This is a genomic window from Variovorax sp. 679 (assembly GCF_003952185.1).
Lineage (GTDB): Bacteria > Pseudomonadota > Gammaproteobacteria > Burkholderiales > Burkholderiaceae_C > Variovorax.
The window spans coordinates 54,862-248,417 of record NZ_RXFS01000011.1 but is presented as its reverse complement, the minus strand read 5'-3'; the positions used below and the strand labels follow the sequence as shown (position 1 = coordinate 248,417).

The following is a 193,556-nucleotide window of genomic DNA, read 5'->3' as shown; positions in this document are numbered from 1 at the left end:
TGCAGTGATCTTCGGAGGCGAGGCGCTGGACCCGCAGCGGCTGCGGCCGTGGATCGAGCGCTACGGGGACGACAGCCCGCAGCTGATCAACATGTACGGCATCACCGAGACGACGGTGCACGTGACCTACCGGCGCATCACGCAGGCGGACCTGGGTCAGCAGCGCAGTCCGGTGGGTGTTGCGATCCCGGATCTGGGGATGCGGGTGCTGGATGGGCAGCTGGAGCCTGTGCCGGTGGGTGTGGCGGGGGAGCTGTATGTCAGTGGAGAGGGGTTGGCCCGGGGGTACCTGAAGCGGGCTGGACTCACCGCCGAGCGCTTCATCGCGACGGAGAAGGGACAGCGCCTGTACCGCACGGGAGACTTGGTGCGGTGGAACAACGAGGGCCAGCTGGAGTACCTGGGCCGGATCGATCATCAGGTGAAGGTGCGGGGCTTCCGCATCGAGCTGGGGGAGATCGAGGCGGGGCTGCAGGCCCAGTCGGAAGTCAGAGAAGCAGTCGTGGTGGCGAACGAAGGCCCGGCGGGCACGAGGCTCGTGGGTTATGTCTCGGGCAATGGCATCGACACGGCAGTGCTCAAGCAGAAGCTGGGAGAAGCGCTGCCGGACTACATGGTCCCGAGCGTGCTGGTGGTGCTGGAGGCGCTACCGCTGAACGCGAACGGGAAGGTAGATCGCAAGGCACTGCCGGCGCCGGAGTTCACGAGCGACAGGGCGTACGAGGCTCCGGAGGGCGAGGTCGAGCAGACCCTGGCATCGATCTGGGCCGAGGTGCTGGGCGTGACCCGCGTGGGCCGCAACGACAACTTCTTCGAACTCGGAGGCGACTCCATCATCAGCCTCAAGCTCATCGCGCGCATTCGCGACGGCGTCCCCGGCGGAAGCTGGCTGTCCCTGATCGACGTGATGCAAAGCGGATCGCTGAAGGACCTGGCGGCGCGTCGGCGCCAGAAGTTCGAGCAGGAGCACAACGCCGTCTGCTTCAACGCAACCGGCAGTGGAACGCCGCTCTATTGCCTGCCGGGCCTGATGGTCAACTCGCGCGAGTTCCTGCCGCTGGCACAGGCACTGCAGGACGATCGGCCGGTCTACGGATTCGCCTGCCATGTCTTCACGCGAAACCGCTGGCGTGGCTTCGATGTCCAGGCCATTGCGGCCGAGTACGCGGACTTCATCGAGGCGACTGCCTTGCATGGGCGTTGCGCGTTGCTCGGCTGGTCGTCGGGTGGCGATCTTGCGTTCGAGGTGGTGCGCCAGTTGCAGGGCCGTGTCGAGATCGAATTCGTGGGCATGGTCGACGTCTTCGAGAACACAGCCCTGCAGGCCACGCGCACCCTGACGGACGCGCAGTGCCGGCAAGCGGAAGAGGCTCTGGCTGCCTGGCTGTCGCGCTCGCAGATGGCCGACCGCTGGCATGAACTGCTCGCACGGATGAGCGGTGCCGAGCGCGCCTACGTTCTGGAGGAAATGCTGTTCGCCGGCCGCGAGTTCCCCCTCGACGGGCCGGGCGAAGAGTCGCTGGAATGCGAGATGTGGATCCGGATCGACAAGCGCCTGCGGGCACAGCAATACGCCTACGACCGCATCGATGTGCCCATGCACGTTTTCCTCGCCGATGCTTCACTGAAGGAGCGCGGCGTCCTGAGGAACTGGTCGGACAGCGCCCCGGTGCTGTCGACCGAGATCGTGCCCGACGCCGACCACCTGAGCATCATCCGCCACCCGCGGATGCTCGCCAGCCTGCGGCAGCACCTGGCACAGATGGAGGTGCCGGCGTAGCGCTATGGCGTGCGGGTCGCGGCCCGCACGCAAGCAAACAAACGGAGAGCGAAAAAGAAAAAAGCGGCCTTCAGAAATGAAGGCCGCTTTCTTGTCTTGGGAAAACGGAAAGAGAAAGAATCGCCGGGAGCTGACGCCCTCCCGGGCGGCGTGGCTCCGTCAGAAGCGGTAGGTTGCCGTCGCGACGACCTTGCGCAGTTCGCCGTAGCGGCAGCTGCCCGAGCTGCAGTTGCTGATGTAGGTCTTGTTGGTCAGGTTGCGTACGTTCAGCGCCAGGCTCCAGCGCTGGAAGTCGTAGCCGACGAGCGCATCGACCAGTGTGTACGAAGGCACCTTGGCGCCGGCGGATTCCTGATACCCGTGGTTGGAGCCCATGAAGCGCGCGCCAAGGCCCACCTTGATGCCGGAATCGAAGCGGTAGTCCGTCCACACCGACAGCTGGTTGCGCGACACGGCCTGCATCTGCTTGCCGATTTCGCTTGCCGTGCTGCTGGCCGTGACCACCGCCTTCGGCGTGTAGGTGTAGGCCGCGATCACGTTCATGTTCTTCACCGGCTGGAAGGCGGCTTCGAGCTCGAGCCCGCGCACCAGGATCTCGCCCGTCTGCTTCGGCTGGTAGGTCGAGTTGTAGGTGATGTAGTTCTGGCGGCGCAGGTCGAAGATCGCGGCGCTGTACTTGCTCTTGCCGTCCAGGGGCTGATAGCGCACGCCGGCTTCGTATTGGCGTCCGGTCTCGGGCTTCAGCGGCTTGCTGGTCTCGGGGTCGATCGTCACCGTCGGCGAGAACGACTCGGAATAGCTGATGTACGGCGCCCAGCCGCTCGGATGCAGGTAGACCAGGCCCGCGCGGCTCGTGAACTTGTGATCCGTGATGCGCGTCGTCGATCCGTCGAGATAGTTGTTCAGGCGAGCGGTCGCGGTGTCGTAGCGGCCGCCCAGGGTAGCGACCCAGTTGCCCCACTTGATCTGGTCCTGCAGGTAGAAGCCGGTCTGCTCCAGGCTGGTCTTCGCGTCGAACCACGGGTCCATGGGGACGACGTCGTTCGTGTACACCGGGTTGTAGCCGTCGATGCTCGAGACCGTGCCGGCGTTGTAGGTGCGCTGGTAGTTGCGCGAACGCTGGTAGTCCACGCCGAACAGGAAGGTGTGCTGCCAGTCGCCCAGCTTGACCTTGGCCTGCGCCTGGTTGTCCATGGTGAAGAGACGCGCGCTCTCCTTGCTGCCGAAGGGGAAGCGGCTCAGCGTGCGGAAGTTGGCCGGATCCGAAGGCACGTCCGGGTTGACGGTCACGAAGCCGCTGTTGTAGACCTGCCGGTAGTCGACCTTGATGGAGCCGTAGCGCACGTTCTGGCGCAGCGTCCAGGTGTCGTTGACGCGGTGGTCGAGCAGGTAGCCCACCATCCACTGGTCCTGGTTGAAATGGTCGAAGCCGGGCTCGCCCACGTAGGTCTTCGGCGAAAACTTGCCGTTCGGGTTGGGCAGCAGCGTGCCGACTTCCGGGAAGCTGCCGTAGGAACTGCCGTCGCGGATGCGCAGGTAGTGCGACAGCAGCGTGAGCGTGGTGTCGGTGGACGGCTTCCAGGTGAGCGAAGGCGCGATGTACGTGCGGTTGTTCGGCAGTCCGCTCGCGTCCAGCTTGGCGTCTCGCACCAGGCCGGTGATGCGGTACAGCACCTTGCCCTGCTCGTCGAGCGGGCCCGAGAAGTCGCCCGCGACCTGGCGGCGGGAGTTGTCGCCGAGCTGCACCTGCAGTTCGCGCAGCGGTTCTTCGGTGGGGCGCTTGCTGACCACGTTGATCATGCCGCCGGGGCCGGTCTGCCCGTAGAGCACCGACGACGGGCCGCGCAGGACTTCGATGCGCTCGGTGCCGTAGTTCTCGGTCTGCCAGACGGCCCAGCCGTTGTTGTTGCGCAGCTGCAGGCCGTCCAGGTAGTAGCCGGGCGTCTGCGCATCGAAGCCGCGGATGATGGTCCAGTCGAAGCGCGAATCGGCGCCCCATGGCGACACGTTGATGCCAGGCGTGTAGGCCAGCGCATCTTTCAGGCGCAGTGCGCCCGTTGCCTCGATGAAATCGGATGTGACGACCGAGATCGACTGCGGGGTTTCGATGATCGGCGTGTCCGTCTTCGTGCCGACGGCATTGCGCTTGGCGACATAGCCCTTGAGCGGGCCCGAAGCCGTTTCGGCCTCGCCTTCCGCGAGGACGGTGACGGTGGGGAGCGCCGATGAAGTGGCCGGCACGTCCGCGGCGCGGCGGACTGCGTAGCCGCCGTTTTCCGTCCGCGTGGCACGCAGGGCGGTGCCCGCGAGCATGGTTTCCAGGGCCTGCGCCACAGTGAGCCTGCCCGACACCGGTTGGGAGCCGACGCCGGCCACCACGTCGCCCGCAGCGAAGACCTGCACGCCGGTCTGCCGCGACAGCTCGTTCAGCGCCGTCGCCACCGGTTGCGCCGGCACCTTGACCTCGAACACCTGCACGGCCGCCTGACCCGGTGCCTGTGCCACGGCAACAGGGCTCAGCAGGCCGAGGGCGGTTCCGAAGGCGGCAGCGAGCGCTGCGTTCAGTAGATGTTGACGAGGCAAGGGACGCATAAGTCAGGGACTCCAGGGTTTCAATTAAAAGTAAGACGTATTTACCTTCGGGCGCGGATGCCGGCCCGATTTCCGGTCTCTGGCGCTTCTATGAGTAAGACGTTCGAACTCATAAAACAGAGACACGCCGTCACAACTTTTTTTGCCCCGGGCCCGATGCCCGAAAAACTCAGGTTCCGATCGCTTCGCGCTCCTGGTGCACGTGGATGGCGGAACCGGCCGGCGTCGCGAGCAGGGCGCTGCCGATTTCGCCGGTGCGTACCGACGTGACCGACAGCAGGGTGTCGCTGAGGCCGTGCGAATCCTCGCAGGCGCCCTGCAGGTAGATGGCGGGGCGGAAGTCCGGCGTGCCCTGCAGCCGGTAGTGCCGGTCGACCGAGTAGTCCCCCAGGTACGGGTCCAGCGGCGACAGCAGCGTCTTGTGATGCTCCCTTGCATAACCCGTGGCGAGCACGACCGCGTCGTACCGGACGGTGCTCTCGCGCATCGCGTTCTGGTCCCACAGCGTGAGGTGCACACCCTGGACGTCGGCGGCCACGCCGCGAATGTCGTGCCGGCGCAGGAAGCGCAGCCGGTTTCCGCCGACCACCCGCTGCTGATAGAACGACTTGAAGATCTCCTGGATCAGCTCGAGGTCGGCCACCGCGTAGTTGGTGTGCCAGAACTCGTCGAGCAGCGCCGCGCGCTCGTCCTCGGAACGGCTGAAGGTGTAGTCGGTGAATTCGGCGTTGAAGATCTCGTTCACGAAGGGGCTGTCGTCCGCCGGACGGATCGAGCGGGCGCGCGTGATGAGGTCGACCTGCGGAGCTCCGGGGCGCCCCTGCAGGTCCATGAAGATCTCGGCCGCGCTTTGCCCCGCGCCCACCACGGCCACGCGCCGCGCGTCGCCGATCTGCGCGATGTCCTGCAGGTAGGTGCTGGAATGAAACACGCGAGGGTCGTTCCGCAGGGTGCGAAAGCTGTCGGGAATGTTGGCCATGCCGCCGATGCTGACCACCAGGTTGCGTGCCAGCCGCTCGACCAGCTTGCCCGCGTGGTTGCGCGAGCGCACGCGCAGCAGGGCCACTTCGCCGCCCTTTTCCTCGGGCAGCACTTCGAACACCTCTTCGCCATAGGCACAGGCGTCGTCGAACTGCTCCGCGGCCCACGACAGGTAGTCGTTGAACTCGTGGCGGCTCGGGAAGAAGCTCTTCAGGTTGACGAAGTCCGTCAGGCGGCCTTTTTCGTGCAGGTAGTTGATGAAGGTGAAGCGGCTGGTCGGGTTGCGCAGCGTCGCCAGGTCCTTCAGGAACGAGATCTGCATGTGCGCATGGTCCAGCAGCATGTGCGGGTGCCAGGCGAAGCTCAGCTGCTTCTCGATGAACAGCGCGTCGAACGGGCGGCCTGCGTGACGCTTTTCGTCGAGCGCGATGGCCAGTGCGATGTTGGACGGGCCGAACCCGATCCCGATCAGATCATGGACGTGTTGCATTGAAGATCGACTCCTGTGTATGAAGAGGGCTCGCGTGTTCAGGCGGCAACCGGGGCCGGAGCGGCGGCCGCAGCGGTCTCGGCCAGCAGGGCCAGGCCCTGGTGCAGCGCTGGGAACAGGCTGTTGTTGAAGTTGTTCCAGCGCAGCTCGAGGATCGATTCTCCGGGCTCGATCCTCGTGTCGAGAACGTCGAAGATGACTTCGCCGGAGTCGATGCCGTTGTCGACGTAGTGGAACGACGCCCCGGTCATGGTGACCGGAGCGACATCGATTTTCTCGAGGGTGTTCCAGTCGACCACCCGCTTGCCCTGCGCGCCGTACAGCGCGTCGAGCGTGGCGTGCGCGCCGCGGCGCTCGTAGGGCGATTCGATGCGCGTGATGCCAGGGTGGATGTTCGCGATCCGCCGGTGAAACGGCGCACCCGGGCGCACCAGTTCGTCGAGGATCACCAGCAGCCCGTCGAGCACGACGACGTCGGCCTCGAGCGCAACCAGCTTGTCGTACAGGCGGCGCTCGAAGTCGCTCTTTCCGCTGGCGCGGTTGGGTGCGTCCAGAGGCAGTTGCCGGTAGGTCGACGCGATGGGGTGCAGCATGTCGTTCAGCCGCTTGCCTTGCGTGCGCAGGTCCGCGGGGAAGATCCATTTCTTGCCCGGCTCGCACGCGAACCCGTAGTCCTGCAGCGACTTGCGGTCGCGCGGCGAAGCCTGGTCATCGTCGTAGATGATCCCCTCGAGCGAGTAGGCGTCGCCCAGCGGCGTACCGTCCAGCGCCTCGGCGAGGTATTCGAGCGGCGACTTCATGTAGCGGCGCTCGCCCTTGTAGTCGATGAACTGGCCGGCCTGGTCGGCAGCTGCATTTCTCAGGGACAGGATGTAGACGAGTTTGGCTTTGGGCATGGGCGTTCGGTGTTGGTCTTGAGTGGTGGCTGATATGCCCCCGCCTGAGAAAGACGAGGCGGCCGCGAATCTGTTCATGTGCGAAGGCGCGAGGCGGCGCTCAGGCTTCCCGTTCTTCCGCTACCGCCCGGTCCTTGCGATACGCCGGTGCGAGCGGGCAGGGGCCGCAGTGCGTTTCGCCGGGCAGCAGGTGGTTCAGGCAGCAGTGGCCATACAGCTTCAGGGTTTCGCAGCGGCCGGCCTCGATCCTGCGCACCTCGCGCCGGGGGGCGTACAGGGGATGGGCGGCTGCCTGCGGCCAGGTCGCGTCGCGCAGCAGCCGGTCCCGGTCCTGGGCGATCGGTGCGGCGCCGCCGGTCAGGGCCAGCGCCTCGTTCAATATGGTTTCGAGATGCCGCGCCGTGTTGCTCCAGAGAATTTTCGGCGCGAGCTTCGTCAGGCGGCCGATGGCTGCGAACAGCGGCTCCAGGTGCTGCCAGAACATCGGCGCGTAGCGCTGCGCGGTGCTGGTGCCCGGCATCGGCCGGCCGAGGTCCCGGATGTGGAAGCTGACCGGGTCGCCCGCGTCGTCGAAGCGCACCCAGACCTGCTCGGGCGCGGCCGGAAATGCGTGCTGCAGCACGCTGGCGGCCGCCACCATGGGAGGCAGCCACATGCCCAGGTATTCCAGGCTCCATGCGGAAGCCACGGCCCGCAGGTCGTCGGCACCGAGATGCCGGGCCTGGCGGTGCAGCAGGTCGGTCAGCAAAGCGGGGTCGCGCAGCAGATCGGCCACCCCGATGGCGCTGGCCGGTGGCTGCGGCGCGCACTGGAGGGCCTCGCCGTGCCTCGCGTGCTCTCCCTGGAACAGGGGCTCCAGCAGCGCAATCATGGCCCGGTCCGGGACCCGGAAGGCAAACGGAATTCGGCGTGCATGCAGCTAGGACGGATGACGGGCTCCGGTGTTCACGCCACGGCCGCATGAACATTTCGGAACGTCGCCCGTTGAATGGGAGAGCGGTTCAGAGCCGCCGGCGACCTTGGTCATCCGCCCGGTCGTCTTTCATTCGTTACCCGTCCGGCTGCTGGGAGGTCCACGCTGCCGGGTCGTTGTCGCCCGAGGGGCGGAAAGACTTTCGCATGACATCTTCGAATGGCAATGCCGCCGAAATCAGGCGCCTGCTGAAGCCTTTTCTTCCGTGGATGGTGTTGTCATCGATCACCGGCATTGCAGCCGGCGTGGCCACGGTGCTGCTGCTGGCCACGATCAACAAGGTGCTGAACACGCCCGGCGGCCTGGCCGGCGGGCTGCTGCTGACGTTCGTCGCGCTGTGCGCGGTGTCGCTGTTCGGTCGCGTGATCTCCGACGTTTCCACCAATCTCGTGGGACAGCGCCTGGTGTCGCAGGTCCGCAAGAGCCTGGCCCAGAAGATCCTGTCGGCGCCCATCGATGCCCTGGAGCGCTACCGCACGCACCGGCTCATGCCCGTGCTGTCGCAAGACGTGGACATGATCAGCGACGTGGCCTTCGCGCTCTCCGCCACCCTGATCGCGCTGGCCATCGCGCTGGGGTGCCTGACCTATCTGGCGGTGCTGTCCTTTCCGCTCTTCTGCGTGCTGATGGCGGCGCTGGTGATCGGCGCCTCCATCCAGGTGGTGGCGCAGACTCGCGGCGTGGCTGGTTTCTGGAAGGCGCGCGACTTCGAAGAGCAGTTGCACAAGGCCTACCGCGGCATCAGCGAAGGTGCCAAGGAGCTGCGCATGCATCGCTCGCGCCGCGCGCTGGTGTTCGGCGAGCAGATCGAGCGCATCGTCGACAGCATCCGCACCGTCAACAGCCGGGCTATCAACACCTACGTGATCGCCACGGCCTTCGGCTCGGCGCTGTTCTTCCTGCTGATCGCGCTGATCCTGGGTTGGGCGGCCTTCCGCCACACCGATCCCGTGGTGCTGAGCGGCTTCGTGCTGGTGCTGCTGTTTCTCAAGGGGCCGATCGACCAGATCGCAGGCGCGCTGCCGGGCGTGGGGCGCGCCAAGGTCGCGTTCCAGCGCATCGCCGACCTGTCGACGCGTTTCGCCAGCCCCGAACCGCACCTGCACCTGGACCGCGCGCCCAGCGAAGTGCGCCTGGGCAGCGCCATCGAACTGCGCGGCGTGCGCTATGCCTTCGAGGCGGCCGAGGGCAGCGATTCGTTCGTGCTGGGCCCCGTCGACCTGCGCTTGAACAAGGGCGAGCTGGTCTTCGTGGTCGGCGACAACGGCTCCGGCAAGACCACCATGATCAAGCTGCTGCTGGGCCTCTACGCGCCGCAGGGCGGGGAGATATTCGTCGACGGCAAAGCCGTCACGCCCGAGGCCCGCGACGACTACCGGCAGCTCTTCACCACCGTGTTCTCCGACTTCTACCTGTTCGAGGACTTGGTGGCCGACGGCTCCGGCGGCGCGGCCCCCACAGGCCTGCCCGAGGCCGCGTTGCCGTACCTCGAGCGACTGGAGATCGCGCACAAGGTCTCCGTGAAGGACGGCTCCTTCACCACTACCGATCTTTCCACCGGCCAGCGCAAGCGCCTGGCGCTGGTGCACGCCTACCTCGAAGGACGGCCGGTGCTGGTGTTCGACGAATGGGCGGCCGACCAGGACCCGACCTTCCGTCATCTCTTCTACACCGAGCTGCTGCCCGAACTGCGTGCCAAGGGGCACCTGCTGGTCGTGATCTCGCATGACGACCGCTACTTCCACTTGGCCGACCGCGTGATCACCATGCGCGCGGGGCGCATCGCGGAAGACCGCGCCCGGCCCCGACTCGAAAGCCTCGCCGCGTGAACGACCAGCCGCAAGCACAGAAAGCCCTGCAGCAGCAACAGCGCCCCGCCTTTCTGGTGCAGCTGCGGGCGGCCAACATCAAGCCGTCCGTGGTGCGCCTCTGCGTGCTCCAGACCCTCGCGGACGCCGGGGAAGAGTGGCAGCGAGGCGAAGAGGTTTTCCGCCGCATGCTGCTGCGAGGCACCTCGGTGAGCCTGACGACGGTCTACCGCATCCTCAGGGAGTTCGAGCAGAGCGGCCTGATCATGCGCGAATGGGTGCGCAGCCGCGGCGGCGCGCTGGCGGTGTTCCGCTACAAGATGCAGGACGCGGAATCCGGCGGCGTGCGCATGCGCTGCGGAGGCTGCGGCGCCGTCGCCGAGGTTCATGACCGCGATCTGCGCGAAGTGCTCACGCGCGTGGCGCTGAGCAGGGGGTTGCCGTCGGCCGGTGCGTTCGACGTGCAGATCCACGGCCCCTGTTCGACGTGCCGCAACCAGGGCGCAACGCCGGCGGGTTCGTATGAGCCGCAATCCGACGAGCCGGGCGGTCACGGCGCCGGAATGCTGCCGCTGGCGGGCTTTCATGCGCGGCCACGCACGCAGCGTCTTTCAGCCTAGCGGGGTGGCGGGTTGAACAGTGGTGTCAGCAGCGGTGCCGCGAAGGGCGCCGGTCGTCGCTATGCGGTGGCTCTGTTGCTCGTGTCGCTGGCGGCCGTGGCGGGCGCCAGCATGCTCTGGGGGCGCGGCTCCGCCGCGCAGGTCGAGTCGGTGCCCGTGGCGCGCGCCACCATCGAATCGAGCGTCACCGCGCTCGGCGTGCTGCAGCCGCGGCACTACGTCGACGTGGGCGCGCAGGTCTCGGGGCAGATCCTCAAGCTGCGGGTGCAACCCGGCGACATCGTCTCCAAGGGGCAGCTGCTGGTCGAGATCGATCCGAGCGTGCAGCAGGCCACTGTCGATGCGGGCCGCGCGTCGCTCGCGGGCCAGCGGGCCCAGCTGGCCGACCAGCAGGCGCAGCACCGCCTCGCTCAGCAGCAACAGGCGCGGCAGCGCCAGATGGCGGCCGACGGCGCGACGCGCGAGGAAGACGTGCAGGGCGCCGAGGCCACGCTGGCTTCCGCCGCCGCGCGCGTGCGCAACCTCGAAGCCCAGATCGCGCAGACCCAGGCCACGCTGAAGGCCGACGAGGCGCGGCTCGGCTACACCCGCATCTATGCGCCGACGGCCGGCACCATCGTGTCCGTCGAGGCGCGCGAAGGCCAGACACTGAATGCGACCTACCAGACGCCCAATGTGCTGCGCATTGCCGACCTGTCGTCGATGACGGTGTGGTCCGAGGTGTCGGAGGCGGACGTGCGTCGCATCAAGGCGGGCATGCCGGTCTACTTCACCACGCTCGGTGAGAGCCGGCGCCAGTGGCAGGGCAAGGTGCGCCAGTTGCTGCCCGCGCCGCCGGTGCCCGAAAACAAATCGGGCAACAGCGACAGCGGAGCACGCCAGTCGGCCGCGGCCAGCAAGGTCGTGGTCTATACCGCGCTCTTCGACGTCGACAACGCCGACGGCGAACTCATGCCGCAGATGACCGCGAAGGTCTCGTTCGTCGAGTACGCCGAGAAGGACGTGCTCACGGTGCCCCTGGCCGCGCTGGTTCCCGTGGCCGGCAGCACCGACCGCTTCACCGCCAGGGTGCTGCGCGCCGACGGCAAGGTGGAGCCGCGCGAACTGCGCATCGGCGCGCGCAACCGCCTGGCCGCACAGGTGCTCGAAGGGGCGCAGGCCGGCGAACGCATCGTCGTGGGCAAGGCGGCGAAGGAATGACGCCGCCGCAGCAGCCTGCGCCCGGGGAGGCCCCGAGGCCCCTGATCGAGTTGCAGGACATCCGCAAGTCGTACGGCGGCAGGGAAGGTGAGGGCGCGGAAGGCGGCAGCCCTGCCGTGACGGTGCTGCACGGCATCTCCCTGCAGCTGCACGCGGGCGAGTTCGTCGCCATCGTCGGCGCTTCAGGGTCCGGCAAGTCCACGCTGATGCACATCCTCGGCTGCCTCGACCGGGCCAGCGCGGGGCGCTACCTGTTCGACGGGCGCGACGTGTCCACCTTCGACGCCGATGCGCTCGCGTGGCTGCGCCGCGAGGCCTTCGGCTTCGTGTTCCAGGGCTACCACCTGGTGCCCAGCGAATCGGTGCTGGAGAACACCGAGATTCCTGCGCTCTACGCCGGAATGCCCGAAGCCGAGCGGCACACGCGCGCCGTCGCATTGCTCGAACGGCTGGGCATGGGCGAGCGGCTGCACCACCGGCCGCACCAGCTGTCGGGCGGGCAGCAGCAGCGCGTGGCCATCGCGCGCGCGCTGATGAACGGCGGGCGGATCATCCTTGCCGACGAGCCCACTGGCGCCCTGGACAGCAAGAGCGGTGCCGAAGTGATGGCGCTGCTGCACGAGCTGGCGGACGCGGGCCACACCGTCATCCTCATCACCCACGACCGCTCGGTGGCGGCGCAGGCGCGGCGCATCATCGAGATCCGCGATGGGCGCATCGTCGAGGACTCGGGCGGCGCGGTGCCGGCGGCCGCCGTGGCCGGCATGGCGATGCCCGATCCGCAGGCTTCGCGCGGCGGAGCCTCCATGGCCGCCGACATGCGCGAGGCCACGCGCACGGCATGGCGCGTGATGTGGAGCAACCGCTTTCGCACCGGGCTCACGCTGTTGGGCATCGTCATCGGCGTGGCGTCGGTCATCGTGATGCTCGCGGTCGGGGGCGGCTCGCAGAAGAAGGTCATGGCGCAGTTCGAGACCTTCGGCACGCGGACCATGTTCGTCTCGGCCCAGGTCGTGAGCACCCGCAATCCCGGGGCGCCGCTGACACTGGCCGACGCGGACGCCATCCGCATGCTGCCCAACGTGGAGGGCGTGGCGCCCTACATCGAGGACAAGGTGGTGGTGCGGCGCGGCAACATCGACCACCTGACCGAGGGCGGCGGCGCCACGATCGACTTCTCGTCGGTGCTCGGCTGGGGCGTGGCCGAAGGCGTGATGTTCGATGCGGACGACGAGCTGCGCGTCGCCAAGGTGGCCGTGATCGGCCAGACGGTGCGCAAGCTGCTGTTCGCGGACGGTCAAAGCCCCGTCGGCCAGGACATCCTGGTGGACAAGGTGCCGTTCCAGATCGTCGGCGTGCTGGCCGCCAAGGGCGCGAACGACGGCGAGGACCAGGACGACCGCGTGGTGGTGCCGCTGTCCGCGGCAACGACGCGCATCTACGGCCACCCGCACCCGACGTGGATCGCCGTGCAGGTGCGCGACATCGAGCGGGCGCAGGAAACGGCGGAGGCCATCGAGGCACAGCTGGCGCGCCAGCAGGCCGGTCGCGAAGTGCGCATCTGGAACCGCGTCGAGGCGCTGCGCGTGCAGACCGAGACGGCGCGCGCGATGACGCTGATGCTGGGGCTGATCGCCATCGTGTCGCTGATCGTCGGTGGTATCGGCGTGATGAACGTGATGCTCATGACGGTGCGCGAGCGCACGCGCGAGATCGGCATCCGCATGGCGACGGGTGCGCGCCAGCGCGACATCCTCCGGCAGTTCATGACCGAGGCGGTGCTGGTGACTTCGGTGGGTGGCACCGTGGGCGTCGTCACGGGGCTGGGCATCGTCGTGGGGCTGATGCTGGCCGGCGTACCGGTGCTGTTCTCGCTGGCGGCGAGCGTCGGCGCCTTCGGCTGCGCCGTACTGACCGGCGTGATCTTCGGGTTCATGCCGGCACGCAATGCCGCGCGGCTGGACCCTGTGGTGGCGTTGGCGGGGGAATGATGGCGCCCAAGACGTGGCCTGGATACGGTGCCCGGTGGGCGGCGTTGCTGTGCGCGGCGCTGACATCCGGCTGCGCATTGCACGGCGACCGTGCCGGGCGCGCGATGGAGCTTCCTTCCGCGTGGCGCCACGCGCAGGCCGGCGACACCGCAAGCCCGATCGATGCGCAGTGGTGGCGCAGCTTCGGCAGCACGGAGCTCGGCGCGCTGATTGCGCGCGCCCAATCGCGGAGCAACGATCTGGCCGCGGCCGTCGCGCGGGTGCGGCAGGCCGACGCGCGGGCGCGCATCGCCGGTGCTGCGCTACAGCCACAGGTCACGGCCAGCCTCGGTATCGGCCGCGAAGGGCGTCTGGGCGGTGCCGCCACTGTCGCCGGCAGCACCTATGCCGCGGGCTTTGCCGCCAGCTACGAACTCGACCTGTGGGGCCGCAGCGCCGCGTTGCGCGACGAGGCGCTGCAAGGCCTGCGCGCCAGCAGCTTCGACCGCGACACGGTGCGGCTCACGGTGACGGCAGACGTCGCCGGCAGCTGGCTGCTGGCGCTGGCCCTGCGCGAGCGCACCGGGATTGCCGGGCGCAATCTCGACAACGCGCGCCGCGTGCTGGCGCTGGTGGAGGCGCGCAGCCGCGCCGGCGCGGTGTCGCCGCTCGATCTCGCTCAGCAGCGCGGACTGGTGGCCGCACAGCAACGCGCGCATGCGGCGCTGCATCAGCAGGCCGGCGACGCGGAGACCGCGCTGGCGCTGTTGCTGGGCACCACGACGCCGGCGTTCGACCTGCAAGGGCCGCGGCTCGATGCGCTTCAGGTTCCCGTCGTCGGCACGGGCGCGCCTTCTGCCCTGTTGGCGCGGCGCCCGGACATCGCGCGCGCGGAAGCGCAGTTGGCCGCCGCCGACGCCAACGTGCTGGCGGCACGCGCCGCGCTGCTGCCGACCGTTTCGTTGAGCGCGACGGTGGGCACCGGAGAAAGCCGTTTCGGCAGACTCTTCGACAACCCGATCTACAGTCTGGCTGCCGGTCTGGCCGCGCCGGTCTTCGATGGAGGGCGCCTGGCCGGCAATCGGCAACTGGCCGAGGCGAAGCGCGAAGAACTGCTGGCCGCCTACCGGGCCGCGATCGTCGGTGCGTTCGCGGATGCGGAGACTGCGCTGAACGGCGTGTCGGCCATCGATGCACAAGCTGCGGCGCAGGCAGCCGAACTGGCCGAGGCGCGACGTGCGGCAGAATTGTCCGAGGCCCGCTATCGGGCGGGTGCCGAGACCCTGCTCGCCTTGCTCGATGCGCAGCGCACTCTCTACGCCGCGCAGGATCTTGCAGTCCAGTTGCGCATGGCGCGTCTGCAGGCGCGTGTCTCGCTCTACCGTGCAATGGGCGGTGGATGGCAGGAGTCCCGGTGCACGGGTGCCGCGCCCGCCGCCGACGAAGGACATACCGAATGCGTTTGATGCTCGTGGCCCTGCATCGCTGGGCCGGCCTCCTGATGGCCGCGTTTCTCTTCGTCGCCGGCCTGACGGGCGCCGTGATCTCGTGGGACCACGAGATCGACGAATGGCTCAACCCGCATCTCACCGATGCCCGCTCGACCGGGCCGGCCCTGCCGTCGCTGGAGCTGGCCCGGCAGATCGAGGCGCGGCATCCGCAGGTGCAGGTGTCGGCGCTGCCGATGGCCGCCGAGCCGGGGCATTCGCTGGCCTTCGCCGTGCAGGCGCGCGTCGATCCCGCCACCGGCCAGCTGTTCAAGCCCGGCTTCAACCAGGTCTTCATCGATCCGGCTTCGGGCGAAGAACTCGGGCGGCGTGAATGGGGTGCGGTCTGGCCGATCAGCAAGGAGAACTTCGTCTCCTTTCTCTACGTGCTGCACTACAGCCTGCACCTACCCAAGTTCTGGGGCATCGACCGCTGGGGCGTATGGCTGATGGGCGCGATCGCGCTCGTCTGGACCCTCGACTGCTTCACCGGCTTCTACCTGACGCTGCCGATGCGCCGGCCGAAGAAGCCGGCGGCAGGCGAGGCGCGCGGGGCCGACGGTGCAAAGGGCTGGTGGCAACGCTGGAAGCCCGCGTGGAAGGTCCGCTGGGGCGGCGGTTCGTACAAGCTGAATTTCGACCTGCACCGCGCGGGCAGCCTGTGGACCTGGGCGCTGTTGTTCATCGTGGCGTTCACCGCCTTCTCACTGAACCTGTACCGCGAGGTGTTCTTTCCGGCGATGTCGCTGGTGTCCGACGTGACGCCCACGCCCTTCGAGCAGCGCCAGCCCGCCCCGGAAGAGAAGCCGGTGATCCCCCGGCTCGGCTATGCGGATGTGCTCGGCAAGGTAACGCAGGAGGCGCAACGCCTCGGTTGGCAGGAGCCCGTGGGGGAGCTCTTCTATGCCGAGCTCTTCGGCATTTACGGCGCGCAGTTCTATGCGCCGGAAGACGAGCACGGGTCGGGCGGCGTCGGGCATCGGATCCTGTATGTCGATGGCCTGGACGGGCGCTTCGTCGGCATCCGGGAGCCCTGGAAAGGCACGGCGGCCGACATCTTCGTGCAGGCCCAGTTCCCGCTGCACTCGGGCCGCATTCTGGGGCTGCCGGGGCGCATCCTGATTTCGGTGATGGGGCTGGTGGTTGCCATGCTGAGCGTGACCGGCGTCGTGATCTGGCTGCGCAAGCGCAAGGCGTACCTGAAATCGCGGGAGCAGCAGCAAGAGAAGCAGGTTGCCGGGCCTATCGTGCTGCCGCCCGCGGCGGGCGCGGAAACGCCCGGTTGAACATTCCGGTCTTCGAAACGTCATTTTCACCAGACGCCTGTGTGCGCCGGCATTTCCCGGCTCGCACCGGCCTCGACGGTCGTCATCCCGAATCAACAGCACAGCGCCTGGAGTAGCAGTGGCCCCGCAAACCCATCCGGAGGCTCCGTCCGCCGAGGAAACCGCATGGCGTCTCTACATGGACCTCAGAGAGAACCCATGCCGCACGGGTGCGTTGAAATTGACGCACTGGCTGCGCGAAGACGAGGCGCATCCGCCCGCGTTCGACCGTGCCCTGCGTCTCTGGGCGCTGGCGGGTGCCGCGCTGGTCGTCAACCGCCGCAGGAACTTTCACCCGCCCACGGGTGGACTCGAATGAAGCACGGAGGGCCGGCCACGCGCACTCTCGTGCCCGACGAGTGCGTCCGCACCGCGGCGTCGCTCTTTGCCTGCATGCACGCTTCGCCGACCTTGCAGAACACCGAGCAGTTGGCGCAATGGCTGGGGAAGGCGCCCTGTCACCTGCGCGCGCTCGACATCGCGCTGGCGGAATGGGGCCTGCTGCAGTCGGGGCACCCTGTCGGGGGCATACCCGGCGCCTGAAGCTGAAGAAAGGGCTTGCTCAGCGCACTTTCAGGGCCACGCTGCCGTCCGGCCGTGGCTCGGTGGCAAGGGGCAGGATCGTCGGCAGCACGGCCACGAGGCCGTCGGAATCGTTGGTGCGGAAGCGGCCCGAGAGCCGCATCGCGTCGATGCGCGAATTCGTGCTGACGATGGGCCGTGCGCGGTAGCTGTTGACAGCGGCCAGCGCGTCGCCGAGCGGCGTGTTCTCGAACACCAGCCAACCGTTGCGCCATGCTGACAGGGCGGCGGTGTCCGTTTGCCTCACCGCGGCAGCGTGGCCGTCCTGGATTTCCAGCAACTCGCCCAAGCGCAGGTCGATCACTTCCGCTTCCGCGCCGGCGGACCCGGCACGCGGCGATACGCGCACGCGCACATGGCCGTGCTCCACGCCCACGGTGACCGGGCCGCCACGGTCGCGTACCGTGAATGCCGTGCCGACCACCTCGATGCTGGCGCCGCGCGTACGTACCTCGAAGGGGCGGTCCGCGTCGCGCGCCACCTCGAAGCGCACTTCGCCGTGCGCCATCTCGACGGTGCGGCGCTGGCGATAGAGCGCCACGTCGATCGCGCTCTGCGGCGCCAGGTCGAGCTGGCTGCCTGGCGAATCGCCACGGCCGTCGGTCAGCGTCACCTTCAGCATCTGCGCGGTCCGGGTTTCGTAGGCCGCGCGAAACACGGGTTGCTGCCAGTACCACTGCACGCCCCGGCCAGCGACCAATCCGGTGCCCAGGAAGGCCGCGAACGAAAGCAGCATCTTGCGGCGCTGCTGGCGGTGCGTCGATGCGGTGGCAGCGGCTGCTGCGGCATTGGCCATCAGCGTGGTTTCGGGTTCGTCGAAGTGCGCGCGCAGGTCGCTCGCCATGCCGCCCAGTGCGTCCCAACGCTCGCGCGCTTCCTGCACGGCTGCCGCGTGTTCCACCGATTTGCTGCGCCACTGGTCGAGCAGCGCGCGGGCTCGGCCCGCGGCCTCGCCGGGCGCGATCTCGCCTTCGACGATTAGCGCGAGCGCGCGCTCGATCAGTCGTTCGCGCGGAGGAGCGCCGGCCGCCATGCTGCCGCCGTTCACGAGAAGTCTTCGGCCAGCGCCGCGTCGAAGCCCTGCCGGCTCAGCACGACCTGGGGTTCGATCAGTTCCGAACGCAACTCGGCGAATGCGCGCGAGCAGTCGATGGTGGCGCGCAACAGATGCTTGGCCACGGCCATCTCGGTGATGTTCAGCCGCTGCGCAATTTCAAGGCGCGTGTGGCCGTAGGCGCGGAACAGCAGGAACACCTCGCGTCGGCGCGGCGGCAGTTGCTCCATGGTTTCGACCACCCGCGCCAAAACCCGTTGCTGGGCCACGACGTATTCGCTGGACTGTGCCGTCTGGTGCGTGCCGATGCCCGCATGCGTGCCGGCCCATTCCTGGGCGACCTTGCGCCGGCGCGCGTCGTCGACGCACAGGTTGCGCGCCACGCGAAACAGCAGGGCGCGAGGCGATTCGATGGCATTCGCTTCCTGCAGGTCCGACAGGGCATCGCCGCGATTGCCGCCGCGCGACTTGAGGGCCGCCGCGTAGACCCGCTCGAAGCTCGACTGCGCGATGTCGGCCGCGTAGTGCGGATCTCTCAGGTCGCGAGTGAGCTGCCGGCGCAAGTCCGCATAGTGAGCTACAAGTTCCTGGACGAGGTCGCGCATCCGGCAGCCTTCTCGCAAGCATCGACGATGGACCCCGGGCCTGCTTGCCCGAACGCACCGGCAAGACCGCCCCGACTTCCGCATGGGAAGAGGCGAGCGGGCCGCGGAGGCGCCTGGCTTTGAAGATCTCGGGGATGGGTGAATAAGAACTATTCTTATTGGAGTGTATCACCGAATTGTTAGCGCAAGACATGACTGTGGCGCGTCACGGATCGACCGGCCGCCTGGCGTCGGGGAAGAGCGAGCCCGACCGAACGCGGGCCGCCGGGCAGGCTAGACCCGGATCACTCGCCCCGGATTCAGGATGTTCTTCGGATCGAGCCCGCGCTTGATCGCCCGCATCATCTCCAGCGCCACCGGCGACTTGTGCTTCTCGAGCTTGTCGACCTTGAGCGAGCCCACGCCATGCTCGGCCGAGAACGAGCCGCCGAACTTCTCGACCGCGTCGTACACCAGCGTGTTGATGCGCTCTTCCTCGTTCTTCAGGAAGGCCCTGGTGTCGATGTTCTCCGGCGCCTGCACGTTGTAGTGCAGGTTGCCGTCGCCCAGGTGGCCGAAGTTGACCAGCCGCACGCCGGCGATTTCGCGCGCCAGCAGCGCGTCGGTTTCTTCCACGAAGGCCGGGATGCGCGACACCGGGATAGAGATGTCGTGCTTGATGTTCAGCCCTTCCTCGGCCTGCGCCAGCGGAATGCTCTCGCGGATGTGCCACAGCTGGTGCGCCTGCGTGAGGTTCTCGGCCACCACCGCGTCGGTCACGCAGCCGTCCTCGAAGGCGGTTTCGAGCAGCGCCTCGAAGCGCGCGCGGGCGTGGTCTTCGGATTCGCTGTCGGAGTTCTCCAGCAGCACGCAATAGGGCACGGCCTCGTCACCGACGAAGGGCACGCGCAGCTGCGGCATGTGCTTGTCGACAAGGCTCAGCGCGAACTTGCCCATCACCTCGAAGCCGGTGAGGCCCGGGCCCAGGTGCTTGTGCGCGAGGCCAAGCAGCGTCACCGCATGGTCGAGCGAGGGCACCGCGGCCCAGGCCGTGAGCTGCGCGGCCGGCAGCGGGTAGAGCTTCATGGTCGCGGCGGTGATGATGCCCAGCGTTCCTTCGCTGCCGACGAACAGGTCGCGCAGGTCGTAGCCCGTGTTGTCCTTGCGCAGGCCGCTGGTGCCTTCCCAGATCTCGCCCTGCGGCGTGACCACTTCCAGGCCCAGGCACAGCTCGCGCGTGTTGCCGTAGCGCACGACTTGCGTGCCGCCCGCGTTGGTCGCGAGGTTGCCGCCGATGGTGCAGCTGCCTTCGGCCGCGAGGCTCAGCGGGAACAGGAAGCCCTGCTTCTCGGCGGTCTCCTGCAGCGTCTGGAGGATGCAGCCGGCCTCGACCGTCATCGTGAGGTTGGCGGCGTCGATCGTGCGGATCGCATTCAGGCGCTGCAGGCTCAGCACCACCTGCGTGCCGCTGTCGTCCGGAATGGAGCCGACCGCGAGGCCGGTGTTGCCGCCCTGCGGAATGACGGCGGTGCCGGCCGCCGCGCAGGCCTTGACCACGTCGGCCACCTGCTGCGTGTTGGCCGGACGCACCACGGCCAGCGACTTGCCTCGCGAGCGCTTGCGCCAGTCCTGCTCGTAGGCGGTGAGGTCGCCCTCGTTGAGCACGTGCGATGCGCCGACGATGGCGCGCAGTTGATCGATGAGGGCAGAAGCAGAAGAAGATGCAGCAGTGGTCATTGGGCGGAAGCCTCCAGTTGGCGGGCAGCGTTCTTGGCGTGGCGCAGACGAAGCCGCACATGCCATGCGCAGGCGGCGAAGAGCACGAGGCACAGCAGCACCTCGATCAGCGCGAGCACCTGGCCCACGCCGTTGGTGTCGCTCCAGGCGCGCACCACGCCTTCGGTGAAATAGAGCCAGATCATCAGGCTGACCCAGCGGTAGGTGTACATGCGGTTCTTCCACAGGCCCGCGAGCGGAATGACGAGCGGCAGCACCTTCAGCGCCAGCAGCGAGCCGCCCGGGCGAAGCGGCGCCAGCCACAGCTCCCACGCGAGGCCCAGCACGATGAGGCCGACGAGGCTGCCCACGGCGGCCCAGCGGGTCGCGCGAACGGAGGAGGGCGGGAGCGGAGTGGCGGACACGATGGGCGGCGAAGAGGAGAGGCGCCCGGCAGATGGCCAGCGGCGACGAAAAGAGCGGATGGCATGATACCGGCCATGAATCGCAGGCAGCTCTGGAGGGATCTTTCGCGCTTCCCATGGCGCAACACGGCAGCGGTGCTGGGCGAGCGTTTCCGCGAAGACCGGCTCGGACTCACGGCCAGCAGCCTGACCTTCACCACCACCATCGCGATGGTGCCGTTCTTCACGGTGGCTCTGGCGCTCTTCACCGTGTTTCCGATGTTCGCGACCATGCAGGGCCGCCTGCAGCGCTGGCTCATCGAGAGCCTGATTCCCGACAACATCGCGCGGCAGGTGCTGGGCTACCTCAACCAGTTCGCGAGCAAGGCCAGCGGGCTGGGCATCGCGGGCCTGGTCGTGCTGCTGATCACCGCCATCGCGCTGATCCTCACCATCGACAAGACGCTCAACAACATCTGGCGCGTGCGCTCGCCGCGGCCCTTCGCGCAGCGGGTGCTCATCTACTGGGCGGCCATCACGCTGGGGCCGGTCATCCTCGCGGTGAGCCTGTCGACCACCTCGTACGTGGTCTCGGCCACCAGCGACGTGGTGGGGCGCGGCATGGTGAAGCTCTTCTTCGACACCTTCGAGTTCGCGCTGCTCGCGGTGGGCATGGCCTCGCTGTATCACTACGTGCCCAACACCAACGTGCGCTGGTCGCATGCGTGGGCCGGGGGCATCTTCGTGGCCGCCGCCATCGAGATCGCCAAGCGGGTGCTGGCCTACTACCTGAGCCTGGTGCCGACGTACTCGGTGCTCTACGGCGCCTTCGCCACGGTGCCGATCCTGCTGGTGTGGATCTACGTGGCCTGGGTGATCGTGCTGCTGGGCGCGGTCATCGCGGCCTACCTGCCGAGCCTGCTCACGGGAGTTGCGCGGCGCGGCGGCACCGCAGGCTGGCCCCTGCAGCTGGCAATGGAAACGCTGCAGCACCTTGCCCGTGCGCAGGCCACGCCGGCCAAGGGCATGGGCGGGACCGAACTGGTGACACGCATGCGCGTCGATGCGCTGCAGCTCGCGCCGGTGCTCGAGACGCTGGTGGCGCTCGACTGGATCGCGCCGCTGGCCGAAGAGCCCGCCAACGAAGACCCGCGCTACGTGCTGCTCGCCGACCCTTCGACGCCCATCGAGCCGCTGCTGAAGGAACTGCTGATGCCGCAGGCCGAGCCGCTTGAGGACCTGTGGCAGAAGGGGCCGCTGCGCTCGCTGAGGCTGGGTGACGTGCTCCTGATCTAGATCTTTACCCTGCCGAGCCAGATATCCCGGTACATCGCCCAGTCGCCCATGAAGGAATAGAGCGGCCGCTTGAACGAGGCGGGCTTGTTCTTCTCGAAGCCGAAATGTCCGACCCAGGCGAAGCCGTAGCCCGCCACCAGCCCGGCCAGCAGCCACAGCGGGTTGAGCGTGACCACCAGCGCCACCAGGCACAACAGCGAGATCGTCGAGCCCGTGAAGTGCAGCCGCCTGCAGGTGATGTTGGCGTGCTCGGTCAGGTAGAAGGGATAGAACTCCGCAAAGCTCTTGAATTGGCGCGGATCGACGGCAGATCCCGAGGCAGTCGTGGTGTTCATCGAGGGTCTCCTGTATCCCCCGGATCCCGTCGGATCTCGTGGAATGGGGGCTTTGTCCATAATAGCCACGACCTTCCGGCCGCACCACCCCGGCCTTCCGATCACACCACCGACGCATCAGCCTTGAGCGCTCTTCCCAGCACCCCTGAATCCGTCGATCCGGCCGGCAGCGATGCGCCGTGGGTCGTCTGCCTCTGCGCCGAATGGTGCGGCACCTGCCGCGACTACCGGCCGCTGCTCGAAGAGGTGGCGCGCGCGCATCCGCAGTTCCGCTTCGCATGGGTCGACATCGAGGACCACGCCGACATCGCCGACGCCTTCGACGTCGAGACCTTCCCGACCCTTCTGGTCGCCGGCGCCGACGGCACGCGCTTCCTCGGACCGCTGCTGCCGCACGCTGAAACGCTGTCGCGCATGCTCTCCGCGCTGCAGCCGCCGAAGCCCTCGAGCCTCGATGTCGACCTGCTGCTCGCCGTGCTCAACAAGAAGCCGACCGTCTTCACGGTCTGACCGGAGCCTCTTCCCATGAAAGTCCTGATCTTCGGCGCCACCGGCATGGTGGGGCAGGGCGTGCTGCGCGAGTGCCTGCTGGCTCCGGATGTGGAAAGCGTCGTCGCGGTCGGCCGCAACCCCACGGGGCAGCAGAACCCGAAGCTGCGCGACCTGGTCCACAAGGACATGTACGACTACGGCGCCATCGAATCGCAGCTGCAGGGCTTCGACGCCTGCTTCTTCTGCCTCGGCGTGTCCTCGGTGGGCATGAAGGAGCCCGAGTACAAGCGCATCACCTACGACCTGACGCTGGCCGCCGCTACCGTGCTCGCGCGGCTCAACCCGGGCATGACCTTCACCTACGTGACTGGCGTCGGCACCGACAGCAGCGAGCGCGGCAGCAGCATGTGGGCGCGCGTGAAGGGCGCTACCGAGAACGCGCTGCTGCGCCTGCCGTTCAAGGCCGCCTACATGTTCCGCCCCGGCATGATCCAGCCGCTGCACGGCATCCGCTCGAAGACGCCGCTGTACGACGCGGCGATCGTCGTGCTCAAGCCCTTGCTGGGGCTGGCGCACAGCCTGTGGCCGAACAGGGTGACGACCACCGAGAAGATCGGCCGCGCGATGCTGGCCGTGGCGCGCAACGGCGCGCCGAAGCCGATCCTCGACCCGGCGGACATCAACGCGCTGGGTTGAGCCGCTGCTTCAGGCAGCGGCCCGCGCCCGCCCCAGCTTGCGCCGGCCCGCACTGGCGATTGCGCCCACGAGGTGCCGCACGAAGTCCTGCGCCAGCGGCGGCAGCGTGCGGCCTTCGAGCGCCAGCACCTGCAGCTGGCGTTGCTGCAGCGGAGCTTCCGCAAACGGTCTTGCCACCACGGTGCCCGCATCGATCAGATGCATCACGGTGAGCAGGCCCGACAGCATCACGTCAGGCGTGCGCAGCAGCGGCAGCAGCACTGACGAGAAATTGCTCACGAAGAGCGCGTGGTACTGCAGCCCCTGCAGGCTGCAGGCCTGGTCGAACAGCTGGCGCGCGGTCACGCCCTTGTCGCCCACGGCCAGCGGATAGCGCACCGCATCGGCCACCGACACCACGCGCTGGCGCGCCAGCGGATGATCGGGTCGCAGCACCGCGTACACCGGCGCGGTGGCCGAATGCTCGATCTTCAGGCCGGGCTCGGGCGCGACCACGTACTTGAGCGCAATGTCGGTCTCGCCGCGCGCCAGCAGCGCACTCACGCCATCGGGTGAGCCCACGTGCAGTTCGAGCTGGCAGCCCGGGTTCACCGACTCGAAGCTGCGCATCACCAACGGCATGAAGTGCCCCGCGAAGCCTTCGGTGCAGGCCATGCGGATGCGTCGCGCGCTCTGTCCGCCGAGGTCGCGCACCTGCTCCACCACTTGCTCGATGTCGAGCTGCGCATTGCGCAGGTGCGCGGCCAGCCGCTCGCCGGCGGCGGTGAGCGCCATGCCGCGCGCGTGTCGCTCGAAGAGGGGCGTGCCCAGGCTGTCTTCCAGCTTGGCGATCTGCCGGCTCACCGCCGACGAGGCTACGAACAGCCGGGCGGCAGCCTGGTTGACCGAGCCGCTGCGCGCCACTTCGAGGAAGTGCCGCATCGGGATGCTGAGGAGCGGTAGCGTCATGGCGGAGCTCGAAGTATTGCCTTCAAGGCAATGGTAGCTTGCCAAAACGATGCTGGAAGCATCGGCCTTCAGGCCTTGTACTTGCTCTCCCGACGGACAGAAAGACAAGGAACCCCTTCATGCAACGCACGGACAGCCTCGCCGCTGCTGCCGCCTACTTCGATGCAGGCAACTTCTTCGCCGACCTCCAGCGCCGCGTCGCCTTTCGCACCGAGAGCGACACCGGCGCCGCCACGCCCGCGCTGGAGGCCTACCTGCGCGAGGAAATGATCCCGCCGCTAGCGGCCCTCGGCTTCGCCTGCGAGGTGATCGCCAATCCGGAGCCGGGCGGCGGGCCGTTCCTCATCGCGCGCCGCATCGAAGACTCGTCCCTGCCCACCGTGATGACCTACGGCCACGGCGACGTGGTCAGCGGGCAGGACGCGCAGTGGCAGGAAGGCCTGGCCCCGTGGACGCTGACCGTGCGCGGCGAGCGCTGGTACGGGCGAGGCACGGCCGACAACAAGGGCCAGCACAGCATCAACCTCGGCGGCCTCGCGGCGGCGCTGGAGGCACGCGGCGGACGCCTCGGCTACAACGTGACCTGGCTCGTCGAGATGGGCGAGGAGGCCGCCTCGCCCGGCCTGCACGCGGTATGCGCGCAGCAGCGCGACAAGCTGCGCGCCGACCTGTTCATCGCCAGCGACGGCCCGCGCGTGAGTGCGGCGCGGCCCATGCTGTTCCTCGGTTCGCGCGGCGCGGTCAACTTCAGCCTGCGGCTGCGCGCCCGGCCGCGTGGCTACCACTCGGGCAACTGGGGCGGCGTGCTGGTCAATCCGGGCACGGTCGTCAGCCATGCGGTGGCCTCGCTGGTGGATGCGCAGGGTCGCATCCTCGTGGAAGCACTGCGCCCGCCGCCGGTCACGCAGGCCGTGCGCGATGCGCTGGCCGGCATCGCCATTGGCGGCGGCGCGGACGATCCCGAGGTCGACGAGGGCTGGGGCGAGCCCGGCCTGAGCGCAGCCGAGCGGCTGGTGGCCTGGAACACCATCGAGGTGCTGGCGCTCGGCGCGGGTTCGCCGCAGCGGCCCGTCAACGCGATTCCTTCGGAGGCCGTGGCGCACTGCCAGCTGCGCTTCGTGGTCGGCACGCCGTGGCAGGACCTGGAGAAGATCGTGCGCGCCCACCTCGATGCGCATGGCTTCGAGCAGGTCGAGGTGCAGGTCACGCTGACCGGCGCCGCGACGCGGCTCGACGTCGAGAACCCGTGGGTGGGTTGGGCGCGCCGGTCCATCGAGGAAAGCAGCGGCCAGCGCCTCGACCTGCTGCCCAACCTCGCCGGCTCGCTGCCCAACGACGTGTTCGCCGACCTGCTGGGGCTGCCCACGCTTTGGGTGCCGCATTCGTACCCCGCCTGCGCGCAGCACGCGCCCAACGAGCACCTGCTCGCGCCGTTGGCGCGCGAGGGCCTGCAGATCATGGCCGGCCTTTACTGGGACCTGGGCGAGCCGGGCCTCGCGCCGTGGGCCGCCGGCCGGCTGCCGCAATCCGTTTCCTCTTCTTCCTGACACGCACCATGAGCCTCGCCATTTCCCGCCGCCGATTCGGCCTGCTGCTTTCCGCCTCCGCCGTGCTGGGCGCCCATGCGCCCGCTTTCGCCCAGGGGGCGTGGCCCGATCATCCGATCAGGCTGGTCGTTCCTTTCCCGCCGGGCGGTGGCACCGACCTCGTGGCGCGCGCGATGGGGCAGACGCTGTCGGAGCACCTGGGCCAGCCCATCGTGATCGACAACAAGCCCGGCGCCTCCACCATCATCGGCACCGACGCGGTGGCCAAGGCAGCGCCGGACGGCTACACGCTGCTGCTTTCGGGCTCCACCAGCTTCAGCGTCAACCCGGCCCTGCGCGCGAAGCTGCCCTACGACACGGTGCGCGATCTCGCGCCCATCGCCATCGTGGCGCGCACGCCGCTGGTGCTTGTGGTGGGCAAGGGCACGCCGTGGCAGTCGCTGCCCGAGCTCATTGCGGCGGCAAAGGCGAAGCCGAAGAGCATCCGCTACGCCACATTCGGCTCGGGCTCGGGGCCGCACCTGGCGGGCGAGCTGTTCGCACTGGCGGCGGGCATCCAGCTTCAGGATATTCCGTACAAGGGCAGCAGCCAGGGCGCGATGGCGGTGATCGGCGGCGAGATCGAGATCGGCATCGACACCGTGGCTTCCGTGGCGCCGCACGTGCGCGCGGGAAAGCTGCGCGCGCTCGGCATCGTGGGCGCGACGCGCTCCAGCATGCTGCCCGAGGTGCGCACGCTGGCCGAGCAGGGCCTGCCCGACGCTACTTTCGATGCCTGGTACGGCTTCGCGGCGCCGGCGCGCACGCCGGCTCCGGTGATCGACAAGCTCGCCCGCACGGTGGTGGCGACCATGGGCAACCCGGTGCTGCAGGCGCAACTGCGCACGCAGGGCATGGAGCCGGTGGCCATCGGCGCCGCGGCATTCCGGGCGCAGATGGAAGGCGAGATCTCGCGCTATCGGGCGCTTGCCCACCGCGCGGGGATCGCGGCTGAGTAGGTCAGGACGACACGAAGTCGCGCAGCGCGAACAGCACCGCGTCGGGCGCTTCGCTCATCAGCGCGTGGCCGGCGTGCACCGTCACCGACTTGGCGTTGCGCGCCTTGCCCACCAGTGCCTTGGTGGCGCGCGGCGGCGTCATCTGGTCGGCGTCGCCGAGCAGGAAGAGCACCGGGCACTGCACCTTCTCCATCGCGGCTTCGCCGTTGGCGTAGTCGTTGCAGGCCTTGAAGCCGATGTGGAACACGTTCGCCTCGCGGTTGCTCGCGAGCACGCGGCGCATCAGCGCGCGCGAGCTGCCGTAGAGCCAGGTGCCCGGGCCGAGCGAGGAGGGCGGCGGTGCCAGCAGCGAGTGCGAGAAGGTGTTGACCATGGTGATGGCGCGCTGCGGGTCGCTCACCGAGCTTTCGAGCAGCGCGGGCGACACCACCATCGGGTAGGCCGTGCCGACCATCGCGAGGTGCGTCACGCGCTCCGGCGCACGCGAGGCTGCTTCCAGCGCGATCAGCGAGCCGAAGCTGTGGCCGACCAGCGCGGCCTTCTGCACGCCGGCCGCGTCGAGCAGCGCGATGACGAACTGCGCCGCCTCTTCCACGCTGGCCGGCGGCGGGCCTTCGCTCTTGCAGTGGCCGGGCAGGTCGACCGCGAGCACGTTCCAGCCGTGGTTGGCGAACCAGCGGCTCTGCAGGATCCACACGCTGTGGTCGTTCAGCACGCCGTGGACGAAGACGACCGTGGGCTTCGCCGCGTCGAAGGGCTTGCCGCCGGTGTAGCAGTAGGTGGTGTGGCCGTTGACGGTGTAGTTCATGTCAGGCACCCGCCTTTTCCGCGGCCTTCAGGGCGCGCTTCAGGTCGTCGATCAGGTCGGCCGGGTCTTCGAGGCCGATCGAGAGGCGGATCGTGCCCTGCGAGATGCCCGCGCCCGCCAGCGCCTCGTCGGTCATGCGGAAGTGCGTGGTGCTCGCGGGGTGGATCACCAGGCTGCGGCAGTCGCCCACGTTGGCCAGGTGGCTGAAGATCTTCAGCGTCTCGATGAAGGCCTTGCCCTGCGCGCGGCTGCCCTTGATGTCGAAGCTGAACACCGCACCGGCGCCGCGCGCGCCGTGGCGCAGCAGCTTCTGCGCAAGCGCATGGCTCGGATGCGATTCGATCAGCGGGTGTCCCACGCGCGACACGAAGGGGTGGCTCGCGAGGAACTCGACCACCTTCTGCGTGCTGTCGATGTGGCGTTCCATGCGCAGCGGCAGCGTCTCGATGCCCTGCAATATGAGCCATGCCGTGTGCGGGCTCATGGAGGCGCCGAAGTCGCGCAGGCCCTCGCGGCGGGCGCGCAGCAGGAAAGCTCCGACGGTGCTTTCCTCGCTGAAGACCATGTTGTGGAAGCCGTCGTAGGCCTGCGTCAGCTCGGCGAACTTGCCGGATTTCTCCCAGTCGAAACTGCCGCCGTCGACCACCACGCCGCCGATGACGGTGCCGTGACCCGACAGGAATTTGGTCGCCGAGTGGTAGACCAGGTCGGCGCCCCAGTCGAAGGGCTTGATCAGGTAGGGCGAGGTGAGCGTGGAATCGACCAGCAGCGGCACGCCGGCCTCGTGCGCGATGTCGGCCACAGCCGGGATGTCGAGCACGTCGAGCCCGGGGTTGCCCACGGTCTCGCCGAAGAAGAGCTTGGTCTCGGGCCGTACCGCGGCGCGCCAGCCGTCGAGGTCGCCGGGCTTCACGAAGGTGGTCTCGATGCCGAAGCGGCGCATCGTGTAGTGCAGCAGGTTCTGCGAGCCGCCGTACAGGGCCGTGCTGGCCACGATGTGCGAGCCCGCGCCCATCAGCGTGGCCACCGACAGGTGCAGCGCCGCCTGCCCGCTGGCGGTGGCGATGGCGCCGATGCCGCCTTCGAGCGCCGACACGCGCTGCTCCAGCACCGCGTTGGTCGGGTTGCTGATGCGCGAGTACACGTGGCCGGCGCGCTCCAGGTTGAAGAGGGCGGCCGCGTGGTCGCTCGATTCGAAGACGAAGGAGGTGGTCAGGTGGATCGGCACCGCCCGCGCGCCGGTGGCGGGGTCGGGCGCGGCGCCGGCATGCAGCGCGAGGGTGTCGAAACCGGGGTCGGAATATCCGGGCATGAGGGCCTTTCTGGGTCTGAGCTGTTGTCTCCTGGCAAAGCCTCGTTACGCCTGCAATTCATGCATGCGCGACAGGGGCGCTCAGGTCGGCGTCGATTGTGGGCTATATTCAAAAACGTCAAGCCCGCCCAGATAGCCGAGATCGAGTTCGAGAGGAGCACACGATGAAAGTCAGCGACATCCTTCGCGTCAAGGGCAATACGCTCTTCACCATCACACCAGACGACCTGCTGGCAGAAGCCGCCAAGACGATGGCGGAAAAGGACATCGGTTCGCTGGTGGTCATGGAGCACGGCGACCTGGTCGGCATGCTCACCTTCCGCGAGGTGATCGTGACCATCGTCGGCAACGGCGGCCAGGTCGGCACCACGCAGGTCCGCAAGGCCATGGACGACGCCCCCGTCACCTGCACGCTGGAAACCGACCTCGACGAGATCCGCCGCATCATGCTGGAGCGCCACGCGCGCTACATGCCCGTGATGGACAAGCGCATGCTGATGGGCGTGATCAGCTTCTACGACGTGGCCAAGGCCGTGGTGGACAGCCAGAACTTCGAGAACAAGATGCTCAAGGCCTACATCCGCGACTGGCCGGAAGAAGACGAAAAGGCCGGCTGATCTGCCTGCCTCCCCTTGCGCGGCGGGCCCCGCTCAGGGCAGCCGCGCGATCTGCGCCTGCAGCAGGGCGTAGAAGCCCTCGGTATCGGCCTCGCTGATCCACAGCGTATTGGGCGTGCGGCGGTTGTAGCCGCGAAAGTCGACCACCGTCGCGCCGGTCGTGAACTCGCCCTTCGTCTCCACATCCACGCTCACCTTCGCGCCCTTGAAGAGCTCGGGCTTCAGCAGGTACGCGATCACGCACGGGTCGTAGATCGGCCCGACCGCCACGCCCCGGCGGCGCAGGCCGTAGGCCATCATCGAATCGAAGATGTCCGCCACCACCTTGCCGGCGTTGTTGCGCATGGCGCGGAAGGGCACGATGCGCTCGGGCGTCAGCAGCACGCGGCGGGCCGCGTCGTGCGACATGGCCGTCACCGGCACGCCGCTGCGGAACACGATCGACGCGGCTTCGGGGTCCGCATACACGTTGAAGGTGGCTGCCGGCGTGATGTTGCCGCCCACGCCCCAGGAGCCATCCATCACCACGATCTCGGCAATGGCCGGCTTGATGTCGGGCGCCGAGTTGAGCGCGGCCGCGAAGTTGGTGAGCGGCCCCAGGCCCACGAGCGTGATGCTCTTCGGCGGCGCGGCGCGCAGCGTCTCGATGATGTACTGCACCGCGTGCTTCGGCTCCAGCGGGCCGCGCGGCTCGTGCAGCGTCGGGCCTTCCATGCCGGTCTTGCCGTGCACGTCGTCGGCGAAGATGGGTTCGCGCACCAGCGGGCGCGGATAGCCGGCATAGACCGGAATCTCTGGCCGGTTGGCCCAGTCGCGCACGATGCGCGCGTTCTTCTCGGTCACCGCGAGCGGCAGGTTGCCCACGCTCACGGTCAGCGCCTTGATGTCGAGCCGGTCGGTGGCGGCCATGGCCATCAGCAGGGCGATGGCGTCGTCCTGGCCGGGGTCGGTGTCGATGATGACCTGGCGCTTGCTCGTCACAGGTGGGAGCCGGGTGGCGGGCGTGCCGGCGAGCGCCTGTGCCAGTTCGACCGGGCTCGGGCTCTGTGCGAAGGCCATGCCCGCGAGGCCGGCGGCGGATGCGCCCAGTAGGGCTCGGCGGGACAGCATGGGCAGGGTCTTCTTCACAGGCTCACTCCTTGATGTTGGCGGTCTGCACGATCTTCTGGTTGCGTGCGTACTCGGCCTGCACGAACTTCGCGAAGGACTCGGGCGTGCCGCTGCCCGGCAGCGCGCCTTGCTCCACGAGCTTGCTGCGCACGCCTTCTTCCTGCAGCACCGCGTTGAGTTCCTGGTTGATCTGCGCGACCACGGCCGGCGGCGTCTTCGCGGGCGCGAAGATGCCGGTCCAGCTCACCATGTCGAAGCCCTTGAGGCCGGGCATTTCGTCGAAGGTGGGCACGTTGGGCAGCGCGGCCAGCCGCTTGGTGCCGGTGATGCCCAGTGCCTTCAGTCGCTTGCCGTTCACGTGCGGGATGGCGCTGGTGCTCACCAGCATCGCCAGGTCGACCTGCTCGCCGATCACGTCGGTGGCGATCTGCGCGCCGCCGCGGTAGGGCACATGGGTGACGAAGATGCCGCTGCGTTCCTTCAGCAGTTCCATGGCCAGCTGCAGCACGGTGCCCACGCCCGAGGTCGCGTAGTTGTACTTGCCAGGCTTGGCCTTGGCCAGCTTCACGAAGTCGGAGAAGGTCTGGGCCTCGAGGCCGGGCCGTGCCACCAGCACCATCGGCGCGGTGTTGAGCATGCCCACCGGTGCCAGGTCCTTCAGCGGGTCGAAGCGGAAAGCCGAGGGGTTCACCAGCTTGCCGATGGCGATGGCGCTGTCGGGGCCGGCCACCAGCGTGTAGCCGTCGGGCGCCGCGTTCACGGCCTTGGCCACGCCGATGGCGCCGCCCGCGCCGGCCACGTTCTCGACCACCACCGACTGCTTGAGCCGCTCGCCGAGGCGCTGGGCCACCAGGCGCGCGTTCACGTCCACGCTGCCCCCGGCTGTGAAGGGAACGATCAGCGTGATGGGCTTGGCCGAGGGCCAGGCCTGCGCGAGGGCGGCGGTGGGCAGGGCCGCACAGAGGGCGGCGGCGAGAAGCAGGCGGCGGGGCGTGTTCATGGCGTGGGTCATTCGTGGTTGGTGTGGGCGGGTCCGGTGTCGAGGCGTGCGCGCAGCGCGTCGAACTCGGCGCTCCATTGCGTGCGCCATTCGCGGCGCTGCGCGTCGTCGATCCACGCGCCGTCGAGGCCGTTGAGCATGAAGCCGCGCAGGTCGTCCAGGCCGAAGCCGAAGTCGCGCACCATCATCAGCCAGGCCTGCGTGGGCGTGACCTTGTGCAGCGTCGGGTCGTCGGTGTTGGGGTGGATGCGCAGGCCCAGGCCGGGCATGCGGCGGATGGGGTGGTCCAGCGCCCATCGCTCGGGCGGCAGGGTGCGCAGGTAGTACGAGTTGGTGGGCACCACGGTGAAGATCACGCCGCGCTCGGCGCATTGCCGTGCGTAGTCGGGCTGGTCGACCACCGTATAGCCGTGATCGATGCGGTCGACCTGCAAGTCGTCGAGCGCGGTGAGCACGTTGGTCCAGGGCATGCCGAACTCGCCGGCGTGCGCGGTGGTCTTCAGGCCGGCCTTCTTCGCCTCGGCATAGGCCTGGGCGAACATCTCTGGCGGACGGTCGACCTCGCGGTAGTCGATGCCGATGCCGATCACTTCGTCGCAACGGTGGGCCTTGACCCATTCGACCATCTCCACGGCCGCCTCTGGGCTGGCCTCGCGGTCGATGGCGGCAATGAGGCGGCCGTCGATGCCGAATTCCTGCTTCGCGTCGTGTATGGCGCGGACGATGGCGCCCTGCGCGAGCGGGTAGGCGATGCCCGACTCGTGCACCGTGCCGGTCGGGTTCCAGAAGAACTCGGCATGGCGCACGTTGTGCGAGGCCGCGTCCTGCAGGTATTCGAACGTGAGCTGGTAAATGTCGCCCGCGCTGCGCACCAGCTGGGCGTCGAGCGCGCGCAGCACCCGCAGCACGCCGACCGGCTTTTCGCCGCGCGTGTAGAAGCCCTCGATTTCGTCGCTTGCCAGCGGCGAACCGGCGCGCTGGTTGAGTTGCTTGAAGGTCTCGTGGCGCACCGTGCCGAACAGGTGGCAGTGCAGCTCGGCCTTGGGCATCGCATGCAGCATCGCCTCCAGCGTGAGGGGCGCGTGGGTAGGGCTGATCATGGCGGGCAGTCTAGTAATGGCACGCCCATAAGGAAAATTTTGAATTTCTATAATTTGATTCAATGAATCAATAACCGGGACTTGCCATGGCCGCCTTGCCCCTGCGCGCGCTCACGCTGCGCCAGCTGCAGTTCTTCTCGGTGCTGGTGGAAGAAGGCCAGTTCGGCCGGGCCGCGCGGCGGCTGGCCATCACGCAGCCGGCCCTGAGCAACGCCATCAAGCAGATGGAGAAGCTGCTCGGTGCCGAGTTGCTCACGCGCTCAACCCACCGGCTCGAACTCACGCCGGTCGGTGCCGAGGTGCTCGCGCGCACCGACTTCCTGGTCAACACCTTCGAGGTGGCGCTGCGCGACATCGAAAGCACCGTGCAGCGCGGCCGGGCCTATGTGCGCATCGGCGTGATTCCCTCGGCCAGCGCGCGGGTGGCGGCCGCTGCCAGCGAATTCCTGCAGGACGGCCATCGCGAGGTGGAGCTGTCCTGGCGCGATGCCCCGTCGAACACGCTGCTGGCCGAGCTGCGCAGCGGCCAGATCGACATGGCGGTGGCCGCCATCACCGAGCCGCCCGGCGGGCTGACCTGCATCGACCTGTTCCGCGACCCGCTGGTACTGGTGGTGCGACGCGACCATCCGCTGGCGGCGGCCGGCGATGCCAGTTGGGAGGCCATCGGCAAGGAGCGGCTGGTGCTCTTCGAAAGCGGCAGCATGCCGGCGCTGGGCAACCCGGCGCGCGCGCAGTTCGCGCAGGGACCGCAGCCTTATCGCGTGAGCTACTCCGAGACGCTCTACGCGCTGGTGCGCGGCGGGCAGGCGCTGGGGCTGATGCCGCGTCTCTACACCTCGTCGCTGCGCGATCCTGAACTGGCGGTTGTGCCGCTGCTGAAGCCGCGCGTCGAGCGCCGAGTGGTGCTGGCCTACCTGCCGGGGCCGATGCGCAACGTGGTGGCGCAGGAACTCATCGCCTTCCTGCGCGAGCGGCTGCCACAGGCCGGCGAGGCGACGGTGCGGCGCGTGAGCGGCAAGGGCGTGCGGACGCGGCGCTGAGGCTCTAACCCATCTGCGTCTCTCGGCGGAAGCGCTCCAGCGTCCAGCCCCCGCCTAGCAGGAACATGCGCGTGTGCAGCGCATCGAGCGTGGCACCAGCGACCTCGCGGCCCAGATAGCTCAGCTGCTTGCATCGCAGATCGGCGAAGCCGGCCTCGTGGTGGCGCGACAGGCGCTGCCAGAGCGCATGCGCGCCCGGAGACTGCCGCGCGCCGCTCATGAGGCAGATGCCCCGGCCCAGCGCCCAGCGATAGACGGCGGAGGCCAGCCCGCGTCGCTGCCAAGCCGGGTGGTATTGCGAATGCGGTGCGCGGATGTGGCGGTCGGCCCTGCGGCTCAGCTCGATCAGCCGGTTGAACACGGTGTAGCCGACGAGCATGTCGCGGCGCAGGTCCTCGATGTAGACGTAGAGCTCGCCGTCGGCCTCGCGAAAGCGTGCACGCAGGCCGGGGTCGCCGAGTGCAAGGCCCGGCATCTCCTGCAGGCGGTCGTGCATGGCGCGCATGCGTTCGTGGACGGGCGCGAGCGTGTCCGCGGGACTGGCCTTGCCTGGATCGACGTCGATGCGCAGTTCGGCCGGCTTGAGGTGCCAGCCCGGCAGCAGGGGAAGGAACGCGAATGGCAGCGCCAGCGACGTCATGCCGTGCCCCTCTGCGCCAGCGTCGGGGAATGCCGCGCCTGCACGCCATGCGGCACCACGAGCACGTCGCCCGTGGACCAGCGCAGCACGCGCAGCGCCACGCTGCCGAGCAGGAAGTCCGTCAGGGCCGAGCGCCTGCGCTTGCCGACCACCAGCAGGTCGGCCCCGGTGTACTGCTGCTGGACGGCCGCCTGCCGCGCAGGGTCGCCGCGCCCGATCGACGACACCACGCGGTTGCGGCGAGCGCTCGACGCATCGGACAGCCACAGCATGCGTTCGCGTGCATGGCGGGCGCAAGCGTGGCGGTAGGCGTCGATCGCCTGCGCCGACACATCCGCGTAGCGCAGCTTGCCTTCGTGCATGGGCGTGAAGGCATGGAACAGCTCGATGTCGGCCTGGTCGTCGAAGTCGCAAGCCAGGTCGACCAGGGTACGCGATTCCTCGACGAGGTCGATGGCGACGAGGATGCGCGCGTAGCCGCCGGGCTGTGCGTGCAGCCGTGTCACCAGCACGGGACGCTGCGCCGCCCGCAGCAGCCGTTCGGCGGGCTGGCCCCGGAAGAGGGCAGAGAGCGAGCGGTCGGGCTCGTCGCCTATCACCACGAGGTCGCACCAGCGCGCCTCGCGCGCGGCGTCTTCGAGCCGCCCGTGCGTGTCGTCGATCTTCTTGACCAGGATGCCGAAGCGCTCGGCCACCTCGAGACACACGGCGCCAAGGCCGCTCGCCGCATCGGCATTCGCAGTGCCCGCGAAAGCCGCAGGCGCATACATGATCTTCAGCAGCGCGCCGTGCGCCGCCGCGATGGAGGCCGCGCGCACCACAGTGCGCAGGCCGTGCGCCGACAGGTCCGTCACCGCCAGGATCGACTGGATGTTGTTCATCGTCAGAGTTCTTTCCGCATGACAAAGCCGGTCGCCGGCCACGTCGAAGCGGCTGGCGACAGGCAAGGGAATCAGCTTGGGAAAGCGCGGCGCGCCCGTTCGGGCGCGCTACCGCGCGAGGCTTGGGCCCGGCGGTCGATGAATGGTGCTGAAGAAGGGGAGGGAGGCTGACCGCCGGGCTCAGAGATCTGCGAGGGTCTGGTGCGACCCTGCGGCCGTCCGCGCAGTGAAGACTGCGCGCGGCGTGCTGCGGATGACTGGCTGGCGTTGCATGGGGGCCGAGTGTAGGAAGGCCCGCGCGCAAGGGCAAACAATGGCCTCACGGCCTTTGCCAGATTGGAGGGGGCCTCTCAGCCGTTCAGCTCGGCTGCGGCATGAATGGTTTCGCGTACGCGCGGATAGATCTGCGCGTTCCACTTGCTGCCGCTGAACACGCCGTAGTGCCCCACGCCGGCCTGCAGGTGGTGCGCCTTCATGTAAGGCCGGATGCCGGTGCACAGGTCTTGCGCCGCCACTGTCTGGCCGACGGCGCAGATGTCGTCACGCTCGCCTTCCACCGTGAGCAGCGCGGTGCGGCGGATGGCTGCCGGGTTCACGGTGCGTTCGCCCACGGTGAGCCTGCCCCGCGGCAGGTCGTAGGTCTGGAACACGCGCTCCACGGTTTCCAGGTAGAACTCGGCCGGCAGGTCGTTCACGGCCAGGTACTCGTCGTAGAAGGTGCCGATGGTGCGGGCCTTCTCGACGTCGCCCTCGACGAGGTGGCTGTACATGTCCTCGAACTGCTTCTTGTGCCGTTCGGGGTTCATGCTCATGAAGGCCGAGAGCTGCAGGAAGCCGGGGTACACGCGCCGCATCATGCCGGCGTGAGGCCACGGCACATGACTGATCAGGTTGCGCCGGAACCAGTCGATGGGCCGCTCGGTGGCGAGCTTGTTGACGGCGGTCGGGTTGATGCGGCAGTCGACCGGGCCCGCCATCAGCGTCAGGCTGCGCGGCGTGGCGGGGTTGTCGTCCTCGGCCATCAGCGCGGTGGCGGCCAGCGCGGCCACGCAGGGCTGGCATACCGCGACCATGTGTACGCCCGGGCCCACGGCCTCCAGGAAGCGGATGAGCTGCAGCGTGTAGTCGTCCAGGCCGAAGCCGCCGTGCCACAGCGGCACATCGCGCGCGTTGTGCCAGTCGGTCAGGTACACGTCGTGGTCGCGCAGCAGGGTGCGCACGGTTTCGCGCAGCAGTGTCGCGAAATGGCCCGACAACGGTGCGGCCAGCAGCACCGGCGGATGCACCGCATCGGTGTCCTTGCGGAAATGCAGCAGGGTGCCGAAGGGCGAGACGAGGGCTTTCTCCTCGTGCACGGTCACTTCCGCACCGTCGACCATCACGCTGTGGATGCCGTAGTCGGGCCGCGTGTGGGTCAGCCGCATGCGCGAGAACACCTCGAACTGGGCTGCCATGCGCCGCAATATGGTGCGCTCCGTGCCTTCCTGCCACAGGGCCTTGGCCAGGTATTGCGCCGCGAGCCGCGCCGGAGAGAGCAGGTCGGCTTGGTTCTGGTAGGCCCGGTACAGCATGAGCTCTTCGCAGGCAAGTTGCGGGCCAGCCGCATGGCATGGGGCTTGCACGCGGCAAGGGCAAAGGCGCAACGCCCAAGGAGAGTTCCGAGATGGCCAAACCCGTTCTCACCATCAGCAGCAAGAACTACGGTGCGTGGGCGCTGCGCGGCTGGCTGATGTGCAGGCTGGCCGGGCTGGACTTCAGCGAGAAGGTCATTCCGCCCGACGATCCGGCCATGAAGGCCGAGATGCTGCTGCTGTCCTCCTCGATGCTGGTGCCCTCCCTGCAGCACGGCGGCGTGAAGGTGTGGGACACGCTGGCCATCGGCGAGTACCTCAACGAGATCAAGCCCAAGGCCGGCCTTCTGCCCGACGACATCGCGGCCCGCGCCCATTGCCGCGCCATCTGTGGCGAGATGCACTCCGGCTTTGCGTCGATGCGCGGCGCGTTGCCGATGAACATCAAGGCTCATTTCAAGAACTTCAAGGTGTGGTCGCGCGCGCAGGCGGACATCGACCGCATCGTTGCCATCTGGCGTGAATGCCTCAAGGCCTATGGCGGCCCATTCCTGTTCGGCAAGCAGCCGGGCATGGCTGACGCGATGTATGCGCCGGTGGTCACGCGCTTCCTGAGCTACGACGTGGCGCTCGACAACGTGTGCTCGGCGTACTGCAAGCGCGTGATGGAGCTGCCGGCCATGAAGGAATGGGTGGCGGCCGCGAAGCAGGAGCCGGACGAGATCGACGAGCTCGACGCGGAGTTCTGAGTCAGGCGGATGCAGGCGGCGGTTCGAAGCCGGCCTGCGCCAGCTTGCGCTCGATGTTCTGCGCCGCCTGCTGCAGGTCGCCCAGGTGGGCCGACACGATCTCGCGCTCGCTCTTCACCGCCGGCAGCCAGGCGCAACTGAGGCAGCCCACCACCAGTTCACCCAGGCGCAATGGCACCGAGATCGCGCCGAAGCGGTCGGGCGAATCCATGCTTGTCGAGGTCGGGTCGCGTGTCACGTAGCCGAGGTCGCGCGCATGCGCCACCATGCGGCGGATGTTTTCGGGGCGCCGCGCGCTGCGGTCGAAGTCGTTGGGCGAGCGCGCCAGCGCGGCGAGGATCTCGCGGCGCTCGTCTTCCGGGCAGAACGAGAGATAGCAGCGCCCCAACGAGGACAGCAGCATCGGCGGACGAAAGCCCAGCGCGCGGTAATTCACGGCCAGTCCGTTGCGCGGCCTGTCGGTGTCGAGGATGAGCATGGCCGTGCCGTCGCGCACACCCAGGTCGATGGGCCACGGCACCACGCGTTGCAGCGTGGCACGCGCGGGCGCAGCCAATGCCGACAGCCGCGTGCGCCATGCCGCCGCCGGCCCCGACTGCCCTGTGGCCGAGGTGGGCACGTAGCGCCGGTCGTGTTCGCTGCGCTCTGCCCAGCCCGCCTGCTGCAGCGTCTTGAGGATGCGCAGCAGCGTGGCCTTCGACAGGCCTGTCTGCCGGTGCAGCTCCTGCAGCGTGACGGCCGAGGAGCGCTGGATGGCCAGCATCACGTCGAGACCGCGGCGCAATGCGTCGATGGATTTCACGCTCTGCGCGCCTGTGGTGTCCGACATGCCGGTCTCCGGAAAAAGGTTCACTGCGTGAAACTATATCTTCTGGCTTCGCAGCCCCGTTCCTACAGTGCGGACGACACCAACGTCGTCCCACCGAGAAGGAAAAGAGCATGTTGTTCCACCCGCGAAACGCGGCCCGTGCCGCTGCAGCAGCCGTTCTTTCGCTATGTGCCGTTACCGCGGCCATGGCGCAGTCCTGGCCATCGAAGCCGATCACCATCGTCGTGGCCTACCCGGCCGGCGGCGACACCGACGCCATCGCGCGCACCTATGCCGAGAAGCTGTCGCAGCGCATCGGCCAGCCGGTTCTGATCGACAACCGGCCCGGCGCGAGCGGGATGATCGGCAACGTCTGGGTCGCGAAAGCGCCGGCCGACGGCTACACGCTGCTCTTCACGCCCAGCACCTTTCCCATCGCGCAGCACGTGCTGAAGGCCGGCCCCGGTGTCGCGCACGACGTGGTGAAGGACTTCACTCCCATCGTCAAGACCGGCAACATCCCGCTGCTGCTGGTGACCGCGCCGGTGACCGGCATCCGCAGCGTCGCGCAGCTCGTGGCCGGCGCGAAAGCCGGCAAGGCCATCAGCTACGGCACGCCGGGCGCGGGCTCGCCGATGCACATCGCGGGCGAGCTCTTCAACAAGGACGCGGGCATCGCGGTCACGCACGCGCCTTATCGCGGCGTGGCGCCGGTGGTCAACGACGTGCTGGGCGGCCATGTCGGCGTGGGCTGGATCACTCCGGGCGCGGTGGCGAGCCACATCGCCGCGGGCAAGCTGGTGCCGCTCGGCGTCGCGGAGCGCCAGCGCACGAAGCTGATGCCCGACGTGCCCACCTTCATCGAACTGGGCTTCAAGGACGTGGACGTGAGCGCGTGGATGGGCTTGCTCGGCCCGAAGGCGATGCCGCCCGATGTGGTGCAGGCGCTCAACAGGCATTTCAACGAGATCCTGAAGATGCCCGACGTGCAGGCAAGGATGGCCGCGCTCGGCATCGAACCCGTGGGCGGCGCGCCCTCGGTGCTGGCGCAGCAGATTTCAGACGACGACCAGCGCTTCGGCAGGCTGGTGCGCGAGTTCGGCATCCGCGCCGACTGAAGAGAGATCGACGAAAAGGAGACTACGCATGTTGAGCGAAGAAAAGAACCGCCTGCTGACCGAAGTGGGCCCCGGCAAGCCGATGGGCGACTACCTGCGCCGCTACTGGCATCCGATCGCGGGCGCGAGCGAGTTCGACGACAAGGCCGTGAAGCCGCTGCGCATCCTCGGCGAAGACCTGGTGCTCTACAAGGACCTGAGCGGCAACTACGGCCTGGTCGACCGCCGCTGCCCGCACCGCAACGCCGACATGTCGTACGGCTACGTCGAGCAGTGCGGCCTGCGCTGCAGCTACCACGGCTGGCAGTACGACCAGAGCGGCCAGTGCGTGCACCAGCCCTTCGAGGAAACGCTGGACCCCGGCGCGCGCATGCGCAAGAACACGAGGATCAAGGCCTACCCGGTGCAGGAGAAGGCCGGCCTGCTGTGGGCCTACATGGGCCCGCAGCCCGCGCCGCTGCTGCCCGACTGGGAGCTCTTCAACTGCGCGAACGGCTTCGCGCAGGCGGTGTTCGCCGAGATTCCGTGCAACTGGTTCCAGTGCCAGGAAAACTCCATCGACCCCGTGCACTTCGAGTGGACCCACAACAACTGGACCACGCGCCTGCAAGGCGAAGAAGGGCCCTACGTGCCCACGCACCTGAAGCTGGCCTTCGAGGAGTTCGAGCACGGCTTCGTCTACAAGCGCCTGCGCGGCGGCGAGCGCGAGGACAACGTGATGTGGACCACCGGCCGCGTCACCCTGTGGCCCAACGGTTTCTTCCTGGGGCACCACTTCGAATGGCGCGTGCCCATCGACGACCACCACACGCTGAGCGTGCTGTGGGTGCTGAGCCGCGTGCCGAACGAGCAGGAGCCCTACGTGCAGGAGCGCATTCCCTCGTGGTACGGACCGATCAAGGACCCGGTGACGGGCCGCTGGATCACCAGCCACGTCGCCAACCAGGACTTCGTGGTGTGGGTGGGGCAGGGCGCCATCACCGACCGCACGCGCGAGAAGCTGGGCCAGAGCGACAAGGGCATCGTGATGATGCGGCGCCGTTTCTTCGAGGAGCTCGAGGCGATGCAGGCCGACCCGGCGCACGAGCCCAAAGGGTTGATCCGCGATCCGGAGAAGAACCGCGACGTGTTCCTGCCCTCGGCGTGCCGCGACGAGATGATCAACGGCTTGCCGCGCAAGGAGCTGGCTGCGCATCCGCTGCTGGGGCCGTACCTGAAGGACTTCTTCGGCCAGGCCGGGCAGCCGGAGGATGTGCGCGCGGCCTACGAGCAAGCCATCGGCCAGAAGGTGGAAGGCGCCACCTTCTTCAAGGTGCACGGCGCCGGCCAGGAGGAGGAAACGGTCTAGCGCCGGAACATCCGGAGGTCGAGTTCGCTTTCCTCGCCCAGCCACATGGCGTGCGTCGTGTGGTCGGCGAGGTCGTCGCCGGTCACGCCGTGCACGAACACGTCGAGCCCATCGCGGTTGGCCTCGAGCCAGCCGATGACCTGGTCGAACTCGGCAGCGTCGAAGGCGAGCTGGCAGCTCCAGTGCGGATGCGGGCCCACCAGCCGCTCGTGCACACGGCCGACCACCACCATCAGCTCATGGCCTGCGCGTTCACAGAGGGCGCGGGCCTGCGCGAGCGTGTCGGGCCCGAAATAGACGTGAGCGTGGTACTGGACGTAGAGGTTTTCTGGTCGGCGCGGCATGGTGCGCTCATTGTGATCCCGTTCGCGCTCCGAGGCGAAAGCGCCCGCTGTAGCGGAACACGTCGCCGAACCAGCGGTGACGCAGCAGCATCTTCATGGTGAAGCGCTCGGCATCTGCGGGGTCGGGACGCTCTTCCACATAGGCCGTGCCCATGAAGAGGCCCAGCGGCAGCGGAATGCGAAACCCCGCGATGCGCCAGACATAGCCCCGGTCGCGGAACACCACCGCGCCTTCTTCCGCGCTCACAGCGAGGCGCATGCCGATGCCGAAGCGCACGTATTCGATCACCTCGCCGGCCTGGCCTTCCGCAAGCTCCATGTGCGAGCGGAAATGGAAGGGCGGCCTCCCGGGGAAGTGGAAGATGCGGTCCCAGTAGAGCGTGGCGTTGTCGGGACGGCAACGGTAGTGCACCTCGATCGGCACCTCGTTGCCCTGATGCGGCACGAGCGCGCCGAACAGCCGGCCGAAGGGCATCAGCAGAGCTGCCCACGGTGCGTGCCAGACCTCGTTCATCGTGCCGCGCACACAGACGTGGTCGTCGGAGAAGGGCGTCATCGTGTAGTGGCGGCGGATGACGTCGCCGAGCCGATCCCACGCGGGGCCGAGCGCCTGCTGGAAGACGGGTTGCATCGTCATTGCGCTGCCGAAGCCGCTGCTGTCGCCGTGGCTTCGGCGCGCGCCTTGTAGAAGCGCAGGATGTTCTCCGAGGCGTCGGCCAGCATGAGGTGCATGACCCGGTCCGCATACCAGTTGAAGCTGGTGCTCATGCGCCACGAAACAGCGACGCGCAGTTCGGTGCCGCCGTCGCGCGGTGTCAGCGTGTAGGTGGCGTCGCGCAGGTCGAAGTACTGGCCGCCGATCATCACGTGGTCGTCGAGCGCACCGGCCGGGAAGGAGTCGGGCGAGAAGCGGAAGCGCCACTTCAGCAGGCGGTTCGGTTGCCACTCGGTGATGACTTCCTCGAAGTGCACGTTCTTCTGCCATTGCACCTTGCGCACACGGCCTTCCGGCGTGTTTACCGTGACGCCAGACTCCGGCATCGGCACGCCGATGCGGTAGGCCCATGCATCGCCGACTTCGGCGGGGCGGATGTCGTAGGCGGCATTGAGCTCGTGCCACACGCGCTCGGCTGGCGCCGCGATGAAAAGCGTGCGCGAGGTGTCGGAGTAGCGGTCGGGGTTGGGCAGCTGGGGCTCGATGGCACCCAGCACCAGCGGCAGCATCGCGAAGCTGTAGACGGCCTGCTTCGGCCAGTTGGTGATGCGGCACACGATGCCCATCGCGAGTCCGCCGACGCTGCCCATGGTGGCGAACAGCGGCACGATGACGATGGCGCAGATCAGGCCCTCGATGAACACCAGCAGCGTGCCGCCGACGAACAGCGAGGTCGCCACCCACGGCGCCCAGATGTAGTAGCCCCAGCTGCGCCGTTCGATGCGCTCGGCCATGTACACCGTGACCGCGCCGCACACGGCGGGCACGAAGTAGACGAAGGAGCCCAGCATGGCCGAGTAGGGATTGCCGGGGGCGCTGCTGAAGACGAGGCGCAGCACGAGCGCAATCGCGGCGCCGGATGCCATCGGCCAGAACCAGCCGAAGGGCATGCCGCGAACGGGCTTGGGTGGCTCGATGGGGGTGAGTTCGGAAAGCCTGCTTTCCTGGGAGTCGTTTTGCATGCGGAAACCTCTTCTTCTCCTCGTTGTGTCGTTTTCGGGGCCTGCCTGTTCAGTCGCAACGGCGTGTCGCGGTGACCATGCAGTAGTCGAAGTCGCGCCAGAACATGCCCAGTGCGAGCGCGCAGTAGCTGGCCACGATGTGCTTGCGCCGCCACGGGCTGAGCCTGCCGCGAGCCTTCCAGAGCTCGGCCAGCGTGAAGCGGGTGGCCAGCACCGGGATGTGCAGCGCGCTCGGTGCCACGCGCCAGCGCAGCGACTTCACTTCGATGTCCTCGAAGCCGTGTGCCTGCAGTGCGGCGACGAAATCGTCGCGCACGGCCAGCGTGGGCACGGCCCAGCTGTCGGCCCACAGGCGATGCAGCCAGCCTGCCAGGCGGCTCGGCTGGCGCCGCAGCAGGAAACCGTCGACCACCGCCAGCCGCGCGCCGGGCTTCAGCAGCCGGGCGGCTTCGCGAATGAAGTCGGCCTTGTCGGTGCCGCTGGCATAGCAGGCGCTTTCCACGGCCCACGCGCCATCGGCCTGCGCGGCGGGCAGGCCGGTGCGGGTGTAGTCGGCCTCGATGTGCGCCATGCGATCGGCCACGCCGGCTGCTGCGTCGAGCTTCGCGGCGATGCGGTTCTGCACTGCGACGTTGGTCACTGTGACGGCGTAGAGCGATGCGTCGTCGCTCACCAGCGTGCGCGCGGTGGCGCCGGCGCCGCAGCCCATGTCGATCACGCAGCGGCGGGTGGCGTCGCCGAGGCGCAAGGCGCGGCCGACCACGCGGTTCATCTCTATCAGCATGCCTTCGCGCCGCAGCGGGTTCAGGCCTGCGCGCCAGAAGCCGAAGTGCATGTTGTAGCTGGGGCTCCAGGCGCTGTAGTCGGTTGCGACCTCGGTGAAGTAGTCCTGCGTGTCGCCGGGTGTGATGGAGATGTCGGCGACGCGTGCGATCGTTTGGCGTGGCATCCGGAAGTCGGGCTGGAAGACGGTGGGCATGGCTCTGTTCCCTCGTTTGGTTGTTCGTCGGGTTTCTTTGTCAGATGCGGCAGTTGTCGTCGCATGAAGGCGCGACGCGCCCGGCGAGCCTCGCGGCCAGCCAGCGTGGAATGCGGTAGCGGTTGCGCGCCAGCAGCGCATAGGCGCGGTCGGCCAGCGGCGCGACGATCGGCAGGTCGAGCAGCAGGCTGCCGCTGGAGAGGCCTACCGCCGTGCGGCAGATGCGTATCGCCGGCACGCCGACGTGCACCCTGCCTTCGGCGTCCGACACATGGATGGCAGCCATCAGCGCTTCGCGCGGTGCGGGGCCGCCGGTGAAGCTAGGGGGTGAGCAGTCGACCAGTTGCAGCCGGCCGACCGCGTCGCGCGCCTTGAGTGCGCCCATTTCAGCGGAGCAGATCGCGCAGCTCGCATCGAAATAGATCGTGAGCGGGTAGGTGGGTGTCGCAGCGGGGCTCATGATGCTCTTTGTTCTCGATATTTCTGTTGAAACAGAAATGATTGGGCAAAAAAAGGGGTGCTCAGATCATGGGAAGGCTGGCGTGGTGCGCGTCGGGGTCGTCGCCCTTGCCACCCTTGTCGTTCGAAGCGGTGTCGCCGCGCACGAAGCGCTGCACGCTCGCACCCAGCGTCATCACCTTGTCGAGCGTACCGGGCGACAGCCGCAGCATCTCGTCGGCCCAGGTGGCGAGCTTTTCCATGAGTTCCATGGTGGAGCGGATGCGGTCCTGCGCATCGGCCGGCTCCTTCTGGAATTCGGGGCTGGAGACCAGCTCGCGCAGCACGCGCACGGTGGGATCGAACTCGCGCTCCTTGCGCTCGCGCACCACGGTGCGGAACAGCTCCCACACGTCGACGCTGGTTTCGAAATAGTCGCGCCGGTCGCCCAGCGTGTGGGTGATGCGAACAAGGTTCCAGGCCTGCAGCTCCTTCAGGCTGTTGCTGATGTTGGAGCGGGCCACGCCGAGCGTGTCGCAGAGCTCCTCGGCGTTCATGGGCTTGCCGTATGCGAAGAGCAGGGCGTGGATCTGCGAGACGGTGCGGTTGACGCCCCACAGCGAGCCCATTTCGCCCCAGTGCAGGACGAACTTGCGTTGAATGTCGGTGAGTTCCATGGCGCCGAGTTTAGGATTTACGAAATTTCTGTCAATAGAGAAATTGAAAAACTGGCGACGATGGTGAATCGGTGGAATACTGTATGAATAAACAGTAAATCGAGTTGCCAAGGAGTCGCAGCCATGCCAGCCGCCCGCATCCCCATCCACGCCATCAAGGGCCGCGGCGCGGCCACGCACATCGCGCACCGTTTCTCGAAGGACGAGCGCAATGCCTTCGACGACGGCTGGGGCACGCTCGAGGAAGGCGCGGCCGAGGCCGAGGAGCTGCCGCCCCTTGCCACCGAGGTGCGCTTCGAGGACGTGAAGTCGGTGCTCACCGGAAACGAATCGCCCGACATCTACTTCGACCGCTCGCTCAACCCGTACCGTGGCTGCGAGCACGGCTGCATCTACTGCTTCGCGCGGCCCACGCACAGCTATCTCAACCTGTCGCCGGGCCTCGACTTCGAGACCAAGCTGATCGCCAAGCGCAACCTCGTCGAGGTGCTGCGCACCGAACTCGGTCGTAAGAGCTACCGGCCGAGCTGCATCGCCATCGGCACCGCCACCGACTGCTACCAGCCCATCGAGCGCGAACTGCGCCTCACGCGATCGGTCATCGAGCTGCTGCAGGAAACGCGGCATCCGTTCGCGCTGGTCACCAAGTCGAGCGCCATCGAGCGGGACCTGGACGTGATCGCGCCGATGGCGGCCGAGCACCTCGCCGCCGTGTACGTGACCGTGACCACGCTCGACGGCGACCTCGCCCGCAAGCTGGAGCCGCGCGCCGCCGCGCCGCATCGCCGGCTGCGCACCATCCGCACCCTGGCGGAGGCGGGCGTGCCGGTCGGCGTGAGCGTGGCGCCGCAGATTCCCTTCGTGACCGAAGACATGGAGCAGGTGCTCGAAGCCGCATGGGAGGCCGGCGCGCGCAGCGCCTTCTACACGGTGGTGCGGCTGCCGTGGGAGGTGGCTCCGCTCTTCAAGGAATGGCTGATGCTGCACTACCCGCAACGCGCGGACCGCATCACGGCGCGCATCCACGAGATGCGCGGCGGCAAGGACTACGACGCCGACTTCGCCACGCGCATGAAGGGCTCAGGGCTTTGGGCCGACCTGATCCACCAGCGCTTCCAGAAGGCGACGAACCGCCTGGGCTACAACCGCGAGCGCATTCCGCTCGACGTCACCGCGTTCCGGCCGCCAGGCGCGGCGGGGCAGGGCAGCCTGTTCTGACCGGACCGGGATTCTTCCTCTACACGTAGCCCAGCGGCAGGGCAGTGGTCTGCTTCAGCTCCTGCATGGCGAAGCTCGAGCTGACGTCGTGCAGGTTCGTGCCCGTGATGAGGCGCTTGTAGACGGCGTCGTAGGCCGCGATGTCGGGCACCACCACGCGCAGCAGGTAGTCGACGTCTCCGCTCATCCGGTAGAACTCGACCACTTCCGGAATGGCATGCACCGTGGCCGTAAAGCTGTCGAACCATTCCTGCGAGTGCGTGCTGGTGCGCACCGACACGAACACCGTCACCGCCACGTTGACCTTGCGCGGATCGAGCAGGGCCACCGAACGCGTGATGACGCCGGCCTCCTTCAGCCGCTGGATGCGCCGCCAGCACGGCGTGGCGGAGAGTCCGACCTGTTCGGCGATCTGGGCCACCTGCAGCTCGGCGTCCCGCTGCAGGAGATCAAGAATCTTGATGTCTATGGAATCCAGTTTCATGAATTCTCTTTAAAAGAGCATTGGATTCCAATATTACCGGCATCGACAGCGCAAAAGGCAAGCCGCTTCCCGGGTCCGGCCCGCAGACTCCTTCAGGAGCGCGGCACCCGCCCGCAACGTCTTCTCCCGGAATCACCCCAATGGACATCTACCTCGACGCCAACGCCACCACGCCTGTGCTGCCTCGCGCACGGGCCGCGGCACTCGCAGCCATGGCCGACGACTTCGGCAACCCCAGCAGCGTACACAGCACGGGCCTGAAGGCGCGCGCGCTGATGGATTCGGTGCGCGCCCGCGCGCGCCGCCTGCTCGGTGCTCCCACGGGCGACCTGCTTTTTCTCAGCGGCGCCACCGAAGGCATTCAGACGGCGGTGCTGTCGGCGTTGAGCTCCCTGCGCGGCCGCGAGGACATCGACTGCCTGCTCTACGGCGCGACGGAGCACAAGGCGGTGCCCGAGGCGCTCAGGCACTGGAACAAGCTGCTGGGCCTGAACCTGCGCGTGCTGCCCATCCCGGTCGGCCTAGACGGTCGTCACGACCTGCAATGGCTGCGCGCGCATGCAGGGCGGGCGGGGCTGGCCTGCACCATGGCCGCCAACAACGAGACTGGCGTCATCAGCGACCTCGACGGCATCGAGCAGGCACTGGCCGGCAGCCCGGCCCTGTGGATGGTCGACAGCGTGCAGGCGCTGGGCAAGCTCGAACTGCGGCTCGCGGCCCATCGCATCGACTACGCGCCGTTCTCGGGACACAAGCTCTACGCCCCCAAGGGCATCGGCCTGCTCTACGTTCGCGAAGGCGCACCGTTCACGCCGCTGATGGCGGGCGGCGGCCAGGAAGGCGCGCTGCGCTCCGGAACCGAGAACATGTCCGGCATCGCCGCGCTCGGCACCGTGCTGGAGGCGCTCGAGGACGGCGAGACCTTCATGGGCAGGCGAACGCTGGAGACGTACCGCGAACGCATCGCCTCGGCGCTGAAGAGCGCGTTCCCCGGCGTGGTGTTCAACGCGCCCTTCGAGCTGAGCCTGCCGACGACCCTCAATTTCTCGGTGCCCGGCCTGGACTCGAAGCTCCTGCAGGACCTGTTCGACGCCGCCGACGTGCGGGTGAGCGGGGGCTCGGCCTGTGGCGCGTCCAAGGCGCTGCCGAGCCATGTGCTGGAAGCGATGGGCCTGCCCGCCTGGCAAGCGGCATCGGCCGTGCGACTGTCGTTTGGCCCGGCCAGCGACCCGGCCTTCATCGACGAAGCCTGCGCGCGCATCGGCTCCTGCGGTGCTTCGCTGCGCGCCAGTTGCCTGGGAACAGCGGAGGAGGCATCGACGCCGGGCAACGCGCTCGACGGCCTGACCCGCTTCGTGGTGGGCGGCGCGTGCTGCTACCTCGTGGCCGATGCCGACAGCCGGCGCTGCGTCGTCATCGACCCGCTGCCCGAGCTGACCGGGCGCATCGCGCAACTGCTGCGCTGCCAGGAGTACACGCTGGTCGCCGTGCTCGACACGCACAGCCATGGCGACCACGTCTCCTCGGGCGGCGAACTGCGCGCGGCGCTTCCCGCGCAGTTCCTTTCGCCGGGCAGGTTCGACGCGCTCGGCTGGCCCCAGGGCGTCGATGCGATCTGCCTCGGGGCGCAGATGCTGACCCGTCTGGCGACCCCCGGGCACACTGTCGACTCGACCGCCTACCTGCTGCACGACGCGCAGATGCACATCCGCCTCGCTTTCGTCGGCGACACCGTGATGCCCGGCGCACTGGGGCGCAGCGACTTCGCACAGAGCGCGCCGCTGGCATTCGGCCCCTCGCTGAAGAAGCTGGAGCAGGCCGCGGGCCCGCGCACGCTGCTGCTCCCGGCGCACGACTACGACGACCGCTTCGCGAGCACGCTGGCGCGCGAATGCGCGGCCCAGCCGTTGCTGGCGCAGGTGCTCGCCGGCAGCATCGACGCGCGGCGGTTCGCCGAGGCCAAAGCCGAACTGGAGAAGGATCTCGCGCTGACTGAATACCAGACCCTGGCATGCGGTGCGCGCGTCGACAGCGGCTGCGCCGGCGCGGGCCACGAGATGAGTGCTGCCGAAGCGCAGCGGCTGCTGCGCGAAAACCCGGGCCTGCTGCTGGTGGACGTGCGCGAACCCTACGAGCAGCGCCTGAGCGAAACGCTGCCCTTCGGCGCCGACGCGCACTGCGAGGCCGTGCCGCTGTCAGGGCTGCTCAATGCATTGCCCGCATGGCTGGCGCTGCCGGCCGGAACCCCGGTGCTGTTCTACTGTCGAAGCGGCAACCGCAGCGCGCAGGCCGCCAAGGCGCTTCGTCGCCTCGGCCATGCGCAGGCATGGAGCCTCTCAGGCGGCCTCGCGCTGTGGCCTGCGCGCGGCGTTGCCGCAGAGCCGAGCGCCGCGGTGCATTGAACGCCCTCGACAAACCATTTGCCCCGATCGACATGGAGAACATGAATTCCACGCGCCGTACCCTGCTGATGGGTTGCACTCTCGGAGCACTTGCATTCGCGGGTGCCAGCCATGCCCAGGGCAAGAGCAGCTCGCCGGAAGGGCGCTTCAGGAAGATCGACGGCTTCGTCTTCGACAAGCTCCCCCTGAACGACGCGATAAGGATCGTGCATGGCAGCGGCAAGCGCAGGCTCGCCGTGTTCTCCGACCCGAACTGCGGCCACTGCAAGCGCATCGACAAGGACCTCAAGGCCATCGGCAATGTGACGGTCTACATGTTCCTGTACCCCGTGCTCGGCGACGATTCGCTCGCCAAGGCACGCGGCGTGTGGTGCAGCAAGGACAGGCAGAAGACATGGTCCGACTGGATCGAGAACGGCACCGCGCCTGCCGCCGCGGCGCAGGGTTGCGACACCACCGGCCTGCAGCGTGGCATCGAGCTCGGTCGCCGCTACAAGGTCGAAGGAACGCCGACGCTGATCTTCGACGACGGCACCCGGGTGCCGGGCGCGATTCCTCCCGCGTGGATCGAGACGCTGCTGGCCGCTCCCGCCAGGTGAGCTGATGGGGCCACCGGCCTTCGTCAACCCGCTTGCCGCAGAGATGCGCGTGCGCAAGCCAGGAAAGGTTCGATCAGCGGGCTCTCCCAGTCGCTGCGCCAGCAGGCCGCGACGTCCATCTTCGCGCTGGCATTGCGCAGGGGCCTGAACACCACGCCCGGCGGTCGGCCGATGCGCGCGCACGCAGGCAGGATGGCCACGCCCTTGCCCGCGAGCACAAGCGCCAGCGCCGACACCATGGTCTCGACCCGCTGCGCGACCGGCATGCTGACGTCGTGCCGCCGCAGCAGCGAGGCGACGACCGATTTGTCCACGTCGCCTTCCGGCACCGGTAGCCCGATGAGCGGAACGCCCTCGAGCCGATCGAGCGGAATGCTGGCCATGCGGGCAAGGGCCGAGTCCGTGCGCACGGCCAGCATCAGCGGCTGGGTGCCGATGCGCTCGACCGAGATGCCCGGCTGGGCGATGGGCGGGATACAGATCGCCACCGACACCTCCGCTTCGACGAGAGCCGACACGTTGTTGACGGCGTTCAGCTCCACGTACTGGATCTCCACGTCCGGCAACTTCGCGCGAAGCGCGTTCTCCAGGCGGGGCAGCACCAGGTAGGAGAGGGCGATCATGGTCCCGACCGTGAGCCTGCCCCTGCTGCCCGAGCCGATGGCGCGGGCGGCGTCGAAGCCTTCGTTGGCGAGCAGCAGTGCCTCCTTCGCGCGCCGGAAGAGCGCATTGCCCGCGTCGGTGATCTCCATGCCGCGCGCCGTCCTGCGAAACAGGGGCGTACCCACCGACTCCTCCAGATGCCTGATGTGGACCGACAGCGGCGGCTGCGCCATGTTGAGCCGCCGCGCCGCCTTGCCCACGCTGCGTTCTTCGGCGACCGCCACGAAATAGCGGAGCGTTCTGAAGTCCGGTGTAGCCATACGCTGTCCATATGCCTTTTCGAGAAAACAGTATTGGACTAGCGAATGCGGCGAATCAATCATTTGCGCATGCAAAAGTTTTCTCCGTCCCGTCACGCGTTTCCCGCGCTTCCGAAGTCCGAAATCTGCGAGATGTCCGCCGCGACGCTGCGCACCCTCGTCGTGCAGCGCAAGCTCTCGCCGGTGGAGATCGTCGGCGAGGTGCTTCGCCGGGCCGACGCGGTGCAGCCGCTGCTGAACTGCTTCATCACACTCTGCCACGAGCAGGCGATGGAGCAGGCCAGGAGCGCGGAAGCGGCACTGATGAAGGGCGAGGCATCGGGCCTGCTCCACGGCCTGCCGTTCACGGTAAAGGACATCGTCGACACGCAGGGCGTGCGGACGACCTACGGCTCCATGCTGCACCGCGACCATGTTCCCGCGCGCGACGCGGTGGCCGTCGCGCGCATGCGTCAGGCGGGCGCCATCCTCATCGGCAAGACGACCTCGTCCGAGTTCGGCGCCAAGTGCCTGACCGACGCGCCGCTCTTCGGCAGCACGCGCAACGCATGGGACGCGACGCGCACCAGCGGCGGCTCCAGCGGTGGCGCGGCGGCGTCCATCGCGGCGGGCGTGGCGCCGCTGGCCATTGCGACCGACGGCGGCGGCTCCACCCGCATTCCCGCCGCCTGCAACGGCGTGGTCGGCCTCAAGCAGAGCCTGGGCGTGGTTCCCCACAGCCAGGTGCAGGACGCCTTCGGCAACTACACCTACGTGACGCCCACCACGCGCGACGTGGCCGACACGGCGCTCATGCTGCAGGCGATGACCGGTGCCCACGGAAGCGATCCGTGGTCGCTCGGCGTGCCGGCCCAGCCGTACTTCGACGCGCTGAAGCCCGGCGGAGACCTTCACGGAAAACGTGTCCTGTACTGCGCGACGCCGAAGGGGCGGCCGATTTCAGCCGACGTCGCCGCCGCGTTCGGATCCGCGCTCGAAACGCTGCACTCGATGGGCGCGCAGCTCGAGGAGATGCCGGGCGAGGGCTATGACGTCGAGTCCGTGTGGCGGGTCATCAACCACACCAGCTGGCGTGGGCGCTTCGCGCCGCTGGCGGCAGCGCACGCCGACCAGCTGAGCCCGTCGCTGCTGAAGCAGCTCGCGCTCGCGGAGCATGTCGACGGCGTCGCCTTCCAGCAGGCCATGTTCGCCAGGACGGCACTCTTCCGCACGGTGCAGGCTCAGCTCGAGACGCACGATTTCATCTTCACGCCGACGCTCTCGCGCACGGCCCTGCCCATCGACCAGGACCTGTTCGGCAGCATCGAGATCGACGGCGAATCCTTCGCCGAGGTGCGGTCGAACTGGTTCCCGTGGACCATGCCTTTCAACCTCACGGGCCATCCCGCCATCAGCCTGCCGTGCGGCGCGGGCAGCGACGGGCTCCCCATCGGCATGCAGCTCGTCGGCCGCTTCCGCGAAGACCAGCAATTGCTGCAGGCCGCCGCGGCCTTCGAGGCCGCGCACCGGCCGGCCAACGCGCTGACCGTGCTGCCCTTCTGAGTCCGTTTTTCCAACTCCGCAGGTACTCCACCATGGCCCCGTTCCTCAAGACACTTCTTCTCGGCGCGTCGATCGCCCTGATCGGCGCGGCCGCGCATGCCGACAACAGCACGCCCATCCGGCTGATCATCGGATTTCCGCCGGGCGGCGCCCTCGACAGCCTCGCGCGCTCGCTGGCGGAAGACTTGCGCACCACGTTCAAGGAGCCCGTGCTGGTGGAGAACCGGCCCGGCGCGTCGTCACGCATTTCCATCGAGGCCGTCAAGGTAGCGAAGCCCGACGGCCGAACCATCCTGATCGGCGGCACGCCGCCCTTCGTGCTCTTTCCGATGACCTATGCGCGGCTGAACTACGACGTCGACAAGGACTTCATTCCCGTCGCGCACCTGGCGAACGTGCCCAGCGTGGTCTCGGCCGGCGCCAACCAGCCGTTCAGGACGATCCCCGAGTACGTCGCGTGGCTGCGGAAGAATCCTTCCGGCGGCAGCGTGGGCATGACCAACCTGGGCGGCGGGCTGCACTTCAGCGTGCTGCAGCTGTCCAAGGCCATCGGCGTGCCGCTCGCGCCGGTCAGCTACAGGGGCGGCGCGCCGCTGGCGACCGACATCATCGGCGACCACGTGCCGCTCGGCGCCGACGCGCTGGCGAGCCAGCTCGAACTTCACCGCGCGGGCAAGCTGCGGATACTCGGCGTCGCGGGCACGAAGCGCCTGAGCTGGCTGCCCGACGTGCCGACGATCAAGGAGTCGGGCTACGACGCCTTCGACCGCGCCAACGCCGCCTATGCCGCTTTCGTGCCGGCGGGCACGCCGAAGGAGGTGGTCGCGAAGCTGGAGTCGGCCTTCCTCGCCGCGATGCGCCGCCCGCAGGTGCGCGCGCAGGTCGACCGCATGGGCCTGGAGCCCACGGGGCTGCCCGGCGCGGACGTGAAGCGGATCATGGCCGAGGACAGGGCCTACTGGCGCCCCATCGTCGAGGCATCGGGATTCAAGAGCGAGGACTGAGAGGGCGATGACCGACGACGCGGACAGGACGGGCTGGGCGGTGCTCGTCGCCGCCAGCGCGGGGGCGCTGCTGTGCTTTCTTAATCTCAGCGCGCTCAATGTCGCGCTGCCCGCGGCGGCGCGCAGCCTGCACGCTTCGCCCGCGCAGGCGAGCTGGATCCTGCTGTCCTACATGCTGGTCAGCACGGTCTGCATCCTCAGCTTCGGGCGGCTGGCCGATCTCTGGGGGCGGCGAAGGCTCTTTCTCTCCGGGCTGTCGCTCTTCATCGCCGCCTGCGCCGCGTGCGCATTCGCGCCGAATGCTGAACTGATGCTGGCGGCTCGCGTGTGCCAGGCCGTGGGCGCGGCGGGTGTCATGGCGAACTCCAGCGCACTCGTGGGCGATGCATTCGGTCGCACCAGGATGGGGCTCGCGCTCGGCATCCTCGCGATGGTCGCGGCGCTGGCCCAGGTAGTGGGGCCGCTGGCCGGCGGCTTCGTCGTGTCGTGGTGGGGCTGGCGCGTTCTCTTCATGCTCAACGTGCCCATCGGGCTTTGTGTGCTGGCGTGGTCGTGGAAGGTCTTGCCCGCGAGCGCCGCGCTGCGTGCCGAGCGCTTCGACCTCGCGGGTGCTGCGCTTTCCTTCGCCGGCATCGGGGGCGTGACCTACGCGCTCTCGATGGCGGGAGCGCGTGGATGGACGAGCGCGCCGGTACTTGCGTTCATGCTCGCGGGGCTCTGCGCCATCGCGCTCTTCTCGAAGGTGCAGTTGCATTCGGCGAGCCCGCTGGTCGACCCGTCGCTGTTCGCCGATCCTGCGCGACGCACCGCGTACGCGGGCATCCTGCTGCTGTCAATGACGCAGGCTGCTCCGCTGGTGCTGGTGGCCTTGTACCTGCAAGCCTGCGCGGGGCTGGAGCCTTCGCAGGCTGGCCTGCGTGTGGCACCGGTCGCATTCGGCATGCTGATGGCCGCGCCGGTGGCGGGCATGCTGATCCGGCGCTTCAGCCCCGAATCCGTCTGCGTGTGCGGAATGCTGCTCGCGGGATGCGCGCTGGCAATGCTGGCCGCGCTGCTGCGGCCGGAGATCGGCGCCGCGCAGCTTGCCGCTTGCCTGTGGGTGCTCGGCCTGGGCATCGGCAGCTTCGTGACGCCGAACAACGCGTCGATCCTGCAGAACGTGCAGCCCCAGCGGCGAGGCATCGCGAACGGCGTGCGCTCGACGCTGCAGAACACCGGGATCATGGTGGGAACCGCACTGGCGTTGAGCGTGGCGCTTGCGCGGCTCTCTCCGGGCTCGCAGCGCATGGTTCTCGGAAGCACTGGTGTGGGGCTTTCCGATGCGGATGTGGCGGCCTTCACCCGGGGCGCCAGTTCGGCGCTGGCCTTGCTCGCGACCCTGTGCCTCGCCGGCTCGGCCATGATCGCCAACAGCCGCCGGCAGGCCGGGCGGCTGCAGTCGCAAGGGTGAGCGCCCGGCGCCGGGCACAATCTGGCGCTTGTCGATCACCATCCCGCGCCTGTGCGGGAGTCCCCTTGCCCCAGGCGGCGCATGCGAATCCACGAACTGAAACAACGGCTGCGAAAAGCCGGAGCCGGCCCCAGCCACGAGCAGCGCATCCTGCGGCTGTGGTCCCACGCGCTGCCCAGGAACAGCGGCAGGCGCCTGCCCGCGAGCTTCTTTCCTGCTTCGCTGATGGAGGAGTTGCCGTCCATCGAAGCCGAGCTTGCGGGGCTCGCGCGCGTCGTCGCGGCGCATCCCGGCGCCGACGGTTCCGAGCGGCTGCTGGTGGCCCTCGCCGATGGCCAGACCGTGGAGAGCGTGCTGCTGCCGCGCGACGGCCTGTGCGTCTCCTCGCAAGTGGGCTGCGCGGTCGGCTGCCAGTTCTGCATGACGGGCCGCGACGGCCTGTTGCGCCAGGTGGGCAGCGCCGAGATCATTGCGCAGGTCGCGCTCGCGCGCATGCGCAGGCCGGTGCGCAAGGTGGTGTTCATGGGCATGGGCGAGCCGGCTCACAACATGGACAACGTGCTGGAGGCGATCGAGCTGCTGGGCACGGTCGGCAACGTCGGCCACAAGAACCTCGTGTTCTCCACCGTGGGCGATCCGCGCGTGTTCGAGCGGCTGATGACCGAGCGCGTGAGGCCTGCGCTGGCGCTCTCGCTGCACACCACCAGGGCCAAGCTGCGCAGGAAGCTGCTTCCGCGTGCGCCAGCCATGACGCCTGAAGAGCTGGTCGAGGCGGGCGAGCGCTACGCGCGTGCCAGCGGCTACCCCATCCAGTACCAGTGGACGCTGCTGGAAGGCGTGAACGACGGGCAGGACGAGATCGACGGCATCGTGCGGCTGCTCTCGGGCAAGTGGGGCGTGCTGAACATGATTCCCTTCAACGCGGTGGACGGCGTGGACTTCAGTCGTCCGTCGCTGGAGCGTTGCGAGCAGATCGCCCGCACGCTGCATGAGCGCGGCATCCTGACGAAGCTGCGGCATTCGGCGGGGCAGGATGTCGATGGCGGGTGCGGACAGCTGAGGGCGCGAGCCGCGGAGGCGGCGATACCGATCCGCAGGATCGAAGTAGTGCGCTGAAAAAGAGAAGCGGCGCCCGGGCCGCGTGCCTCATGCGAAGGAGGCCATCCAGTCGCGGACCTGCCCGGGCGCCTCGACCATCACGTTGTGGCCATGAGGCCCGAGATCTCGCGCACCGGGATCGAGCGAACGGGTCTGCTCCAGCGTCACCATCGCGTCGTTGCCTCCGCGTCCGAGATGAACGGGGCAGCGCGCCAGCGCCATCAGCTCGGACAGCGGCGGCTTGCCCACTGCGTTGGCGCGAGGGTCCATCGCCAGGCGCCAGCCTTCACTGTCGCGTGCGACGCCTCGCGCGGCCACCGGTGATGCCGCGCCGGCAACCGCCGCGAGGCCCGAGACCTTCAGGTAGCGCTCCTGTGCTTCTTCTTCCGTCGGAAACAGCTTCGCGGGCTGGAGCGCCAGCGTCTCCATGCGGCGAAGCTCTTCGTCGCTCCACGCGATCTTGATGCCGGCCGCGAAGACGCGGTGCGGCAAGACGCCGAACCAGCCGGTGGCGAGCGCGAGTGCGATCACGCCGCCGAGCGAATGCCCGAGCACCACGAGGCGTCCTCCGGGCTGGAGATGCGGCAGCACGGCATGCGCCACGCTCGCTGCGAGCTGGCCGATGGCGTAGGAGTCCTGCCTGCCCGAGCGGCCATGGCCGGGCAGATCGGGTGCGAGCCAGCGGCCGTGCCACCGGGTGTCCGCATCGGTCTGCATCTCCGCGCACATCTCTGCGCACATCGGCGACCACACCGCGCCGGTTGCGCCCATTCCGTGCAGCATGAGAAGCAGGTCGGGGCCTTCGCCGCCTTGTTCGATGTACATGTCCACCGCCTTGTCTCCATCGGGTCTTCGATGGCCCGGGAGGATACCCGCGCCGCCACCGGCATCCGGACCTGCATGACTTTGTGCACTAGTTGCGCCTGACCCGCCTCCCGCACAGTCCCCCCGCGCCAGAGAGAAAGCCAGGGCAGACGCCAAGGCTTTGGGGCGCCCTTATCTGAACTGGACGAATGGAGGATGGATTCATGAATGCAAGGCATCTACTGACCGCGATCGCGGTCGCGACGTTGGCCGCGTGTGGAGGTGGTGGCGGCGGAGGAGGCGGTGGTGATGGAGGTGGCATCGGGTTCATTCCTCCTCCGCCGCCCCCACCGCCTCCCCCGCCGCCTCCTCCTCCTCCGCCCCCACCGCCGCCGCCTCCGGAAAACTCCTCGGCCGCGTGCTTCAACGAAGCCGACCTGCGCGAAGGCACCACGGTGGAGCTCGAGCAGGACATCGTCAACGGCAGCAACACCGTGAAGCTGCGCACGGTCACGATCACTCGCGGTCGCGAGTCCTTCAGAGATGTGAGCCCCGTGCGTCGGTTGCGCACCCAGTACTACGGCACCGGTGGGAGCGCGACCGACAGGCAGTACATGGACTACATCGACGGCAAGATCGTGAGGTACGGCGTGCGCAACGGCGGCGAGGATGCGGGTTCGCTGGACTATGCGTACAACGACCCGCCGGTTGTCACGCCCACGATGTCGCCCGGCCAGACGGTCGACATGAACTACACGGTCAAGAGTGTGGAAGGCCCGAACGGCGAGATCCGCAACCAGCAGGTCATCACGGGCACCGACACCTACGTCGGGCGGGAATCTCTCGAAACGCCCATGGGCGCGATCAACGCCTGCAAGTTCTCGGGGGTCGTCCGCTTCCGGCAGGTCGACGGATCGGACCGCACCGAGTACCAGGACAACTGGATCGCGGCCGAAGGGCCCTATCGCGGCCAACTGCTCAGGTTCGCCGCGCGCACGGGCGATACGACCACGAACTTCGTCACGACGAAGATCACCTACACGCCGCGCTGAGCGCAGGGACAGCCTGCGCAGCGGCTGCCCGTTGCATGGGCAGCTGCTGCGTGCCGGCACGCGTCAGCCGGCGTCCACCAGCTCCCAGTGATTCGCCAGGTGCATGAGGTGGGCGCGCATGTACTCCGGCTTGCTCAGCGCGCCGTATGCGAAGTGCGGCGCGAGCGCCGCGCTGTGTCGCTCGAAGCGATTCAGCGCGGCCATCAGGTGGTCGATGGCGGTATCCAGCGGCTGGCCTGAAGCAATGGCCGGTGCGCCGGGGATGGGCTCTTCGAGTCCGTGGCTCATGCGGCCGCGCGCGGAGAACACCGCGAATGCCACGGTGCCCAGCGAGGCACGAAACCAGGTGGGCTTGAGCTGCGGAAAACCGTCGAGCGAGTATTCGACGCTCTGCGCGGCGTGGTGCAGCACGTGGGCCAGGTCCCAACCCGAGCGGGTATGCAGCGGTGCCTCGCGCAGGCGTTCGAGCGTGCGCATGGCGTTGGCGAGGTCGGAGAAATCGGCCATGGCAATCGGGTGGTCGGAGTGGGTGACGACGTATCCGGCCCCGGCGGCGACAGTGCCCGCCAGCAGCGCGCCGCCGGCCAGCAGCATGCGTCGGCGGTGCAGGGCAGGGCGGGCTTCGTCGAGGTGGTCGGTGTTCATGTGGTGCCGGATGCTAGGCACCGTGCTGCATCGAGACTGTCAAATTTGCGACGGTCTTCGATCGCTCCCTGGCGCAGGCGTCGTCCGGGTCAACGCCACCTGTGGCGCGTGCCGCCCGATCGGCGGTCGGCCTTTTCCGGCACCGCGCCCAGCGCGCTCAGTTCCTTGCCGCGCAGCTCGAGCCGGCGCAGGCATTCGAGAAAGACGTCGAGGTGCTCCTCGTCGATGCATTCCAGCAGATCCATGTTGAGACGGGCGATCCGGGGAAAGAGCGCATTGCACAGCTCGCGGCCGGTGGCGCTCAGCCGCACGTGCACTTCGCGGCCGTCCTCGGCATCGCGCCGCCGCTCCACCAGCTTCTTCTCGGAAAGGCTCCGCAGGCCGCGCGAGGTGCGCACCCGGTCGAGCTGCAGGCGTTCGGCGAATGCAGAGGAGGTGATCTCGCCGATCTGCGCGAGCATGCCGATCATTCCCCACTCGCGATGCGTGATGCCGAAGCCGCCTTCGACGAGGCGGGTGGCCATGCCGCTGCCGGCGCGCACGGCGCGGGACAGCCGGTAGAGGAGCAGATCGTCCAGGGAGCGTGGCGCGCGCAATGCGGCCGCATCGGGAAAGGCTTGCATGGAAATCCGGACGAAAAGAAATACGGGCAGGAGGGCCGACCCACCTGGATGGTGGGTAATGGATTAGATTAATTACTCGTTACCATCTATAACCAATCTCGAAGATGGATATTGCCGCAACGGCGAAGCAGTTTGCGGATTGTTTATCCGGCTTCCTGTCAATTCCAATAAGTCAGCTGCTGCTCAGTTTGAATTCCATTTTTCATGGCAATAGGGCGATTTGTCTCTTTCTTTTGAACGGAGCGATTGCAAATCGATGATGGATCGATAGCAATCATGGAATTGATGAGGCAGCAAATGCATTGCAGCCAATCATTCAATCAAGGAAGGATTCCGTGCTCGATCTGAACGAAGTCGCCATGTTCGTGCAAGTGGCGCGCCTGGGCAGCTTCGCCGAGGCGGCCAGGCACCTGCGCATGCCGTCGGCCACCGTGAGCCGCCGCATCCAGCAGCTCGAGGCGCGCCTGGGAACCCGGCTGATGCAGCGCTCGACCCGCAAGCTCACCCTGACCAGTGCGGGCCAGACTTTTCACGAGCGCTGCGGCCCGGCGGTCGAGGAACTGATCGAAGCCGGGCAATCGCACGTCGCGGGCAGCCAGGAGCCGAGCGGGCCGATACGGGTGGCCGCCTCGGCGAGCTTCTTCGAATACTTCGACATGGCGTGGGTGTCGGCCTTTCTGGCCGCGCATCCGCTGGTGCAGCTCGACTTCGTGCTCAGCGACCTTCCGGCCGACCTCATCGCCGACCGCATCGACGTCGCGTTCCGCATCGGGCCCCTGGAAGACTCGAGCTACGTGGCGCGAAGGATCTTCGCGAGCTACGGCGGGCTTCTTGCCAGCCCGGCCTACCTCGCGGCGCACGGCGCGCCCGCCGACCTGCGGGAGCTGGGCGAGCACGCGTGCGTGACGCAGCCGCCGGACACCGGCAATTTCGCCGTCTGGCGCCTGCAAGGCCCCGACGGCGTGGAAGAAGAAGTGCGCGTGCGCGGGCGTTTCACCAGCAATGTCCAGGTGGCGCTGCGCGAGGCTGCGTGCGCAGGACTGGGCATCGTCGCGCTGCCGGCGATCCTGACGGCGGCGGAAGTGGCCGCGGGCCGGCTGGTGCCCGTGCTGCCGGGGTACATGCGGGCGGGGCGCGGGCTGAGCGTCGTCTATCCAAGCCGCCAGCAGCGGCCGCTGGCCGTCTCGGCCTTCGTCGACATGGCGGTGGAAAAGCTCAGCCTGCGGGAGTGGACGCCGTCTTCGGGCGCTTCGATTCCGTGAGTACAGGGCGCGTCAATTTTTTATCCAATTGACCAAAAAATAGCCTAATTCACCTTCCTGCCGGGTGAGCCATATTGGGGCAATTGGCCTTGTTTTGGTGCGCATTGTCTATCGAGCCTGCATCGATTGCATCGAAATTTGAGTGGCTGAATCTCACTTTGTGCGCTAGTAGAAAGCGACAAAGATCGTAAACAATTGTCACATGATGTCTTTCAATGGACACATGTATCGGCAATCCAATTTCGTTTGCGAGTGGCGGCGTCCTGGATTGACTTGAATTGGACGAGTTTTCAATGCGGGCCAATTCATTCATTTTCATCGAGTTTCCCGCCTTCGGGAATGAATGGATTTTCTTGGTCACAGGGAAAGGAAACGGATGCAGATACGCTCCATGAGCACGGCGAAGCAACCAGGCGGCGAGCGGCGCGTGCGCCGCCCCACCGGCTTCACGCTGATCGAGGTCATGGTCACGGTGGCCATCGTGGCCATCCTCGCAGCGGTCGCGCTGCCCAGCTACCGCGACTACGTGCTGCGCGGCCAGCTCGTCGACGGCACCAACGGCCTGGCGGCCCTGCGCGCGGACATGGAGCGCTTCTACCAGGACAACCGGAGCTATCTCAAGACCGGCAGCTTCGTCGCTCCATGCAACAAGACCAACGTCGTCGGCTACTTCACGCTGTCGTGCACCACGAGTCCCGCTGCAACCGCGACGACCTACAAGCTGCAGGCCGTCGGCTCCGGCCCGACCAACGGCTTCACCTTCTACGTGGACCAGCTCGGCGTGCAGTCCACCACGATCAGCAGCGTGTCGGGCTGGACCGGCTGCGACAAGGCCTGGGTGACCCGGCGCGGACAGGCATGCCCGACATGAAAGATCGCCGCCGCATGCGCCTTGCAACGGGCTTCACCCTCATCGAGCTGATGGTGACGATCGTGCTGCTGAGCGTCCTGGCGATGCTGGCCATGCCTTCGTTCACCACCTGGATCAACAACAACAAGGTCCGTACCGTGAGCGACTCGCTGCAGAACGGGCTGCGCTTCGCGCAGGCCGAGGCGCTGCGCCGCAGCCGGCCCATGGTGTTCTCGCTGACCAACAGCCCGGCGCCGCAGACCAGCCTGACGGCCGTTGCCAACGGCAGCGGCTGGTCGATCAACGTCTCCAAGTCGAGCCTGGACGCGAACAGCGCGTTCGTGCAGGCCGGCGTGCTCTCCGACGTCGCATCCGGCGTGCAGATCAGCGGCCCCGCGGCCGTCTGCTTCAACGCCATGGGGCGGGTGGTGACGAACACCGACACCGACGTGAGCGGTGCCAGTTGCGGCACTCCCTCGCCCCTGCAGACCTACGACGTCTCCCTGTCCCCCGGCGCCGACCGCCCGCTGCGCGTGCTGGTCGCATTGGGAGGGCAGGTCCGCATGTGCGATCCGGCCCGCAAGCTGACCGATTCCCCCGACGGCTGTCCATGAAAAGAAGACTTCCTTTTTCGGCTTCTTCCGGCTCGCAGCGGCAGTCGGGATTCGCCTTGCTCGAGGTGCTGGTCTCCATCCTGATCTTCTCGTTCGGCGTGCTCGGCCTCGTCGGCCTGCAGGCGCGCGCCATCTCGCTGTCGACGGATGCGGAGGACCGCAACCGCGCTGCCTTGCTGGCCAACGACATCGCCAGCGCGATGTGGCTGGGCAAGTCGGTCACCGTGGACACCAGCGCGGGCTCGGCCTGGCAGAAGCGCGTGGCCGATCCGGCGAATGGCGGGTTGCCGAACGGCGGCGTCACCGTGACCTCCGTGGCCTCCAACAGCGCCGACATCACGATCACCTGGCGGGCTCCTGCCCGCGCGGACACCGACGGCAGCACCTTCTCCACGCGGGTGACGCTGCCATGAGGCACGCCTTCCCCACGGCGCTGCCGTTCCGGCAGCGTGGCCTCTCCCTGATCGAGCTGCTCGTGGCCATGGTCATCGGGCTGGTGGTGACGCTGGCCGTCACCAGCGTCATCACGGTCGGAGAGGCGAAGAGGCGCACCACCACGTCGACCAACGACATGGACCAGGCCGGCGCGTACGCCTCCTACCTGCTCGACCGGGCGCTGCGCAGCGCCGGCTCGAGCCTGAGCCAGTCCACGCAGCCGACCGACCGGGGCGTGTTCGGCTGCAAGCTCAATGCGGCATCGTTGCTGCCGTCCTCGAATGCATTCCCGGCGCCCTTCAAGAAGAGCTTCCTGGCCGGCGCGCCGGCGAACCTGCGCGTCGCACCGCTGCTCATCGCCAAGAGCCAGTCCGACGCCGGCTCCGACGTGCTGGTGGTCATGGGCGGCGATGCGGTGGCCGGCGGCGTGCCGCGCGGCCTGACGGACCCCGGCAGCGCAACCACGCTCTCGATGGACAACACAGTCGGCATCTCCACCGGCGACCTCGTGCTGGTGAGCCAGAACGGCACCACCGACTGCCTGCTCGAGCAGGTGACTGGTACCTCGGCCAAGGTGCTCACCGTGGGCGGCACCTACTACACGGCCGGCAAGACCACCTCGCTGCAGACCCTGGCCGCCAGCACCTCGACCTACGTCACGCCGCTGGGCAACCCGGCGAACGGCAACGTCCAGTTCCAGCTCTTCGGCGTGGGCGACAACAGCACGCTCTACGGCTACGACCTGCTGCAGGGCGGGGGAACCACCACCGCGCAGGCGCTGGCCGACGGCGTGATCCAGATGCGCGCTCTCTATGGCCTGGACACCAACGGCGACGGCATCCTCGACGCTTGGGCCGACCCGGGCGCGACGGGCTACGACATCGCCACCGTCATGACGACGACCGCCACGCTGCGTCAGATCGTGGCGGTCCGCGTCGCGCTGGTCATGCGCAGCGCGAGCAAGGAAAGAGACCCGGTGTCATCCGCTTCGCTCACCCTGTTCGGCGATGCCGTGGACGCCGCGAAGAAATCGCTCGCGCAGACCGTCAGCCTGAACGGCACGGACGATCAGAACTACCGCTATCGCGTCGTCGACTTCACCGTCCCGCTGCGCAACATGCTCCTGCTGCCATGAAGACGAAGTTGCCCACGCTACCGGGGGCGGCGAAGCGCGAGCGCGGCGTCGTCCTGCTGTTCTGCCTCATCGTCCTCGTGATCCTGCTGGCGGGCGGTGTCGCGGTGGTGCGTTCCATGCACTCCTCGCTGGCCTCCGCCGGCAACCTGGCCTTCAGGCGCGACCTCGTCAACCAGGGCGAGCGGGCGGTCTCGGCGGTGCTCGCCAAGTTCGCCGCCACAGGCACGCTGGCCACCGCGACGGACGACGTGCCGGCCGAGAACTTCAAGGCGAGCAGGCTCGACACCAACGCGCAGGGCATGCCCACGGCGCTGCTCGACGATTCCTCCTTCGCGAGCGTGGGAAAGACGTCCAACGACATCGTGGACACCACCGCGCAGGTGAGCATCCGCTACGTGATCGATCGCCTCTGCACCGGCAGCGGCACGGCCACCAGTGCCAACTGCGTGCAGTCTTCCGCCGCGCCCAGCGGCGGCACGGCAGGCCCGATGCCGCCGCCGGCCCCGCCGACGGCCACCGTCTACCGCCTGAGCATGCGGGTCAGCGGGCCGCGCGAAACGCAGGTGTTCCTGCAGTCGACGTTCACCAAGCCAGATTGATGAGAAAGCACCGCATCGCCATGACACGCGTTTTCCGTCGCCTGCCTCCTGCGCCTGTCGCGCCTGCCGCGCCGTTCACGGCCTTCGGCATCGGTGCGGTGGTCGCCTTCGCATTGCTGCTGGCCGTGCCGGGCACGACCACGGCGGCGACGACGCTGAAGCTCTCCGACCAGCCGGTGTTCGCCACGTCCGATGTGCCGGGCAACCTGGCGCTGGCGTTGTCGGTCGAGTACCCCACCGCCATCAGCGTGGCCAATCTCGGCGACTACGCCGACGCCAGCGAGTACCTCGGCTACTTCGATCCGAAGAAGTGCTACACGTACCAGTACGTCGCCCCGGCGGTGGCGGGCAACGCAGCATCCGACAGCTACTTCCAGCCCGCGGGCGCGTCCACCGGCACCAACAAGCACAGCTGCTCGGGCCAGTGGAGCGGCAACTTCATGAACTGGGCCGCGATGCAGACCATCGATCCGTTCCGCTGGGCGCTGTCGGGCGGCTACCGCAGCGTCGACACCACGAGCCAGACCATCCTGGAGAAGGCATGGGGCTCGGCACAGGGATCGGTGAGCAACTTTCCCCTGCGCGGAACGGACCAGGGCACGGGCCACAAGCTGCCCGCGACGCTTGTGTCTTCCGTCACGCCGTTCAGCAACTGGAGCAACTTCAACTCCAGCATCTGGTCGCGCGGCAACACCATGGTGTTCACCGGCACGGGCGACCCCAGCAAGACCGCAACGGACTTGAGCGACCTTGATTCGGCCAACAGGAACAACGGCGCGAAGTCGGTCTACCAGGTCTACGTGCGCGTGAAGGTCTGCGACTCGTCCGCTGCCGCCGGCGGCGTGGAGGCCAACTGCGTCAAGTACGGAAGCAATTACAAGCCCGAGGGCCTGCTGCAGCAGAACGCCAACAAGATCCGCTATGGCGCCTTCTCCTACCTGAACGCCGGAGGCAACACGCAGCAGGGCGGCGTGATGCGTGCCCCCATGGGCTTCATCGGCCCGACGTATCCGCAGCCGCTGTCCACCGCGGTGGTCACCAACACCCGCGGCGAATGGGATGCCACCACCGGCATCATGAACACCAACCCCGACACGGTCTCCGCCACGGCCAGCGGCGTTTCGCAGAGCGGGGTGATGAACTACCTCAACAAGTTCGGGCAGGCCGCCAAGACCTACATGACGTACGACAACGTCAGCGAGCTCTACTACGCGACCGTGCGCTACTTCGAGAACCTTGGCAACGTGCCCGAGTGGACCAATTCGGTGGCCACGGGCGCGGCGGGCCGGGATGCAAAGCTCGACGGCTTTCCCGCCGTGATCGACTGGAGCGGCAAGGACCCCATCGCCTACTCGTGCCAGAAGAACTTCATCCTGGGCATCGGCGACGACCACACGCACTACGACTACAACGTGGGCGGCAGCTCGATCGTGAAGAGCGGGCGCGCCGCGCCTTCGGCCGTCACGGCGGACACGCTCAACAAGGCCGACACCTGGACGAAGAACCTGCAGACGCTTGAAGGCTTCTCGGCCACCACGCCGTGGTGGAGGACCGGCGGCACGGATTCGACCTACTACATCGCGGGCCTTGCCTACGGCGCGCACGTCAACGACATCCGGCCCGACCTCACCGGCGTCCAGAACATCTCCACCTACTGGATGGACGTCATGGAGTACCAGCGGGCCGAGGACCTGAACCCTTACTACCTGGCGGCCAAGTACGGCGGCTTCAGCCTGCCTTCCAACTACGACCCCGCCAACACCAAGACGCCGCTCACGCAGAGCTGGTGGAACGCGTCGGGCGAGAGCATCAACATGAACGGCACCTCCCGCCTGCGGCCCGACAACTACTTCCTGGCCGGCAACGCGGGGCAGATGGTGAGCGGCCTGAAGGCTGCGTTCATCGACATCGCGAACGCCATCCAGGCCTTCACCACCTCGTTCTCGCTCTCCAGTGCGCAGGTTTCTTCCGCTGGCAGCGCTTCGTACGCATCGCAATACGACTCGAAGGGATGGACCGGCGTGCTCACGGCCAGCACCATCAGCTTCGCCAGCGACGGAACGCCGTCCACCGCGACCGCATGGACGAGCAGCACCACGCTCGAGGCGCAACTGGCCAGCGGCGGTTGGGACACCGCGCGTCGCGTCGCCACCTGGAACGGCAGCAAGGGCGTGGCGTTCCGCGCCACCAGCATCGCCACGGCCCAGCTGGCCGCGCTGGCGCCTTCCTACGCAAAGAGCAACACCTCTACCGACTACCTCAACTACCTGCGCGGCGACCGCACCAACGAAAGCACCTCGACCGCCACCGGCAGCACGAAGGCCCTGCGCAGCCGGACGCTGCTGCTGGGCGACATCGTCAATGCCAAGGTGACGCCCGTGGGAGTGCCCGGCTCCAGCTACACGGAGAACAGCAACCCGGGCTACGCAGCCTTCAAGACGAAGTGGAACGCTCGTCCCACCATGGTCTACGTCGGCGCCAACGACGGCATGCTGCATGCCTTCAACGGCGCGCTCAAGGGAAGCACCGCCGGCACCGAGCAGTTCGCCTATGTGCCCAGTGCGCTGTTCCAGGGGCCGAACGGCACGCCGCAGGTCGACGGGCTCGCGCAGCTCGGAAATCCGAGCTATGCCCACCATTACTACGTGGACGCGACGCCGCTGGCCTTCGACGTCGACCTGGGCAACGCAGGCGGCACCTTCACCACCAAGAGCGACGGCAGCGGCGCCGACTGGCATTCGCTGCTCGTCGGCGGCCTGGGCAAGGGCGGCAAGAGCTACTATGCCATCGACGTGACGGACCCCGCGAGCATGAGCACCGAGGCCGCCGTCGCGGCACAGGTGAAGTGGGAGTTCAGCGACACCACCATGGGCTACAGCTACGGCGCCCCCATCGTCGTGAAGACGAAGAAGTACGGCTGGGTCGTGATGCTGACCTCGGGCTACGGCAACAGCGACGGCAAGGGCTACCTGTACATCGTCAACCCCAATACCGGCGCGCTGCTCGAGAAGATCGCCACGCCCACGTCGTCCAACGGGCTGACGCAGGCCTCGGCCTACGTCGCGGACTTCGGCGACAACACAACCGACTCGGTGTACGCGGGCGACCTGGACGGCCAGCTCTGGCGCTTCGATCTCACGGCCGACAAGGGCAGCACCGGCGCCTATCCGGCACCGACCCTGCTGGCCACGCTGACCGACGATTCCAAGAATGCGCAACCCGTCACCACCGCGCCGCTGATCGAGATCCATCCCGTCACGCGCAAGCGCTTCGTGCTGCTGGGCACCGGCAGGCTGCTCGATTCGTCCGACGTGAATTCGACCGCGACGCAGACCTTCTACGCCATCCTCGACGGCACAGCCGGGGCCTTCAACGCCGTTAGCACGTCCATCACGCGCAGCCAGCTCACCCAAGTGAGCGACGTGACGGCGGGCATCACGCTGTCGAGCACGTCCAAGGGCTGGTACCTCGACCTGGGCGCCACCGGCGGCGTCGGCTGGCGCATGGTGATCAATCCGACCGCATTCAACGGCATCGTCGGCTTCTCCAGCCTGCTGACCACCGGCGACGCCTGCAGCCCCTCGGGGCAGAGCCGGATCTATGCCGTCAACTACGGCACCGGCAGATCGGTACTGCTGCCGGCGACCACCGGTTTCGTCGGTGTCTCCAACTCGGTCATCGACCTGCGCTTCGTCAGCGTGGACGGCACCACCCGGATCGTCGCGGGAACCACCAAGGGCGAGACCCGGAAAGTCGATGCCGATCTGGCGAGCGGCATCTCGCTGCGCCTTCTGAATTGGCGCGAAGTGCCGGCGATGAACTGACATGAATGCGCAGGACAGGAGAAGGCAGTGCTGAGACTCGGTGTCTACAAGTTGCCCGTCGCCGAGATCATCGTGATCCGGACGATCGTGAGGCTGTCCGCGAGCGACGCCGGCTTTGCCTGGCAGCTGGTCGACGCACCGCCGTACGACGCGCTGCTGGTCGACGGCCCGGCCGTGGAGCACGAATACCCCAGGGTGGTCGGCATGGCTGCCGCCGTGCTCAGGCTCACTCGCATGAATTCGGGCGGGCAGCCCGGCACGATGGAGCGGCCCATACGCGCCGACAGGCTGCAGCAGTGGCTCAGGAGCATCGAGCATGCGCTGCGCGAGGCCCAGCCCGGCGGCCTCACGCTGCACGAGCAGACCGCCCTGGAGGTCGAGGTTTCCGACGCGGAGCGATTCATGCTGCGCCGCTGGCCGCCGGCCATGCTGCTGCGCAACGACCTCGACAACATCCGCATGGCGAGCCTGCTGGCGCGGCGCGCATTGAATGCGAGCGAGCTGGCCGACATCAGCCAGCTCCCGTTCGCCCAGTGCGTTTCGTTCCTGCACGCGCTGAAGAAAGCCGGCGTGCTGGAGCTGCACGTGGAGCCGCCGATGCTGCCCCCGGTGCTGAAAGGCGAGGCGGCGGTGCGCGGCGGAGACTTCGCGCGGGGCCTCGTCAACGTCATTCGCCGACGGCTGGGCATCTGAACGCCATGAAGGAGCACAAGATCCTCGTCACAGGCACCGTGGGAGCGGGCAAGACGACCGCGATCGGTTGCGTGAGCGAAATCGAGCCGGTCGTGACCGACGTCTACAACTCCGACACGTCGATAGACAAGGCGCGCACCACCGTGGGCCTGGACTTCGGCCAGCTCACGCTGGACAACGGCGACCGCGTCCGCCTGTTCGGCACGCCCGGGCAGGCCCGCTTCGACTTTCTCTGGAAGATCCTCGCGAGGAACGCGCTGGGCCTGATCGTCCTGATGGACAACTCGCGGCCCAATCCGCTGTCCGATCTGTCCGTCTACCTGGACGGCTTTGCCGAAGCCTTGCGCACCCTGCCTTGCGTCGTCGGCGTGGGGCGCATGGAGGCCCACCCCGTGCCCAGCCTCGACGACTACGCGGAGTGCCTCGCGGCCACGGGCCGGGTGTTTCCGATCCTCGGCGTCGACGTGCGGAAAAGGGCCGACGTGGTCCTGCTGATCGACACGCTGCTGATGCAGCTCGAAGCCGACCTGCGAGGAGAGACGGAGTGAGCATTCGACATGGCCTATCGAGAACGGCAATCGCGCACGCGCAACGCGAGGTGCAGAAGCTGGTCGACGAGCTGATCGGCGTGACCGTCGCCGTGGTGTCCACAGCGGACGGCTTCGACGTCGCTTCCGCGGGCACCGGCGATGCGGACCCCGTCCGCGTGGCCGCGATGGCCAGCTCCATCGTGGCGATCGGCGGCGTGGTTTCCCAGGAGGGCGGGCTCGGCCGCCACAAGAGCGTGATGATCCTGACGGAATCGGGCTTCGCGATCTTCTGCAGCGTTCACCGGCGCGACGTGGAACTCGTCATCAACGTGCTGGCCCGCGACAGCGCGGTGCCGGCGCTCGTGGCCTACAGGGCGACCCAGCTCGGCAGGACCCTCGCCGAGGCATGAGAGCGGATCTTTCCCCGCGCGTGTTTGCGTGGCGCGCGGGCTTCATTTTTGGCACGCAGCAACCCCTCCAACAATCTGACAGGAGAAAAACTTGGCATCCATCAAGCAGACGCTCGACGACATCCTCACCATCGACGGCGCCATGTGCGCGGCCGTCGTCGACTCGGGCAGCGGCATGATCCTCGGCGCCGCGGGATCTGGCGTGGACATGGAGGTGGCCGCCGCCGGCAACACGGAAGTGGTGCGCGCCAAGCTCAAGACCATGCGCGCGCTGGGCCTGAGCGACGTGATCGAGGACGTGCTGATCACCCTCGGCAGGCAGTACCACATCATCCGCCCCTCGGCATCGAAGGAGGGCGTCTTCCTCTACGTCGTGCTCGACAAGCAGCGCGCCAACCTCGCCCTGGCACGCCGCAAGACGCAGGACGTGGACAAGGACATGGACTTCTGAGGACAGGAGAGGAGTCTGCGTCCTGCAGCCCGGCGCCATGCGCGGACCGGGCCCGGTCATCGGCAGAAAGAAAAGAATCCCCGTGCTCGACCTGAACGAAGTCGCGATGTTCGTGCAAGTTGCGCGTCTCGGCAGCTTCGCGGAAGCCGCGCGGCAGCTGCGCGTGCCGTCGGCGACCGTGAGCCGGCGCATCCGGCAGCTCGAAGCGCACCTGGGCACCCGGCTCCTGCAGCGCTCCACCCGCAAGCTGGCGCTGACCAGCGCGGGCCAGTCCTTCCAGGAGCGATGCGGCCCCGCCGTCGAGGCGTTGATCAGCGCCGGTCGGCTGCAGGTCGCGGGCGGCCAGGAGCCGAGCGGCCTGGTGCGGGTGGCGGCGCCGGCCAGCTTCTTCGAGTTCTTCAAGATGGAGTGGGTGGCCGACTTCCTGGCCGCGCATCCACGGGTGCGGCTCGACTTCGTTCTCAGCGATGTCGTGGTCGACCTCATCGCCGAGCGCATCGACGTCGCCTTCCGTGGCGGCCCCCTGCGCGATTCGAGCTTCGTGGCGCGCAGGATCTTCAACAGCTACGGCGGCCTTCTCGCCAGCCCGGCCTACCTGGCGGCGCGCGGCGCGCCCGCCAGCCTGCGGGAGCTCGCCGAGCACGACTGCGTGACGCAGCCGCCGGATGCCGGCAGGTTGTCCACCTGGCGCCTGCAGGGCCCCGACGGCGTGGAGGAGGACGTGCGGGTGAGAGGCCGCGTCATCAGCAACGTGCAGGGCGTGCTGCTGAAGGCGGCCTGTGCCGGCCTGGGCATTGCGGCGCTGCCCTCGATCCTCACGGTGTCCGAGGTGGCCTCCGGCATGCTGGTGCCGGTGTTGCCGCAGTACATGCGGGCGGGCCGCGGCCTGAGCGTCATCTACGCCAGCCGGCAGCATGTTCCGCACGCGGTGGCGGTCTTTGTCGAGATGGCGATGGAGAAGCTCGGCCAGCAGGACTGGGCGCCCGTCCCTGGCCCGGCGGCGTGATCGTGCCTGCGACTTGCCGGCGCGGCTCGCAACGCGGGAGCCGGTCAAGGCGAAGCGCGTGGCACTGCCGGTGCTCCCGGCCACAGCGCACGGCAGGCGGTACGAGGAGTATTTCGGCGTGCCGGTGAAACGCGGCCCGCATGCGGCCATCACCTTTGCCGCAGCCGACGCACTTCGCCCGTTCCTGCCGCTCAACGAGGGCATGTGGCGCGTCTTCGAACCCGACCTGCGCAGACGGCTCGGCGAACTCGACGCCACGGCAACCACCGCGGAGCGGGTGAAGGCGCTGCTGCTCGAATTGCTGCCGAGCAATGCGGCGACCGTCGACGTGGTCGCGGACCGCCTGGCCGTGAGCAAGCGCACGCTGCAGCGCCACCTGGAGGACGAGGGGGGGAAACTTCCGGATGCTGGTCAGCAGCACGCGCGAGAAACTGGTGCGCCGCTATCTGGCGAACACCTCCGTGTCGGGAGGAGAGATCGCCTTTCTGTTCGGGTTCGAAGACCCGAGTTCCTTCTACCGGACCTTCCAGGAATGGACGGGGCCGACGGCGGACACCGCGCGCCATGCCATGCGTCTGAACTGAGGGCGGGGAGTGACGGGGCGTCGACGGCGACGGAGACATCGCCTCGATGCCATCGATGACCCAGCTGGTGCTGCCTCACATGCGCTCGCAGCGCTCGGGAACCATCGTCAACATCACGTCGATGGGCGGCAAGATCCACACGCCGCTGGGCGCCTGGTACCACGGCACCAAGTTCGCGCTCGAGGCCATCAGCGACTGCCTGCGCATGGAAGTCCAGCCCTTCGGCGTCGACGTGGTGGTGATCGAGCCGGGCGGCATCAGGACCGAGTGGGCCGACACCGCCGCCGACAAGCTGCGCGACGTGTCGGGCAAGGGCGCATACGCGGGCCAGGCCAAGGCGATGGCACTGTCGATGGTCGGCGAGGCGAGCCGCAAGCGCCAGTCGCCCCCGCAGTTGATTGCCGACACCATTGCGAAGGCGGTGAGCGCCGGGCGGCCGAAGACACGCTATGCCGTCGGGTTCGGGCAGTTCCTGAAAGCGCCCGTCGGGCACCGCCGCAGCATCGCGCCACCGGAATGGATCGCTGCGATGTCGTGCTCGCTCGCATCCCCGATCCTTGCTCAGGACGCAGATGCGTCCAGAGCCAGCCGCAGACGCGTGACGTTCGGGTTGCCCGGATCGCGCTGCACCTTGAAGCCCAGCCTGCGTGCCAGCGCCAGCATGCCGGTGTTGTCGTAGAGCGTGATGTCGGCCAGCTGTTTCACGCCTGCCGCCGTGGCAGCCTCGATCAGCCTGCTCATGAGCTTGTGGGCGACGCCGCGGTGCTGCCATGCATCGGCGATGACGATGGCGAACTCGGCGACGTGCGCAGTCTCTGGCGTCTCGCCGCGCACGTAGCGCACCACGCCCATCTGCTGCTCGGCACCATCGACCACGGTGGTTGCGATGAGCGCGAGCTCGTGTTCGTAGTCGATGTGCGTCATGCGCCACAGCTCGTCGGGCTGCGGCGTTCGTGGCGACAGCAGGCGGCGATAGCCGGTTTCCTTCGAGAGGCCGTTCACGAAGGCCGTGTGCATCGCCAGGTCCCCGGCGCGGATCGGGCGGATGCGCACCGGCGTGCCGTCGCCCAGTTGCCAGTCCTCGACCAGGTGGCTGGGGTAGTCGAGGGCCGGCATGGCATCGCCCCGGTCGATCAGCCGATGACTTCGGGCCAGTCGGTGTGGAAGAACTGGCCTTCCGGCTTGTCGATGCGCTCGTAGGTGTGGGCGCCGAAGAAGTCGCGCTGCGCCTGCAGCAGGTTGGCCGGCAGGCGCTCGGTGCGGTAGCTGTCGTAGTAGGCCAGCGAGGCGCTGAAGGCCGGCACCGGAATGCCGTTGCCCACCGCCAGCGCCACCACTTCGCGCCAGTTCTGCTGCGTGCGGTTCAGCAGGTCCTTGAAGAACGGGTCGAGCATCAGGTTGCCCAGGGCCGGGTCGGTGCGGAAGGCGTCGGTGATGCGGTTCAGGAAGCGCGCGCGGATGATGCAGCCGCCGCGCCAGATGGAGGCGATGCCGCCCAGGTCGAGGCCCCAGCCCTTCTTGTCGCCCATGGTCTTGATGAGGTCGAAGCCCTGCGTGTAGCTGATGACCTTCGAGGCGTAGAGCGCGTCGTGCACCTTGGCCACCAGCGCCTTCTTCTCCACCGACAGTTCGATCTTCGGCCCCTGCAGCACCTTGCTGGCCGCCACGCGCGCCTTCTTCTGCGACGAGAGCACGCGCGCTTCCACGGCCGCGTTGATGGTGCTGATGACCACCGCGTTCTCGGCCGCGTTGATCAGCGTCCACTGGCCCGTGCCCTTCTGGCCGGCCTTGTCGAGGATGACGTCGACGATCGGCTTGCCGGTTTCCGGGTCTTTCTGCTCCAGCGCCTTGGCGGTGATCTGGATCAGGTAGCTCTGCAGCTCGCCGTCGTTCCAGTCGCTGAAGATGGCGGCCATCTCGTCGGTCGTGAAGCCGGCTGCCTTGAAGAGGCTGTAGGCCTCGCAGATGAGCTGCATGTCGCCGTACTCGATGCCGTTGTGCACCATCTTCACGTAGTGGCCCGCGCCGCCGGGGCCGATGTGGATGACACAGGGCTCGCCGTCCACCTTGGCCGAGATGCTCTCGAAGATCGGCTTCATCACCTCCCAGGTGGAAAGCGGCCCGCCCGGCATGATCGACGGGCCCTTGCGCGCGCCTTCCTCGCCCCCCGACACGCCCGCGCCGATGAAGCGCAGGCCTTTGCTGCTCAGGTAGGCGTCGCGGCGCTCGGTGTCGGTGTAGAGGCTGTTGCCGCCGTCGATGACGATGTCGTCCTTGTCGAGCAGCGGAATGAGTTGTTCGATCACCTGGTCGACCGGTGCGCCGGCCTTCACCATGATCTGGATCTTGCGAGGCTTCGCCAGGCTCTGCACGAACTCTTCAAGGGTCTTCGCGCCGACCAGCTTCTTGCCCGGGTTGGCGGCAATGAAGGCTTCGGTGGTGGCTTCGGTGCGGTTGTAGACGCTGACCTGGAAGCCGCGGCTTTCCACGTTCAGCACGAGGTTCTGGCCCATCACGGCCAGGCCGATCAGTCCGAAATCGCTTTTGTTGCTCATGGCCGGTCTTGCCCTTCCTTTGACATGTGCGTGCGCGGAGCGGCCCGCGCACTGGTTTGGTTCGAGGGCCATTTTGCCGGTGCCGGGCCTGCGGGAGCGTCGGAGGCGGTCTATACCCGATTGGCAAGAGGGCGTGGCTTGGGTATCTTGCTGCCTCCCACGTCGCGCCGGGCACGAAGGTCGATTCCATGAGCAATGCCGCCATCCACCGCTGGTCCACCGATGCCGTGCCTGCCGCGCAGCGGCTCGACTACTGGGTGGGCGCGGTCTGCGAGGGCTTCCTGGAGATGGACGTGACCAGTCCGGTGGCGGCCAGCTTCGGCGCCACCCTCGAATCGGCGCCGCTCGGCCCCATCGTCGTCAACCAGGTGCGCGGCAGCGCGCAGGACGTCTACCGCACGCGCCGCGCCATTGCCCACAGCCGCAACAACTATTTCTATCTGTTGTGCAAGACCGACTCGGCCTGGGTGGCCGTGCAGGACGGCCGCTCCGCACGGCTGCTGCCGGGCGATGCAGTGCTGGTCGATTCGCGCCGGCTCTACGAATTCCACCTGCTGCAATCGGCCGACACCATTTCGCTCGAACTGCCCACGGCCTGGGTCGACTCGTGGATTCCCGATGCCGGCGACCAGGTGGCGCGGCGCATCGACGGGCACGCGGGTTGGGGCGGCGTGCTGTGCGGCTTCGTGCGGCAGCTTTCGCCGGAGATGGCCGCAAAGCCGCCGATGCCCGCTGAACTGCTGGGCGATCAGCTCGGCGGCCTGCTGGCGCTGGCGACCGGACGAGGTCATCCGGACGCGGCGACGAGGGGAGCACGCGCCGCGCTGCGCCGCCGCGTGCTCGACGCCACGCGGGAGCGCCATGCCGAGCCCGGCCTCACGGCCGCGAGCGTGGCGCGCGTGCTCGGAATTTCGGAGCGCAGCCTGCACCGCTGCCTGGCCGGATGCGAAGGCGAGGGCGCGACCACCTTCGCCGGCGCACTGGCGGGCTTCCGCATGGCGGCGGCGCGCCGGATGCTGGGCGATGCACGATTCGACCGGCTCGGCATCGCCGAAATCGGGTATCGCGTCGGGCTGACCGATGCTTCACACTTCGTGCGCCAATGCCGCGCGCACCTGGGCGCCACACCCGGCGAACTGCGGCGCCGGCGCTGAACTGGCGCGAACCGGCCATCCGCGTGGCAGGCATCGGCCATTCGCGGCATCGCGTTATTCCTAAAGTCCCTCTCCATCGCAACAACGAAAGAGACACCCATGTCCGATACCTATGTTCTCGTTCACGGCGCGTGGCACACCGGTGCCGAGATCGAAGCCGTGGCCGACGGCCTGCGCGCGGCGGGCCACACCGTGTACTGCCCCACCCTGGCGGGCAACAACCCCGGCGACGACCGCGCCGTCACCGGCCTGGAGGACGCCATCGCCTCCGCCGTGCGCTACATCGAGGAAAAGAACCTCACGCAGGTCCGGCTCGTCGGCCACAGCTACGGCGGCATGGTGATCTCGGGCGTGGCCGACCGCATTGCGCACCGGCTGAAGCGGCTGGTCTACATCAATGCCTTCGTGCCGCTGGACGGCGAATCGCTCAACGACATGGTGCCGCCGCACTACGTGGCGATGTTCGATGCCGTGGCCGCCGCCAACGGCAATGCCGTGACGCTGCCTTTCGAGATCTGGCGCGATGCCTTCATCAACGACGCCGACTTCGCGACCGCGGAGGCCGCCTACGCGAAGCTCAACCCGCACCCGTACCGCACCTTCACCGACAAGATCAGCCTGAAGCAGCCGCTGGCAGCGCTGGCGCTGGGCAAGTCCTATCTCAACTGCCAGCAGGACATCGCGATGCCGCATGGCATGCCGTGGCATCCGCGCCTGTCGGAGCGGCTGGGCCTGTTCCGGCTGGTGGAGTGCCCGGGCAGCCACGAGATGTTCTTCTCGAACCCGAAGCGGCTCGCGCAGGCGATCATCGAGGCGGGGCGGGACTGAGGCTCTCGCGCCAGTTTCAGCTGCCGCCGAAGAGCGCGTCGTACACGCGGATCGATGCATGGGCGTCGTTCGCGGCGTAGCGGATCTGCGCCTCGGTGAGCTGCCTGTTGGCCCAGTTCGACGTGGTCGCCTTGCGCGACTTGATGAAGCGGCGGTTGAACACCAGCGCCACCGCCGCCTTCACGCCGACAGACTTGCGGTAGCCGCGACGGCGGAATTCGTCGTCGATGTCGAACACGGCCTGCGGCTCGATGCCCAGCCGCTTGCGGATCAGCGTGAGGTCGCCCGAGAGGCCGAAGCCGACCTTGCGCAGCCCGGTGGATGCGATCAGCGCAGCCACCACCGGGTTGCACTCGGTGCGGTGCAGCTGGAACAGCCAGGCCGTGTCGCGCGTGGAGAACTGCACCACGTGCGGGCCACCAGAAACTTCGTTCTTCGCGAAGGTGGGCTTGGATTCGGTGTCGAAGCCGGCGATGCCGGCCGCGAGCAGCGCGGCGGCGGCGCGCTCGGCTTCCTGCAGTGTCTGCACGATCACGATGTCCTTCAGGCCGAGGCCTTCGAAGGGATCGAGCAGCGCGATCTGTTCGCGCTCGGGAAGAGGCGGGAGCTTGGGATTCAGGCTCACCGGGAGGCTGCTTTCGTTGTCTTTGTTGTCTTTGTCTTCTTCACTGCGGTTTTCTTTGCTGTGGCTTTCTTTGCGGGAACCTTCTTCGGCTTCGGCGGCTGGCCGGACCGCAGCGCCGCCTCGTAGGCGAGGCGGCCCCACAGCGCGGCTTCCTGGCGGTCCTCGAAGAGATCGACAGGCGCGAGCCGGTACGACATCGGCATCGACTTGCCCTGGCGCGTATAGGTGAAGGGCGGAAGGTCCAGCCTGTCGAAGTGCGGGGCGCTTTCGGCATCGGACTTGAGGTAGAGCGTGTCGTTGGCGACCAGCGCGATCATGCGGCCCTCGTGCCAGACGCCGTGGCCGCCGAACATGCGCTTCGTCTCGATGCGGCCCAGGCGCTCGAAGACTTCATGCAGGCTTTGGACGAATACGCTCATCGGGTGGGGCTCGCTGCACTCGCGGTGGGCCGCACGGGCGTCGACGCCTGCGCGCCGACCACGGTGTTCCAGGCCTTCACCTGCCAGCCCGTGACGATGCCGTTGAGCACATACGGGTCCAGCTTCGCGAAGGCCGAGGGCACGTTGGGCGAGTCGGCTTCGAACAGCAGCAATGCACCGTCGGGCGGGTTGCCCGTGGCGCCGCCGAGCAGCAGTTCGCCGCGCTCGACGGCCTGCCAGGCAAGCGCCAGGTGCGCATCGCGGAACTCGCCGCGGCGTTCGAGGTAGTCGGGTGCAGTCTCGTAGATCAGCAGGTAGTGCATGAGTAGTTCCGGGCAGAAGTCACGCGAAGTGGTCAGGCGGTGATCTCGATGCGGTTGCCGTCCGGGTCGAGCACCACGCTCTCGTAGTAGCCGTCGCCGGTGCGGCGCGGGCCGTCGAGCAACGGGTAGCCGTCGGCCTTCAGGCGTCGGGTGAGCTCGTCCACCGCCGCGTCGGAGCCCACGCTGATCGCGAGGTGCGTCCAGCCCATGCGCTGCGCGCCGGCTTCGGCCACTACCGGCGAGAGCGTGCTCGTGGTCATGGCCTCGATGCGCGCGCCGTCGCCCAGGCTCAGGAAGCAGGAGGCGAAACCCTTGGCGGGGTTCACGTAGCCCGAGCCGGCGGTGGCGCCGAAGTAGTCGACATAGAAGCGCTTGCAGCGTTCGAGATCGGTGGTCCAGAGTGCGATGTGGTCGATGCGCATGGGGCAGCAGCGAAGGATGGAAGGTCGTTCATTCAGCCGACGCGCCACGGCGGGCGCGAGGGCGACCAATGGTAGGCGATGCGTTCGCGTCCGCTCGTGGGGTGACGGTCGGTCGCGCCGCGTTCGAGGCCATAGCGCTCGTAGAAGCGCTGCGCCGATGTGTTGCTGGCGGCCACGTGCAGCCGCCAGCCTGTGGGAATGCGCACGCAGGCTTCGTCGAGCAGCGCCTTGCCGAGGCCCTGGTTGCGCTGGTGCGGTTCGACGAAGAGCTGGGCCACGTATTCGCGCTGTGCCAGCAGCACCATGAACGCCAGCACCTGGCCTTCGCGCTCTGCCAGCACCACGTCGGCGGGCGGACCGAACTCGGTATGCACGCGGTGCAGCCAGTGGCCGATGGGCTCGACGTGCGGGACGTCCCGGTTGGCCGCGATCCATGCCCGGCGCCAGATGCCGGCCAGCACCATGTTCTCTTCGGCCCCGCCTTCGCGCGACCGCAGGTGGAAGGCGGGAATCTGGGCTGCGGACATGCGGCCCATGATACGGCGCGGGGCCGCCGTGGTCGATGAGGCCTTACACCCTCAGGCGCGCAGTGTCTGCGCGTGATGCGCGATGTGGTCCGCCATGAAGCTCTGGATGAAGTAGTAGCCGTGGTCGTAGCCGGCGTGGCGGCGCAGCGTGAGCGGCTGGCCGGCCGCGAAGCAGGCGGCCTCGAAGACCTCCGGGTGCAGCTGCTCGGCCAGGAATTTGTCGTCCAGCCCCTGGTCCACGAGGATGCCCTGCGGATAGGGCGCCGTGACCTGCGATTTCATGAGCGCGCTGGCGTCGTGCGCCAGCCATTGCGCGCGGTCGGCGCCGGGCAGGCCCAGGTAGCCGGAGAAAGCCTTCTCGCCCCATGGGCACTGCGTGGGCGCGCAGATCGGTGCGAAGGCCGAGAGCGACTTGAAGCGCCCCGGATGCCGCAGCGCCAGCGTGAGCGCGCCGTGGCCGCCCATCGAGTGGCCGAAGATGCCGATGCGTTCGCCGTCGATGGCGAAGTGCCTGGCCACCAGCGGCAGCAGCTCGTGCACGATCCAGCCTTCCATGCGCCAGTGCGTCGCCCAGGGCTCGGCCAGCGCGTCGAGGTAGAAGCCGGCGCCGATGCCGAAGTCCCAGTTGTCCTTGGCACCCGGAATGCCTTCGACCTCGGCGCCGCGCGGGCTGGTGTCGGGCGCGATCAGCGCAATGCCCAGGCTCGCGGCCATGCGCTGCGCGCCGGCCTTGATGGCGAAGGTTTCCTCGTTGCAGGTCAGGCCCGCGAGGTAGAGCAGGGCGGGCACGCGTTCGTGCGCAACCTGCGGCGGCAGGTAGATCGAGAAGCGCATCGGCAGGCCGATCTCAAGCGAACGGTGCTCGAGGAAGCGCTGCGTGCCGCCGAAGGCGCGGTGCTCGGAAAGAATCTTCGGAGTGTTGTCGGTCATTGCGGGGTTGTCTTGGCGCGCATTGCGGGCACGAGTTCGAGCACAGCGTCGGCAAAGACGCGCGGTGCTTCCTGCGGCAGGTTGTGGCCGGCGCCGGGCACGAGACGATGAGAGCGCGGACCGCCGAAGCGGTGTGCATGGGCGGATGCGTCGGCAGGCGGGCGCACGCCGTCGTCGATGCCATCGAAGGTGATGGCGGGCGCGGTGATCGTGGGCTGGGCCGCGAGGCGGCGTTCGATGTCGGCATAGGCCGGGTCACCCGGCACGAGGCCGAAGCGGTGGCGGTACGACTGGATCACCACGTCCACGAAGTCGGGGTGGTCGAAGGCGGCGGCGCTGCGCTCGAAGGTGGCGTCGTCGAACTTCCACGTGGGCGACCAGAGCTTCCACAGCAGCTTCGTGAACGCCTTGCGGTCCTTGTCGAGGCCGGCACGCCCGCGCTCGCTGTGGAAGTAGTACTGGTACCAGAGGCTGTGCTCGTTGGCCGGCGTATCGGGCTCCATCGCCTTCGCGATGTTCTGGATGTTGTAGCTGTTGAGGGACACCAGCCCCGCGCAGCGTTCGGGCCACAGCGCAGCGACCACGCAGGCGGCGCGGCCGCCCCAGTCGTAGCCGGCCAGCACGGCGCGGTCGATCCCCAGCGCGTCGAGCAGCGCGAGCAGGTCGGCGCCCAGCGCGGCCTGTTCGCCCGAGCGCGGTGTGGCATCGCTCAGGAAACGCGTGGCGCCGTAGCCGCGCAGGTACGGCACGATCGCGCGGCAGCCCGCGTCGGCCAGCATGGGCGCGACTTCGGCATACGTGTGGATGTCGTACGGGAAGCCGTGCATCAGCAGCACGGGCGGGCCGTCGGCGGGGCCGGTCTCGTAGTAGGCGATTTCGAGGACGCCCGCTTCGATCTTGCGCAGGGGTTCCATTCTTTCCATCACGAGGTCATCTCCAGAGAGTGAACCGATGTCTTTTCCAGAAACACCGCGGAACCGGCTTTGCCGGGCCGCAGGTGTTGCCCCCTGCAAGGGGGGGCGGCGAAGCGACACGAAGTGCGCGAAGCCTGGGGGTTAGTAGATCACCACGCCGCGGATGGATTCACCGCGCTTCATCAGGTCGAAGCCCTTGTTGATGTCTTCGAGCGGCATGGTGTGCGTGATCAGGCTGTCGATGTCGATCTTGCCTTCCATGTACCAGTCGACGATCTTCGGCACGTCGGTGCGACCGCGCGCGCCGCCGAAGGCCGAGCCTTCCCACTTGCGGCCCGTGACCAGCTGGAACGGCCGCGTGCTGATCTCTGCGCCCGCTTCCGCCACGCCGATGATGATGCTGCGCCCCCAGCCCTTGTGCGTGCACTCCAGCGCCTGGCGCATCACCTTCGTGTTGCCGATGCACTCGAAGCTGTAGTCCGCGCCGCCGTCGGTCAGCTGAACGATGGCGTCCACCACGTTCTCGGTGTCCTTGGGGTTGATGAAGTGCGTCATGCCGAACTTGCGGGCCATGGCCTCGCGCTCGGGGTTCAGGTCCACGCCGATGATCTTGTCCGCGCCCACCATCTTCGCGCCCTGGATCACGTTCAGGCCGATGCCGCCCAGGCCGAACACGACCACGTTGGCGCCGGCTTCGACCTTGGCCGTGAAGATCACAGCACCGATGCCGGTAGTGACGCCGCAGCCGATGTAGCAGACCTTGTCGAAAGGCGCATCCTCGCGGATCTTGGCGAGCGAGATTTCAGGGGCGACCGTGTAGTTGCTGAAGGTCGACGTGCCCATGTAGTGCGCGATGGGCTTGCCGTCGAGGCTGAAGCGGCTGGTGCCGTCGGGCATCTGGCCCTTGCCCTGCGTGCCGCGGATGAGCTGGCACAGGTTGGTCTTGCGGCTCAGGCAGAACTTGCACTGGCGGCATTCGGGCGTGTACAGCGGAATGACGTGGTCGCCTTTCTTGAGGGTGGTCACGCCGGGGCCGACGTCGACCACGATGCCCGCGCCTTCATGGCCGAGGATGGCGGGGAAGATGCCTTCGGGGTCGGCGCCCGAGAGGGTGTAGTAGTCGGTGTGGCAGATGCCGGTGGCCTTGATCTCGACGAGCACTTCGCCGAACTTCGGGCCTTCGAGGTCCACGGTTTCGATGGTGAGCGGGGCTCCGGATTTCCAGGCGACGGCGGCTTTGGTTTTCATGATGTTCGGTCTCGAAAGCGGGGGATGGGTGGGAATTCTCAGGCAGGGCCAGCGGGGAAGATACCCGACATGCCGATGAACCCGGGCAAGTGGCGGAAATCCCAGACCCAGTTTCGCAGCGCGGGAAACTCGTCGAGCGAAATGCCGCCTTCTCCTGCGAGCGCGACGTAGGGGAAGCAGGCGAGATCGGCAATGGTCGCTTCGGGCGACGACGCGAGCCACCGCAGGCCGTCGCCGGCCCGCTCGGCGAGATGGTCGTTGAGCACGCGGAACACGGCGCGCGCGCCGCTGCGGCAGGCTTCGATGTCGAGGTGGTGATAGCCGAGCGCATCGTGCAGCCGGGCGGCGGAGGCGGTGCGGGTGATCTCGTCGGCGGTGGCGAGCCACTGCGCGACTTCGCCGCGCAGCTTCGCGTCGGCGGGATACCAGCGGCTTTCAGTGTCGTAGCGGCTCGCGAGGTAGACCAGGATGGCCTGCGCGTCGCGCAGCACGAAGCTGTCGTCGTCGATCACCGGCAACTGGCCCAGCGGGTTGACGTTCGCGAGGAACGCAGCCGACTTGTGCTCGCGGCCGGGAAAGAAATCGACCGGCACTGTCCGGTACGGCACGCCCAGCCAGGCCAGCATCTGCCGCACCTTGAAGCAGTTGCCCGACAGCGGGTAGTCGTAGAGCTTCAGCGTCGTCATGCGGCAGCCCTCACGCCGAAGCGCATGCCGCGCTCGCGCAGCCATCGCCGGTAGGTGACGGAGGAGGTGTCGCCGCGTGTAGGCGTTTCGGCGCGGCCTTCGAGAGGCATGCGCTTGAAGGCGTGGTTCTCCAGGATCGGTTTGTCCTGCCCGAAGATGGTGTGCTGGAAGGCGATGAGTTCGGCATCGGTGGAGTCGTCGTCGTAGCAGGCGAGCAGCGTGTGGGCGATGACGTGCTCGTCGTCGACCGGCTGCAGGAAGATGCCGATCGCGTCGAGTTCGCCTGCGCGAAAGCTCGACTTGTAGAGCATGGCCGAGAAAGGCTGCATCACGCGGTACTTGTAGAGCACCTCGCTGCCCGAGGCGTCGTGGGCAGCGGAGGCGCGCGGCTGCCAGAAGCGGCAGTCGGTGGCCCAGATCTCGCCGGTCGTGGGCTCCACCTGCACCTGGTACTGCGCCACCTCGGTGTGCGGCACCTTGCCGAGGTAGTCGGCATGCACGAAGGGAAAGTGCGCCATGTCGAGGAAGTTCTCGATCACGCGCAGGCCCGACACCGCGACGCCGATGCCGCCGCAGTCGACGAGGCGGCGGCCGGGTTCGGCGTACTCGGGAAATTCGAACAGGGGGCGGGCGGGGTGGCCGCTAGGGCAGACCCAGAGATAGCCGTAGCGCGGCTGTGCGGCGAGCGGCTGGTCGCCGAGGTGGCAGCTGGGCGTGCCGTCCGCGCCGGTCGACAGCCGTACCGTTTCGCCGAGCAGGCGGGTGGTGCGCGAGGCCGATGGCGCCGGGGCGGGGCCGACGACCAGCCAGTCGTCGAGCATGTTGGGATCGTCGGTGATGAAAGGCATGAGCGTTTCTTTCAGCCTTGAGGCCGTGCTTCGATGTCGGTGCGCAACTGGCGGGCGGCCGCGTGCAGCTTCTTCATCTCGGCCGAGCCGGGGGCTGCGCTGGTCCACAGGTAGATAAAGGAAAGCAGGGGTTGCGCGTCGAGGACAAGCGCTGCGGTTTCCACGCCGTCGAGCGGGCCGCGCCAGGCGGGCGAGGCTTCATCGGCGCTCAGGCCGTGCCGTGCCATTGTTTCGCGCACCATGGCGGCAGGAACGCGAACCGTCAGCGTGCGGCAGAAGTGCCACCCGGCGGGAACGGCATTGCCCAAGCCATCGGGTACGGGAAGCGCATCGGGCGACAGACGGACCCAAAGCATCCCCGCCGCCTCCGCCGTGCCGAAGGTCTTCGCGCAGACGTTGCGCGGCGCCTGCATTGCAGGATGCGCCGGGATGCTGGCGCACTGCCCGCTGCCTGCCTCGTACTGCCAGCCGTGGTACGCGCAAGCCAGGCGGTTGTCGATCACCTGGCCCAGCGTGAAGCGCACGCTGCGGTGGGGGCAGCGGTTTTCCCAGGCCTGGGCCGTGCCGTCGGCTGCGCGCCAGAGCGCGAGTTCCTGGCCCTCGGCGAAGCCAGCGACGATGTTGGCGCCCGGGCGCAGGTCGGCCGAGCGGGCGACGGGGTGCCACCGGACTGTGTTTTCTGGAGTGTTCATGGATCGTGGGGAAAGCGCCGAAAGGGCGGCTGTTCGCCGGTGATACCGTACCGCTTCCACCGCACCGATGAAAGTCACATGAAGAGACGCTGCTTTTCATTCCTGCAACGCTGGGCCGCATGAGCAGGATCGATCTCGCGCTGGTCGAGGCCTTCGTGCTGATCGCCAGGAGCGGCAGCCTCACGAAGGCCGAGAGCCTCTCGGGCGTGTCCAAGGCGACCCTGAGCCGCCAGCTCGCGCGGCTGGAGGAGTTGCTTGGCGCGCAACTGCTGATGCGCAACCCGCGCAGCATCTCGCTCACCGAGGCCGGTCGCGCTTTCCTCGCGCGTGGCGAAGGGCTGCTCGATGAGGTGAAGGGGCGGCTCGAAGAAGCGAGCACCGAGGTTCATGCGCTGACGACGGGCGTCTCCGGCCGGCTCTCGCTGCTGTCGGACACGCAGTTCAGCACTTCCTTCGTCTGCCACGTGGTCAAGCTGTTCCTGGAGGTCCATCCGGACGTGCGCTGCCAGCTCGACGTGGCGAACGGCCTTCATGCGCCCCGGATCGACGACGTCGACTGCTACGTGTGCTCCGAGCCGCCCGATGCGCCGAACCTCGTGGGGCGGCTGCTGGGGCGGCTGAACTACGGGCTGTATGCGAGCCCGCAGTACCTGGCGCGGCACGGCACGCCGTCGTTGCCGGAGGAACTGGCCGCGCACCAGTCCATCGTGATGAAGGAGCCCGCCGAGCGCTCGCAGGTGCTGCTGGTGTCGGGCACGGCCAGCTTCGCCTTCCGCCCCGAGCCCGCATTCGAGACCAACGACCACTGGGTGATGAAGACCTTCTGCATCGACGGCCTGGGCATCGCGCTGCTGCCGGCCTTCTTCGTGCGGCCCGAGCTGGAGCAGGGCGTGCTGGTGCCGGTGCTGCCGCAGTGGCAGCCGGAGCCGCGGCGCATCTACTGCGCCTACCAGCGGCAGCGCTACATGGGCCAGAAGCTGCGCTCCTTCGTCGACCTGATGGCGCGCTGCGTGGTCGACATCGATTCGTACAACTACTACGTCGGATCGTCCACGGCGCGGCGTCGCAGGACGGCCGCCAGAACATAATCGGCAACCGCCAGATTCCCCTCAAGCATCATGAAGAAAATCCTCGTCCTCAACGGCCCCAACCTCAACCTGCTCGGCACGCGCGAGCCCGAACAGTACGGACGCGACACGCTGGCCGACGTCGAGCGGATGTGCAAGGAAACCGGCGCGAAGCTGGGTGTGGAGATCGAATGCCGCCAGTCGAACCACGAAGGCGTGCTGATCGACTGGATCCAGGAGGCCGGCCGCGAAGTGGCGGCGGGCAACATGATCGGCGTGGTGATGAACCCGGGCGCCTACACCCACACCTCGATCGCGCTGCACGACGCCATCAAGGGCGCGAGCGTGCCGCTGATCGAGCTGCACATCTCGAACGTGCATGCGCGGGAAGAATTCCGCCACCACTCGTACATCTCGCCAGCGGCGAAGGGCATCATCGTGGGGCTCGGCGTGAAGGGCTACGTGCTGGCCATCACGGCGCTGGCGACCTGACCCTTCGACCCGATCAATAGAGCTGTTTCGGCGCCGAGGCCTTCCAGCTTCGGCTGATGCGGCCCTGGCTGTCGATGCTTTCAAGGTGCACGTCGAAGCCCCAGAGCCGCGCGACGTGCTTGAGCACTTCTTCCGCCGTGTCGTGCAGCGGCAGGTTGTTGCGCTGCGTGTGACGCAGCGTCAGCGAACGGTCGCCGCGCGTGGCCACGTTCCACACCTGGATGTCGGGCTCGCGGCTGCTGATGTCGTACTGGCGTGACAGCGATTCGCGCAGCGCGTGATAGCCGCTGTCGTCGTGGATGGCGGACACCTCCAGCTCCGATTCGCTCTGGAAGTCGCGGATCGAGAACAGGCGGAAGTCGCGCATCGTCTTCGGGCTCAGGAACTGGCCGATGAAGCTCTCGTCCTTGAAGTTGCGCATTGCGTAGTCGAGCGTGCGCAGCCAGTCGGTGCCGGCGAAGTCGGGGAACCAGCGGCGGTCTTCCTCGGTCGGCTTCTCGCAGATGCGGCGCAGGTCGGTGTACATCGCGAAGCCCAGCGCGTACGGATTGATGCCGCTGTAGGCGCGGTGCCCCACCGGCGGCTGGAAGATCACGCCGGTGTGCGAACTGAGCCATTCCATCATGAAGCCGTCGGCCAGCTGGCCGCGGTCGTACATGGTGTTGAGCAGCGTGTAGTGCCAGAAGGTGGCCCAGCCTTCGTTCATGACCTGGGTCTGGCGCTGCGGGTAGAAGTACTGCGCGATCTTGCGCACGATGCGCACCACCTCGCGCTGCCACGGCTCGAGCAGCGCGGCGTTCTTCTCGATGAAGTAGAGCAGGTTCTCCTGGGGCTCGGCCGGAAATCGCTTCGACGCATCGGCTTCGGCTGCCTGCTCGCTCTTGCGCGGCAGAGTGCGCCATAGGTCGTTCACCTGCTGCTGCATGTGGCGCTCGCGCTCGGCGCGCTGCGCGCTTTCCTGCGCCAGCGAACGCTTCTGCGGGCGGCGATAGCGGTCGACGCCATAGTTCATCAGCGCGTGGCAGGAGTCGAGCAGTTCTTCCACCGCGTCGAGGCCGTGGCGCTCCTCGCATTCGGCGATGTAGTGCCGCGCGTACACGAGGTAGTCGATGATGGACGAGGCGTCGGTCCACATCCGGAACAGGTAGTTGCCCTTGAAGAAGCTGTTGTGGCCGTAGGCCGCATGCGCGATCACCAGGGCCTGCATGGCCATGGTGTTCTCTTCCATCAGGTAGGCGATGCACGGATCGGAGTTGATGACGATCTCGTACGCCAGCCCCATGTGGCCGCGCTTGTAGTTCTTCTCGGTCGAGATGAACTGTTTGCCGTACGACCAGTGGCGGTAGATCATGGGCATGCCCACGCTGGCGTAGGCGTCCATCATCTGCTCGGCCGTGATGACTTCGAGCTGGTTCGCGTACACGTCGAGACCGTAGCCCCTGGCGGTCTTCGCTATCTCGGTGTGGTACGTCTCGATGAGCTCGAAGGTCCAGTCGGACGGGCTGGGCAGGCGCTCCAGCCGGGGCAGGCTGGCGGCGGGCGGAGGAGCGGAAATGACGGTGTTCATGACGTGACCCCCTCCTTCTTGAACAGGTCGCGGAAAACCGGATAGATGTCTTGAGCGTCGGACACCTTGCGCATGGCGAAGTTGGGCTCGACGCCTTCGAGCTGCTGGTATTCCTGCCACAGGTTCTGCTCGGTCTCGGCAACCTGCACGTAGGCGTAGTAGCGCACCACCGGCAGGATGTTGTCGACCAGCAGCTCGCGGCAGCGGCCGCTGTCCTGGTGCCAGTTGTCACCGTCGCTGGCCTGCGCGCCGTACACGTTCCACTCCCCGCTGGGGTAGCGGGCCTTGATGATCTCGTCCATCAGCACCAGCGCGCTCGACACCACGGTGCCGCCGGTCTCGGTGGCATGGAAGAACTCTTCTTCCGTCACCTCCTGCGCCTGCGTATGGTGCCGCAGGAAGACGAGGTCGATCTTCTCGTAGTGCCGCGTGAGGAACATGTACAGCAGCATGAAGAAGCGCTTGGCCATGTCCTTGCGCGCCTCGTCCATGGAGCCCGAAACGTCCATCAGGCAGAACATCACGGCCTTGGCGCTGGGCACCGGCGTCTTCACGCGGTTGCGGTAGCGCAGGTCGATGGGGTCGATGTAGGGCACGTGCCGCATGGTGCGGCGCAGCTCGGCAATGTGCTCTTCGGTCTCGCGGATTTCCTTCTGGATGAAGGGCTGGTCGGCCTGCGGATGCCGCTTCAGGCTTTCGAGGTGCGCCTCCAGGCGCTTGAGTTCCTTGCGCGGTTCGCCGCCCAGCGCGATGCGACGGGCCAGCGCGCCGCGCATCGAGCGCACCACGTGCAGGTTGTTGGGCGAGCCGTCGCTGGTGAAGCCGGCGCGGTGGCTCTTCCATTCGGGCACGTCGGCGATCTGCGTGCGGATGAGGTGCGGCAGCGCGAGGTCGTCGAAGAAGACGCGCATGAATTCCTCGCGCGTGAGGCGGAAGACGAAGTCGTCCTCGCCTTCGCCGCTGTCGCTGGCTTCTCCGCTGCCCGAGCCGCCGCTGCCGCCGCCTTCGGGGCGCTTGATGCGGTCGCCCTTCAGGTACTCCTGGTTGCCAGGGTGCACGTATTCACGGTCGCCGCCTCGGGCGTGGCCGAATACGGGCTCGGACACGTCGTGGCGCGGCAGGGTCACATCTTCGCCTTGCTCCAGTTCGCGGATGTTGCGGCCGCTGACGGCGCGCCTCACCGCTTCCTGGATCTGCCCCTTGTAGCGCCTGAGGAAGCGCTCACGGTTGCCAATGGACTTGTTCTTGCCCGATAGCCGGCGGTCGATGATCTGCTGCAGGATGGCCACGATGTTGTCAACGCTCCTTGCAAAGAGAAAACGAACGGGAAGGCGCTTTTTCTATGAACTCTTGCGCACCCGCAGATACCACTCGCAAAGCAGGCGAACCTGCTTGGACGTGTAGCCCTTCTCGACCATGCGGGTCACGAAGTCCTCGTGCTTCTTCTGTTCGTCGGCGCTGCTCTTGGTGTTGAAGCTGATCACCGGCAGGAGCTCTTCGGTGTTGGAGAACATCTTCTTCTCGATCACCGAGCGCAGCTTCTCGTAGCTGGTCCACGCCGGGTTGCGCCCCGCGTTGCCGGCGCGTGCGCGCAGCACGAAGTTGACGATCTCGTTGCGGAAGTCCTTCGGGTTGCCGATGCCGGCGGGCCGTTCGATCTTCTCGAGTTCGGCGTTGAGCGAGGCGCGGTCGAAGACTTCGCCGGTGTCGACATCGCGGAACTCCTGGTCCTGGATCCAGTAGTCGGCGTAGGTGACGTAGCGGTCGAAGATGTTCTGGCCGTACTCGCTGTAGCTCTCGAGGTACGCAGTCTGGATCTCCTTGCCGATGAACTCGGCATAGCGCGGCGCCAGCAGCTCCTTGATGTAGCTGATGTACTTCTGCTCGACCTCCGGCTGGAACTGCTCGCGCTCGATCTGCTGTTCAAGCACGTACATCAGGTGCACCGGGTTGGCGGCCACCTCGGAGCTGTCGAAGTTGAAGACCTTCGAGATGATCTTGAAGGCGAAGCGCGTGGAGACGCCGCTCATGCCTTCGTCGACGCCCGCGTAATCGCGGTACTCCTGGATCGACTTGGCCTTGGGGTCGGTGTCCTTGAGGTTCTCGCCGTCGTACACCTGCATCTTGCTGAAGGTGCTGGAGTTCTCGGGCTCCTTCAGGCGCGTGAGCACCGAGAGCTGGGCCATCATGCGCAGGGTGCCGGGGGCGCAGGGCGCCTTGGCCAGCGACGAGTTGCGCACCAGCTTCTCGTAGATCTTGATTTCTTCCGAGGCGCGCAGGCAGTAGGGCACCTTGACGATGTAGATCCGGTCGAGGAAAGCCTCGTTGTTCTTGTTGTTGCGGAAGGCCTTCCACTCGCTCTCGTTGCTGTGCGCGAGCACGATGCCGTCGAAGGGGATGGCGCCGAAGCCCTCGGTGCCCTTGAAGTTGCTTTCCTGCGTGGCCGTCAGCAGCGGGTGCAGCACCTTGATGGGCGCCTTGAACATTTCCACGAACTCCAGCAGCCCCTGGTTGGCCAGGCACAGGCCACCGGAGTAGGAGTAGGCGTCGGGGTCGTCCTGGGCGAAGGTCTCGAGCTTGCGGATGTCGACCTTGCCGACCAGCGAGGAGATGTCCTGGTTGTTCTCGTCGCCGGGCTCGGTCTTGGCGACAGCGATCTGCCGTAGCACCGACGGGTAGCGCTTGACCACCTTGAACTGGCGGATGTCGCCGCCGTACTCCTCGAGCCGCTTGACGGCCCAGGGCGAGAGAATCCGGTTCAGGTAGCGGCTCGGGATGCCGTATTCCTTTTCAAGGATCTCGCCGTCCTCGATCGTATCGAAGAGGCCGAGAGGGGATTCGTTCACCGGCGAGCCCTGGATGGCGTAGAAGGGCACGTGCTCCATGAGCTGCTTCAGGCGCTCCGCGATCGAGCTCTTGCCGCCGCCCACCGGACCCAGCAGGTAAAGGATTTGCTTCTTTTCTTCCAGCCCCTGCGCGGCGTGGCGGAAATAGGACACCACCTGTTCTATGGCGTCTTCCATGCCATAGAACTCCTTGAACGCCGGATAGATCTTGATGACCTTGTTCGCGAAGATGCGCGAAAGCCGGGGGTCGTTGCGGGTGTCGACCAGCTGGGGCTCCCCGATGGCCTTGAGCATGCGCTCGGAGGCCGTGGCGTAGGCCATGGGATCGCGCTTGCAGATGTCCAGGTAATCCTGCAGCGAGATGACTTCCTCGCGGGTTCGCTCGTAGCGGGCGGCAAAGTTGCTGATCACATCCATGGTCACGCCTCCTTCAGGTCGATGGGCTTTTGGCCCGATGGCGTGCAGCAAAGGCGTTGCGCAACATTAAAAGGTGTGCCTGCCCATGGCTGCATGCCGCGGAAAACTCCCTTACAACAATCTGCTAACAATCAGCATAAAGCAAAGATTGAACCCGGCAAATCATTTGTTAATTCAGAACCATGCTGACAAGTAAAGTTCCACAAAAAACAAGGAACAAATTTCCGGATTTCAGGTAAATTCAAAGGCTCGCTTTTTTGATTTTCTCCGGGTGAAAACATCTATGCCGAATGGCCATCGTCCGTTTTTGCCTTTTCTCCGGGAAAAAATCGCCTATTGAGCTTCGAGGCTCAAAAAAGAGACGTCTCCTGCTGCAATAACGCGCCATCTGCCGTTCGGTTTATTGCTCAGCCAAAAAAATATAAAAGCAATCCTCGCGCCACTTTTGGATGGGCGGCTTGCATGAACTGGAGCGGGTGACTGGCCTGCTTGCGAGCCGGCATGTCTCTCGATGGTGCGGAATGCACAGACTGCGTGCTTGCGGAGGGGCTTGGAGGTCCGTGTGCACCAGAATGATGATCCCGAAATGACAAAAGGCCGCAGTGCGGCCCTTGTCGGAGGTGGGTGCGCCCACCGCGAATGAAGTCTCCGGTGCTACACCTCAGGCGGGAAGAGGAGCCATGCATCGCGCCGGCGCCCGACTGAACAAGTGTTCGGCCCTTGGGCTTCCCCTTGCTGCACGTCTTTGGTGCCCGCCGATCCCGCTCAGCTGAAGAATTCCTTCGCCTTGTCGAACCAGCCCTTGTCGGTGGGGCTGTGCTTCTCGCCGCCCTTCTTCAGCGACTCGTCGAGTTCCTTGAGCAGCTTGCGCTGGAACTCGGTGAGCTTCACTGGCGTCTCGACGCGCACGTGGCAATACAGGTCGCCCGGATAGCTCGAGTTCACGCCCTTGATGCCCTTGCCGCGCAGGCGGAACTGCTTGCCGCTCTGCGTGCCTTCGGGGATGTCGATGGCGGCAGCGCCCTTGAGCGTGGGCACGTTGATCTCGCCCCCGAGGGCCGCGGTGGTCACGCTCACGGGCACCACGCAGTGCAGGTTGTCGCCGTCGCGCTCGAAGATGTCGTGCTTCTTGAGCCGGATCTCGATGTACAGGTCGCCCGGCGGGCCGCCGTTGACGCCGGGCTCGCCGCTGCCCGTCACGCGCATGCGCTGGCCGTCGTCGATGCCCGCGCGGATCTTCACTTCGAGCGTCTTGTTGCGCTTGATCTTGCCCTGGCCATGGCACGAGGTGCAGGGCTCGGGAACGATCTTGCCGCTGCCGTGGCAGGTGGGGCAGGTCTGCTGCACGCTGAAGAAGCCCTGGCGCATCTGCACCGCGCCGGCGCCGTGGCAGGTCGTGCAGGTGATGGGCTTGGTGCCGGGCTTCGCGCCCGAGCCGTGGCAGGTTTCGCACTCGTCCCAGGTGGGGATGCGGATCTCGGTGGTCTTGCCTTCCGCGGCTTCCTCGAGCGTGATCTCCATCGCGTAGCTGAGGTCGCTGCCGCGGAAGACCTGCCGGCCGCCGCCCGCGCGTCCGCGTCCGCCGCCGAACACGTCGCCGAAGATGTCGCCGAAGGCTTCCGCAAAGCCGCCGAAGCCTTCGGCGCCCGGGCCGCCGCGCATGTTGGGGTCGACGCCGGCATGGCCGTACTGGTCGTAGGCCGCGCGCTTCTGTCCGTCGGACAGCATTTCGTAGGCTTCCTTCACCTCCTTGAACTTGGCCTCGGCCTCCTTCGAGGTGTCGCCGTGGTTGCGGTCGGGGTGGTGCTTCATCGCGAGCTTGCGATAAGCCTTCTTGATTTCTTCCTCGCTCGCGTTCTTGGGGACGCCGAGGGTTTCGTAGTAGTCGCGTTTGGTGGCCATGGCAGGTCGATCGGGAGATCAGGGAAGCAGCGGGAACTCGGGTAGCTTGAAGCGAGAAAGGCTGGAGCACCTTTTCAGGTGTTCCAGCCTTGTCCAGGGGACTGAGGATCAGCCCTTCTTGACTTCCTTCACTTCGGCGTCGACCACGTTGTCGTCGGCCTGTGCATGCGCAGCAGCTTCCGCGCCACCCGCGCCGGTTGCAGCAGATGCGCCGGCGGCGGCAGCCTGCGATTCGGCATACATCTTCTCGCCGAGCTTCTGGCTTGCGGTCATCAGCGTGTTGGTCTTTTCCTCGATCGCGGCCTTGTCTTCACCCTTGAGGGCTTCTTCCAGGTCCTTGATCGCGGCTTCGATCGCGTCCTTCTCGGCGGCTTCGAGGCTTGCACCATGTTCGCCCAGCGACTTCTTCACGCTGTGCACCATGGCTTCGCCCTGGTTGCGCGCCTGCACGATCTCGAGCTTCTTCTTGTCGTCGGCCGCGTTCAGCTCGGCGTCCTTCACCATCTTCTGGATCTCGTCTTCGCTCAAGCCCGAGTTCGCCTTGATGGTGATCTTGTTTTCCTTGCCGGTGCCCTTGTCCTTCGCGCCGACGTGCAGGATGCCGTTGGCGTCGATGTCGAAGCTCACCTCGATCTGCGGCGTGCCGCGCGATGCCGGCGGAATGCCTTCGAGGTTGAATTCGCCCAGCAGCTTGTTGCCCGAGGCGATCTCGCGTTCGCCCTGGAACACCTTGATGGTCACGGCCGGCTGGTTGTCTTCGGCGGTCGAGAAGGTCTGCGCGAACTTCGTCGGGATGGTCGTGTTCTTGGCGATCATCTTGGTCATCACGCCGCCCATGGTCTCGATGCCCAGCGACAGCGGGGTCACGTCGAGCAGCAGCACGTCCTTGCGGTCGCCCGAGAGCACCTGGCCCTGGATGGCGGCGCCGACGGCAACGGCTTCGTCGGGGTTCACGTCCTTGCGCGGTTCCTTGCCGAAGAAGGCCTTCACCTTTTCCTGCACCTTGGGCATGCGGGTCATGCCGCCGACCAGGATCACGTCGTTGATGTCGCCCACGCTGATGCCGGCATCCTTGATGGCCAGGCGGCAGGGAGCGATGGTGCGCTCGATCAGCTCGTCGACCAGGCTTTCGAGCTTGGCGCGGGTGAGCTTGATGTTCAGGTGCTTCGGACCCGTGGCATCGGCCGTGATGTACGGCAGGTTGATGTCGGTCTGCGCGCTGTTCGACAGCTCGATCTTGGCCTTTTCAGCGGCTTCCTTCAGGCGCTGCAGGGCCAGCACGTCCTTGCTCAGGTCGACGCCCTGTTCCTTTTTGAACTCGCCGATGATGTAGTCGATGATGCGCTGGTCGAAGTCTTCGCCGCCCAGGAAGGTGTCGCCGTTGGTCGACAGCACTTCGAACTGCTTCTCGCCGTCGACGTCCGCGATCTCGATGATCGACACGTCGAAGGTACCGCCGCCGAGGTCGTACACGGCGATCTTGCGGTCGGCCTTGTCCTGCTTGTCGAGGCCGAAGGCCAGGGCAGCGGCGGTGGGTTCGTTGATGATGCGCTTGACGTCGAGGCCCGCGATGCGGCCGGCGTCCTTGGTGGCCTGGCGCTGGGCGTCGTTGAAGTAGGCGGGCACCGTGATCACGGCTTCGTTGACGGTTTCGCCGAGGTAGTCTTCGGCGGTCTTCTTCATCTTGCGCAGGATGTCGGCGCTGACCTGCTGCGGGGCCATCTTCTTGCCGCGCACTTCGACCCATGCGTCGCCGTTGTCGGCCTTGGTGATGGTGTAGGGCATCAGGTCGATGTCCTTCTGGACTTCCTTCTCCTCGAACTTGCGGCCGATCAGGCGCTTGATCGCGTACAGCGTGTTCTTGGGGTTGGTGACTGCCTGGCGCTTGGCCGAGGCACCGACCAGCACTTCACCGTCTTCCTGGTACGCGACGATCGACGGCGTGGTGCGGGCACCTTCCGAGTTCTCGATCACACGCGTGGTGTTGCCTTCCATGATCGACACGCACGAGTTGGTGGTGCCGAGGTCGATGCCGATGATCTTTGCCATGTTCTTTACTCCTGAAAGCCTGAAAAATATGTTGTTATGAACTTGTGGATAACCCGTCGCGATTCAAGGCATGAAGCGGGGATTTCCTGTGGGAATCGTGTGTATCCGGGGGATTACTTCGGGGCGCTGACCGTGACCAGCGCCGGGCGCAGCACGCGGTCGTTGATGGTGTAGCCCTTCTGCAGCACGCTCACCACGGTGTTGGGTTCCTGGTCGGCGGGCACCATCGAGATGGCCTGGTGCTGGTGCGGGTCGAACTTCGTGCCGGGGGCGGGAGCCACTTCGATCACCTTGTTGCGTTCGAGCGCGCTCTTGAGCTGGCGCAGCGTGGCTTCGGCGCCTTCGCGGATCTGCTCGGGCGTGGCGTCCTTGATGGCCAGGCCGGCTTCCAGGCTGTCGGTCACGGGCAGCAGGCTTTCGGCGAAGGCCTCGACGGCGAACTTGCGGGCCTTGCTGACTTCCTCGTCGGCGCGGCGGCGGGCGTTCTGCACATCGGCCTGGGCGCGCAGGTACTGATCGGCAAGCTCGGCGTTCTTGGTCTGCAGCGCGGCGAGTTCGCCTTGGGCCACCGCCAGGGCGTCGAGCGCCTCGGCTTCATTGGCGAATTGCGCAGCCTCCAGTTCTTCGGGGCTGGGCTCGCCTTGCAGCATTTGAGAATTCTTCGCGGATTGTTGCGGGTCAGACATTTTTCAAGGAACCGGTACGGGCCGGAAAACAAACAACAGCCAGCCACATGGGGCTGGCTCAGGGCATTTCAAGCGAAAAAATGCGGCCGAAATGACCGTGGAGGCATGAAAAAGGCCCGAAAACGGGCCTTGGAGCCGTCGGGCCGAACGCTCAGTGGGCGTCCAGGAGCTCGACGTCGAACTTCAGGGTGGCGTTCGGGGGGATCACGCCGCCGGCGCCGCGGGCACCGTAGCCCAGCGATGCGGGAATGATCAGCGTGCGCTTGCCGCCGATCTTCATGCCGGCCACGCCTTCGTCCCAGCCCTTGATGACCTGGCCCGCGCCCAGCGAGAACGCGAAGGGGTCGTTGCGGTCGCGGCTGGAGTCGAACTTGGCGCCTTGCACGCCGTCGTTGTAGAGCCAGCCGGTGTAGTGCACGTGCACGTGGTGGCCGGCCTTGGCTTCGGCGCCGGTGCCGACTTCGGTGTCTTCGTATTGCAGGCCGGAGGGAGTGGTGGGCATGGGAAAAGCTCCTTGCGTCGATGTGAGATCAGTGGATCGAAGGCGCGGAGTTTACCGATGCCCGGCCGGCGGCCCTGCCGGCCGTCAGCTGTGGCTGGCGCCGTCGGCGGGTGGCGCGGGTGTCGCCGGGGCGTCGGCGGCGGGTGTCGTCACGGGCGCGGCCGGGGTGGCAGGCGACGCCGCGGCAGGGGGCGCAGCGGGTGCGGCAGGCGCCGTCGCCGCGGCTTTCTTGAGCTGGCCGAGCTGCCACTTGCCGGCAAAGGCCTGCAGGTCGGAGAGGCGCTTGAGCAGATCCTGCCCGCTGAGCGTGAGGCTGTAGCCGTCGCTGCCGTGGCCGACGATGCCGGCTTCGCGCAGTTCCTTGATGCGGGTGTTGAGCGTGTTGGGAGTGATGCCGCCCACGCTGTCCTGCAGGAGCCGGAAGGTCTGCGCGTGGCCGTCGCGCAGTGCCCAGAGCACGCGCAGTGCGTAGCGGGCTTCGAGCAGGGCCAGCAACTGGCTGACGGCTGCGTTTTCCTTGGTACTCATCGACATCATCTCCTCGAAGCTGGGCGGGCCGTCGACCTGTGGGGCAGGGCGACGCCTCGCGTTCTTGTGGTTGGTATGAACCGTCTCGTTGGCCGGCGACTATATCGCAATCGATGAGGATGCTACTAGTTTTGTAGCTGTCAAGGCAAGCTACATGCGGGTTGTGAGACAAAGCCTCACAAATTGGCGTAATCGGCCATGGCTTCGCCCAACCGGATTGCGCGGCCTGGCGACCACTCCGGATTGAAAGCCAGCGCGGGCGCCGGGAACAGCATGACGACGGTGGAGCCCAGCAAGAAACGGCCCATCTCGTCGCCCTTGCGGATGTCAATCTGCTGGTCGGCGTAGTGCCACTCGCGCAGTTCACCCACCCGCGGCGGATTGACCACGCCGTGCCACACGGTGGCCATGCTGCCGACGATGGTGGCGCCCACCAGCACCAGCACGAAGGGGCCGCGCGCCGATTCGAAGACGCACACCACGCGCTCGTTGCGCGCGAAGAGCCCGGGCACGCCGCGCGCCGTCGTCGGGTTCACCGAGAACAGGTCGCCCGGCACGTGGATCATGCGCACCAGCCGCCCGTCGCAGGGCATGTGGATGCGGTGGTAGTCCTTGGGGCTCAGGTAGAGCGTGGCGAAGCTGCCGTGCGCGAACTTCGCGGCCAGCGCGGCGTCGCCGCCGACCAGCGCGGTGGTCGTGTAGTTGTGGCCCTTGGCTTGGAAGATCTGGTCGCCCTGGATCGCGCCGAACTGGCTGATCGCGCCGTCCACCGGGCAGACCAGGTCGGCCAGCGCGAGCGGGCGCGCGCCGGGCTTGAGCTCGCGCGTGAAGAACTGGTTGAAGCTCTTGTAGTGGCTGATGTCCGATTCGAGCGCCTCGCCCATGTCCACGCCGTACTTGGCTACGAAGCGCCGGATGATCCACGTCGTCACGGCGCCTCGTTCCTTGCCCGCGACCCAGCCGGCGAAATTGGTCAGGGCCTGCTTGGGGAACAGGTATTGGGGCAGTACGGCAGAGCGGTCGGACACGTGGGGAGGATCTGGAAAGCGGATCGGAGGGGCATTCTATAAAGGGCTTTTCCGCCGGGGCGTAGGAAGCTTCCCTTGGTTCCCCGGCCCGCTCCGCCCATTCCGCCGGTTGGGCGGATCAGTCCGGCTTGATTCCCGCCGCCTTGATCACCTGCGCCCATTTCTCCACCTCGGCCTTCTGGAAGGCCGCGATCTGCGTGGTGCTCAGGTCGGCCGGCTCCATGCCGAAGCCCTTGAGCTTGTCCTGCATCTCGGGCGTAGCGAGGATCTTGCGGATCTCGGTGTGCAGCCGGTCGACCACCGGCGCGGGCGTGTGCGCGGGCACGAAGATCGCCTGCCACGACACCACCTCGAAGTCCTGCAGCCCCGGCACGCCCGACTCGGCCACCGTCGGCACGTCGGGCATCGAGGCCAGCCGCTTCGACGAGGTGACCGCGATCGCGCGCAGCTTGCCGCTCTGGATATGCGGGCCGGCCACCACGGTGGTGTCGAACATCATGTCGACCTGCCCGCCGATCACGTCCTGGATCGCCGGGCCGCTGCCCTTGTACGGAATGTGCGTGAACTTCACGCCCGACTTGTAGGCCAGCAGTTCCAGCGCCAGGTGCTGCGAGGTACCTGTGCCGGCCGAGGCCGACGAGAGGCCGCCCGCCTTGCCCTTGCTGGCCGCGATCACGTCCTTCAGCGTCTTGTACGGGCTTGCCTGGTTCACCACCAGCACCACCGGGTTGGTGCCGATCAGCGTCACCGGCGCGAACGACTTCTGCGGGTCGTAGCCGAGCTTCGGGTACAGGCTGATGTTGATCGCGTGCGAGCTGATCGTGCCGCCCACCAGCGTGAAGCCGTCGGGCGCGGCGCGCGCGCCGATCTCGGAGCCCACGCTGCCGCCGGCGCCGCCCCTGTTGTCGATGATCACAGTGGTGCCCAGCACCGGGCCGAGCTTCTGCCCGATCAGCCGGCCCAGCACGTCGGTGGTGCCGCCCGCCGGGAAGGGCACGAGATACGTGATGGGCTTGCCCGTGGGCCAGTTGCCACCGCCCTGCGCGAAGGCGGCGGGAAGACCGGCGGCGAGCGAAGAGGCGAGGGCGGTGCGGATGAGGGTGCGGCGTTGCATGCGAAGTCTCCTGTTGATGTGGTGCGTGGTGCGTGGTGCGGTGCGGGCCCCTCAGGGCATGTCGACGATCTCGATCCAGTTCGGGTTCTTGCCCACCTCCAGGCGCTGGGGCTTGCCCAGCGCGCCGGTGGCGGTGTCGATGGCGTAGAGCGCAATGCCGTTCGATTCCTGCCCAGCCGCGATCAGGTAGCGACCGGTGGAGTCGATGGCGAAGCCGCGCGGACCCTTCTCGGTCGGCGTCTGGCCGAGCGGCTGCAGCTGCCCGGTGGCGGCATCGACCTTGAATGCGGAGAGCGTGCTCGACGTGCGCTCCGATGCGTAGAGAAAGCGCCCGTCGGGCGTCAGGTGCAGGTCGGCGGCCCAGGGCTTGCCGGTGAAGCCGGCGGGCAGCGTGGTCGTGCTCTGCTCGAGCTTGAGCGTGCCGCGCGCGGCGTCCCACGCGAACACGTGCAGTGCGGCGTCGAGTTCGTCGAGCAGGTAGACGTGGCGCTGCGCCTTGTCCCAGGTGAAGTGGCGCGGGCCCGACTTCGCGGCGGTGGTGGTCAGCGGCGGGTCGTTGGGCGAGAGCAGTCCTTTCTCCGCATCGAAGCGCCAGCTCGACACGTGGTCGCCGCCCAGGCTGGTGGCGAGCACGAAGCGGTTGCTTGCGTCCGCATGAATGGCGTGCGCGTTGGGCGCCGTCTGGATCAGCTGGTGCACGGCGCCCACTGTGCCGTCCTTGCCGATGCCGTTGACCGTGATCTTCCCGCCCTGGTACGAGGCCGCGAAAAGCCACTTGCCGCTCGCATCGAGGTCGATGTTGGCCATGCTGTCGGCCAGCGGCGCCTCGCCGAGCTTCTGCAGCTTTCCGGTGGCGCCGTCGATCGACAGCGCGGTCACGCGAAACGGCTGCGAACGCAGCGCGGCGTACAGCACGCGCTTGTCGCGGCTCACCACCATCGGCATCACCGTGCCGCCGACATTCAGCGTCTGCACCGGCTTGAGCGAGCCCTGGCTGCGGTCGAGCTCGAGCACCGAGATTTCCTGGCTGTCGGCGTTCGACACGTAGACCCAGGTGGCGGCCGATGCGGGCACGGCCGCGGCCAGCCACAGCAGCGATGCGATGGTCGTCTTCTTCATGGCTGCCGGCTCGCTCAGGGCTTGATGCCCAGCTTGGTGATGAGCTGCTTGAAGTACTCGTTGTCCTTCGCCAGCGTTTCCTTGAACGTCGCACCGTCGGTGTAGACGTAGCCCAGGTTCTGCTTGTCCATCACCTCGCGCAGCAGCGGTTCCTTCGCGGTCTTCGCGGCGATGTCGCGCAGCCTGGCCATCACTTCGGGCGGCGTGTTCTTCGGCGCGCCGAGGCCGCGCCAGGTGCCGATCGAGATGTCGATGCCGCGCTCCTTGGCGGTGGGCACCTTGTCGAAGGCGGGCAGGCGCTTGTCGGCCATCACCATCAGCATCTTGAGCTTGCCGGCCTGCACGTAGGTCGAGACCTCGGCGGGGCTCACGGCCACCGCGTCGACGTGGCCGCCCATCAGCGCCAGCACGGCGGGGTTCGCGCCCTGGAAGGGGATGTGGTTGAACTTCGCGCCCGTCTTGTCCTCGAGCGCCGAGGCTGCCAGGTGCCAGATCGAGCCCGTGCCCGAGTTGCCCACGCCCATCTCGCCCGGCTTCTTCTTCGCCGCGGCGATGAATTCCTCGATGGTGTTGTAGGGCGAGTCGGCCTTTACCGTGATGGCGGCCGGGTCTGCGTTGAGCTGCGCGATGGGCTGGAAGTCGTCGTAGTTGAACTTGGCCAGGCCCAGGTGCGGCAGCGTCAGCAGCTCGACGGTGAGCACCGCGAGCTTGTAGCCATCGGGCTTGGCGTGGATCACCTCGTTCCAGCCGATGGCGCCGCCCGCGCCGGGGCGGTTGACGATCACGATGCTCTCGGACATGTGCTTGCGGCTCGCGTCGGCGAAGGCGCGCGCCAGTGCATCGGTTCCGCCGCCTGGCTGGTAGGGCACGACCAGCTCCACCACGTGGTTGGGATAGTCGTTGCCGGCGGCCTGGGCGGCGGGTGCCGCGGCGCCGAAGGCAATGCAGGCCGCGCCCGTGAGGGCCGCGAGCTTGCGCAGGAATCGGATCGTCATCTTCTTTGTCTCCGTTGTGGTTTGCGTTTGCTGGAAAGGTATTCGGCAGCTGGAGGTTCAGGGCATGTACTGCCCGCCGTTCACCTCGATCACCTGCCCGGTGACGTAGCCCGAGAGCTGTTCCGAGGCGAGGTACAGGAATGCGCCCACGCATTCCTCGGGCTCGCCGATGCGGCCCATCGGAATGCTGGCGCGGAAGTTCTCCAGCATCGCGGGTGTCGAGAAGCGGTCCTGGAAAGGCGTCTGGATGACGCCCGGCGCCACCGCGTTCACGCGGATGCGGTCGCCCACCAGCTCCTTCGCGAGCCCGTGTGTCGCCGTGCTCACGAAGCCCTTGGAGCCCGCGTACAGGTAGGCGGACGGCCCGCCGCCGGTGCGCGCCGCGACCGAAGTCACGTTGATGATGTTGCCGCCGCCGCTCTTGCGCATCAGCGGAACCACCTCGCGGCAGAACGCGAGCACCGAGCGTGCGTTGATGTGCATCACCTCGTCGAACAGGGCGTCGTCGAACTCGGCGATCGGCACGCGCTTTACAAGGCTGCCGGCGTTGTTCACCAGCACGTCGATGCGGTCGCCGAACTGCGAAGCGGCCTGCTTCACGCAGTCGCGGATCGCGGCCGTGTCGCGCACGTCGGCCTTGAGCGCGAAGGCCGTGCCGCCAGCCGCGCGGATGGTGTCGACCACCCGGTTCGCTGCATCGGCGGAGCTGTTGTAGTGCACCGCCACGCGCATGCCGCGCGCGGCGAAGGCGATGGCCACCGCCGCGCCGATGCCGGTGCTGGCGCCGGTGACGAGCGCGGTCTTGTCCCTGAGATCTTCCATGAGAGGTTCCTTGGATGAAGAGGCTGGTCGACGAAAGAAATCAGCGCTGTGCCAGCGTGCGTGTGCGCCGCGGCCGTGCCTCCTCAGGTCACGGGCGCGGGGTTGAAGAGCACGAGCGCGTTGTGCAGCTTCCAGTGCTCGGCCCAGGTCTTCCTGCGGCCGCTGGCCACGTCGAGCATCAGGCGGAACATCTCCCAGCCGATGTCCTCGATGCTGGCTTCGCCGTCGGCGATGCGCCCCGCGTTCACGTCCATCAGGTCGTGCCAGCGGCGCGCGAGGTCGCTGCGCGTGGCGACCTTGATCACCGGCACCTCGGCCAGCCCGTAGGGCGTGCCGCGGCCGGTGGTGAACACATGCAGGTTGATGCCGGCGGCCAGCTGCAGCGTGCCGCAGATGAAGTCGCTGGCCGGCGTGGCGGTGTAGATCAGGCCCTTCTGCGTCGCCTTCTCGCCGGGGGCGAGCACGCCGCTGATGGGCGCCGAGCCCGACTTGACGATGGAGCCCATCGCCTTCTCGACGATGTTCGACAGCCCGCCCTTCTTGTTGCCCGGCGTGGTGTTGGCGCTGCGGTCGACGAGGCCCTTCTTCAGGTAGGCGTCGTACCAGGCCATCTCGCGGATCATGGCCTCGGCCACCTCGGGCGTGGATGCGCGCGAGGTGAGCTGGTCGATTCCGTCGCGCACCTCGGTGGTTTCCGAGAACATCACGGTGGCGCCCGCGCGTACCAGCAGGTCGGTGCAGAAGCCCACGGCGGGGTTGGCGGTGACGCCCGAGAAGGCATCGCTGCCGCCGCACTGCACGCCCACCACCAGTTCGCTGGCGGGCACGGTCTCGCGCTTGCGGGCGTTGAGGCGGGCAAGGTGCTCCTCGGCCTGGCGCATGACCGAATCGATCATCGACATGAAGCCGACGTGTGCGTCGTCCTGCAGGCAGACCACGTCGAGTTCGGCGTCGCCCCCGGCCTCGCCGCGCTTGTCGACGATGGGAATGCTCCCCGGCGGCAGCAGCCGCTCGGGCTGCAGCTTCTCGCAGCCCAGGCTCACCACCATCACCTCGCCGCCGAAGTTCGGGTTGAGGCTGATGTTGCGCAGCGTGCGGATCGGCACGATGGCATCGGGCGCGTCGATGGCCACGCCGCAGCCGTAGGTGTGCTCCAGCGCCACCACGTCGTCGACGTTCGGGTACTTCGGCAGCAGCTCGGCCTTGATGCGCTGCACCGCGAACTCGGTGACGCCCGCTACGCACTGCACTGTCTGCGTGATCGCCAGGATGTTGCGCGTGCCCACCGAACCGTCGGCGTTGCGGTAGCCCTCGAAGGTGTAGCCCTCCAGCGGCGGCAGGGCAGGGGGCTTGACCGTGGCGATGGGCAGGCCGTCGAGCTCGGGCGCGGTCGGCATGCGCATCACGCGCTCGTGCACCCAGCTGCCGCGCGGCAGTGCCTTCAGCGCGTAGCCGATCACCACGTCGTAGCGGCGGATGGCGTCGCCTTCGGCCAGGTCGACCAGCGCGACCTTGTGGCCCTGGGGAACGTTGTCCACCAGCGCGAGGCCGTCGGCGAACACCGCGCCTGCCTTCAGGCCGCCATCGTTCGCGACGATGGCGACGTTGTCCGCCGCATGGATGCGGATGTAGAGCGGTGGGCGGGTGGTCTCGGTCATCGCGGGTTCTTCCTTGCTTTGCTTACTTCACCACCATGAACATGCTGGGCAGCCACGTGGAGAAAGCCGGCACGAAGGTGACCACCGCCAGAGCGAAGATCAGCGCGCCGTAGAACGGCCAGATGGTGCGCATCACCGTTCCCACCGACACACCGCCGATCGCGCAGCCGACGAACTGCGTCGTGCCCACGGGCGGCGTGTTCAGGCCCAGCGCGCAGTTGATGAGCATCACGATGCCGAACTGCACCGAAGTCATGCCGTATTGCTGCGCGATGGGCAGGAAGATCGGCGTGCACAGCAGGATGGTGGCCGCCATGTCCAGGAAGGTGCCCAGCACGAACAGGATGATGTTGATGAGCAGGAAGATCACCCACGGCGTGCTCGTCACCTGCGACAGCATCTGGCCCGTGAGCTCGGCCACGCCGTACAGGCTGATGAGGTAGCCGAAGGTGCTGGAGATGCCGATCAGCAGCAGGATCACGCCGGTGGTGCGCACCGCCTTCGAGGCGGCCTTGATGAAGTGTTCCCACTTCAGCGTGCGGTACACGAAGATCGTGAGGCCCAGGGCGTAGAGCACCGCTACTGCCGCCGATTCGGTCGCGGTGAAGATGCCCGACAGGATGCCGCCCAGGATCAGCAGCACCACGAACAGACCCGGCAGCGCGGCTGCGAACGAGCGCCCCACGATGGCCCAGCCGGGGAAGGTGCCGGCCGGGTAGCCGCGCTTCACCGCCACCAGGTAGGCGGCCACGAGGTTGCTGACGGTGAGCACCGCCGCCGGCAGCAGGGCAGCCAGGATCAGCGCCGCGATCGACACCTTGCCGCCCGCGGCCAGCGAATAGATGATGAGGTTGTGGCTGGTCGGCATCAGCGCACCGACCAATGCCGCGTGGGTCGTCACGTTGACTGCGTAGTCGGCGTGGTAGCCCTCCTTCTTCATCATCGGGATCATCACGGCGCCCATGGCCGAGACGTCCGCCACGGGCGAACCCGAGACGCCCCCGAACAGCGTGCAGGCCACCACGTTCGACATGCCGAGGCCGCCGCGCACGTGGCCCACCAGGTCGCGCGCCAGATTGACGATGCGGTCGGCGATGCCGCCGTAGAGCATCAGCTCGCCGGCGAAGATGAAGAACGGGATGGCGAGGAACGAGAAGATGCCCATGCCGGAGGTCATCTGCTGGAAGCCGACCGCCAGCGGCAGGCCTTCATAGAGCAGCGTGGCCAGGGCCGACAGGCCGATGGAAAAGGCAACCGGCACGCCCAGCAGCAGGAAGAGCGTGAACGAGATGCAGAGAATGAGGAGAGGAATGGTCATGTTTCGGCCGCCTCGGCGCGGACTGGGGCGCTATGGACTGTTCGGGGAATGCCGCGGAACCGGCTTTGCCGGGCCGCAGGCATTGCCCCCTGCAAGGGGGTGGGAGAAGCGACACGAAGTGCGCGGAGCCTGGGGGTGTGCATCGTCATGCCCAGGCAGGTTCGACTTCGCGGCCTTGGGCCAAAGCGATGATGTGTTCGATGGAGAACATCACGATGAGGACGCCCGACACGGCGGCGGGCACGTACTTCCAGCCTTCGGAGATCCAGAGCGTGGGCAATCTGTAGTCCCACACCGATTCGGCGAGCGAGGCGCAGTTCCAGGCCATGGCAACGCCGAACAGCAGGATCAGTGCGTGGATGAGGTATTCCATCTTCAGCCGCAGCCAGTCGGGCGCGAGGACGAGGAAGGATTCGAGCCCGATGTGGCCCGCGTCGCGCACGCCCACGGCCACGCCGAGCATGGTGACGTAGAGCACGAGCAGCAGCGCGAGGCTTTCGGCCCAGGTAGGGGTGTTGTTGAGCACGTAGCGGCCGAACACCTGCCAGCTCACGGCGCAGATCACCGCGACGAGGCCCAGGATGCCCAACCACATGCATGCACGCGCGAGGGTGCGGCAAAGTTTGGTGTACATGTCTTTCCGTTCAAAAAGCAAGCCGCTCTTTCGCTAAACACCGAGGAACCGGCTTTGCCGGCCCTCAGGTGTTGCCCCGGTAGGGGGGCGGCTACACGAAGTGAGCAAGCCTGGGGGCGAGCCTTATTTCGTTTCTTGCACGCGCTTGACCAGATCCTTGAGCTTCGCGTCGGTGATGAACTTGTCGTACACCGGCTTCATCGCCGCCTGGAACGGAGCCTTGTCGACTTCGATGATCTCGGCGCCGCCGGCCTTCACCGTGGCCAGCGACTTCACTTCGCGTTCTTCCCACTGCTTGCGCATGTAGGGCACCGATTCCTTGGCGGCCTGGCGGATCCAGCCCTGCTCTTCGGCGGAGAGCTTGTCCCACGCGCGCTTGGAGAACAGCAGCATCTCGGGAGCCATCGAGTGCTCGGTCTTGCTGTAGTACTTGGCCACTTCGAAGGCGCGTGCGCTTTCGTACGTGGGGTAGTTGTTCTCGGCGGCGTCGATCAGGCCGGTCTTGAGACCCGTGTAGACCTCGCCCATGGGCATCGGCGTGGCGTTGGCGCCCATGGCCTCGAGCATCGACACCCACAGGTCGGACTGCTGCACGCGAACCTTCAGGCCCTTCATGTCGGCGAAATTGCGCACCGGCTTCTTGGCCGTGAACATCGAGCGCGCGCCGCTGTCGTAGTAGGCGAGGCCGATGAAGCCCTGCTTCTCGCACGACTTCAGGATCTCCTCGCCGATCGGGCCGTCGAGCACCTTGTGCAGATGCTCGACCGAGCGGAACAGGAAGGGCATGGTCGGCACCTGCGTCTCGGCGCAGATGTTGTTCATGGGCGCGATGTTCACGCGCACCATCTGCAGCGCGCCGATCTTGGTCTGCTCGATCGTGTCCTTCTCGCTGCCGAGCGAACTGTTGTTGAACACCTTGATGCTGTGCTTGCCGCCCGACAGCGCCTTCAGGCGCTCGCTCATGAACTTCACGGCGGTCACGGTGGGGTAGTCGTCGGGGTGGATGTCGGCCGAACGGAACTCGGTGGCGTGTGCAGCCATGGTGGTCAGCGCGGCTGCTGCGCACGCGGAAAGTGCGATCAGTGTCTTCTTGGCGAATTTCATTTGTCTCTTCCTCTGCTTGGTGGTTGTTGAAAAAGGGTCAGGTGCCGAAGGCCGGTTCGGGAACTCCTTGCGCGCCGGGCCGCAGCGCGAACACACCGCCGGCCAGCGGCTGGTCCGACAGGTCGATGCCGCCGGGGCGGATCGAGGTGACGAACAGGGTGTCGAGCGAAGGGCCGCCGAAGGCGCACATGGCGGGCTTCTTCACCGGCACTTCGAGCGAGCGGTCGAGCCGGCCTTCGGGCGTGAAGCGGTGCAACAGCCCGGCGTCGTTGCCGCAGATCCAGTAGCAGCCGTCGGTGTCCATGGCCGCGCCGTCGGGGCGGCCGGGCAGGGGCTTCATGTCGATGAAGAGGCGGCGGTTGCCTGGCGTGCCGGTTTCCGTGTCGTAGTCGAAGGCCCAGACGGCCTGCACGGTGGGATGCGAATCCGAGAGGTACATCGTGCGGCCGTCGGGGCTGAAGGCGAGGCCGTTGGGCACGATGAAGTCATCGAGGCGCTGGCTTGCCTTGCTGTAGCCCTTGCCGTAGCTGTAGAGGCGACCGACGCGCGCGCCTGCCGCCATGTCGAGCAGCATGGTGCCGGCCCAGAAGCGCCCCTGCCTGTCGCAGCGGCCGTCGTTGAAGCGCATCGCGGGCGCAGCGTGTTCCACCTGCGCGAGCGAGGTGGCGGCGAGCGTGCCGTCGGCCTGCGGCTTCAGCGAGAACAGGCCGCTTTCCATGCCGGCGATCCACTCGCCGGGGGCGTCGGCGCGCGGTGCGATGCAGGCGATCATTTCGTCGGCCTTCCACTGTGCGTGGCCTTCGCTCGCGTGCCAGCGGTTCAGCGCGCGGGCCGGAATGTCGACCCAGTACAGCGCCTGCTGCGCGGCATGCCACACCGGGCTTTCGCCGGTGCCGTTGCGCGCGTCGAGGACGAGTTCAGCTTGCATCGCCTGAGTCGCCGAATGGGCCCTGTGCGGTGAAGGCGCCGCCCTGGTAGATGGCGTTCGGGTCGGTGGGGGCCAGGGGAGGCTGCTGCTCGACCTTGTCGCGGAACACTTCGGAACTGTCCTGCGGCACGAAGCCCAGATGCGCGGCCGCGCTGTTGTCCCACCACACGTCGCGGTTGTTCGACATGCCGTAGACGATCGTGTGCTTCACGTCGGGCGTGAACAGCGACTTCTCGATCAGCGAAGTCAGGTCGCGGTAGCTGAGCCAGGTGCTCATCATCCGGCGGTTGGCCGGCTCGGGGAACGAGGAGCCTATGCGGATGCTCACCGTCTCGATGCCCCAGCGGTCGAAGTAGAACTGGGCCATGTCCTCGCCGAAGGACTTCGACAGGCCGTAATAGCCGTCTGGCCGGCGCGCGGCGTGCGCGTCGATTTGCTCGCTCTGCTTGTAGAAGCCGATCACGTGGTTGGAGCTGGCGAACACCACGCGCTTCACGCCGTGGCGGCGCGCGGCCTCGTAGACGTTGAAGATGCCCTTGATGTTGGCCTCGAGGATTTCCTCGAACGGCCGCTCGACCGACACGCCGCCCAGGTGGACGATGGCGTCGCAGCCTTCCAGCAGCGCATGCACCGCGGCCTTGTCGGAAAGATCGCAGGGCACGACTTCTTCGTGCGCATCGGCGGCCGGCGAAAGCGAGGCGATGTCCGAAAGGCGCAGCACGTTCGCGAAGGGCTTGAGCCGCTCGCGCAGCACCTTGCCGAGTCCGCCGGCCGCGCCGGTCAGGAGGAGGCGGTTCATCTTGTTGTTGTCTGTCATGGTTGCCCGTCCTTGCGCGCAGGAGTCATGGTTTTCGAGGGGCTGCCGCCACGGCGTACTTCCTGAAGCGGCCGGTACGATGCCGACGGAGCGAAGTTGAAGGGGCGCTGCATGTCGGTGTCGTGAAGACCGGAAAACCGCCGGCGGATTCGCCTGCAGCTCCTGGGAGTTGAGTGATAAGTTATCTGTTGTCGTACAACTAGTTTGGAGATTATCATCGTGGCCATGGTTCAGTCGACTGCGGGTAATCCCTTGCTGGCGGAGGCACCGGCGGAAGAGGCTTCCGTCGGTGCCTCCGCGGGCGTCGCTTCTTCATTCGTGGGGCGGCCGCGCCAGCGCGCGCGGGGTCTTGCCCACGGGCTGGTGGAAGACCTCGGCGACAAGATCCGCAGCCAGTCGCTGCGGCCGGGCGACAAGCTGCCGACCGAGTCGGCCATCATGCAGGCCTACGGCGTGAGCCGCACCGTGGTGCGCGAGGCGCTGTCGAAGCTGCAGGCCGCCGGGCTGGTCGAGACGCTGCACGGCGTGGGCACCTTCGTGCTTCAGCCGCGCACGGGCGGGGTGTTCCGCCTCGATCCTGGCGAGATCGCCGCCTCGGTCGACGTGCTGGCCGTGCTGGAGCTGCGCATCAGCCTGGAGACTGAATCGGCCGGGCTCGCCGCGAGCCGCCGAACCGACGAGCAGCTTGTCGCCATGCGCCAGGCGCTCGACGACTTCGAGCGCAACGTGGTCGTGGCGGGCGACACCGTGGGGCCGGACTTCCGCTTTCACCTGCAGATCGCCGAGTCGACCGGCAACCCCTATTTCGCGGACATCATGCGGCACCTGGGCACCACGCTCATTCCGCGAACCCGCATCAGCGCCATCCGCACGCACGAGGGCGGGGCGCCTTACCTGAGCCGCGTCAACCGCGAGCACGAAGAGATCTACGCGGCCATCGCGCGGCGCGACCCCGAGTCGGCGCGCGCCGCCATGCGCATCCACCTGACCAACAGCCGCGAGCGGCTGCGCATGGCTCAGGAGGCCGCGCAGCAGAAGGCGAAGGCCGATGCCTCTACGGGCGCTGATGCGGCCGCGCCTTCGGCTGGCGGCGCCTCTTCTCCCTGAGTTTTTCTTGTCCCTCATGCTGGACAAGTTGTTTTTCTAGTTGTACGATGACTGATAACTTGTGCGCCAGGCCGCGCGAGTTGTGACGACCATCGAACAACAGGAGGCAGCAAGCATGATCATCAACCGACGCGGCGCGCTGGGGGCCGCTCTGGCCACGACGCTGGCCGCCAGCCTGCCTGTGCGCGCCTTCGCCCAGGGCACGCAGGGCGGCACCGGCAACTGGCCCTCGAAGCCGATCCGCATCATCGTTCCGTACCCACCGGGCGGTTCGTCCGACATCATTGCGCGCGCCATCAGCCAGCCGCTGTCCGAGGCGCTCGGCCAGTCGGTGATCATCGACAACCGCGCGGGCGCCAACGGCAACCTAGGCGCCGACCTGCTGGCCAAGGCGCCGGCCGACGGCTACTCGCTGATGCTGTGCGACCTCGGCGCGCTGGCCATCAGCCCGTCGCTGTACCCCAAGCTGCCTTTCGATCCGTCGAAGGACCTGCGCAGCGTGGCCATGCTGGCCTATTCGCCGCACCTGCTGGTGGTGCATCCCTCGGTGCAGGCGAGCACGCTGAAGGAGCTGGTCGAGCTCTCGAAGAAAAGCGATCTCAACTTTGCCGTCACCGCCAGCGGCAGCACCGCGCACCTCGCGGGCATCGAACTGCAGCGCCGCGTCGGTGCCAAGTGGGAATACGTGCCGTACAAGGGCGGCGTTCAGGCCGTGCTCGACACCGTGTCGGGCCAGACGCAGGTGCTGATGAACGGCATGCTCGCCACCTATCCGCAGGTGCAGGCCGGCAAGCTCAAGCTGATCGCGGTTTCCAAGGCCACGCGCATGCCCCTGATCGGCAGCGTGCCGACCATCGCGGAGCAGGGCGCGCCCGGCTACGAGTCGGGCACCTGGCAGGGCGTTGTCGCGGCGCGCGGCGTGCCCGACGCGGTGATCGCGCGGCTCAACCGCGAGCTGGTCCGCATCATCCGCACGCCCGACATCCGCGCCCGCCTTGCGGGGCAGGGCGCCGAGGTCGTGACCATGACTGCGCCGGAGCAGGACCAGTTCTTCGCCAAGGAGCGCGCGCGCTGGGCGCAAGTCATCAAGGAAGCCAACGTCAGGCTCGACTGACCGGCTGCCTCATTCCTCTTTTTCTTTTTTCAAAACATCACTGGACGTTCCCGATGAACCCCCAAGAACTCAAGACCATCATGGGCTCCGGCCTGCTCTCGTTCCCGCTGACCGACTTCGACAGCAACGGCGACTTCAACAAGAAGGGCTACGAGCAGCGCCTCGAATGGCTCGCTCCCTACGGCGCGAGCGCGCTGTTCGCGGCCGGCGGCACCGGCGAGTTCTTCTCGCTCACCGGCGACGAGTACCCCGGCATCATCAAGACAGCGGTCGACACCTGCCGCGGCGTGGTGCCGATCATCGCTGGCGCCGGCGGCCCCACGCGCTTCGCCATCCAGTGCGCGCAAGCCGCCGAGAAGGCCGGCGCGCACGGCATCCTGCTGCTGCCGCACTACCTCACCGAAGCCGGCCAGGAAGGCCTTGCAGCGCACGTCGATGCCGTGTGCAAGAGCGTGAAGTTCGGCGTGATCGTCTACAACCGCGCCACCAGCCGCCTGAAGCCCGACACGCTGGCCGCGCTGGCCGAGCGCAACCCCAACCTCGTCGGCTTCAAGGACGGCGTGGGCGACATCGAGGCCATGGTCGCCATCTACCAGAAGATGGGCGACCGCTTCGCCTACCTGGGCGGCCTGCCCACGGCGGAGGTCTACGCCGCTGCCTACAAGGCGATGGGCACGCCCGTGTATTCGTCGGCCGTCTTCAACTTCATTCCGAAGACCGCCATGGACTTCTACAAGGCCGTCGCCGCCGACGACCTGCCGACGCAGCACCGCCTGCTGAAGAACTTCTTCATGCCGTATCTCGAGCTGCGCAACCGCGTGCCGGGCTACGCAGTGAGCATCGTGAAGGCCGGCGCAAAGATCGTCGGCCACGACGCAGGCCCCGTGCGCGCGCCGCTCACCGACCTGAAGCCTGCCGAGATGGAGCAGCTCAAGGCGCTGATCGACGCGCTCGGCCCGCAGTAAGTCCATCGCGTCCGAACACCACCAACAACAACGGAGACAAGACGCCATGTTCCTCAAGAAGCTCTTCCTGGTCGCTGCTTCGGCCGCCCTGTTCTCGGCCTGCTCGGTGATGCCTGCCGGCAATGCCGCATCGGCCGCGCCCGAGGTTGCCGCCGCCGCCGAGCGCCTTCGCATCGCGATGATCGACCCCACCCCAGCAGCGCTCGGTGGGCTGGTGTCCGACGACCTCAGCTACGGCCACTCGGGCGGCAAGGTCGACACCAAGGCCAGCTTCATCGCCGACCTGCTCGACGGCAAATCCGACTTCGTGACCATCGCCATCACCGACCAGACCGTGAAGGTGGTCGACGGCAGCACCGCCATCGTGCGCCACACGCTCACTGCCGACACCAACGACTCGGGCAAGCCCGGCAAGGTGGCGCTGAAGATCCTCGGCGTGTGGCAGAAGCAGGGCGGCAGCTGGAAGCTGCTCGCGCGCCAGGCCGTGAGGATCTAGCGCGAATGAATAGGAGAGCACTTCTTGCGGCGGCCCTCGCGGCCGCTTCGACCGCGCTGCTGCCCCTGCATGCCACCGCACAGGGCGACGCATGGCCGCAGCAGAGGCCGGTGACGATCATCGTGCCGTTCCCGGCCGGCGGCTCCACCGACATGGTCGCGCGTGCCATCGCATTGCAGCTGCAGACCAAGCTCGGCGGCAGCTTCGTCGTCGACAACCGTCCTGGCGCCACCGGCACCATCGGCACGGGTCAGGTCAAGCGCGCGGCGCCCGACGGCTACACGCTGCTCGTGTCCTCGCTCGGCGCCTTCGTCGTCACGCCGCACCTGCAGAAGAGCGTGCCCTACGACGCGACGAAAGACTTCGACTACATCAGCGTGCCGGTGCAGGCGCCCAACGTGCTCGTCGCGAACGTCGCGCGGCCCGAGCACACGGTGGCCGATGTGCTGACATTGCTGCGCAAGACACCGGGCAAGGTCTCGTTCGCGAGTTCGGGCAACGGCTCGTCCGACCATCTCTCGGCCGAGCTCTTCTGGCAGCAGACCAAGACCGAAGGCGTGCATGTGCCTTACAAGGGCGGCGCACCGGCGGTCAACGACCTGCTGGGCAACCAGGTCGACTTCTCGTTCCAGAACGTGAATGCCGTGCTGCCGCACATTCGCGCTGGCAAGCTGCGCGCCATCGCAGTCACAGGCGACAAGCGTTCGCCCGTGCTGCCCGACGTGCCCACGCTCGCCGAGGCCGGGGTGAAAGGCGCCGAGGTTTATTCGTGGCAAGGCATGGCTGCGCCGAAGGGACTGCCGCCCGCCGTGAAGAAGAAGCTGAGCGACGCGGTCATTGCAGCGATGCAGGACCCCGAGACGAAGAAACGCATGCTCGACCAGGGCCTGGAAATCGTCGCCAGCACCCCCGAAGAATTCACCGCCTTCCAGTTGCGCGAATGGACGCGTTGGAAGACATTGATCGACACCCGCCACATCACCGCAGATTAATGGCACTCCCCCAGGCTTCGCGCACTTCGTGTCGCTTCGCCTACCCCCTCGCCGGGGGCAACACCTGCGGCCCGGCGAAGCCGGTTCCGCGGTGTTCCCCGAAAAGACCGGCTCGGCTTTGGATTGATTCGAAATGACAAATTCAGATTCCGCTTCTCCCGTCCCCGGCGCCCCCGTCGTCACCGGCATGCGCGTGGTCCCCGTCGCGGGCCACGACAGCATGCTGATGAACCTCAGCGGCGCGCACGGCCCGTTCTTCACGCGCAACCTGCTGATCCTGACCGACAGCGCCGGCCGCACCGGCGTGGGCGAAGTGCCAGGCGGCGAGAAGATCCGCCAGACGCTGGAAGACGCGCGCGACCTCATCGTCGGCCAGCCCATCGGCCGCCACAACGCGGTGCTCAACAGCATGCGCAGCGCCTTCGCCGGCCGCGACAGCGGTGGGCGCGGCCTGCAGACCTTCGACCTGCGCGTGACCATCCATGCGGTTACGGCCGTCGAAGCCGCGCTGCTCGACCTGCTGGGCCAGTTCCTCGAAGTGCCCGTGGCGGCCCTGCTCGGCGAAGGCCAGCAGCGCGACGCGGTGCAGATGCTCGGCTACCTCTTCTATGTCGGCGACCGCAAGAAGACCGACCTGCCGTACGAAAGCGACCCCAACGCCGACAACGACTGGTTCCGCCTGCGCCACGAGGAGGCCATGACACCCGAGGCCATCGTGCGTCTGGCCGAGGCCACGCACGCGCGCTACGGCTTCACCGACTTCAAGCTCAAGGGCGGTGTGCTGCGCGGCGAGGAAGAAGTCGAAGCCATCCGTGCGCTGCACGAGCGCTTTCCGAAGGCCCGCGTCACGCTTGACCCCAACGGCGGCTGGCTGCTGCAGGACGCGATCCGCCTGTGCCGCGACCTGCACGGCGTGATGGCCTATGCCGAAGACCCGTGCGGCGCCGAGGGCGTGTTCTCCGGCCGGGAAGTGATGGCCGAGTTCCGCCGCGCCACCGGCCTGCCCACCGCGACCAACATGGTGGCCACCGACTGGCGCGAGATGGTGCACAGCCTCTCGCTGCAATCTGTCGACATCCCGTTGGCCGATCCGCATTTCTGGACCATGCAGGGCTCGGTGCGCGTGGCGCAGCTGTGCCAGGCCTGGGGCCTGACCTGGGGCTCGCATTCGAACAACCACTTCGACGTGTCGCTCGCGATGTTCACGCACGTGGCGGCGGCCGCGCCGGGCAAGGTGACTGCCATCGACACGCACTGGATCTGGCAGGACGGCCAGCATCTGACGAAGGCGCCGCTGAAGATCGAAGACGGCTTCGTGAAGGTGCCCACGCGCGGTGGCCTGGGCGTGGAGCTCGACATGGATGCGGTCGAGAAGGCGCACCAGCTGTACCTGAAGCACGGTCTCGGCGCGCGCAACGACGCGCAGGCCATGCAGTACCTGATTCCGGGATGGACCTTCGACAACAAGAAGCCCTGCACGGTCAGGTAAAGACTCTCCCCCAGGCTTGCCCACTTCGTGTGGCCGCCAACCCCCTCGCCGGGGGCAATACCTGCGGCCCGGCAAAGCCGGTTCCGCGGTATTCCCATAATGACTGGCGCTTTTTGAACAGTATCGAGAAGGAACCCAACATGCAGAACTTCGACAACCTCATCGGCGGCGAATGGCGTGCCGGCGCGGGCTACAGCCCGAACGTCAATCCGAGCAACCTGTCGGACGTGATCGGCCAGTACACGCAGGGCGATGCCTCGCACGTCGACGCGGCGGTGGCGGCTGCCACGGCGGCATTCCCGGCCTGGGCCACGGGCAGCGTGCAGGCACGCTCCGACGCGCTCGACAAGATCGGCAACGAGATCCTCGCGCGCAAGGAAGAGCTGGGCACGCTGCTGGCGCGCGAAGAGGGCAAGACCAAGGCCGAAGGTATCGGCGAGGCCGCGCGCGCTGGCTACATCTTCAAGTTCTTCGCGGGCGAGTGCCTGCGCCTTGCGGGCGAGTTGCTGCCTTCGGTGCGTCCCAACATCGGCGTGGAGATCACGCGCGAGCCGGTCGGCGTGGTTGGGCTCATCACGCCGTGGAACTTCCCGATTGCCATTCCAGCCTGGAAGATCGCGCCCGCGCTGGCCTTCGGCAACTGCGTGGTGCTCAAGCCCGCCGACCTCGTGCCGGGCAGTGCCTGGGCGCTGAGCGAGATCATCAGCCGCTCGGGCATTCCGGCGGGCGTGTTCAATCTCGTGATGGGGCGCGGCAGCGTGATCGGCAATGCGCTGGTCAACCACCCCGGCATCCATGCGATCAGCTTCACCGGCTCGGTGGGCGTGGGCCGCAACATCGCGGTCCAGTGCGTCACCAACCACAAGAAGGTGCAGCTCGAAATGGGCGGCAAGAACCCGCAGGTGGTGCTCGACGACGCCGACCTCGCGCAGGCCGTGGAGCTCAGCGTGCAGAGCGCTTTCTACTCGACCGGCCAGCGCTGCACCGCGTCGAGCCGGCTCATCGTCACCGAAGGCATCTATCCGAAGTTCATTGCCGCCATGAAGGAGCGCATGGCGAAGATCAAGGTGGGCGACGCGCTGGCGCAGGGCACAGACATGGGCCCGGTCTCGTCGAAGTCGCAGCTCGACCAGGACATGGAATACGTCGCCATCGGCAAGGGAGAGGGCGCCACTCTGGCCGCGGGCGGTGAGCTGCTGAAACTGGAGACCGACGGCTACTACATGTCGCCGGCCCTCTTCAGCGAATCGGCCGCGGCCATGCGCATCAACAAGGAAGAGATCTTCGGCCCGGTGGCGAGCGTGATCCGCGTGAAGAACTACGAAGAAGCGCTGGCCACGGCGAACGACACCGAGTTCGGCCTCTCGGCCGGCATCGCCACCACCTCGCTGAAGTACGCCACCCACTTCAAGCGCCACAGCCAGGCCGGCATGGTGATGGTCAACCTGCCGACGGCGGGCGTGGACTACCACGTGCCCTTCGGCGGCCGCAAGGGCAGCAGCTACGGCCCGCGCGAGCAGGGGCACTACGCGCAGGAATTCTTCACGACGGTGAAGACGGCGTACACGCTGGCCTGATCGGTCTTCAGGCGGGCGGAAGCGAAGACGGCGGCGCGCGACGGCGTCTTCGCATGATGTATTCGATGAGCTCGAACACGCCTTCGCTCAGCAGCGCCATTGCAGCCGCCGGCAATGCCCCAGCCACCAGCAGCTCGCGGTCGTTGAGCGCCAGCCCCGTCACGATGCGCTCGCCGAATCCGCCCGCGCCGATGAAAGCCGCGATGGTCGCCGTGCCGATCGCAATCGCTGTGGCTGTGCGCACGCCCGCCAGCAGCGTTGGCAGCGCCAGCGGCAGCAGCACCAGCTGAAGGCTCTGCGGAGGAGTCATGCCCAGCGCGGTGCCTGCCAGCCGCAGGCCGTTGGGCACTTCGGCCAGCCCCGTCACCGTGTTGCGCATGATCGGCAGCAGCGAGTAGAGCGTGAGCGCGATCAGTGCTGGCAATGCGCCGATGGCGCCGAGCATCGAGATCAGCACGGCCAGCAGCGCCAGCGATGGCACGGTCTGCAGCAGGCTCGCGAAGCCCAGCACCACGGCGCGCAGCCGCACATGCGGGAACACGAGGATCGCAATCGGCACGCCGACGAGAATGGCGATGCCCACCGACAGCGCCACCAGCAGCAGGTGCTGGCGCGCGAGCTTCCACAGGTCGGGCCCGAACAGCTTCGCCATGAAGCCGCGGCGTGCTTCCTGCGGTTGCGCACTTGCACCCTTGCCTGTGCTCGCAATGAAGTCGCGCGCGATCGCGTCGAAGGGCGCGCCCTGCAGCTCAGCTCGCGCATTCATCGCGATCATCGCGTGCTCGTCGACCTTGCCTTCGAGCGTCTTCAGCGCGGCCCAGGCCTTGGGCAGCCGCGTGGGCAGGTCGAGCTTGTAGAGCACCACCGCGTCGTAGCGCGGAAAGTATTTCCTGTCGTCTTCCAGCACGCGCAGGCCGAGGTGGTCGATCTTGGCGTCGGTGGTGTAGATGTCGATCACGTCGATCTGCTTCGCGGCCACCGCGTCGTAGGCCAGCCCGTGGTCGAGGCCGGTGGGCGTCTGCGTGAAGCCGTAGCGCCCGGCCAGCCCCTTCCAGCCGTCGGCGCGGCCGATGAACTCGTTCGACAGGCCGAACTTCAGCTCGGGGTGCTTCGCAAGGTCGCTCAGCGTTCGCAGGCCCAGCCGATCGGCGTCGGCCGCGCGCACCGCGAGCGCGTAGCCGTCGTTGAAACCGAGCGGAATCGCAACGCCCAGGCCCATCGGCGCGAGTGCGGCGTTCATCGCCTCGCGCGTGTCCGCCGGCGCGCCCTTGAGGATTTCGAGCGCGATGGTGCCGGTGTATTCGGCATACAGGTCGATGGCCCCGGAGCGCAGCGCTTCGTAGACGATGGCCGTGTTGCCCAGCCCCTGCCGCACGACGGGCGGCGATGCGGTGTGCGGCGCTGCCGTCTGCGCCAGCAGCTCGGCCAGGATGTACGACTCGGTGAAGCGCTTGGAGCCGACGCGCAGCGTCTCGTCCGCCGCCCGCGCGATGCCGCAGACGGCAAGCCAGGCGAGGGCGAAGAGCAGGGCGGCGCGCAGGAAGCTGCGGGGCTGGTGCATCCGGGCCAGTGTATAGACATCGCCCCGTTCGGCGTACCCGCCAATCTCCTACACGCCGTGGTGCGCGGAGCCGATGCGACGGCCGGCCGGTCGGCCCCACAGTCGGGGCAATGAAGAAGACCAAGTCCACGAAAGAAGTCGACCTCCCCGGCCCCGACGTCCACGGCCTGCGCGAACTGCCCGGCCTGCAGGTGGACGGCTACAGCCTGCAGCTGCGCGACAAGGACGGCTTCGTCGGCGACCAGGCCAGCCAGACCGCCTTTCGCGAACTGCTCGAACGCTGGCGCAAGCGCCGCCGCAGGAAGGGCAAGGACCCGCTGGGCCTCTCGCATTCGCGCGATCTCGCCAAGAAGGAACTCGACCGCGCGTTGCAGGAGAAGAAGGCGTCCGAAGCCACCGACCTGATGCATGTGGCCATCGAGGAATTCGCGCAGGAGCTGGCCTTCGTGATCCAGCGCTTCATGCGCCAGCCCTCGTGGAAGAAGGTGCAGCGCATCGTGGTCGGCGGTGGCTTTCCCGAAAGCGACGTCGGCGAGCGCGCCATCCTGCAGGCCGGAGCCATCCTCGAGGAACTGGGCCTGCACGTGCAGATCGCCCGCCTCTCGCACGACGTGGACGATGGCGGCCTGATCGGCTGGGTGCACCTCGTGCCGCCCGCCATGCTGAAGGGGCACGACGCGATCCTCGCGGTGGACATCGGCGGCACCAACGTGCGCTGCGGCATCGTGAAGACGCGTCACCGCAGGGCGCCCGACTTCTCGCTCGCGAAGGTGGTGCGGCGCGAGAAGTGGCGTCATGCGGACGAAGGCCCCAACCGCGGCGGCATGGTCGACCACATCGCTGGCATGCTCGAGGACATGGTGCGCTACAGCGAGCGCAAGAAGATCCGGCTCGCGCCTTTCGTCGGCATCGGCTGCCCGGGCCTGATACGGCCCGACGGCTCCATCGCGCGCGGCGCGCAGAACCTGCCCGGCGACTGGGAAGGCCACGCCTTCCATCTGCCCAGCCAGCTGTGGCGCCGCATGCCGATGATGGGCTCCGGCCCGACGCTGGTGCTGATGCACAACGACGCGGTGGTGCAGGGCCTGAGCGAGCTGCCCTTCATGCGCGACGTGCGGCACTGGGGCGTGCTGACCATCGGCACGGGGCTGGGCAACGCGAGCTTCACCAACAGGCCCTGAGGTCGGGCGCCCTACAGGTCTTCGGCCCGCGGGCCGTCGATGCTCACAGTGGCCGAGGCGCTGGCGGTGTTGCCCGCCGCATCGGTCGCGCGCACTTCGATGTTCGCGGCGCCGGCCTTCCTGGGCGTCCATGCGCAGACGTAGGGGGCGGCGCGCAGCAGGCATGCGGTGCTGCCGTCGACGATGAACTTCAGCTCCGCCACTGCCACGTTGTCGGAGGCGGTGGCGGCGAGCCGAGTCGCCATGCCGGCGGTGGCGGGCGGCACCGCTGCCAGCGCAACCGTGGGCGCCACGGTGTCCGAGGACGCGTTGACGATCACGTTGGCGAACGCGGTCGCGGAGTTGCCCGCCGCGTCGATCGCGATCACGCGGATCGTCTGCGTGCCCGCCGTCGTCGGCGTCCACGTGCACGTGTAGGGCGGCGCCGTGAAGGTGCAGATCGGCAGGCTGTTGGCGCCCATCACCTTGATGCCCGCGACGCCCACGTTGTCGACCGCGACGGGCGCGATGGTCGTGGGCTGGCCCACCGTGGCCATGGCAGGGGCTGCGAGAGATACGGTCGGCTTGTAGGCGTCGGGAATGCCCAGCGGCAGGTCGATGGCGAAGGCCGCGCGGCCCTGCACCGCCTTCTGCTCGAAGGCATCGAAGATGGTGAACCAGGTCGCACCCGGCGAGCGGCCCGGCGCCTGCGCCTTCACGAGCAGGTTGGTCTTGCCGAGCGCGAAGCAGCTGAAGCCGCAGCGCCAGTCGAAGACGAAGCGGCCGTTGGCGTCGGCCACGCCCTGCGCGATCGGCTCCAGCGGTTTCTGCGCGCCCGGATCGCGCCACACCCACACCTGTGCGCCGGCGAGCGCGGCGCCGCTTTCGCGCTCGGTGACGCGCACCTGGGTGGACGTGGTGGCCGCCATGTACTTCGAGGTGCCGAGCCTGGGCCAGTCGCTCCAGTCGGTGTTGACGTTGGCCTTGGTGCCGTCGGTGAAGCGGATCATCTCCAGCATCGCCACGCGGTTGCCGTTCGGGTCGAAGCGTTCCTCGAACACGTTGCCCAGCAGCGGGTCGAGGCGCCATTGCTGGCGCTGCCACCAGTAGCGGTCGGTCGGCCGGGAGAGATCGAGGTCGGCCTTGGGCGCCACGTCGGTGGTGTCGGCCACGGAGATGGCGCTGTAGTACTCGCCCGAGCCGGCGCCGAACACATGCTCCAGTTCGTGCAGCAGCGTCTTGAGCTGGCGGCCGAGGTAGTCCTTCTCGGTGGATTCGGGGGCGGCTGGCGTCACCGCGCGCGACAGGCGCAGCGGATCGTGGATGGCGATCCAGTTGAGGTTCCACGTCACGCCCTTGGGCGGGAAGGTTGTGCTCGTGGTCAGGCCCCCGTGGCTGTAGCCGCGCTGCGACTTCGACACGCACAGCACGATCTCTCGCTCGGCCACGCCCTGGAAGCCGCATTGCGGTGCCGATCCGGGCGCGGCGACCTGCAGGTCCTTGGCCGGATCGAAGACGAAGCTGCGCACGGTCTCGCGCGTGAAGACGGTGTTGACGTCGGCCACGTACTGCGCGAGCCGGCGGCCCGCCTCGGGCACGCCGATGTCGGCCACCAGCTGCGGATCGACGAAGAACTTCAGGCGGTGGACGCTCGGCGTCGCACGGCCGACTTCGTCCATGGCGGCCCAGGTGGTGGTACTCAGCGGCAGCAGCATCGCAAAAGCAAAAGGCATGGCTGCGCCCAGCCGGCGCGCAAGCGCCAGCAGCGAATGAATGAATCGCATCGATTCTTCCCCTTGCTCAGGGGAGCCCGGCAATGATCAAAGGGGTGTCGCTTCGGGCGATTCGATGCTTCCGAATTGCGCCAAAGCGGGCAGACCCCGCCCGTGACCACCTTTGCCGGTCACGCTCCTGCATCGCATCGAGGTCGCCGAAGGCGATACGCCCTGATGGACGCCGATGCTTCTGGAGTGCGGGGAGACTGGCTGCAGACCTGTTCGCTGAAGGGCGGACCGCCCATTCCTGAATGCGAGAGTCCTGTAACCAGGAAGGCCTCAATTTTAAATTTCAGACCTGTAGGCGTGTACCTTCCCGCGACGTAGGTAGTGCCTGTTTATTGGGCACTAAGTCACGTCATCCAAGACGGATTGCGGCAGGCGGGTCAGAAGTCTTCGGGCCGCAGGCCTTCGATGCGCATGCTGGCCGAAGCGGAAGCGACGTTGCCCGCCGCGTCCATCGCGCGCACCTCGATGTTTGCGGCGCCGGGCCGCTTCGGCGTCCACGCGCACACGTACGGCGCGGCGCGCAGCGTGCAGGCCGTCTTGCCGTCGACGATGAATTTCAGCTCGGCCACGGCCACGTTGTCGGACGCCGTCGCGGCAAGCCTCGCGGCCACACCGGCCGCAACGCTCGTCGGCGCAGACAGCGCGACAGCGGGTGGCAGGGTGTCCGAAGGCGGATTGACGATCACGTTGGCGGAGGCCACCGCGGAGTTGCCCGCCGCGTCGACCGCGACCACGCGGATCGTCTGCACACCGGGGGCGCTCGGCGTCCAGCTGCAGGTGTAGGGCGGGGCGGTGAAGGTGCAGATGGGAATGCTGTCCCGGCCCAGCACCTTGACGCCCCACACGCCGGCGTTGTCCACCACGGCCGGCGCGATCACGGTGAGTTGCCCCACCGTGGCCATGGAAGGCGCGGCCAGCGAGACGGTGGGCGGCGTGGCGTCGGCGTTGCCGAGCGTCACATCGATGGTGAACATCGGCTGGCCCTGCACCGCCTTCTGCTCGAAGGCATCGAAGATGGTGAACCAGCTCGCGCCCGGCGCGCGATTGGCGGCACGCGCCTTGACCAGCAGCGTCGTCTTGCCGACGGCGAAGCAGCTGAAGCCGCAGTCCCAGTCGAACACGAAGCGGCCCGAGGCGTCGGCCACGCCCGTCACCAGCATCACCAGCGGCTTGCCGGCTCCCGGGCTGCGCCATACCGACACCTGCGCGCCGGGCAGTGCGGTGCCGGTCTCGCGGTCGGTCACGCGCACCTGCGTGGAGGTGGTGCCCGCCATGAATTTCGAGCTGCCGAGCTTGGGCCAGTCGGTCCAGTCGGTGTTGATGTTGGCCTTGGTGCCTTCGGTGAAGCGGATCAGCTCCAGCGTGGCGACGCGGTTGGCGGCCGGGTCCCGGCGCTGCTCGAAGACGGTGCCCAGCAGGGGGTCGAGCCGCCAGTGCTGGCGGGTCCACCAGTAGCGGTCGGCGTCGTTGGCCAGTGCGAGGTCGGTGACGGGCGCGACGCCGGTGGTGTCGGTGACGGCGATGCTGTTGTAGTACTCGCCCGCGCCGGCGCCGAACACATGCTCCAGCTCGTGCATCAGGGTCTTGAGCTGGCGGGCGAGGTAGTCCTTCTCTGTGGACTCGGGCGCGCCCGGCGTGGGGGCGCGCGACAGGCGCAGCGGGTCGTGGATGGCGATCCAGTTCAGGTTCCAGGCCACGCCCTTCTGCGGAAAGGTCCAACTGGTGGAAAGCCCGCCATGGCTGTAGCCGCGGGTGGACTTCGAGACGCACACCACCACTTCGCCGTTCACCAGTCCGTTGTAGCTGCACTGCGGCGCGGCGGAGGGCAGGGTGAGCTGCAGGTCGGCCGCGGGGTCGAAGGCGAAGCTGCGCACCGTCTCGCGCGTGAACACCGTGTTGACGTCGGCCACGTACTGCGCGAGCCGGCGGGCGGCTTCGGCAGGACCGATGTCGGCGGCGAGCTCGGGGTCGACGATGAACTTCAGGCGATGAGTGCTGGGAGCGGCCCGGCCGACTTCGTCCATGGCGGCGAAGGCGGGTGTTGCCATTCCGGACAACGCGAAAAGCGTTGGTAGGACCGCAAACGCCAGATTTGCCAGGGCACGCAGCGAGAAGAAAGCTCGCATCGGTTTTCCCCGGGGCCGGGGCGCAGGACTCGGACGGACGGCGCTTCGGTCGGCCCCGTGAGAGGCCGCGCCCAAGCGGGCTACCCCGCTACGCAGGGGGTGCCGGGAGATCCGTTCGAGCCCTTCCGATGGCGAACCGGTGGCTGGGCAAGCCTGTCAATCCCCGAAACCGGTAGATATTTTAGTCTGCATGTTCAATTCGTTTCAATTGTGTTGCATTTGTGCTTCCGGCGCCACAGCCTCGCCGCCCAGCGCCTTGTAGACCGCCACGAGATTGACCGCCAGCCGGCTCGTGCTCTGCGCCTGGTCGCGCCGTGCCTGCAGCAAGGTGCGGCGCGCGTCGAGTTCCACGCCGAAGTCGGTGAGCCCGCCCTTGTAGCGGGCAGCCGCGAGTACCAGCGCGTCGCGGCTGCGGCGCTCGCGCTCGGCCAGTTCGGCCTGGCGCTGGCGTTCGGCGGCGTAGGCGGTGAGGGCGGAATCGATCTCGTGCCAGGCCTTGAGCACGGTCTGCTGGAAGGCCACGGCCGCTTCCTGCTGCTGCAGCTCGCGCAGTTCGACGGTGCCGCGGCGACGCCCGCCGTCGAAGATCGGCAGGCTGATCGATGGGCCGATCTGCCATTGCCGGCTGCCCCAGTCGCCGAAGCGGCTGCTGCCCACCGACTCGTAGCCGAAGCCGGCACCCAGCGTCACGCGCGGGTAGAGATCGGCGACGGCCACGCCGATGCGCGCGGTGGCTGCGTGCAGTTGCGCCTCGGCTGCCGCGATGTCGGGGCGGCGGCGCGCGAGCTCGGCCGGCTGGCCCAGCGCGAGCGCGGGCAGCGCCGGGGCGTCGGCCGCGTCGCCGGTTGCGATGTCGGCCAGTTCGGCGTTCAGCGTGCCCGGCGGGGCGCCGGCCAGCAGCGTGATGCGATTCATCGCGTCGGCTTCCTGCTGCAGCAACGCGGGAATGCGAGCGCGCAGGTCGGCGAGCAGTGCGCGCTGGCGCGCCGGGTCCAGATCAGTGACGAGGCCGCCATCGGCGCGCGCCTGCACCAGCTCCAGCGATTCGGCCGCCGCCGCGTTGTCGGCGCGCGCGATGCGCAACTCGCGCTGCGTGCCGCGCAGCTCGAAGTAGTTGCGCGCCAGCTCGGCCTGCACGCTGAGCCGGGCCTGCCGCAGTAGCAACGCCGATGCGCTCGCGTCGGCATCGGCCGCCTCGATGGCGCGGCGCACCCGGCCCCACAGGTCGATTTCCCACGAGGCATCGAAGCCGGCCTGGTAGAGGTTGTAGGGCTCGCTGAGCGTGCGGATGAGCTGGTCGCGGTTGGAGACCGAGGAGCCCAGCGCGTCGATCATCCGTGTGGCGGCGCCGGTCTCGCTCTGGCGCTGCCGGGTGACGCCCGCGCTCGCATTCAGCTGTGGCCCCTGCTGCGCCGCCGTGGTGGTGCGCTGCACGCGGCTTTGCGCGAAGCGCAGGGCAGCAGTCTGCAGGTCGGGGTTGCCGGCGAGCACCATGGCTTCGAGACGGTCCAGCACCGGGTCGCCGAAGGCTTTCCAGTCGCCCGACGCGATGCCGCTGGCGGGCGAGCCCTGTCGCTCCGCGCCGAGCAGCGCAGGCGAGCCGCCATGCCATGCCGACCAGTCGGCGGGGGCGCCAGCTTCAGGCGACTTGTGATCGGGCCCCACGGCGCAGCCGGCAAGAACGAAGGCGAGCGAGAGCGACGCAGTGGCGCAGGCAAGAGAAGAAGAAAGAGGATGGGACATGACGTGCTCCCGTTTTCAGACAAGGCGATTGCGGAACAGCCAAGCCGCCAGCGGCAGCGTGATGGCGGCGATGACGGCCAGCGGAATCAGGTTGTGCCAGACCGTGGCCAGCCCGACGCCTTCGAGATACACGCGCTGCACCAGGTCGATGGCGAAGCGCAGCGGGTTCGCCAGCGTCGCCACCTGCAGCGCGTGCGGCATGTTGCGCACCGGCGTGGTCAGGCCCGACAGCAGCATCAGCGGCATCAGCAGCACGAAGGCGTAGAGCATCGCCTGCTGCATGTTGGCGGACACGGCGGAGATCGACAGGCCGATACCCACGCTCGCGACCGTGAAGAACAAGAGCCCGGTGTAGAGCGTGGCGAGCGATCCCGCCATCGGAATGCCGAACCAGAAGAGCGCCACCAGAAGGATCAGCGAGGACTGCACCAGCCCCACCAGCACCGGCGGCAGCGCCTTGCCGATCATGATCTCGAGCGGCGACATCGGCGTCACCAGCAGCTGGTCGAAGGTGCCTTGCTCGCGTTCGCGTGCCACCGAAAGCGCCGTGAGCAGCAGCGTCTGCAGCATGCTGAGCGCGGCGATCATGCCGGGCAGCAGGTTCCAGCGCGTCTCGAGATTCGGGTTGAACCACGCGCGCGATTCGACGGTCAGCGAAGGCGGCGGCGCGCCCGCGCGCGTGCGCAGCTCGGCGTTGTAGCGCTCGACCACCGCGCTCACGTAGCCCGCCGCCGAGCCCGCGGTGTTGGAGTTGCGCGCATCCAGGATCAGCTGGATGGCCGCCGTCTGCCCCGCGCTGAGCTGCTGCTCGAAGTTCGAGGGAATCTGTATGACGAGCAGTGCCTTCTCGGTGTCGATCACCTCGCGGATGTCGGCCTGCGAGCGCAGCGTGGCCACGCGGTGGAACACGCCCGTGCTGTCCAGGTGCGCGATCAGCTCCGTCGACGCGCCGTTGCGGCTCTGGTCGAGCAGCGCATAGGGCACGTTGATGAGGTCGTAGGTCGCGCCGTAGCCGAAGACCAGGCTCTGCATGATGGCCGGCGCGACCAGGATGGCGCGCGTGGCCGGGTCCTTGAGGATGGTCAGCAGCTCCTTGCGGCAGAGGTTGGCCACGCGAAGGAAGAAGTCGATGAGGGCGTTCATGGCCGTGCTTTCAGTCGAGGCTCTTTCGCGTCACCGCGCGGGCCACCAGCAGCAGGCCCACGGCGTACGCGAGCAGGATCGCGCAGTTGCGCCACACCAGCGGCCAGACGTCGCCCGCGAGGAACAGTGTCTTGATGAGGTCCATGAAATAGGTCGCCGGCAGCAGGTGGCCGATCACCCACACGGCGGTGGGCACGTTGCGCAGGTCGAAGAGAAAGCCCGACAGCATCATCGAGGGCATGAAGGTCGCGATCAGCGCCACCTGGCTCGCAAGGAACTGGTTGCGCGTGACCGACGAGATCACGAGGCCCAGGCTCACGGCCACGATCAGGTAGAGCATCGAGGCGAACACCACCACGACGAGCGAGCCGTACATCGGCACCGCGAACAGGTAGCGCGCCGAGAGCAGGCACAGCGCAAGGCCCAGCATGCCGACCGCGAAGTACGGAATGATCTTCGCCAGCAGGATCTCCACCGGCCGCACCGGCGTGACGAAGAGAGCCTCGAGCGTGCCGCGTTCCCATTCGCGCGCCATCACCAGCGCGGTGAGGAAGGCGCCCACCAGCGTCATGATGAGCACGATGAGCCCCGGCACCAGGTACCAGGTGCTGGTGTTCGCGGCGTTGAACCACATGCGCTGCTCGACCGTGACGCCGCCGGTGGGCGGTGCATCGGCGCCGGTGCTGTTGCCGCCCCGGTCGAGCCGTCGCACCGACGATTGCATGAGCGCACCCGTCACGTAGGCCTGGATGATGCTCGCGCGCCCCGCGTCCGAGCCATGCACGATGAGCTGCACGCGTGCGTTGCCCGCGGCGAGCGAGCGCGAGAAATCGGAAGGCACGCGAACGATGCCGTCGACCTTGCGCTCGCGCATCAGCTCCTCGGCGTCGTGCATCGAGCCCAGCAGCACCGGCGCGATGGTGGGCGAGAGCTCGAGCCCGGCGACGGCCTCATGCGCAGTGGGCGAGGCGTCTTCCATCACCACCGCCACGGGCGCGTTCTTCACGTCGAGCGACATGCCGTAGCCGAAGATCAGGATCAGCACCATCGGCAGCAGGATGCCGATGGCCAGGTTGCTGCGGTCGCGCAGGAGCTGGCGGAATTCCTTGCGCGTGAGGGAGATCAGGCGGGACCAGAAGCCGTTCATGCCGCCACCTGCTTCGTGTCTGCCTGCCGTGCTTTCTCGACGATGCCGATGAAGGCCTGCTCCATGTCGATGCGCTTTTCCCTGTCGTCGCCGAGCGCCTGTGCGCGCACTTCCTGCGGCGTGCCGATGGCCAGCACCTTGCCTGCGTCCTGGATCACGATGCGGTCGCAGTACTCGGCCTCTTCCATGAAGTGCGTGGTGATGACGACGGTGGTGCCGCCTTCGGCCAGCGCCGTGATGCGCCGCCAGAACTCGCGGCGCGCGAGCGGGTCGGCGCCGCTGGTGGGCTCGTCGAGGAAAAGGATCTCGGGCTCATGCAGCAGGCCCGTGGCCATGGCCAGGCGCTGCTTGTAGCCACCGGGCAGCTGGCCGCTGGGTGAGTCGAGCGAGTGGGCGAGGTCGAACTGGCGCAGCACCGTGTCCATGCGCTCGCGCAGCTTCGCGCCGCGCAGGCCGTAGGCGCCGCCGAAGAACGAGAGGTTCTCGCGCACCGTGAGGTTGCCGTAGAGCGCGAACTTCTGCGAGACGTAGCCGATGCGCTGCCGCGCCTGCGCGCGGGCATGCCGAAGGTCGACGCCCGCTACGCGCAGTTGCCCACCGCTGGCGGGCAGCAGGCCGCACAGCATGCGGAAGGTGGTGGTCTTGCCCGCGCCGTTGGGGCCCAGCAGGCCGAAGATCTCTCCGCGCCGTACCGAGAAGCTGGTGCTGGCCACGGCGACGAAATCGCCGAAGCGGCGAACGAGGTTCTTCACTTCGATGACTACTTCTCCGGATTGGCCCGGGCTCTGCTGGGGCGCGATGGCGGCGGCCGGGCTGGCGTTGCCGTCGTTCGATGGCTGCGCGCGCAGCAGCGTCATGAAGCCGTCTTCGAGGCGCGGTGCGACCGGCTCGGTGCGCGCGCCTTCCAGCAACGCGTCGAGCCGCACAGCGTCCGATGCGTCGCGGCGGATGAACCGCACCTCGCCGCCTTGCGGCACCGCATCGACGATGTCCTGCCACGCATCGAGCAGGCGGGCCTGCAGCAGCCGTGGCGGTTCGTTGCCGGGCGGCGTCGCGATGAAGCACAGGCCGTCCGCACGGTCGCGCAGCTCGCCGGGCGCACCCTGCGCCAGCAGCTTGCCGCCATGCAGCACGAACACATGGCTGCAGCGCTCTGCCTCGTCGAGGTAGGCGGTGCTGACGATCACGGAGAGCTGCTCCTCGTCCACCAGCTGCTGCACGATCTCCCACAGCTCGCGGCGCGAGAGCGGGTCGACGCCGACGGTCGGCTCGTCGAGCAGCAGCAGGTCGGGCGATCGCACCAGCGTGCAGGCCAGCCCGAGCTTCTGCTTCATGCCGCCCGAGAGCTTGCCGGCCGGGCGATCGGTGAAGCGGCCGAGGTCGGTCATCTCCATCAGCCGTGCGTAGCGCTCGCGCCGCTTGTCGCGCGGCACGCCGTGCAGGTCGGCATACAGGTCGAGGTTCTCCTGCACGCTCAGGTCGTCGTAGAGGCCGAAGCGCTGGGGCATGTAGCTGATGCGGTCCTGCACCGCCTGCGGGTCGGCCGATACGTCGATGCCGAGCACGCGCAGCTCGCCTTCGTCGGCGCGCATCAGGCCGGCCATGAGGCGCAGCAGCGTGGTCTTGCCGGCACCGTCGGGGCCGACCAGCGCGGTGAGCGTGCCGGCAGGGATTTCGAGCGATACGTCGTCGAGCGCATGCACGGTCGCGGCCGGCGGCTTCGGCACGAAGCGCTTGTGCAGCGAGCGTCCGGCCACGGCCGGCCCGGTGGCGGTCATCAGGGCTTGCCGGTAGAGGAAGAGGAGGGTGGCGGCGTCAGCTGCAGCCGCACGGTGGCCGGCATGCCGAGGCGCAGCCGGTCCTGCGGGTCGTCGACCATCACACGGACTTCGTAGACCAGGCTGCTGCGCAGCTCCTCGGTCTGCACGGTCTTGGGCGTGAACTCGGCCACCGACGAGATGTAGCCGACCTTGCCCGCGATGGCTTCGCCGGGCTGGCTGTCGGTGCTCACGCGGGCTTCCTGCCCGGCGCGCACGCGGCCGAGGTCGGGCTCGGCCACATAGGCACGCACCCACTTGGGATCGGTGATGGCGAGCGTGAAGGCCGGGCGTTGCGGCGAGGCCATGTCGCCGGGCTCGAGCAGGCGCGCGCGCACGACCGCGTTGATCGGCGCCTTGAGCTCGGCCTCGGTGAGCTGGTGGTTCATGAGCGCGAGCTCGGCGCGGGCCGATTCGAGCTGGGCCTGCGCCTGCCCGATGTCTTCCTTGCGCGGGCCGGTCACTACGAGCTGCTGCGCCTTGCGCGCGTTGTCGAGTTGCGCCAGCGCTACCTTGCGCCTTGCCTGCGCGCTGTCGAGGTCCTGCTGGCTCACGGCGCGGCCGGCCGTGGTTGTGCCGATGGCCTGCAGGCGCGCGAGCTGCTGCTGTGCCAGCTCGGCATCGGCCTGCGCGGCGGCCACCTGGGCGTTGGCCTGTGCCACTTCCTCGGGGCGGCTGCCGGTCTTCAGGCGCAGCAGGGCCTGTTCCTGCACGCCGATGCGCGCCTGCGACTGCGCCACGCGCAGCACCAGCGAGCGGGTGTCGAGCCGGCCCAGTACTTGCCCGGCACGCACGCGATCGCCTTCGCGCACCGTCAGCTCGGCGATGCGGTCGTTGGCGTTGAAGGCCAGCGAGACCTGGCGCAGGTCGACGTTGCCGTACAGCACGAGCTGGTCGGAGGGCGTGGCGGAGCGGTTCGCGTACCACCAGCCGCCGGCTGCCGCGACGACGGCCACCACGGCGATGGCAATGAGAGGTTTCCTGTTCATGGCGTGTGTCCTGACGGGGCTGCGGCTCGGAAGTCGTGGTGATGTTATCAAATTGAAATTTGAATTTGAAGTATTTTTTTGTTTGGGTTAGCCTCGGGGCATGGCAACCCGCACTCCGCGCACCGACGGCAACACCACGCGCCTGCACATCCTCGAGACGGCCGGGCGGCTGTTCGCGGAGCAGGGCTTCGCGGAAAGCACCAGCAAGGAAATCTGCACCCGCGCGGGCACCAACATGGCCGCCATCAACTACCACTTCGGCGGCCGCGACGGGCTCTACGAGGCGGTGCTGGTCGAGGCGCACAAGCAGCTGGTGAGCCTCGACGAGCTGATGGCGCTGTCGCTGGAGTCGACCGATCCGCGCCAGAAGCTGCGCGCCTTTCTCACGCACATGGTCGAGATGAGCGCCCAGCCGAAGGCGCCCTGGGGCTTTCGCGTGGTGCTGCGCGAGGCGCTGTCGCCGTCGCCCGCCATGCCGGCGCTGATCCAGCGCGCGGTGTTGCCCAAGGCAAAGCTGCTGCGCGGCATCGTCGGCGAGATCATGGGCCTGCCCGACGACCATCCGTCGGTGCAGCGCAGCCTGCTGCTCACGGTGCTGCCGTGCCTCGTGATGACGGTGGCGCCCAAGGACCTGAGCAGCAAGGTGCTGCCGGCGCTGAAGGACACGAAGGCGCTCGCAGACGAAGTCGTGCGCTACGTGCTCGCGGGGCTCGACGCGGTGGCGAAGGCCGCCGAGCCGCCTGCTGTGCCTAAAGCTGGAAAGCGACGGTGAGCAGCAGCCCCTCGGCCACGTCGCGCATCAACCCTGGCCTGCGCGCGCGGTAGGGCTCGCCGGCCGAGGCCGTGGTCTCGATCCACTCGGCCAGCCATTCGATGTCGCCCTGGCCGTAGAACACCACGGCCGCCTCGTGGTTCAGTAGCAGGCTGCGCAGGTCGAGGTTGATCGAGCCGCACATGGCGAGCTCGTCGTCCACCACCACGGCCTTGGCATGCGCCATGAAGGGCAGCATGCGAAAGCTCACGCCTGCGCGTGCCAGGTCGCGCATGGCGCGCGCGCGTACGAAGTCTGCAAGGCGGTGGTTGGATTGCGCGGGCATCGCGATGGTCACCTGCACGCCGCGCCGCGCGGCCAGCCGCAGGGCGTCGCGCAGGCCGTCGCCGGGCACGAAGTAGGGCGTGATCGCCAGGATGCGATGTTCCGCGCGGAAGCAGGCGTCGATCAGCAGCGCGTGCGCCGTGTCTTCGGTCTGGTCGGGGCCGCTCGGCAGGAACTGGGCCATGGCCGTGCCGGGGCCCGCGGGTACGTCGTCGGCAGTGATCGCGCGGGCCTTGCGGCTGCGCACCGAGGTCCAGTCGTGATCGAACTGCCGCGCCGCCGCGGCCGCCACGCTGCCGCGCAGGTCGAACGAGAGATCGCGCCATGCCTCGGGATGCTTGTCGTTGCCGGTGAAGTATTCGCCCGCGAGGTTGCGCCCGCCCGACCACAGCCAGCGGTCGTCGGCGATGGTGAACTTGCGGTGGTTGCGCAGGTTGCGCGGGCCGATGCGGCGCAGGCTGAAGAAGGGGCGGAACACCGCCACCTCGCCGCCCGCCGCACGCAGCCGGTCGAAGTGATGGCGCGGCAAGGAGAGGGCGCCGAAGCCGTCGAGCAGCACCCGCACCTTGATGCCCTCGCGCGCGCGCTGGGCCAGCCGGTCGAGCACCGCATGCCCGAGCGCATCGTCGCCGATGATGAAGGTGCACACGTCGATGCGCTCGCGCGCGCCGTCGATCACCTCCCACAGCGCCTCGCGCGCGGCCTCGCCGTCGGCATGCATGCGGATCGCGCAGCGCCCCGGCGGCGCGAGGCCGAAGCTCTCGATCAGGTCGGCGGCCCAGTGGCCCGGCGGCACCGAGCGCGGTGGCCGGGGCGACCCCGCCGGGCGCAGCTTGCGCTGGCCGAACAGCAGGTACATCGGCAGGATGAAGTAGGGCATCAGCACCAGCCCCATGACCCAGGCGATGGCGGTGGTGGGGGCGCGCTGCTCGCGGCGCGCGCGCGTGGTCAGCACGTAGACCAGCAGCGCGAAAGTGACGACGAGAAAGTGCTGCGAGGGCGAGGGCAGCCAGTCGAACTCTTGGGTCGGCATGGACCGATGATGCCTCAGCGTTGCGCGCCGTGCCTTCAGTGTCCCTTCAGCGTTGCAGGAAGGCCGGTACGCCGCGCCCTTGCGAGGCCAGGAACCGCATCATCGGATCGACCACCGCGCGCACCGCGGGCCGGTCGCCCACGCGCGTGCGCCAGGCCAGCAGGCGCGGGGTGGCATCGGTCATGCCGGCACCCTTGCGGTCGGCGAACACGCAGGCCATGTAGAAGGCGATGTCGGCGAAGGAGTAGGGGCCGGCGATGTACTCGCGCGTGGCGAGCAGGCCTTCCATGTCGTCGTAGAAGCGCGCGCAACCGGCGCAGGCTGCGATCGCGGGGGCGCTCTGCATGGCCTCCTGCAGGCCGAAGAGCTTGATGACGTTAGGGAAGAAGACCTCGTCGGACTTCTGCTCCAGCTGCCGGGCGCGCGCCCGGTCGGCAATGCCCGCGGGCCACAGCGCGGGGCTGGGATAGCGGTCTTCCAGGTACTCGAAGATCTGCGTCGAGTCGAAGAGCGACACCTCGTCGTCGACCAGCACGGGCACCTGCTGCTTGACCGGGTTGACCCGAAGCACCTCGGGGTGCTTGGGCTCGTAGGCGTCGCCTTCGATGAAAGGCACCATGACCAGTTCGAAGGGCACGCCTTTCTCGCGTGCCGCGATCTCGACCTTGGCGCCGAACATGCTGAGGGGACCGGAGTAGATGTGAGTCGTCATGGTCCCCGACTTCACCAGAAATGGCGCTTCAGGTCGAGCCCCAGACCTCCTGCGCCGTCTCGACCACCAGGCGCAGCTTGTTGCGCTGCGCTTCCACCGCGATGTTGTTGCCGTGCACGGTGCTGGAGAAGCCGCACTGCGGCGACAGCGCGAGCTGGTCGAGCGAGGCGTACTTGCTCGCTTCCTCGATGCGGCGCTTGAGTTCGTCCTTGTCTTCCATCTCGCCGAACTTGGTGGTCACGAGGCCGAGCACCACGGTCTTGCCCTTGGGCAGGTAGCGCAGCGGCTTGAAGTCGCCCGAGCGGGCGTCGTCGTATTCCATGAAGTAGGCGTCGAGGTCCATCTCCTTGAGCAGCGCCTCGGCAACGGGCTCGTAGTTGCCGGCAGCTGCGTGCGTGCTCTTGAAGTTGCCGCGGCACAGGTGCATGGCCAGCAGCATGCCCGGCGGCTTCTGCGCCACCACCTTGTTGATGAAGGCTGCATAACGGTGCGGCAGCTCGTTCGGATCGTCGCCGCGCTTGCGGGCGGCTTCGCGCATGTGCTCGTCGCACAGGTAGGCGAGGTTGGTGTCGTCCATCTGCACGTAGGTGCAGCCGGCGGCGGCCAGCGAGCGCAGCTCGTCGCCGTAGGCCTTGGCCACGTCGTCGTAGAAGGTCGGGTCGAGCTCGGGGTAGGCCTCCTTGCTGATGCCGGCGCGGCCGCCGCGGAAGTGCAGCATGGTCGGCGAGGGGATCGTCACCTTCGGCGTGCGGCCGGCCGAGACCTGGCTCTTGAGGTACTGGAAGTCGGCGAGCTGGATGTCCTTGACGTGGCGCACCTTGTCCAGCACGCGCATCGCTGGCGGAGCGAGTTCCTCGGTGCCGTCGGGCTTGCGGATGGTGACAGGAATGTCGGTCTTCACGCCGCCGAGCTGGTCGAGGAAGTCGATGTGGAAGTAGGTGCGGCGGAACTCGCCGTCCGTGATGCTCTTCAGGCCGATGTCTTCCTGGAACCGGACGATCTCGGTGATCGCCTTGTCCTCGACGAGGCGAAGCTGCTCGGGCGTGATCTCGCCCTTGGCCTTCTGCTCGCGGGCTTCGAGCAGGTATTTGGGGCGCAGGAAACTGCCCACGTGGTCGTAGCGGGCGGGCAAGGCGGCGTGCTGTGACATGGATGACTCCGTCGTGATCTTGGGGAATGAGCGGAACATCGTATCGCCTTCAAAACACCGATGCCTGTATACAGATATCTCGGTGTTTACCCTCGAATGGCTGCTAAATGGTGGAATTCTCAGGATTTCTGTATACATTGAGTATTCATGAAAACGCCCACGACAGCCTTTCCCCTGAACGCCTGGTACGCAGCCGCCTACGACGTCGAAGTGCGCCACGCCCTGTTGCCGCGCACCATCTGCAACCAGAAAGTGGTGCTGTTCCGCCGCACCGACGGGCAGGTTGCCGTGCTCGAAGACGCCTGCTGGCACCGGCTGATGCCGCTGTCGCTGGGCCGCCTGGAGGGCGACGAACTGGTCTGCGGCTATCACGGTCTCGTCTACAACAGCCAGGGCCGCTGTACGCACATGCCCAGCCAGGAAACGCTGAACCCCTCGGCTTGCGTGCGCAGCTTTCCGGCAGTGGAAAAGCACCGCTTCGTGTGGATCTGGCCCGGCGACCCGGCCAAGGCCGACCCGGCGCTCATCCCCGACATGCACTGGAACGACGACCCCGCCTGGGCCGGCGACGGCAAGATGATCCGCGTCAACTGCGACTACCGCCTCGTGGTCGACAACCTCATGGACTTGACGCACGAGACCTTCGTGCACGGCTCCTCCATCGGCAATCGCGAAGTCGCCGAGGCACCCTTCGTCGCCACGCACGGCGACCGCTCGGCCACCGTCACGCGCTGGATGGAGAACATCGATCCGCCGCCGTTCTGGGGCAGCCAGATCCGCCATGCGCGCGGCTACACGGGCAAGGTCGACCGCTGGCAGATCATCCGCTTCGAAGGCCCGTGCACCGTGAACATCGACGTCGGCGTGGCCGAGGCGGGTAGCGGCGCGGTGCCGGGCAACGGCAACCCCGGCGACCGCAGCAAGGGCGTGAACGGCTACGTGCTCAACACCATCACGCCCGAGACCGACAAGACCTGTCTCTACTTCTGGGCCTTCGCGCGCAACTACTGCCTGGGCGAGCAGCGCCTCACGCACGAGCTGCGCGAGGGCGTGTCGGGCATCTTCCGCGAAGACGAGCTCGTGCTCGAGGCGCAGCAGAAGGCCATCGACGAGCACCCCGACCACCAGTTCTACAACCTCAACATCGACGCCGGCTCCATGTGGGCGCGCAAGCTGATCGATCGCATGGTCGAGAAGGAGAAGCCCGCGCGCGCAGCGATCCCGATCCTGCCAGCCGAGAAGGAGGCCGCGTGAAGGTCGCGGCAGTGTCCAACGCCGCCGAGCCCGGCGACAGCGGCAGTTCGCAGGCCGTGAAGGCGCAGCTGCGGCTGCGCGAGATGATCCTCGCGGGCGAGCTGCCCGGCGGCGCGCGCATTGCCGAGGTGGCGATCTCCGAGCAGCTCGGTGTGTCGCGCACGCCGGTGCGTACCGCGCTGATGCGGCTCGAACAGGAAGGCCTTCTCGAGGCGCTGCCCAACGGCGGCTACGCGGTGCGTACCTTTTCCGAGCGCGACGTGGCCGATGCCATCGAGCTGCGCGGCACGCTCGAAGGCCTGGTGGCCCGGCTCGCCGCCGAGCGCGGCGCAGCCCCGGTGGTACTGCGCGAGGCGCGCGCCTGCCTGCAGCGCATCGACGAGCTGCTGCGCGAGCCCGCGCTCGACGACGCGGCCTTCTCGCGCTACGTGACGCACAACGAGCGCTTCCATGCGCTGCTGTGCGAGATGGCGGGCAGCCCCGTCATCGCGCAGCAGCTGGAGCGCGTGATCAACCTGCCGTTTGCCTCGCCTTCGGGTTTCGTCGTGGTGCAGGCCAATTCGCCAGCCGCGCGCGACATGCTCGTGGTCGCGCAGGACCAGCATGTGCAGGTGCTCGACGCCATCGAGTCCGGCGAGGGCTCGCGCGCCGAGGCGCTGATGCGCGAGCACAGCCGCATCGCGCGGCGCAACCTGCGCGAGGCTTTGCATGGCACGCCCACTGCCGAGCAGCGCCCGCTGCCCGGTGTGCAGCTGATCCGCCGGCGCGGCTGATTTCTTCATTTCTCCTTCGTGTTGTTCTCCCGATGAAAAGCGATCTTCAATGGATGCAGGCGCAGGTCGTCGCACTGCGCGACGTCACGCCCACCGTGCGCGAATTCGAGCTGCGCCCCGAGGGCGGATTCGCCGCCGCCCATGAACCCGGCGCCCACCTGCAAGTGCAGGTGATGACGGCGCAGGGCAGGGTGCAGACCCGCTCGTATTCGCTGGTCGGCGAGGGCGACGGCCAGTGCTGGCGCATCGCCGTCAAGCGCCTCGACGACGGCCGTGGTGGCTCGCTCGCGATGTGGCGGCTGGCCCTGGGCGACCGCCTGCAGGTGAGCGCCCCCCAGAACCACTTTCCGCTCGACCTCTCCGCGCCGGGCTACCTGCTGGTGGCCGGCGGCATTGGCATCACGCCGCTGGTACTGATGGCGCAGCGCCTGGGCGCGCACGCGAAGCGCACCGGCGTGCCGGTGAAGATGCTCTACGGCGCGCGCAACGCGGACGAGTTCGGCTACCTCCCGCATCTGCGCGAAGCGCTGGGTGAAGGCGTCGAGGCGCACGAAGGCGCGGCGCCCATCGACTTCGCCGCCGCCATCGCCGCGCTCCCGCCTGGCGGCCAGCTCTATACCTGCGGCCCGGTGCCGATGCTCGAAGCCGTCAAGCGCGCGTGGCACGCGGCGGGCCGTGCCATCGCGGACCTTCGCTTCGAGACCTTCGGCAGCAGCGGCCGGCTGGCCACGCAGTCTTTCCAGGTGCGCATTCCGCGCCATGACCTGGCCATCACCGTGCCGGCCGACTGCACGCTGCTCGAGGCGCTCGACGCGGCCGGTGTGCAGACGCTTTCCGACTGCAAGCGCGGCGAGTGCGGCCTGTGCGCCATGGACGTGATCTCCGTCGACGGCGAGATCGACCACCGCGACGTGTTCTTGAGCGAGCACGAGAAGAAGTCGACCACGCGCATCTGCGCCTGCGTGTCACGCGCCGTGGGTACGCTCACGCTCGACTCCGCGTACCGCGCCGACAGCTGACCCGCGCGGTCCGAAGGTCGCCTTGCGCGATGATCGCGCAGTTAATTTGTCAATCGCGCAACAAAGGTCAACGACGGTGGCTGGCTAGGTGATTGCCTGCTCCGCCGGATGTTGCAAAGTGTTCAAAATAGCCCCGGTTCGCGTTCCGCCCCTCAAAGGAAAAACATGCAAAGACGCCATCTCATCCAGACCGCCGCGCTGTCGGCACTTGCGCTTTCGATGTCGCTGGCCAGCGCCCAGGACAACAAGTTCAAGATCGGCCTGATCCTTCCGATGACGGGCCAGTCGGCCTCCACGGGCCGCCAGATCGAAGCCGCCGCGCGCCTGTACATGGCCCAGAACGGCGACACCGTGGCCGGCAAGAAGGTGGAGCTGATCGTCAAGGACGACACCGGCCTGCCCGACGTGACCAAGCGCCTCGCGCAGGAGCTGGTGGTGAACGACAAGGTCAACGTGCTGGCCGGCTTCGGCCTGACGCCGCTGGCCCTTGCGGTGGCGCCCATCGCCACCCAGTCGAAGACGCCCGAGGTCGTGATGGCTGCCGCCACGTCGAGCATCACCGAGGCATCGCCCTACATCATCCGTTCGAGCTTCACGCTGCCGCAGGTGTCGGTCGCCATGGGCGACTGGGCGCCGAAGAACGGCGTGAAGACGGTCGTCACGCTGGTGGCCGACTACGGCCCGGGCAACGACGCCGAGAAGTTCTTCACCGAGCGCTTCCAGCTCAACGGCGGCAAGGTGCTCGACAAGCTGCGCGTGCCGCTGCGCAACCCCGACTTCGCTCCCTTCCTGCAGAAGGTGCGCGACGTGAAGCCCGACGCGCTGTTCGTCTTCGTGCCCTCGGGCGCGGGCGCCGCGGTGATGAAGCAGTTCCTCGAGCGCGGCATGGACAAGGCCGGCATCAAGATGATCGCCACCGGCGACGTGACCGACGACGACCAGCTCAACGACATGGGCGACGGCGCGCTGGGCGTGGTCACCTCGCACCACTACTCGGCGGCGCACCCCTCGGCGATGAACAAGAAGTTCGTCGAGGCCTTCGAGAAGGCCAACCCCAAGATGCGCCCCAACTTCATGGCCGTGGGCGGCTATGACGGCATGCGCGTGATCTACGAGGCGCTCAAGACCACCAAGGGCCAGGGCGGCGGCGAGGCGCTGCTGGCGGCCATGAAGGGCCAGGTCTTCGAGAGCCCGCGCGGCCCGGTGCTGATCGATGCGCAGACGCGCGACATCGTGCAGGACGTGTACCTGCGCAAGGTCGAGAAGAAGGACGGGCAGCTCTACAACGTCGAGTTCGATGTGATCAAGGGCGTGAAGGACCCGGGCAAAGCAAAATAAAAAAAATAGCTCGCCCCCAGGCTGCGCGCACTTCGTGTCGCTTCGCCAACCCCCTTCTGGGGGCAACACCTGAGGCCCGGCAAAGCCGGTTCCTCGGTGTTTCGCGAAGAGACCGCAAGGCGCGGCCCGTGTTTGAGTAGCTGACATGTTGACCATCCTTTTCGACGGCATCGCCTACGGCATGCTGCTCTTCGTGCTCGCCGTCGGGCTTGCCGTGACGTTGGGCCTGATGAACTTCATCAACCTCGCGCACGGCGCCTTCGCCATGGCGGGCGGCTATCTCACGGTGTTCGCGATGCAGAAGCTGGGCGTGCCGTTCCTGGCCTGCCTGCCGCTCGCGTTCATCGTCGTCGCGCTGGCCGGCGCGCTGCTGGAGCGCACGCTCTACCGGCCGATGTACGGCAAGCCGCACCTCGACCAGGTGCTCTTTTCCATCGGCCTGGCCTTCATGGCGGTGGCGGCCGTCGACTACTTCGTGGGCTCGTCGCAGCAGAACGTGCAGCTGCCCGAGTGGCTGCGCGGGCGCACCGAGATCGGTGACGGCGCGCTGCTGCTGGGCATGGGGCACTACCGGCTGTTCATCATCGGCGTGTGCGCGGTGCTCACGGTGGTGCTGCAGCTCATCCTCTCCAAGACGCGCTTCGGCAGCCGGCTGCGCGCCGCGGTCGACGACCCGCGCGTGGCGGCGGGGCTGGGCATCAACGTGAATATCGTGTTCCTGCTGACCTTCGCGGTGGGGTCGGGGCTCGCGGGGCTGGGCGGTGCGCTGGGCGCCGAGATCCTGGGGCTCGACCCGACCTTCCCGCTCAAGTACATGATCTATTTCCTGATCGTGGTCTCGGTCGGCGGCACCTCGTCGATCACCGGGCCGCTCGCGGCGGCGCTGCTGCTGGGCATCGCCGACGTGGCGGGCAAGTACTTCATTCCGAAGATGGGCGCGTTCACCGTCTACCTGCTGATGATCCTGATCCTGATGTGGCGGCCCCAGGGCCTGTTCACGCGCAAAGGGGGCCGCTGAATGAGCACGCCTCCCGTCGTTGCCGATTTCCAGTCGGCTCTGCTGCGCAAGGCGCGCTGGCGTCCGATCGAGTTCGTCGTCTGGGCCGCGGCTTTCGCGCTGCCGCTCGTGATGCCCTCGCACTCGCTGCTGGTCAACGAGATCGCCATCGTCGCGCTGTTCGCGATGTCGCTGGACCTGATCCTGGGCTACACCGGCATCGTGTCGCTGGGCCATGCCGCCTTCTTCGGCTTCGGCGCGTATGCGGCGGCGCTGTTCGCCAAGCTCGTGATGCCTGACCCGACCGTCGGCCTGCTGGTCGCGATCGTGCTGTCTGCCCTGCTGGGCCTCGTGGCCAGCGTGACGATCCTGCGCGGCAGCGACCTCACGCGGCTGATGGTCACGCTGGGCACCGCGCTGCTGCTGCTCGAACTCGCCAACAAGCTCGACTGGCTCACCGGCGGTGCCGACGGCCTGCAGGGCGTGGTGATGGGGCCGGTGCTCGGCATGTTCGAGTTCGACCTGTACGGCCGCACAGCCGCCTGGTATTCGCTGGCGGTGATGCTGGTGCTGTTCCTCGTGATGCGCCGCCTCGTGCATTCGCCCTTCGGCGCCACGCTGAAGGCCATCCGCGACAACCGGCTACGCGCCATGGCGATCGGCATCCCGGTGGTGTCGCGGCTCGTGGTGATCTACACCGTGGCGGCCGGCATCGCCGGCGCGGCGGGCGCGCTGCTGGCGCAGACCACCGGCTTCGCCTCGCTCGACGTGCTTGCCTTCGACCGTTCGGCCGACGTGTTGCTGATGCTGGTCATCGGCGGCGTGGGCTGGCTCTATGGCGGCGTGGCGGGCGCCATCGTGTTCAAGCTGCTGCAGACCTGGCTGTCGGCCGTGACGCCTCAGTACTGGATGTTCTGGATCGGCCTGATCCTCGTGCTGCTGGTGCTCGTGGGGCGCGACCGCCTGCTGAAGCCGTGGACGTGGTTCGGCACGAGCAAGGGCAAGAAGGGCGGTGCGGCATGACCGACACCGTGCTTTCCACCCATGGCCTCGTGATGCGCTTCGGCGGCATCACGGCCACCAACAACGTGACGATGGAGCTCAAGCGTGGCGCACGCCATGCGCTCATCGGCCCCAATGGCGCGGGCAAGACCACGCTCATCAACCAGCTCACGGGCGTGCTCACGCCGACCGAAGGCCGCATCACGCTGCTGGGCGAGGACATCACCTCGCTCGCGCCGCACAAGCGCGTGGCGCGTGGGCTGGTGCGCACCTTCCAGATCAACCAGCTGTTCGACTCGATGACGCCGCTCGAAACGCTGGCGCTCGTGGTGTCGCAGCATCAGGGCATCGGCGCGCAGTGGTGGAAGCCGCTGGGTTCGAGCAAGGTCATCGCCGAGCGTGCGGCGCAGTTGCTGGAGCAGTTCCACCTCAGTGACGTGGCGCAACAGCAGGTTAAGCACCTGGCCTACGGCAAGCGCCGCCTGCTTGAAATCGCCATCGCGCTGGCCTGCGAGCCGCGCGTGCTGCTGCTCGACGAGCCGGTGGCGGGCGTGCCCGCAGGCGAGCGCGAGGAGCTGCTGCAGACCGTGGCCGCGCTGCCGGCCGACGTGTCGGTGCTGCTGATCGAGCACGACATGGACCTGGTGTTCAGCTTCGCCGACCGCATGACGGTGCTGGTCAACGGCACCCTGCTGACCGAAGGCGACCCGGAGACCATCGCCAACGATCCGAAGGTGAAGGAGGTCTATCTGGGCCACGGGGAGAGCGCCCATGTCTGAACTTCTGCGCATCGAGAACCTGAGCGCCGGCTACGGCGAAGCCGTGGTGCTGCACGACGTGGCCTTCTCGCTCGGCGAGGGGCAGACGCTCGCGCTGCTGGGCCGCAATGGCACGGGCAAGACCACGCTGATCAACACGCTCGCGGGTGCCACGCGCCAGCATGGCGGCAGCATCACGCTGGGTGGCCAGCCACTGCACAAGCTCGCGCCGCATCTGCGTGCCGCGGCCGGCATCGGCTGGGTGCCGCAGGAGCGCAACATCTTCAAGTCGCTCACGGTGCACGAGAACCTCACGGCGGTGGAGCGGCCCGGCAAGTGGAATCCGCAGCGCGTGTACGAGATGTTCCCGCGCCTGGCCGAGCGCAAGACCAACCTCGGCACGCAGCTTTCGGGCGGCGAGCAGCAGATGCTGGCCGTGGGCCGCGCGCTGGTGCTCAACCCGAAGCTGCTGCTGCTCGACGAGCCGCTCGAAGGCCTCGCGCCCATCATCGTGGAAGAGCTGCTGCGCGCCATCCGCCGCATCACGCAGGACGAGGGGCTGGCCGCGATCATCGTGGAGCAGCACCCGCAGGCGATCCTCGCGATCTCCGACGAGGCGGTGGTGCTCGACCACGGAACCATCGTCCACACCGACAGCGCGGCGGCGCTGCGCAACCAGCCGCAGGTGCTCGACCGGCTGCTGGGCGTGGCGCGGTAGCGGACACGACAGACAAATAAAGGAGACAGACAGATGGCGACCCCGAAGACAGTGTTCAGCGGGGGCGCCATGCTGGCGACCGTCGCGTTGTTGCTCGCGGCCTGCGGCACCACCACCGGCCCGAAGAGCCTCTCGCTTGGCGGCAATCCGGCGGCGGCCTGCGCGGCCCTCGTTGCGCCGGTGGCCCCCTCGGCGATAGGCTTGCCCAGCGGCGCGGCGACCATCGATTCCGCGACGCTGGTGCCGGCCTCCGCGCTCGCGGTGGCCGAGCGCGGGCCCAGCCCCGCCTCACGCATCACGCCGGCGATGCCCTCGTACTGCAAGGTGCTGGGGCGCATCGCACCTGTCGATGCCAGCGCTCCGCCCATCATGTTCCAGGTCAACCTGCCGCTCGCATGGAACGGGCGCAGCGTGCAGTACGGCGGGGGCGGCTTCAACGGCGTGTTGATCACCGGCCTCTCTCTGGTGCCGGCTGCGCGCTTCGAACTGCCCACGCCGCTGGCGCAGGGCTACGTGACCTACGGCACCGACTCCGGCCACCAGACCGTGGCCGGCCAGCCGCCACAGGCCTTCGCGCTCAACGACGAGGCGCTGGTCAACTTTGCCCACGCCTCGTACAAGAAGGTGCGCGACGTGGCCGTGGCGCTGATGCAGCGTGCCTACGGGCAGGCGCCGCAGAAGCTGTACTTCATGGGCAGCTCCGAAGGCGGGCGCGAGGCGCTCACGATGGCGCAGCGCTATCCGCAGGACTTCGACGGCATCTTCAGCCGCGTGCCCGTGATCAACTGGACGGGGCTGCAGCACGCCGGCACGCGCAACGGCATCGCCACCTTCGGCGAGGGCTGGCTGCGGCCGGCGCAGGTGCAGCTGGTGCACGACGCGGTGCTCGCGTCGTGCGACGCGGCGGACGGCGTGGCCGATCGCATCGTGTCGAACCCGGTGGCCTGCCTGCAGCGCTTCGACCCGGCCACGCTGCGCTGCGCGGCGGGCACGAGCGGCGACAACTGCCTCAACGACGCGCAGGTGCAGGCAGTGCGCACGCTGCGCACGCCGTGGCGTGCGCCGGTACCGCTGGCCAACGGCATCAACGAGTACCCCGGCTGGGGCATCGGCGGCGAGGCGACGCCGGCCTTCGCCTCGATGGGCGGCTGGAACGCATGGTGGACCGGCGCTGCCGCCCCGACCGTGCCGCCGCAGCCCAGCAACGGCATCGCGTGGTTCTACGGCAGCGGCGCGCTGCAGTATTTCTACGCGCGCAATCCCTCGCTCGACGTGCGCAACTACCGTGCGGAAGACTACGCCGCGCGCATCGCCACCGTGTCGCAGCTCATGGATTCGACCAACCCCGACCTGAGCGCATTCAACGCCCGCGGCGGCAAGCTGCTGATGCTGGAGCACATGGCCGACTACGCGCAGAGCCCTTTCGCCGGCATCCGCTACTACGAGTCGGTGGTCGCGCGCCTGGGCCGCGACAACGTGGACCGCTTCATGCGCCTGTACACCGCTCCCGGCGTCGACCACGTGGGAAGCGGCGCGCCGGCCAATGTCGACATGCTCGGCGCGCTGGCCGACTGGGTCGAGCGCGGCAAGGCGCCGGGCGGCCTGCAACTGGTGGAGCAGGAGGTGCAGCCGCCATTCAAGGTGACGCGTGCGCGTCCGCTGTGCGAATGGCCGATGTGGCCGCGCTACGTGAGCGGCGATGCCTCGCAGGCGGCGAGCTTCCAGTGCAGCAGGTAGCGGAGCGAAGGTTCTAGATGGCGCAGCCGTGCGGCCCGCATGCGGGCGGCTCTGCCGAAGAAGACTGCGACGGTGCGACGAACGCGCCGAGTTGAGCCTTCCACTCGTCCGCACGGCCGAGCCACGGGCCGATGTCGATGCGGCTTGCGGTGCCCTCGGGCTGTGCCAGCACGAAGGTCGGAAAGCCCTGGCCACCCGCGCGTTGCAGGAACTGGCGGCTCTGCGCGATGTGGCGCGCGGTCGCTTCCCCCGACTCTCGCTCGAAGGCCGATGCGAAGGCTCCGGCATCGAAGCCGAGCTCGCCGGCGATCGCCTTCAGCACCTCCACGTCGGCGATGCGTCGGCCCTCGACGTAATGCGCCTGCTGCAGGCGATGGATCATGTCCAGCCCGCCACCCGGGCGCAGCGACTCGGCCGCGAGGATGGCGGTGGTCGGCGGTTCGGAATCCATCACCGCGCCGGTGTCGCGCAGCAGTCCTTCGAAATAGCGTTCGCCGAAGGGCTGGCCCGTCATCTCGGCGATGCGGTGGTCGTGCGGCATCACGTAGTCGCGCCATTGCGGCGTGATCGAGCGGCGGTTGGCGCCGGTCATCATGCCGCCGCCGTGGAACTCGACCTTCAGGCCCGGCACTTCGCGCGCTGCGTCGACCAGCGGCGCGGCGGCGTAGCACCAGCCGCACAGCGGATCGAAGATGTAGTGAAGGGTGGCATTGCCACTCATTGCGGCCATTTCATTTCTCCCTTGATGACCTTCGCGCCGAGTTCCAGCGACGAGGCGTCTTCCAGCTTGGGGTAGCGCTTCTTCATCGCGGCGATGAGGGCGGCGGAGTCCTTGGCCTTGGTCGCTTCGACTTCGAAGGCCTTCAGGTAGTCGCGCGTGAACTTCACCGATGCGACGGTGTACGGCGCCGAGCCGTTGGCGTTCGGCAGGTAGTGGCCGGGCACGACCGTCTTGGGATGCAGCGCCTCGATGCGGCCCAGCGTCTTGATCCAGTCGCGGCGCGATTCGGGCGTCTGCGTGTCGGCCACCCACACGTGGATGTTGGCCGAGACGGGAATGCCGCCGACCACCGCCTTCAGCGAGGGAATCCACGCGAAGCTGCGTTCGGGCGTGGGGCCGTCGAGTCCGACGACCTGGATCTTGCGGCCTTCGAGTTCGATGCTGTCGCCGGCCAGCGGCTGCGGCACGACCAGCGCCTTGGGCGCGTTGTCCTTCAGGATCGGGCCCCAGTGCGCGAGCTTGCCGTCCTTCGAGGCCTGGATGGCGGCCACGGTCTGCGGCGTGGCGACGATCTTCGCTTCGGGGAAGGCGGCCTGGATCACGTCGAGGCCGAAGTAGTAGTCGGGGTCGCTGTGGCTGATGTAGACCGTGGTGAGCTTCTTGCCCGTGGCCTTGATCTTCTGCACCAGCGCTTCGGCGTCGTTGCGCTGGAACTGCGCGTCGATCAGCACTGCGTCGGTCTGGCCGGTGACGATCTCCGAGGAGACCGGGAACATCGACTTGGCGCCCGGGTTGTATACGTCGAGCTTGAGCGGCTGCGCGGCTTGCGCGGCGAGGGGCGCCAGGCTCAGGGTGACGGTGAGGGCGGCGGCGGAAAGGAGGGCTCTGCGGAACATGGCGGTGGTCTTTCTGTGCGTGACGTAAGGGTGTGACAGCGCTGGATGTTTCGAATATTAGGTTGCGTGAATCGAAACAAAAACCCGATCGTTCACAACGAATAGTTTCTGATTCCGGTCGAATAGACGAGCCAAAGCCTCAATCCGAAGCACGCCGTTCCAGGTGCGCCACCAGCAGCTGGGCAGACGGCGACAGCGCCGCCTCGCCACGGAAGCAGATCGCAAAGCGCCGCCGCGCCCATACATCGGTGAGCGGCATCAGCCGCAGCCCGAAGGCGTCGGCGAAGGGCCGCGCCACTTCCGCCGGCACCACGCTGATCGCCAGCCCGGCGCGCACCACGCGCAGCGCCGCGTCGAAGTTGGACACCAGCACCCTGTACACCAGCGGCTTGCCGGCCACCGCCGCCTCGCGCGCCAGCATCAACTGCACCGCACTGAGCGCGGGCATGCCGACGAATTCATGGTCGAGCACCTGCTCGAAGCGCACGCTCTCGCACTGCGCCACCGGGTGCGACGGATGCGCCACGATGGCGAGGTGGTCGCTGCGGTAGTCGCGCCGCTCCAGACCCTCCAGGTCGGCCGCATCCCAGCACAGGCCGATGGAGGCGCTGCCCTCGCGGATGCCGCGCACGATCTCCGGGCTCACGCGCTCTTCCATGTCGACGCGGATGTTGCGGTGGGCCGGGTCCTGCAGGAAGTCGGCCACGTCCTCGGCCAGCGACTCGGCCATGACCGAGGCAGAAGCCAGGATGCGCACATGTCCGCGCACGCCGCCGGCATAAGCCGCCATGTCGCGCTCGATGCGGTTCACGCTGCCGAGCATCGCGCGGGCGTGCTCCAGCAGGGTTTCGCCGGCAGGGGTGGGCACCACGCCCCGGCGCTTGCGCAGCAGCAGCGGCGTGCCGACGGTTTCTTCCAGCTGGGCCAGCCGCTTGCTGATGGCCGATCCGACGATGCTGGCCTGCTCGCCGGCGCGCGCGATGCTGCGCGTCTCGCAGACGGCGACGAAGAGGCGCAGGGTGGTCAGGTCGAGGTCTCTCATGGTGTTCCGTTCTGGAATCAGATGGCTTCCAAAATATACCTTCTGGATCGAGTCGGAACTTCTAACATCCGCTCCGTAACACCCTCACGACGGAGACAAAGTCTTGATTCACGCCTTCCTGCCGCCGCGCGCGGTCGTCCGCGAAGTGGGCCTGCGCGACGGCCTCCAGAGCATCGCCCGCGTGCTGCCCACCGAACGCAAGCTCGAATGGATACGCGATGCGCATGCCGCCGGGCAGCGCGAGATCGAGGTCGGCTCCTTCGTGCCGGCGCACCTGCTGCCGCAGCTGGCCGACACGGCCGAGTTGCTGGCCTACGCGAAGACGCTGCCGGGTCTTTTCGCCTCGGTGCTGGTGCCCAACCTCAAGGGGGCCGAGCGGGCCATCGCAGGTGAGGCCGATCTGATGGTCGTGCCGCTTTCCGCCAGCCACGCGCACAGCCTCGCCAACCTGCGCAAGACACCCGACGAGGTGGTGGCCGAGGTCGGCCGCATCCGCGCGGCGCGCGACGCGGCGGGCTCGAAGACGCTGATCGACGGTGGCGTGGGTACGGCCTTCGGTTGCACGCTGCAGGGCCACGTCGATGCCGAAGAGGTGCTGCGGCTGATGCAGGCGCTGCTCGATGCCGGCGCCGACCGCGTGAGCCTCGCCGACACCGTCGGCTATGCCGATCCGGCGATGGTGCGCAGCCTGTTCGAGCGCGCCCTGCGCATCGCGGGCGACCGGCTCTGGTGCGGCCATTTCCACGACACGCGCGGCATGGGACTCGCGAATGCGTACGCCGCGCTCGAAGTCGGCATCACGCGCTTCGATGCCTGCCTGGCCGGCATCGGCGGCTGCCCGCATGCGCCCGGCGCCAGCGGCAACGTCGATACCGAGGACCTTGTCTTCATGCTCGAGAGCATGGGCGTCGCCACCGGTGTCGACCTGCCGAAGCTGCTCGACCTGCGTCGTCGCGTGGCGGGCTGGCTCGAAGGCGAGACGCTGCAGGGCACGGTGTGGCGCGCGGGCTTTCCGAAGACATTCACGGCCATGGAAGGCGTCGCAGCATGAGCACGGCAAGCAGCGAGGAAAAGCGCCTGCCGCTCACCGGCATCCGCGTTGTCGAATTCACGCACATGGTGATGGGCCCGACCTGCGGCATGGTGCTCGCGGACCTGGGCGCGGAGGTCATCAAGGTCGAACCCATCGAGGGCGACCGCACGCGGCACCTGCTGGGCGCTGGCGCGGGCTTCTTCCCGATGTTCAACCGCAACAAGAAGAGCATCGCGCTCGACCTGCGGCATCCGCAGGGGCTGGAGGCCGCGCTGCGGCTGTGCGTCACGGCCGACGTGGTGGCGCAGAACTTCAAGCCTGGCACCATGGACAAGTACGGCCTGGGCCATGCCGCATTGAGCAAGCTCAACCCGCGCCTCGTCTACGTGAACCACACGGGCTTCCTGCCCGGCCCCTACGAGCACCGCACCGCGCTCGACGAGGTGGTGCAGATGATGGGCGGGCTGGCCTACATGACGGGCCGCCCCGGCGATCCGCTGCGCGCCGGCACCAGCGTGAACGACATCATGGGCGGCATGTTCGGCGCCATCGGCGCGATCGCCGCGCTCATGCAGCGTGTCGAGACCGGCAAGGGGCAGGAGGTGAAGTCGGCGCTGTTCGAGAACAACGTGTTCCTGGTCGGCCAGCACATGCTGCAGTACGCGATCACCGGCGAGGCGGCGGCGCCAATGCCCGAGCGCATCTCGGCCTGGGCGCTGTACGACGTGTTCACCGTGAAGGATGGCGAGCAGATCTTCCTGGCGGCGGTGAGCGACGCGCAGTGGAAAACCTTCTGCGAGGCACTGGGCTTCGATGACCTGAAGGCCGACCCGGCGCTGCGCACCAACAACGACCGCGTGCGCCTGCGGCCCACGCTGCTGGCCGATTTGCGCGAACGGCTGGCTGGTCGTTCGGCGGCGGAGCTGTCGGCGATCTTCGAGGCCAGCGGACTGCCGTTCGCGCCGATCACGCGGCCCGAGGACCTGTACGCCGATCCGCATCTCAAGGCCACGGGCGGGCTCGCGGACATCCGCCTGCCCGATGGCGAGCGCGCTGGAGAGACCGCGCAGACGACGCTGTTCCCGATCACGCTCGACGGCGAACGCCTGGGCGTGCGACTGCATCCGCCGACGCTGGGCGAACACACCCGCGAGCTGCTGGCCGAACTGGGCTATGCGCGCGAACAGGTCGACGCGTTGCACGCCGAGTCGGCGGTGGCCTGATCGAAGCGATTTTTCAAAACCATAAAGAGAGACAAGACCGATGACCACCAGGACACTGATTCCCCCGATGAACCGCCGCGCGTTGCTCGGCCTCGGCGCCTGCGCCGCTGCCGTGGCCGCATGCCCCGCGCTCGCGCAGGGTTCCGACAAACCCATCCGCCTCATCCTGCCGATCAGCGCGGGCTCGGGTGTCGACACCATCGCGCGCGCGGCCGCGCCAGCGCTCGGCAAGGCCTTCGGCCAGCCGGTGGTGATCGAGAACCTGCCGGGCGCGGGCGGCATCACGGGTGCCGCGGCCATCGTCAAGGCCGCGCCCGACGGGCTCACGCTGGGCATGGTGTCGAACAACCACGTCATCAACCCGGCGGTGTTCCGGAAGATGCCCTTCGACGCGATCAACGACGTCACGCCGATCAGCGTGGTGGGCGCGACGCCGCTGGTGCTGGTGGTGAACCCGAAGCTGCCCGCGAAGAACGTGAAGGAACTGGTCGCACTGCTGCGCGCGAAGCCCGAGAGCTACAACTACGCCTCGTCGGGCAACGGCACCATCATTCACCTGGCCGGCGAAATGTTCATGGACGAGGCCGGCGTGAAGGCGCGGCACATCCCCTACAAGGGCACCGGGCCCATGATGACCGACATGATCGGCGGGCAGGTCGAGATGGGCGTGATCGCGCTGCCGGCCGTGCAGCAGCACATCAAGAGCGGTGCGCTGCGCGCCATCGGCCTGTGCGGCGCCACGCGCTCGCCAGCCGCGCCGGACATTCCAACCATCGCGGAGCAGGGGCTGCCGAACTACGCGGTCGAAGGCTGGTTCGCGGTGATCGGGCCGGCGAAGATGCAGGCGGCCGATGTCCAGCGCGTACACGACGCGGTCGCCGCCGCGTTCACCAGCGCCGAGGTGCGCGAGGCGATGGACAAGCAGGGCAACGTCATCAAGCCCACGACGCCGGAGCAGGCGGCGAGCTTCTTCCGCAGCGAGGCCGCGCGCTATGCGGCGCTGGTGAAGAAGGCGAACGTGGTCCTGGAGTAGGGCGCGGTGGTTGTCTACGCCGGCGCCACCGCGCGGTAGAGAGCGCGCACGAAGTCCGACTGCGTGATCATCCCCGCGAGGCGCTTCTCGCCGTCGATGATCGGGATGTGGTGGTGTCCGCCCTCGGAGAACAGCGGCACCAGGTCGACCACGGGCCGGTCGGCGCTGGCCACGCGCACCTGGCGCGTCATGATCTGGCCGACCACCTCGGGCTTGTTCGAGATCACCGTGCGCGTGGCGCGGATCAGGTCGCGCAGCTTGCCCGCGATGCCCTCGTGGTGCTGCAGGTCGAGCTGGCGGAAGAAGTCGGCCTGCGTGACGATGCCCACCACGCGGCGCGTGCGGTCGGTGATGGGCAGGGCCTTGATGCGGTGCTCGTGCATCAGCGCCCAGGCTTCCTGCAGCGGCGTGCCGAATTCCACCGAAATCGGCGCGCGCGACATGATGTCGGCACAGCTCAGCGTGCCCAGGCGCCGCTTGTACGACTCCAGCTCGGTCTGCCGGATCAGCGATTCGAGGTCGTCGCGGCTGATGTCGAGCACCTGGTTGTAGCGGGCCAGCACCGCGTCGATGTCGGCCTGGCTGAAGCGCGCATCGGATGCTGGCGGGCGCTGCGCCACCTGCACATGCGGATAGCGCCGGCCGGTGAGCGTGTTGTAGGCCACGCCGGCCAGCACCAGCAGCAGCGAGTTGGTGAAGAAGGGGAACAGCGCAGCCGAGAAATGCGTGGTGTGCGTCAGCACCGCGAGCAGGGCCGCGGCGCCGCCGGGCGGGTGCAGGCAGCGCGCGCTGAACATGAGGCCGATGGCCGCTGCCACGGCGATGGCGCCGGCCAGTGCCGGATCGGGAATCCAGTTGGCCGCGGCGATGCCGATCAGCGCCGACAGCGTGTTGCCGCCGATCACCGACCACGGCTGCGCGAGCGGGCTGGCCGGCACCGCGAACACCAGCACGGCGGTCGCACCCAGCGGTGCGACCAGCCAGACCGAGGCGTGCAGCGGTCCGGCCAGCCAGTGCGACAGCAGCGCGGTGACCAGCAGGCCGAGGCCCGCGCCCATGACGGCGCGCAGCCTCTCGCGCGCATCGACGGTGGTGCGTGCCGGCAGCCAGGTGCGCGCGTAGGTCCACAGGGCATCGAATCGCATCGGGATCGCGCCTCCGTTGTCTCAGCCTTCGTGGGCCACCTTGCGCCCGATCTCGGGCCAGCGGTCGTGCAGCCACACCCAGGCGACCAGGCCGATGGCGAGCATGCCCATGGAGGTCAGCGCCAGCGCAAGCGTCGAGTGCATCACCAGCGGCGCCACCGCGCCGGCCACGATGCCGTTGGCGGTGGAGCCGATCACTGCCTGCAGCGACGAGGCCATGCCGCGGCGCTCTGGGTGCAGGTCGAGCACCAGCAGCGTGACCACCGGCACCATCAGCGCCCAGCCGAAGGCGAACACCGCCAGCGGCCACAGCGCCCAGGCCACGTGCGCATGGAAGAAGGTGTTGGCCACCACGTTGACCACCGAGGTGACCAGCATGATGACGAAGCCGTCGCGGATCTGCCGCTTGGGCGCGACCTTGCCGGCCATGCGGCCGCTGGCGCGCGCGCCGAGCATGATGCCGCCGATGGTCAGAAGGAAGAACCAGAAGAACTGCTGCGGCTGCAGCGCGAGATGGTCGCCCAGGAAGGCGGGCGCGGCCAGCACATAGAGGAACATGCCGTTGAAGGGCACGCCGCTCGCGAAGGCCAGCAGCAGGAAGCGCGGGTCGGAGCACAGGTCCCAGTAGCCGCGCATCAGGTGCCGCACCTGGAAGGGCTGGCGGTGGTCCTTGTGCAGCGTCTCGGGCAGCAGCTTGTAGTTGGCGGTGAACAGCACCACGCCCACCGCCACCAGGAACCAGAACACAGCGTGCCAGCCCGCATGCACGAAGAGAAAGCCGCCCACGATGGGCGCGATGGCCGGCGCCACGCCGAAGTAGATCGTGACCTGGCTCATCACCCGCTGTGCCTCGGCGGGCGGGAACATGTCGCGGATCACAGCGCGGGAGACCACGATGCCGGCGCCGGTCGACAGGCCCTGCAGCCCGCGGAACAGCACCAGCTGCGTGATGTTCTGCGAGAGCGCGCAGCCCAGCGAGGCCAGCGTGAACACCGCCAGCCCCCACAGCACCACCGGGCGGCGGCCGAAGCTGTCGGACAGCGCGCCGTGGAACAGGTTCATGAACGCGAAGCCGAACAGGTAGGCCGAAAGCGTCTGCTGCATCTCGGCCGGCGTCGCACCGATGGATTGCGCAATGCCCGAGAAGGCCGGGATGTAGGTGTCGATGGAGAAGGGCCCGAGCATGCCGAGCACCGCGAGCAGCACGGCAAGCGCCCAGCGCGGGGCCTGCCAGAGTTTGTCTGCATCGGGATTCATGATGAGGTTTGCTCCGTTCTTCTTATCTGTCGCGATCTGTCGCAAGGACCAAAAAGAAAGCGCCCTTGCGGGCGCCTCCTCGTCAGGGAAATACCGGGAGACCGGCTTAGAGCGTATCAATAAAGCTGCGCAGCTTGTCCGAACGCGACGGATGCTTGAGCTTGCGCAGGGCCTTCGCCTCGATCTGGCGGATGCGCTCGCGGGTCACGTCGAACTGCTTGCCGACTTCTTCCAGCGTGTGGTCCGTGCTCATCTCGATGCCGAAGCGCATGCGCAGCACCTTGGCTTCGCGCGGCGTGAGGGAGTCGAGGATGTCCTTGACCACGTCGCGCAGGCCGGCCTGCATCGCGGCCTCGATGGGGGCCGTGTTGCTGCTGTCCTCGATGAAGTCGCCCAGGTGCGAATCGTCGTCGTCGCCGATGGGGGTTTCCATCGAGATCGGCTCCTTCGCGATCTTCATGATCTTGCGGATCTTGTCTTCCGGGATCTCCATCTTCGCGGCCAGGATGCCGGCGTCGGGCTCGAAGCCGAACTCCTGCAAGTGCTGGCGCGAGATGCGGTTCATCTTGTTGATCGTCTCGATCATGTGCACCGGGATACGGATGGTGCGCGCTTGGTCGGCGATCGAGCGGGTGATGGCCTGGCGGATCCACCACGTCGCGTAGGTCGAAAACTTGTAGCCGCGACGGTATTCGAACTTGTCGACCGCCTTCATCAGGCCGATGTTGCCTTCCTGGATCAGGTCGAGGAACTGCAGGCCGCGGTTGGTGTACTTCTTGGCGATGGAGATCACGAGGCGCAGGTTGGCCTCGATCATTTCCTTCTTGGCATCGCGCGAAGACGATTCGCCTTCGTTCATGCGCTTGTTGATGTCCTTCAGCTCGGACAGCGGCACCACCACGCGCGACTGGATGTCGGCGAGCTTCTGCTGCAGTTCCTGCACCGGCGGGATGTTGCGCGACAGCACCATGCTCCAGGGCTTGCCGGCGGCTGCCTGCTTCTCGACCCACTTCAGGTTGAGCAGGTTGGAGGCGATGCGGTTGCCGTTCTTGTCGTAGCCGCTGAAGTCGCGGATGAACTCGTCCTGCGGGAAGCCGCACTTGTCCACGATGATGCGGCGCAGTTCACGTTCCTTCTTGCGGACGTCGTCCACCTGCGTGCGCACCAGGTCGCACAGCTTCTCGATGGTGCGGGCGGTGAAGCGGATGGTCATCAGCTCGTCGGACACGGCCTGCTGGGCCTTGGCGTACGCCGGCGTGCCGTAGCCTTCCTTCTCGTAGATCTTGTGGATCTTCTCGAACAGGTCGGCGATGCGGTCGAAGCGCGAGAGCGCCTCGTTCTTGAGTTCTTCGAGCTTCTTGGTCAGGGCCTTGGAGCCGCCCTTGCCGTCGTCGTCGTCTTCCTCGTCGAATTCGTCGAAGTCTTCTTCGGCCACGTAGTCGTCGGCCTCGTTGGGGTTCGAGAAGCCGTCGACGATGGTCGAGATGACGACCTTGCCTTCACGGATCTCGGCGGCCAGGCGCAGGATCTCGGCGATGGTGGCGGGGGAGGCCGAGATGGCCTCCATCATGGCCATCAGGCCGCCTTCGATGCGCTTGGCGATTTCGATTTCGCCTTCGCGCGTCAGCAGCTCGACCGTACCCATTTCGCGCATGTACATGCGGACCGGGTCGGTGGTGCGGCCGAATTCGCTGTCCACCGTGGAGAGAGCCGCTTCGGCTTCTTCCTCGGCTTCTTCCACCGTGGTGGCGGTGGGCGCGGTGTTGTTCAGCAGCAGGGTTTCGGCGTCAGGCGTCTGCTCGTACACCGCCACGCCCATGTCGTTGAGCATGGTGACCACGACTTCCATGGTCTCGGCGTCGACCAGCTTGTCGGGAAGGTGGTCGGAGATTTCGCCGTGCGTGAGGTAGCCGCGGGTCTTGCCCAGCGTGATCAGGGTCTTCAGGCGCGAGCGGCGCTTGGCCAGGTCTTCCTCGGAGAGCACGGTCTCGTCGAGGCCGAATTCCTTCATCAAGGCGCGTTCCTTCGCCTTGCTGATCTTCATGCGCAGCGGCTTGACCTTTTCCTCGGTCGCGGCAACCGCGGGCTCGTCGCCGGCCAGGTCGTCCTCGATGTCCGACAGGTCGACGTCGCTCTCGGGCGCTTCCTTGTCAGCCTTGGGCTTGCGGCCGCGCTTGGCGCCGGTGGCGGGCGTCGCGGCGCCGGCGGCCTTGGGCGGGCGGCCGACTTTCTTGGCTGCAGGGGCGGCTGTCTTCTTGGGATCGTCGAGAGAGGTCGATTTCGTGGGCACGGTTTTCACTTTCGTTGCGGCTGCCGATTTGGATGCGGCGGCGGCCGTCTTGGTTGCCGGCTTCGCGCCGGCTTTCAACGGTTTTTCTGTTGCGGGCTTGGTGGCGACGCTTTTGGCAAGTGAAGGAGCAGGCTTCTTTGAACTGGGCATACGACCTCGTTACGGCAAGAAAAGACAAGCGGTATCACAGGCGCACCGTCACGCGGACGGCGCCACCGAGCCCATGCACAGGCATGGACTGAAAACAATTGGGAAAGAGGAATTAATTCCTCAACAGGCAAGATGTCGGGCGAACATTTGGTGTGCAGTCCTTGCGGTTATTGACCCTTTCCGCCGGAATTTACCGTTGGAGTGCGTTGCGCTAGGGGTCGGCCCGGAGGTGCTGCTGTCGCTCTTGCCTAATTTCGCCAGTTGCGAAGCCCTACATTATAGCGTGTTGCGCAAATTTCAAGCAGTTTCTGAACCCGAGGCGCGCAGGCGGGCACGCAATTCGAGCCGCCGGACTTCCAGTGCCTTGTAGCGCTCCAGGGCTTTCGGGTCTTTTCCCACGGCGGCGATGGCTTCGGTCTGCTCGGCCTTCAGGCGGTCGTCGAGCATGAAATCGAGCACGCTGGAGAGTTCCCGGGCCGCGTCGGCCAGGTGCTGCGCCTCCTCGCCCTCGGGGACGGGGCCGGCTTCGGCGACGGACATCAGCCGCTCGGCCAGGGGCTCGAATTCGAGCCCGCGCAGGCCTTCGCGCAGAGCCGCCCAGGGCTGGACGCCGTGCTCGTGCAACTGGCTGTCGAGCCAGGTGAAGAGGGCACCGTGCTGGCCGGGCAGGTCGCAGAGCATCACGTGGAGTTCGTGCGACAACGCCTCCCATTGCGCCATGTTCGACAGCAGCAGCCGCACTGCCACGTCCGGGCGGCTGGGTGGTGCGCCCCGGCCGCGCAGGGGCTCGATGGGTTCCTCGAACTTGCCGCCCCAGCGTTTGCCGCCCTTGCCCGCGAACTTGCGCTGCTGGAATTTGGGCTTGCTATCGCTTTCGTAGCGCGCGGGCTCGTAGTCCTGCGGCGGTGGCATGTCCGGGTAGTAGTCGTCGCCGTCACCGCCGCTGTAGCTCGGAGGCTCGTCGTGGCGCCGTTGCTGCGCGGGGGGGCCGCCTGCCTTGCGCGGACCTGGCGTTGACGCCCAGAGTTCCGACAGCGCCGGCGCGTCGAGCTGAACCAGCGTCGCGATCTCGCTCAACAGCTGCCGCTTGAGCGCGCCATCGGGCATCGCGCTCCAGAGTGGGCGTACGTTGCTGGTCATGTGCGCACGGCCCTCGGCGGTGCTCAGGTCGCAGCCTTCGCGGGCGGCCTCGATCATGAAGCGCGACAGCGGCGTGGCCTCGTTCACGAAGCGGGCGAAGGCCTCGGCGCCGTGCTCGCGGATGAAGCTGTCGGGGTCGTGCTCCGCCGGCAGGAACAAAAACTTGATGCTGCGCACGTCGGTGGCGTAGGGCAGCGCGCCGTCGAGCGCCTTGCGCGCGGCGCGGCGGCCGGCGGCGTCGCCGTCGAAGCTGAACACCACCGATTCGGTGAAGCGGAAGAGCTTCTGCACATGATCCGTGGTGCAGGCCGTGCCCAGCGTGGCCACCGCGTTCGGAAAGCCGAGCTGGGCCAGCGCCACCACGTCCATGTAGCCCTCGGTGACGAGCGCGTAGCCGCGGTCGCGGAAGGCGGCGCGGGCTTCATAGAGGCCGTAGAGTTCGCGGCCCTTGCTGAACACCGGCGTTTCGGGCGAATTCAGGTATTTGGGCTTCTCGTCGCCCAGCACGCGGCCGCCGAAGCCGATGCATTCGCCCTTCACGTTGCGGATCGGGAACATCACCCGGTCGCGGAAGCGGTCGTAGCGCTTGGCTTCCTCGTCGCTGAGCTTGCCTTCCTCGTTGTTGACGATCACGAGGCCGCTCTCCGCGAGCAGCGGATCATCGTAGTCGGGAAACACGCTGGCCAGCGCGCGCCAACCGGCCGGCGCATAACCGATGCCGAACTGCTTGGCCACTTCGCCGGAGACGCCGCGGCCCTTCAGGTACTCGATGGCGCCGGGTGCCTGCCGCAGGTGCTTGCGGTAGGCGTCGCCGGCTTTTTCGAGCACGTCGGTCAGCGTTGATTGTTTCTGGCGCTGGGCGGCGGCGCGGGCGCGTTCAGCGGGGGAGGCGTCGTCCTCGGGCACCTGCAGCCCGTATTGGCCGGCAAGATCGTGCACCGCCTCGACAAAGCCCATGCCCGCGTGCTCCATCAGGAAGCCGATGGCGTTGCCATGCACTCCGCAGCCGAAGCAGTGATAGAACTGCTTGGTCGGGCTGACGGAGAAAGAGGGCGATTTCTCGCCGTGGAACGGGCACAGCCCCATGAAATTGGCGCCGGCCTTCTTGAGCTGCACATAGCGGCCGACGATCTCGACCACATCGGCGCGCGCGATGAGTTCCTGGATGAAAGAAGCGGGGATGGTCATGTAGGCGAAGAGCGGCAAATCATACGCAAGCGGCCGAAGGCCGGCGGTCGGGCGGCATACTGAAAGCGACCGGAATCCACGCATGACGACGCCCGAACCGCTGCAACACATCGCGCCGCTGCTGCGCCACCCCCTCAGATTCGTCTGGAGTGCCCTCAAGGAATTCCGCGCCAACCAGGGCCTGCTGCTCGCGGGCGCGGTGGCGTACTACGCGCTGCTGTCGATCGTGCCGCTGCTGATCGTGAGCGTGATCGCGCTGTCGCACGTCATCGAGCAGGCCGAGTTGCTGCGCACCATCGGTCGGTACCTCGAATGGCTGCTGCCGGGGCAGTCGAAGGCCATCGTGGCCGAGCTGTCGAGCTTTCTCGACCATCGCGACGTGCTGGGGCCGGTGCTGCTGGTGACGATGATCTTCTTCAGTTCGCTGGCTTTCAGCGTGCTCGAGAGTGCGATGGCGGTGATCTTTCATCACCGCAAGGCCGACCACAAGCGCCACTTCCTGGTGTCGGTGGCCATGCCCTATATCTACATCCTCTGCCTGTGCGTGGGGCTGCTGCTGGTCACGCTGGTGTCGGGCGCGCTGCAGCTGGTGGGGCGGGAAAGCGTCGACCTGCTGGGGCGCAGCTGGTCGCTGTCGGGCGTTTCGGGGCTGCTGCTGTACCTGCTGGGGTTGGGCGGCGAGATCTTCATGCTGACCTCGCTCTACCTCGTGATGCCGGCCGGGCGCATGTCGCTGCGGCATGCGCTGCTGGGCGGCATCACCGCCGCGCTGCTGTGGGAGGCCACGCGGCGCGTGCTGATCTGGTACTTCTCGACGCTGTCGCAGGTGAACGTGGTCTACGGCTCGCTCACCACGGCCATCGTGGTGCTGCTGAGCCTGGAGATCGCGGCAACGCTGGTGCTGCTCGGGGCCCAGGTGATCGCGCAGTACGAGCGACTGGACCGCACCGGCAGCACGAAGCTGCCGGAATCTGCAAACGTCAGCGGGGAGCCAGCCGGATCGCTCCGTCCAGGCGAATCACCTCGCCGTTGAGCATGTCGTTCTCGATGATGTGCTTGGCGAGCTTGGCGTAGTCCTCGGGCGTGCCCAGCCGGGAGGGGAAGGGCACGCTGGCGGCCAGCGCATCCTGCACTTCCTGCGGCATGCCGAACAGCATGGGCGTGCCGAAGATGCCGGGGGCGATGGTCATGTTGCGGATGCCGCTGCGCGCGAGGTCGCGGGCGATGGGCAGCGTCATGCCGACCACGCCGCCCTTCGAGGCGCTGTAGGCGGCCTGCCCGATCTGGCCGTCGTAGGCGGCGACGGAGGCTGTGGAAATCAGCACGCCGCGCTCGCCAGTGGCTTCGGGCTCGTTCTTGCCCATGGCGTCGGCCGCCAGGCGGATCATGTTGAAGCTGCCGATCAGGTTGACCGTGACGGTCTTGCTGAACACGGCCAGCGCGTGCGGGCCGTTCTTGCCCACCGTCTTCTCGGCCGGCGCGATGCCGGCGCAGTTGACGAGGCCGACCAGCTTGCCGAGCTTGAGCGCAGCAGCCACGGCTGCCTGGCCGTCGGCTTCCTGGCTCACGTCGCACTTGACGAACACGCCACCGATTTCCCTGGCGACGGCTTCGCCCTTTTCAGCCTGCATGTCGGCAATGACCACCTTGCCGCCGTTCGCGGCCAGCATGCGCGCCGTGCCTTCGCCGAGGCCCGAAGCGCCACCGGTCACGATAAAAACCTTGCCATCGATCTGCATTGAAGTCTCCTGGATGAGACCGGCATTATCGAAGACGCCCCAAGGACGAAAAAAAAGGCCTCATCCGAGGATGAGGCCCTGAATTGGATCCGTGAGGACCCAAGGAGACAACTGGTGGTGGTCGGTTGCTTAGCGCTTGCGCGAAGCGGTTGCGGTCTTCGCGGCGGCGACGGCTTGGGTCGACACGGCGTTGAAGTTGGCTTCGGCGACGTCAGAAGCTTGCTTGACGGCCTTCTGGACCGATTCGAAAGCGTTGTTGGCGGCAGCCACGGCGCTCTTCAGGACGGCAACGGCGGTTTCCGAACCGGCGGGAGCGTTCTTGGAAGCGCTGTCGACCAGGCCGACGAAGGCTTGCTGGGCTTCCGAGGCCTTGGCTTCGAAGGCCTTGGTGAACTCGGCGCCGGTGCCTTGGGCGATGTCGTACAGGTGACGGCTGTAGGCGGCGGTCTTTTCGGCCAGGGGCTGGAACAGGCTGGCTTGCAGCGTCAGCAGCTCTTGGGCGTCCTTGACGCTCAGGGCAGCCTGGGCGGTGTTCTGGGCTTCGGCCAGGGCGGCCTTCGAAGCGGTCACGTTCAGTTCGACGAGCTTCTCGACGCCTTCGAAAGCCTTGGTGGTCAGGCCGAACAGGGTTTCGAGGTTTGCTTTTTGAGCGGCGAGGATTTGGTCAGCGGTCAGGGCCATTTGAGATCTCCAGAAGGGATGATTGAGTGGTCGGTTCACGTTGCGCTGTCTCGCTGTTCATGTTGCGGTGCAGCATGGCCTCAAGTATAGGCAGCTGAGTCTTGCGGGCAAGGGGTTTTTGCTGCCCTGCAGCAATTTAGAAGCCGTCATCTAAATTCGGCTGCCGGGGCGGTCTCCAAGGTTGCTTTCCGCTGCGGAAGCCACTGGCAAAATGCCGCGCGATGAGCGCCCCGACCACCAAGCCCACCCCTCATGCGCGCAGCGGCTACCGCGCATTCCGCAGCATCCCGACGCGCTGGGCCGACAACGACATGTACGGCCACGTCAACAACGTCGTCTATTACAGCTGGTTCGACACGGCGGTGAACGCACTGCTGATCGAGCGCGGCGCACTCGACATCCACCAGGGCCAGACCATCGGCTTCGTGGTGGAGACGCAGTGCAACTACTTTGCGCCGATCGCGTTCCCGCAGACGGTGGAGGCGGGCATCCGGGTGGCCCAGGCAGGTCGCTCGAGCGTGCGCTACGAGATCGCGCTTTTCGCCGAGGGCTCCGATAGCGCCGCGGCGCAGGGCCACTTCATTCACGTCTACGTGGACCGCGCCACGCAGCGCCCGGTGCCGCTGCCCGAGGCGCTGCAGCAGGTGGTCGACTCGCTCAAGGCCTGAGCGGGCCGGCCTCCCGCGCGGAAGACCTTACATGGTCTTCTTCATGGCCTTGATATCGGCCTTGCCCTGGGCTTCATCCGCCTTGGCCTGCTTCACGCAGGCGGCCTTGGCCTCGCCCTTCTGGTCGTCGCATTTCTCCTTCGCGACTTCGTAGGTGGCCTTCACCTTTTCCTCGGCCACGTTGCGGGCGTGGCTGTCGCTGGGCTGGTATTGCTGCTCCAGTTCGGCCTTGGCAACGTCCTGCTTGCCCTTGGCTTCCTTCTGGCAGACGTCCTTGGCGTTGTCCTTCATCGTGTCGCACTGGGTCTTGGCGACCTTGTAGTCGGCCTCGATCTTTTCCTTGGCGACCTTGTATTCGTCCTTGGTCATGGCGCTGGCCTGCGTGGCCACGAAGCAGGTGGAGGCGAGGGCCAGCACGAGGAGGTGTTTCTTCATGGGATTTTTCCTTCCGGGAGTTGATGGAATCCGGGGGCGCCCGGCTCAGTAGCGCTCGAACCAGAGCGCGTCCGGCGAGCGGCCGTCGCGCGATTCCCAGTCCTTGACCTGCTTTTCGGCTTCGTCGCGGCTGATGCCGTGGCGCTCCTGGATGCGGCCGAGCAGCTGGTCGCGCTTGCCGGCGATGACGTCGAAGTCGTCGTCCGTCAGCTTTCCCCACTGCTCCTTGACCTTGCCCTTGAGCTGTTTCCAGTTGCCTTCGATGGTGTCCTTGTTCATGCGAATCTCCTTTGAGGCGGTTGATCCGGCGGGGCTGTGTCCGCCGCCGTGAAATCACTGTCTCCGCAGCGATTCGCCCTGCCGGTAGGACGTGCTGTCCGGCCCCCGTAGGCAGAGGCCGACGCGCGCCGTGATAATCGAACGGCCGCCGAAAGTTTGAGACACCGCGCCCAGCACCATGATCATTCACAGCCTGCTCGACACCGACCTCTACAAGTTCACGATGATGCAGGTGGTCCTGCATCACTTTCCGGGGGCCCGGGTCGAGTACCGCTTCAAGTGCCGCAACCCCGGGGTCGACCTGGCCCAGTTCGCCGGCCAGATCCGCGAGGAAGTGCGCGGCCTGTGCTCGCTGCAGTTCCGGGACGCCGAGCTGGCTTACCTGCGCTCCATGCGCTTCATCAAGAGCGACTTCGTCGACTTCCTCGGGCTCTTCAGGCTCAACGAGAAGTACATCAACATCATTCCCCAGCCCTCGGGCGAGCTCGAGATCCGCATCAAGGGGCCGTGGCTGCACACTATCCTGTTCGAGATCCCGGTGCTGGCCATCGTCAACGAGGTCTACTTCCGCAACACGGAGAAGAAGCCCGATATCGAGGAAGGCCGCCGGCGCCTCGAGACCAAGATCACCCAGCTGCAGGATGCCGGCCTTTCCGACCTGAAGATCGCCGACTACGGCACGCGCCGCCGCTTCTCCAAGGACTGGCACGAGGAGGTGCTGCGCACCCTGGCCGCCCGCCTGGGCGCCGTCACTTCGCCTGCGGTGCAGGCGCCGCCCGGCACGCGGCTGCCGCAGCTCGCGGGCACCAGCAACGTGCTGTATGCCATGAAGCTCGGCATGATCCCGCTGGGCACCATGGCCCACGAGTACCTGCAGGCATGCCAGGCGCTCGGCCCGCGGCTGCGCGACAGCCAGATCTTCGGCTTCGAGAGCTGGGCCCGCGAATACCGCGGCGACCTCGGCATCGCGCTGTCTGACGTGTACGGCATGAGCGCCTTCCTGCGCGACTTCGACCTGTACTTCTGCAAGCTCTTCGACGGCGCACGCCACGACAGCGGCGACCCGTTCCAGTGGGGCGAGCGCATGCTGGCGCACTACATCGCCAACCGGGTCGACCCGCGCACCAAGACGCTGATCTTCAGCGACGGCCTGACGGTGCCGCGCACCATCGAGCTCTACCAGCAGTTCCGCGGCCGCTGCCAGCTGGCCTTCGGCATCGGCACCAACCTCACCAACGACCTGGGCTACGAGCCGCTGCAGATCGTCATCAAGATGATCGAGTGCAACGGCCAGCCGGTGGCCAAGCTGTCGGACACGCCTTCCAAGAACATGTGCGAGGACGAGAAGTACCTGGCCTACCTGCGCCAGGTCTTCGAGATCGAACAACCCCCGGCGTGAAGGCTGTACTGACCCGTCTGGTACGGTACGGCCCCATGCAGAAAAAGAACCTACTTCAGGCGGCTGCGCTGCCGCTCCTCCTCCTCCCCGCGCTGGCTTCGGCGGCCGAGTTCGACGGCGGCAGTCTCTCGCCGCTGTGGGGCGTGCCCTTTGCCGGAATCCTGTTGTCGATCGCGCTGTTTCCGCTGCTCGCGCCCGGGTTCTGGCATCACCACTACGGCAAGATCTCCGCAGCCTGGGCGCTGGCGTTCCTGCTGCCCTTTGCGGCGATCTTCGGCGTGCAGTTCGCCGGCGTGCAGCTCGTGCATGCACTGGTGGCCGAGTACATCCCGTTCATCATCCTGCTGACGGCGCTCTTCACCGTGGCGGGCGGCATCCACATCCGGGGCAACCTGCATGGTGCGCCGGGGCTGAACACGTCGATCCTTGCCATCGGCGCGGTGCTTGCGAGCTTCATGGGCACCACGGGCGCGTCGATGCTGCTGATACGGCCGCTGATCCGCGCCAACGACAACCGCGTGCACAAGGTGCACGTGATCGTGTTCTTCATCTTCATCGTCTCGAACGCGGGCGGCTCGCTCACGCCACTGGGCGATCCGCCGCTGTTCCTAGGCTTCCTGAAGGGTGTCAGCTTCTTCTGGACCCTGCAGAACATCCTGCCCGACACCCTGTTCATCCTGGCGGTGTTGCTGGTGCTGTTCTACTTCATCGACCGCCATTACTACCGCAAGGAGGGCGTGCTGCCGGTCGACCCCACGCCCGACACGCCGGGCATCGGCTTCGACGGCGCCGCCAATTTCTGGCTCTTGGGCGGCGTGGTCGCGCTGGTGCTGCTGAGCGGCTTCTGGAAGTCGCCCGTGGTCTTCGACGTGTTCGGCACCGAGGTCGGCCTGCCGGGGCTGGTGCGCGACGTGGGGCTGGCGCTCATCGCGGTGGTCTCGTACAAGCTCACCGCGCCCAAGGTGCACGCCGACAACCAGTTCGAATGGGGCCCGATGGCCGAGGTGGCCAAGCTGTTCGCGGGCATCTTCCTGACCATCATCCCGGTGATCGCGATGCTCAAGGCCGGCACGCAGGGGCCGTTCGGCGCCATCGTCTCGGCCGTGACGCGCGCCGACGGCCAGCCCGATCCGGCGATGTACTTCTGGGCCACCGGCGTGCTGAGCTCCTTCCTCGACAACGCGCCCACCTACCTGGTGTTCTTCAACACCGCGGGCGGCGACCCGGCGGCACTGATGACCACCTATGCCAGCACCCTGGCCGCCATCTCGGCCGGCGCGGTGTTCATGGGCGCCAACACCTACATCGGCAATGCGCCCAACCTGATGGTCAAGGCCATCGCCGAGAGCCGCGGCGTGCGCATGCCGAGCTTCTTCGGCTACATGGCGTGGTCGATGGCCATCCTGGTTCCGCTGTTCGTCATCTGCACCTTCATCTTCTTCCGCTGACCTTTCTTCGCTGAGAGACAACATCATGAGCAAGCCCAAGATCCTGGTCGCGCGCGCGATCTTTCCCGAAACCATCGAGCGTCTGTCGCAGCATTTCGAGATCGAGTCGAACCAGTCCGACGAAAGCTGGAGCAAGGAGCAGCTGATCGCGAAGCTGCAGGGCAAGCAGGGGGCCTTCACCACCGGCAGCGAGCGCATCGACGCCGCTGTGCTCGACGCTTGCCCCGACCTGAAGATCTGCGCCAACATGGCGGTGGGCTACAACAACTTCGACGTCGACGCGATGGCCGCGCACGGCGTGCTCGGCACCAACGCGCCCGACGTGCTGACCGAGACCACGGCCGACTTCGGCTTCGCGCTGCTGATGGCCACCGCGCGCCGCATCACCGAGAGCGAACACTTCCTGCGCGCGGGCAAGTGGCAGAAGTGGAGCTTCGACATGTTCGCGGGCTCCGACATCCACGGCTCCACGCTCGGCATCATCGGCATGGGCCGCATCGGGCAGGGCATTGCCAAGCGCGGCGCGCACGGCTTCGGCATGAAGGTGATCTATCACAACCGCTCCAGGCTCGACGCCGCGCTCGAGGCCGAATGCAAGGCCAGCTACGCGAGCAAGGAAGAGCTGCTCAAGACGGCCGACCACGTGGTGCTGGTGGTGCCTTACTCGCCTGCTTCGCACCACACTATCGGCGCGGCCGAGATCGCACTGATGAAGCCGACCGCCACGCTGATCAACATCGCGCGCGGCGGCATCGTCGACGACGCTGCCCTGGCCGTGGCGCTGCGCGAGAAGCGCATTGCCGCCGCCGGCCTCGACGTGTTCGAGGGTGAGCCGAAAGTGCATCCCGACCTGCTCACCGTGCCCAACGTGGTGCTGACGCCGCACATCGCCAGCGCCACCGTGCCCACGCGCCGTGCCATGGCCGACCTCGCTGCCGACAACCTCATCGCGTACTTCGGCGGCAAGGGGCCGCTGACGCCGGTGACGCCCGTTCCGGCAGCCAGCAAGTAGGCAGAGAGGCAGCACCGCAACCTTGGACGCCTCGCTGATTCTTGTCGGGCTGGCCGTGCTCGCGGCCGTCCAGCTCGTGCTGGTGATATGGCTGCTGGCCCGCCGGCAGCCTCCGCCTGATCTCAGCGAGATGTCCCGCATGCTGGCCACGCTGGGCGCGGCCAACGAGCGCACCGAGCGCGAGCTGCGCCGCGAGATCTCGGAAAGCTCGCGCGGCGCCCGGCAGGAGACCACGCAGGCGTTCGCCACCTTCCAGCAAGCGCTGGTGCAGCAGGGCGCCGAGGCCACGCGCACGCAGAACGCGCAGCTCGACGCCTTCGCGCTGCAGCTTGCCTCGCTGCAGAAGACGCTGGCCGACACGCTCAACAACCAACTTCAGGGCCTGAGCGAGTCGAACGCGCGCCGCCTGTCGGAAGTGCGCGCGACGATGGAGGCGCAGCTCGCGCAGCTGCAGCAGACCAACGCCGCCAAGCTCGACGAGATGCGCAAGACGGTCGACGAGAAGCTGCAGAACACGCTCGAAGCCCGCCTGGGCGAGAGCTTCAGGCAGGTGGCCGACCGGCTGGAGCAGGTGCACAAGGGCCTCGGCGAGATGCAGACGCTGGCCGTGGGCGTCGGCAGCCTGCAGCGCGTGCTGACCAACGTGAAGACGCGCGGCATGTTCGGCGAAGTGCAGCTCGAGGCGTTGCTCGAGCAGGTGCTCACGCCCGACCAGTACGCCCGGCAGATCGAGACCAAGCCGCGCAGCGGGCAGCGCGTCGACTTCGCGATCCGCTTTCCCGGCCGCGGCGACGACGGCGCGCCGGTGTGGCTGCCCATCGACGCCAAGTTTCCGCGCGACGACTACGAGCGGCTGATCGACGCGCACGAACGCGCCGATGCCGCGGGCGCTGACCTCGCGGCCAAGGCGCTCGAGGCGCGCATCCGCACCGAGGCCAAGTCGATCGCCGACAACTACCTCGCGGCGCCGCACACGACCGATTTCGCGATCCTGTTCCTGCCCGTGGAAAGCCTCTACGCCGAGGTGCTGCGCCGGCCCGGCCTGATGGACGCGCTGCAGCGCCAGCACCGCGTGACGCTGGCCGGCCCGACCACCTTGCTCGCGATGCTCAACAGCCTGCACATGGGCTTCCGCACCCTGGCGCTGGAGCGGCAGGCTTCCGAGGTCTGGAAGGTGCTGGGCGCGGTGAAGACCGAGTTCGAGCGCTATGGCGAGTGGGTCGCGCGCATCAAGGAGCAGGTGGCCAAGGCCTCCGACACCATCGACAAGGCCGACACGCGCGCCCGGCAGATGCGCCTGGCGCTGCGCAAGGTCGAGGCGCTGCCCGAAGCGCAGGCCCAGGCGTTGCTGCCACCCACATCCGGCCCCGAGGCCGACAACAACGAGAAAGAAGAGGGCGAAAACTCCCCGTGAAAGGTTCTGAACTGCTGCGTGTCATCGGCGCCCAGGTGTGCCTGCACGCGACCATGGCCGGCATGCGGCTCGCCACGCCGCTGCTGGCGCTTCAACAGGGCTACAGCGCTGCCGCGGTCGGTGTGCTGATCTCGCTGTTCGCGCTGACCCAGGTTTTCCTCGCGTTGCCGGCGGGGCGCTTTGCCGACCGCTACGGCTTCAAGCGGCCCCTGTGGCTTTCGGTGATCGCGGCGGTCGTCGGCGCGGGGCTCGTGGTGATCTTTCCGGTGTTCCCGGTGATGTGCCTCGCGGCGCTGCTGACCGGCGGCGCCACCGGCGCGACGGTGATCGCTCTGCAGCGGCACGTGGGGCGCTCGGCCACCAATGCGACGCAGCTCAAGCGCGTGTTCAGCTGGCTGGCCATCGCGCCGGCCGTGGCCAACTTCGTCGGGCCGTTCCTGGCGGGGATGCTGATCGACCACGCGGGTCGTTCGCCCGCCGACATGCTCGCCTTCCGCATCTCGTTCGCGGTGATGGCGGCGCTGCCCATCCTCTGCTGGATGCTCGCGCGCGGTGCGCACGAGCCGCCGCCGGCCCCGCCCCTGGCGGGCGCCAAGCCGACGCGCGCCTGGGACCTGTTGCGCGAGCCGATGTTCCGCCGGCTGCTGTTCGTGAACTGGCTGCAGTCGTCGAGCTGGGACGTGCACGCCTTCGTGCTGCCGATCCTGGGACACGACCGGGGCATCAGCGCCTCGGTGATCGGCTCGATCCTCGGTGCCTTCGCCATCGCGGCGGCGGTGATCCGCGTGATCCTGCCGGTGATCGCCTCGCGGGCGTCGGAGCGCAACGTGATCCTGACGTCGACGGCGGTCACGGCGATGGTGTTCGCGGTCTATCCGCTGCTGGACTCGGCCTGGACCATGGGCATCTGCTCCGTGGTGCTCGGCTTCGCGCTGGGCGCGGTGCAGCCGATGGTGATGAGCATGCTGCACCAGATCACGCCGCACACCCGCCACGGCGAGGCGCTGGGGCTGCGGCTGATGACCATCAATGCATCGAGCGTGGCGATGCCGATGCTGTTCGGCTCGCTCGGCGCGCTGATCGGGATCGGTGGCGTGTTCTGGGTGGTCGGGGGCGTCGTGGCTCTCGGAGCGAGGGCGACATGGGGGCTGAAGGTTTGACCGGAGTGTGAAATCCACGTTTCAGATAAGAGTAATTCTCATCTGGTTGACAATTTACTGACTCAAAGTCAGTATCAACGCCTTCCTCAATGACCTTGAAGGCGTCCATGGACTCCCCCATTCAGGCCCAGTCAGCATCCGACCCGCGCCGCCGCCTCGCGCTGGTTGCCGCCGTGTATCTCGGCAGCTTCATCGCCACGCTCGACGTGAGCATCGTCAACGTTGCGCTGCCCACGCTGCAGCGCGCGCTTTCCACCGACCTCGCCGGCCTGCAGTGGGTGATCGACATCTATGCGCTGTGCCTCTCGGCCTTCATGCTGTCGGCGGGGCCGCTGGGTGACCGCTATGGCCGCAAGCGCGCGTGGCTGGCCGGCGTGGCCGTGTTCACTCTCGGCTCGGCGATGTGCGCGATGGCCGGCAGCCTGCCGACGCTGTTGGCGGGCAGGGCGGTGCAGGGTGTGGCCGGCGCGCTGATGATCCCGGGCGCGCTGTCGCTGCTGGCACATGCGTTTCCGGACCCGGCCGAAAGAGCGCGGGTGATCGGCGGGTGGTCGTCGTTCACGGCGCTGTCGCTGATCCTCGGGCCGCTGCTTGGCGGGCTGCTGGTGGATCACGCGGGCTGGCAGAGCATCTTCCTCATCAACCTTCCGGTCGGCGTGCTGACGGTGGGGCTGGGCCTCTGGGGCATCCGGGAGACATCGCACCCCGAGCATGCTGCGCTCGATCCGGTCGGGCAGGTGCTCAGCGTGCTGTGGCTGGGCGCGCTGACCTACGGGTTGATCGCCGCGGGCGAGCACGGCTGGGGCTCGGTGCATGCCGCGAGCGCGCTGGTCGCGGCGGCCGTCGGCCTTGCCTTGTTCCTGATGGTGGAAGCGCGCGTGGCGCGGCCGCTGTTGCCGCTCGGGCTGTTCCGCGACGCGCGTTTCTCGGTCGCCAACTTCGCGTCGTTCGTGCTCGGGTTCTCGGCGTACGCCAGCCTGTTCTTCTTCTCGCTGTTCCTGCAGCAGGTGCAGGGCTGGTCGCCCAGCGACACCGGCTGGCGGCTGGTGCCGCAGTTCGTCGCGACCGGCGTGGTGGCCTCGCAGTTCGGCCGCCTGGCACGGCGCTTCGACGTGCATGCGCTGATGATCGCCGGCTACGGCCTCATCGGCGGCGCGATGCTGCTGCTGACGCTGTTCTCCGCCGATACGCCTTATGCCTTGCTGGCGTTGCTGTTCGTGTTCCTCGGCGCGGGCACCGGCCTCGCGGTGCCGGCCACGAGCACTGCCGTGATGGCGCTGGTGCCCGCGCAGCGTTCCGGCATGGCCTCGGCCACGATGAACGCGCTGCGCCAGGCCGGCATGCTGATCGGCATCGCGCTGCTCGGCACGTTGATGAGCACGCGCGCCACCTCGCTGCTGGCGGATGCGCTGGCGCAGGCCGGCTTGCACGATGCCCGGCAGGCGGCGGTGGCCGCGGTCGGCCGCCATGACCTGGGCGCGCTGGCCTCGCTCGACGCGTCCACCTCGCACGGCCTTGTGGCCGATGCACTGGCCGGCGGCTTCCATGCCGCCGTGGCCTGCGCGGGCATCGCCGGCCTGCTGGCTGCGGGCCTGCTCCTGAGCGTGCGGCCTCGCGCCGCCACTGTGCCTGTCCGCGCGGCCTGAGGCTTCATTCCGCCATGCCCGCCGCCCGTGTTCCGGTGGTGCGCTTTCGCGCGCGCCTTCGTTCGGTTTTTTCCAAGGAGCGTTCCATGATCCATCACGAACTCAGTCAATGGCCCCTCGTCATCAGCGTTTCGGCCGGACTCCAGACACTCGAGGGCATGCATGCCTTCACCGAAGACTGGAACCGCTGGCTCGATCGCGGCGAGCCTTTCGTCTCCCTGCGCGTCTTCGCGGATGCCGACGCGCTGGTCCACCCCGAGGGCAGCGCGCAGAGTGCCAGGCAGTGGCTTCAGGAGCGCGGCGCCGACATCCGCCGCCATATGATGGGCATGGCGAGCGTGGTGCCCGCCAACCAGTACGAGAAAATGCGCAAGATGAATGTCGAGAAACTCTTCGGCGTGCCCGCCAGCACCTTTGCCGATTCCGACGATGCACTGGCGTGGCTCGGCGAGCGCGTGATGGAGCCTCGCGGCCTGCGGCTCGACCTCGCCGCCGTGCGCACGGCGATCCGCTCGGCCCGCCTGGCGGTTGCAGCTTCCTGAGGCAGGCGATGGCGAAGAGCGACGGCACTGTCAACATTCCCGCATCTCCAGAGGGAGAGTCGGCACCGCGCCGTCGCACCAAGGCGCCCGAAACGCGCGCCGCGGCGCTGATGGATGCCGCCGAACGGCTTTTCATCGAGAAGGGCATCGCCACCACCAGCATCGACGAGATCGCAGCCGGTGCGCAGGTGGCCAAGGGCACCTTCTACCTGTACTTTCCGTCGAAGGAAGCGCTGCTCGGCGCATTGCAGCAGCGCTTCGTCGACACTTTCTGCGCGCGGCTGCAGGAAGCCATGGACCGGCACCGGCCCGACAACTTCCACGCGCGGCTGAAGGCCTGGGTGGAGACTGGGCTCGAAACCTACCTCGACAACGTCGCCCTGCACGACGTGGTGTTCCACGAGTACCGCCCCGAAGACCGCCGCATGCGCAACGACAACGCGGTGATCACGCAGCTGGTCGCGCTGCTGAAGCAGGGCGACGGCGCCGGCTTCTGGGACGTGGAGGACGCGACTCTCACGGCCGTGATCCTCTTCAATGCGCTGCACGGTGTGGCCGACGACGCGGTGGCGATGGGGCAGACCGGCGAGGCGGAGCGCAAGCGCCGTGCGAAGGCGCTCACGCGGTTCCTCGAGCAGGCGCTGCATCCGGCCGAGGATGACGGCGCCGAGACCGATTGAACCGGGAGCGGGTCAGAGCTTGTAGAAGCGCTTGATCGCGCTCCACGCGTCTTCCGGCGCGTCGACGTATTCGAAGAGCTTCACGTCGCCCGGCGAGATCACGCCTTCCTCGACCAGGAAGTCGAAGTCGATCAGCCGCTTCCAGTAGTCCGAGCCGAACAGCACGATCGGCACCGGCTTCGACTTCTTCGTCTGCACGAGCGTGATCACCTCGAACAGCTCGTCGAGCGTGCCGAAGCCGCCCGGGAACGCTACCAGCGCCTTCGCACGCATCATGAAATGCATCTTGCGGATGGCGAAGTAGTGGAACTTGAAGCTCAGCGCCGGCGTGACGTACGGGTTGGCTTCCTCTTCCATCGGCAGCGCGATGGCCAGGCCGACCGAGAGGCCGCCGCCCTCGTGCGCGCCGCGATTGGCCGCCTGCATGATGCCGGGGCCGCCGCCGGTGCAGATGAAGAGCTTGTCCTGCGGCTCCTTGCCGTTGCTGTACTCGGCAACCAGCTTGCCGAAGGCGCGCGCCTTCTCGTAGTAGTGCGAGTTGCGCGCCAGCCGGCGCCAGCGTTCTGCGGCCGTGGTGTCGCCGCTGAGCTCGGCCTGCGCAATCATGGCCGCGGCGTCTTCCTCGCTGCGGAAGCGCGCGCTCCCGAACACGACCACGGTGTTCTCGATGCCGTGGGCGCGCTGCTCGATGTCGGGTTTCATCAGCTCGAGCTGCATGCGGATGCCGCGCGTCTCGCGGCGCAGCAGGAACTCGGGGTCGGCGAAGGCGATGCGCGAAGGATCGGGGTCGAGGGGAAGGCCCTGGTCCGCGTGGGACTGGAGCGTGGCCCAGGCGTCGGCCAGGCGCTTGTCGTGAAGGTTGTGCGTGTTGTTCATGAAGAAACCGGACAGATTGACCCGGGTGATTGTGCAGCGTTGCAACCATCATGCCCATGAGGTGCGGGAAATGAAAAAGGCTCCTTGCGGAGCCTTTTTCATTGGTGGTGGTCAGCCGGTAGACCGGAGCTCAGACGCGCTTGCGGTATTCGCCGGTGCGCGTGTCGATTTCGATCTTGTCGCCTTGCGACACAAACAGCGGCACGCCGATTTCGAAGCCGGTAGCGATCTTGGCGGGCTTCATGACCTTGCCCGAGGTGTCGCCCTTGACGGCGGGTTCGGTCCAGGTGATTTCGCGTTCCACGCTGGTCGGCAGTTCGACCGAGATGGCCTTGCCGTCGTAGAACACCACTTCGACGGCCATGCCGTCTTCGAGGTAGTTCAGGGCGTCGCCCATGTTCTCGGCTTCGACTTCGTACTGGTTGTACTCGGCGTCCATGCAGACGTACATGGGATCGGCGAAGTAGGAGTAGGTGCACTCCTTCTTGTCGAGCACGATCTGGTCGATCTTGTCGTCGGCCTTGAAGACCACTTCGGTGTTGAAGTTGGCGATCAGGCTCTTCATCTTCATGCGCACGGTGGCGGAGTTGCGGCCGCCGCGGCTGTATTCGGTCTTGAGGACGACCATCGGATCCTTGCCGTGCATGATGACGTTGCCGGCGCGGATTTCTTGAGCGATTTTCATAACAGGGTCTCTGGATGTTGGCCGCTCGGTGCGCGGGGCCTTCGGCTGCCGTCTCGATGCTTGTTTCGACGTTCGCCGGGATGTCTGGCCCCGCGGTACATGTCCCGCGGCAGGTTTAGCGGAGAGCATTTCGGATCGATGAGATCCGGGCCGAAATCCGCAAAGCCCACTATTTTAGCTTTTTTGGGCGACGAAATTCCGCAGTTGCGTGACCAGGTCGTCCTGCGCGAGCAGCCGCGCACGGGCGTTCAGGGCGGTTTCCTGCCACTGCCCCTGTATTTCCGGCACAGGCAGGGCGCCGTTGCCGAAGCCATTCCAGGCGTGGTGAAAAAGCCTCAGCGAAGGCGGGGCGCCGATCCAGTCCAGCCAGGCGTTGAGCTTGACGTGGTGGGCGTCGTCGTCCTGCGGGTAGATCTGCCAGACCAGCGGTGCGCCCGCCCAGAGCGCGCGCACCAGCGAATCCTCGCCACGCACGAAGTTCAGGTCGCAGGCCCACAGAAGATGGTCGAAGTCTGGCTGCGTGAGGTAGGGCAGGTATGAAATTGATAGCGCGCCGTGCCCTTGAGGCGAGGGGGCGCTTCCGAGCAGTGCCTGAACCGCCTGCGTGGCGCGCCCCGCCGTCACCAGCAGGCGGGTGGGTTGGCCGCCTTCGGCGAGCCGGGCCAGCAGGTCAGCCAGCGCCGGGGGCTCGTAGCAGAAGAGGGAAACCAGGCGCTCTTCGCTCCGCCATGGGATCTGAAGGGCGGCCAGCCATGGCGCGCGTTCGAAGCGGGCCCTGCGCTCCATCAGGCCGGGTTCGCGCAGCAATCCTCCGGTGGCGGGCGTGAAGCCGGGATAGAAGAAGCGCTTCGTCAGTCCGGCGCCGGGGCCCTTGAACACCGGCGAGGGCAATCCGTGCAGCCGCTCGACATAGGGTTCGGCCGAAAGGTATTCGAGGTTGACCCAGGCCAGGCCCGGTCCTTCGGCGAAGCGGGCGATCAGCTCCGGCGCCGGCTCGCAGCCGAAGGCTTCGATCAGCACATCGGGTGCTGGTTGCGCAACGGCCGCTCGAAGCGCTGCGGGATCGAGCCAGTCGATCACCTCCACGCCGTCACCGCCTGATGGCGCCATCCAGTGCAGCGCGGTCGCGTCGTCGACCCATAGCCGCACCAGCTCGCCGAGTCCGGCCAGCTGGCACGCCAGTCGCCAGCACACGCCGAGGTCGCCGTGGTTGTCGATGACCTTGCAGAAGATGTCCCATCGCATCGAGGATTGCATGGTCGCGAGTGTGCCCGTGTTCGCGGATGGCCCTTGCTATGCTGTCCGGCACAACCACCACCGGAGAGAGAACCCATGAGGATGAAGACCTTCCGTGCCGCGAAAACCGTGCTCGCCGTCTCCCTGGCACTTTGCGGCATGGCCGCCGCAGTGGCGCAGACGCAGACTCCACCGTCGCTCACGCCGCAGCAGCAGCGCTTCCACGACATCTACAAGGAGCTGATCGAGATCAACACCACCCACTCGGTGGGCGACAACACCGCAGCGGCGCGCGCGATGGAAAAGCGACTGGTCGAGGCGGGCTTCGCGCCTGGCGATATCCAGATCTTCGAACCCTTCCCCAAGAAGGGCAACCTGGTGCTGCGCTTCAAGGGCGACGGCAGCAAGAAGCCGCTGCTCCTGCTGGCTCACATCGACGTGGTCGAGGCCCGCCGCGAAGACTGGAAGACCGATCCCTTCAAGCTGCAGGAAACCGGCGGCTACTTCACCGCCCGTGGCGCGATCGACGACAAGGCGATGGCCGCGGCGCTGGTCTCGGTGGTGGGGCAGCTCAAGCAAGAAGGCTTCAAGCCCAAGCGCGACCTCATCCTGGCTCTCACCGCCGACGAGGAGCGCGGCGATGCGCTCAGCAACGGTGCCTTCTGGCTCATCAACAACAAGCCCGAACTGCTGCAGGCCGAGTTCGGCATCAACGAGGGCGGCGGCGGCGAGCTGCGCGGTGGCAAGCCCAACCTGCACCGCATGCAGGTCGCCGAGAAGATGTACACCACCTACATGCTGGAGGCGCGCGACGTGGGCGGCCACAGCTCGGTGCCGACGAAGAACAACCCGATCTACGCACTGTCGGCCGGCCTGGAGCGGCTGGGCAACTACAGCTTTCCGGTGAAGCTCGCGGACGTCACCAGGACCTACTTCGCGCGCAGCGCGCCGTTCGCAACGGGCCAGCTGGCCGAGGACATGCGCGCTGTCGGCAACGGCAACCCCGATCCGGCGGTGATCGAGCGCATGTCGGCCAACCCGGCCTACAGCGCACAGTTCCGCACCACCTGCGTGGCGACGATGGTGCAGGCCGGCCATGCCGAGAACGCGCTGCCGCAGTCGGCCAAGGCCACGGTCAATTGCCGCATCCTGCCGCACGACGATCCCGACGAGGTGGAGCGCCTGCTGACCCAGGCCATCGGCAACGACAAGATCGTGGTGCGCAACCTGGGCAAGCCGCTGCGCAGCCCGGCCTCGCCGCTGAATGGCGACCTCGTGAAGACGGTGGAATCGATCACGCAGCAGATGTGGCCCGGCGTGCCGGTCGTGCCCGCGATGAGCACCGGCGCCACCGACAGCCGCTTCATGCGCAATGCCGGCATCCCGATGTACGGCGTGACCGGCATGTTCCTGGAACCGTCGGATGCGCGTGCGCACGGCTTGGACGAGCGCATCGAGATCCAGCGTCTGTACGACGGACGCGAGTTCCTGTACCGGCTGGTCAGCGAACTCGCGAAGTAGTACGGCCCTTCACAGGGCCACGAGGACCCTGTGGGTTCTCAGGGCGAGAAGGTATCGCCCAGCACGATGCCTTCGCGCCGTGGGTCGGCACCGCCGGTGAGCACTGGCTTGCCGCCGACGTTCGTGCGGATGACAGTGCTCACGCCGCTGGACTGGGCGCCGAGGTTCATCATGTGGCCCATGGCGCGAAGCCCCTCGATCAGCGGGTCGTTCTTGCCGTCGTTGGTCGTGTTCACGTTGGGATGCTCGCCGCCCACGTTCGTGAGGCTGTAGGTGGCACCGGGGGGCGTGGTCGGTGGGGTGTTGTTGGCACCGAAGTTGACCAGCGACGTGGCTTGCTGCGCATCGAGTCCCCAGTCGAGCGCGCCAACCAGTGTCTTCACCACGTACTGGATGATGGTGCCGCCGCCCGGAGAACCGGTGCCCATGACGAACTCACCCATGCTGCCGTCGGCGTTCTTCCGGAACACCAGCGTCGGCGCCATCGTGCTGCGCGGGCGCTTGCCCGGGGCGACGCGGTTGGCTACCTTGAAGCTTGGAGTCACGCTGGTGTCATCGGGGTGGAGCGCAAAGTCGGTCAGCTGATTGTTCAGCATGAAGCCCTGCGTCATGTGGTACGAGCCGAGCGACGCTTCCACCGTGGTGGTCATCGAGACCACGTTGCCCTGTTTGTCGACGATGGTGAAGTGTGTCGTGCCGTGCTCTTCGGTCTTGTCGATGCCCAGCGGCACCGAGCCGAGGTCGCCGGCCGTTGCCTTGCCCATGCTTTTCGTCAGGCTGATGAGGCTGGCGCGGCCCTGCAGGTAGGACTGTTTGAGCATCATGTCGGTCGAACCGCCCGGCAGCGGCACGAAGTCGGTGTCGGCCACGTACTTGTCGCGGTCGGCATAGGCCAGGCGCTCGGCCTCGCTCACGAGGTGCACGCCCATCACGGTGGGCTTGCCGCCTTCGAGGTCGATGGCTGTCGGCTTGTACAGGCTCAGGTTGAAGGTTTCCAGGATGCCGAGCGTCTGGGCGACGGCGATGCCACCCGAGGAAGGGGGCGGCATGCCGCAGACGTAGTAGTCGCGGTAAGTGCTGCACACCGGATTGCGCCGCTTGGCCTTGTAGTTGGCCAGGTCGGCCATCGTGGTCATGCCGGGCGTGATGGCCGAGCCGTCGTTCGCAGCGGTCGTGATGCCGATCTTGTCGACGATGCCTTGCGCGATGCTGCCCGTATAGAAGGCGTTGGCGCCCTGGGTTGCAATGGTGTTCAGCGTCCTCGCGTACGCCGGGTTCTTCAGCTTCGTGCCCAGCGCCTTCGGTGTGCCGTCCGCATTGAGGAAGTAGGCCGTGGCTTCGGCGTCGCGCTTGAGGCTGGAGGCCGAAAGGGAGATGGCGGCAGCCATGCGCCCGCCGATCGAGAAGCCGTCGGAGGCCAGCGTGATGCCGTAGCCAAACAGGTCTTTCCACGGCAGCTTGCCGTGGTCCTGGTAGGCCAGGTCGAGCATGCGCACTGCGCCCGGCGTGCCGATGGAGCGGCCGCTGGCGCGCGCGCCGCCCGGCTTGGGCGCCGTGGTGTCGGCGCCGGTCGGGTCGATGTAGCGAAGGTAGTTCTCGTTGGCCGCGGCCGGCGCGGTCTCGCGGCCGTCGTAGGTCTGCACTTTCTTCGTCGCCGCGTCGTAGTGCAGCATGAAGGCGCCGCCGCCCAGCCCGCTCGACTGCGGTTCGACCAGCCCGAGCACTGCCTGCACGGCCACCGCCGCATCGACCGCGCTGCCGCCGGCCTTGAGGATGTCGCAGCCCGCGCGCGTGGCCAGCGGATGGTTGGCCACCACCATGTAGTTCTTGGCGTAGACCAGCTTGTGGCCGGGCACGTAGCCCGATGCCGGCTCGGGGGCGGCGGGGTCGCCCGCGTCGCCAGAGCCGACCACCACTGACGAACTGCCACTCGGGATGAGGCAGCCGGTATCGGGTGCGGCCGGTGCGGGTGCCGGCTGATTGGCCGCGTTGATCGCTGCGATCGCCGCAAGGGTGGCTGCCGTGTTCTGCGCGTCGTTGTTGGAGCCGCCGCCGCAAGCCGCCAGGCTCAGGGAGAGAGCGACAGGCGTGAGCGTCCACCAGACGCGTCTGTTGTTGTTTTCCTTCATGGAGATTCCCGAATAGGTTTTTTGAAAAAACACGGGCGCTCCTCGCGCCCGTGCCTCATCTTCAGCACATTTCGTTCCAGCCGTGTCGGGGTTTGCGCGCAGACGGCTGCCGGGCCCCATGCCGCGCGCCACAATAGCCAGCATGTCAGACGTGCATTCCGAACAACTGCTCAGCGAAGTCGCGGCCCTGCCGCAACTGCCCGGCGTGTACCGCTATTTCGATGCGGCCGGCGCGGTGCTCTATGTGGGCAAGGCGCGCAACCTGAAGAAGCGGGTCGCCAACTACTTCCAGAAGAGCCACGGCGGCACCCGCATCGGCCACATGATCTCGAAGATCGTGCGGATGGAAACCACGGTGGTGCGTTCCGAGGCCGAGGCGCTGCTGCTCGAGAACAACCTCATCAAGACGCTCAAGCCGCGCTACAACATCCTGTTTCGCGACGACAAGAGCTATCCGTATCTCAAGATCGCCTCGCACCAGTTTCCGCGGCTGGCCTACTACCGTGGCGCGGTCGACAAGAAGCACCGCTACTTCGGGCCGTACCCCAGTGCCTGGGCGGTCAAGGAATCGATCCAGCTGCTGCAGAAGGTGTTCCGCCTGCGCACCTGCGAAGACACCGTGTATGCCAATCGCACGCGGCCCTGCCTGCTGTACCAGATCAAGCGCTGCAGCGGGCCGTGCGTGGGCCACATTGCACCCGAGGCCTACGCGCAGGACGTGGCCAGTGCCGAAGCCTTCCTGCTGGGCGACACGCAGCTCGTGCTCTCCAAGCTCGAGCAGCGCATGACGGCGCACGCCGAGAAGCTCGAGTTCGAGCAGGCGGCCGAGCTGCGCAACCAGATGTCGGCCATCTCGCGCGTGCTGCACCAGCAGTCCATCGAAATCGCCTCCGACAAGGACGTGGACATCCTGGCGGTGAAGGTGCAGGGCGGTAAAGCCTGCGTGAACCTCGCGATGGTGCGCGGCGGCCGGCACCTGGGCGACCGCCCGTACTTTCCGGTGCATGTGGAAGACGCGGCGCAGATCCATCACGGCGAACTCGACGATGAAGAAGGCCTGCCGCCCGCTGCGGCGGTCCCGGTCGAGGTGCAGGTGCTCGAGGCCTTCATCGCCCAGCACTACATCGACGTGCCCGTGCCCGCCACGCTGGTGTTGAGCGAGCAGGTGAGCCGCGAGCTGATCGAAGCGATCTCGCAGCAGGCCGGTTCGCGCGTGACGGCGGTGTTCCAGCCGCGCGAGCAGCGCCGGCATTGGCTGGAAATGGCCGAGACCAACGCCAAGCTGCAGCTCGCCCGGCTATTGGCCGAAGAGGGCTCGCAACAGGCGCGCACGCGCGCGCTGGCCGACGCGCTGGAGCTTGCGTCGGACGATCTCGACAACTTCCGCGTCGAATGCTTCGACATCTCGCACACCGCGGGCGAGGCGACGCAGGCTTCGTGCGTGGTGTTCGAGCACCATGCCATGCAGAACAAGGAGTACCGCCGCTACAACATCGAAGGCATCACGCCGGGCGACGACTACGCCGCGATGCGCCAGGTGCTGCACCGCCGCTACGGCAAGCTGGCCGAGGCCATGGCGGCCGAGACCGATGCCCTGCCTCCGGGCGACGCCGAGAGCGACGGTAGCGAGGCGCCGCCCAAGACCCGCACGGCCCGCATGCCCGACCTGGTGCTGGTGGACGGCGGCAAGGGGCAGGTGTCGATGGCGCGCGAGGTGTTCGGCGAACTGGGCCTGCCGCTGTCGCTGATCGTCGGGGTCGAGAAGGGCGAGGGCCGCAAGGTCGGGCTCGAAGAACTCGTGTTCGCAGACGGCCGCGAGAAGGTCTACCTGGGCAAGGACTCGGCCGCGCTGATGCTCGTGGCCCAGATCCGCGACGAGGCGCACCGCTTCGCCATCACCGGCATGCGGGCCAAGCGCGCCAAGGTGCGGGTGGGCGGCAGCCAGCTCGAGGACATTCCGGGCATCGGGCCGAAGCGGCGCGCGCGGCTGCTGCAGCGCTTCGGCGGCATCCGCGGCGTGACGGCGGCGAGCGTCGAGGACATCGCGTCGGTCGAGGGCATCGCCTCCGACCTGGCAGAGGAAATCTACAAGGCGTTGCATTGAGCGCATGACCCTCGAAGAGGGGCGGCGCTGCCATGACACAATCAAGCGATGTTCTGGACACTACCGACCATCATGACCTGGACGCGCATCGTCGCGATCCCTTTGATCGTCGGCGTGTTCTACCTGCCGATGGCCGAGCCGATGCGCAACCTGATCGCCACGGTCATGTTCATCGTCTTCGCCGCGACCGACTGGCTCGACGGCTTCCTGGCACGCCGGCTCAACCAGACCTCGGCCTTCGGGGCCTTTCTCGATCCGGTGGCCGACAAGTTCCTGGTGTGCGCGTCGCTGCTGGTGCTGGTGCACCTGAACCGGGCCGACGTGTTCGTGGCGCTCATCATCATCGGCCGAGAGATCGCCATCTCGGCGCTGCGCGAATGGATGGCGCAGATCGGCGCCAGCAAGAGCGTGGCGGTGCACATGATCGGCAAGGTCAAGACGACCGTGCAGATGATCGCGATTCCGTTCCTGCTCTATGACGGGCGCCTGTTTGGCGTGATCGACACCGGCGTCTGGGGCCAGTGGCTGATCTGGATCTCTGCCGTGCTCACCATCTGGTCGATGGTGTACTACCTGCAGAAGGCCATTCCGGAAATCCGGGCTCGTACCAAATGACCCCGGCAGCCGCAGGCCGCGGCGCGGGCTGGCTGCGGTCGATGCCCGCGGTCTTCGTGCTCATCTGGAGCACGGGTTTCATCGTCGCGCGCTACGGCATGCCGTACGCGCCGCCTCTCAAGTTCCTGGCAGTGCGCTTCGCCTTGTCGCTGGCATGCTTCACCGCGTGGGTCGCGTTCGCGCGGGTCGAATGGCCGAAGCAGCGCGCCCAGTGGGGGCACCTAGCGGTCACCGGCATCCTGATGCAGGCGGGGTACCTTGGCGGCGTCTGGGCTGCGGTGCGCGAGGGCATGGGCGCGGGGTTGGTGGCGCTGCTGGTCGGCATCCAGCCTGTGCTGACGGCCGTCTGGCTGTCGTTCACCGGCGGGCGCATCACGGGGCGTCAATGGATTGGGTTGGGGCTGGGCTTCGCGGGCCTCGTGCTGGTGGTGCTGCGCAAGCTCGGGCAGGGCGGCGAGGTCAGCGTGCAGACCATGGCACTCGCGCTGATGGCGCTGGTATCGATCACGGCGGGCACGCTGTACCAGAAGCGCTTCGTCGCGCCCTGCGACGTACGCAGCGCGAGTGCCGTGCAAATGGCTGCTGCCGTGCTGGTCACCTTGCCGTTCGCTGCGCTGGAGTCCGACAGCATCCACTGGAACCTGCATTCGGGTGGCGCGATGGCGTGGTCGGTGCTGGCGCTTTCGCTGGGCGGCAGTTCGCTGCTCTATATGTTGATCCAGCGCGGCACGGCCACTGCTGTCACCAGCCTGCTCTATCTGGTGCCGCCTTGCACGGCGGTGATGGCCTGGCTGCTTTTCTCCGAGCCGATCACGCTGGTGACGGTGCTGGGCATCGGGCTTACCGCTGTGGGCGTTAGCCTCGTGGTGCGCAACGGACGCTGAGCGGTCCGATCCTTCTTTTCTAGCGCCCGCCGGCCTTGCCCGGCTTCCAGGGCTCGCCGCGAAACTGCTCGACGAGGTGATCGACCAGCAGGCGCACGCGGCGCGGCGTCTTCGGACGCCAGGGCGCGATCCAGTGGATGTCGGCTTCCGCCATCGCGTACTGCGGCAGCAGGCGCACGAGTTCGCCGCTGGCGAGTTGCGGCGCGATGTCCCAGAGGCTGCGCAGCATGATCCCGTGTCCGGCCAGACACCAGTCGCGCACCATCTCGCCTGAGTTGCTGGTCAGCGCGCCCTGCACGCGCACGCGCGCCGTGCTGCCGTCGCGCGCGTGGCGCAGGGTCCACACCGCGTGCTGGCGCTGGCTGGCGTCGCCGTTCTCGCGCGCGACCAGGCAGTCGTGCGAGGCCAGCGCCTCGACCGTGGCCGGCGTGCCGCGGCGCTTCAGATAGTCGGGCGAGGCGGCGAGCACGCGCTGGTTGCGCGCGATGCGCCGCGAGATCCAGTCGGCCGCGTGGCGCTGCTGCACGGCCCAGAGCCAGACCGCGCCGTCGTAGCCTTCGGCGCCGAGGTCGGGCAGTTGCTCGGTCAGCAGCAGTTCGACTTGCAGTGCGGGGTGGCGGGCCTGGAAGGCAGCCACCGCCGGCCCGAGCCAGCGCCGGCCGAAGCCGAAGGTGGCGGCCAGGCGGATCGTGCCGGTCAACTCGTTCTGCCGTTCGCCGAGCTCGTTCTCGAGCGCGGCGAAACCGTCGAGCAGCGCTCGCGCATGCAGGCAGACCGCCTCGCCCTCGGCCGTGGCGCTGAGGCGCCGGGTGGTGCGCTCGAACAGCCGCTGGCCCAGGCGCATCTCCAGTGCACCGAGCCGCTTGGTGACGACAGAAGGCACGACGTCGAGCGTGGCCGCCGCGCCAGCCAGGCTGCCCTGGTCACGAATGGCCAGCACCAGGGCGAGGTCGCTTCGGTCCATCGAAGATTGATTCATGCCGAAATGGAAAGTATGAATTGGCCGATTGTTGCTTGATGGCGCGCAGGCCGCAACGCACAATCGTCGCCGTGACGGCCTCATCCTTCCTTTCCTTCCCCACCTTCGACATCGAGCGCAACGGCGTGCGCATCCATGGCCGCATCGGCGGGCAGGGGACGCCCCTGCTGTTGCTGCACGGTCATCCGCAGACGCATGCGATCTGGCACCGCGTGGCGCCCGCGCTGGCCGAGCGGTTCACGGTGGTGGCGGTCGATCTGCGCGGCTACGGCGACTCGGGCCGGCCGGCGCCGGATGCGGAACATGCCGTCTACAGCAAGCGCGAGATGGCGCTCGACGCGCTCGCCGCCATGCGGCACCACGGCTTCGACCGCTTCGGCGTGCTGGCGCACGACCGTGGCGCGCGTGTCGCGCACCGGCTCGCGGCGGACCACCCCACGGTCGTCGAGCGCATGCTGCTGCTCGACATCGCGCCCACGCTCGCGATGTACGAGCAGACTTCCGAAGCCTTCGCGAAGGCCTACTGGCACTGGTTCTTCCTGATACAGCCGCCGCCGCTGCCCGAGGCGCTCATCGCATCCGACCCCGTGCGCTACGTGCGCAGCGTGATGGGCGGGCGGCACGCCGGCCTCGCGCCCTTCGCGCCCGAGGTGCTGGCCGAGTACGAGCGCTGTGCCGCCATTGCGGGCACGGCCGAATCCATCTGCGAGGACTACCGTGCCTCCGCCACCATCGACCTCGCGCACGATCGCACCGACATCGCCGCCGGCCTGCAGCTGGCGCTGCCGCTGCGCGTGCTGTGGGGCGAGCATGGCGCCGTCGGCAAGGCCTTCGACGTGCTGGCGCTCTGGCGCGAGCGCGCCGCCGATGTGTCGGGCCGCGCGTTGCCGTGCGGCCACTATGTTCCCGAAGAGGCCCCGCGCGAGCTGCTCGCCGAGGCCCTGGCCTTCTTTTCACCTTTGCAGCAAGTACACCCAGGAGCCAACTCATGAGCACCCACAGAATCGCAGTCATCGCCGGCGACGGCATCGGCAAGGAAACCATGCCCGAGGGCCTGCGCGTGCTCGATGCTGCGGCGCGCAAATTCGGCATCGACCTGAAGTTCGACCACTTCGACTTCTCGAGCTGGGACTACTACGAGAAGCACGGCCAGATGCTGCCCGACAACTGGAAGGACCAGGTCGGCGGGCACGACGCCATCTTCTTCGGCGCGGTGGGCTGGCCCGAGAAGATTCCGGACCATGTGTCGCTGTGGGGCTCGCTGCTGATGTTCCGCCGCGAGTTCGACCAGTACATCAACCTGCGTCCCGCGCGCCTGATGCCCGGCATCATTGCGCCGGTGGTGCGGCGCGACGGCACGCCGCGCGAGCCTGGCGAGATCGACATGTACATCGTGCGCGAGAACACCGAGGGCGAGTACTCCAGCATCGGTGGTCGCATGTACCAGGGCACGCCGCGCGAGATCGTGGTGCAGGAAACCGTGATGTCGCGCGTGGGCGTCGACCGGGTACTGAAGTTCGCGTTCGAACTCGCGCAGTCGCGGCCGAAGAAGCACCTGACCAGCGCCACCAAGTCGAACGGCATCTCCATCACCATGCCGTACTGGGACGAGCGCGTGGCCGAGATGGGCAAGAGCTATCCCGACATCAGGCTCGACAAGTTCCACATCGACATCCTCACGGCCCACTTCGTGCAACGGCCCGACTTCTTCGACGTGGTGGTGGCGAGCAACCTGTTCGGCGACATCCTGTCGGACCTGGGGCCGGCCTGTACCGGCACCATCGGCATCGCGCCCAGCGCCAACCTCAACCCCGACCGCACCATGCCGTCGCTGTTCGAACCGGTGCACGGCTCGGCGCCCGACATCGCCGGCAAGGGCATCGCCAACCCGATCGGGCAGATCTGGTGCGGCGCGATGATGCTGGAGTTCCTGGGCCACAAGCAGGCGCACGACGCCATCCTGTCGACCATCGAGAAGGTGCTCGCGCCCCAAAGCGGAGCACCGCGCACCCCCGACATCGGCGGCAAGGCCAGCACCGCCGACCTGGGCAAAGCCATCGCCGATGCGCTTTGAGCCGCCACGAAAAAAGACTTCACGAAACGCCCCTAAAATCGCGCGCTCCGCTGCTCGGCATGGCCTCGTGTCTTATTGACACCCTGCAGACCAGTGGTTGTAATCCTCGCTGGCAGTGCGCTGCCGAGGCGTCAGTCCTGCCAGGCTCTTGTGTCGCATCGCTTGCGGCCAGGTCGCAGCTGACGGAAGCCGACCAACATTTTTTCTACAAGGGGCCCTTGTGAACAAGACCGAACTGATTGAGCACATCGCAAAGAACGCCGACATTTCCAAAGCCGCAGCGACCCGCGCGCTCGAATCCACCATCGGCGCCATTCGTACCACGCTCAAGAAGGGCGGCTCTGTTTCGCTCGTCGGTTTCGGCACTTTCGCAGTAGGCAAACGCGCGGCCCGCACCGGCCGAAATCCCCGCACCGGCGACGCGATTAAAATCAAGGCCGCCAAGATCCCGAAGTTCCGTCCCGGCAAGGCGCTGAAAGACGCGCTGAACTAAGGCGTTAGACTCGGAAAGTATTCCAGGTGGGGTGCTTAGCTCAGTTGGTAGAGCGGCGCCCTTACAAGGCGTAGGTCGGGGGTTCGAGCCCCTCAGCACCCACCACCACCCGATGCAAAGGCGAACCACAAGTTCGCCTTTTTTATTGCCGTCCGACTGCCGTCGAAAAAGAGTGTTCAAGCATGTTTGATACCTTCCGCAAGTACAACAAAGTCGTGATGATTTTCTTGTTCTTGCTGATCATTCCCTCGTTCGTGTTCTTCGGTGTCGAGCGCTATCAGGGTTTCGGCCGCGACGAGAAGGTCGCGCGCATCGAAGGGCACGACATCACGAAGCCCGAGTGGGATCAGCAGCACCGCATCGAGACGGATCGCATCCGCCAGCAGTCGCCCAATGTCGATCCGACGCTGCTCGAGTCGGACGCCCTGCGCTACGCCACACTGGAGCGCATGCTGCGCGACCGCGTGCTGGCTGCAGCGGCTGCCAAGGCCAACATGACGGTGTCCGAAGACCGCCTCTCGCGCACTTTCGCGCAAGACCCGGGCCTGGCTTCGTTCCGCACTCCCGACGGCAAGTTCGACCGCGAGACCTTCCAGCGCGTGACAGGCCGCACGCCTGAGCAGTACGAAGCATCGGTGCGATCCGACATGGCAACGCAGCAAGTGCTGCTGGGCATTTCGAATTCGGCCTTCACGCCGCCGGCCCTGGCCGCCACCACCGTCAACGCCTTCTACGACACGCGTGAAATCCAGGTCGCCCGCTTCAGCCCCGAGAGCTTCGCATCGAAGGTGACGGTGAGCGATGCCGACATCGAGACCTACTACAAGGACCACACGGCACAGTTCCAGGCGCCCGAGCAGGCCAGCATCGAATACCTGGTGCTCGACCTCGATGCGGCCAAGAAGAACGTTGTCGTGAACGAGGCCGATCTCAAGACCTATTACGAACAGAACGCCTCGCGCTTCGGCACCAAGGAAGAACGCCGCGCGAGCCACATCCTGATCACCGCGCCGTCGAGCATGTCCGCCGCCGATCGCGAAAAGGCCAAGGCCAAGGCCGAGCAATTGCTGGCTGACGTGAAGAAGGCGCCCAATACCTTTGCCGAAGTGGCGCGCAAGAATTCGCAGGACCCGGGCTCGGCGGAGAAGGGCGGCGACCTCGACTTCGTGACCAAGGGGGCGATGGTCAAGCCTTTCGAAGATGCGATGTTCGCGCTCAAGAAGGGCGAAATCAGCAACGTCGTCGAAACCGAATTCGGCTACCACATCATTCACCTGACCGACGTCAAGCCGGCCGTTGTGCCGCCCTTCGAGCAGGTGCGTGCAACCATCGAGAACGAAATGCGCTCGCAGCAGGCAACGCAGGAGTTCGCGAAGGCCGCCGAGACCTTCACCGATGCGGTCTACCAGTCGCCCGAGAGCCTCAAGCCGGCGGCCGAGAAGCTCAAGCTCACGATCAAGACGGCCGACAACGTCGCGCGCACCGCGGCACCGGGTGCCACCGGCCCGCTGGCGAGCCGCAATTTCCTGAATGCGTTGTTCGCAGCCGATTCGCTCGAGCGCAAGCAGAACACCGAGGCGATCGAAGTCGGTCCCAGCCAGCTTGCATCGGGCCGCGTGACGAAGTACACGCCGGCGCACCCCGTGCCGCTGGCCGACGTGAAGGACAAGATCCGCGCGCAACTCGTCGCCGAGCGTGCTGCCGTGCTTGCCAAGACGGAAGGCGAAGCGAAGCTCGCCGCCTGGACTGCCAAAGCGGATGGCGCAACCTTTGGCGCGCCCGTGACGGTGTCGCGTCGCGACGTGCAATCGCAGCCGCTGCCGGTCATCGACGCCGCGCTGCGTGCCGATCCTTCCAAGCTGCCCGTGCTCGTGGGTGTGGACCTGGGCGCGCAAGGCTACACGGTGGTCCGCGTGACCAAGGTCGTTCCGCGCACGCCGCCGCCGGCCGAGCTTGCAAAGCAGGAGCAGATGCAGGTCGGCCAGTCCGTGGCTGCCGCCGAAGATGCCGCGTACTACAACATGCTGAAGGACCGCTTCAAGGCGGAGATCCTGGTGCCGAAGCCGGCTGACACACTGCCGCCTGCCGCGAGCCGTTGATACGCGCGCACGGCGCACTACCGGACGCACACAGCCCGAGCCAATCATTGGCTCGGGCTTTTTTCATGGAGCGCGATCAGGTCGCACGAGGGACAACTTGTGCCCTCGCTTCTTGCCAGAATCCCGCCCATGGGAACCCTCTACCTTGTGCGCCACGGGCAGGCCAGCTTCGGTGCTGCCGACTATGACAACCTGAGCGAACTCGGACACCGCCAGTCCGTTCGCCTCGGCGAGTACTGGCGCGAGCGTGGCATGAAGTTCGATGCCGTCATCACCGGCACGCTGAAGCGCCATCGCCAGACTTGGGAGGGCATCGCCAAGGGGCTGGGCCTCGAGCGCGACGACGTGTTGCCGTGGCCTGGTCTCAACGAGTACGACAGCGAGGCGGTCATCGCCACCATCCACGAAGGCAAGCTCGAGAAGCCCGATTCGCCCGAGATGTACCGGCACCACTTTCGCCTGCTTCGCGAAGGACTGAGCGCCTGGATGCAAAGGCGGACAGCGCCGGCCGGCATGCCGAGCTATGTCGACTTTCTCGCTGGAGTGACGACGGCGCTCGATCACGTGCGTGAAAAGCACCATGGCGCTAAGGTTCTTGTGGTGTCGAGTGGCGGGCCGATCAGCACGGCGGTGGGGCATGTGCTGGGCACGAGCGCTGAGACGACGATCGAACTCAACCTGCGCATCCGCAACACGTCGGTGACCGAGTTCGCGTTCACGCCCAAGCGGCACATGCTCGTGACTTACAACACGCTGCCGCACCTTGACGGTCCGGCGTACGAAGACTGGATCACCTACTCCTGAAGAGTGGCTGCTTCAGGCTTGCCAGACGCCGTAACCGGCCTTGCGCAGAGCGATGCCGAGGTCGACCTCCATCAGGCGCGCGTCCTCGTAGGTCATCGGGTTGTAGCGTTCGTAGAGTGAGGGCAGCAACCGCAAGCCGAATTCCTGCACGAAGCTGTTGGCCTGGATGCCGGCCTTGTGCTTGTCGAAACGGATGTCGGGGTCTAGGCCGGTCATGCCGACATGGACGAAAGGCTTGCCGAGCTGGTAATCGGGGTTGGCGCGCCTGAAGCGGCCGTTGTTCCATACGCGGTCGTCCAGCTCGACCACATAGACATGATGCTTTGCGCGCGCCTTGCGAGGCATCACTGCAGCGGCCGTGCGCGGTAGGCGGCACGGCCCCTTCTTCGCATCAGCTCTTGCGCTTGATCAGGCCGTAGATGAAGAGCAGCACGATGGCGCCCAGCACCGAGGCGATGAAGCCCGCGCCCTGGCCGGCGGTGTACCAGCCCAGCGACTGGCCGACGTACGTGACCACGAGCGAGCCCGCAATGCCGATGATGGTGGTGACGATGAAGCCCGCGGAGTCATCGCCCGGCTTGACTGCCCGTGCCACAAGACCCACGACAAACCCGATCAGAATGGTCCAGACGATGCTCATGAAGAATTCCTTTGGTGTGATGTGGTGAGGTGGGAATTGGCCGGAAACCATGCCCGTCTGCGCGGGTCGCATTCATGATAGCGGAGCGATGTGCATGCCGGCGATGACGACGAACATCGAAAGGCCACGCGGGAATTTGTGCCGGACTTCGTGATGCGGGCGTTGGGCGACGTCCTACAAATTCGTTGTCGTTGTCGTTGCGGTGGCCGACCGTTCGCACGCCATGCGCCGCTTCGATGGTGCAGGGTGGGGCGAGAGGCCTGACGGCTCGATCGGATCGAAGGTGAAATCACCCCGCCCAGGCCGACGGCGGCAGAGGGAAATGTGGCTTTCAAGCTGTTTGATCGATGCCACCTGTCGAAACGGCGATTTTTAACGCTACAATCGTAGGCTCTGCGGTGGCTGTAGCTCAGCTGGTAGAGTCCCAGATTGTGATTCTGGTCGTCGTGGGTTCGAGTCCCATCAGCCACCCCAATAAATATCTCCTCGCTGCTATTGCGCAATAGCGGTATTCAGAGGATCTCGACGCCGGGCTTGACCCGGCGTTGTCATTTTCGGCGGCCGCATCTTCTGCAGCCCTCGTGCCGAAGCTCCTTTTTCTCACCCTGCCTGCATATAAGACGTCAACGGCGGCGTCCACTTTGTGTTGCGAGTTGTTGCACTAATGCAATGCGCCACCGTTTTTTTCGTCCGGCAAGGCACTTGTGGCAAATGTAAACTGAATTAAAATCGCCCCGTTTTCAATTCAAGGAGTCCAACAATGGCTTCGACCCTCGCCGATATCAATTCCCAGATCAAGAAGCATGACGAGCAGATTGCGCAATTGCGCAAGCAGGCCGAAGACCTGCGTAACCAGGAACGCGCGGGCGTGATCGAAGAGTTGCGCAGGAAGATTGCCGAATACGGTTTGACGGCTTCCGACCTGAAGCTGGCCGGCCGGGTGGGCTCCGTCAAACGCGCCGCAGGCGCCGTGCCGGCCAAGGCAGCTGCCAAATATCGCAGCCCGACCGGCGAAACCTGGTCTGGTGGCCGTGGTCGCAAGCCGCGCTGGGTGACCGAGGCATTGGCAGCAGGCAAGTCGCTTTCCGATTACGAGATCAAGTAAGTGCCTCTGTTTTCTCTGGGCAGGTGCCCAATAAAAAAGCCCGCGCATGCGGGCTTTTTTATTGGGTGCCGAAGATGAAGAGGAGTCTCGGCGCGCTCAGTTCACCATCACGAGTTTTCCTTTGACGCCGCGCGAACCCATGTGGGCGTATGCGGCCTTCAATTCGGCCATCGGCATCGTGCTGTCGATCACCGGCTTGATCTTTCCTTGGCCGTACCACTGCGCCAATTCCGCCATCATCTGAGCATTGGCCTTGGGCTCGCGTTTCGCAAAATCGCCCCAGAACACGCCGACCAGCGAGGCGCCTTTCAGCAGCGTCAGATTCAATGGAAGCGACGGAATCGGGCCCGATGCAAAACCGACGACCAAATAACGGCCGCGCCATCCGATGGAGCGAAACGCCGGCTCTGCAAAATCGCCGCCTACCGGGTCGTAAATGACATCCGGGCCTTTGCCGTCGGTGGCGGCCTTGATGGCATCGCGAAAACCGTTGGGAAGCGAATGCGTCGTGTAGTTGATCGTGGCGTCGGCGCCAATGGAGCGGCAAAGCTCGCATTTCTCGTCGGTGGAGGCTGCCGCTATCACCTTGGCTCCTGCGGCCTTTGCGATCTGGATGGCTGCGGTGCCCACGCCGCCGGCTGCGCCGAGCACCAGCACGGTCTCGCCGGCCTTGAGCTGCGCGCGGTCCATCAGTGCGTGCCACGATGTGGCATAGATCATGATGAAGGCGGCCGCATCGACGTGGCCGAAGCCTTCGGGCAGCGGCATGCACAGGGCCGCGGGCGCCAGCGTATGGGTGCCGAAGCCGCCGGTACCGGAAAGGCAGGCCACGTTCTGCCCGACCTTGAGGTGGGTGACGCCTTCGCCGACCGCCTGGACGACACCCGCGTACTCGGAGCCCGGCACGAAGGGCAGGGGCGGCTTCATCTGGTATTTGTTCTGCACGATCAGCAGATCGGGGAAATTCAGGCTGGCCGCCTTGATTTCGATGAGCACCTGGCCCGGGCCCGGGGTGGGTGTCGGCAACTCCTTCCAGGTCAGCGCGTCGACGCCGATGGGGTTCTCGCAAAGCCATGCATGCATGCCGGGGTCTCCTTCAGATGGGTAATGTTGGGGCAATGTTGCGGGCGATGATAGGGGCCGCGGCGGGGTGGGCTTGTCCCTGCTGCGACGCACCCGAAGCCTACAATCCGGTGCATCCAGAGGCACCATGAAGATACTTATTTCCAATGACGACGGCTTCCAGGCGCCGGGCATCGTCGCCCTGCACGACGCACTCAAGGACATCGCCGAAGTCGAAGTGGTCGCACCCGAGCACAACAACAGCGCCAAGTCGAACGCGCTGACCCTTGCGGCGCCGCTCTACGTGCGCGAGGCGCACAACGGTTTTCGCTACGTCACCGGCACGCCGGCCGACTGCGTGCACATCGCGCTCAAGGGCCTGCTCGACTACCGGCCCGACCTGGTGGTCTCCGGCATCAACAACGGTGCCAACATGGGTGACGACACCATCTATTCAGGCACCGTCGGCGCGGCGATGGAGGCTTACCTCTTCGGCATTCCGGCCATTGCCTTCTCGCAGATCGAAAAAGGCTGGGCGCACGTGGATGCTGCGGCCCAGGTAGCGCGGCGGCTTGTGCAGCAGATCGAGCGCGAGCGCATGCTTGGAAGCGGAGCCTTCCTGCTCAACGTGAACGTGCCGAACCTGCCTTTCGACGAGCTGAAGCCAATCAAGGTCTGCCGGCTCGGCCGACGCCATGCTGCAGAGAAGGTGATCACGCAAGACAGCCCGCGCGGCGAGACCATGTACTGGATCGCCGGCGCCGGCGGTGCCAAGGACAGCGGCGAAGGCACCGACTTCCACGCCACCGCGGCCGGCCACATCGCACTGACGCCGCTGCAGATCGACCTGACAGACCACGCCAACCTTGGCCAATGGCGCGAGACGGTGGCCCGTCTCGGCAACTGACATGGCCACGCAGCGGCCCGGTTTCCCCGTTCGCCTCACACCCACCGCCCCGGCCGCCACACGTGGGCGCATGCCTGCCGCGCCGGTCAAGTCCGTGGTGCCTTCCACGCCATCGATGGCATCCGACGCCGTGCGTGCGCGCATGGTGCAGAAGCTCGCGGCGCAGGGCATTTCCGACCAGCGCGTGCTGCGCGCAATGGGCACGGTGGAGCGGCATCGTTTCGTCGACAGCGCGCTGGTGAACCAGGCCTACGAAGACACCAGCCTGCCGATCGGGCTGGGACAGACCATCTCCAAGCCCAACGTCGTGGCCCGCATGATCGAGCTGCTGATGGGCGCTCCCGCGCTGGCGGGAAAGCCGCAGGACAAGCTGGGCCGGGTGCTTGAGATAGGCACGGGTTGCGGCTACCAGGCCGCCGTGCTGAATCATGTGGCGACCGAGGTCTACAGCATCGAGCGCCTGCGCGGGCTGCACGAGCGCGCGCGCTCCAATCTGCGGCATTTCCGGCTGGCGACGGTGCACCTGATGTTGGGCGACGGAATGATCGGCTATGCCAAGGGTGCACCCTATGCCGGCATCATCGCCGCGGCAGGCGGCGAGGCAGTGCCGGAGGCATGGATCGAGCAGCTTGCGGTGGGCGGCCGCATCGTGGCGCCGACCCACTCCGCGAAGGGCGGCCAAGCCCTCGTCGTCATCGACAAGACCCCTCGGGGACTGGAGCGCCTCATTCTTGAGGCGGTCCACTTTGTCCCCCTAAAATCTGGTATCGCTTGAAGGAACAACAAATGCAGGGTTTTGGCAATCGGAGTTGGTTCGCTGGCGTCACGTTGGCCTTTGTGCTCGTGATCGCAGGCTGTTCCACACCGCGTGGGCCGGCACCAGTCGAAGACCGCGGCACGATGACGCGCGCGCCAGGTGCAACGGTGCCCGGCGGCCCGCCCATCACCACCGATGCCAACGGCAAGCCGCTTGCCGGTATCGAAAATTATGGCAAGCCCGGCTATTACGCCGTGCGCCCGGGTGACACCATTCGCCGCATCGGCGCAGAGACCGGGCAACGCTGGCAGGACATCGTCCGCTGGAACAACCTCGACAACCCGGACCTGATCGAAGTCGGCCAGGTGCTGCGCGTGATTCCGCCGGCTGGCTCGGCGGGCACTGCCGTTGCGGCCGCTCCCGCCACGTCGTCCGGCACTTCGTCCGAAGGCGCCGTCACGAAGCCGGTTGCTCCGCAGCCCGCTGTGGTGCCTTCGACGCCGTCCAGCGGCGCGACCAAGCCGCCGGCAGTGGTCACGGCTTCACCGGCAAGCCCCGGCAGCGGAAGTTCGGGTGATGAAGACCTCGGCTGGATCTGGCCCGCGAGCGGCTCGCTGATCGCCGGCTTCGACGAAGCCAAGAACAAGGGCTACGACATCAGCGGCAAGGCGGGCGACCCCGTACTGGCTGCCGCCGACGGCCGTGTGGTCTACGCGGGTGCTGGCCTGCGCGGCTACGGCAACCTGATCATCCTGAAGCACAACAACACCTACCTCACGGCGTACGCACACAACCAGGCGCTGCTCGTGAAGGAAGACCAGTCGGTTCAGAAGGGCCAGAAGATCGCCGAAATGGGCAACAGCGACGCCGATCGCGTGAAGCTGCATTTCGAGATCCGCCGTCAGGGCAAGCCAGTCGATCCCTCGCGCTACCTGCCCAACCGGTGATGCCATGGCTGCCTCCCGCCCCCGCCGCACGCTGTTGCCTGTGCGCGGGTCGACGGGCAAGGGCAGTTTGCCTTCTGGCAATGGGCATCCCGAGTTCGCCGGCGAGAGCGCACGGCCCCCGGAAGAAGACGTAGATCCATCGTCGGCGGCGGATGCCGCATTGCCCGTCAACGGCGCAGCGGGTGAACTGGTCGGCGGCGAGGGTGCCGATGCGTTGACCATCTACCTGCGGCAGGTCCGCCGCACCGAACTCTTCACGCCCGCAGAGGAATACCAGACCGCCTGCGCTGCGCGCGCCGGAGACTTTGCTGCGCGGCAGTCGATGATCGAACATAACCTGCGGCTGGTGGTCAACATCGCCAAGAGCTACCTGGGGCGGGGTGTGCCGCTGTCCGATCTCATCGAGGAGGGCAATCTCGGCTTGATGCACGCGATCACGAAGTTCGAGCCTGAGCGCGGCTTTCGCTTCTCCACATATGCGACCTGGTGGATCCGTCAGTCCGTCGAGCGCGCGGTCATGACGCAGGCACGAGCCATCCGGCTGCCGGTGCATGTGGTGCGCGAGTTGCAGCAGGTGCTCAAGGCTCGCCGCACGCTCGAAGGCGATGCCGAATTCGTTGCACGCCGGCCGGATGGCGTGCGTGTGGAAGACATTGCCGCGCTGCTGGGCCGCGACGTGCAGGCGGTTGCCGACCTGCTCGCCCTGTCAGAGGCCCCGCGCTCGCTGGATGCGGGTGATTCCCGGGGGGACGAGGGCTTCACGCTGGCCGACACCGTTGCATCCGAGGATGGGCAGAGCAGTCCGACCGATGTGGCGCACATGCGCGAGGTGGAGCGCCTGCTCGACCGCTGGGTGCATGCCCTCGACGCGCGCGAACGCGAGGTGCTGGAGGGGCGCTACGGCCTGCACGACCGCGAGCCCGAAACGCTGGAGGTGCTGAGCGTGCGCCTCGGCCTCACGCGCGAGCGCGTGCGGCAGATCCAGAACGAGGCCCTGGCCAAGATGCGCCGCCAGCTGGCCCGCTCCGGCGTGGGGCGCGACGCGCTGTTCTAGCGGCGTCCGGCCACGCTGAGACAATCGGGGGATGACGGAATCCATTGAAGAAAAGAAAGTCCCCACGAATCCCGGCGAAGAATGGCTGAAGGTCGAGTCTCTCGACCTCGATGCGCAGGGCGTTGCGCACAAGGCCGACGGCATGGTCGTGTTCATCGAAGGCGCGCTGCCTTTCGAGGAGGTGCAGTTCAACGTTCATCGCCGCAAGAACAACTGGGAGCAGGGCACGGTCACGGCCATCCGCCGTGAATCGTCGCAGCGGGTTCGCCCCGGCTGCCCGCATTTCGGCCTGCACACTGGCGCCTGCGGCGGCTGCAAGATGCAGCACCTCGACGCGGCCGCCCAGGTGGCCGTGAAGCAGCGTGCGCTGGAAGACAACCTCTGGCACCTCGGCAAGGTCAAGCCCGAGAACCTGCTGCGGCCGCTCGAAGGGCCGGCCTGGCATTACCGCTATCGCGCGCGCCTTTCGGTGCGCCATGTGGTCAAGAAGGGCACGGTGCTGATCGGCTTTCACGAACGCAAGAGCCGCTATCTGGCCGACATGCAGGTATGCCCGGTGCTGCCGAAGCAGGTCAGCGAAATGCTGATGCCGCTGCGTGAGCTGATCGGCTCGATGGACGCGCGGGACACCTGCCCCCAGATCGAACTGGCCTGCGGCGACGCGTCCGATTCGACGCGGCTTGGCACGATCGCCCTGGTGCTGCGTCACCTCGAGCCGCTCTCGCATGCCGACATCGACCGCCTGAAGGCCTTTGCCGAGAAGAACGAAGGCGTCCAGTGGTGGCTGCAGCCCAAGGGGCCGGACACCGTGAAGCTGCTCGAAGAAGGCGGCACGCCGCTTGCCTACAGGCTGCCGGAGTTCGGCGTCACGATGCCGTTCAAGCCTACCGATTTCACGCAGGTCAATCCGCACATCAATCGTGCGCTGGTGGGCAAGGCGCTGCGCCTGCTCGACGTTCAATCCGATGAGCGCGTGATCGACTGGTTCTGCGGTCTCGGCAACTTCACCCTGCCACTGGCGAGCCGGGCGCGCGAGGTGCTGGGCATCGAGGGCAGCGACACGCTGGTGGCGCGCGCGACCGACAACTTCAAGAGAAATCAGCCGGCCACTTCGGCTCGCCGTGAGCTATCGCCCGCGACGTTCGTGGCGCGCAACCTGTTCGAGATGACACCGGAGATGCTGGTGGCCGACGGCAGCGCCGACAAGTGGCTGGTCGATCCGCCGCGCGAAGGCGCGTTCGCGCTGGCCAAGGCCATCGCCGACCTTCACCAGCAGCCCGAGCTGCGCACCAACGGCTGGACGCCGCCCAGGCGCATCGTGTATGTGAGCTGCAACCCGTCGACGCTTGCGCGCGATGCCGGTTTGCTGGTGCATCAGGCGGGCTATCGCTGCACTCATGCGGGGGTGGTCAACATGTTCCCGCACACGGCGCACGTCGAGTCGATCGCAGTTTTCGAACTGGAATGAAAAAGGGCCCCTCGGGGCCCTTTTTGCTGGTGCGCGTGATGCGCCTGCCTGCTTGTTCGCTCAGTCGCGTTCGCCACCGAAGATGCCCAGCAGCGCCAGCAGGCTCTGGAACACGTTGAACAGGTCGAGGTACAGCGCAAGCGTGGCACTGATGTAGTTGGTTTCGCCGCCGTCCATGATCTGCTTCAGGTCATAGAGCATGTAGGCCGAGAAGATGCCGATGGCAGCCACCGAGATGACCAGCATGCCCGTGGTGGAGCCAACGAACACGTTGATGATGGCGCCGAACATCAGCACCAGCGCGCCGACGAACAGGAACTTGCCCATGCCCGACAGGTCGCGCTTGATGACCGTGGCCAGCGAAGCCATCACGAGGAACACGCCGGCGGTGCCGCCGAAGGCCGTCATGATGAGTTCCGAGCCGTTCTTGAAGCCGAGCACCATCGCGATCAGGCGCGACAGCATCAGGCCCATGAAGAAGGTGAATGCCAGGAGCACCGGCACGCCGGCGGCGGAGTTCTTGGTTTTCTCGATGGCGAACATGAAGCCGAAGGCACCGCCGAGGAAGACGATGAGGCCGAGGCCGCCGGTGAGCGACCGGGTGATGCCGGTGCTGACGCCGACCCAGGCGCCCAGCACGGTGGGCAGCAGGCTCAACGCGAGAAGCCAGTAGGTGTTGCGCAGCACGCGCTGGCGCTCGGCCTGCGCCAGCGGTTGTCCGTAGCTGGAAGAGGTATCTAGGGTGGTAACGCGGTCGTTCATGGCCGGAGCTCCTGTGATTGCTGCAATGACGCAGTTGGGCGCATTCTAGGGGGCCGCAAGAGGGGGTACTGAAAAGACCGTATGCGGGGTGTTCCCAAGCCCTGAGGACACCCTTGGCGGCATGGCCGTTATGCTGTCGGGTTTTCACGCAAACCGAGCTTATCCATCATGAAGACCAAGTCATTCCTCGAACTCGCCGACGTCAAGACCATCGCTGCAGCCGCCGAAGCCGAGGCCCTCAAGAACAACTGGGCGGTGACCATCGCGATCTCGGACGACGCCGGCAACCTGCTCTGGCTGCAGCGCCTGGACGGCGCCGCGGCGCTGTCCTCGCACATCGCT

184 protein-coding genes, 2 tRNA genes and 2 pseudogenes (1 of these 188 running past the window's edge) are annotated in these 193,556 nt (G+C 67.3%); 95 read left to right on the top strand and 93 right to left on the bottom strand.

The window, feature by feature from the left end; translation table 11 throughout:
* Positions 1 to 1,780, top strand: a 1,780-nt coding sequence (locus tag EJO71_RS34995) for an AMP-binding protein (RefSeq protein WP_164546914.1), incomplete at its 5' end; no start/stop codon positions are given.
* A 159-nt stretch (positions 1,781 to 1,939) separates the two neighbouring features.
* Here the strand turns inward: EJO71_RS34995 and EJO71_RS27250 are convergent.
* The 4 genes from EJO71_RS27250 to fhuF form a co-directional block, all read right to left on the bottom strand.
* Positions 1,940 to 4,363, bottom strand: a complete 2,424-nt coding sequence (locus EJO71_RS27250; protein ID WP_346428063.1) for a TonB-dependent siderophore receptor — start codon at positions 4,361 to 4,363, stop codon at positions 1,940 to 1,942.
* A 178-nt stretch (positions 4,364 to 4,541) separates the two neighbouring features.
* Entirely contained in the window at positions 4,542 to 5,843 is a 1,302-nt protein-coding gene (locus tag EJO71_RS27245; RefSeq protein ID WP_125951772.1) for a lysine N(6)-hydroxylase/L-ornithine N(5)-oxygenase family protein, read from the bottom strand.
* 38 nt (positions 5,844 to 5,881) lie between these two features.
* Complete coding sequence (locus EJO71_RS27240) at positions 5,882 to 6,739, bottom strand: N(5)-hydroxyornithine transformylase PvdF (protein ID WP_125951771.1); 858 nt, start codon at positions 6,737 to 6,739, stop codon at positions 5,882 to 5,884.
* 100 nt (positions 6,740 to 6,839) lie between these two features.
* Entirely contained in the window at positions 6,840 to 7,610 is a 771-nt protein-coding gene (gene fhuF, locus EJO71_RS27235; RefSeq protein ID WP_171022578.1) for a siderophore-iron reductase FhuF, read from the bottom strand.
* 248 nt (positions 7,611 to 7,858) lie between these two features.
* Between fhuF and EJO71_RS27230 the strand changes: the two genes are divergently transcribed.
* From EJO71_RS27230 to EJO71_RS27195, 8 genes are all read left to right on the top strand, one after another.
* Positions 7,859 to 9,541: a cyclic peptide export ABC transporter gene (locus EJO71_RS27230; protein ID WP_125951769.1), complete on the top strand. Its 1,683-nt coding sequence runs from the start codon at positions 7,859 to 7,861 to the stop codon at positions 9,539 to 9,541.
* On the top strand, positions 9,538 to 10,140 hold the full coding sequence (locus EJO71_RS27225) for a transcriptional repressor (RefSeq protein WP_125951768.1): 603 nt from the start codon (positions 9,538 to 9,540) through the stop codon (positions 10,138 to 10,140). The genes EJO71_RS27230 and EJO71_RS27225 overlap by 4 nt, the downstream gene beginning before the upstream one ends.
* A 111-nt stretch (positions 10,141 to 10,251) precedes the next feature.
* Complete coding sequence (locus EJO71_RS27220; RefSeq protein ID WP_240651531.1) at positions 10,252 to 11,340, top strand: efflux RND transporter periplasmic adaptor subunit; 1,089 nt, start codon at positions 10,252 to 10,254, stop codon at positions 11,338 to 11,340.
* The gene (locus EJO71_RS27215) at positions 11,337 to 13,331 is read left to right on the top strand and encodes an ABC transporter permease (protein ID WP_125951767.1); all 1,995 of its coding nucleotides are present in this window, start codon (positions 11,337 to 11,339) and stop codon (positions 13,329 to 13,331) included. Before EJO71_RS27220 ends, EJO71_RS27215 begins: the two co-directional genes overlap by 4 nt.
* A complete protein-coding gene (locus EJO71_RS27210) occupies positions 13,331 to 14,776 on the top strand; it encodes a TolC family protein (RefSeq protein ID WP_125951783.1) in 1,446 nt (481 codons plus the stop codon). The genes EJO71_RS27215 and EJO71_RS27210 overlap by 1 nt, the downstream gene beginning before the upstream one ends.
* The gene (locus EJO71_RS27205; protein ID WP_125951766.1) at positions 14,767 to 16,083 is read left to right on the top strand and encodes a PepSY-associated TM helix domain-containing protein; all 1,317 of its coding nucleotides are present in this window, start codon (positions 14,767 to 14,769) and stop codon (positions 16,081 to 16,083) included. Before EJO71_RS27210 ends, EJO71_RS27205 begins: the two co-directional genes overlap by 10 nt.
* A 118-nt stretch (positions 16,084 to 16,201) precedes the next feature.
* Positions 16,202 to 16,441: a hypothetical protein gene (locus EJO71_RS27200; RefSeq protein ID WP_125951765.1), complete on the top strand. Its 240-nt coding sequence runs from the start codon at positions 16,202 to 16,204 to the stop codon at positions 16,439 to 16,441.
* Positions 16,438 to 16,665 (top strand): hypothetical protein, encoded by a 228-nt coding sequence (locus EJO71_RS27195; RefSeq protein ID WP_125951764.1) that lies wholly within the window; start codon positions 16,438 to 16,440, stop codon positions 16,663 to 16,665. The genes EJO71_RS27200 and EJO71_RS27195 overlap by 4 nt, the downstream gene beginning before the upstream one ends.
* Positions 16,666 to 16,684: 19 nt before the next feature.
* Here the strand turns inward: EJO71_RS27195 and EJO71_RS27190 are convergent, their stop codons facing one another.
* The 4 genes from EJO71_RS27190 to EJO71_RS27175 all read right to left on the bottom strand — a co-directional run bounded on the left by EJO71_RS27190 (position 16,685) and on the right by EJO71_RS27175 (position 20,486).
* Positions 16,685 to 17,752, bottom strand: a complete 1,068-nt coding sequence (locus tag EJO71_RS27190) for a FecR domain-containing protein (protein ID WP_206169054.1) — start codon at positions 17,750 to 17,752, stop codon at positions 16,685 to 16,687.
* On the bottom strand, positions 17,749 to 18,363 hold the full coding sequence (locus tag EJO71_RS27185) for an RNA polymerase sigma factor (protein ID WP_125951763.1): 615 nt from the start codon (positions 18,361 to 18,363) through the stop codon (positions 17,749 to 17,751). The genes EJO71_RS27190 and EJO71_RS27185 overlap by 4 nt, the downstream gene beginning before the upstream one ends.
* A 273-nt stretch (positions 18,364 to 18,636) precedes the next feature.
* The gene (locus EJO71_RS27180; protein WP_125951762.1) at positions 18,637 to 20,079 is read right to left on the bottom strand and encodes an FAD-binding oxidoreductase; all 1,443 of its coding nucleotides are present in this window, start codon (positions 20,077 to 20,079) and stop codon (positions 18,637 to 18,639) included.
* The gene (locus EJO71_RS27175) at positions 20,076 to 20,486 is read right to left on the bottom strand and encodes a DUF2069 domain-containing protein (protein WP_125951781.1); all 411 of its coding nucleotides are present in this window, start codon (positions 20,484 to 20,486) and stop codon (positions 20,076 to 20,078) included. Before EJO71_RS27175 ends, EJO71_RS27180 begins: the two co-directional genes overlap by 4 nt.
* 60 nt (positions 20,487 to 20,546) lie before the next feature.
* On the opposite strand from EJO71_RS27175, the gene EJO71_RS27170 reads away from it, so the two are divergent.
* Entirely contained in the window at positions 20,547 to 21,758 is a 1,212-nt protein-coding gene (locus EJO71_RS27170; protein WP_125951761.1) for a YihY family inner membrane protein, read from the top strand.
* Here the strand turns inward: EJO71_RS27170 and EJO71_RS27165 are convergent.
* A complete protein-coding gene (locus EJO71_RS27165) occupies positions 21,755 to 22,093 on the bottom strand; it encodes an Mpo1-like protein (protein WP_125951760.1) in 339 nt (112 codons plus the stop codon). The genes EJO71_RS27170 and EJO71_RS27165 overlap by 4 nt on opposite strands.
* 123 nt (positions 22,094 to 22,216) lie before the next feature.
* Here EJO71_RS27165 and EJO71_RS27160 point away from each other — a divergent pair, with 123 nt between their 5' ends.
* Together EJO71_RS27160 and EJO71_RS27155 are read left to right on the top strand one after the other, a co-directional pair.
* Complete coding sequence (locus EJO71_RS27160; protein WP_125951759.1) at positions 22,217 to 22,603, top strand: thioredoxin family protein; 387 nt, start codon at positions 22,217 to 22,219, stop codon at positions 22,601 to 22,603.
* A 15-nt stretch (positions 22,604 to 22,618) separates the two neighbouring features.
* The gene (locus EJO71_RS27155) at positions 22,619 to 23,281 is read left to right on the top strand and encodes an NmrA family NAD(P)-binding protein (RefSeq protein ID WP_125951758.1); all 663 of its coding nucleotides are present in this window, start codon (positions 22,619 to 22,621) and stop codon (positions 23,279 to 23,281) included.
* A 9-nt stretch (positions 23,282 to 23,290) separates the two neighbouring features.
* Here EJO71_RS27155 and EJO71_RS27150 read toward each other — a convergent pair whose 3' ends face one another.
* A complete protein-coding gene (locus tag EJO71_RS27150; RefSeq protein ID WP_125951757.1) occupies positions 23,291 to 24,229 on the bottom strand; it encodes a LysR family transcriptional regulator in 939 nt (312 codons plus the stop codon).
* A gap of 119 nt (positions 24,230 to 24,348) precedes the next feature.
* Here EJO71_RS27150 and EJO71_RS27145 point away from each other — a divergent pair, with 119 nt between their 5' ends.
* Positions 24,349 to 25,776 (top strand): M20 family metallopeptidase, encoded by a 1,428-nt coding sequence (locus EJO71_RS27145; protein ID WP_125951756.1) that lies wholly within the window; start codon positions 24,349 to 24,351, stop codon positions 25,774 to 25,776.
* 8 nt (positions 25,777 to 25,784) lie between these two features.
* Entirely contained in the window at positions 25,785 to 26,774 is a 990-nt protein-coding gene (locus EJO71_RS27140; protein ID WP_125951755.1) for a tripartite tricarboxylate transporter substrate binding protein, read from the top strand.
* A 1-nt stretch (position 26,775) separates the two neighbouring features.
* Here EJO71_RS27140 and EJO71_RS27135 read toward each other — a convergent pair whose 3' ends face one another.
* Together EJO71_RS27135 and EJO71_RS27130 are read right to left on the bottom strand one after the other, a co-directional pair.
* On the bottom strand, positions 26,776 to 27,582 hold the full coding sequence (locus EJO71_RS27135; protein ID WP_125951754.1) for an alpha/beta hydrolase: 807 nt from the start codon (positions 27,580 to 27,582) through the stop codon (positions 26,776 to 26,778).
* A 1-nt stretch (position 27,583) separates the two neighbouring features.
* Positions 27,584 to 28,894, bottom strand: coding sequence for an O-acetylhomoserine aminocarboxypropyltransferase (locus EJO71_RS27130; RefSeq protein ID WP_093209576.1), 1,311 nt, complete (start codon positions 28,892 to 28,894; stop codon positions 27,584 to 27,586).
* A 164-nt stretch (positions 28,895 to 29,058) separates the two neighbouring features.
* On the opposite strand from EJO71_RS27130, the gene EJO71_RS27125 reads away from it, so the two are divergent.
* Complete coding sequence (locus EJO71_RS27125) at positions 29,059 to 29,511, top strand: CBS domain-containing protein (RefSeq protein ID WP_125951753.1); 453 nt, start codon at positions 29,059 to 29,061, stop codon at positions 29,509 to 29,511.
* A 33-nt stretch (positions 29,512 to 29,544) separates the two neighbouring features.
* Here the strand turns inward: EJO71_RS27125 and EJO71_RS27120 are convergent, their stop codons facing one another.
* From EJO71_RS27120 to add, 3 genes are read right to left on the bottom strand one after another with little or no spacing between them, the layout of a single operon-like run.
* The gene (locus tag EJO71_RS27120; RefSeq protein WP_164546917.1) at positions 29,545 to 30,621 is read right to left on the bottom strand and encodes a nucleoside hydrolase; all 1,077 of its coding nucleotides are present in this window, start codon (positions 30,619 to 30,621) and stop codon (positions 29,545 to 29,547) included.
* Positions 30,622 to 30,643: 22 nt separating this feature from the next.
* Positions 30,644 to 31,621: a tripartite tricarboxylate transporter substrate binding protein gene (locus EJO71_RS27115; RefSeq protein ID WP_164546912.1), complete on the bottom strand. Its 978-nt coding sequence runs from the start codon at positions 31,619 to 31,621 to the stop codon at positions 30,644 to 30,646.
* 8 nt (positions 31,622 to 31,629) lie between these two features.
* Entirely contained in the window at positions 31,630 to 32,721 is a 1,092-nt protein-coding gene (add, locus tag EJO71_RS27110; protein WP_171022577.1) for an adenosine deaminase, read from the bottom strand.
* Between the two features lie 86 nt (positions 32,722 to 32,807).
* Between add and EJO71_RS27105 the strand changes: the two genes are divergently transcribed.
* Positions 32,808 to 33,764, top strand: coding sequence for a LysR family transcriptional regulator (locus tag EJO71_RS27105; RefSeq protein ID WP_125951750.1), 957 nt, complete (start codon positions 32,808 to 32,810; stop codon positions 33,762 to 33,764).
* Between the two features lie 4 nt (positions 33,765 to 33,768).
* Here the strand turns inward: EJO71_RS27105 and EJO71_RS27100 are convergent, their stop codons facing one another.
* From EJO71_RS27100 to phaZ, 3 genes are all read right to left on the bottom strand, one after another.
* Positions 33,769 to 34,404, bottom strand: coding sequence for an N-acetyltransferase (locus EJO71_RS27100; protein WP_125951749.1), 636 nt, complete (start codon positions 34,402 to 34,404; stop codon positions 33,769 to 33,771).
* On the bottom strand, positions 34,401 to 35,285 hold the full coding sequence (locus EJO71_RS27095; RefSeq protein ID WP_125951748.1) for a universal stress protein: 885 nt from the start codon (positions 35,283 to 35,285) through the stop codon (positions 34,401 to 34,403). Before EJO71_RS27095 ends, EJO71_RS27100 begins: the two co-directional genes overlap by 4 nt.
* A 350-nt stretch (positions 35,286 to 35,635) precedes the next feature.
* Entirely contained in the window at positions 35,636 to 36,856 is a 1,221-nt protein-coding gene (phaZ, locus tag EJO71_RS27090) for a polyhydroxyalkanoate depolymerase (protein WP_125951747.1), read from the bottom strand.
* Between the two features lie 92 nt (positions 36,857 to 36,948).
* Here phaZ and EJO71_RS27085 point away from each other — a divergent pair, with 92 nt between their 5' ends.
* Positions 36,949 to 37,605, top strand: coding sequence for a glutathione S-transferase (locus EJO71_RS27085; RefSeq protein WP_125951746.1), 657 nt, complete (start codon positions 36,949 to 36,951; stop codon positions 37,603 to 37,605).
* Between the two features lies 1 nt (position 37,606).
* Here the strand turns inward: EJO71_RS27085 and EJO71_RS27080 are convergent, their stop codons facing one another.
* The gene (locus EJO71_RS27080; RefSeq protein WP_125951745.1) at positions 37,607 to 38,434 is read right to left on the bottom strand and encodes a helix-turn-helix domain-containing protein; all 828 of its coding nucleotides are present in this window, start codon (positions 38,432 to 38,434) and stop codon (positions 37,607 to 37,609) included.
* A 110-nt stretch (positions 38,435 to 38,544) separates the two neighbouring features.
* On the opposite strand from EJO71_RS27080, the gene EJO71_RS27075 reads away from it, so the two are divergent.
* Positions 38,545 to 39,531, top strand: coding sequence for a tripartite tricarboxylate transporter substrate binding protein (locus EJO71_RS27075; protein WP_125951744.1), 987 nt, complete (start codon positions 38,545 to 38,547; stop codon positions 39,529 to 39,531).
* A 28-nt stretch (positions 39,532 to 39,559) separates the two neighbouring features.
* Positions 39,560 to 40,879, top strand: coding sequence for an aromatic ring-hydroxylating dioxygenase subunit alpha (locus EJO71_RS27070; protein ID WP_125951743.1), 1,320 nt, complete (start codon positions 39,560 to 39,562; stop codon positions 40,877 to 40,879).
* Here EJO71_RS27070 and EJO71_RS27065 read toward each other — a convergent pair.
* From EJO71_RS27065 to EJO71_RS27040, 6 genes are all read right to left on the bottom strand, one after another.
* A complete protein-coding gene (locus EJO71_RS27065) occupies positions 40,876 to 41,223 on the bottom strand; it encodes a DOPA 4,5-dioxygenase family protein (protein WP_125951742.1) in 348 nt (115 codons plus the stop codon). The genes EJO71_RS27070 and EJO71_RS27065 overlap by 4 nt on opposite strands.
* A 7-nt stretch (positions 41,224 to 41,230) precedes the next feature.
* Complete coding sequence (locus tag EJO71_RS27060) at positions 41,231 to 41,860, bottom strand: DUF4166 domain-containing protein (protein ID WP_125951741.1); 630 nt, start codon at positions 41,858 to 41,860, stop codon at positions 41,231 to 41,233.
* A complete protein-coding gene (locus EJO71_RS27055) occupies positions 41,857 to 42,900 on the bottom strand; it encodes an SRPBCC domain-containing protein (protein WP_125951740.1) in 1,044 nt (347 codons plus the stop codon). The genes EJO71_RS27060 and EJO71_RS27055 overlap by 4 nt, the downstream gene beginning before the upstream one ends.
* Before the next feature lie 49 nt (positions 42,901 to 42,949).
* Positions 42,950 to 43,879, bottom strand: coding sequence for a methyltransferase domain-containing protein (locus EJO71_RS27050; RefSeq protein ID WP_125951739.1), 930 nt, complete (start codon positions 43,877 to 43,879; stop codon positions 42,950 to 42,952).
* 40 nt (positions 43,880 to 43,919) lie between these two features.
* Positions 43,920 to 44,339: a DUF393 domain-containing protein gene (locus tag EJO71_RS27045; protein ID WP_125951738.1), complete on the bottom strand. Its 420-nt coding sequence runs from the start codon at positions 44,337 to 44,339 to the stop codon at positions 43,920 to 43,922.
* Between the two features lie 61 nt (positions 44,340 to 44,400).
* Positions 44,401 to 44,994, bottom strand: coding sequence for a MarR family transcriptional regulator (locus EJO71_RS27040; RefSeq protein WP_125951737.1), 594 nt, complete (start codon positions 44,992 to 44,994; stop codon positions 44,401 to 44,403).
* Positions 44,995 to 45,117: 123 nt separating this feature from the next.
* On the opposite strand from EJO71_RS27040, the gene EJO71_RS27035 reads away from it, so the two are divergent.
* A complete protein-coding gene (locus tag EJO71_RS27035; RefSeq protein ID WP_125951736.1) occupies positions 45,118 to 46,212 on the top strand; it encodes a PA0069 family radical SAM protein in 1,095 nt (364 codons plus the stop codon).
* A 19-nt stretch (positions 46,213 to 46,231) separates the two neighbouring features.
* On the opposite strand, the gene EJO71_RS27030 is transcribed toward EJO71_RS27035, so the two are convergent.
* Positions 46,232 to 46,690, bottom strand: coding sequence for an Lrp/AsnC family transcriptional regulator (locus EJO71_RS27030; RefSeq protein WP_125951779.1), 459 nt, complete (start codon positions 46,688 to 46,690; stop codon positions 46,232 to 46,234).
* 146 nt (positions 46,691 to 46,836) lie between these two features.
* Here EJO71_RS27030 and EJO71_RS27025 point away from each other — a divergent pair, with 146 nt between their 5' ends.
* On the top strand, positions 46,837 to 49,098 hold the full coding sequence (locus tag EJO71_RS27025) for an aminotransferase class V-fold PLP-dependent enzyme (RefSeq protein ID WP_125951735.1): 2,262 nt from the start codon (positions 46,837 to 46,839) through the stop codon (positions 49,096 to 49,098).
* A gap of 41 nt (positions 49,099 to 49,139) precedes the next feature.
* Positions 49,140 to 49,697: a DsbC family protein gene (locus EJO71_RS27020; protein ID WP_240651529.1), complete on the top strand. Its 558-nt coding sequence runs from the start codon at positions 49,140 to 49,142 to the stop codon at positions 49,695 to 49,697.
* Between the two features lie 23 nt (positions 49,698 to 49,720).
* Here EJO71_RS27020 and EJO71_RS27015 read toward each other — a convergent pair whose 3' ends face one another.
* Complete coding sequence (locus tag EJO71_RS27015; protein ID WP_125951733.1) at positions 49,721 to 50,620, bottom strand: LysR substrate-binding domain-containing protein; 900 nt, start codon at positions 50,618 to 50,620, stop codon at positions 49,721 to 49,723.
* Between the two features lie 132 nt (positions 50,621 to 50,752).
* On the opposite strand from EJO71_RS27015, the gene EJO71_RS27010 reads away from it, so the two are divergent.
* The 4 genes from EJO71_RS27010 to EJO71_RS26995 all read left to right on the top strand — a co-directional run bounded on the left by EJO71_RS27010 (position 50,753) and on the right by EJO71_RS26995 (position 55,732).
* Positions 50,753 to 52,162 carry an amidase gene (locus tag EJO71_RS27010; RefSeq protein WP_240651528.1) on the top strand — a complete coding sequence of 470 codons (1,410 nt, stop codon included), beginning with the start codon at positions 50,753 to 50,755 and terminating at the stop codon, positions 52,160 to 52,162.
* Positions 52,163 to 52,194: 32 nt separating this feature from the next.
* Entirely contained in the window at positions 52,195 to 53,166 is a 972-nt protein-coding gene (locus EJO71_RS27005; protein ID WP_125951731.1) for a tripartite tricarboxylate transporter substrate-binding protein, read from the top strand.
* A gap of 7 nt (positions 53,167 to 53,173) precedes the next feature.
* A complete protein-coding gene (locus EJO71_RS27000; protein WP_125951730.1) occupies positions 53,174 to 54,616 on the top strand; it encodes a DHA2 family efflux MFS transporter permease subunit in 1,443 nt (480 codons plus the stop codon).
* Between the two features lie 81 nt (positions 54,617 to 54,697).
* Entirely contained in the window at positions 54,698 to 55,732 is a 1,035-nt protein-coding gene (locus tag EJO71_RS26995; protein WP_125951729.1) for an RNA methyltransferase, read from the top strand.
* A gap of 30 nt (positions 55,733 to 55,762) precedes the next feature.
* Here the strand turns inward: EJO71_RS26995 and EJO71_RS26990 are convergent, their stop codons facing one another.
* Positions 55,763 to 56,539, bottom strand: a complete 777-nt coding sequence (locus EJO71_RS26990) for an alpha/beta hydrolase (protein ID WP_125951728.1) — start codon at positions 56,537 to 56,539, stop codon at positions 55,763 to 55,765.
* Between the two features lie 203 nt (positions 56,540 to 56,742).
* On the opposite strand from EJO71_RS26990, the gene EJO71_RS26980 reads away from it, so the two are divergent.
* Positions 56,743 to 57,570: a hypothetical protein gene (locus EJO71_RS26980; protein ID WP_164546908.1), complete on the top strand. Its 828-nt coding sequence runs from the start codon at positions 56,743 to 56,745 to the stop codon at positions 57,568 to 57,570.
* A 63-nt stretch (positions 57,571 to 57,633) separates the two neighbouring features.
* Here EJO71_RS26980 and EJO71_RS26975 read toward each other — a convergent pair whose 3' ends face one another.
* Entirely contained in the window at positions 57,634 to 58,215 is a 582-nt protein-coding gene (locus tag EJO71_RS26975; protein ID WP_125951725.1) for a DUF1569 domain-containing protein, read from the bottom strand.
* A gap of 89 nt (positions 58,216 to 58,304) precedes the next feature.
* Positions 58,305 to 58,838, bottom strand: a complete 534-nt coding sequence (locus tag EJO71_RS26970) for a MarR family transcriptional regulator (RefSeq protein ID WP_125951724.1) — start codon at positions 58,836 to 58,838, stop codon at positions 58,305 to 58,307.
* Between the two features lie 335 nt (positions 58,839 to 59,173).
* On the opposite strand from EJO71_RS26970, the gene EJO71_RS26965 reads away from it, so the two are divergent.
* The 14 genes from EJO71_RS26965 (at position 59,174) to EJO71_RS34845 (ending at position 71,910) form a co-directional block, all read left to right on the top strand.
* Positions 59,174 to 60,100, top strand: a complete 927-nt coding sequence (locus tag EJO71_RS26965) for a LysR family transcriptional regulator (RefSeq protein ID WP_125951723.1) — start codon at positions 59,174 to 59,176, stop codon at positions 60,098 to 60,100.
* Positions 60,101 to 60,476: 376 nt separating this feature from the next.
* Positions 60,477 to 60,971 (top strand): type IV pilin protein, encoded by a 495-nt coding sequence (locus tag EJO71_RS26960; RefSeq protein WP_125951722.1) that lies wholly within the window; start codon positions 60,477 to 60,479, stop codon positions 60,969 to 60,971.
* On the top strand, positions 60,968 to 61,564 hold the full coding sequence (locus tag EJO71_RS26955; protein WP_125951721.1) for a GspH/FimT family pseudopilin: 597 nt from the start codon (positions 60,968 to 60,970) through the stop codon (positions 61,562 to 61,564). The genes EJO71_RS26960 and EJO71_RS26955 overlap by 4 nt, the downstream gene beginning before the upstream one ends.
* On the top strand, positions 61,561 to 61,977 hold the full coding sequence (gene pilV, locus EJO71_RS26950) for a type IV pilus modification protein PilV (RefSeq protein WP_125951720.1): 417 nt from the start codon (positions 61,561 to 61,563) through the stop codon (positions 61,975 to 61,977). The genes EJO71_RS26955 and pilV overlap by 4 nt, the downstream gene beginning before the upstream one ends.
* Complete coding sequence (locus tag EJO71_RS26945) at positions 61,974 to 63,134, top strand: PilW family protein (protein WP_125951719.1); 1,161 nt, start codon at positions 61,974 to 61,976, stop codon at positions 63,132 to 63,134. Before pilV ends, EJO71_RS26945 begins: the two co-directional genes overlap by 4 nt.
* On the top strand, positions 63,131 to 63,733 hold the full coding sequence (locus tag EJO71_RS26940; protein ID WP_125951718.1) for a hypothetical protein: 603 nt from the start codon (positions 63,131 to 63,133) through the stop codon (positions 63,731 to 63,733). The genes EJO71_RS26945 and EJO71_RS26940 overlap by 4 nt, the downstream gene beginning before the upstream one ends.
* A 20-nt stretch (positions 63,734 to 63,753) precedes the next feature.
* Entirely contained in the window at positions 63,754 to 67,557 is a 3,804-nt protein-coding gene (locus EJO71_RS26935) for a PilC/PilY family type IV pilus protein (protein ID WP_164546910.1), read from the top strand.
* 27 nt (positions 67,558 to 67,584) lie between these two features.
* On the top strand, positions 67,585 to 68,250 hold the full coding sequence (locus EJO71_RS26930) for a hypothetical protein (RefSeq protein WP_125951716.1): 666 nt from the start codon (positions 67,585 to 67,587) through the stop codon (positions 68,248 to 68,250).
* Between the two features lie 5 nt (positions 68,251 to 68,255).
* A complete protein-coding gene (locus tag EJO71_RS26925; RefSeq protein WP_125951715.1) occupies positions 68,256 to 68,798 on the top strand; it encodes an ATP/GTP-binding protein in 543 nt (180 codons plus the stop codon).
* Positions 68,795 to 69,190, top strand: coding sequence for a roadblock/LC7 domain-containing protein (locus EJO71_RS26920; RefSeq protein ID WP_125951714.1), 396 nt, complete (start codon positions 68,795 to 68,797; stop codon positions 69,188 to 69,190). Before EJO71_RS26925 ends, EJO71_RS26920 begins: the two co-directional genes overlap by 4 nt.
* 91 nt (positions 69,191 to 69,281) lie before the next feature.
* Positions 69,282 to 69,641: a hypothetical protein gene (locus EJO71_RS26915; protein ID WP_125951713.1), complete on the top strand. Its 360-nt coding sequence runs from the start codon at positions 69,282 to 69,284 to the stop codon at positions 69,639 to 69,641.
* 82 nt (positions 69,642 to 69,723) lie between these two features.
* Positions 69,724 to 70,647, top strand: a complete 924-nt coding sequence (locus EJO71_RS26910; protein WP_125951712.1) for a LysR family transcriptional regulator — start codon at positions 69,724 to 69,726, stop codon at positions 70,645 to 70,647.
* A gap of 404 nt (positions 70,648 to 71,051) precedes the next feature.
* Positions 71,052 to 71,231 carry a helix-turn-helix domain-containing protein gene (locus tag EJO71_RS34625; RefSeq protein ID WP_206169053.1) on the top strand — a complete coding sequence of 60 codons (180 nt, stop codon included), beginning with the start codon at positions 71,052 to 71,054 and terminating at the stop codon, positions 71,229 to 71,231.
* A gap of 46 nt (positions 71,232 to 71,277) precedes the next feature.
* Positions 71,278 to 71,910, top strand: a complete 633-nt coding sequence (locus EJO71_RS34845; protein ID WP_240651527.1) for an SDR family NAD(P)-dependent oxidoreductase — start codon at positions 71,278 to 71,280, stop codon at positions 71,908 to 71,910.
* On the opposite strand, the gene EJO71_RS26895 is transcribed toward EJO71_RS34845, so the two are convergent.
* The gene (locus EJO71_RS26895) at positions 71,793 to 72,347 is read right to left on the bottom strand and encodes a GNAT family N-acetyltransferase (RefSeq protein WP_125951711.1); all 555 of its coding nucleotides are present in this window, start codon (positions 72,345 to 72,347) and stop codon (positions 71,793 to 71,795) included. The genes EJO71_RS34845 and EJO71_RS26895 overlap by 118 nt on opposite strands.
* A gap of 17 nt (positions 72,348 to 72,364) precedes the next feature.
* Complete coding sequence (gene gnd, locus EJO71_RS26890) at positions 72,365 to 73,786, bottom strand: decarboxylating NADP(+)-dependent phosphogluconate dehydrogenase (protein ID WP_125951710.1); 1,422 nt, start codon at positions 73,784 to 73,786, stop codon at positions 72,365 to 72,367.
* Positions 73,787 to 73,974: 188 nt separating this feature from the next.
* Here gnd and EJO71_RS26885 point away from each other — a divergent pair, with 188 nt between their 5' ends.
* Together EJO71_RS26885 and EJO71_RS26880 are read left to right on the top strand one after the other, a co-directional pair.
* Positions 73,975 to 74,940 (top strand): helix-turn-helix domain-containing protein, encoded by a 966-nt coding sequence (locus EJO71_RS26885; protein WP_125951709.1) that lies wholly within the window; start codon positions 73,975 to 73,977, stop codon positions 74,938 to 74,940.
* A gap of 99 nt (positions 74,941 to 75,039) precedes the next feature.
* Positions 75,040 to 75,768 (top strand): alpha/beta hydrolase, encoded by a 729-nt coding sequence (locus EJO71_RS26880; protein WP_125951708.1) that lies wholly within the window; start codon positions 75,040 to 75,042, stop codon positions 75,766 to 75,768.
* 16 nt (positions 75,769 to 75,784) lie between these two features.
* Here the strand turns inward: EJO71_RS26880 and EJO71_RS26875 are convergent, their stop codons facing one another.
* The 11 genes from EJO71_RS26875 to EJO71_RS26825 form a co-directional block, all read right to left on the bottom strand.
* Complete coding sequence (locus tag EJO71_RS26875; protein WP_125951707.1) at positions 75,785 to 76,393, bottom strand: 3'-5' exonuclease; 609 nt, start codon at positions 76,391 to 76,393, stop codon at positions 75,785 to 75,787.
* Positions 76,390 to 76,812, bottom strand: coding sequence for a TfoX/Sxy family protein (locus EJO71_RS26870; protein WP_125951706.1), 423 nt, complete (start codon positions 76,810 to 76,812; stop codon positions 76,390 to 76,392). Before EJO71_RS26870 ends, EJO71_RS26875 begins: the two co-directional genes overlap by 4 nt.
* Entirely contained in the window at positions 76,809 to 77,135 is a 327-nt protein-coding gene (locus tag EJO71_RS26865) for a YciI-like protein (RefSeq protein ID WP_125951705.1), read from the bottom strand. Before EJO71_RS26865 ends, EJO71_RS26870 begins: the two co-directional genes overlap by 4 nt.
* A gap of 32 nt (positions 77,136 to 77,167) precedes the next feature.
* Complete coding sequence (locus tag EJO71_RS26860; RefSeq protein WP_125951704.1) at positions 77,168 to 77,557, bottom strand: VOC family protein; 390 nt, start codon at positions 77,555 to 77,557, stop codon at positions 77,168 to 77,170.
* 32 nt (positions 77,558 to 77,589) lie between these two features.
* Positions 77,590 to 78,084 carry an N-acetyltransferase gene (locus EJO71_RS26855; RefSeq protein ID WP_240651526.1) on the bottom strand — a complete coding sequence of 165 codons (495 nt, stop codon included), beginning with the start codon at positions 78,082 to 78,084 and terminating at the stop codon, positions 77,590 to 77,592.
* 51 nt (positions 78,085 to 78,135) lie between these two features.
* Positions 78,136 to 79,014, bottom strand: coding sequence for an S-formylglutathione hydrolase (gene fghA, locus EJO71_RS26850; protein WP_125951702.1), 879 nt, complete (start codon positions 79,012 to 79,014; stop codon positions 78,136 to 78,138).
* Positions 79,011 to 79,937, bottom strand: a complete 927-nt coding sequence (locus EJO71_RS26845) for an alpha/beta hydrolase (protein ID WP_125951701.1) — start codon at positions 79,935 to 79,937, stop codon at positions 79,011 to 79,013. Before EJO71_RS26845 ends, fghA begins: the two co-directional genes overlap by 4 nt.
* 132 nt (positions 79,938 to 80,069) lie before the next feature.
* A complete protein-coding gene (locus EJO71_RS26840) occupies positions 80,070 to 81,176 on the bottom strand; it encodes an S-(hydroxymethyl)glutathione dehydrogenase/class III alcohol dehydrogenase (protein WP_125951700.1) in 1,107 nt (368 codons plus the stop codon).
* Between the two features lie 38 nt (positions 81,177 to 81,214).
* The gene (locus tag EJO71_RS26835; RefSeq protein ID WP_125951699.1) at positions 81,215 to 81,862 is read right to left on the bottom strand and encodes a glutathione S-transferase; all 648 of its coding nucleotides are present in this window, start codon (positions 81,860 to 81,862) and stop codon (positions 81,215 to 81,217) included.
* Entirely contained in the window at positions 81,859 to 82,710 is an 852-nt protein-coding gene (locus EJO71_RS26830) for an aromatic ring-hydroxylating dioxygenase subunit alpha (RefSeq protein ID WP_125951698.1), read from the bottom strand. Before EJO71_RS26830 ends, EJO71_RS26835 begins: the two co-directional genes overlap by 4 nt.
* Before the next feature lie 11 nt (positions 82,711 to 82,721).
* Positions 82,722 to 83,402: a Rieske (2Fe-2S) protein gene (locus EJO71_RS26825; RefSeq protein WP_125951697.1), complete on the bottom strand. Its 681-nt coding sequence runs from the start codon at positions 83,400 to 83,402 to the stop codon at positions 82,722 to 82,724.
* Between the two features lie 119 nt (positions 83,403 to 83,521).
* Between EJO71_RS26825 and EJO71_RS26820 the strand changes: the two genes are divergently transcribed.
* Positions 83,522 to 84,490: a LysR family transcriptional regulator gene (locus EJO71_RS26820; protein WP_125951696.1), complete on the top strand. Its 969-nt coding sequence runs from the start codon at positions 83,522 to 83,524 to the stop codon at positions 84,488 to 84,490.
* A gap of 30 nt (positions 84,491 to 84,520) precedes the next feature.
* On the top strand, positions 84,521 to 84,961 hold the full coding sequence (gene aroQ, locus EJO71_RS26815) for a type II 3-dehydroquinate dehydratase (protein WP_125951695.1): 441 nt from the start codon (positions 84,521 to 84,523) through the stop codon (positions 84,959 to 84,961).
* Between the two features lie 13 nt (positions 84,962 to 84,974).
* On the opposite strand, the gene EJO71_RS26810 is transcribed toward aroQ, so the two are convergent.
* The 19 genes and pseudogenes from EJO71_RS26810 to EJO71_RS26715 all read right to left on the bottom strand — a co-directional run bounded on the left by EJO71_RS26810 (position 84,975) and on the right by EJO71_RS26715 (position 106,995).
* Positions 84,975 to 86,528: a SpoVR family protein gene (locus tag EJO71_RS26810; RefSeq protein WP_125951694.1), complete on the bottom strand. Its 1,554-nt coding sequence runs from the start codon at positions 86,526 to 86,528 to the stop codon at positions 84,975 to 84,977.
* Positions 86,525 to 87,817, bottom strand: coding sequence for a YeaH/YhbH family protein (locus EJO71_RS26805; RefSeq protein WP_125951693.1), 1,293 nt, complete (start codon positions 87,815 to 87,817; stop codon positions 86,525 to 86,527). The genes EJO71_RS26810 and EJO71_RS26805 overlap by 4 nt, the downstream gene beginning before the upstream one ends.
* A 51-nt stretch (positions 87,818 to 87,868) precedes the next feature.
* The gene (locus EJO71_RS26800) at positions 87,869 to 89,791 is read right to left on the bottom strand and encodes a PrkA family serine protein kinase (RefSeq protein ID WP_125951692.1); all 1,923 of its coding nucleotides are present in this window, start codon (positions 89,789 to 89,791) and stop codon (positions 87,869 to 87,871) included.
* A 765-nt stretch (positions 89,792 to 90,556) separates the two neighbouring features.
* Positions 90,557 to 91,693 carry a molecular chaperone DnaJ gene (gene dnaJ, locus EJO71_RS26795; RefSeq protein ID WP_125951691.1) on the bottom strand — a complete coding sequence of 379 codons (1,137 nt, stop codon included), beginning with the start codon at positions 91,691 to 91,693 and terminating at the stop codon, positions 90,557 to 90,559.
* A 108-nt stretch (positions 91,694 to 91,801) separates the two neighbouring features.
* Positions 91,802 to 93,742, bottom strand: coding sequence for a molecular chaperone DnaK (dnaK, locus tag EJO71_RS26790; protein WP_125951690.1), 1,941 nt, complete (start codon positions 93,740 to 93,742; stop codon positions 91,802 to 91,804).
* Positions 93,743 to 93,855: 113 nt separating this feature from the next.
* A complete protein-coding gene (gene grpE / locus EJO71_RS26785) occupies positions 93,856 to 94,428 on the bottom strand; it encodes a nucleotide exchange factor GrpE (RefSeq protein ID WP_125951689.1) in 573 nt (190 codons plus the stop codon).
* Positions 94,429 to 94,579: 151 nt separating this feature from the next.
* Positions 94,580 to 94,930, bottom strand: a complete 351-nt coding sequence (locus tag EJO71_RS26780; protein ID WP_019655816.1) for an FKBP-type peptidyl-prolyl cis-trans isomerase — start codon at positions 94,928 to 94,930, stop codon at positions 94,580 to 94,582.
* A gap of 246 nt (positions 94,931 to 95,176) precedes the next feature.
* Positions 95,177 to 95,458, bottom strand: a pseudogene (locus EJO71_RS35020) (winged helix-turn-helix transcriptional regulator); the annotation flags it as partial.
* Between the two features lie 176 nt (positions 95,459 to 95,634).
* The gene (gene asd, locus EJO71_RS26770) at positions 95,635 to 96,486 is read right to left on the bottom strand and encodes an archaetidylserine decarboxylase (RefSeq protein ID WP_125951687.1); all 852 of its coding nucleotides are present in this window, start codon (positions 96,484 to 96,486) and stop codon (positions 95,635 to 95,637) included.
* A 118-nt stretch (positions 96,487 to 96,604) separates the two neighbouring features.
* Positions 96,605 to 97,600: a tripartite tricarboxylate transporter substrate binding protein gene (locus EJO71_RS26765; protein ID WP_125951686.1), complete on the bottom strand. Its 996-nt coding sequence runs from the start codon at positions 97,598 to 97,600 to the stop codon at positions 96,605 to 96,607.
* A gap of 51 nt (positions 97,601 to 97,651) precedes the next feature.
* Positions 97,652 to 98,719, bottom strand: a complete 1,068-nt coding sequence (locus EJO71_RS26760) for a beta-propeller fold lactonase family protein (protein ID WP_125951685.1) — start codon at positions 98,717 to 98,719, stop codon at positions 97,652 to 97,654.
* Positions 98,720 to 98,733: 14 nt separating this feature from the next.
* On the bottom strand, positions 98,734 to 99,714 hold the full coding sequence (locus tag EJO71_RS26755; protein WP_125951684.1) for a tripartite tricarboxylate transporter substrate binding protein: 981 nt from the start codon (positions 99,712 to 99,714) through the stop codon (positions 98,734 to 98,736).
* A gap of 57 nt (positions 99,715 to 99,771) precedes the next feature.
* The gene (locus EJO71_RS26750; RefSeq protein WP_125951683.1) at positions 99,772 to 100,536 is read right to left on the bottom strand and encodes an SDR family NAD(P)-dependent oxidoreductase; all 765 of its coding nucleotides are present in this window, start codon (positions 100,534 to 100,536) and stop codon (positions 99,772 to 99,774) included.
* Positions 100,537 to 100,619: 83 nt separating this feature from the next.
* Positions 100,620 to 102,194, bottom strand: a complete 1,575-nt coding sequence (garD, locus tag EJO71_RS26745) for a galactarate dehydratase (RefSeq protein ID WP_125951682.1) — start codon at positions 102,192 to 102,194, stop codon at positions 100,620 to 100,622.
* Positions 102,195 to 102,216: 22 nt separating this feature from the next.
* A complete protein-coding gene (locus EJO71_RS26740; RefSeq protein WP_125951681.1) occupies positions 102,217 to 103,512 on the bottom strand; it encodes a TRAP transporter large permease in 1,296 nt (431 codons plus the stop codon).
* A gap of 145 nt (positions 103,513 to 103,657) precedes the next feature.
* Positions 103,658 to 104,146 carry a TRAP transporter small permease gene (locus tag EJO71_RS26730; RefSeq protein ID WP_125951680.1) on the bottom strand — a complete coding sequence of 163 codons (489 nt, stop codon included), beginning with the start codon at positions 104,144 to 104,146 and terminating at the stop codon, positions 103,658 to 103,660.
* 123 nt (positions 104,147 to 104,269) lie between these two features.
* The gene (locus EJO71_RS26725; protein ID WP_125951679.1) at positions 104,270 to 105,250 is read right to left on the bottom strand and encodes a TRAP transporter substrate-binding protein; all 981 of its coding nucleotides are present in this window, start codon (positions 105,248 to 105,250) and stop codon (positions 104,270 to 104,272) included.
* Between the two features lie 37 nt (positions 105,251 to 105,287).
* Positions 105,288 to 106,178: an SMP-30/gluconolactonase/LRE family protein gene (locus EJO71_RS26720; RefSeq protein ID WP_125951678.1), complete on the bottom strand. Its 891-nt coding sequence runs from the start codon at positions 106,176 to 106,178 to the stop codon at positions 105,288 to 105,290.
* Positions 106,168 to 106,995, bottom strand: coding sequence for an NAD(P)-dependent oxidoreductase (locus tag EJO71_RS26715; RefSeq protein ID WP_125951677.1), 828 nt, complete (start codon positions 106,993 to 106,995; stop codon positions 106,168 to 106,170). Before EJO71_RS26715 ends, EJO71_RS26720 begins: the two co-directional genes overlap by 11 nt.
* A 225-nt stretch (positions 106,996 to 107,220) precedes the next feature.
* Between EJO71_RS26715 and EJO71_RS26710 the strand changes: the two genes are divergently transcribed.
* The 7 genes from EJO71_RS26710 (at position 107,221) to EJO71_RS26680 (ending at position 114,735) form a co-directional block, all read left to right on the top strand.
* A complete protein-coding gene (locus EJO71_RS26710) occupies positions 107,221 to 108,102 on the top strand; it encodes a FadR/GntR family transcriptional regulator (RefSeq protein ID WP_125951676.1) in 882 nt (293 codons plus the stop codon).
* A 115-nt stretch (positions 108,103 to 108,217) separates the two neighbouring features.
* Positions 108,218 to 109,216 carry a tripartite tricarboxylate transporter substrate binding protein gene (locus EJO71_RS26705; RefSeq protein WP_125951675.1) on the top strand — a complete coding sequence of 333 codons (999 nt, stop codon included), beginning with the start codon at positions 108,218 to 108,220 and terminating at the stop codon, positions 109,214 to 109,216.
* Positions 109,217 to 109,269: 53 nt separating this feature from the next.
* Positions 109,270 to 110,181, top strand: coding sequence for a 5-dehydro-4-deoxyglucarate dehydratase (gene kdgD, locus EJO71_RS26700; RefSeq protein WP_125951674.1), 912 nt, complete (start codon positions 109,270 to 109,272; stop codon positions 110,179 to 110,181).
* A 46-nt stretch (positions 110,182 to 110,227) separates the two neighbouring features.
* Positions 110,228 to 110,677, top strand: a complete 450-nt coding sequence (locus EJO71_RS26695; protein WP_125951673.1) for a nuclear transport factor 2 family protein — start codon at positions 110,228 to 110,230, stop codon at positions 110,675 to 110,677.
* Between the two features lie 5 nt (positions 110,678 to 110,682).
* Positions 110,683 to 111,669 (top strand): tripartite tricarboxylate transporter substrate binding protein, encoded by a 987-nt coding sequence (locus EJO71_RS26690; protein WP_125951672.1) that lies wholly within the window; start codon positions 110,683 to 110,685, stop codon positions 111,667 to 111,669.
* Positions 111,670 to 111,802: 133 nt separating this feature from the next.
* Entirely contained in the window at positions 111,803 to 113,158 is a 1,356-nt protein-coding gene (gene gudD / locus EJO71_RS26685; RefSeq protein WP_125951671.1) for a glucarate dehydratase, read from the top strand.
* Between the two features lie 140 nt (positions 113,159 to 113,298).
* Entirely contained in the window at positions 113,299 to 114,735 is a 1,437-nt protein-coding gene (locus EJO71_RS26680) for an aldehyde dehydrogenase family protein (RefSeq protein ID WP_125951670.1), read from the top strand.
* Between the two features lie 7 nt (positions 114,736 to 114,742).
* Here EJO71_RS26680 and EJO71_RS26675 read toward each other — a convergent pair whose 3' ends face one another.
* Positions 114,743 to 116,296 carry a glycine betaine ABC transporter substrate-binding protein gene (locus tag EJO71_RS26675; RefSeq protein WP_125951669.1) on the bottom strand — a complete coding sequence of 518 codons (1,554 nt, stop codon included), beginning with the start codon at positions 116,294 to 116,296 and terminating at the stop codon, positions 114,743 to 114,745.
* A 110-nt stretch (positions 116,297 to 116,406) separates the two neighbouring features.
* Here EJO71_RS26675 and EJO71_RS26670 point away from each other — a divergent pair, with 110 nt between their 5' ends.
* The gene (locus EJO71_RS26670) at positions 116,407 to 117,477 is read left to right on the top strand and encodes an ROK family protein (RefSeq protein ID WP_125951668.1); all 1,071 of its coding nucleotides are present in this window, start codon (positions 116,407 to 116,409) and stop codon (positions 117,475 to 117,477) included.
* Positions 117,478 to 117,488: 11 nt separating this feature from the next.
* On the opposite strand, the gene EJO71_RS26665 is transcribed toward EJO71_RS26670, so the two are convergent.
* The 7 genes from EJO71_RS26665 to EJO71_RS26635 all read right to left on the bottom strand — a co-directional run bounded on the left by EJO71_RS26665 (position 117,489) and on the right by EJO71_RS26635 (position 128,205).
* Complete coding sequence (locus tag EJO71_RS26665; RefSeq protein WP_125951667.1) at positions 117,489 to 119,240, bottom strand: Ig-like domain-containing protein; 1,752 nt, start codon at positions 119,238 to 119,240, stop codon at positions 117,489 to 117,491.
* Between the two features lie 377 nt (positions 119,241 to 119,617).
* The gene (locus tag EJO71_RS26660; RefSeq protein WP_240651524.1) at positions 119,618 to 121,288 is read right to left on the bottom strand and encodes an Ig-like domain-containing protein; all 1,671 of its coding nucleotides are present in this window, start codon (positions 121,286 to 121,288) and stop codon (positions 119,618 to 119,620) included.
* A 282-nt stretch (positions 121,289 to 121,570) separates the two neighbouring features.
* Positions 121,571 to 123,109, bottom strand: coding sequence for an efflux transporter outer membrane subunit (locus EJO71_RS26655; RefSeq protein WP_125951665.1), 1,539 nt, complete (start codon positions 123,107 to 123,109; stop codon positions 121,571 to 121,573).
* 15 nt (positions 123,110 to 123,124) lie between these two features.
* Entirely contained in the window at positions 123,125 to 124,252 is a 1,128-nt protein-coding gene (locus EJO71_RS26650) for an ABC transporter permease (RefSeq protein WP_125951664.1), read from the bottom strand.
* Between the two features lie 10 nt (positions 124,253 to 124,262).
* Positions 124,263 to 125,399, bottom strand: a complete 1,137-nt coding sequence (locus EJO71_RS26645; protein WP_125951663.1) for an ABC transporter permease — start codon at positions 125,397 to 125,399, stop codon at positions 124,263 to 124,265.
* Entirely contained in the window at positions 125,396 to 127,177 is a 1,782-nt protein-coding gene (locus EJO71_RS26640; protein ID WP_125951662.1) for an ATP-binding cassette domain-containing protein, read from the bottom strand. The genes EJO71_RS26645 and EJO71_RS26640 overlap by 4 nt, the downstream gene beginning before the upstream one ends.
* Complete coding sequence (locus EJO71_RS26635) at positions 127,177 to 128,205, bottom strand: HlyD family efflux transporter periplasmic adaptor subunit (RefSeq protein ID WP_125951661.1); 1,029 nt, start codon at positions 128,203 to 128,205, stop codon at positions 127,177 to 127,179. The genes EJO71_RS26640 and EJO71_RS26635 overlap by 1 nt, the downstream gene beginning before the upstream one ends.
* A gap of 100 nt (positions 128,206 to 128,305) precedes the next feature.
* Here EJO71_RS26635 and EJO71_RS26630 point away from each other — a divergent pair, with 100 nt between their 5' ends.
* Positions 128,306 to 128,977, top strand: a complete 672-nt coding sequence (locus EJO71_RS26630; RefSeq protein WP_125951660.1) for a CerR family C-terminal domain-containing protein — start codon at positions 128,306 to 128,308, stop codon at positions 128,975 to 128,977.
* Here EJO71_RS26630 and EJO71_RS26625 read toward each other — a convergent pair.
* Genes EJO71_RS26625 through EJO71_RS26615 form a run of 3 tightly spaced genes read right to left on the bottom strand, consistent with a single transcriptional unit; the run spans position 128,955 to position 132,196 of the window.
* Positions 128,955 to 130,334: a phospholipase D-like domain-containing protein gene (locus EJO71_RS26625; protein ID WP_125951659.1), complete on the bottom strand. Its 1,380-nt coding sequence runs from the start codon at positions 130,332 to 130,334 to the stop codon at positions 128,955 to 128,957. The two genes, EJO71_RS26630 and EJO71_RS26625, sit on opposite strands and share 23 nt — an antisense overlap.
* Positions 130,335 to 130,380: 46 nt before the next feature.
* Complete coding sequence (locus EJO71_RS26620) at positions 130,381 to 131,046, bottom strand: glutathione S-transferase family protein (RefSeq protein WP_125951658.1); 666 nt, start codon at positions 131,044 to 131,046, stop codon at positions 130,381 to 130,383.
* Between the two features lie 28 nt (positions 131,047 to 131,074).
* A complete protein-coding gene (locus tag EJO71_RS26615; RefSeq protein ID WP_125951657.1) occupies positions 131,075 to 132,196 on the bottom strand; it encodes a 5-methyltetrahydropteroyltriglutamate--homocysteine S-methyltransferase in 1,122 nt (373 codons plus the stop codon).
* Positions 132,197 to 132,343: 147 nt separating this feature from the next.
* On the opposite strand from EJO71_RS26615, the gene EJO71_RS26610 reads away from it, so the two are divergent.
* The 9 genes from EJO71_RS26610 to EJO71_RS26570 all read left to right on the top strand — a co-directional run bounded on the left by EJO71_RS26610 (position 132,344) and on the right by EJO71_RS26570 (position 141,792).
* Entirely contained in the window at positions 132,344 to 133,450 is a 1,107-nt protein-coding gene (locus EJO71_RS26610) for an aromatic ring-hydroxylating dioxygenase subunit alpha (RefSeq protein WP_125951656.1), read from the top strand.
* Complete coding sequence (locus tag EJO71_RS26605) at positions 133,447 to 134,223, top strand: GntR family transcriptional regulator (RefSeq protein ID WP_171022524.1); 777 nt, start codon at positions 133,447 to 133,449, stop codon at positions 134,221 to 134,223. The genes EJO71_RS26610 and EJO71_RS26605 overlap by 4 nt, the downstream gene beginning before the upstream one ends.
* A 32-nt stretch (positions 134,224 to 134,255) precedes the next feature.
* Positions 134,256 to 135,242 carry a PDR/VanB family oxidoreductase gene (locus EJO71_RS26600; RefSeq protein WP_125951655.1) on the top strand — a complete coding sequence of 329 codons (987 nt, stop codon included), beginning with the start codon at positions 134,256 to 134,258 and terminating at the stop codon, positions 135,240 to 135,242.
* Positions 135,243 to 135,407: 165 nt separating this feature from the next.
* Positions 135,408 to 136,580: an ABC transporter substrate-binding protein gene (locus EJO71_RS26595; RefSeq protein WP_125951654.1), complete on the top strand. Its 1,173-nt coding sequence runs from the start codon at positions 135,408 to 135,410 to the stop codon at positions 136,578 to 136,580.
* A gap of 145 nt (positions 136,581 to 136,725) precedes the next feature.
* Positions 136,726 to 137,598 (top strand): branched-chain amino acid ABC transporter permease, encoded by an 873-nt coding sequence (locus EJO71_RS26590; protein WP_125951653.1) that lies wholly within the window; start codon positions 136,726 to 136,728, stop codon positions 137,596 to 137,598.
* A complete protein-coding gene (locus tag EJO71_RS26585) occupies positions 137,599 to 138,600 on the top strand; it encodes a branched-chain amino acid ABC transporter permease (RefSeq protein WP_125951652.1) in 1,002 nt (333 codons plus the stop codon).
* Positions 138,597 to 139,358 carry an ABC transporter ATP-binding protein gene (locus EJO71_RS26580; protein ID WP_125951651.1) on the top strand — a complete coding sequence of 254 codons (762 nt, stop codon included), beginning with the start codon at positions 138,597 to 138,599 and terminating at the stop codon, positions 139,356 to 139,358. The genes EJO71_RS26585 and EJO71_RS26580 overlap by 4 nt, the downstream gene beginning before the upstream one ends.
* Entirely contained in the window at positions 139,351 to 140,055 is a 705-nt protein-coding gene (locus EJO71_RS26575; RefSeq protein ID WP_125951650.1) for an ABC transporter ATP-binding protein, read from the top strand. Before EJO71_RS26580 ends, EJO71_RS26575 begins: the two co-directional genes overlap by 8 nt.
* Before the next feature lie 33 nt (positions 140,056 to 140,088).
* A complete protein-coding gene (locus EJO71_RS26570) occupies positions 140,089 to 141,792 on the top strand; it encodes a tannase/feruloyl esterase family alpha/beta hydrolase (protein WP_125951649.1) in 1,704 nt (567 codons plus the stop codon).
* A gap of 13 nt (positions 141,793 to 141,805) precedes the next feature.
* On the opposite strand, the gene EJO71_RS26565 is transcribed toward EJO71_RS26570, so the two are convergent.
* The 3 genes and pseudogenes from EJO71_RS26565 to EJO71_RS26555 all read right to left on the bottom strand — a co-directional run bounded on the left by EJO71_RS26565 (position 141,806) and on the right by EJO71_RS26555 (position 144,451).
* Positions 141,806 to 142,522: a DsbA family protein gene (locus EJO71_RS26565; protein WP_125951648.1), complete on the bottom strand. Its 717-nt coding sequence runs from the start codon at positions 142,520 to 142,522 to the stop codon at positions 141,806 to 141,808.
* Positions 142,519 to 143,409: pseudogene (locus EJO71_RS26560) on the bottom strand (MBL fold metallo-hydrolase); the annotation flags it as partial. The pseudogene EJO71_RS26560 and the gene EJO71_RS26565, both read right to left, overlap by 4 nt.
* 139 nt (positions 143,410 to 143,548) lie before the next feature.
* A complete protein-coding gene (locus tag EJO71_RS26555; RefSeq protein ID WP_125951646.1) occupies positions 143,549 to 144,451 on the bottom strand; it encodes a LysR family transcriptional regulator in 903 nt (300 codons plus the stop codon).
* Between the two features lie 103 nt (positions 144,452 to 144,554).
* Between EJO71_RS26555 and EJO71_RS26550 the strand changes: the two genes are divergently transcribed.
* The 3 genes from EJO71_RS26550 (at position 144,555) to EJO71_RS26540 (ending at position 147,740) form a co-directional block, all read left to right on the top strand.
* The gene (locus tag EJO71_RS26550; RefSeq protein WP_125951645.1) at positions 144,555 to 145,502 is read left to right on the top strand and encodes a hydroxymethylglutaryl-CoA lyase; all 948 of its coding nucleotides are present in this window, start codon (positions 144,555 to 144,557) and stop codon (positions 145,500 to 145,502) included.
* Entirely contained in the window at positions 145,499 to 146,707 is a 1,209-nt protein-coding gene (locus EJO71_RS26545; protein WP_125951644.1) for a CoA transferase, read from the top strand. The genes EJO71_RS26550 and EJO71_RS26545 overlap by 4 nt, the downstream gene beginning before the upstream one ends.
* Before the next feature lie 67 nt (positions 146,708 to 146,774).
* On the top strand, positions 146,775 to 147,740 hold the full coding sequence (locus EJO71_RS26540) for a tripartite tricarboxylate transporter substrate binding protein (protein WP_125951777.1): 966 nt from the start codon (positions 146,775 to 146,777) through the stop codon (positions 147,738 to 147,740).
* Between the two features lie 14 nt (positions 147,741 to 147,754).
* Here the strand turns inward: EJO71_RS26540 and EJO71_RS26535 are convergent, their stop codons facing one another.
* The 3 genes from EJO71_RS26535 to rpoD form a co-directional block, all read right to left on the bottom strand.
* On the bottom strand, positions 147,755 to 148,885 hold the full coding sequence (locus EJO71_RS26535) for an HPP family protein (RefSeq protein WP_125951643.1): 1,131 nt from the start codon (positions 148,883 to 148,885) through the stop codon (positions 147,755 to 147,757).
* A gap of 21 nt (positions 148,886 to 148,906) precedes the next feature.
* The gene (locus EJO71_RS26530; protein WP_125951642.1) at positions 148,907 to 150,142 is read right to left on the bottom strand and encodes a multidrug effflux MFS transporter; all 1,236 of its coding nucleotides are present in this window, start codon (positions 150,140 to 150,142) and stop codon (positions 148,907 to 148,909) included.
* Between the two features lie 106 nt (positions 150,143 to 150,248).
* A complete protein-coding gene (rpoD, locus tag EJO71_RS26525; protein WP_240651523.1) occupies positions 150,249 to 152,432 on the bottom strand; it encodes an RNA polymerase sigma factor RpoD in 2,184 nt (727 codons plus the stop codon).
* Between rpoD and EJO71_RS34840 the strand changes: the two genes are divergently transcribed.
* Positions 152,425 to 152,952 (top strand): hypothetical protein, encoded by a 528-nt coding sequence (locus EJO71_RS34840; protein WP_240651522.1) that lies wholly within the window; start codon positions 152,425 to 152,427, stop codon positions 152,950 to 152,952. The genes rpoD and EJO71_RS34840 overlap by 8 nt on opposite strands.
* Here EJO71_RS34840 and dnaG read toward each other — a convergent pair.
* Complete coding sequence (gene dnaG, locus EJO71_RS26520) at positions 152,880 to 154,910, bottom strand: DNA primase (protein ID WP_125951640.1); 2,031 nt, start codon at positions 154,908 to 154,910, stop codon at positions 152,880 to 152,882. The genes EJO71_RS34840 and dnaG overlap by 73 nt on opposite strands.
* A gap of 82 nt (positions 154,911 to 154,992) precedes the next feature.
* On the opposite strand from dnaG, the gene EJO71_RS26515 reads away from it, so the two are divergent.
* The gene (locus tag EJO71_RS26515; protein ID WP_125951639.1) at positions 154,993 to 155,943 is read left to right on the top strand and encodes a YihY/virulence factor BrkB family protein; all 951 of its coding nucleotides are present in this window, start codon (positions 154,993 to 154,995) and stop codon (positions 155,941 to 155,943) included.
* Here EJO71_RS26515 and EJO71_RS26510 read toward each other — a convergent pair.
* Both EJO71_RS26510 and EJO71_RS26505 read right to left on the bottom strand, forming a co-directional pair.
* Entirely contained in the window at positions 155,891 to 156,649 is a 759-nt protein-coding gene (locus EJO71_RS26510; RefSeq protein ID WP_125951638.1) for a 3-hydroxyacyl-CoA dehydrogenase, read from the bottom strand. The genes EJO71_RS26515 and EJO71_RS26510 overlap by 53 nt on opposite strands.
* Positions 156,650 to 156,778: 129 nt before the next feature.
* Complete coding sequence (locus tag EJO71_RS26505) at positions 156,779 to 157,330, bottom strand: phasin family protein (protein WP_125951637.1); 552 nt, start codon at positions 157,328 to 157,330, stop codon at positions 156,779 to 156,781.
* Between the two features lie 221 nt (positions 157,331 to 157,551).
* Here EJO71_RS26505 and EJO71_RS26500 point away from each other — a divergent pair, with 221 nt between their 5' ends.
* A complete protein-coding gene (locus tag EJO71_RS26500; RefSeq protein ID WP_125951636.1) occupies positions 157,552 to 157,998 on the top strand; it encodes a thioesterase family protein in 447 nt (148 codons plus the stop codon).
* 27 nt (positions 157,999 to 158,025) lie between these two features.
* Here EJO71_RS26500 and EJO71_RS26495 read toward each other — a convergent pair whose 3' ends face one another.
* Positions 158,026 to 158,433 carry a hypothetical protein gene (locus tag EJO71_RS26495; RefSeq protein ID WP_125951635.1) on the bottom strand — a complete coding sequence of 136 codons (408 nt, stop codon included), beginning with the start codon at positions 158,431 to 158,433 and terminating at the stop codon, positions 158,026 to 158,028.
* Positions 158,434 to 158,478: 45 nt separating this feature from the next.
* The gene (locus tag EJO71_RS26490) at positions 158,479 to 158,712 is read right to left on the bottom strand and encodes a CsbD family protein (protein WP_093303623.1); all 234 of its coding nucleotides are present in this window, start codon (positions 158,710 to 158,712) and stop codon (positions 158,479 to 158,481) included.
* A 178-nt stretch (positions 158,713 to 158,890) separates the two neighbouring features.
* On the opposite strand from EJO71_RS26490, the gene pncB reads away from it, so the two are divergent.
* From pncB to EJO71_RS26450, 8 genes are all read left to right on the top strand, one after another.
* Positions 158,891 to 160,111: a nicotinate phosphoribosyltransferase gene (gene pncB / locus EJO71_RS26485; RefSeq protein WP_125951634.1), complete on the top strand. Its 1,221-nt coding sequence runs from the start codon at positions 158,891 to 158,893 to the stop codon at positions 160,109 to 160,111.
* A 35-nt stretch (positions 160,112 to 160,146) separates the two neighbouring features.
* A complete protein-coding gene (locus tag EJO71_RS26480; RefSeq protein WP_125951633.1) occupies positions 160,147 to 161,559 on the top strand; it encodes a sodium:proton antiporter in 1,413 nt (470 codons plus the stop codon).
* A gap of 25 nt (positions 161,560 to 161,584) precedes the next feature.
* Positions 161,585 to 162,571: a D-glycerate dehydrogenase gene (locus EJO71_RS26475; protein WP_125951632.1), complete on the top strand. Its 987-nt coding sequence runs from the start codon at positions 161,585 to 161,587 to the stop codon at positions 162,569 to 162,571.
* A 22-nt stretch (positions 162,572 to 162,593) separates the two neighbouring features.
* Complete coding sequence (rmuC, locus tag EJO71_RS26470) at positions 162,594 to 163,985, top strand: DNA recombination protein RmuC (RefSeq protein WP_125951631.1); 1,392 nt, start codon at positions 162,594 to 162,596, stop codon at positions 163,983 to 163,985.
* Positions 163,982 to 165,145 carry an MFS transporter gene (locus EJO71_RS26465; protein ID WP_125951630.1) on the top strand — a complete coding sequence of 388 codons (1,164 nt, stop codon included), beginning with the start codon at positions 163,982 to 163,984 and terminating at the stop codon, positions 165,143 to 165,145. Before rmuC ends, EJO71_RS26465 begins: the two co-directional genes overlap by 4 nt.
* A 107-nt stretch (positions 165,146 to 165,252) precedes the next feature.
* Positions 165,253 to 166,791, top strand: a complete 1,539-nt coding sequence (locus tag EJO71_RS26460; protein WP_125951629.1) for an MFS transporter — start codon at positions 165,253 to 165,255, stop codon at positions 166,789 to 166,791.
* Between the two features lie 86 nt (positions 166,792 to 166,877).
* Positions 166,878 to 167,333 carry a hypothetical protein gene (locus tag EJO71_RS26455; protein WP_125951628.1) on the top strand — a complete coding sequence of 152 codons (456 nt, stop codon included), beginning with the start codon at positions 166,878 to 166,880 and terminating at the stop codon, positions 167,331 to 167,333.
* 8 nt (positions 167,334 to 167,341) lie between these two features.
* Complete coding sequence (locus EJO71_RS26450; protein ID WP_125951627.1) at positions 167,342 to 168,013, top strand: TetR/AcrR family transcriptional regulator; 672 nt, start codon at positions 167,342 to 167,344, stop codon at positions 168,011 to 168,013.
* 12 nt (positions 168,014 to 168,025) lie between these two features.
* Here the strand turns inward: EJO71_RS26450 and EJO71_RS26445 are convergent, their stop codons facing one another.
* The 3 genes from EJO71_RS26445 to earP form a co-directional block, all read right to left on the bottom strand.
* The gene (locus EJO71_RS26445) at positions 168,026 to 168,889 is read right to left on the bottom strand and encodes a TIGR00730 family Rossman fold protein (protein WP_125951626.1); all 864 of its coding nucleotides are present in this window, start codon (positions 168,887 to 168,889) and stop codon (positions 168,026 to 168,028) included.
* A 130-nt stretch (positions 168,890 to 169,019) separates the two neighbouring features.
* Complete coding sequence (gene efp / locus EJO71_RS26440) at positions 169,020 to 169,574, bottom strand: elongation factor P (protein WP_056583043.1); 555 nt, start codon at positions 169,572 to 169,574, stop codon at positions 169,020 to 169,022.
* A 174-nt stretch (positions 169,575 to 169,748) separates the two neighbouring features.
* Complete coding sequence (gene earP / locus EJO71_RS26435) at positions 169,749 to 170,831, bottom strand: elongation factor P maturation arginine rhamnosyltransferase EarP (RefSeq protein ID WP_125951625.1); 1,083 nt, start codon at positions 170,829 to 170,831, stop codon at positions 169,749 to 169,751.
* Positions 170,832 to 170,906: 75 nt separating this feature from the next.
* Between earP and EJO71_RS26430 the strand changes: the two genes are divergently transcribed.
* A complete protein-coding gene (locus EJO71_RS26430; RefSeq protein ID WP_125951624.1) occupies positions 170,907 to 172,331 on the top strand; it encodes a M20/M25/M40 family metallo-hydrolase in 1,425 nt (474 codons plus the stop codon).
* Positions 172,332 to 172,369: 38 nt separating this feature from the next.
* On the opposite strand, the gene ggt is transcribed toward EJO71_RS26430, so the two are convergent.
* Positions 172,370 to 174,460 carry a gamma-glutamyltransferase gene (gene ggt / locus EJO71_RS26425; RefSeq protein ID WP_125951623.1) on the bottom strand — a complete coding sequence of 697 codons (2,091 nt, stop codon included), beginning with the start codon at positions 174,458 to 174,460 and terminating at the stop codon, positions 172,370 to 172,372.
* Positions 174,461 to 174,602: 142 nt separating this feature from the next.
* Here ggt and uvrC point away from each other — a divergent pair, with 142 nt between their 5' ends.
* The 3 genes from uvrC to EJO71_RS26410 are packed head-to-tail and all read left to right on the top strand — an operon-like array spanning position 174,603 to position 178,063.
* Positions 174,603 to 176,564 carry an excinuclease ABC subunit UvrC gene (gene uvrC / locus EJO71_RS26420; protein WP_125951622.1) on the top strand — a complete coding sequence of 654 codons (1,962 nt, stop codon included), beginning with the start codon at positions 174,603 to 174,605 and terminating at the stop codon, positions 176,562 to 176,564.
* Between the two features lie 48 nt (positions 176,565 to 176,612).
* Positions 176,613 to 177,179 carry a CDP-diacylglycerol--glycerol-3-phosphate 3-phosphatidyltransferase gene (gene pgsA / locus EJO71_RS26415; protein WP_093203413.1) on the top strand — a complete coding sequence of 189 codons (567 nt, stop codon included), beginning with the start codon at positions 176,613 to 176,615 and terminating at the stop codon, positions 177,177 to 177,179.
* The gene (locus EJO71_RS26410) at positions 177,176 to 178,063 is read left to right on the top strand and encodes a DMT family transporter (protein ID WP_125951621.1); all 888 of its coding nucleotides are present in this window, start codon (positions 177,176 to 177,178) and stop codon (positions 178,061 to 178,063) included. The genes pgsA and EJO71_RS26410 overlap by 4 nt, the downstream gene beginning before the upstream one ends.
* A gap of 19 nt (positions 178,064 to 178,082) precedes the next feature.
* Here the strand turns inward: EJO71_RS26410 and EJO71_RS26405 are convergent, their stop codons facing one another.
* Positions 178,083 to 179,042 (bottom strand): LysR substrate-binding domain-containing protein, encoded by a 960-nt coding sequence (locus tag EJO71_RS26405; protein WP_125951620.1) that lies wholly within the window; start codon positions 179,040 to 179,042, stop codon positions 178,083 to 178,085.
* A 71-nt stretch (positions 179,043 to 179,113) separates the two neighbouring features.
* Here EJO71_RS26405 and EJO71_RS26400 point away from each other — a divergent pair, with 71 nt between their 5' ends.
* The 6 genes from EJO71_RS26400 to EJO71_RS26375 all read left to right on the top strand — a co-directional run bounded on the left by EJO71_RS26400 (position 179,114) and on the right by EJO71_RS26375 (position 184,512).
* Positions 179,114 to 180,034 carry an alpha/beta hydrolase gene (locus EJO71_RS26400; RefSeq protein WP_125951619.1) on the top strand — a complete coding sequence of 307 codons (921 nt, stop codon included), beginning with the start codon at positions 179,114 to 179,116 and terminating at the stop codon, positions 180,032 to 180,034.
* Positions 180,031 to 181,116: a tartrate dehydrogenase gene (locus EJO71_RS26395; RefSeq protein WP_125951618.1), complete on the top strand. Its 1,086-nt coding sequence runs from the start codon at positions 180,031 to 180,033 to the stop codon at positions 181,114 to 181,116. Before EJO71_RS26400 ends, EJO71_RS26395 begins: the two co-directional genes overlap by 4 nt.
* Positions 181,117 to 181,336: 220 nt before the next feature.
* A complete protein-coding gene (locus EJO71_RS26390) occupies positions 181,337 to 181,609 on the top strand; it encodes an HU family DNA-binding protein (RefSeq protein WP_007830705.1) in 273 nt (90 codons plus the stop codon).
* A 29-nt stretch (positions 181,610 to 181,638) separates the two neighbouring features.
* Positions 181,639 to 181,714 (top strand) — tRNA-Val (locus tag EJO71_RS26385).
* Between the two features lie 77 nt (positions 181,715 to 181,791).
* Complete coding sequence (locus tag EJO71_RS26380; RefSeq protein WP_125951617.1) at positions 181,792 to 183,708, top strand: SurA N-terminal domain-containing protein; 1,917 nt, start codon at positions 181,792 to 181,794, stop codon at positions 183,706 to 183,708.
* A gap of 129 nt (positions 183,709 to 183,837) precedes the next feature.
* Entirely contained in the window at positions 183,838 to 184,512 is a 675-nt protein-coding gene (locus tag EJO71_RS26375; protein ID WP_125951616.1) for a histidine phosphatase family protein, read from the top strand.
* Positions 184,513 to 184,524: 12 nt separating this feature from the next.
* On the opposite strand, the gene EJO71_RS26370 is transcribed toward EJO71_RS26375, so the two are convergent.
* On the bottom strand, positions 184,525 to 184,857 hold the full coding sequence (locus EJO71_RS26370) for a hypothetical protein (protein WP_125951615.1): 333 nt from the start codon (positions 184,855 to 184,857) through the stop codon (positions 184,525 to 184,527).
* Positions 184,858 to 184,903: 46 nt separating this feature from the next.
* Positions 184,904 to 185,152: a GlsB/YeaQ/YmgE family stress response membrane protein gene (locus EJO71_RS26365; protein ID WP_125951614.1), complete on the bottom strand. Its 249-nt coding sequence runs from the start codon at positions 185,150 to 185,152 to the stop codon at positions 184,904 to 184,906.
* 398 nt (positions 185,153 to 185,550) lie between these two features.
* Between EJO71_RS26365 and EJO71_RS26360 the strand changes: the two genes are divergently transcribed.
* Positions 185,551 to 185,626: transfer RNA gene (locus EJO71_RS26360), tRNA-His, on the top strand.
* A 286-nt stretch (positions 185,627 to 185,912) separates the two neighbouring features.
* Positions 185,913 to 186,257 (top strand): H-NS histone family protein, encoded by a 345-nt coding sequence (locus EJO71_RS26355; RefSeq protein WP_125951613.1) that lies wholly within the window; start codon positions 185,913 to 185,915, stop codon positions 186,255 to 186,257.
* Between the two features lie 96 nt (positions 186,258 to 186,353).
* Here EJO71_RS26355 and EJO71_RS26350 read toward each other — a convergent pair whose 3' ends face one another.
* The gene (locus tag EJO71_RS26350; protein WP_125951776.1) at positions 186,354 to 187,340 is read right to left on the bottom strand and encodes an NADPH:quinone oxidoreductase family protein; all 987 of its coding nucleotides are present in this window, start codon (positions 187,338 to 187,340) and stop codon (positions 186,354 to 186,356) included.
* Between the two features lie 127 nt (positions 187,341 to 187,467).
* Between EJO71_RS26350 and surE the strand changes: the two genes are divergently transcribed.
* The 5 genes from surE to rlmD are packed head-to-tail and all read left to right on the top strand — an operon-like array spanning position 187,468 to position 192,452.
* Positions 187,468 to 188,226, top strand: coding sequence for a 5'/3'-nucleotidase SurE (gene surE, locus EJO71_RS26345; protein WP_125951612.1), 759 nt, complete (start codon positions 187,468 to 187,470; stop codon positions 188,224 to 188,226).
* Position 188,227: 1 nt separating this feature from the next.
* On the top strand, positions 188,228 to 189,001 hold the full coding sequence (locus EJO71_RS26340) for a protein-L-isoaspartate(D-aspartate) O-methyltransferase (RefSeq protein WP_125951611.1): 774 nt from the start codon (positions 188,228 to 188,230) through the stop codon (positions 188,999 to 189,001).
* Between the two features lie 11 nt (positions 189,002 to 189,012).
* Positions 189,013 to 189,930 carry a peptidoglycan DD-metalloendopeptidase family protein gene (locus tag EJO71_RS26335; protein ID WP_125951610.1) on the top strand — a complete coding sequence of 306 codons (918 nt, stop codon included), beginning with the start codon at positions 189,013 to 189,015 and terminating at the stop codon, positions 189,928 to 189,930.
* A gap of 4 nt (positions 189,931 to 189,934) precedes the next feature.
* The gene (locus EJO71_RS26330) at positions 189,935 to 190,984 is read left to right on the top strand and encodes a sigma-70 family RNA polymerase sigma factor (RefSeq protein ID WP_125951609.1); all 1,050 of its coding nucleotides are present in this window, start codon (positions 189,935 to 189,937) and stop codon (positions 190,982 to 190,984) included.
* Between the two features lie 31 nt (positions 190,985 to 191,015).
* The gene (gene rlmD / locus EJO71_RS26325; RefSeq protein ID WP_125951608.1) at positions 191,016 to 192,452 is read left to right on the top strand and encodes a 23S rRNA (uracil(1939)-C(5))-methyltransferase RlmD; all 1,437 of its coding nucleotides are present in this window, start codon (positions 191,016 to 191,018) and stop codon (positions 192,450 to 192,452) included.
* Between the two features lie 60 nt (positions 192,453 to 192,512).
* Here rlmD and EJO71_RS26320 read toward each other — a convergent pair whose 3' ends face one another.
* The gene (locus EJO71_RS26320; protein ID WP_125951607.1) at positions 192,513 to 193,214 is read right to left on the bottom strand and encodes a Bax inhibitor-1/YccA family protein; all 702 of its coding nucleotides are present in this window, start codon (positions 193,212 to 193,214) and stop codon (positions 192,513 to 192,515) included.
* Between the two features lie 168 nt (positions 193,215 to 193,382).
* On the opposite strand from EJO71_RS26320, the gene EJO71_RS26315 reads away from it, so the two are divergent.
* Positions 193,383 to 193,556, top strand: the start of a protein-coding gene (locus EJO71_RS26315) for a heme-binding protein (RefSeq protein ID WP_081268676.1). It continues 234 nt past the right edge of the window; 174 of the gene's 408 nt are visible here — the first part of the coding sequence; its start codon is at positions 193,383 to 193,385; its stop codon lies off the right edge, out of view.

Excerpts from the sequence above, each read along its gene's own strand:
- EJO71_RS27245 (WP_125951772.1), bottom strand. The coding sequence starts at position 5,843 with ATGCAACACGTCCATGATCTGATCGGGATCGGGTTCGGCCCGTCCAAC.
- EJO71_RS27240 (WP_125951771.1), bottom strand. The coding sequence starts at position 6,739 with ATGCCCAAAGCCAAACTCGTCTACATCCTGTCCCTGAGAAATGCAGCT.
- fhuF (WP_171022578.1), bottom strand. The coding sequence starts at position 7,610 with ATGATTGCGCTGCTGGAGCCCCTGTTCCAGGGAGAGCACGCGAGGCAC.
- EJO71_RS27230 (WP_125951769.1), top strand. The coding sequence starts at position 7,859 with ATGACATCTTCGAATGGCAATGCCGCCGAAATCAGGCGCCTGCTGAAG.
- EJO71_RS27220 (WP_240651531.1), top strand. The coding sequence starts at position 10,252 with ATGCTCTGGGGGCGCGGCTCCGCCGCGCAGGTCGAGTCGGTGCCCGTG.
- EJO71_RS27215 (WP_125951767.1), top strand. The coding sequence starts at position 11,337 with ATGACGCCGCCGCAGCAGCCTGCGCCCGGGGAGGCCCCGAGGCCCCTG.
- EJO71_RS27210 (WP_125951783.1), top strand. The coding sequence starts at position 13,331 with ATGGCGCCCAAGACGTGGCCTGGATACGGTGCCCGGTGGGCGGCGTTG.
- EJO71_RS27205 (WP_125951766.1), top strand. The coding sequence starts at position 14,767 with ATGCGTTTGATGCTCGTGGCCCTGCATCGCTGGGCCGGCCTCCTGATG.
- EJO71_RS27195 (WP_125951764.1), top strand. The coding sequence starts at position 16,438 with ATGAAGCACGGAGGGCCGGCCACGCGCACTCTCGTGCCCGACGAGTGC.
- EJO71_RS27185 (WP_125951763.1), bottom strand. The coding sequence starts at position 18,363 with ATGCGCGACCTCGTCCAGGAACTTGTAGCTCACTATGCGGACTTGCGC.
- EJO71_RS27180 (WP_125951762.1), bottom strand. The coding sequence starts at position 20,079 with ATGACCACTGCTGCATCTTCTTCTGCTTCTGCCCTCATCGATCAACTG.
- EJO71_RS27170 (WP_125951761.1), top strand. The coding sequence starts at position 20,547 with ATGATACCGGCCATGAATCGCAGGCAGCTCTGGAGGGATCTTTCGCGC.
- EJO71_RS27165 (WP_125951760.1), bottom strand. The coding sequence starts at position 22,093 with ATGAACACCACGACTGCCTCGGGATCTGCCGTCGATCCGCGCCAATTC.
- EJO71_RS27155 (WP_125951758.1), top strand. The coding sequence starts at position 22,619 with ATGAAAGTCCTGATCTTCGGCGCCACCGGCATGGTGGGGCAGGGCGTG.
- EJO71_RS27150 (WP_125951757.1), bottom strand. The coding sequence starts at position 24,229 with ATGACGCTACCGCTCCTCAGCATCCCGATGCGGCACTTCCTCGAAGTG.
- EJO71_RS27145 (WP_125951756.1), top strand. The coding sequence starts at position 24,349 with ATGCAACGCACGGACAGCCTCGCCGCTGCTGCCGCCTACTTCGATGCA.
- EJO71_RS27140 (WP_125951755.1), top strand. The coding sequence starts at position 25,785 with ATGAGCCTCGCCATTTCCCGCCGCCGATTCGGCCTGCTGCTTTCCGCC.
- EJO71_RS27135 (WP_125951754.1), bottom strand. The coding sequence starts at position 27,582 with ATGAACTACACCGTCAACGGCCACACCACCTACTGCTACACCGGCGGC.
- EJO71_RS27130 (WP_093209576.1), bottom strand. The coding sequence starts at position 28,894 with ATGCCCGGATATTCCGACCCCGGTTTCGACACCCTCGCGCTGCATGCC.
- EJO71_RS27125 (WP_125951753.1), top strand. The coding sequence starts at position 29,059 with ATGAAAGTCAGCGACATCCTTCGCGTCAAGGGCAATACGCTCTTCACC.
- EJO71_RS27120 (WP_164546917.1), bottom strand. The coding sequence starts at position 30,621 with ATGCTGTCCCGCCGAGCCCTACTGGGCGCATCCGCCGCCGGCCTCGCG.
- EJO71_RS27115 (WP_164546912.1), bottom strand. The coding sequence starts at position 31,621 with ATGAACACGCCCCGCCGCCTGCTTCTCGCCGCCGCCCTCTGTGCGGCC.
- add (WP_171022577.1), bottom strand. The coding sequence starts at position 32,721 with ATGATCAGCCCTACCCACGCGCCCCTCACGCTGGAGGCGATGCTGCAT.
- EJO71_RS27105 (WP_125951750.1), top strand. The coding sequence starts at position 32,808 with ATGGCCGCCTTGCCCCTGCGCGCGCTCACGCTGCGCCAGCTGCAGTTC.
- EJO71_RS27100 (WP_125951749.1), bottom strand. The coding sequence starts at position 34,404 with ATGACGTCGCTGGCGCTGCCATTCGCGTTCCTTCCCCTGCTGCCGGGC.
- EJO71_RS27095 (WP_125951748.1), bottom strand. The coding sequence starts at position 35,285 with ATGAACAACATCCAGTCGATCCTGGCGGTGACGGACCTGTCGGCGCAC.
- phaZ (WP_125951747.1), bottom strand. The coding sequence starts at position 36,856 with ATGCTGTACCGGGCCTACCAGAACCAAGCCGACCTGCTCTCTCCGGCG.
- EJO71_RS27085 (WP_125951746.1), top strand. The coding sequence starts at position 36,949 with ATGGCCAAACCCGTTCTCACCATCAGCAGCAAGAACTACGGTGCGTGG.
- EJO71_RS27080 (WP_125951745.1), bottom strand. The coding sequence starts at position 38,434 with ATGTCGGACACCACAGGCGCGCAGAGCGTGAAATCCATCGACGCATTG.
- EJO71_RS27075 (WP_125951744.1), top strand. The coding sequence starts at position 38,545 with ATGTTGTTCCACCCGCGAAACGCGGCCCGTGCCGCTGCAGCAGCCGTT.
- EJO71_RS27070 (WP_125951743.1), top strand. The coding sequence starts at position 39,560 with ATGTTGAGCGAAGAAAAGAACCGCCTGCTGACCGAAGTGGGCCCCGGC.
- EJO71_RS27065 (WP_125951742.1), bottom strand. The coding sequence starts at position 41,223 with ATGCCGCGCCGACCAGAAAACCTCTACGTCCAGTACCACGCTCACGTC.
- EJO71_RS27060 (WP_125951741.1), bottom strand. The coding sequence starts at position 41,860 with ATGACGATGCAACCCGTCTTCCAGCAGGCGCTCGGCCCCGCGTGGGAT.
- EJO71_RS27055 (WP_125951740.1), bottom strand. The coding sequence starts at position 42,900 with ATGCAAAACGACTCCCAGGAAAGCAGGCTTTCCGAACTCACCCCCATC.
- EJO71_RS27050 (WP_125951739.1), bottom strand. The coding sequence starts at position 43,879 with ATGCCCACCGTCTTCCAGCCCGACTTCCGGATGCCACGCCAAACGATC.
- EJO71_RS27045 (WP_125951738.1), bottom strand. The coding sequence starts at position 44,339 with ATGAGCCCCGCTGCGACACCCACCTACCCGCTCACGATCTATTTCGAT.
- EJO71_RS27040 (WP_125951737.1), bottom strand. The coding sequence starts at position 44,994 with ATGGAACTCACCGACATTCAACGCAAGTTCGTCCTGCACTGGGGCGAA.
- EJO71_RS27035 (WP_125951736.1), top strand. The coding sequence starts at position 45,118 with ATGCCAGCCGCCCGCATCCCCATCCACGCCATCAAGGGCCGCGGCGCG.
- EJO71_RS27025 (WP_125951735.1), top strand. The coding sequence starts at position 46,837 with ATGGACATCTACCTCGACGCCAACGCCACCACGCCTGTGCTGCCTCGC.
- EJO71_RS27020 (WP_240651529.1), top strand. The coding sequence starts at position 49,140 with ATGAATTCCACGCGCCGTACCCTGCTGATGGGTTGCACTCTCGGAGCA.
- EJO71_RS27015 (WP_125951733.1), bottom strand. The coding sequence starts at position 50,620 with ATGGCTACACCGGACTTCAGAACGCTCCGCTATTTCGTGGCGGTCGCC.
- EJO71_RS27010 (WP_240651528.1), top strand. The coding sequence starts at position 50,753 with ATGTCCGCCGCGACGCTGCGCACCCTCGTCGTGCAGCGCAAGCTCTCG.
- EJO71_RS27005 (WP_125951731.1), top strand. The coding sequence starts at position 52,195 with ATGGCCCCGTTCCTCAAGACACTTCTTCTCGGCGCGTCGATCGCCCTG.
- EJO71_RS27000 (WP_125951730.1), top strand. The coding sequence starts at position 53,174 with ATGACCGACGACGCGGACAGGACGGGCTGGGCGGTGCTCGTCGCCGCC.
- EJO71_RS26995 (WP_125951729.1), top strand. The coding sequence starts at position 54,698 with ATGCGAATCCACGAACTGAAACAACGGCTGCGAAAAGCCGGAGCCGGC.
- EJO71_RS26990 (WP_125951728.1), bottom strand. The coding sequence starts at position 56,539 with ATGTACATCGAACAAGGCGGCGAAGGCCCCGACCTGCTTCTCATGCTG.
- EJO71_RS26980 (WP_164546908.1), top strand. The coding sequence starts at position 56,743 with ATGAATGCAAGGCATCTACTGACCGCGATCGCGGTCGCGACGTTGGCC.
- EJO71_RS26975 (WP_125951725.1), bottom strand. The coding sequence starts at position 58,215 with ATGAACACCGACCACCTCGACGAAGCCCGCCCTGCCCTGCACCGCCGA.
- EJO71_RS26970 (WP_125951724.1), bottom strand. The coding sequence starts at position 58,838 with ATGCAAGCCTTTCCCGATGCGGCCGCATTGCGCGCGCCACGCTCCCTG.
- EJO71_RS26960 (WP_125951722.1), top strand. The coding sequence starts at position 60,477 with ATGCAGATACGCTCCATGAGCACGGCGAAGCAACCAGGCGGCGAGCGG.
- EJO71_RS26955 (WP_125951721.1), top strand. The coding sequence starts at position 60,968 with ATGAAAGATCGCCGCCGCATGCGCCTTGCAACGGGCTTCACCCTCATC.
- pilV (WP_125951720.1), top strand. The coding sequence starts at position 61,561 with ATGAAAAGAAGACTTCCTTTTTCGGCTTCTTCCGGCTCGCAGCGGCAG.
- EJO71_RS26945 (WP_125951719.1), top strand. The coding sequence starts at position 61,974 with ATGAGGCACGCCTTCCCCACGGCGCTGCCGTTCCGGCAGCGTGGCCTC.
- EJO71_RS26940 (WP_125951718.1), top strand. The coding sequence starts at position 63,131 with ATGAAGACGAAGTTGCCCACGCTACCGGGGGCGGCGAAGCGCGAGCGC.
- EJO71_RS26935 (WP_164546910.1), top strand. The coding sequence starts at position 63,754 with ATGACACGCGTTTTCCGTCGCCTGCCTCCTGCGCCTGTCGCGCCTGCC.
- EJO71_RS26925 (WP_125951715.1), top strand. The coding sequence starts at position 68,256 with ATGAAGGAGCACAAGATCCTCGTCACAGGCACCGTGGGAGCGGGCAAG.
- EJO71_RS34625 (WP_206169053.1), top strand. The coding sequence starts at position 71,052 with ATGCTGGTCAGCAGCACGCGCGAGAAACTGGTGCGCCGCTATCTGGCG.
- EJO71_RS34845 (WP_240651527.1), top strand. The coding sequence starts at position 71,278 with ATGCCATCGATGACCCAGCTGGTGCTGCCTCACATGCGCTCGCAGCGC.
- EJO71_RS26895 (WP_125951711.1), bottom strand. The coding sequence starts at position 72,347 with ATGCCGGCCCTCGACTACCCCAGCCACCTGGTCGAGGACTGGCAACTG.
- gnd (WP_125951710.1), bottom strand. The coding sequence starts at position 73,786 with ATGAGCAACAAAAGCGATTTCGGACTGATCGGCCTGGCCGTGATGGGC.
- EJO71_RS26885 (WP_125951709.1), top strand. The coding sequence starts at position 73,975 with ATGAGCAATGCCGCCATCCACCGCTGGTCCACCGATGCCGTGCCTGCC.
- EJO71_RS26880 (WP_125951708.1), top strand. The coding sequence starts at position 75,040 with ATGTCCGATACCTATGTTCTCGTTCACGGCGCGTGGCACACCGGTGCC.
- EJO71_RS26870 (WP_125951706.1), bottom strand. The coding sequence starts at position 76,812 with ATGAGCGTATTCGTCCAAAGCCTGCATGAAGTCTTCGAGCGCCTGGGC.
- EJO71_RS26865 (WP_125951705.1), bottom strand. The coding sequence starts at position 77,135 with ATGCACTACCTGCTGATCTACGAGACTGCACCCGACTACCTCGAACGC.
- EJO71_RS26860 (WP_125951704.1), bottom strand. The coding sequence starts at position 77,557 with ATGCGCATCGACCACATCGCACTCTGGACCACCGATCTCGAACGCTGC.
- EJO71_RS26855 (WP_240651526.1), bottom strand. The coding sequence starts at position 78,084 with ATGTCCGCAGCCCAGATTCCCGCCTTCCACCTGCGGTCGCGCGAAGGC.
- fghA (WP_125951702.1), bottom strand. The coding sequence starts at position 79,014 with ATGACCGACAACACTCCGAAGATTCTTTCCGAGCACCGCGCCTTCGGC.
- EJO71_RS26845 (WP_125951701.1), bottom strand. The coding sequence starts at position 79,937 with ATGGAAAGAATGGAACCCCTGCGCAAGATCGAAGCGGGCGTCCTCGAA.
- EJO71_RS26840 (WP_125951700.1), bottom strand. The coding sequence starts at position 81,176 with ATGAAAACCAAAGCCGCCGTCGCCTGGAAATCCGGAGCCCCGCTCACC.
- EJO71_RS26835 (WP_125951699.1), bottom strand. The coding sequence starts at position 81,862 with ATGACGACGCTGAAGCTCTACGACTACCCGCTGTCGGGCAACTGCTTC.
- EJO71_RS26830 (WP_125951698.1), bottom strand. The coding sequence starts at position 82,710 with ATGCCTTTCATCACCGACGATCCCAACATGCTCGACGACTGGCTGGTC.
- EJO71_RS26825 (WP_125951697.1), bottom strand. The coding sequence starts at position 83,402 with ATGAACACTCCAGAAAACACAGTCCGGTGGCACCCCGTCGCCCGCTCG.
- EJO71_RS26820 (WP_125951696.1), top strand. The coding sequence starts at position 83,522 with ATGAGCAGGATCGATCTCGCGCTGGTCGAGGCCTTCGTGCTGATCGCC.
- aroQ (WP_125951695.1), top strand. The coding sequence starts at position 84,521 with ATGAAGAAAATCCTCGTCCTCAACGGCCCCAACCTCAACCTGCTCGGC.
- EJO71_RS26810 (WP_125951694.1), bottom strand. The coding sequence starts at position 86,528 with ATGAACACCGTCATTTCCGCTCCTCCGCCCGCCGCCAGCCTGCCCCGG.
- EJO71_RS26800 (WP_125951692.1), bottom strand. The coding sequence starts at position 89,791 with ATGGATGTGATCAGCAACTTTGCCGCCCGCTACGAGCGAACCCGCGAG.
- dnaJ (WP_125951691.1), bottom strand. The coding sequence starts at position 91,693 with ATGGCCACCAAACGCGACTACTACGAAACCCTCGGCGTCCCCAAGAAC.
- dnaK (WP_125951690.1), bottom strand. The coding sequence starts at position 93,742 with ATGGCAAAGATCATCGGCATCGACCTCGGCACCACCAACTCGTGCGTG.
- grpE (WP_125951689.1), bottom strand. The coding sequence starts at position 94,428 with ATGTCTGACCCGCAACAATCCGCGAAGAATTCTCAAATGCTGCAAGGC.
- EJO71_RS26780 (WP_019655816.1), bottom strand. The coding sequence starts at position 94,930 with ATGCCCACCACTCCCTCCGGCCTGCAATACGAAGACACCGAAGTCGGC.
- EJO71_RS26765 (WP_125951686.1), bottom strand. The coding sequence starts at position 97,600 with ATGCAACGCCGCACCCTCATCCGCACCGCCCTCGCCTCTTCGCTCGCC.
- EJO71_RS26760 (WP_125951685.1), bottom strand. The coding sequence starts at position 98,719 with ATGAAGAAGACGACCATCGCATCGCTGCTGTGGCTGGCCGCGGCCGTG.
- EJO71_RS26755 (WP_125951684.1), bottom strand. The coding sequence starts at position 99,714 with ATGACGATCCGATTCCTGCGCAAGCTCGCGGCCCTCACGGGCGCGGCC.
- EJO71_RS26750 (WP_125951683.1), bottom strand. The coding sequence starts at position 100,536 with ATGGAAGATCTCAGGGACAAGACCGCGCTCGTCACCGGCGCCAGCACC.
- garD (WP_125951682.1), bottom strand. The coding sequence starts at position 102,194 with ATGACCGAGACCACCCGCCCACCGCTCTACATCCGCATCCATGCGGCG.
- EJO71_RS26740 (WP_125951681.1), bottom strand. The coding sequence starts at position 103,512 with ATGACCATTCCTCTCCTCATTCTCTGCATCTCGTTCACGCTCTTCCTG.
- EJO71_RS26730 (WP_125951680.1), bottom strand. The coding sequence starts at position 104,146 with ATGTACACCAAACTTTGCCGCACCCTCGCGCGTGCATGCATGTGGTTG.
- EJO71_RS26725 (WP_125951679.1), bottom strand. The coding sequence starts at position 105,250 with ATGAAATTCGCCAAGAAGACACTGATCGCACTTTCCGCGTGCGCAGCA.
- EJO71_RS26720 (WP_125951678.1), bottom strand. The coding sequence starts at position 106,178 with ATGCAAGCTGAACTCGTCCTCGACGCGCGCAACGGCACCGGCGAAAGC.
- EJO71_RS26715 (WP_125951677.1), bottom strand. The coding sequence starts at position 106,995 with ATGACAGACAACAACAAGATGAACCGCCTCCTCCTGACCGGCGCGGCC.
- EJO71_RS26710 (WP_125951676.1), top strand. The coding sequence starts at position 107,221 with ATGGTTCAGTCGACTGCGGGTAATCCCTTGCTGGCGGAGGCACCGGCG.
- EJO71_RS26705 (WP_125951675.1), top strand. The coding sequence starts at position 108,218 with ATGATCATCAACCGACGCGGCGCGCTGGGGGCCGCTCTGGCCACGACG.
- kdgD (WP_125951674.1), top strand. The coding sequence starts at position 109,270 with ATGAACCCCCAAGAACTCAAGACCATCATGGGCTCCGGCCTGCTCTCG.
- EJO71_RS26695 (WP_125951673.1), top strand. The coding sequence starts at position 110,228 with ATGTTCCTCAAGAAGCTCTTCCTGGTCGCTGCTTCGGCCGCCCTGTTC.
- EJO71_RS26690 (WP_125951672.1), top strand. The coding sequence starts at position 110,683 with ATGAATAGGAGAGCACTTCTTGCGGCGGCCCTCGCGGCCGCTTCGACC.
- gudD (WP_125951671.1), top strand. The coding sequence starts at position 111,803 with ATGACAAATTCAGATTCCGCTTCTCCCGTCCCCGGCGCCCCCGTCGTC.
- EJO71_RS26680 (WP_125951670.1), top strand. The coding sequence starts at position 113,299 with ATGCAGAACTTCGACAACCTCATCGGCGGCGAATGGCGTGCCGGCGCG.
- EJO71_RS26675 (WP_125951669.1), bottom strand. The coding sequence starts at position 116,296 with ATGCACCAGCCCCGCAGCTTCCTGCGCGCCGCCCTGCTCTTCGCCCTC.
- EJO71_RS26670 (WP_125951668.1), top strand. The coding sequence starts at position 116,407 with ATGAAGAAGACCAAGTCCACGAAAGAAGTCGACCTCCCCGGCCCCGAC.
- EJO71_RS26665 (WP_125951667.1), bottom strand. The coding sequence starts at position 119,240 with ATGCGATTCATTCATTCGCTGCTGGCGCTTGCGCGCCGGCTGGGCGCA.
- EJO71_RS26660 (WP_240651524.1), bottom strand. The coding sequence starts at position 121,288 with ATGGCAACACCCGCCTTCGCCGCCATGGACGAAGTCGGCCGGGCCGCT.
- EJO71_RS26655 (WP_125951665.1), bottom strand. The coding sequence starts at position 123,109 with ATGTCCCATCCTCTTTCTTCTTCTCTTGCCTGCGCCACTGCGTCGCTC.
- EJO71_RS26650 (WP_125951664.1), bottom strand. The coding sequence starts at position 124,252 with ATGAACGCCCTCATCGACTTCTTCCTTCGCGTGGCCAACCTCTGCCGC.
- EJO71_RS26645 (WP_125951663.1), bottom strand. The coding sequence starts at position 125,399 with ATGAACGGCTTCTGGTCCCGCCTGATCTCCCTCACGCGCAAGGAATTC.
- EJO71_RS26640 (WP_125951662.1), bottom strand. The coding sequence starts at position 127,177 with ATGACCGCCACCGGGCCGGCCGTGGCCGGACGCTCGCTGCACAAGCGC.
- EJO71_RS26635 (WP_125951661.1), bottom strand. The coding sequence starts at position 128,205 with ATGAACAGGAAACCTCTCATTGCCATCGCCGTGGTGGCCGTCGTCGCG.
- EJO71_RS26630 (WP_125951660.1), top strand. The coding sequence starts at position 128,306 with ATGGCAACCCGCACTCCGCGCACCGACGGCAACACCACGCGCCTGCAC.
- EJO71_RS26625 (WP_125951659.1), bottom strand. The coding sequence starts at position 130,334 with ATGCCGACCCAAGAGTTCGACTGGCTGCCCTCGCCCTCGCAGCACTTT.
- EJO71_RS26620 (WP_125951658.1), bottom strand. The coding sequence starts at position 131,046 with ATGACGACTCACATCTACTCCGGTCCCCTCAGCATGTTCGGCGCCAAG.
- EJO71_RS26615 (WP_125951657.1), bottom strand. The coding sequence starts at position 132,196 with ATGTCACAGCACGCCGCCTTGCCCGCCCGCTACGACCACGTGGGCAGT.
- EJO71_RS26610 (WP_125951656.1), top strand. The coding sequence starts at position 132,344 with ATGAAAACGCCCACGACAGCCTTTCCCCTGAACGCCTGGTACGCAGCC.
- EJO71_RS26600 (WP_125951655.1), top strand. The coding sequence starts at position 134,256 with ATGAAAAGCGATCTTCAATGGATGCAGGCGCAGGTCGTCGCACTGCGC.
- EJO71_RS26595 (WP_125951654.1), top strand. The coding sequence starts at position 135,408 with ATGCAAAGACGCCATCTCATCCAGACCGCCGCGCTGTCGGCACTTGCG.
- EJO71_RS26590 (WP_125951653.1), top strand. The coding sequence starts at position 136,726 with ATGTTGACCATCCTTTTCGACGGCATCGCCTACGGCATGCTGCTCTTC.
- EJO71_RS26585 (WP_125951652.1), top strand. The coding sequence starts at position 137,599 with ATGAGCACGCCTCCCGTCGTTGCCGATTTCCAGTCGGCTCTGCTGCGC.
- EJO71_RS26580 (WP_125951651.1), top strand. The coding sequence starts at position 138,597 with ATGACCGACACCGTGCTTTCCACCCATGGCCTCGTGATGCGCTTCGGC.
- EJO71_RS26575 (WP_125951650.1), top strand. The coding sequence starts at position 139,351 with ATGTCTGAACTTCTGCGCATCGAGAACCTGAGCGCCGGCTACGGCGAA.
- EJO71_RS26570 (WP_125951649.1), top strand. The coding sequence starts at position 140,089 with ATGGCGACCCCGAAGACAGTGTTCAGCGGGGGCGCCATGCTGGCGACC.
- EJO71_RS26565 (WP_125951648.1), bottom strand. The coding sequence starts at position 142,522 with ATGGCCGCAATGAGTGGCAATGCCACCCTTCACTACATCTTCGATCCG.
- EJO71_RS26555 (WP_125951646.1), bottom strand. The coding sequence starts at position 144,451 with ATGAGAGACCTCGACCTGACCACCCTGCGCCTCTTCGTCGCCGTCTGC.
- EJO71_RS26545 (WP_125951644.1), top strand. The coding sequence starts at position 145,499 with ATGAGCACGGCAAGCAGCGAGGAAAAGCGCCTGCCGCTCACCGGCATC.
- EJO71_RS26540 (WP_125951777.1), top strand. The coding sequence starts at position 146,775 with ATGAACCGCCGCGCGTTGCTCGGCCTCGGCGCCTGCGCCGCTGCCGTG.
- EJO71_RS26535 (WP_125951643.1), bottom strand. The coding sequence starts at position 148,885 with ATGCGATTCGATGCCCTGTGGACCTACGCGCGCACCTGGCTGCCGGCA.
- EJO71_RS26530 (WP_125951642.1), bottom strand. The coding sequence starts at position 150,142 with ATGAATCCCGATGCAGACAAACTCTGGCAGGCCCCGCGCTGGGCGCTT.
- dnaG (WP_125951640.1), bottom strand. The coding sequence starts at position 154,910 with ATGACCATCCCCGCTTCTTTCATCCAGGAACTCATCGCGCGCGCCGAT.
- EJO71_RS26515 (WP_125951639.1), top strand. The coding sequence starts at position 154,993 with ATGACGACGCCCGAACCGCTGCAACACATCGCGCCGCTGCTGCGCCAC.
- EJO71_RS26510 (WP_125951638.1), bottom strand. The coding sequence starts at position 156,649 with ATGCAGATCGATGGCAAGGTTTTTATCGTGACCGGTGGCGCTTCGGGC.
- EJO71_RS26505 (WP_125951637.1), bottom strand. The coding sequence starts at position 157,330 with ATGGCCCTGACCGCTGACCAAATCCTCGCCGCTCAAAAAGCAAACCTC.
- EJO71_RS26500 (WP_125951636.1), top strand. The coding sequence starts at position 157,552 with ATGAGCGCCCCGACCACCAAGCCCACCCCTCATGCGCGCAGCGGCTAC.
- EJO71_RS26495 (WP_125951635.1), bottom strand. The coding sequence starts at position 158,433 with ATGAAGAAACACCTCCTCGTGCTGGCCCTCGCCTCCACCTGCTTCGTG.
- EJO71_RS26490 (WP_093303623.1), bottom strand. The coding sequence starts at position 158,712 with ATGAACAAGGACACCATCGAAGGCAACTGGAAACAGCTCAAGGGCAAG.
- pncB (WP_125951634.1), top strand. The coding sequence starts at position 158,891 with ATGATCATTCACAGCCTGCTCGACACCGACCTCTACAAGTTCACGATG.
- EJO71_RS26480 (WP_125951633.1), top strand. The coding sequence starts at position 160,147 with ATGCAGAAAAAGAACCTACTTCAGGCGGCTGCGCTGCCGCTCCTCCTC.
- EJO71_RS26475 (WP_125951632.1), top strand. The coding sequence starts at position 161,585 with ATGAGCAAGCCCAAGATCCTGGTCGCGCGCGCGATCTTTCCCGAAACC.
- EJO71_RS26460 (WP_125951629.1), top strand. The coding sequence starts at position 165,253 with ATGGACTCCCCCATTCAGGCCCAGTCAGCATCCGACCCGCGCCGCCGC.
- EJO71_RS26455 (WP_125951628.1), top strand. The coding sequence starts at position 166,878 with ATGATCCATCACGAACTCAGTCAATGGCCCCTCGTCATCAGCGTTTCG.
- EJO71_RS26450 (WP_125951627.1), top strand. The coding sequence starts at position 167,342 with ATGGCGAAGAGCGACGGCACTGTCAACATTCCCGCATCTCCAGAGGGA.
- EJO71_RS26445 (WP_125951626.1), bottom strand. The coding sequence starts at position 168,889 with ATGAACAACACGCACAACCTTCACGACAAGCGCCTGGCCGACGCCTGG.
- efp (WP_056583043.1), bottom strand. The coding sequence starts at position 169,574 with ATGAAAATCGCTCAAGAAATCCGCGCCGGCAACGTCATCATGCACGGC.
- earP (WP_125951625.1), bottom strand. The coding sequence starts at position 170,831 with ATGCAATCCTCGATGCGATGGGACATCTTCTGCAAGGTCATCGACAAC.
- EJO71_RS26430 (WP_125951624.1), top strand. The coding sequence starts at position 170,907 with ATGAGGATGAAGACCTTCCGTGCCGCGAAAACCGTGCTCGCCGTCTCC.
- ggt (WP_125951623.1), bottom strand. The coding sequence starts at position 174,460 with ATGAAGGAAAACAACAACAGACGCGTCTGGTGGACGCTCACGCCTGTC.
- uvrC (WP_125951622.1), top strand. The coding sequence starts at position 174,603 with ATGTCAGACGTGCATTCCGAACAACTGCTCAGCGAAGTCGCGGCCCTG.
- pgsA (WP_093203413.1), top strand. The coding sequence starts at position 176,613 with ATGTTCTGGACACTACCGACCATCATGACCTGGACGCGCATCGTCGCG.
- EJO71_RS26410 (WP_125951621.1), top strand. The coding sequence starts at position 177,176 with ATGACCCCGGCAGCCGCAGGCCGCGGCGCGGGCTGGCTGCGGTCGATG.
- EJO71_RS26405 (WP_125951620.1), bottom strand. The coding sequence starts at position 179,042 with ATGAATCAATCTTCGATGGACCGAAGCGACCTCGCCCTGGTGCTGGCC.
- EJO71_RS26395 (WP_125951618.1), top strand. The coding sequence starts at position 180,031 with ATGAGCACCCACAGAATCGCAGTCATCGCCGGCGACGGCATCGGCAAG.
- EJO71_RS26380 (WP_125951617.1), top strand. The coding sequence starts at position 181,792 with ATGTTTGATACCTTCCGCAAGTACAACAAAGTCGTGATGATTTTCTTG.
- EJO71_RS26375 (WP_125951616.1), top strand. The coding sequence starts at position 183,838 with ATGGGAACCCTCTACCTTGTGCGCCACGGGCAGGCCAGCTTCGGTGCT.
- EJO71_RS26370 (WP_125951615.1), bottom strand. The coding sequence starts at position 184,857 with ATGCCTCGCAAGGCGCGCGCAAAGCATCATGTCTATGTGGTCGAGCTG.
- EJO71_RS26365 (WP_125951614.1), bottom strand. The coding sequence starts at position 185,152 with ATGAGCATCGTCTGGACCATTCTGATCGGGTTTGTCGTGGGTCTTGTG.
- EJO71_RS26355 (WP_125951613.1), top strand. The coding sequence starts at position 185,913 with ATGGCTTCGACCCTCGCCGATATCAATTCCCAGATCAAGAAGCATGAC.
- EJO71_RS26350 (WP_125951776.1), bottom strand. The coding sequence starts at position 187,340 with ATGCATGCATGGCTTTGCGAGAACCCCATCGGCGTCGACGCGCTGACC.
- surE (WP_125951612.1), top strand. The coding sequence starts at position 187,468 with ATGAAGATACTTATTTCCAATGACGACGGCTTCCAGGCGCCGGGCATC.
- EJO71_RS26340 (WP_125951611.1), top strand. The coding sequence starts at position 188,228 with ATGGCCACGCAGCGGCCCGGTTTCCCCGTTCGCCTCACACCCACCGCC.
- EJO71_RS26335 (WP_125951610.1), top strand. The coding sequence starts at position 189,013 with ATGCAGGGTTTTGGCAATCGGAGTTGGTTCGCTGGCGTCACGTTGGCC.
- EJO71_RS26330 (WP_125951609.1), top strand. The coding sequence starts at position 189,935 with ATGGCTGCCTCCCGCCCCCGCCGCACGCTGTTGCCTGTGCGCGGGTCG.
- rlmD (WP_125951608.1), top strand. The coding sequence starts at position 191,016 with ATGACGGAATCCATTGAAGAAAAGAAAGTCCCCACGAATCCCGGCGAA.
- EJO71_RS26320 (WP_125951607.1), bottom strand. The coding sequence starts at position 193,214 with ATGAACGACCGCGTTACCACCCTAGATACCTCTTCCAGCTACGGACAA.